The sequence below is a fragment of the Ruegeria sp. G7 genome, assembly GCF_056535465.1.
In genome coordinates, this window is the sequence record NZ_JBQFIL010000001.1 from 3042609 (window position 1) to 3269788 (window position 227180).

Annotated in this window: 222 protein-coding genes, 5 tRNA genes and 1 pseudogene (1 of these 228 only partly in view); 119 read left to right on the top strand and 109 right to left on the bottom strand. The window is 60.7% G+C overall.

Features of this window, described 5'->3' with window-relative positions:
• Positions 1-65 precede the first annotated feature (65 nt).
• Positions 66-644 (top strand): YqaA family protein, encoded by a 579-nt coding sequence (locus ACR3EN_RS15310; RefSeq protein WP_480820025.1) that lies wholly within the window; start codon positions 66-68, stop codon positions 642-644.
• Complete coding sequence (locus ACR3EN_RS15315) at positions 641-1102, top strand: disulfide bond formation protein B (protein WP_480820023.1); 462 nt, start codon at positions 641-643, stop codon at positions 1100-1102. Before ACR3EN_RS15310 ends, ACR3EN_RS15315 begins: the two co-directional genes overlap by 4 nt.
• Before the next feature lie 3 nt (positions 1103-1105).
• Here the strand turns inward: ACR3EN_RS15315 and ACR3EN_RS15320 are convergent, their stop codons facing one another.
• Positions 1106-1693, bottom strand: a complete 588-nt coding sequence (locus ACR3EN_RS15320) for an HNH endonuclease (protein WP_480820021.1) — start codon at positions 1691-1693, stop codon at positions 1106-1108.
• Positions 1694-1903: 210 nt separating this feature from the next.
• Between ACR3EN_RS15320 and ACR3EN_RS15325 the strand changes: the two genes are divergently transcribed.
• Together ACR3EN_RS15325 and ACR3EN_RS15330 are read left to right on the top strand one after the other, a co-directional pair.
• A complete protein-coding gene (locus tag ACR3EN_RS15325; protein WP_480820019.1) occupies positions 1904-2509 on the top strand; it encodes a pseudouridine synthase in 606 nt (201 codons plus the stop codon).
• 31 nt (positions 2510-2540) lie between these two features.
• Positions 2541-2966, top strand: coding sequence for a VOC family protein (locus ACR3EN_RS15330; RefSeq protein ID WP_480820017.1), 426 nt, complete (start codon positions 2541-2543; stop codon positions 2964-2966).
• A gap of 16 nt (positions 2967-2982) precedes the next feature.
• On the opposite strand, the gene ACR3EN_RS15335 is transcribed toward ACR3EN_RS15330, so the two are convergent.
• Positions 2983-3648: an alpha/beta hydrolase gene (locus ACR3EN_RS15335; protein WP_480529807.1), complete on the bottom strand. Its 666-nt coding sequence runs from the start codon at positions 3646-3648 to the stop codon at positions 2983-2985.
• On the bottom strand, positions 3645-4277 hold the full coding sequence (locus tag ACR3EN_RS15340; protein WP_480820015.1) for a DNA-3-methyladenine glycosylase family protein: 633 nt from the start codon (positions 4275-4277) through the stop codon (positions 3645-3647). Before ACR3EN_RS15340 ends, ACR3EN_RS15335 begins: the two co-directional genes overlap by 4 nt.
• A gap of 98 nt (positions 4278-4375) precedes the next feature.
• Between ACR3EN_RS15340 and ACR3EN_RS15345 the strand changes: the two genes are divergently transcribed.
• Positions 4376-5602, top strand: a complete 1227-nt coding sequence (locus ACR3EN_RS15345) for an MFS transporter (protein ID WP_480820013.1) — start codon at positions 4376-4378, stop codon at positions 5600-5602.
• 2 nt (positions 5603-5604) lie between these two features.
• Here ACR3EN_RS15345 and ACR3EN_RS15350 read toward each other — a convergent pair whose 3' ends face one another.
• Genes ACR3EN_RS15350 through cysS form a run of 3 tightly spaced genes read right to left on the bottom strand, consistent with a single transcriptional unit; the run spans position 5605 to position 9414 of the window.
• Positions 5605-6381 carry a squalene/phytoene synthase family protein gene (locus ACR3EN_RS15350; RefSeq protein ID WP_480820011.1) on the bottom strand — a complete coding sequence of 259 codons (777 nt, stop codon included), beginning with the start codon at positions 6379-6381 and terminating at the stop codon, positions 5605-5607.
• Between the two features lies 1 nt (position 6382).
• Positions 6383-8017, bottom strand: coding sequence for a citramalate synthase (gene cimA, locus ACR3EN_RS15355; RefSeq protein WP_480820009.1), 1635 nt, complete (start codon positions 8015-8017; stop codon positions 6383-6385).
• Positions 8014-9414 carry a cysteine--tRNA ligase gene (cysS, locus tag ACR3EN_RS15360; RefSeq protein WP_480820007.1) on the bottom strand — a complete coding sequence of 467 codons (1401 nt, stop codon included), beginning with the start codon at positions 9412-9414 and terminating at the stop codon, positions 8014-8016. Before cysS ends, cimA begins: the two co-directional genes overlap by 4 nt.
• Positions 9415-9680: 266 nt before the next feature.
• On the opposite strand from cysS, the gene ACR3EN_RS15365 reads away from it, so the two are divergent.
• On the top strand, positions 9681-10874 hold the full coding sequence (locus tag ACR3EN_RS15365; protein WP_480820005.1) for a pyridoxal phosphate-dependent aminotransferase: 1194 nt from the start codon (positions 9681-9683) through the stop codon (positions 10872-10874).
• 8 nt (positions 10875-10882) lie between these two features.
• Here the strand turns inward: ACR3EN_RS15365 and ACR3EN_RS15370 are convergent, their stop codons facing one another.
• Complete coding sequence (locus ACR3EN_RS15370) at positions 10883-11401, bottom strand: outer membrane protein (protein ID WP_480820003.1); 519 nt, start codon at positions 11399-11401, stop codon at positions 10883-10885.
• A gap of 414 nt (positions 11402-11815) precedes the next feature.
• On the opposite strand from ACR3EN_RS15370, the gene ACR3EN_RS15375 reads away from it, so the two are divergent.
• The gene (locus tag ACR3EN_RS15375) at positions 11816-13360 is read left to right on the top strand and encodes a trimethylamine methyltransferase family protein (RefSeq protein WP_480820001.1); all 1545 of its coding nucleotides are present in this window, start codon (positions 11816-11818) and stop codon (positions 13358-13360) included.
• Positions 13361-13412: 52 nt separating this feature from the next.
• Here the strand turns inward: ACR3EN_RS15375 and ACR3EN_RS15380 are convergent, their stop codons facing one another.
• Positions 13413-13658, bottom strand: coding sequence for an EF-hand domain-containing protein (locus ACR3EN_RS15380; protein ID WP_480819999.1), 246 nt, complete (start codon positions 13656-13658; stop codon positions 13413-13415).
• Between the two features lie 544 nt (positions 13659-14202).
• Complete coding sequence (locus tag ACR3EN_RS15385; protein WP_480819997.1) at positions 14203-17820, bottom strand: vitamin B12-dependent ribonucleotide reductase; 3618 nt, start codon at positions 17818-17820, stop codon at positions 14203-14205.
• An 848-nt stretch (positions 17821-18668) separates the two neighbouring features.
• Here ACR3EN_RS15385 and ACR3EN_RS15390 point away from each other — a divergent pair.
• Positions 18669-18797 (top strand): hypothetical protein, encoded by a 129-nt coding sequence (locus tag ACR3EN_RS15390; protein ID WP_480918440.1) that lies wholly within the window; start codon positions 18669-18671, stop codon positions 18795-18797.
• A 6-nt stretch (positions 18798-18803) separates the two neighbouring features.
• Here the strand turns inward: ACR3EN_RS15390 and ACR3EN_RS15395 are convergent.
• From ACR3EN_RS15395 to pdxH, 4 genes are all read right to left on the bottom strand, one after another.
• Positions 18804-18880, bottom strand: a tRNA-Pro gene (locus ACR3EN_RS15395).
• 43 nt (positions 18881-18923) lie between these two features.
• Entirely contained in the window at positions 18924-19391 is a 468-nt protein-coding gene (locus ACR3EN_RS15400; protein WP_480819995.1) for a DUF192 domain-containing protein, read from the bottom strand.
• Positions 19392-19399: 8 nt separating this feature from the next.
• Positions 19400-19927 carry a cold-shock protein gene (locus ACR3EN_RS15405; protein ID WP_480819993.1) on the bottom strand — a complete coding sequence of 176 codons (528 nt, stop codon included), beginning with the start codon at positions 19925-19927 and terminating at the stop codon, positions 19400-19402.
• Positions 19928-20048: 121 nt separating this feature from the next.
• Positions 20049-20654 (bottom strand): pyridoxamine 5'-phosphate oxidase, encoded by a 606-nt coding sequence (gene pdxH / locus ACR3EN_RS15410; protein ID WP_480819991.1) that lies wholly within the window; start codon positions 20652-20654, stop codon positions 20049-20051.
• Positions 20655-20789: 135 nt separating this feature from the next.
• Between pdxH and fabI the strand changes: the two genes are divergently transcribed.
• The 5 genes from fabI (at position 20790) to trpE (ending at position 26793) form a co-directional block, all read left to right on the top strand.
• Positions 20790-21596 carry an enoyl-ACP reductase FabI gene (gene fabI, locus ACR3EN_RS15415; RefSeq protein ID WP_480819989.1) on the top strand — a complete coding sequence of 269 codons (807 nt, stop codon included), beginning with the start codon at positions 20790-20792 and terminating at the stop codon, positions 21594-21596.
• 3 nt (positions 21597-21599) lie between these two features.
• A complete protein-coding gene (gene gpt, locus ACR3EN_RS15420; RefSeq protein ID WP_480733083.1) occupies positions 21600-22109 on the top strand; it encodes a xanthine phosphoribosyltransferase in 510 nt (169 codons plus the stop codon).
• A gap of 61 nt (positions 22110-22170) precedes the next feature.
• Positions 22171-23346 (top strand): aminotransferase, encoded by a 1176-nt coding sequence (locus ACR3EN_RS15425; protein WP_480870116.1) that lies wholly within the window; start codon positions 22171-22173, stop codon positions 23344-23346.
• 81 nt (positions 23347-23427) lie between these two features.
• Complete coding sequence (locus tag ACR3EN_RS15430; RefSeq protein WP_480819985.1) at positions 23428-25269, top strand: peptidyl-prolyl cis-trans isomerase; 1842 nt, start codon at positions 23428-23430, stop codon at positions 25267-25269.
• Between the two features lie 12 nt (positions 25270-25281).
• Positions 25282-26793 carry an anthranilate synthase component I gene (trpE, locus tag ACR3EN_RS15435; protein WP_480857573.1) on the top strand — a complete coding sequence of 504 codons (1512 nt, stop codon included), beginning with the start codon at positions 25282-25284 and terminating at the stop codon, positions 26791-26793.
• 33 nt (positions 26794-26826) lie between these two features.
• On the opposite strand, the gene ACR3EN_RS15440 is transcribed toward trpE, so the two are convergent.
• Positions 26827-28326 carry a divergent polysaccharide deacetylase family protein gene (locus tag ACR3EN_RS15440; RefSeq protein ID WP_480819981.1) on the bottom strand — a complete coding sequence of 500 codons (1500 nt, stop codon included), beginning with the start codon at positions 28324-28326 and terminating at the stop codon, positions 26827-26829.
• A gap of 197 nt (positions 28327-28523) precedes the next feature.
• On the opposite strand from ACR3EN_RS15440, the gene ACR3EN_RS15445 reads away from it, so the two are divergent.
• The 6 genes from ACR3EN_RS15445 to lexA all read left to right on the top strand — a co-directional run bounded on the left by ACR3EN_RS15445 (position 28524) and on the right by lexA (position 33341).
• Entirely contained in the window at positions 28524-29105 is a 582-nt protein-coding gene (locus ACR3EN_RS15445; RefSeq protein ID WP_480819978.1) for an anthranilate synthase component II, read from the top strand.
• Entirely contained in the window at positions 29102-30121 is a 1020-nt protein-coding gene (gene trpD / locus ACR3EN_RS15450) for an anthranilate phosphoribosyltransferase (protein ID WP_480819976.1), read from the top strand. The genes ACR3EN_RS15445 and trpD overlap by 4 nt, the downstream gene beginning before the upstream one ends.
• Entirely contained in the window at positions 30118-30930 is an 813-nt protein-coding gene (gene trpC / locus ACR3EN_RS15455) for an indole-3-glycerol phosphate synthase TrpC (protein WP_480819974.1), read from the top strand. The genes trpD and trpC overlap by 4 nt, the downstream gene beginning before the upstream one ends.
• Complete coding sequence (gene moaC / locus ACR3EN_RS15460) at positions 30930-31403, top strand: cyclic pyranopterin monophosphate synthase MoaC (RefSeq protein WP_480819972.1); 474 nt, start codon at positions 30930-30932, stop codon at positions 31401-31403. Before trpC ends, moaC begins: the two co-directional genes overlap by 1 nt.
• Positions 31400-32572, top strand: a complete 1173-nt coding sequence (locus tag ACR3EN_RS15465) for a molybdopterin molybdotransferase MoeA (RefSeq protein ID WP_480819970.1) — start codon at positions 31400-31402, stop codon at positions 32570-32572. Before moaC ends, ACR3EN_RS15465 begins: the two co-directional genes overlap by 4 nt.
• A gap of 70 nt (positions 32573-32642) precedes the next feature.
• Complete coding sequence (gene lexA, locus ACR3EN_RS15470) at positions 32643-33341, top strand: transcriptional repressor LexA (protein WP_480529846.1); 699 nt, start codon at positions 32643-32645, stop codon at positions 33339-33341.
• 14 nt (positions 33342-33355) lie between these two features.
• Here lexA and ACR3EN_RS15475 read toward each other — a convergent pair whose 3' ends face one another.
• Entirely contained in the window at positions 33356-35362 is a 2007-nt protein-coding gene (locus tag ACR3EN_RS15475; RefSeq protein ID WP_480870119.1) for a ComEC/Rec2 family competence protein, read from the bottom strand.
• A gap of 78 nt (positions 35363-35440) precedes the next feature.
• On the opposite strand from ACR3EN_RS15475, the gene gltX reads away from it, so the two are divergent.
• From gltX to ACR3EN_RS15490, 3 genes are all read left to right on the top strand, one after another.
• Entirely contained in the window at positions 35441-36841 is a 1401-nt protein-coding gene (gltX, locus tag ACR3EN_RS15480; RefSeq protein ID WP_480870122.1) for a glutamate--tRNA ligase, read from the top strand.
• Between the two features lie 121 nt (positions 36842-36962).
• A complete protein-coding gene (gene gltA / locus ACR3EN_RS15485; protein ID WP_480819964.1) occupies positions 36963-38258 on the top strand; it encodes a citrate synthase in 1296 nt (431 codons plus the stop codon).
• 170 nt (positions 38259-38428) lie between these two features.
• The gene (locus ACR3EN_RS15490) at positions 38429-39370 is read left to right on the top strand and encodes an autotransporter outer membrane beta-barrel domain-containing protein (RefSeq protein WP_480819962.1); all 942 of its coding nucleotides are present in this window, start codon (positions 38429-38431) and stop codon (positions 39368-39370) included.
• On the opposite strand, the gene ACR3EN_RS15495 is transcribed toward ACR3EN_RS15490, so the two are convergent.
• Entirely contained in the window at positions 39367-40434 is a 1068-nt protein-coding gene (locus tag ACR3EN_RS15495) for a PA0069 family radical SAM protein (RefSeq protein WP_480819960.1), read from the bottom strand. The genes ACR3EN_RS15490 and ACR3EN_RS15495 overlap by 4 nt on opposite strands.
• A 317-nt stretch (positions 40435-40751) precedes the next feature.
• On the opposite strand from ACR3EN_RS15495, the gene ACR3EN_RS15500 reads away from it, so the two are divergent.
• Positions 40752-41450 (top strand): corrinoid protein, encoded by a 699-nt coding sequence (locus tag ACR3EN_RS15500; RefSeq protein ID WP_480819958.1) that lies wholly within the window; start codon positions 40752-40754, stop codon positions 41448-41450.
• A gap of 92 nt (positions 41451-41542) precedes the next feature.
• A complete protein-coding gene (locus ACR3EN_RS15505; RefSeq protein ID WP_480819956.1) occupies positions 41543-42202 on the top strand; it encodes a DUF1638 domain-containing protein in 660 nt (219 codons plus the stop codon).
• A 3-nt stretch (positions 42203-42205) separates the two neighbouring features.
• Here the strand turns inward: ACR3EN_RS15505 and ACR3EN_RS15510 are convergent, their stop codons facing one another.
• Positions 42206-42616: a SufE family protein gene (locus ACR3EN_RS15510; protein WP_480819954.1), complete on the bottom strand. Its 411-nt coding sequence runs from the start codon at positions 42614-42616 to the stop codon at positions 42206-42208.
• A gap of 176 nt (positions 42617-42792) precedes the next feature.
• Here ACR3EN_RS15510 and ACR3EN_RS15515 point away from each other — a divergent pair, with 176 nt between their 5' ends.
• Positions 42793-43281: a hypothetical protein gene (locus ACR3EN_RS15515; protein ID WP_480843402.1), complete on the top strand. Its 489-nt coding sequence runs from the start codon at positions 42793-42795 to the stop codon at positions 43279-43281.
• Here the strand turns inward: ACR3EN_RS15515 and rnd are convergent.
• The 3 genes from rnd to purM all read right to left on the bottom strand — a co-directional run bounded on the left by rnd (position 43278) and on the right by purM (position 46187).
• Entirely contained in the window at positions 43278-44435 is a 1158-nt protein-coding gene (gene rnd, locus ACR3EN_RS15520) for a ribonuclease D (RefSeq protein ID WP_480870126.1), read from the bottom strand. The genes ACR3EN_RS15515 and rnd overlap by 4 nt on opposite strands.
• Positions 44436-44547: 112 nt before the next feature.
• Positions 44548-45144, bottom strand: coding sequence for a phosphoribosylglycinamide formyltransferase (gene purN / locus ACR3EN_RS15525; protein ID WP_480819948.1), 597 nt, complete (start codon positions 45142-45144; stop codon positions 44548-44550).
• Positions 45141-46187, bottom strand: a complete 1047-nt coding sequence (gene purM / locus ACR3EN_RS15530) for a phosphoribosylformylglycinamidine cyclo-ligase (RefSeq protein ID WP_480870129.1) — start codon at positions 46185-46187, stop codon at positions 45141-45143. Before purM ends, purN begins: the two co-directional genes overlap by 4 nt.
• Before the next feature lie 107 nt (positions 46188-46294).
• On the opposite strand from purM, the gene ACR3EN_RS15535 reads away from it, so the two are divergent.
• Positions 46295-46371: transfer RNA gene (locus ACR3EN_RS15535), tRNA-Ile, on the top strand.
• A 2-nt stretch (positions 46372-46373) separates the two neighbouring features.
• Here the strand turns inward: ACR3EN_RS15535 and ACR3EN_RS15540 are convergent.
• Positions 46374-47693, bottom strand: coding sequence for an ATP-binding protein (locus ACR3EN_RS15540; RefSeq protein ID WP_480819944.1), 1320 nt, complete (start codon positions 47691-47693; stop codon positions 46374-46376).
• 44 nt (positions 47694-47737) lie between these two features.
• Here ACR3EN_RS15540 and ACR3EN_RS15545 point away from each other — a divergent pair, with 44 nt between their 5' ends.
• The 3 genes from ACR3EN_RS15545 to ACR3EN_RS15555 all read left to right on the top strand — a co-directional run bounded on the left by ACR3EN_RS15545 (position 47738) and on the right by ACR3EN_RS15555 (position 48995).
• Complete coding sequence (locus ACR3EN_RS15545; protein ID WP_480819942.1) at positions 47738-48652, top strand: MBL fold metallo-hydrolase; 915 nt, start codon at positions 47738-47740, stop codon at positions 48650-48652.
• Between the two features lie 75 nt (positions 48653-48727).
• A tRNA-Asn gene (locus tag ACR3EN_RS15550) sits at positions 48728-48802 on the top strand.
• Positions 48803-48920: 118 nt separating this feature from the next.
• Positions 48921-48995: transfer RNA gene (locus ACR3EN_RS15555), tRNA-Asn, on the top strand.
• A 6-nt stretch (positions 48996-49001) separates the two neighbouring features.
• On the opposite strand, the gene ACR3EN_RS15560 is transcribed toward ACR3EN_RS15555, so the two are convergent.
• From ACR3EN_RS15560 to zwf, 4 genes are all read right to left on the bottom strand, one after another.
• The gene (locus ACR3EN_RS15560; RefSeq protein ID WP_480820086.1) at positions 49002-50621 is read right to left on the bottom strand and encodes a long-chain-fatty-acid--CoA ligase; all 1620 of its coding nucleotides are present in this window, start codon (positions 50619-50621) and stop codon (positions 49002-49004) included.
• Between the two features lie 105 nt (positions 50622-50726).
• Positions 50727-52337 (bottom strand): glucose-6-phosphate isomerase, encoded by a 1611-nt coding sequence (pgi, locus tag ACR3EN_RS15565; RefSeq protein WP_480819940.1) that lies wholly within the window; start codon positions 52335-52337, stop codon positions 50727-50729.
• Between the two features lie 5 nt (positions 52338-52342).
• A complete protein-coding gene (gene pgl / locus ACR3EN_RS15570; protein ID WP_480819938.1) occupies positions 52343-53014 on the bottom strand; it encodes a 6-phosphogluconolactonase in 672 nt (223 codons plus the stop codon).
• Positions 53011-54459 carry a glucose-6-phosphate dehydrogenase gene (gene zwf / locus ACR3EN_RS15575; RefSeq protein ID WP_480819936.1) on the bottom strand — a complete coding sequence of 483 codons (1449 nt, stop codon included), beginning with the start codon at positions 54457-54459 and terminating at the stop codon, positions 53011-53013. The genes pgl and zwf overlap by 4 nt, the downstream gene beginning before the upstream one ends.
• A gap of 164 nt (positions 54460-54623) precedes the next feature.
• On the opposite strand from zwf, the gene ACR3EN_RS15580 reads away from it, so the two are divergent.
• Positions 54624-55577: a radical SAM protein gene (locus tag ACR3EN_RS15580; protein ID WP_480819934.1), complete on the top strand. Its 954-nt coding sequence runs from the start codon at positions 54624-54626 to the stop codon at positions 55575-55577.
• 1 nt (position 55578) lies between these two features.
• On the opposite strand, the gene ACR3EN_RS15585 is transcribed toward ACR3EN_RS15580, so the two are convergent.
• Entirely contained in the window at positions 55579-55848 is a 270-nt protein-coding gene (locus tag ACR3EN_RS15585) for an usg protein (protein WP_480819932.1), read from the bottom strand.
• A 193-nt stretch (positions 55849-56041) separates the two neighbouring features.
• Here ACR3EN_RS15585 and gyrA point away from each other — a divergent pair, with 193 nt between their 5' ends.
• Positions 56042-58765: a DNA gyrase subunit A gene (gene gyrA / locus ACR3EN_RS15590; protein WP_480819930.1), complete on the top strand. Its 2724-nt coding sequence runs from the start codon at positions 56042-56044 to the stop codon at positions 58763-58765.
• Positions 58766-58891: 126 nt separating this feature from the next.
• A complete protein-coding gene (gene trhA, locus ACR3EN_RS15595) occupies positions 58892-59554 on the top strand; it encodes a PAQR family membrane homeostasis protein TrhA (protein WP_480819928.1) in 663 nt (220 codons plus the stop codon).
• A 6-nt stretch (positions 59555-59560) separates the two neighbouring features.
• Here trhA and ACR3EN_RS15600 read toward each other — a convergent pair whose 3' ends face one another.
• From ACR3EN_RS15600 to ACR3EN_RS15615, 4 genes are all read right to left on the bottom strand, one after another.
• Positions 59561-60823 carry a DsbA family protein gene (locus ACR3EN_RS15600; RefSeq protein ID WP_480819925.1) on the bottom strand — a complete coding sequence of 421 codons (1263 nt, stop codon included), beginning with the start codon at positions 60821-60823 and terminating at the stop codon, positions 59561-59563.
• Between the two features lie 87 nt (positions 60824-60910).
• Positions 60911-62380, bottom strand: a complete 1470-nt coding sequence (locus tag ACR3EN_RS15605) for a carboxypeptidase M32 (protein ID WP_480819923.1) — start codon at positions 62378-62380, stop codon at positions 60911-60913.
• Between the two features lie 4 nt (positions 62381-62384).
• Entirely contained in the window at positions 62385-63530 is a 1146-nt protein-coding gene (gene ctaA, locus ACR3EN_RS15610; protein WP_480819921.1) for a heme A synthase, read from the bottom strand.
• A 61-nt stretch (positions 63531-63591) separates the two neighbouring features.
• Positions 63592-64335, bottom strand: coding sequence for an RNA methyltransferase (locus ACR3EN_RS15615; RefSeq protein ID WP_480819919.1), 744 nt, complete (start codon positions 64333-64335; stop codon positions 63592-63594).
• Between the two features lie 163 nt (positions 64336-64498).
• On the opposite strand from ACR3EN_RS15615, the gene ACR3EN_RS15620 reads away from it, so the two are divergent.
• From ACR3EN_RS15620 to ACR3EN_RS15635, 4 genes are all read left to right on the top strand, one after another.
• The gene (locus ACR3EN_RS15620; RefSeq protein WP_480819917.1) at positions 64499-65119 is read left to right on the top strand and encodes a thiamine phosphate synthase; all 621 of its coding nucleotides are present in this window, start codon (positions 64499-64501) and stop codon (positions 65117-65119) included.
• A 54-nt stretch (positions 65120-65173) separates the two neighbouring features.
• Complete coding sequence (locus ACR3EN_RS15625; protein WP_480843400.1) at positions 65174-66067, top strand: PfkB family carbohydrate kinase; 894 nt, start codon at positions 65174-65176, stop codon at positions 66065-66067.
• Positions 66064-66978, top strand: coding sequence for a pseudouridine-5'-phosphate glycosidase (locus ACR3EN_RS15630; RefSeq protein ID WP_480819913.1), 915 nt, complete (start codon positions 66064-66066; stop codon positions 66976-66978). Before ACR3EN_RS15625 ends, ACR3EN_RS15630 begins: the two co-directional genes overlap by 4 nt.
• A 64-nt stretch (positions 66979-67042) precedes the next feature.
• On the top strand, positions 67043-67720 hold the full coding sequence (locus ACR3EN_RS15635) for a DUF502 domain-containing protein (protein WP_480819911.1): 678 nt from the start codon (positions 67043-67045) through the stop codon (positions 67718-67720).
• Here the strand turns inward: ACR3EN_RS15635 and ACR3EN_RS15640 are convergent, their stop codons facing one another.
• A complete protein-coding gene (locus ACR3EN_RS15640) occupies positions 67721-68746 on the bottom strand; it encodes a patatin-like phospholipase family protein (RefSeq protein WP_480819909.1) in 1026 nt (341 codons plus the stop codon). It abuts the gene before it with no gap.
• Positions 68747-68810: 64 nt separating this feature from the next.
• Complete coding sequence (locus ACR3EN_RS15645; RefSeq protein ID WP_480819907.1) at positions 68811-69584, bottom strand: 3-hydroxybutyrate dehydrogenase; 774 nt, start codon at positions 69582-69584, stop codon at positions 68811-68813.
• 294 nt (positions 69585-69878) lie between these two features.
• Between ACR3EN_RS15645 and ACR3EN_RS15650 the strand changes: the two genes are divergently transcribed.
• From ACR3EN_RS15650 to ACR3EN_RS15670, 5 genes are all read left to right on the top strand, one after another.
• Positions 69879-71693 (top strand): extracellular solute-binding protein, encoded by a 1815-nt coding sequence (locus ACR3EN_RS15650; protein ID WP_480870132.1) that lies wholly within the window; start codon positions 69879-69881, stop codon positions 71691-71693.
• 32 nt (positions 71694-71725) lie between these two features.
• Positions 71726-72550, top strand: a complete 825-nt coding sequence (locus ACR3EN_RS15655) for an arsenate reductase/protein-tyrosine-phosphatase family protein (protein WP_480870135.1) — start codon at positions 71726-71728, stop codon at positions 72548-72550.
• Positions 72551-72577: 27 nt separating this feature from the next.
• Complete coding sequence (locus ACR3EN_RS15660; RefSeq protein WP_480870138.1) at positions 72578-73054, top strand: arsenate reductase ArsC; 477 nt, start codon at positions 72578-72580, stop codon at positions 73052-73054.
• Positions 73051-73710, top strand: a complete 660-nt coding sequence (locus tag ACR3EN_RS15665; RefSeq protein WP_480819899.1) for an aquaporin — start codon at positions 73051-73053, stop codon at positions 73708-73710. Before ACR3EN_RS15660 ends, ACR3EN_RS15665 begins: the two co-directional genes overlap by 4 nt.
• A gap of 190 nt (positions 73711-73900) precedes the next feature.
• On the top strand, positions 73901-74137 hold the full coding sequence (locus ACR3EN_RS15670) for a hypothetical protein (protein WP_480819897.1): 237 nt from the start codon (positions 73901-73903) through the stop codon (positions 74135-74137).
• On the opposite strand, the gene ACR3EN_RS15675 is transcribed toward ACR3EN_RS15670, so the two are convergent.
• Positions 74126-74749 carry a helix-turn-helix domain-containing protein gene (locus ACR3EN_RS15675; RefSeq protein ID WP_480819895.1) on the bottom strand — a complete coding sequence of 208 codons (624 nt, stop codon included), beginning with the start codon at positions 74747-74749 and terminating at the stop codon, positions 74126-74128. The genes ACR3EN_RS15670 and ACR3EN_RS15675 overlap by 12 nt on opposite strands.
• Positions 74750-74815: 66 nt before the next feature.
• Between ACR3EN_RS15675 and ACR3EN_RS15680 the strand changes: the two genes are divergently transcribed.
• The 5 genes from ACR3EN_RS15680 to ACR3EN_RS15700 all read left to right on the top strand — a co-directional run bounded on the left by ACR3EN_RS15680 (position 74816) and on the right by ACR3EN_RS15700 (position 80669).
• On the top strand, positions 74816-76333 hold the full coding sequence (locus tag ACR3EN_RS15680) for a class I adenylate-forming enzyme family protein (protein ID WP_480820084.1): 1518 nt from the start codon (positions 74816-74818) through the stop codon (positions 76331-76333).
• Positions 76330-76989 carry a DsbA family oxidoreductase gene (locus ACR3EN_RS15685; RefSeq protein WP_480529689.1) on the top strand — a complete coding sequence of 220 codons (660 nt, stop codon included), beginning with the start codon at positions 76330-76332 and terminating at the stop codon, positions 76987-76989. The genes ACR3EN_RS15680 and ACR3EN_RS15685 overlap by 4 nt, the downstream gene beginning before the upstream one ends.
• 73 nt (positions 76990-77062) lie before the next feature.
• Positions 77063-78271: a multidrug effflux MFS transporter gene (locus ACR3EN_RS15690; RefSeq protein WP_480819893.1), complete on the top strand. Its 1209-nt coding sequence runs from the start codon at positions 77063-77065 to the stop codon at positions 78269-78271.
• A 59-nt stretch (positions 78272-78330) separates the two neighbouring features.
• Entirely contained in the window at positions 78331-79995 is a 1665-nt protein-coding gene (locus ACR3EN_RS15695) for a tetratricopeptide repeat protein (protein ID WP_480819891.1), read from the top strand.
• Positions 79992-80669, top strand: a complete 678-nt coding sequence (locus ACR3EN_RS15700) for an SH3 domain-containing protein (protein ID WP_480819889.1) — start codon at positions 79992-79994, stop codon at positions 80667-80669. The genes ACR3EN_RS15695 and ACR3EN_RS15700 overlap by 4 nt, the downstream gene beginning before the upstream one ends.
• Here the strand turns inward: ACR3EN_RS15700 and mfd are convergent.
• Positions 80666-84121: a transcription-repair coupling factor gene (gene mfd / locus ACR3EN_RS15705; protein WP_480819887.1), complete on the bottom strand. Its 3456-nt coding sequence runs from the start codon at positions 84119-84121 to the stop codon at positions 80666-80668. The two genes, ACR3EN_RS15700 and mfd, sit on opposite strands and share 4 nt — an antisense overlap.
• An 18-nt stretch (positions 84122-84139) precedes the next feature.
• Entirely contained in the window at positions 84140-84667 is a 528-nt protein-coding gene (locus tag ACR3EN_RS15710; protein WP_480819885.1) for a component of SufBCD complex, read from the bottom strand.
• A gap of 120 nt (positions 84668-84787) precedes the next feature.
• Between ACR3EN_RS15710 and hemB the strand changes: the two genes are divergently transcribed.
• The 4 genes from hemB to ACR3EN_RS15730 all read left to right on the top strand — a co-directional run bounded on the left by hemB (position 84788) and on the right by ACR3EN_RS15730 (position 89634).
• Positions 84788-85786, top strand: a complete 999-nt coding sequence (gene hemB, locus ACR3EN_RS15715; RefSeq protein WP_480819883.1) for a porphobilinogen synthase — start codon at positions 84788-84790, stop codon at positions 85784-85786.
• Positions 85787-85929: 143 nt separating this feature from the next.
• Positions 85930-86502 carry a lipid-binding SYLF domain-containing protein gene (locus ACR3EN_RS15720; RefSeq protein ID WP_480819881.1) on the top strand — a complete coding sequence of 191 codons (573 nt, stop codon included), beginning with the start codon at positions 85930-85932 and terminating at the stop codon, positions 86500-86502.
• 164 nt (positions 86503-86666) lie between these two features.
• On the top strand, positions 86667-89129 hold the full coding sequence (locus ACR3EN_RS15725; RefSeq protein WP_480819879.1) for a penicillin acylase family protein: 2463 nt from the start codon (positions 86667-86669) through the stop codon (positions 89127-89129).
• A 109-nt stretch (positions 89130-89238) separates the two neighbouring features.
• Positions 89239-89634, top strand: a complete 396-nt coding sequence (locus ACR3EN_RS15730) for a nuclear transport factor 2 family protein (RefSeq protein ID WP_480819877.1) — start codon at positions 89239-89241, stop codon at positions 89632-89634.
• On the opposite strand, the gene hflX is transcribed toward ACR3EN_RS15730, so the two are convergent.
• The 4 genes from hflX to trkA all read right to left on the bottom strand — a co-directional run bounded on the left by hflX (position 89635) and on the right by trkA (position 94194).
• Positions 89635-90906 carry a GTPase HflX gene (gene hflX / locus ACR3EN_RS15735; protein WP_480819875.1) on the bottom strand — a complete coding sequence of 424 codons (1272 nt, stop codon included), beginning with the start codon at positions 90904-90906 and terminating at the stop codon, positions 89635-89637.
• Positions 90906-91145, bottom strand: a complete 240-nt coding sequence (hfq, locus tag ACR3EN_RS15740; RefSeq protein ID WP_005982826.1) for an RNA chaperone Hfq — start codon at positions 91143-91145, stop codon at positions 90906-90908. Before hfq ends, hflX begins: the two co-directional genes overlap by 1 nt.
• A gap of 131 nt (positions 91146-91276) precedes the next feature.
• Positions 91277-92818 carry a TrkH family potassium uptake protein gene (locus ACR3EN_RS15745; RefSeq protein ID WP_480819872.1) on the bottom strand — a complete coding sequence of 514 codons (1542 nt, stop codon included), beginning with the start codon at positions 92816-92818 and terminating at the stop codon, positions 91277-91279.
• On the bottom strand, positions 92818-94194 hold the full coding sequence (gene trkA, locus ACR3EN_RS15750; RefSeq protein ID WP_480819870.1) for a Trk system potassium transporter TrkA: 1377 nt from the start codon (positions 94192-94194) through the stop codon (positions 92818-92820). Before trkA ends, ACR3EN_RS15745 begins: the two co-directional genes overlap by 1 nt.
• A gap of 96 nt (positions 94195-94290) precedes the next feature.
• On the opposite strand from trkA, the gene ACR3EN_RS15755 reads away from it, so the two are divergent.
• The gene (locus ACR3EN_RS15755) at positions 94291-94770 is read left to right on the top strand and encodes a hypothetical protein (protein ID WP_480819868.1); all 480 of its coding nucleotides are present in this window, start codon (positions 94291-94293) and stop codon (positions 94768-94770) included.
• 9 nt (positions 94771-94779) lie between these two features.
• On the opposite strand, the gene ACR3EN_RS15760 is transcribed toward ACR3EN_RS15755, so the two are convergent.
• The 6 genes from ACR3EN_RS15760 to dusB all read right to left on the bottom strand — a co-directional run bounded on the left by ACR3EN_RS15760 (position 94780) and on the right by dusB (position 103361).
• Positions 94780-95958 carry an MFS transporter gene (locus ACR3EN_RS15760; protein ID WP_480819866.1) on the bottom strand — a complete coding sequence of 393 codons (1179 nt, stop codon included), beginning with the start codon at positions 95956-95958 and terminating at the stop codon, positions 94780-94782.
• Positions 95959-96140: 182 nt separating this feature from the next.
• Positions 96141-97550, bottom strand: a complete 1410-nt coding sequence (ntrX, locus tag ACR3EN_RS15765) for a nitrogen assimilation response regulator NtrX (protein ID WP_480819864.1) — start codon at positions 97548-97550, stop codon at positions 96141-96143.
• Positions 97547-99772 carry a sensor histidine kinase NtrY-like gene (locus ACR3EN_RS15770; RefSeq protein WP_480820082.1) on the bottom strand — a complete coding sequence of 742 codons (2226 nt, stop codon included), beginning with the start codon at positions 99770-99772 and terminating at the stop codon, positions 97547-97549. Before ACR3EN_RS15770 ends, ntrX begins: the two co-directional genes overlap by 4 nt.
• A gap of 162 nt (positions 99773-99934) precedes the next feature.
• Positions 99935-101302: a response regulator gene (locus ACR3EN_RS15775; protein WP_480819862.1), complete on the bottom strand. Its 1368-nt coding sequence runs from the start codon at positions 101300-101302 to the stop codon at positions 99935-99937.
• Entirely contained in the window at positions 101302-102381 is a 1080-nt protein-coding gene (locus ACR3EN_RS15780) for a two-component system sensor histidine kinase NtrB (RefSeq protein ID WP_480819860.1), read from the bottom strand. The genes ACR3EN_RS15775 and ACR3EN_RS15780 overlap by 1 nt, the downstream gene beginning before the upstream one ends.
• Positions 102378-103361 carry a tRNA dihydrouridine synthase DusB gene (gene dusB, locus ACR3EN_RS15785; protein WP_480870142.1) on the bottom strand — a complete coding sequence of 328 codons (984 nt, stop codon included), beginning with the start codon at positions 103359-103361 and terminating at the stop codon, positions 102378-102380. Before dusB ends, ACR3EN_RS15780 begins: the two co-directional genes overlap by 4 nt.
• A 179-nt stretch (positions 103362-103540) precedes the next feature.
• Here dusB and ACR3EN_RS15790 point away from each other — a divergent pair, with 179 nt between their 5' ends.
• From ACR3EN_RS15790 to ACR3EN_RS15810, 5 genes are all read left to right on the top strand, one after another.
• Entirely contained in the window at positions 103541-104671 is a 1131-nt protein-coding gene (locus ACR3EN_RS15790; protein ID WP_480819856.1) for a bifunctional 2-C-methyl-D-erythritol 4-phosphate cytidylyltransferase/2-C-methyl-D-erythritol 2,4-cyclodiphosphate synthase, read from the top strand.
• The gene (locus ACR3EN_RS15795; protein WP_480819854.1) at positions 104668-105165 is read left to right on the top strand and encodes a phosphatidylglycerophosphatase A family protein; all 498 of its coding nucleotides are present in this window, start codon (positions 104668-104670) and stop codon (positions 105163-105165) included. The genes ACR3EN_RS15790 and ACR3EN_RS15795 overlap by 4 nt, the downstream gene beginning before the upstream one ends.
• A complete protein-coding gene (locus ACR3EN_RS15800) occupies positions 105162-105641 on the top strand; it encodes a CinA family protein (protein WP_480819852.1) in 480 nt (159 codons plus the stop codon). The genes ACR3EN_RS15795 and ACR3EN_RS15800 overlap by 4 nt, the downstream gene beginning before the upstream one ends.
• Positions 105642-105847: 206 nt before the next feature.
• Complete coding sequence (locus ACR3EN_RS15805; RefSeq protein WP_480819850.1) at positions 105848-106528, top strand: orotate phosphoribosyltransferase; 681 nt, start codon at positions 105848-105850, stop codon at positions 106526-106528.
• Positions 106529-106753: 225 nt separating this feature from the next.
• Entirely contained in the window at positions 106754-108244 is a 1491-nt protein-coding gene (locus ACR3EN_RS15810) for a replicative DNA helicase (RefSeq protein ID WP_480819848.1), read from the top strand.
• Positions 108245-108247: 3 nt separating this feature from the next.
• Here ACR3EN_RS15810 and ACR3EN_RS15815 read toward each other — a convergent pair whose 3' ends face one another.
• The gene (locus ACR3EN_RS15815; RefSeq protein ID WP_480819846.1) at positions 108248-108793 is read right to left on the bottom strand and encodes a GNAT family N-acetyltransferase; all 546 of its coding nucleotides are present in this window, start codon (positions 108791-108793) and stop codon (positions 108248-108250) included.
• 292 nt (positions 108794-109085) lie between these two features.
• On the opposite strand from ACR3EN_RS15815, the gene alr reads away from it, so the two are divergent.
• From alr to ACR3EN_RS15865, 10 genes are all read left to right on the top strand, one after another.
• Positions 109086-110120: an alanine racemase gene (gene alr / locus ACR3EN_RS15820; RefSeq protein ID WP_480819844.1), complete on the top strand. Its 1035-nt coding sequence runs from the start codon at positions 109086-109088 to the stop codon at positions 110118-110120.
• Complete coding sequence (locus tag ACR3EN_RS15825; protein ID WP_480819842.1) at positions 110117-110899, top strand: MlaE family ABC transporter permease; 783 nt, start codon at positions 110117-110119, stop codon at positions 110897-110899. Before alr ends, ACR3EN_RS15825 begins: the two co-directional genes overlap by 4 nt.
• Complete coding sequence (locus tag ACR3EN_RS15830; RefSeq protein ID WP_480819840.1) at positions 110896-111642, top strand: ABC transporter ATP-binding protein; 747 nt, start codon at positions 110896-110898, stop codon at positions 111640-111642. Before ACR3EN_RS15825 ends, ACR3EN_RS15830 begins: the two co-directional genes overlap by 4 nt.
• A 534-nt stretch (positions 111643-112176) precedes the next feature.
• The gene (locus tag ACR3EN_RS15835) at positions 112177-112629 is read left to right on the top strand and encodes a paraquat-inducible protein A (RefSeq protein WP_480819838.1); all 453 of its coding nucleotides are present in this window, start codon (positions 112177-112179) and stop codon (positions 112627-112629) included.
• 148 nt (positions 112630-112777) lie between these two features.
• A complete protein-coding gene (locus ACR3EN_RS15840; RefSeq protein WP_480819836.1) occupies positions 112778-113554 on the top strand; it encodes a DNA repair protein in 777 nt (258 codons plus the stop codon).
• Positions 113555-113675: 121 nt separating this feature from the next.
• Positions 113676-115040: a DNA repair protein RadA gene (radA, locus tag ACR3EN_RS15845; RefSeq protein WP_480819834.1), complete on the top strand. Its 1365-nt coding sequence runs from the start codon at positions 113676-113678 to the stop codon at positions 115038-115040.
• A gap of 41 nt (positions 115041-115081) precedes the next feature.
• On the top strand, positions 115082-115654 hold the full coding sequence (locus tag ACR3EN_RS15850; RefSeq protein WP_480819832.1) for a CvpA family protein: 573 nt from the start codon (positions 115082-115084) through the stop codon (positions 115652-115654).
• Positions 115655-116276: 622 nt separating this feature from the next.
• Complete coding sequence (purF, locus tag ACR3EN_RS15855; RefSeq protein WP_480819830.1) at positions 116277-117797, top strand: amidophosphoribosyltransferase; 1521 nt, start codon at positions 116277-116279, stop codon at positions 117795-117797.
• Between the two features lie 297 nt (positions 117798-118094).
• Positions 118095-118283 carry a hypothetical protein gene (locus ACR3EN_RS15860; protein WP_480819828.1) on the top strand — a complete coding sequence of 63 codons (189 nt, stop codon included), beginning with the start codon at positions 118095-118097 and terminating at the stop codon, positions 118281-118283.
• A gap of 42 nt (positions 118284-118325) precedes the next feature.
• Positions 118326-118970 (top strand): SDR family NAD(P)-dependent oxidoreductase, encoded by a 645-nt coding sequence (locus ACR3EN_RS15865; protein ID WP_480819826.1) that lies wholly within the window; start codon positions 118326-118328, stop codon positions 118968-118970.
• 62 nt (positions 118971-119032) lie between these two features.
• Here ACR3EN_RS15865 and ACR3EN_RS15870 read toward each other — a convergent pair whose 3' ends face one another.
• From ACR3EN_RS15870 to ACR3EN_RS15885, 4 genes are all read right to left on the bottom strand, one after another.
• Positions 119033-119875: an ATP-binding protein gene (locus ACR3EN_RS15870; protein ID WP_480819824.1), complete on the bottom strand. Its 843-nt coding sequence runs from the start codon at positions 119873-119875 to the stop codon at positions 119033-119035.
• A gap of 115 nt (positions 119876-119990) precedes the next feature.
• The gene (gene tatC, locus ACR3EN_RS15875; RefSeq protein ID WP_480469622.1) at positions 119991-120869 is read right to left on the bottom strand and encodes a twin-arginine translocase subunit TatC; all 879 of its coding nucleotides are present in this window, start codon (positions 120867-120869) and stop codon (positions 119991-119993) included.
• Positions 120866-121324, bottom strand: a complete 459-nt coding sequence (gene tatB, locus ACR3EN_RS15880) for a Sec-independent protein translocase protein TatB (protein ID WP_480585217.1) — start codon at positions 121322-121324, stop codon at positions 120866-120868. The genes tatC and tatB overlap by 4 nt, the downstream gene beginning before the upstream one ends.
• 6 nt (positions 121325-121330) lie before the next feature.
• A complete protein-coding gene (locus tag ACR3EN_RS15885; protein ID WP_170672333.1) occupies positions 121331-121546 on the bottom strand; it encodes a twin-arginine translocase TatA/TatE family subunit in 216 nt (71 codons plus the stop codon).
• Positions 121547-121766: 220 nt separating this feature from the next.
• Between ACR3EN_RS15885 and ACR3EN_RS15890 the strand changes: the two genes are divergently transcribed.
• Both ACR3EN_RS15890 and ACR3EN_RS15895 read left to right on the top strand, forming a co-directional pair.
• On the top strand, positions 121767-122072 hold the full coding sequence (locus ACR3EN_RS15890) for a hypothetical protein (RefSeq protein WP_480819821.1): 306 nt from the start codon (positions 121767-121769) through the stop codon (positions 122070-122072).
• Between the two features lie 21 nt (positions 122073-122093).
• Positions 122094-122765 carry a helix-turn-helix transcriptional regulator gene (locus ACR3EN_RS15895; protein WP_480819819.1) on the top strand — a complete coding sequence of 224 codons (672 nt, stop codon included), beginning with the start codon at positions 122094-122096 and terminating at the stop codon, positions 122763-122765.
• 63 nt (positions 122766-122828) lie between these two features.
• On the opposite strand, the gene ACR3EN_RS15900 is transcribed toward ACR3EN_RS15895, so the two are convergent.
• From ACR3EN_RS15900 to ACR3EN_RS15935, 8 genes are all read right to left on the bottom strand, one after another.
• On the bottom strand, positions 122829-123986 hold the full coding sequence (locus ACR3EN_RS15900) for a LysM peptidoglycan-binding domain-containing protein (protein ID WP_480819817.1): 1158 nt from the start codon (positions 123984-123986) through the stop codon (positions 122829-122831).
• A gap of 59 nt (positions 123987-124045) precedes the next feature.
• Positions 124046-124696: a protein-L-isoaspartate(D-aspartate) O-methyltransferase gene (locus tag ACR3EN_RS15905; protein ID WP_480819815.1), complete on the bottom strand. Its 651-nt coding sequence runs from the start codon at positions 124694-124696 to the stop codon at positions 124046-124048.
• Positions 124693-125475 (bottom strand): 5'/3'-nucleotidase SurE, encoded by a 783-nt coding sequence (gene surE / locus ACR3EN_RS15910; RefSeq protein ID WP_480819813.1) that lies wholly within the window; start codon positions 125473-125475, stop codon positions 124693-124695. The genes ACR3EN_RS15905 and surE overlap by 4 nt, the downstream gene beginning before the upstream one ends.
• Before the next feature lie 120 nt (positions 125476-125595).
• Positions 125596-126639: an ABC transporter ATP-binding protein gene (locus tag ACR3EN_RS15915; protein ID WP_480820080.1), complete on the bottom strand. Its 1044-nt coding sequence runs from the start codon at positions 126637-126639 to the stop codon at positions 125596-125598.
• A gap of 122 nt (positions 126640-126761) precedes the next feature.
• Positions 126762-127808 (bottom strand): methyltransferase domain-containing protein, encoded by a 1047-nt coding sequence (locus ACR3EN_RS15920; protein ID WP_480819811.1) that lies wholly within the window; start codon positions 127806-127808, stop codon positions 126762-126764.
• Positions 127809-127906: 98 nt separating this feature from the next.
• Positions 127907-129019: a hypothetical protein gene (locus tag ACR3EN_RS15925; protein WP_480819809.1), complete on the bottom strand. Its 1113-nt coding sequence runs from the start codon at positions 129017-129019 to the stop codon at positions 127907-127909.
• Between the two features lie 2 nt (positions 129020-129021).
• Positions 129022-129801 carry an SDR family oxidoreductase gene (locus ACR3EN_RS15930; RefSeq protein ID WP_480820078.1) on the bottom strand — a complete coding sequence of 260 codons (780 nt, stop codon included), beginning with the start codon at positions 129799-129801 and terminating at the stop codon, positions 129022-129024.
• Positions 129802-129870: 69 nt separating this feature from the next.
• Positions 129871-130233 (bottom strand): SnoaL-like domain-containing protein, encoded by a 363-nt coding sequence (locus ACR3EN_RS15935; RefSeq protein WP_480819807.1) that lies wholly within the window; start codon positions 130231-130233, stop codon positions 129871-129873.
• Positions 130234-130341: 108 nt separating this feature from the next.
• Between ACR3EN_RS15935 and ACR3EN_RS15940 the strand changes: the two genes are divergently transcribed.
• From ACR3EN_RS15940 to ACR3EN_RS15950, 3 genes are all read left to right on the top strand, one after another.
• Positions 130342-131946, top strand: a complete 1605-nt coding sequence (locus ACR3EN_RS15940; protein WP_480819805.1) for a peptide chain release factor 3 — start codon at positions 130342-130344, stop codon at positions 131944-131946.
• 21 nt (positions 131947-131967) lie between these two features.
• Positions 131968-132909, top strand: coding sequence for a glycosyltransferase family 2 protein (locus tag ACR3EN_RS15945; RefSeq protein WP_480819803.1), 942 nt, complete (start codon positions 131968-131970; stop codon positions 132907-132909).
• A 184-nt stretch (positions 132910-133093) separates the two neighbouring features.
• Complete coding sequence (locus ACR3EN_RS15950) at positions 133094-134473, top strand: DEAD/DEAH box helicase (RefSeq protein ID WP_480819801.1); 1380 nt, start codon at positions 133094-133096, stop codon at positions 134471-134473.
• Here the strand turns inward: ACR3EN_RS15950 and ACR3EN_RS15955 are convergent.
• Genes ACR3EN_RS15955 through ACR3EN_RS15965 form a run of 3 tightly spaced genes read right to left on the bottom strand, consistent with a single transcriptional unit; the run spans position 134470 to position 136492 of the window.
• Positions 134470-135372, bottom strand: coding sequence for an EamA family transporter (locus ACR3EN_RS15955; RefSeq protein ID WP_480819799.1), 903 nt, complete (start codon positions 135370-135372; stop codon positions 134470-134472). The two genes, ACR3EN_RS15950 and ACR3EN_RS15955, sit on opposite strands and share 4 nt — an antisense overlap.
• Before the next feature lie 21 nt (positions 135373-135393).
• Positions 135394-136296 (bottom strand): fatty acid desaturase, encoded by a 903-nt coding sequence (locus ACR3EN_RS15960; RefSeq protein WP_480819797.1) that lies wholly within the window; start codon positions 136294-136296, stop codon positions 135394-135396.
• A complete protein-coding gene (locus ACR3EN_RS15965; protein ID WP_480819795.1) occupies positions 136289-136492 on the bottom strand; it encodes a DUF2061 domain-containing protein in 204 nt (67 codons plus the stop codon). Before ACR3EN_RS15965 ends, ACR3EN_RS15960 begins: the two co-directional genes overlap by 8 nt.
• A gap of 108 nt (positions 136493-136600) precedes the next feature.
• Here ACR3EN_RS15965 and ACR3EN_RS15970 point away from each other — a divergent pair, with 108 nt between their 5' ends.
• Both ACR3EN_RS15970 and ACR3EN_RS15975 read left to right on the top strand, forming a co-directional pair.
• Positions 136601-137461, top strand: coding sequence for a helix-turn-helix domain-containing protein (locus ACR3EN_RS15970; protein ID WP_480819793.1), 861 nt, complete (start codon positions 136601-136603; stop codon positions 137459-137461).
• 61 nt (positions 137462-137522) lie between these two features.
• On the top strand, positions 137523-137705 hold the full coding sequence (locus ACR3EN_RS15975) for a hypothetical protein (protein ID WP_480819791.1): 183 nt from the start codon (positions 137523-137525) through the stop codon (positions 137703-137705).
• Between the two features lies 1 nt (position 137706).
• Here the strand turns inward: ACR3EN_RS15975 and ACR3EN_RS15980 are convergent, their stop codons facing one another.
• The 3 genes from ACR3EN_RS15980 to bcoG all read right to left on the bottom strand — a co-directional run bounded on the left by ACR3EN_RS15980 (position 137707) and on the right by bcoG (position 140922).
• Complete coding sequence (locus ACR3EN_RS15980) at positions 137707-138468, bottom strand: SDR family oxidoreductase (RefSeq protein WP_480819789.1); 762 nt, start codon at positions 138466-138468, stop codon at positions 137707-137709.
• Positions 138465-139928: a carnitine 3-dehydrogenase gene (locus ACR3EN_RS15985; protein WP_480819787.1), complete on the bottom strand. Its 1464-nt coding sequence runs from the start codon at positions 139926-139928 to the stop codon at positions 138465-138467. The genes ACR3EN_RS15980 and ACR3EN_RS15985 overlap by 4 nt, the downstream gene beginning before the upstream one ends.
• 76 nt (positions 139929-140004) lie before the next feature.
• Positions 140005-140922 carry a 3-dehydrocarnitine:acetyl-CoA trimethylamine transferase BcoG gene (gene bcoG, locus ACR3EN_RS15990; protein WP_480819786.1) on the bottom strand — a complete coding sequence of 306 codons (918 nt, stop codon included), beginning with the start codon at positions 140920-140922 and terminating at the stop codon, positions 140005-140007.
• A gap of 131 nt (positions 140923-141053) precedes the next feature.
• Here bcoG and ACR3EN_RS15995 point away from each other — a divergent pair, with 131 nt between their 5' ends.
• Positions 141054-142040, top strand: coding sequence for a GlxA family transcriptional regulator (locus ACR3EN_RS15995; RefSeq protein WP_480819784.1), 987 nt, complete (start codon positions 141054-141056; stop codon positions 142038-142040).
• Between the two features lie 70 nt (positions 142041-142110).
• Here ACR3EN_RS15995 and ACR3EN_RS16000 read toward each other — a convergent pair whose 3' ends face one another.
• Genes ACR3EN_RS16000 through ACR3EN_RS16010 form a run of 3 tightly spaced genes read right to left on the bottom strand, consistent with a single transcriptional unit; the run spans position 142111 to position 145126 of the window.
• The gene (locus ACR3EN_RS16000) at positions 142111-143157 is read right to left on the bottom strand and encodes an aldo/keto reductase (protein ID WP_480819782.1); all 1047 of its coding nucleotides are present in this window, start codon (positions 143155-143157) and stop codon (positions 142111-142113) included.
• Positions 143158-143185: 28 nt separating this feature from the next.
• A complete protein-coding gene (locus tag ACR3EN_RS16005) occupies positions 143186-143644 on the bottom strand; it encodes a DNA polymerase III subunit chi (RefSeq protein ID WP_480819779.1) in 459 nt (152 codons plus the stop codon).
• A gap of 3 nt (positions 143645-143647) precedes the next feature.
• The gene (locus tag ACR3EN_RS16010) at positions 143648-145126 is read right to left on the bottom strand and encodes a leucyl aminopeptidase (protein ID WP_480819777.1); all 1479 of its coding nucleotides are present in this window, start codon (positions 145124-145126) and stop codon (positions 143648-143650) included.
• 219 nt (positions 145127-145345) lie between these two features.
• On the opposite strand from ACR3EN_RS16010, the gene lptG reads away from it, so the two are divergent.
• The 5 genes and pseudogenes from lptG (at position 145346) to rsmA (ending at position 151722) form a co-directional block, all read left to right on the top strand.
• The gene (gene lptG, locus ACR3EN_RS16015; RefSeq protein ID WP_480819775.1) at positions 145346-146446 is read left to right on the top strand and encodes an LPS export ABC transporter permease LptG; all 1101 of its coding nucleotides are present in this window, start codon (positions 145346-145348) and stop codon (positions 146444-146446) included.
• Entirely contained in the window at positions 146446-148605 is a 2160-nt protein-coding gene (locus ACR3EN_RS16020) for an LPS-assembly protein LptD (protein ID WP_480819773.1), read from the top strand. Before lptG ends, ACR3EN_RS16020 begins: the two co-directional genes overlap by 1 nt.
• Positions 148596-149840, top strand: a complete 1245-nt coding sequence (locus tag ACR3EN_RS16025) for a peptidylprolyl isomerase (protein WP_480819771.1) — start codon at positions 148596-148598, stop codon at positions 149838-149840. Before ACR3EN_RS16020 ends, ACR3EN_RS16025 begins: the two co-directional genes overlap by 10 nt.
• Positions 149837-150800: pseudogene (gene pdxA, locus ACR3EN_RS16030) on the top strand (4-hydroxythreonine-4-phosphate dehydrogenase PdxA). Before ACR3EN_RS16025 ends, pdxA begins: the two are co-directional and overlap by 4 nt.
• A gap of 79 nt (positions 150801-150879) precedes the next feature.
• Positions 150880-151722 (top strand): 16S rRNA (adenine(1518)-N(6)/adenine(1519)-N(6))-dimethyltransferase RsmA, encoded by an 843-nt coding sequence (gene rsmA / locus ACR3EN_RS16035; protein WP_480819769.1) that lies wholly within the window; start codon positions 150880-150882, stop codon positions 151720-151722.
• Positions 151723-151777: 55 nt separating this feature from the next.
• Here rsmA and ACR3EN_RS16040 read toward each other — a convergent pair whose 3' ends face one another.
• The 3 genes from ACR3EN_RS16040 to prfA all read right to left on the bottom strand — a co-directional run bounded on the left by ACR3EN_RS16040 (position 151778) and on the right by prfA (position 154488).
• Positions 151778-152350 (bottom strand): DUF4167 domain-containing protein, encoded by a 573-nt coding sequence (locus ACR3EN_RS16040; protein WP_480819768.1) that lies wholly within the window; start codon positions 152348-152350, stop codon positions 151778-151780.
• Between the two features lie 240 nt (positions 152351-152590).
• Positions 152591-153436 carry a peptide chain release factor N(5)-glutamine methyltransferase gene (gene prmC, locus ACR3EN_RS16045; RefSeq protein WP_480819767.1) on the bottom strand — a complete coding sequence of 282 codons (846 nt, stop codon included), beginning with the start codon at positions 153434-153436 and terminating at the stop codon, positions 152591-152593.
• The gene (prfA, locus tag ACR3EN_RS16050) at positions 153433-154488 is read right to left on the bottom strand and encodes a peptide chain release factor 1 (RefSeq protein WP_480820076.1); all 1056 of its coding nucleotides are present in this window, start codon (positions 154486-154488) and stop codon (positions 153433-153435) included. Before prfA ends, prmC begins: the two co-directional genes overlap by 4 nt.
• 62 nt (positions 154489-154550) lie before the next feature.
• Here prfA and ACR3EN_RS16055 point away from each other — a divergent pair, with 62 nt between their 5' ends.
• A complete protein-coding gene (locus ACR3EN_RS16055) occupies positions 154551-154853 on the top strand; it encodes a hypothetical protein (RefSeq protein ID WP_480819766.1) in 303 nt (100 codons plus the stop codon).
• Here the strand turns inward: ACR3EN_RS16055 and ACR3EN_RS16060 are convergent.
• From ACR3EN_RS16060 to ACR3EN_RS16075, 4 genes are read right to left on the bottom strand one after another with little or no spacing between them, the layout of a single operon-like run.
• Positions 154779-155180, bottom strand: coding sequence for a DUF1499 domain-containing protein (locus ACR3EN_RS16060; protein WP_480819765.1), 402 nt, complete (start codon positions 155178-155180; stop codon positions 154779-154781). The two genes, ACR3EN_RS16055 and ACR3EN_RS16060, sit on opposite strands and share 75 nt — an antisense overlap.
• Positions 155181-155237: 57 nt before the next feature.
• Positions 155238-156185, bottom strand: coding sequence for an agmatinase (gene speB, locus ACR3EN_RS16065; RefSeq protein ID WP_480819764.1), 948 nt, complete (start codon positions 156183-156185; stop codon positions 155238-155240).
• A gap of 59 nt (positions 156186-156244) precedes the next feature.
• On the bottom strand, positions 156245-157213 hold the full coding sequence (gene speB, locus ACR3EN_RS16070) for an agmatinase (RefSeq protein WP_480819763.1): 969 nt from the start codon (positions 157211-157213) through the stop codon (positions 156245-156247).
• 12 nt (positions 157214-157225) lie between these two features.
• The gene (locus tag ACR3EN_RS16075; RefSeq protein WP_480819762.1) at positions 157226-158389 is read right to left on the bottom strand and encodes a M20 aminoacylase family protein; all 1164 of its coding nucleotides are present in this window, start codon (positions 158387-158389) and stop codon (positions 157226-157228) included.
• 66 nt (positions 158390-158455) lie between these two features.
• Here ACR3EN_RS16075 and mazG point away from each other — a divergent pair, with 66 nt between their 5' ends.
• The 3 genes from mazG to ACR3EN_RS16090 all read left to right on the top strand — a co-directional run bounded on the left by mazG (position 158456) and on the right by ACR3EN_RS16090 (position 160765).
• The gene (gene mazG, locus ACR3EN_RS16080) at positions 158456-159313 is read left to right on the top strand and encodes a nucleoside triphosphate pyrophosphohydrolase (RefSeq protein WP_480820074.1); all 858 of its coding nucleotides are present in this window, start codon (positions 158456-158458) and stop codon (positions 159311-159313) included.
• Positions 159314-159380: 67 nt separating this feature from the next.
• Positions 159381-160319, top strand: coding sequence for a nucleoside hydrolase (locus tag ACR3EN_RS16085; protein WP_480819761.1), 939 nt, complete (start codon positions 159381-159383; stop codon positions 160317-160319).
• Positions 160316-160765, top strand: coding sequence for a GNAT family N-acetyltransferase (locus tag ACR3EN_RS16090; RefSeq protein ID WP_480819760.1), 450 nt, complete (start codon positions 160316-160318; stop codon positions 160763-160765). Before ACR3EN_RS16085 ends, ACR3EN_RS16090 begins: the two co-directional genes overlap by 4 nt.
• Here ACR3EN_RS16090 and ACR3EN_RS16095 read toward each other — a convergent pair.
• The 6 genes from ACR3EN_RS16095 to ACR3EN_RS16120 form a co-directional block, all read right to left on the bottom strand.
• A complete protein-coding gene (locus ACR3EN_RS16095; protein ID WP_480819759.1) occupies positions 160762-160929 on the bottom strand; it encodes a hypothetical protein in 168 nt (55 codons plus the stop codon). The genes ACR3EN_RS16090 and ACR3EN_RS16095 overlap by 4 nt on opposite strands.
• 102 nt (positions 160930-161031) lie before the next feature.
• Positions 161032-161349, bottom strand: a complete 318-nt coding sequence (locus ACR3EN_RS16100; protein WP_480819758.1) for a hypothetical protein — start codon at positions 161347-161349, stop codon at positions 161032-161034.
• Positions 161350-161481: 132 nt separating this feature from the next.
• On the bottom strand, positions 161482-162759 hold the full coding sequence (gene eno, locus ACR3EN_RS16105) for a phosphopyruvate hydratase (protein WP_480819757.1): 1278 nt from the start codon (positions 162757-162759) through the stop codon (positions 161482-161484).
• 137 nt (positions 162760-162896) lie between these two features.
• Positions 162897-163775: a DMT family transporter gene (locus tag ACR3EN_RS16110; protein ID WP_480819756.1), complete on the bottom strand. Its 879-nt coding sequence runs from the start codon at positions 163773-163775 to the stop codon at positions 162897-162899.
• A 135-nt stretch (positions 163776-163910) separates the two neighbouring features.
• Entirely contained in the window at positions 163911-164324 is a 414-nt protein-coding gene (locus tag ACR3EN_RS16115; protein WP_480819755.1) for a Fur family transcriptional regulator, read from the bottom strand.
• Positions 164325-164395: 71 nt separating this feature from the next.
• Positions 164396-165094, bottom strand: a complete 699-nt coding sequence (locus ACR3EN_RS16120; protein ID WP_480843617.1) for an endonuclease/exonuclease/phosphatase family protein — start codon at positions 165092-165094, stop codon at positions 164396-164398.
• Between the two features lie 190 nt (positions 165095-165284).
• Between ACR3EN_RS16120 and ACR3EN_RS16125 the strand changes: the two genes are divergently transcribed.
• The gene (locus ACR3EN_RS16125; RefSeq protein ID WP_480819753.1) at positions 165285-165728 is read left to right on the top strand and encodes a hypothetical protein; all 444 of its coding nucleotides are present in this window, start codon (positions 165285-165287) and stop codon (positions 165726-165728) included.
• Between the two features lie 77 nt (positions 165729-165805).
• Here the strand turns inward: ACR3EN_RS16125 and ACR3EN_RS16130 are convergent, their stop codons facing one another.
• On the bottom strand, positions 165806-167224 hold the full coding sequence (locus ACR3EN_RS16130; RefSeq protein ID WP_480819752.1) for a protein adenylyltransferase SelO: 1419 nt from the start codon (positions 167222-167224) through the stop codon (positions 165806-165808).
• Positions 167225-167311: 87 nt separating this feature from the next.
• Here ACR3EN_RS16130 and ACR3EN_RS16135 point away from each other — a divergent pair, with 87 nt between their 5' ends.
• Together ACR3EN_RS16135 and ACR3EN_RS16140 are read left to right on the top strand one after the other, a co-directional pair.
• A complete protein-coding gene (locus ACR3EN_RS16135) occupies positions 167312-167731 on the top strand; it encodes a cupin domain-containing protein (RefSeq protein WP_480819751.1) in 420 nt (139 codons plus the stop codon).
• Positions 167732-167735: 4 nt separating this feature from the next.
• The gene (locus tag ACR3EN_RS16140) at positions 167736-168626 is read left to right on the top strand and encodes a fatty acid desaturase (RefSeq protein WP_480819750.1); all 891 of its coding nucleotides are present in this window, start codon (positions 167736-167738) and stop codon (positions 168624-168626) included.
• Positions 168627-168689: 63 nt separating this feature from the next.
• On the opposite strand, the gene ACR3EN_RS16145 is transcribed toward ACR3EN_RS16140, so the two are convergent.
• Positions 168690-169817 (bottom strand): anhydro-N-acetylmuramic acid kinase, encoded by a 1128-nt coding sequence (locus tag ACR3EN_RS16145; RefSeq protein WP_480819749.1) that lies wholly within the window; start codon positions 169815-169817, stop codon positions 168690-168692.
• Between the two features lie 255 nt (positions 169818-170072).
• Here ACR3EN_RS16145 and ACR3EN_RS16150 point away from each other — a divergent pair, with 255 nt between their 5' ends.
• Together ACR3EN_RS16150 and tyrS are read left to right on the top strand one after the other, a co-directional pair.
• On the top strand, positions 170073-171341 hold the full coding sequence (locus ACR3EN_RS16150; RefSeq protein WP_480819748.1) for an MFS transporter: 1269 nt from the start codon (positions 170073-170075) through the stop codon (positions 171339-171341).
• Between the two features lie 81 nt (positions 171342-171422).
• Positions 171423-172667, top strand: a complete 1245-nt coding sequence (gene tyrS, locus ACR3EN_RS16155; RefSeq protein WP_480819747.1) for a tyrosine--tRNA ligase — start codon at positions 171423-171425, stop codon at positions 172665-172667.
• A gap of 85 nt (positions 172668-172752) precedes the next feature.
• Here tyrS and ACR3EN_RS16160 read toward each other — a convergent pair whose 3' ends face one another.
• Positions 172753-173520 carry a hypothetical protein gene (locus ACR3EN_RS16160; protein ID WP_480819746.1) on the bottom strand — a complete coding sequence of 256 codons (768 nt, stop codon included), beginning with the start codon at positions 173518-173520 and terminating at the stop codon, positions 172753-172755.
• A 171-nt stretch (positions 173521-173691) separates the two neighbouring features.
• On the opposite strand from ACR3EN_RS16160, the gene ACR3EN_RS16165 reads away from it, so the two are divergent.
• Positions 173692-174447: a 3-hydroxyacyl-CoA dehydrogenase gene (locus ACR3EN_RS16165; RefSeq protein WP_480819745.1), complete on the top strand. Its 756-nt coding sequence runs from the start codon at positions 173692-173694 to the stop codon at positions 174445-174447.
• A 10-nt stretch (positions 174448-174457) separates the two neighbouring features.
• Positions 174458-175009, top strand: a complete 552-nt coding sequence (locus ACR3EN_RS16170; RefSeq protein ID WP_480819744.1) for a sugar O-acetyltransferase — start codon at positions 174458-174460, stop codon at positions 175007-175009.
• Positions 175010-175053: 44 nt separating this feature from the next.
• Here the strand turns inward: ACR3EN_RS16170 and ACR3EN_RS16175 are convergent, their stop codons facing one another.
• The 3 genes from ACR3EN_RS16175 to ACR3EN_RS16185 form a co-directional block, all read right to left on the bottom strand.
• A complete protein-coding gene (locus ACR3EN_RS16175; RefSeq protein ID WP_480819743.1) occupies positions 175054-176862 on the bottom strand; it encodes an ABC-F family ATP-binding cassette domain-containing protein in 1809 nt (602 codons plus the stop codon).
• Positions 176863-176930: 68 nt separating this feature from the next.
• Positions 176931-177665, bottom strand: a complete 735-nt coding sequence (locus ACR3EN_RS16180; RefSeq protein WP_480819742.1) for a GNAT family N-acetyltransferase — start codon at positions 177663-177665, stop codon at positions 176931-176933.
• Between the two features lie 95 nt (positions 177666-177760).
• Positions 177761-178237: an outer membrane protein assembly factor BamE gene (locus ACR3EN_RS16185; RefSeq protein WP_480819741.1), complete on the bottom strand. Its 477-nt coding sequence runs from the start codon at positions 178235-178237 to the stop codon at positions 177761-177763.
• A gap of 85 nt (positions 178238-178322) precedes the next feature.
• Between ACR3EN_RS16185 and ACR3EN_RS16190 the strand changes: the two genes are divergently transcribed.
• The 8 genes from ACR3EN_RS16190 to ACR3EN_RS16225 all read left to right on the top strand — a co-directional run bounded on the left by ACR3EN_RS16190 (position 178323) and on the right by ACR3EN_RS16225 (position 183637).
• On the top strand, positions 178323-178859 hold the full coding sequence (locus tag ACR3EN_RS16190; RefSeq protein WP_480819740.1) for a YceD family protein: 537 nt from the start codon (positions 178323-178325) through the stop codon (positions 178857-178859).
• A gap of 205 nt (positions 178860-179064) precedes the next feature.
• On the top strand, positions 179065-179271 hold the full coding sequence (gene rpmF, locus ACR3EN_RS16195) for a 50S ribosomal protein L32 (RefSeq protein WP_037316137.1): 207 nt from the start codon (positions 179065-179067) through the stop codon (positions 179269-179271).
• Positions 179272-179295: 24 nt separating this feature from the next.
• Entirely contained in the window at positions 179296-180381 is a 1086-nt protein-coding gene (plsX, locus tag ACR3EN_RS16200; protein ID WP_480819739.1) for a phosphate acyltransferase PlsX, read from the top strand.
• Between the two features lie 24 nt (positions 180382-180405).
• Positions 180406-181377, top strand: coding sequence for a beta-ketoacyl-ACP synthase III (locus ACR3EN_RS16205; RefSeq protein ID WP_480819738.1), 972 nt, complete (start codon positions 180406-180408; stop codon positions 181375-181377).
• Positions 181378-181473: 96 nt separating this feature from the next.
• Entirely contained in the window at positions 181474-181776 is a 303-nt protein-coding gene (gene ihfA / locus ACR3EN_RS16210) for an integration host factor subunit alpha (RefSeq protein ID WP_008755922.1), read from the top strand.
• Between the two features lie 18 nt (positions 181777-181794).
• Positions 181795-182358 (top strand): MerR family transcriptional regulator, encoded by a 564-nt coding sequence (locus ACR3EN_RS16215; protein WP_480819737.1) that lies wholly within the window; start codon positions 181795-181797, stop codon positions 182356-182358.
• A gap of 61 nt (positions 182359-182419) precedes the next feature.
• Positions 182420-182496: transfer RNA gene (locus ACR3EN_RS16220), tRNA-Pro, on the top strand.
• A gap of 61 nt (positions 182497-182557) precedes the next feature.
• On the top strand, positions 182558-183637 hold the full coding sequence (locus ACR3EN_RS16225; protein WP_480819736.1) for a 2'-deoxycytidine 5'-triphosphate deaminase: 1080 nt from the start codon (positions 182558-182560) through the stop codon (positions 183635-183637).
• Between the two features lie 3 nt (positions 183638-183640).
• Here the strand turns inward: ACR3EN_RS16225 and ACR3EN_RS16230 are convergent, their stop codons facing one another.
• The 7 genes from ACR3EN_RS16230 to argS all read right to left on the bottom strand — a co-directional run bounded on the left by ACR3EN_RS16230 (position 183641) and on the right by argS (position 189244).
• Positions 183641-183880 carry a hypothetical protein gene (locus ACR3EN_RS16230; protein WP_480819735.1) on the bottom strand — a complete coding sequence of 80 codons (240 nt, stop codon included), beginning with the start codon at positions 183878-183880 and terminating at the stop codon, positions 183641-183643.
• A 65-nt stretch (positions 183881-183945) separates the two neighbouring features.
• Complete coding sequence (gene scpB / locus ACR3EN_RS16235; protein ID WP_480819734.1) at positions 183946-184593, bottom strand: SMC-Scp complex subunit ScpB; 648 nt, start codon at positions 184591-184593, stop codon at positions 183946-183948.
• Positions 184586-185380 (bottom strand): segregation and condensation protein A, encoded by a 795-nt coding sequence (locus tag ACR3EN_RS16240; RefSeq protein WP_480529576.1) that lies wholly within the window; start codon positions 185378-185380, stop codon positions 184586-184588. The genes scpB and ACR3EN_RS16240 overlap by 8 nt, the downstream gene beginning before the upstream one ends.
• Entirely contained in the window at positions 185370-186377 is a 1008-nt protein-coding gene (gene nagZ / locus ACR3EN_RS16245) for a beta-N-acetylhexosaminidase (RefSeq protein ID WP_480819733.1), read from the bottom strand. The genes ACR3EN_RS16240 and nagZ overlap by 11 nt, the downstream gene beginning before the upstream one ends.
• Positions 186374-186997, bottom strand: a complete 624-nt coding sequence (locus ACR3EN_RS16250) for an SPOR domain-containing protein (RefSeq protein ID WP_480918441.1) — start codon at positions 186995-186997, stop codon at positions 186374-186376. The genes nagZ and ACR3EN_RS16250 overlap by 4 nt, the downstream gene beginning before the upstream one ends.
• A 17-nt stretch (positions 186998-187014) precedes the next feature.
• Positions 187015-187410 (bottom strand): hypothetical protein, encoded by a 396-nt coding sequence (locus ACR3EN_RS16255; RefSeq protein ID WP_480918442.1) that lies wholly within the window; start codon positions 187408-187410, stop codon positions 187015-187017.
• 88 nt (positions 187411-187498) lie between these two features.
• Complete coding sequence (gene argS, locus ACR3EN_RS16260; protein ID WP_480870146.1) at positions 187499-189244, bottom strand: arginine--tRNA ligase; 1746 nt, start codon at positions 189242-189244, stop codon at positions 187499-187501.
• A 132-nt stretch (positions 189245-189376) separates the two neighbouring features.
• Between argS and ACR3EN_RS16265 the strand changes: the two genes are divergently transcribed.
• Positions 189377-189928: a putative pterin-binding protein gene (locus ACR3EN_RS16265; RefSeq protein ID WP_480857373.1), complete on the top strand. Its 552-nt coding sequence runs from the start codon at positions 189377-189379 to the stop codon at positions 189926-189928.
• Here the strand turns inward: ACR3EN_RS16265 and ACR3EN_RS16270 are convergent.
• Positions 189910-191067, bottom strand: a complete 1158-nt coding sequence (locus ACR3EN_RS16270) for a deoxyguanosinetriphosphate triphosphohydrolase (RefSeq protein WP_480870149.1) — start codon at positions 191065-191067, stop codon at positions 189910-189912. The two genes, ACR3EN_RS16265 and ACR3EN_RS16270, sit on opposite strands and share 19 nt — an antisense overlap.
• A 75-nt stretch (positions 191068-191142) precedes the next feature.
• Between ACR3EN_RS16270 and ACR3EN_RS16275 the strand changes: the two genes are divergently transcribed.
• Together ACR3EN_RS16275 and xth are read left to right on the top strand one after the other, a co-directional pair.
• Positions 191143-191466: a HesB/IscA family protein gene (locus tag ACR3EN_RS16275; RefSeq protein ID WP_480857368.1), complete on the top strand. Its 324-nt coding sequence runs from the start codon at positions 191143-191145 to the stop codon at positions 191464-191466.
• A 286-nt stretch (positions 191467-191752) separates the two neighbouring features.
• Positions 191753-192532: an exodeoxyribonuclease III gene (xth, locus tag ACR3EN_RS16280; RefSeq protein WP_480870152.1), complete on the top strand. Its 780-nt coding sequence runs from the start codon at positions 191753-191755 to the stop codon at positions 192530-192532.
• Positions 192533-192536: 4 nt separating this feature from the next.
• Here xth and ACR3EN_RS16285 read toward each other — a convergent pair whose 3' ends face one another.
• Positions 192537-193688, bottom strand: a complete 1152-nt coding sequence (locus ACR3EN_RS16285; RefSeq protein ID WP_480870154.1) for an FAD-dependent oxidoreductase — start codon at positions 193686-193688, stop codon at positions 192537-192539.
• A 71-nt stretch (positions 193689-193759) separates the two neighbouring features.
• Positions 193760-194182, bottom strand: a complete 423-nt coding sequence (gene dksA / locus ACR3EN_RS16290; protein ID WP_170432517.1) for an RNA polymerase-binding protein DksA — start codon at positions 194180-194182, stop codon at positions 193760-193762.
• A 371-nt stretch (positions 194183-194553) separates the two neighbouring features.
• Here dksA and ACR3EN_RS16295 point away from each other — a divergent pair, with 371 nt between their 5' ends.
• The 7 genes from ACR3EN_RS16295 (at position 194554) to ACR3EN_RS16325 (ending at position 201373) form a co-directional block, all read left to right on the top strand.
• Positions 194554-195399 (top strand): AAA family ATPase, encoded by an 846-nt coding sequence (locus tag ACR3EN_RS16295; protein ID WP_480819726.1) that lies wholly within the window; start codon positions 194554-194556, stop codon positions 195397-195399.
• Positions 195400-195509: 110 nt separating this feature from the next.
• The gene (locus ACR3EN_RS16300) at positions 195510-195959 is read left to right on the top strand and encodes an N-acetyltransferase family protein (RefSeq protein ID WP_480819725.1); all 450 of its coding nucleotides are present in this window, start codon (positions 195510-195512) and stop codon (positions 195957-195959) included.
• On the top strand, positions 195956-197320 hold the full coding sequence (locus tag ACR3EN_RS16305; protein ID WP_480819724.1) for a DUF2927 domain-containing protein: 1365 nt from the start codon (positions 195956-195958) through the stop codon (positions 197318-197320). The genes ACR3EN_RS16300 and ACR3EN_RS16305 overlap by 4 nt, the downstream gene beginning before the upstream one ends.
• A 6-nt stretch (positions 197321-197326) precedes the next feature.
• Positions 197327-197494 (top strand): hypothetical protein, encoded by a 168-nt coding sequence (locus ACR3EN_RS16310; RefSeq protein ID WP_480819723.1) that lies wholly within the window; start codon positions 197327-197329, stop codon positions 197492-197494.
• Between the two features lie 4 nt (positions 197495-197498).
• Positions 197499-198683 carry a vWA domain-containing protein gene (locus tag ACR3EN_RS16315; protein WP_480819722.1) on the top strand — a complete coding sequence of 395 codons (1185 nt, stop codon included), beginning with the start codon at positions 197499-197501 and terminating at the stop codon, positions 198681-198683.
• 160 nt (positions 198684-198843) lie between these two features.
• On the top strand, positions 198844-200598 hold the full coding sequence (locus ACR3EN_RS16320; protein ID WP_480870158.1) for a hypothetical protein: 1755 nt from the start codon (positions 198844-198846) through the stop codon (positions 200596-200598).
• An 85-nt stretch (positions 200599-200683) separates the two neighbouring features.
• Complete coding sequence (locus ACR3EN_RS16325) at positions 200684-201373, top strand: M48 family metallopeptidase (protein ID WP_480819720.1); 690 nt, start codon at positions 200684-200686, stop codon at positions 201371-201373.
• Positions 201374-201444: 71 nt separating this feature from the next.
• Here ACR3EN_RS16325 and ACR3EN_RS16330 read toward each other — a convergent pair whose 3' ends face one another.
• Genes ACR3EN_RS16330 through ACR3EN_RS16350 form a run of 5 tightly spaced genes read right to left on the bottom strand, consistent with a single transcriptional unit; the run spans position 201445 to position 206659 of the window.
• On the bottom strand, positions 201445-201987 hold the full coding sequence (locus ACR3EN_RS16330) for an RSP_2648 family PIN domain-containing protein (RefSeq protein ID WP_480819719.1): 543 nt from the start codon (positions 201985-201987) through the stop codon (positions 201445-201447).
• Positions 201984-203186, bottom strand: coding sequence for an RSP_2647 family RNA methyltransferase (locus ACR3EN_RS16335; protein ID WP_480819718.1), 1203 nt, complete (start codon positions 203184-203186; stop codon positions 201984-201986). Before ACR3EN_RS16335 ends, ACR3EN_RS16330 begins: the two co-directional genes overlap by 4 nt.
• Positions 203187-203227: 41 nt before the next feature.
• Complete coding sequence (locus ACR3EN_RS16340; RefSeq protein ID WP_480819717.1) at positions 203228-203500, bottom strand: hypothetical protein; 273 nt, start codon at positions 203498-203500, stop codon at positions 203228-203230.
• Entirely contained in the window at positions 203484-206273 is a 2790-nt protein-coding gene (locus ACR3EN_RS16345; protein WP_480819716.1) for a [protein-PII] uridylyltransferase family protein, read from the bottom strand. The genes ACR3EN_RS16340 and ACR3EN_RS16345 overlap by 17 nt, the downstream gene beginning before the upstream one ends.
• Positions 206270-206659: a DUF4440 domain-containing protein gene (locus ACR3EN_RS16350; protein WP_480843484.1), complete on the bottom strand. Its 390-nt coding sequence runs from the start codon at positions 206657-206659 to the stop codon at positions 206270-206272. The genes ACR3EN_RS16345 and ACR3EN_RS16350 overlap by 4 nt, the downstream gene beginning before the upstream one ends.
• Before the next feature lie 144 nt (positions 206660-206803).
• On the opposite strand from ACR3EN_RS16350, the gene ACR3EN_RS16355 reads away from it, so the two are divergent.
• The 5 genes from ACR3EN_RS16355 (at position 206804) to ACR3EN_RS16375 (ending at position 210630) form a co-directional block, all read left to right on the top strand.
• Positions 206804-207229 carry a DUF2852 domain-containing protein gene (locus ACR3EN_RS16355; protein WP_480819714.1) on the top strand — a complete coding sequence of 142 codons (426 nt, stop codon included), beginning with the start codon at positions 206804-206806 and terminating at the stop codon, positions 207227-207229.
• A 63-nt stretch (positions 207230-207292) separates the two neighbouring features.
• A complete protein-coding gene (locus ACR3EN_RS16360; RefSeq protein WP_480819713.1) occupies positions 207293-207724 on the top strand; it encodes an RDD family protein in 432 nt (143 codons plus the stop codon).
• A gap of 75 nt (positions 207725-207799) precedes the next feature.
• On the top strand, positions 207800-208624 hold the full coding sequence (locus ACR3EN_RS16365; protein ID WP_480819712.1) for an arginyltransferase: 825 nt from the start codon (positions 207800-207802) through the stop codon (positions 208622-208624).
• 6 nt (positions 208625-208630) lie between these two features.
• On the top strand, positions 208631-209038 hold the full coding sequence (locus ACR3EN_RS16370) for a VOC family protein (protein ID WP_480819711.1): 408 nt from the start codon (positions 208631-208633) through the stop codon (positions 209036-209038).
• 233 nt (positions 209039-209271) lie between these two features.
• A complete protein-coding gene (locus ACR3EN_RS16375) occupies positions 209272-210630 on the top strand; it encodes a dicarboxylate/amino acid:cation symporter (protein WP_480857346.1) in 1359 nt (452 codons plus the stop codon).
• A 41-nt stretch (positions 210631-210671) separates the two neighbouring features.
• Here the strand turns inward: ACR3EN_RS16375 and ACR3EN_RS16380 are convergent, their stop codons facing one another.
• The 3 genes from ACR3EN_RS16380 to ACR3EN_RS16390 form a co-directional block, all read right to left on the bottom strand.
• Entirely contained in the window at positions 210672-213026 is a 2355-nt protein-coding gene (locus ACR3EN_RS16380) for a TRAP transporter large permease subunit (RefSeq protein WP_480819709.1), read from the bottom strand.
• A 17-nt stretch (positions 213027-213043) separates the two neighbouring features.
• Positions 213044-213970, bottom strand: a complete 927-nt coding sequence (locus ACR3EN_RS16385) for a TRAP transporter small permease subunit (protein WP_480819708.1) — start codon at positions 213968-213970, stop codon at positions 213044-213046.
• A 116-nt stretch (positions 213971-214086) separates the two neighbouring features.
• Positions 214087-215169 carry a TRAP transporter substrate-binding protein gene (locus tag ACR3EN_RS16390; RefSeq protein WP_480819707.1) on the bottom strand — a complete coding sequence of 361 codons (1083 nt, stop codon included), beginning with the start codon at positions 215167-215169 and terminating at the stop codon, positions 214087-214089.
• Positions 215170-215417: 248 nt separating this feature from the next.
• On the opposite strand from ACR3EN_RS16390, the gene ACR3EN_RS16395 reads away from it, so the two are divergent.
• Both ACR3EN_RS16395 and ACR3EN_RS16400 read left to right on the top strand, forming a co-directional pair.
• Positions 215418-216854 carry a cache domain-containing protein gene (locus tag ACR3EN_RS16395; RefSeq protein WP_480819706.1) on the top strand — a complete coding sequence of 479 codons (1437 nt, stop codon included), beginning with the start codon at positions 215418-215420 and terminating at the stop codon, positions 216852-216854.
• Positions 216851-217495: a response regulator transcription factor gene (locus ACR3EN_RS16400; protein WP_480819705.1), complete on the top strand. Its 645-nt coding sequence runs from the start codon at positions 216851-216853 to the stop codon at positions 217493-217495. The genes ACR3EN_RS16395 and ACR3EN_RS16400 overlap by 4 nt, the downstream gene beginning before the upstream one ends.
• Before the next feature lie 74 nt (positions 217496-217569).
• Here the strand turns inward: ACR3EN_RS16400 and ACR3EN_RS16405 are convergent, their stop codons facing one another.
• Complete coding sequence (locus ACR3EN_RS16405; RefSeq protein WP_480857339.1) at positions 217570-217956, bottom strand: bleomycin resistance protein; 387 nt, start codon at positions 217954-217956, stop codon at positions 217570-217572.
• A 42-nt stretch (positions 217957-217998) separates the two neighbouring features.
• Positions 217999-218844, bottom strand: coding sequence for a HalD/BesD family halogenase (locus ACR3EN_RS16410; protein WP_480819703.1), 846 nt, complete (start codon positions 218842-218844; stop codon positions 217999-218001).
• A 424-nt stretch (positions 218845-219268) separates the two neighbouring features.
• On the opposite strand from ACR3EN_RS16410, the gene ACR3EN_RS16415 reads away from it, so the two are divergent.
• From ACR3EN_RS16415 to ACR3EN_RS16430, 4 genes are all read left to right on the top strand, one after another.
• Positions 219269-221020 (top strand): acetolactate synthase 3 large subunit, encoded by a 1752-nt coding sequence (locus ACR3EN_RS16415; protein ID WP_480819702.1) that lies wholly within the window; start codon positions 219269-219271, stop codon positions 221018-221020.
• Between the two features lie 50 nt (positions 221021-221070).
• Positions 221071-222330 carry a glycosyltransferase family 87 protein gene (locus tag ACR3EN_RS16420; protein ID WP_480819701.1) on the top strand — a complete coding sequence of 420 codons (1260 nt, stop codon included), beginning with the start codon at positions 221071-221073 and terminating at the stop codon, positions 222328-222330.
• The gene (ilvN, locus tag ACR3EN_RS16425; RefSeq protein ID WP_480819700.1) at positions 222327-222887 is read left to right on the top strand and encodes an acetolactate synthase small subunit; all 561 of its coding nucleotides are present in this window, start codon (positions 222327-222329) and stop codon (positions 222885-222887) included. Before ACR3EN_RS16420 ends, ilvN begins: the two co-directional genes overlap by 4 nt.
• Before the next feature lie 305 nt (positions 222888-223192).
• Positions 223193-223918: a helix-turn-helix domain-containing protein gene (locus ACR3EN_RS16430; RefSeq protein WP_480870162.1), complete on the top strand. Its 726-nt coding sequence runs from the start codon at positions 223193-223195 to the stop codon at positions 223916-223918.
• Positions 223919-223922: 4 nt separating this feature from the next.
• On the opposite strand, the gene ACR3EN_RS16435 is transcribed toward ACR3EN_RS16430, so the two are convergent.
• From ACR3EN_RS16435 to prfB, 3 genes are all read right to left on the bottom strand, one after another.
• Positions 223923-224699 (bottom strand): DUF2189 domain-containing protein, encoded by a 777-nt coding sequence (locus ACR3EN_RS16435; protein ID WP_480819698.1) that lies wholly within the window; start codon positions 224697-224699, stop codon positions 223923-223925.
• Positions 224700-224716: 17 nt separating this feature from the next.
• Positions 224717-226123 (bottom strand): amidase, encoded by a 1407-nt coding sequence (locus tag ACR3EN_RS16440; RefSeq protein ID WP_480819697.1) that lies wholly within the window; start codon positions 226121-226123, stop codon positions 224717-224719.
• Positions 226124-226299: 176 nt separating this feature from the next.
• Positions 226300-227180 carry the 3' portion of a peptide chain release factor 2 gene (gene prfB / locus ACR3EN_RS16445; protein WP_480819696.1) on the bottom strand. Its footprint extends 244 nt past the window's final position, so 881 of the gene's 1125 nt are visible here — the last part of the coding sequence; its start codon lies beyond the right edge, outside the window; it ends in the stop codon at positions 226300-226302.

Here is a 227180-nt window from a genome sequence, read left to right on the forward strand (position 1 = left end):
AGGTTGACCCCTCGACATGCGCATGGTTTGGCTTGGCGCAACACTTGCCGGGATATTTGTATCATATGTTGCGATCACTTTATGACTGGACCATTCGTCTGGCCGAGCACCCCCATGCGCTTTGGGCGCTGGCCGTTGTTGCCTTTATTGAAAGCTCATTTTTTCCGATCCCGCCCGATGTTCTGATGATCCCGATGATCCTTGCACGACCATCGCGGGCGTGGCTGATCGCATCCGTCGCGCTGGTGGCCTCGGTATTGGGTGGGATTTTGGGCTATGCAATCGGCGCGTTTTTCTACGAGAGCCTTGGCCAACCCGTATTGGAAGCAATGGGCAAAGCGCATGCGATGGAAGAATTCAACACGCGCTTTAATGACTTCGGCTTTTGGGCCGTGCTTGCGGCCGGCGTTACGCCATTTCCCTACAAAGTCATCACAATCATGTCCGGATGGACCGGGATGCCGCTGGGTACCTTCATTGCAACATCAATCCTGGCCCGCGCGCTGCGGTTCTTCTTGGTCGCCGGGCTGCTTTGGAAATTTGGCGAACCGATCCGGGACTTCATCGAAAAACGTCTGGGCCTGATGTTCACCCTGTTCATCATCCTGCTATTTGGCGGGTTTCTGGTGGTGAGATACCTATGACACGAAACGCCCTGATCTTACTGGCAGCTTCCGGGTCGGCCGCCCTGCTTTTGGGGGCCTGGGCATTTCAGTATCTCGGCGGGCTGGCACCTTGCACAATGTGCATCTGGCAACGCTATCCGCATGGCGCGGCGGTGATCCTGGGCGTATTGGCGCTGGCGTGGCCCGGGGCCCGCGCCCTGCCCTTGCTCGGGGCGCTTGCTGCGGCGACCACCGCCGGGATCGGCTTTTTTCATGCCGGCGTCGAAAAAGGCTGGTGGGAGGGGCCCACGACCTGCACATCCGGCCCCATCGGCGGGCTGAGCGCCGAAGAATTACTGGATCAGATCATGTCCGCCCCGCTGGTGCGTTGTGACGATATCGCGTGGGAAATGCTGGGGGTGTCCATGGCTGGCTGGAATGGCGTGCTCTCTAGCGTATTGGTTCTGATCTGGCTCGCCGCATGGCGGGCGCGCTAGGCGCTACTGCTGATCCAGTTCCGCGTCCCAGTACAAGAAATCGATCCAGCTTTCGTGCAGATGATTGGGCGGGAATTTGCGGCCAATGTTACGCAATGCCTCGGCATCGGGCTGACGCGGTGGCTTGTTCAGCGACATTCTGGCCTGACGCAAGGATTTCGATCCCTTGCGCAGGTTACACGGGCTGCAAGCCGCAACCACGTTCTGCCAGCTTGTAACCCCGCCTGCCGCACGCGGCACCACATGGTCAAAGGTCAGATTTTCGCGACTGCCGCAGTACTGACATTTGAATTCGTCCCGCAAAAATAAATTAAAGCGCGTGAAGGCCACGCGCTTTCTGGGTTTTACATAGTCTTTCAGAACAACGACCGAGGGTATTCGGATCTCGGTACTGGGGCTTCGGACAACTTCGTCGTATTCGGCAACGATATCGACCCTGTCCAGCCAAGCCGCCTTTATTGCCTCCTGCCAGGGCCACAAGGACAAGGGATAATAGGACAACGGCCGGTAATCGGCGTTCAAAACCAATGCCGGATGATGCTTGAGCGCACCGGTTTCCCTGACAAATTCGGCCCTGAAGTCTCCGTCCATATTGAATCGCTCCTCGCTCTGCTCTGCCCGTTTGTGACATCAGAGCGGGGAACACCCGCCCCGGCCTTACGCTGACTATATCTCGTGTTAAATCTCTGACAAGTGCCGAGTTCACACAACATCTCGGGTATTCGTTATGCCGAATCCGTAACAGATAAGTGACACTTATCCACAGGTTGCGCTGATGTGGCGCGGACGCTATGGCGGGGCATGTCCTGGTTCATTCGTTTCAACAAACCCTATGACGTGCTGCCGCAGTTCACGGACCGCGCCAATGCGGACTCGCCCCGCAGCACGCTGTCGGATTTCATCGACCTGCCCGGCGTCTATCCTGCCGGTCGTCTGGATCGCGACAGCGAGGGGCTGATGCTATTGACCGATCAGGGGCGTCTGCAGGCGCAGATATCCGACCCCAAGCACAAAATGACCAAGACTTATTGGGTTCAGGTCGAAGGGCTTCCCGATGCGGCGGCGCTGACTGCGCTGCGCCAGGGCGTCGAACTGAAAGACGGCCTGACCCGGCCCGCCAAGGCGCGCCTGATTGACGAACCCGAGGACCTCTGGCCGCGTACCCCACCGATCCGGGTGCGCCAGACCGTGCCGGACTGCTGGCTTGAACTGACACTCCGCGAGGGTCGCAACCGTCAGGTACGCCGGATGACGGCAGCCGTCGGCCACCCGACCCTGCGTCTGATCCGCGCCCGCATCGGAGACTGGTCGCTCGACGGGCTTGCGCCCGGACAGTGGGACAGCCTGCCCATGCCCACCCTGAGCGTGGCACCACAGCGCAAACGCGACCGCCGCCTGCGTCGGTGACAAAAACCGCGCGATGTGATAGGCTTAAGGGATGAAGGTGACACCAGACATCCCGGCCCCATCGGCCATTCTGGAAGCCGCGCTTTATGTCGATGATCTGGACGCGGCCGAAGACTTCTATGGCCAGATACTGGGCCTTGAGAAAATCCAGCGCGTGACCGATCGCCATGTGTTCTATCGGGTCGGTGGGTCGGTTCTGCTGCTGTTCAACGCCGATGAGACCGAGAAACCACCCGGCAACCCCGACCTGCCCGTCCCGCCGCATGGCGCACGCGGACCGGGCCATGTCTGCCTTGTACTCAGCCGCGATGACATCGCCGTAATGCGCAAGCACCTGCTGGACTGGAACGTTCCGCTGGATACCGAGTTCGACTGGCCCAACGGGGCCCGCTCACTTTACGTCCGCGACCCTGCAGGAAATTCGATTGAATTCGCCGAGGCGCATCTGTGGGGCTAAGACCCCACGACTAAGCTCAGAGGCTCAGCTTGTCGCGCATGAACGCCAAAGCAACGCTCAGACCATCCGGAGCAATGCCATGGCCCGTGCCCTTCATGACATGGGCATAGACCTCTTTGAACCCGGCACTCTGCAAGGCTTCGGCTGCTTCGGGCAGCGATTGCGGCGGCACAACATCGTCGGCGTCGCCATGCACCAGCAGAACGGGCATCCGGCTGACCACCTCATCCGGCAGCAAATCCGGCTCCAGCAGTCGTCCCGAGAAGGCGACGATCCCGGCCACCGGGTCTTCACGACGCGGGGCGACGTGCAGGCTCATCATGGTGCCTTGGCTGAAGCCAAACAGAACGACCTGCTCGGGCAGAACATCCTCATCCACCATCAGCGCGTCCAGAAAGGCGTTGAAATCCTCAACCGCCATTTCCATCCCGCGCCGGGCCTCTTCCTCGGACGAGCCATCGATCCACGGGATCGGGAACCACTGAAAACCGTTGGGCATGCCGGCAATCTGCTCGGGCGCATCGGGGGCCACGAACAGCGTATCCGGCAGGTGTTCCCCCAGCGGATCAGCCAGACCCAGCAGGTCGGCACCGTTCGCACCATAGCCATGCACAAACACCACGACCGAGCGTGTATCCCCCGAGACCGGCTCTTTCCTCAGCGCATTCAAAACCCGTGTCATCTGATCCCTTCTCTGTCTTTGGCGACCCGGTAATAGGCCCACAACACCCGCGCCGCAACGGATCGCCAGGGCGACCACGCTTCGGCCATCTGGCGTAATTCTTTGTCGGTTGGTCTTTTCGGCAAGTCATAAAGGATGCGCGCCGCCTCTTGCAGGGCCAGATCGCCCGGCGCAATCACATCGGCGCGACCCAGCGAGAACATCGCATAAATCTCGGCGGTCCAGACACCGATGCCCGGCACCTCGGTCAGGATCGCCACCACCTGATCATCCGGTGCATCGCGCAGCGCCTTGTAATCGATCCGCGCCTCGGCCAGCGCACGGGCATAGCGGATTTTCTGACGGCTGAGCCCAACCGCGCGCAAATCGTCATCCGTCGCCCACATGATCTTGCGCGGGCCGGTCAGTTTGGCATCCCGCAACCGCTTCCAGATCGCATTGGCCGACGCCACACTGACCTGCTGGCTGACGATCGCGCTGAGAAGCTGGGCAAACCCATCCGGCTTGCGCCGAAGCGGCAGCGGCCCGGTCTGGTCCATCGCATAAGCCATCCGCGGGCAGGCCCCGGCCAGCCACTCGGCCCCTTCGGTCACGCAGTCCGGTGTTTCGATGATGCGTCCAACGGACATGCGCTCTCCGATAAGTGATCCTTGCCTGCACGTTAGGCGGATGTGCCGCATATGCAACCCGCTTGTGCCACATCGCAATCGCCGATAACCATTTGCCCATGACGATGACCGCAGCCACCCCGGACGACAGCCAGGCCAAGCGCAACGTCGCCGTACTTGTGGCGGCGCAGGCCGTGCTGGGCGCGCAGATGCCGATGATGTTCATCGTCGGCGGGCTGGCCGGGCAATCGCTGGCCAGCAACGCCTGTCTAGCCACATTGCCGATCTCGCTGATCGTTCTGGGCTCGATGATGGCGGCGACGCCGATCTCTGCCATCATGCAGCGCTGGGGGAGGCGCGCGGGGTTTCTTGTCGGCTCAACCGCGGGTGCTGCGGGTGGGGTAATCGGCGCTTATGGCCTGTATCTGGGTTCGTTCCCGTTGTTCCTTGTCGGCAGCTTCCTGACCGGCATCTACATGAGCGCGCATGGCTTCTATCGCTTTGCCGCTGCCGACACCGCATCTGACGCATTTCGGCCCAAAGCCATATCCTACGTCATGGCCGGAGGGCTGGCGGCAGCGATCATTGGCCCGCAGATCGTCAAGCTGACCTCGCAGGCCTATGTGATTCCGTTTCTGGGCACTTATCTGGCCGTCATCGCGATCAACGTCTTCGGCTCGGCGCTGTTCTTCTTTCTCGACATCCCGACCCCGCCTAAGCCCACAAAGGAAGACCCCAAAGGTCGCACCCGGCTCGAGCTGCTGAAAACACCGCGCATCGCGGTGGCGATCATCTGCGCGATGGTTTCATACGCGTTAATGAACCTTGTGATGACATCGACGCCGCTGGCCGTTGTCGGCTGCGGTTACACCGAGGGCGATGCGGCAGACATCGTCACCAGTCACGTGCTGGCCATGTATATTCCCAGCTTCTTCACCGGCCATCTGATCGCACGGTTCGGGGTCGAAAAAATCGTGGCGCTTGGTTTGGCCATTCTCGGCGGGGCTGGCATCGTGGCCCTGCAAGGCGTTGATCTGGGAAACTTTTTCGTCGCCCTGATCCTGCTGGGGATCGGCTGGAACTTTGGCTTCATCGGGGCCACCAGCATGCTGGCGGACTCGCATGAAGTGCATGAGCGTGGACGGATGCAGGGCCTGAACGACCTGCTGGTCTTTGGCGGCGTCACCTTTGCCTCGCTGGCGTCGGGAGGCCTGATGAACTGCTCGGGCGGTTCGGCGGTCGAGGGCTGGACGGCGGTCAACCTCGCCATGATCCCGCTGCTGACGCTGGCAGGTGGCGCGCTGTTGTGGCTGGTGCTCAGGCCTTCGGACCCTCAGACCGCCTGATCCTACCAGCGCCCCGTTGCCGCTGTTTTCATCAGCGAAAACCGGCGGCGGATTTCACCCTGCGCCAAGGCGCCTGCGGCCACGCGTTCGGGCCGAGCCAAGGCGGCCCGCAACACCCATTCGGTCTGCCACCCGGCATAGAGCGCAGGCCGCGCTTGCGCAGTAACGTCATTGCGCGCCGCCCGCGCGCGCGCCAGCCGGTCCAACGCCTTTTGCGCCAGCGCCCGAACCCCATCCTGCGTCCCATCGAGCAGAGGAATCCTGCCCCGCGCCTCAAGCGCGGGGATGGCCCGGAACCAGTTCGCGATCCCGGTCGCATAGCCAAAGTCACGCAGAACAGTCTCATCCGCGGACCCCAAAGCCTGCGCAGACACCACCATCAGCGTTCCGGCGCTATGGTTGATGTAAGCGTCGAAATGCACCTCATCCTCGAACGGATCGCGGTAGATATCCCAGCGCCTTACGGCCACATATTCATCCAACTGCGCCGCCAGATGAGGTGAGATCACACGGGACAAGGGCGTCACAACCTCATGCCGCCGAACGGTCGGGCCTTCGGCAACCTCCTGCAGCGCATCGCGCCACCATTGCAGGCGCATCTCGGCGATCATGCTTTCCTGCGTCACCCATGGCGCGCGCGCCACCTCGACATTCAGCGCATAGATCGGAAACAGAACCGCCCGCGCCGCAACCGGCGCGGCCATCGCCGCCATGAAACGATCCGGATCGGCCTTATGCACCAGCGCGGCGCAGGCCTTTATGTCGTCGTCGAATTCCACGTTATTCGGCAGCGGCGGAGCGCGGCGCGCAATCGCTTACCAGTTTCCACTGGATCGCATCCAGCAGAGCCTCAAACGAGGCGTCGATTATATTCGCACTCACCCCGACAGTGGACCAGCGCCGCCCCTGCCCGTCTTCGCTGTCGATGATCACGCGGGTCACCGCCTCGGTCCCGCCTTGGGTGATGCGCACCTTGAAGTCGACCAGCCGCATATCCGCCAGTATCTGCGAATACTGCCCCAGATCCTTGGCCAGAGCCTTCGCCAAAGCGTTCACCGGACCGCGATCACTGCCATCTTCGTCAAGCGATTCACTGACCGACAGTTTCTTCTCACCGTCCACTTTCACAACAACAACCGCCTCAGACAGGCTGACCATCTTGTTGTATTTGTTCTTTCGGCGCTCAACGGTGACCTTGTAGCGTTTGACCTCGAAGAACTCGGGCAACTGCTCCAGCTCATCCCGCGCCAGCAGCTCAAAACTGGCCTGCGCGGTGTCATAGGAATAACCCTCGGCCTCCCGCAATTTGATCCGTTCAAGGATACGCCCCAACGCCGGATCGCCCGCGTCGACGGTCAGCCCTGCATCGGTCAGACGCTTGCGCAGGTTCGACTGCCCGGCCTGGTTCGACATCGGAATGATGCGCGCATTGCCGACGCTTGCCGGGTCTATATGCTCATAGGTCGACGGGTCCTTGAGGATCGCACTGGCGTGCAGCCCCGCCTTATGCGCAAAGGCTGAGGCCCCAACATAGGCGCTCTGCTTGCTGGGCACTCGGTTCAAGATATCATCCAGCATCCGGCTGATCCGCGTCAACCCCGCCAGCGCCTTGGGCTTCACCCCGATCTCATAGCGCGAGGCGTAGGGCTCTTTCAGCATCAGCGTCGGGATCAAAGCGGTCAGATTGGCGTTACCGCAGCGCTCACCCAACCCGTTCAGCGTGCCCTGCACCTGCCGCGCGCCAGCATCGACGGCGGCCAGAGAACACGCCACCGCATTCTCGGTGTCGTTATGTGTATGAATGCCCAGCCGATCCCCGGGCAGACCAGCGGCGATCACCTCGGACACGATGCGCCCGACCTCGGCAGGCAAGGCACCGCCATTGGTGTCGCACAAAACGACCCAGCGCGCGCCAGCGTCCAGCGCGGCCCGGCAGACCTCCACCGCGTATTCGGGATTGTCCTTGTAGCCGTCAAAGAAGTGCTCGGCATCGAACAAAGCCTCGCGCCCCTGCGCCACGATATGCGCGACCGAGGCCCGCACGTTTTCGGTGTTCTCCTCAAGCGCGATGCCAAGCGCGTCCGTCACATGGTAGTCATGCGACTTCCCCACCAGACAGACCGCAGGCGTCCCGGCATTCATCACCGCCGCCAGCACGTCATCATTCTCGGCCGACCGCCCCGCGCGCTTGGTCATCCCAAACGCGGTCAAACAGGCCGCAGTCTTGGGCGCCGCCTCAAAGAATGCGCTATCCGTCGGGTTTGCGCCGGGCCAGCCGCCTTCGATGTAGTCTACGCCCAACGCGTCCAGCGCCCGCGCGATCTGCACCTTCTCAGCAGTCGAAAACTGCACGCCCTGCGTTTGCTGCCCGTCCCGCAAGGTGGTGTCGTAAAGGTAAAGACGCTCTTTGCTCATCCAACCCCCTCCAGCTTGGCGGGATCGAAACCGGCACCGGGCACCAGTTCAACGCCCTCCTTGCTCATCCGAACCTCAAGCCCGGCGGCGACATACGCGGCCTTCAGGCGATCCACCTCCGAGAAATCCTTGGATTGCATCGCAGCCGCCCGCGCCTCGGCCAGCCGTTCGGCATGTGACGACAGATCGACCGAACCCGCCTGAGCCCAGCTGCCCATCTCATCGGTCAATAACCCGACCACCTGCGCGCTCGCCAACAAAGACGCGGCATCGCCCTCTGCTGCCAAGCGGTGCAGCTCTGCGATGGCACCTGCGGTGTTCAGATCATCACCAAGCGCCGCGATGACCGCGGGGGCCGCGGTGGCGGCGGGCTCGATGCCCGCTGTCAGCGCCCGCCACTTGCGCAACGTTGCCTCGGCCTCGCGCGCCTTCTTCTCGGTCCAGTCCATCGGCTTGCGATAGTGGGTCTGCAGGAAGACAAAGCGGATCACCTCACCGGGCACCCCCTGTTTCAAAAGATCATGAACGGTAAAGAAATTGCCCAGCGATTTGGACATCTTCTTACCCTCGACCTGCAGCATCTCATTATGCATCCAGACACGCGCGAACTCACCCTGCGGATGGGCGCACTTGCTCTGAGCAATCTCGTTTTCATGATGCGGGAACATCAGATCATTGCCGCCGCCATGAATGTCGAAGCTCTCACCCAGCAACTCATAGCTCATGGCCGAGCATTCAATATGCCAGCCCGGACGCCCCCGGCCCCACGGACTGTCCCAGCCGGGCAATTCATCAGTCGACGGCTTCCACAGCACAAAATCCATCGGGTTCTTCTTGTAGGGCGCGACCTCAACCCGCGCGCCTGCGATCATGTCATCGACCGAGCGACCCGACAGCGCGCCGTAATCGTCCTTCCAGCTATCCACGGCAAACAACACATGCCCCTCGGCGGCATACGCATGCCCCTTGGCAATCAGGCCCTCGATCATCGCAATCATCTGCGCGATGTACTGCGTGGCACGCGGCATCTCATCGGGCTCCATCGCGCCCAGAGCGCCCATATCATGCAGATACCAGCCAATGGTCTCGTCCGAACGCTCCTGCACCAACTGCTCCAGAGACCCCTCGGCCCCGGCCTTCTTCCGCGCCAGAGCGGTCGCGTTGATCTTGTCATCCACATCGGTGAAATTGCGCACATAGGTCACATGATCGGCACCATAAACATAACGCAACAACCGGTAGAGCACGTCAAACACCACAACAGGACGCGCATTTCCCAGATGGGCGCGATCATAGACCGTCGGGCCACAGACATACATCCGCACATTGCTGGGATCGATCGGCGCGAAATCCTCTTTCGCCCGTGTCCTCGTGTTGTGCAGTTTGATCGTTGTCATCGGGTCGTGCTCCTGAAACAGCATATACGTCACGCGTTGGCGCGGGCTTAGCAACTTGTCTCAGGGATGAAAACGAAAGAAACCGGCCCGCTTGAGAAATCAGCAGGAAATGCAGCAGATAATGATGCGGGTTTTCCGGTTCATGCGCCCTGCCTAGCATGGGTTCGCCGCGCCGCCAAGTCCTGAGTTCGCCCCGGGTGCCGTCCCGAAGCCGATTGACAAAACCTTGGCGCTCTGCCCCATTTCGCCCAAAGGGAGCGCGCGCCATGAAACTATCACATCGCATCACGCATCTGACCGGCGGCGGCTCGGACGGGTGGGACGTGTTCTACCGCGCCCGCCAGATGATCGCCGAAGGCCACGCTGTCACCGAGCTGACCATCGGCGAGCATGATATCGGCACCGACCCCTCGATTCTGGCGGCGATGGATGCATCGGCGCGCGACGGTCATACAGGGTATGCGATGGTACCGGGGACCGATCTGCTGCGCGATACGGTCGCCGCGCGAGTCCAGCTGCGCACCGGTGTACGAACAACCCGAGACAACGTGTTGATCACACCCGGCGGTCAGGCGGCGCTGTTTGCTGCGCATACCGCGCTGTGCGATCCCGGTGATGTAGGCCTCTATCTCGACCCCTATTATGCCACCTATCCCGGCACCATCCGCGGGGCTGGAGCCATTGCCCGCCCCATCGCGACCCGTGCCGAAGACGCCTTCCAGCCCCGCGCCAAGGATATCGACGCCGCCGCCGATGGCGCTGTTTCTCTGCTGATCAACACCCCGAACAACCCGACCGGCGTGGTTTATGCCCCTGAAACGCTCTCGGCCATCGCCGAACTGTGCCACCGACGAGACCTGTGGCTGATCTCGGACGAGGTCTATGACACGCAGGTCTGGGACGGCAGCCATCTGTCCCCTCGCGTCCTGCCCGGCATGGCCGAGCGCACGCTGGTCGTTGGGTCAATGTCGAAATCCCACGCCATGACCGGATCGCGCTGCGGCTGGATCGTCGCTTCGGAGGAAGTCATCGCGCATCTGATCAACCTCGCCACCCACACCACGTACGGCGTGCCGGGGTTCATTCAGGACGCCGCCAGCTATGCCCTGAACGCCGGACACGAACTGGAGAGCCGCATATCAGAACCCTTCCGCCGCCGCCGCGCGCTGGCGCTGGACGTGCTGGCCACCCAGCAGGCCGTTGGCCTGATCCCGGCGCAGGGGGCAATGTACCTGATGTTGGATGTCCGCGCGACGGGACTGAGCGGCGAAGGCTTCGCCAACGCCCTGCTCGACACTCATTCGATCGCTGTCATGCCCGGCGAAAGCTTCGGCACCGCCGCCGCAGGCCATATTCGGGTCGCCATGACCATCGATGATGAGAAGTTCGTCGCCTCGCTGAAGCTGCTCTGTGCGTTTGCCGCGCAATTGGCAGCCGAGGCTCAAGCCGCCACGGCCTGACCTACAGATCAGAAACGGAAGGTCGTGCGCAGGTTAAAGACATTGGCATCAAGCCCCCTGCCAGCCGTTGGCACATCGTCGAAATTCTGCCGCAACGCCTCACCGCTGATGACGAATCGGTCGCCCAGCGGATAAGCAACGCCGATCCCGTAAACCGCAGCCGTGTCGCTGTCGCCCGAGGTGCTGGCACGCGCCGTACCGACCACGACATACCCCAGCGCCGAACCGAAATCATAGCCGCCGCGCAGTTTCAGGCGAGACATGCTGTCAAGGCTTCCCTCTGACTGGCCGAGATCGAGGTTCAGGCGGTTGTACTCCAGCTCACCACCCAGAACGAAATTGCCGAAATCATAATCATAACCGATATGCGGACCAAAAGCGGCATCACTGCCGCCTACCCCACCTGACCCGTCAACATCCGCGTAGCCGAAACTGAAGCCGACATAGGCCCCTGTCCAGTCTTCTGCCAACACAGGGCCAGACCCCGCAAACAGGGCTGCAAAAACGAAGGCCTTGGTAAATTTCATTCAGACCTCCGAACAAAAGATGCCGGTCTGGGCGGATTGCGGGGCCGCACACTGGTATCGGTGTGGCAATGAATAGGGCTTAAACTCTCAAGCATAGGTTAATTAACTATGTACAGAATAACAGATTTCTATCGAAACAGGAAAAAACATTTTCTCACGAGCATTTGTACGCCGTCGATGTTTCGTCATCGGAAATTATCCACAGTCAAGTCGCAAATAGGACAGATTATGTCGCCAAGCACCGCAACACTTGAAAAACCCAACTGAGGCCGTGAATGCAAAGCGACGTCTGGAAAATTCGTCTGATCAGCCGCACGATCGGTGCGGACCGGGGGCGTGCTGCGCGTGGCAGGCCAAACCTCTGCTAGGTTTATCCGCAGTCACGTTACCCACCTCAGAGCCGGACTTAAGTTCATGAACGATCAAACCCCCACTCCTTCTCGCAGCGGCGGGCGCGCCGCGCGTCGTGCAGCCCGCGCAGCGGCCCTGCCGGAACACTTGCGCCCCATTCGTCCAGGAATGGAGGGCGGTGTCCTCAATGTCCTGACCCCAAACCAGATCGAGCGCATTCACGAAGCCGCCCTTACGGCCCTTGAGACCATCGGCCTGGCCGACGCACCACAAAGCGGTATCGACTATCTGGTCGCCGCCGGATGTAACCTGGGCCAAGATGGTCGCATTCGCTTTCCCCGCGCGCTGGTCGAGGACACCATCGCCAAAGCCAACCGCGCTGTCACGTTGTACAGCCGGGATGGCAAAACCGATCTGGAACTGTCGGGTACCAAGGTTCACTATGGCACCGCCGGGGCCGCCGTCAGCATGGTCGATGTCCACGGGCAGGACTATCGCGATTCAACCGTTCAGGACCTGCACGATGCTGCGCGCATCTGCGAACAGCTTGAAAACATTCACTTTGTCCAACGCCCAATGGTCTGCCGCGATATCACCGATAACCTCGAGATGGACCTGAACACCATCTACGCCGCCTGTTCGGGGACATTCAAACATATCGGCACATCCTTTACCGAACCCAGTCACGTCTCCCCCGCCGTCGAGATGCTCCACATGATCGCCGGTGGCGAGGACAAGTATCGCGCGCGGCCTTTTGTTTCGAACTCGAACTGTTTCGTCGTGCCGCCTATGAAATTCGCGACCGAAAGCTGCGAGGTGATGGAGGAATGCATCAAAGCAGGCATGCCCGTCCTGCTCCTGTCCGCTGGCATGGCCGGGGCCACGGCACCATCAACCATCGCCGGCGCGATCACGCAAGCCACCGCAGAATGTCTGGCCGGGCTGGTTTACGTAAACGCCGTAAGCCCCGGAGCGCCCGCGATTTTCGGCACCTGGCCTTTTGGTCTGGATCTGCGCACAGGTGCGATGTCCATCGGCTCGGGCGAACAGGCTCTGCTGACGGCAGGTTGCGCACAGATGCACCGTTTCTATGACCTGCCTGGCGGTGCGGCCGCCGGAGCCTCAGATTCGAAGCTGCCCGATATGCAGGCCGGTTGGGAGCAGATGTGCTCAAACGTCATGGCAGGACTGTCGGGCCTGAACATGGTCTATGAGGCGGCAGGAATGCATGCCTCATTATTGGGATTTTGCCATGAAAGCCTGATATTGGGTGACGATCTGATTGGTCAGGCACAGCGCTGTGTGCGCGGGATCGAGGTCAGCGACGAGACGCTTGCGCTGGATCAGATGGCCGAGGTCTGCATGGGTGGGCCCGGGCATTATCTGGGCACCGATGCAACGCTCAGCAGGATGCAGGCGGATTATGTCTATCCGACCTTCGGGGATCGGACCTCGCCCAAGGAATGGGTTGAATTAGGTAAGCCGGACCTGATCGAGAAGGCCATCGCCAGAAAAGAGGAAATTCTCGCAACGCCGTCCAGCGCGCGCTTTGATCCGCTTCTGGATGCCGAACTGCGCGATAAATTCAACATTCACCTTCCCACCTAACCTATTGAAAAGTGGCCCAAGAAAGGCTTGAGCCACTTCCTGTCCATTGCGATTACCCGTTGCTGGGGGGCAGCAAACCGGCTTCTTCCGCAATGGCAATCTCATCTGCATCCAGCGTGCCGTCTCCATTTGCGTCCATGACAGAGAAGGTGTCTGCGTCAACTTCGGGAAGAACGACTTGCACCTCTTCGATGGTCAAGACACCATCGCCATTTGCATCCGCGCTGGATTGCGCCAGCGCCATTGTGGGCGCGCCAAGCGCAACTACGGACAGGGTCACCAGTGTTAACGGTTTCATGATATTGCCTCCTGAGTGAGTTGTTTTGCGTATTTCGTCCGGACAGGGGCAACAGACACCCATCCCGCATCCACTGTCACCCGCATGACGAGAATGCTGGGTAGACGCGCCAATCTTTGCGTGTCTGCCTGAGTCTCATCCGCGAAGGCCCGCCGGGTAAAATGTCGCTCATCCTTTTCGGCAGGTATTGCCCGGCGGGATCAGGCCGCTCCGGCGGGGCTCTGCCTAGATTGCCGGGTAAACGGTCGAAAAAGAAAGGGGGCCGAAGCCCCCTGTCAGTTTCGCCTTCCAGGCTCAATTCGTTGACCGCCCGGTGTTTTTTTGCCTGCGGCCTGGACTGCGCATGGAACGAGCGCACCCGTTCCGTGAGAGAGTGGGAGGGAGCAAATATTCCGCCCCACCCTGTTCCCGGCCAACACGGGCATGTCGGCCGAGTGAAACAAGGCATCGATGGTAAGTCTCAGCGCCTTGCTTCGTATTCGTCGGGGTCGGTACCTGTGGCAGCTATCCGACCCCTGCACCCCGGGTTGCCGGGGCGCTAAACTCAGCTACACCCGCTTGTCGCGCCGCAGGTGTTGCACTTCATGCAGGTGCCGTTGCGCACCAGCGTGTAGTTTCCGCATTCGCCGCAGGGATCGCCCTCGTATCCTTGCATTTTGGCTTTGGTCCGTGCGTCCATACCGGTTGCAACCGCCGTTTCAGCAGGTGCCTCAAAGGTGGCTGCGGTTTCGGCCATGCCGGTTACATCGGTCTGACCGCCGTTGAAGACCATCAGGTCTTGCGGCAGGCGCTTGCGCAGATACCCGGTCGAGCTGATTTGTTTCAGCACTTCCAAGGACTTGGTTGCCGCGCTTTCGCTGATTTCCGAGACGTTCGACAGACCATCCTCTTCGCCGCGGCCCAGATCGTCAAAGGTTGCACCCTCGGGTTTCACATGCGCCAGATCGGTGCGGTCCAAATAGGACACGGCCAGTTCGCGGAAGATGTAATCCAAGATTGACGTCGCGTTCTTGATCGAGTCGTTGCCCTGCACCATCCCAGCCGGTTCGAACTTGGTGAAGGTAAAGGCGTCCACGAATTCTTCCAGCGGCACGCCGTATTGCAGGCCAACCGACACGGCGATGGCAAAGTTGTTCATCATCGCCCGGAAGCCAGCGCCTTCCTTGTGCATGTCGATGAAGATCTCGCCCAGCTTGCCGTCCTCGAACTCACCGGTGCGCAGATAAACTTTGTGGCCGCCGACGATCGCTTTCTGGGTATAGCCCTTGCGGCGATGGGGCAGTTTCTCACGATGGCTGCGGATCATTTCCTTGACCACAACCTTCTCGATCACCTTCTCGGCCAGAACGACGGCTTTCTCTTGCGTCGAACCGCTTTCCAGCACTTCCGCTGCTTCGTCGTCATCCTCGACCAGCGCCGCCGCCAGTGGCTGGGACAGTTTCGAGCCGTCACGATAGAGTGCGTTCGCCTTCACGCCCAACGACCACGACAGTTCATAAGCCTTCTGGCAATCCTCGATGGTCGCGTCATTTGGCATGTTGATCGTCTTCGAGATCGCACCAGAGATGAAACTCTGCGCAGCGGCCATCATGGTGATGTGGCTATCAACCCCAAGGAAACGCTTGCCTTTCTTGCCGCACGGATTGGCGCAGTCAAAGATGGCATAGTGCTCTTCCTTCAGATGCGGCGCACCTTCCAGAGTCATGGTTCCGCAGACATGATCGTTCGCCGCGTCGATATCGGCTTTGGTAAAGCCCAGATGGCGCAGCAGGTCGAAGGTCGGGTCGTTCAGCTTGGTCGCCGGGATGCCCAGAACGCCGGTGCAGAAATCTTCACCCAGCGTCCACTGGTTGAAGACGAACCGGATGTCGAAGGCGCTTTCTAGTGCGGCGTCCACCTTGGCCAGTTCGTTCGGGCCAAAGCCGTGACCGGTCAGCGAGGTGTGGTTGATCCCCGGTGCATTACCGATGGTGCCGTGGCCAACCGCATAGCTGACGATCTCTTCGATCTGAGCCGAAGAATAGCCCAGCTTTTCCAGCGCCGACGGCACTGAGCGGTTGATGATCTTGAAGTAACCACCCCCGGCCAGTTTCTTGAATTTGACCAGCGCAAAATCAGGTTCGATCCCCGTGGTGTCGCAATCCATCACCAGACCAATGGTGCCGGTCGGCGCAATCACAGTGGCCTGAGCGTTGCGGTAGCCGTTCTTCTCGCCGAGGCTCAGAGCCTCATCCCAAGCCGACATGGCCAGATCGACCAAACGCTTGTCCGGGCAGTTGCCGTGGTCCAGAGGAACCGGCTTCACAGCCAGTTTCTCATACCCCTCGGTCACGCCCTGCGACGCGCGGCGGTGATTGCGGATAACGCGCAGCATGTGGTCGGCGTTGCGCTCGTACCCCTTGAACGGCCCCAACTCACCTGCAATTTCAGCCGAGGTCGCATAGGCCACACCGGTCATGATCGCAGTCAGCGCGCCACAGATCGCCCGGCCCTCATCCGAGTCATAGCTGTAGCCCATGTTCATCAGCAGGCCGCCGATATTTGCGTAGCCCAGACCCAAAGTGCGGAAGTCGTAAGACAGCTGCGCGATTTCCTTGGACGGGAACTGCGCCATTGTAACCGAGATTTCCAGCGTCAGGGTCCACAGGCGCGAGGCGTGCATGTAGTCCGCCGCCTGGAACTCGCCATCCTTGAGGAAGGTCAGCAGGTTCATCGACGCCAGGTTACAGGCCGTATCGTCCAGGAACATATATTCCGAGCACGGGTTCGAGCCGCGGATTTCCCCATCTTCGGGGCATGTGTGCCATTCATTGACGGTATCATGGAACTGGATACCCGGATCGGCACAAGCCCATGCAGCGTGGCCGACTTTCTCCCACAGATCGCGGGCCTTGACGGTCTTGGCGACCTTGCCATCGGTCCGGTTAATGAGCTCCCAATCGGCGTCTTTTTCGACGGCGGTCAGGAACGCGTTGGTCACGCGGATCGAGTTGTTCGAGTTCTGTCCCGAGACGGAGCTATAGGCTTCGGAATCCCAGTCCGTATCATAGGTCGGGAATTCGATGCTGTCGTGGCCCTGTTTGGCATAGTCCAGCACGCGCTTGATGTAAGTCTCGGGGATCGCGACCTTTTTGGCCTCGCGCACCGCCTTTTTCAACGCGTCGTTTTTGTTGGGATCGTAAGCATCATCCGCAGACCCGTCCCAAGACCGAATGGCCTCGAAAATGCCGTTCAGCATCTTTTCGTGCATCTTCGATCCGGCAACGATCGAGGCCACCTTCTGCTCTTCGAGCACCTTCCAGTCAATGAACTGCTCGATATCCGGGTGATCTGCGTCGACGATCACCATCTTTGCTGCTCGACGGGTTGTCCCGCCTGATTTGATCGCGCCAGCGGCGCGGTCGCCGATCTTGAGAAAGCCCATCAGGCCCGAGGATTTTCCGCCACCCGACAGCGCCTCGCCTTCTGCGCGCAGATGGCTGAAGTTCGTACCAGTGCCCGAGCCGTATTTGAACAGGCGCGCCTCGCGCACCCACAGGTCCATGATGCCGCCTTCGTTCACCAGATCATCATCGACGGACTGGATGAAACACGCGTGCGGCTGCGGATGTTCGTATGCGGATTTCGACTTGGTCAGTTTACCGGTCTTGTAGTCGACATAATGGTGCCCCTGCGCCGGGCCGTCGATTCCATAAGCCCAATGCAGACCCGTGTTGAACCACTGAGGCGAATTCGGCGCCGCGCGCTGGGTCGCCAGCATGTAGCGCATCTCGTCGAAATAGGCGCGAGCATCATCCTCGGTCGAGAAATAGCCGCCCTTCCAGCCCCAATAAGCCCACGCACCGGCCAGACGGTCGAATACCTGCTTGGACGAGGTTTCGCCTGTGAATTCAGCACCTTCTGCGGGCACCGAACGCCACAGGAATTCCGGAACGTCTTTCTCTTTGACCTTCTTCAGCGCAGACGGAACACCCGCCTTGCGGAAATATTTCTGCGCGATGACGTCGCTGGCAACCTGGCTCCATTTCGCAGGGACCTCAATCTCGTCCAGACGGAAAACGATTGTACCATCCGGGTTGCGGATTTCAGAGGTCGCCGAGACAAAGTCCAGATCGGAATATGCATCCTGTCCCGGTTTGGTGAATTTTCTTTCAATCTTCATGTCCGCTGCCCCAGCTTCAGGTTGTCCAAAATTCTCAACGCCGGCACCAAATCTTGTGTTGCGGGGTGCCGCCCGCGCGACCGACCAGAAAGGACGCAAACGACCGCGCGCTGCCCATAACAGCGCAAAACCACGTTGCGGTTGCACATTCTATTGGTTTGCTGTCCGTCCCTTGCCCGGAACCCTTTTCTGGTCATTGCCTACCAGATTTAGTGGCTCCGCTATCGGCCTATACAATCTGACGTATTGACCTATAGTTGGTCAACGGGCTTTTTCGCTCATTTTTGAAATCTTTTGGGTTGACCCGATACGCGGCATCGGCAGGAACCCGCCTGCCAATGATTCCCCCACACGCAGGTTGCGACGATCCATCAAAGCAACCGCACGAGTCGCAAATTGATTTCTCGTTCCGCCCATAGCAGTTACAAGAGAATGGTCATGCAGATGCCGGTTAAGCAAGATCGCAGAGAATCATCGTCTGCGGCAGGGCGCGCATGGCATAAAGGCGGTGTTGCGTTTTTCGTACAGGATTCGTTTCCACCATGCGCCCGCTCTTAATATTGTCCCTGATGGCCTTGATCGTGTCTTGTACATCACAAGCAACACCAACCGCATCACGCAGCGCGCAATTCCCGGATTACCCCACAAACCTGTTCACTACCTTCAGGGCCGATTGCTCGGGGCCAGGTGACAGGTATCAAAAAATTGGCTCGGACAGATTCGAGTGTCGCGAAACACTGCCCCCGCAAGCCACGGCCTTTCTGATTCTGCGGCACGACGGGTATCCACAAAACCTGCCTCAAATCGTGACCCGCCTGAGTTCGACAAAAAACCAGCAAGGGTATCGGGTGGACGCTGAACTGTTTTTTCTGGTTCCGCAGAAAAGTGGCAAGACCCTGAAGATACCGGTTGAAAGCGGTGATCTGGATCGGCAATTCTCGCGCCTTTACACAAACTTCGGCGGAACGCCTGTGTGAAAGGAGTGGTCGGGGCGGCAGGATTCGAACCTACGACCCCCTGTACCCAAAACAGGTGCGCTACCAGACTGCGCCACGCCCCGGACCGTGCGCCTTCCTAAACGTGGCGATCTGATTTGAAAAGCCCTAACAGGGCCAAATTGCCGGCCCCTGCGAAAAAATTTCGTGCCGTATCTGAGTGCCGGGGCGAATAGAATAGCGCGCAGCGAGCCCGGCGTTGATTTCCAGAACTGCAAAAACCGAATCGCCACCGTCAATTGGCGTCAGATCGCCCGGAACGGCACCCTCGTGCACATGAGAGACGACCCCGGTCTGATCAATGAAAATCATATCCAGTGGGATCAGCGTATTCTTCATCCAGAAGGCAACCGGCTGCGGCCGATCATACACAAACAGCATCCCCGAACGGTCCGGCATGCTTTCGCGAAACATCAAGCCGCGCGACTTTTCCTGCGCAGTGATGGCCAATTCAATATCAAACCTGACCTGCGCTATATCATTTCGCAGCTCGACCCGGTCCACACGACACTCGGCCCGCGCGATCCCGCCAAGAAAGCAGGTCAGGATCACCAAAGCTAAACCGAATTTTTTCATGATTTGGGTCAACTGTTCAGCGCAGCTTCCCACGCCAGCACCTGCGCGGCCATGCGACCCCGTTTGCCGTCGATCACGCGCATGGCCAGGGCTTCGCCTGGCTGCAGATCCGCAAGCCCCGACCGGCGCAGCACCTCGATGTGCAGAAACACATCTTCGCTGCTGCCAAACACATTGGCAAAACCAAAGCCCTTGCCCTTGTCGAACCATTTGACACGCGCGGCTTCAAGCGGAGCGTTTCCGATCACGTTCGGGTCAAGCTCGGCAAAATCGGCGAGCATCATCGCCTCGGCCCGAACGGGCGGGTCCACGCTAATGACTTCGACCGCCTGAACGCCGCGGTCTGTCTTGTGCGTCATGATCTCGATCCCGGCCCCATCAGCGACCGAGCTTTGACCAAAATTGCGCAGGACATTGACGTGAAGCAGAATATCCGGCCCGCCAGCGTCAGACACGACAAATCCGTACCCCTTTGCGGGGTCGAACCATTTTACGTGTCCACGAACGCGATACATGCTGTTCAGATCTTCTGGCACTGTTTTTCCATCACGAAGATTACCAAGGCGTTAAGAGCCTGTTGTTTATGGGATTGGCGCGCAAATTCAAGTTGAAAAAATCCTTTATTTACTGACCGTTGCATTTCACGACACGTGAACGTCATGGATTTAACCTCTGCACTTGCCAGTCGGATCCGGTGCCATCGCGCCGCCAGCGGAACCGGTCATGCAACCGAAACGCCCCATCGGCCCAGAATTCTATCTCAACCGGTGTCAGTCGATAACCACCCCAGAACTTAGGGCGCGGCGGATTTGTTCCCAGTTTGGCGGTCAGCTTTGCCACCTCGGCCATCAGCGCGGCCCGGCTTTCAAGCGGTTGCGATTGATGCGATGCCCAAGCCCCCAAACGACTTTTGAGAGACCGCGACGCATAATATTCATCCGCCTGAGCGCCTTCTTCGCGCGTTATTGTACCACGAACGCGAATTTGACGCCGCAAAGATTTCCAATGCATCACGAAAGCCGCTGTGCCTGCGCTCTCCAACTCCTCAGCCTTGGCGCTGTGGTAGTTCGTGTAGAAGACGAAGGCACCCTTCTCGATCTCTTTGAGCAACACCATGCGGACATTTGGCAAGCCACTCTGGTCCACGGTTGCCAGCGCAATCGCGTTCGGATCGTTCGGTTCCGTTTGTTCTGCCTCAGCCAGCCACCGCCCCGCTATTTCGAACGGATCGGCGCCCGCGAAGATTCCACTGCGCTCGTTCATTTCCATCCCCTGGAAAGAATTGTTCTCGACCCTAAGGCGAGAACCCGCTGCGGGCAAGAGCGCATGGCCTTGATGCAGACCAATCAATGGCATAAACCAACCGAAAGTAACGCGACGACATGCGGAGAACCGAAGATGTCAAATCAGTTGATGGCCGGAAAACGCGGCCTCATCATGGGACTGGCCAATGACAAATCAATCGCATGGGGAATCGCCCGCGCCTTGTCCGACGCCGGGGCCGAACTGGCCTTTTCCTATCAGGGCGATGCCCTGAAGAAACGCGTCGATCCGCTGGCGGCGCAGCTAGGCAGCGAAATCGTCCTGCCCTGTGATGTCAGCGACGAAGCCTCCATCGACGGGCTGTTCACCGCGCTCGAGCAGAAATGGGGCAAGCTGGATTTCGTCGTCCACGCCATCGGCTTCTCCGACAAGAACGAACTGCGCGGCCGCTATGTCGACACCAGCCGCGCCAATTTCAGCCTGACCATGGATGTTTCGGTCTATTCCTTCACCGCTGTCATGCAGCGGGCCGAGAAACTGATGACCGAAGGCGGCTCTGCCATCACTCTCACCTACTATGGTGCCGAGCAGGTCATGCCACATTATAATGTGATGGGCGTCGCCAAAGCCGCGCTGGAAGCGTCGGTCAAATACTTGGCCGAGGATCTCGGCAAGGACGGTATCCGCGTCAACGCGATCTCGGCGGGCCCGATCAAGACGCTGGCGGCCAGTGGCATCGGCGACTTCCGCTATATCATGAAGTGGAACGAGTATAACTCGCCCCTGCGCCGGAATGTGACGATCGACGATGTTGGCAACTCGGCTCTTTACCTGCTGTCCGACCTCAGCAGCGGCGTAACCGGAGAGAACCTGCACGTGGATTCAGGCTATCACATCGTCGGTATGAAAGCCGTCGACGCACCCGACGTCGAAAAGGGTTAAGCCATGAGTGCCAAGGACCGCCTGCCCCACGAAAAAGGCTTTCACATCAGCTGGGACCAGATCCACCGCGACAGCCGCGCGCTGGCGTGGCGGCTGGACGGGCAAGGCCCCGACGATGGCGCATGGCGCGCTGTGGTGGCCATCACCCGCGGCGGTATGGCGCCCGCGATGATCGTCAGCCGAGAACTCGACATTCGCACCGTCGACACGGTCAGCGTGAAATCCTACCACCATCAGGCACAGGGCGAGGCCGAGGTGCTCAAGGCCCCCAACGCCGACCTGATGGGCGATGGCACCGGCGTCCTGATCATCGACGATCTGGTCGACAGCGGCAAAACGCTGGAACTGGTGCGCGAAATGTACCCCAAGGCCCATTTCGCCACCGTCTACGCCAAACCCAAAGGCCGTCCGATGGTCGACACCTACATCACCGAGGTCTCTCAGGACACATGGATCTTCTTCCCGTGGGATATGGCATTGCAATATGTCGAACCCTATCGGGGCACCGACTGATCCTTCTTCTGTTCAAAAACACCTCGGAGTGCGAGGCAGAGCCTTGCAAAATGGTCACACCATGACACAGACCCGCACCAGCGCCACCTTCCCCCCTCCGGTGATGGAGGCGCGCCGCTGGCTTGATGGCGTCACCTTCCCCGCAGATCGCCCCCTGATCAATGTCAGCCAGGCCGCCCCGGTTGACCCGCCGCCGCTTGCGCTGCGTCAGGCCATGGCAAATTTCGCGGTGTCGCAGGACAGCGCGCATCTCTACGGCCCGGTTCTGGGCAATGACGATCTGCGCTCCGAGCTTGCCGCGCAGATCAGCACCCACTACGTCGCTCAGGTCGCTGCCGATCATGTCGCCATCACCTCGGGCTGTAATCAGGCGTTCTCGGCGGTCATCTCGGCTATCACCGATCAGGGGGACGAGGTCATCTTGCCGACCCCATGGTATTTCAACCATAAAATGTGGCTGGATATGGCCGGGGTCACCGCGATCGATCTGCCCACCGGTGATGACCTGCTGCCCGACCCCGAGCAAGCGCGCGCCCTGATCACCGACAAAACCCGCGCAATCGCTCTGGTCACGCCGAACAATCCCGGCGGCGTGGAATACCCTGCTGAACTGGTGCGCGCCTTCTACGATCTTGCGCAAGAGAACGGGTTGTACCTGCTGGTCGATGAAACCTATCGCGATTTCGACAGCCGCAGCGGCGCACCGCATGCGCTGTTCCAGCAACCGGGCTGGGACGCCACATTTGTGCATCTATATTCGTTCTCGAAAGCTTATCGCCTGACCGGTCACCGCGTCGGTGCGCTCGCGACAAGCCCCGCACTACTTGCCGAGATCGAGAAATTCCTCGATACCGTTGCCATTTGCCCGGGCCAGATCGGACAGTTTGCGGCGCTCTGGGGGATGCAGAACCTGTCGCAATGGGTGGCGAGTGAGCGGGATGAAATCCTCGACCGCCGTGCCGCGATCTCTGACGGCATGCACCGTCTGGAAGATAAAGGCTGGCGGCTGTTGGGGCTGGGCGCATATTTTGCCTACCTTGAGCATCCGTTCGATATTCCCTCGGATGAACTGGCCAAACGACTGGTGCCCGAACTTGGCATTCTCCTGTTGCCCGGGACCATGTTCATGCCCGCGCATGACCCCGCCGGAAATCGGCAGGTTCGCATCGCATTTGCCAATCTCGACCGCAGCGGAATTGCGCAATTGTTCGACCGGCTGCAAGGCCTGTCCATCTAAGCTTGCCCCCCCGCGCCACGCATCGTATTCAGGTCCGCAACCGACAGGGCAGACACGCGTCGACATAAGAAAGAGGGCACCATGGCCGCAGGCATGAAAAACCTATCCAAGACCTTTGTATGGATCCTCATGGGTCTTCTGATGCTGGGCCTTGCCGGGTTCGGCGCCACCAGCCTGACGGGTACGGTGCGCACGGTCGCTCAGGTCGGGGATGAAAGCGTTTCGGTCGACGAATATTTCCGCGAACTGCAACGGGAAATCCGCGCGATCGAGGCGCAGACCCGGCAGCCGATGCAAATATCGCAGGCGCATGACCTGGGTCTGGACCAACTGGCCCTGTCCCGCCTGATCGCCTTGGCCGCATTGGATAACGAAGTCGGGCAACTGGGCATTTCCATCGGCGATGAGAACCTGCAGCGCGAGATCGTGCAGATTCCCGCCTTTCAGGGGGTCGATGGAACGTTCGACCGCGAAGCCTATCGCTTCCAGCTGGATCAGGTGGGCATGTCCGATTCCGAATTCGAATCCGACCTGCGTAAGGAATCCGCCCGTACCATCGTCCAGGGCGCTGTAATGAGCGGCGTCGAGATGCCCCTGACCATGACCGAGGCATTGTCGAACTATGTGCTCGCCCGCCGCAGCTTTACCGTTGCCACCCTTTCGGCTGATGCGCTTGAAACCCCGATTGCGCAGCCAACCGACGCGCAGATTCAGGCCTACTACGACGCCAATGGCGACCGCTTTACCTTGCCCCGCACCAAGCGTTTGACCTATGCCATTCTCTCGCCCGAGATGTTGCTGGACAGTGTCGAGGTGGATGAGGACTCGCTCCGCCGACTGTATGACCAGCGCGCAGCACAATATCTGCAGCCCGAACGCCGTCTGGTCGAACGTCTGACCTATCCCAACGAAGCTGCCGCGACCGAAGCGCTGGCGCAACTGGAAGTCGGCGGTGCGGATTTCGAACAATTGGTTCGGGATCGCCAACTGGAACTCAGCGATGTTGATCTGGGCGATGTGACCCGCGAAGATCTGGGCGATGCCGCAGATGCTATCTTTGCTGCCGAGATCGACGCTGTTGTTGGCCCCCTGCCGTCCACCTTCGGACCCGCCCTGTTCCGCATCAATGGCTCACTCGCCGCGAATAACGTGACCTTCGAAGAAGCCGAGCCCGAGCTGCGTGAAGAACTGGCAGCAGACCGCGCGCGGCGTCAGATCGAAGCGCAGGCAGAAGACATCAACGATTTGCTCGCCGGTGGCGCGACATTGGAAGAGCTGGCGAACGAGACCGAACTTGAGCTGGGTCAGATCGACTGGACCCAGCAAAGCGACGAAGGTGTCGCCGCCTATGACGGGTTCCGCGAAGCCGCTGTGGCCGTACAAGAAGGCGATTTCCCCGAGGTCGCATTCCTTGAAGACGGCTCGCTGTTTGCGTTGCGACTGGATGAAGTGCTACCCGAGCGTCCCGAACCGATCGACAGTGCCCGCCCGAAGGTCGCTGAGGCGTGGATGCAGGACGAGACCGCGAAGGCGCTGGACGCTCAGGCCAGTGAAATCCTGGCGCAACTTGAAACGGATGGCGATTTCACCGCTACGGGTTTGCCCTTCCGCGTGGAAAACGCGTTGACCCGCACGGCGTTTCTTGAAGACGTACCGGTGGATTTCATGACCCAGATCTTTGAGATGGCCCCCGACGAGCTGCGGGTGATTCCCGGCACCGATAGTGCCCTGATCGTCAGGCTGGACGCAGAACTGCCTCCGGCGGAAACCGACGAACAGCGCCAGATGCAGGACGCTTTGGCCGCGCAGATGAACCAGGCGCTGGCACAGAACATTTTTGATATCTACGTGCGTGACGCGCAGACGCGCGCACGTCCCGTATTGGATCAGCAGGCGCTGAATGCCGTGCGGAACAGCCACTAAAAGAGTAGACTGATGGCCCTGACCCCGGATTTTGACGCTTTCGCACGTGCCTATGACGCGGGCGACAATCAGGTCGTCTACACGCGGCTCGCGGCCGATCTGGACACGCCTGTTTCGCTAATGCTCAAGCTGACCGGCGCGCAGAAAGACGCGTTCATGCTTGAATCGGTGACCGGGGGCGAAGTACGCGGGCGCTACTCCATCATTGGCATGAAACCGGATCTGATCTGGCGCTGCCATGGCGAGACATCCGCGCTGAACCGCTCGGCCCGGTTCGACGCCGAAGCCTTCGAGCCACAGCAGGGCAACCCGATGGACAACCTTCGTGCGCTGCTGGCCGAAAGCCGCATCGCGTTGCCGGATGACCTGCCGCAGGCGGCTGCCGGTCTGTTCGGGTATCTGGGCTATGACATGGTGCGTCTGGTCGAATACCTGCCAGACGTGAACCCGGACCCTTTGGGGCTGCCGGATGCTGTCATGCTGCGCCCATCGGTCATCGCCGTATTAGACGGCGTAAAAGGCGAAGTTACCGTGGTGTCGCCCGCATGGGTCAGCGAAGGTCAAACCGCCAAAGCCGCTTACGCACAGGCGGCGGAGCGCGTGATGGATGCCGTACGCGATCTCGAACGCGCCATGCCTGCCGAAACACGCGACCTGGGCGATGCGATCGAAGCCGGGCCGCCGGTGTCGAACTTCACCAAATCAGGTTATATGGACGCCGTTGAGCGGGCCAAGGACTACATTCGCGCAGGTGATATCTTTCAGGTGGTCCCGGCGCAGCGCTGGACGCAGGATTTTCCGCAACCGCCTTTTGCACTTTATCGCTCTTTGCGGCGCACCAACCCCTCGCCCTTCATGTTCTATTTCAACTTCGGTGGGTTTCAGGTGGTCGGCGCCAGCCCCGAAATCCTGGTCCGTGTCTTCGGCAATGAGGTCACGATCCGGCCCATCGCGGGCACACGGCCGCGCGGTGCAACACCCGAGGAGGACAAGGCGCACGAGGTCGATCTTTTGGCCGATCAGAAAGAACTGGCCGAGCACCTGATGCTGCTGGATCTGGGCCGCAACGATACGGGACGTGTATCGAAAATCGGCACAGTACGCCCGACCGAAGAGTTCATTATCGAACGCTACAGTCATGTGATGCACATCGTCTCGAACGTGGTTGGCGAGCTTGCTGAAGACAAAGATGCACTCGATGCCTTCTTTGCCGGAATGCCCGCGGGCACAGTCTCGGGCGCGCCAAAGGTCCGCGCGATGGAGATCATCGACGAGTTGGAACCAGAAAAGCGCGGCATCTATGGCGGCGGTGTGGGCTATTTCAGCGCGGGCGGCGACATGGATATGTGCATCGCGCTGCGCACCGCCATTGTGAAGGACCACAAGCTATACATTCAGGCAGGCGGCGGTGTCGTCTACGACAGCGATCCCGAGGCGGAGTATATGGAAACCGTCCACAAATCGAACGCGATCCGGCGCGCTGCGGCTGATGCAGCCCGCTTTACGGGCAGCGGCAACGCCTGAGACCGGCGGCAGACCCTCGCCGCCGACTTATCTTCAGGACCCCGAGTCGTCCTGTTCCACTTCCTGCATCATAACCGCTGAAATCGGTGCCATCGCCACGCGCCCCCCGCGATCCTCAAGCCCCCACAGCAACAGGGCCGAGATTGTCTCGGGCCGCAAACGGCCCATCATCACGACGGCGCCCTCCTGTCCCGCGCGGAACGCTGCCTGATCCAGAAAACGGCGCATGATCTTTGGATCCTGATCGGCCCCGTCAAAGTCGCGGAAGACGACGCTGGATGGAATCCCCTCGCGTGCGGCCAATTTCTGGACCGTGTTCAGCCCACTGTCCTGTGTGACCAGCCCACGACCGGTACTGCCCGCTATGGCTGCGACTTGATCTGCCAGCTTGCGGTTGCCCTGGATGCCGGTTCCGACACCTTCCAAGATACCCACGGTGTACGGGAGCGTGTCCAGCCAAACCGCCAGAGACACTTCGGCATCCTGTGCCGTCGAGGCTTCGTGCATATCGATAAGCGCAAGCACCTCAAATCCTGCCTCACGGTGACGCGCCATCTTCTCAGCGGCATCGGGGTCAGTCGGACTGACGGCGAAGCTGAGCGGATAGGGAAAGTCCTGCAGCGCCTCGGCCCCGAATGCGCCTTCATCGTCAATCAAGATGATCGACATTAACGGCTTCGACTCGGGGTTCTCGAAATTGGCCGCGTATTCCTTGATCGGTTTTTGTGCAGGTTCAACAACAGTATCTGCCGTATCTGCGCCATCAGACGGCGGGTCATCGCGGTCCGTCAACGGCACAACACGCTTGCCGATCAGTGTACCCGAGCTGGCCGGCCCATCGCCACCGATCTGGGGCAGCGTCCGAACGCGCGGCTTAGAAGCCGGGCGTGTGTCCTCTTCCCCTTCCACGGCAATTGGATCGTCTTGCGGTGCGCGTTCAGCCCCGGATATCTGCGGCAACGGCTCGGGCGTTTCTGTGACGTCGGGCTGCACCGCCGCGATTTGCGGCGCTTCTTCTGCCTGCTCTACGGGCTCAGCCGGGGCGTCCTCGACCACCTCGGGCGCGGGCTGAGTCTCCGGTTGCGGCGGTGGCGGCGCTTCGGCAACGATTTCGGGCGCGGCCTCGGGCGACGGCTGTTCGAGTGTCAATTCAGGGGCCTCGGGCGCAGCGGGCGCGTCGGTCTGCACGGCTACGGTAGTGTTCGAGGCCGCGTCAGGTGCATCGGACCCTGCAGGCGCGCCAGCAGTCTCGGGTCGCTGACCCGGGTCCAATTCAATACCTGTAAGGGCATCCAGCGAATCCGATGCGGCGTCCGGGGTTTCGGGTCCAGAGGGTGGCAGCTCGACCAAATCCGCGTCTCCACCGGCGTTTTCCAACTCGACCGCCTGCGCGGGTTCTGGGGCTTCTGTCACCTCCGGCGCTACCGCAGTCACTTCGGGCTTGTGCGACAATGGCGTCGTCAGCGACAGCACAACGCCCAAAGCCAGCACAGACACCGCACCGGCGCCCAATCCACCGTAAAATCCGCCCATCGAAATCTCGCCTCTCGCGTTGTTTCGTGCCTCAACCGCCCGTGCACCGTCTGCTGCGGCGCTCACCTGCACGGTGCCAAGATCGGTATGTCCTCTTGACGCTGCCGCACAAGCCTGAGCATGTATGTCCCGACATCATACCGTGGCTATAGGCTGCATCGCCAGCCCGAAATGCCCATAGGAAGATAAGTGCTCAAATGCTGCTGCTGATCGACAACTATGACTCGTTTACCTACAACCTCGTTCACTACCTCGGTGAGCTTGGGGCCGAGATGGTCGTGCGCCGGAATGATGCGCTGGATGTGCAGGAAGCGATGGCGATGAACCCGGCTGGCATCCTGCTCAGCCCCGGCCCTTGCGACCCGGATCAGGCGGGCATTTGTCTGGCCCTGACCGAGGCCGCCGCCGAGACACAGACGCCGCTGATGGGGGTTTGCCTTGGCCATCAGACCATCGGTCAGGCCTTTGGCGGCAAGGTCGTGCGGTGCCATGAGATCGTTCACGGTAAGATGGGCACGATGAACCATACGGGCAAAGGCGTCTTCGCCGGGCTGCCATCGCCCTTTGAGGCCACGCGCTATCATTCGCTGGTCGTCGATCGCGACACCCTGCCCGACTGTCTTGAGATCACGGCAGAGCTTGAGGATGGCACCATCATGGGCCTGCAACACCGCGAATTGCCGATCCACGGTGTGCAGTTCCATCCCGAATCCATCGCGTCCGAGCACGGCCATGCCCTGCTCAAGAATTTCCTGAATGAGATGAAAGTCCCCGCATGAGCGACGCCCTGAAACCGCTGATCGGCGCTGCGGCGGATCGGCCTCTGACCCGTGCCGAGGCCGAACAGGCCTTTGGCATCCTCTTTGACGGTGCCGCGACGCCCAGCCAGATCGGCGGGCTGTTGATGGCGATGCGCACACGGGGCGAAACGGTGGACGAATACGCCGCCGCCGCCGCCGTGATGCGCGCGAAATGCAACGCGGTGAAGGCCCCGGCAGGCGCGATAGACATTGTTGGCACCGGTGGCGACGGCAAAGGCACCCTGAATATCTCGACCGCGACGGCCTTTGTCACGGCAGGCGCCGGTGTGACAGTGGCCAAGCATGGCAACCGGAACCTGAGTTCAAAATCGGGCGCGGCGGATGCCCTGGGACAACTCGGAATCAACGTGATGGTTGGCCCGCAAGTGGTTGAAAAAGCTCTGCAAGAAGTCGGCATTGGCTTCATGATGGCCCCCATGCACCACCCGGCAATTGCCCATGTCATGCCCTCGCGGCAGGAACTTGGGACGCGCACGATCTTTAACATTCTGGGCCCGCTCACCAACCCCGCAGGCGTCAAACGCCAGCTGACGGGGGCGTTCAGTCGAGAGCTGATCCGCCCCATGGCCGAAACGCTGGGTCTGTTGGGCGCAGAACACGCCTGGCTGGTCCACGGGTCAGACGGCACGGATGAGCTGACAATCACCGGCATAAGCTGGGTCGCCTCGGTCGAGGACGGCACGGTCAAAGAGGTCGAGATTCATCCCGAGGACGCAGGCCTGCCGGTACACCCTTTCGAAGATATCCTTGGCGGCACGCCCGAGGAAAACGCCGTCGCCTTCCGCGCTTTGCTGGATGGGCAACCCTCGGCCTATCGCGACGCAGTGCTACTGAACTCCGCCGCTGCTCTGGTCGTGGCCGATGCCGCAGACGACCTGCGCGAAGGCGTTGCCATGGCACGTGAAAGCATCGACAGCGGCAAGGCGCGGGACAAAATCAACGCTCTGGCACGCATTACACAGGAAGCCGCATGACCGAGACCGTTCTGGACAGGATCAAAGCCTACAAGCTGGAAGAAGTCGCTTTAGACAAGGCGCATAAATCACTGGAAACGCTGGAATCCGAGGCGCGCAACGCGCCGGAAGTGCGCGGTTTCGCCAAGGCGCTGCAAACCGCCACCCGCACCGGTTACGGGCTGATTGCAGAGGTCAAAAAGGCCAGCCCTTCGAAGGGCTTGATCCGAGAGGATTTCAACCCGCCTGCGCTGGCCCAAGCCTATGAAGAGGGCGGCGCCGCCTGCCTTTCGGTGCTGACCGACACGCCCAGCTTTCAGGGTGCCAAAGAGTTTCTGACCGAAGCGCGCGCAGCCTGTTCGCTGCCTGCGCTCCGCAAGGATTTTATGTACGACCCCTATCAGGTGGTCGAGGCCCGTGCGCTGGGTGCCGATTGCATCCTGATAATCATGGCTTCGGTCGAGGATGCACAGGCGGCAGAGCTTGAACAGACCGCCTTTGACTGGGGTATGGATGTTCTGATTGAGGTGCATGACGCCGCAGAACTTGAGCGCGCGACGCAGCTGAAAAGCCCCCTGATCGGGATAAATAACCGTAACCTCAAGACGTTCGAGACCAGTCTTGATACAACACGGCACCTGTCGAAACTTGTGCCTGCAGACCGAACCATCGTCTGCGAAAGCGGCCTGAGCACGCCCGCAGATCTGGCCGATATCGCCCGCTATGGCGCGCGCTGCTTTCTGATCGGCGAAAGCCTGATGCGGCAGGAGGACGTCGCCTCGGCCACCCGAAACCTGCTCGCCAACCCGCTGATTCCGGGGGTGATGTGATGCCGCTGACGCATTTCGACGCCCAGGGTCAGGCCCATATGGTTGACGTCTCGGACAAGGCGGTGACTGACCGGGTTGCTGTTGCCGCAGGTCACATCAGGATGGCCCAGGAAACCTTTGATCTTATTTCGGAAGGTCGCGCCAAAAAGGGCGATGTGCTGGGCGTTGCGCGGCTTGCCGGGATCATGGGGGCAAAGAAAACGCCGGACCTGATTCCGCTCTGCCATCCGTTGCCCGTGACCAAGGTGGCCGTGGAATTGACACTGGACCCGGACCTGCCGGGCGTGCGGATCGAGGCGACCGTCAAGACCTCGGGCCAGACCGGGGTCGAGATGGAGGCGCTGACTGCGGCCTCGACGGCGGCTCTGACGGTCTATGACATGACCAAGGCCGTCGACAAAGCAATGGAGATTGGCGGCATCCGCGTTCTCCTGAAAGATGGCGGTAAATCAGGCCGCTACGAGGCGACATGATCTCAGTCGAAGACGCCCGCGCGCTACTTTTTGACCTTGTTTCTCCGTTACCTGCTGAGACTGTTCCCCTGATCGACGCTGCGGGACGCGTACTGGCGCAGGACGTTGCGGCCACTCGAGACCAGCCGCCCTTTGCCGCGTCGTCTATGGATGGCTACGCGGTTAAGGCGGCCGAGGTTGAACTGCACGCGATGTTCAAACTTGTGGGCGAAGCGGCGGCAGGTAAGCGATTTGAGGGCACGGTCGGACCCGGCCAGGCGGTCCGCATCTTCACCGGCGCGCCCGTGCCCGATGGCGCGGATTTTGTGGTGATTCAGGAAGACGTCGACCGACGCGGCGATCTGATCACCATCACGGATGCGCCCGGCCCGAAACCCAACATTCGTCCTGCAGGCGTCGATTTCGCCATTGGTGCGCAGATCACGGCACCACGGTGGCTCCGCCCTGAAGATGTCGCTTTGATGGCGGCGATGAACATCGCCTCGGTCCCGGTGACGCGCAAACCGGTGGTGGCGCTGATCTCAACCGGCAATGAATTGGTGATGCCCGGCGAGACCCCCGGCCCCGATCAGATCATCGCGTCAAATACCTTTGGCCTCAAGGCGTTACTGGAGGAAGCTGGCGCGCATGTGCGGGTGCTGCCCATCGCGCAGGACACAGTCGCGTCGCTGGAAACCGCCTTTGGTCTGGCACAGGGCGCCGATCTGGTGGTCACGATCGGCGGGGCCTCGGTCGGCGAATATGATCTGGTCTCGGGCGTGTCCGAGGCGCTGGGGATGGAGCGATCATTCTACAAGATCCGCATGCGCCCCGGCAAACCTCTGATGGCAGGTCGGCTTGGCGATGCGGCCATGGTTGGTCTGCCGGGAAACCCGGTCAGCGCGATGGTCTGCGGCTATCTGTTCCTGATCCCGATGGTGCGGCGCATGTTGGGGATCGCGCAGGTTCTGAACCCGTTCAAACGCGCCCACCTGTCTGCGCCCATCGCTCAGAATGGCCCGCGCGAGCACTATATGCGGGCCGTTCTGGATCAGGATGGTATCCGCGCCTGTGACGATCAGGACAGCTCGCTTCTCAGCGTTCTCGCACAGGCCAATGCGCTGCTGGTGCGCCAGCCGCATGACCCTCCGCGCGATGCCGGGGATGAGGTGCTGTACCTGCCGATCTAGCAAATCCGTTGACACAAAACGTGAACATGCGTAGAACAAAAGAAAACGCATGAGCGATGAGGTGCGAGCGATGCTGACCAAGAAGCAATTGGATTTGCTGGAATTCATCCACAAACGCGTGCAGGCGGACGGTGTTCCGCCCAGTTTTGATGAAATGAAGGCCGCGTTGGACTTGCGGTCGAAATCAGGCATCCACCGTCTGATCACCGCCTTGGAGGAGCGTGGCTTTATCCGCCGCCTTGCCCACCGGGCCCGCGCGATCGAGATCGTGAAGCTGCCCGAGAGCTTGGGCGGCGAACCGACCGCAGGTTTCAAACCGCGCGTGATCGAAGGCGACCGTCCCGAAGGGCCTCGCCCGGCGAATTTCGAGCCGGTGACGGTAGACGCACTGGAACTGCCGGTCATGGGCCGCATCGCCGCCGGTGTGCCGATTGAGGCGATCAGCCATGTCTCGCACCGGGTTGCCGTGCCGGGATCGATGGTTTCGGGCGCGGGCGAACACTACGCACTTGAGGTGCGCGGGGATTCGATGATCGACGCTGGTATCAATGATGGCGACGTCGTGGTGATCCGAGAAACCTCAGCCGCTGATAACGGGGATATCGTTGTCGCCTTGGTCGAGGATCAGGAGGCTACCTTGAAGCGCTTTTTTCGGCGCGGTCAGGCGATCGCGCTTGAGGCTGCAAACCCGGCCTATGAGACACGCGTTTTACCCGAGGACAAGGTCAAGGTGCAGGGTCGCCTCGTGGGCCTGATCCGCAGCTACTGATCACGCTTGGGCGATCACAGCCGGTCGCCCGACAACTCTGCGCTGCTGCGCAACTTTCCGTCCGACAACGCCAGACTGCCGGTTTGCCCCAGCTTGTCAGGGTCATAGACGCCGCACTCTCCACTCAGGTTCAAAGCCACAGGGGCGATGACAATCTGCCCCTGCCTGCATTCGTCAAAAGCGAGTGCAGCGCGCTTACCGGTGAGATGCACCAGTTCCTTGCCCCCGATCAGATAACGCTGTACGCCGTGCGATGCGTTCGGCCACCGCCCCGCCGCCTTGGGTTGATCCGCAGAATCCCCGTCATTCTCCAACCAGACCGAGGCGACAAAGCCGCTGCCTTTTTCCTTGCTCAGGGCGCGACCCGTATCGGTCATCACGCCGACCAGCCCGCCCGTGTCCGCGATCAACACCTCGGGTCTGTGGCCTTGGCCCCACATTGCGAGCGCAATGCAAGCTGGGCCAACGCCCAACCACCGCGCGCGACCCTGCCAGAGGATCAACCACAACAGCGCGCCCGCCAGCACCGGCAGCACAAAATCCGGCGGGCTGGCGATGTGCCCTTGCGCCCCATCAAGGCCCGAGATCCACGCAGCCACGGCCAGTATCCAGCGTAACCCGAACCCCATGACCTGCAGCGCCAAAGCCTCAAGTCCGAACGGCGCCAACAGCGCGGCCACCACTGCTGCGGGCACGACCAGAGTGCCCATGACCGGCACCGAGACGAGATTCGCCACCAGACCGTAATGCGACATCGTGTTGAAATGCGCCGCCCCGATCGGAGCCGTGGACAGACCGGCAACGCCTGATGAGATCACCAGCGCCCAGACAGGAGCCAGCCATTTCGGGCCGGGCAGCGGGCCATGGTCACGCAACGCTCCGAAAACGGCTACCAGGGCTGTGGTCGCGGCAAAGGACATTTGGAATCCCGGGCTCAACAGCGTTTCTGGCCGCAACACCAGAACAATCACAGCGGCAACTGCCACGCCGCGCAGCGAGATGGCGCGGCGATCTATGAGCACCGCGCCAAGCATGACACAGACCATGACGAAGGCGCGCTCGGTTGCGACATTGCCGCCCGACAGGAACAGATAGACAGTTGCAGCGCATAGCGCGCAGATCGCAGCCAGCTTGCGTACAGGTAGGCGCAAGGCCACTGTCGGGACCAACGACAGCCCGATTCGGCAGGCGACGAAGACAAAGCCCGTCAGCAACCCCATATGCAGCCCCGAAATCGCCAGCAGGTGCGCCAGATTCGAGGCGCGCAGGCTTTCCAGCGTAGTCTGCCCCATCCCGCTGCGATCACCCGTTGTGACGGCGGCAGCAAAGCCTCCAACCTCGCCGGGCAAAATCGCACGTACGCGATCTGATATCGCCATGCGCCAAGCGGTAACACGTACACCATCGACGCCCTGATGCGCGGGCTCGATCGTCAAGACCGGCACGCGGGTGTATCCAACGGCACCGAGTTGCTGGAACCACGCGTGGCGGCGGAAATCGAAGCCGCCCGGTTCCACCGGCCCCTGCGGCGGCGACAGATGTGCCGTTGTCATGACCCTCTGCCCCGGCGACAGATCCGCCGAACCGCCATGCAGTGAGAGCCGGACGCGCCGAGGTCGCTGATCAGCGGGATCGCCCCCGATCCGCACTTGATCCAGTGTCACCCTCAGCGCGTCCGACGCAGAGCGGTCGAGCGCCACGACCCTCCCCTCGACCGGGCCATAGTAGCGCCATTGCAAGACCGGCTCTGCAACCGCATGAGCTCGCGCACCGGCAAGCAGAAATCCTGCCGACACGCATGCCACGCCTATCGCAAGGGGCGACCACGCTGCATGCATCCATCTGGTGATGATCAGACAGATCGCCATCGACACAGTCACACAGGCATAGAGCCATAACGCTGGCTCGAACCCGAGACTGAAATACCAACCGATCCCCGCCGCCAGACAGACCGGAGCCCATGGAAACAGGTATCCGCGCTGGGTCAGCAACGCGACCTTGGCCTGTGCCAGAACACGCATGGTTGCCCCCGTCCTTCGGGCTGGGTAGATAGTCGCCAAACTATGCCCGCTACGGTTACCAAAAGGTTAATCCACACAATGTCCGATCAGGTCGTCACTCGTTTTGCCCCTTCTCCCACCGGTTTTCTGCACATCGGTGGCGCGCGCACTGCGCTGTTCAACTGGCTGTATGCGCGGGGTCGTGGCGGTAAATTCCTGCTGCGCATCGAAGATACCGACCGCGAACGCTCGACCCCAGAAGCAACAGCGGCGATTCTGCAAGGCATGGAGTGGCTGGGGCTGGATCATGATGGCGAAGTCATCAGCCAGTTTGAAGGGGCCGCGCGTCACGCAGAGGTGGCGCACCAGCTGTTGGCCGAGGGCAAGGCGTATAAGTGCTTTGCAACGCAGGACGAAATCGCGGCATTTCGCGATCAGGCAAGGGCCGAGGGTAAATCCACCCTGTTCCGCAGTCCTTGGCGCGATGCGGATGCCTCGACCCATCCCGAGGCGCCTTTCGTGATCCGTATCAAGGCGCCGCAGGATGGTGCAACAGTGATCCGAGATCATGTGCAGGGTGATGTGACCATCCGCAACGACCAGTTGGATGACATGATCCTGCTGCGCTCGGACGGGACGCCGGTCTATATGCTGGCTGTTGTGGTGGACGATCATGATATGGGCGTCACCCATGTGATCCGCGGTGATGACCACCTGAACAACGCCGCCCGACAGATGATGATCTACGAGGCGATGGGCTGGGATGTTCCGGTCTGGGCGCATATCCCGCTGATCCACGGGCCTGACGGAAAGAAACTGTCGAAACGCCACGGCGCGCTTGGCGCACAAGAGTATCAGGCGATGGGCTACCCCGCCGCCGGGATGCGCAACTATCTGGCCCGGTTGGGCTGGAGCCACGGTGACGACGAATTCTTCACCGACGCGCAGGCCCAGGAATGGTTCGACCTGGATGGGATCGGCAAAAGCCCCGCGCGGTTCGATTTGAAGAAACTGGAAAACCTCTGCGGGCAGCATATCGCCATCTCGGAAGATGCTGCATTGCGGCAAGAAATCCAAGCATATCTGGCCGCAGCAAGCCTGCCAAGCCTGAGCGATGCACAATCCGGTGATCTGGAACGTGCGATGTATTGCCTCAAGGATCGCGCACGGACATTCCCGGAACTACTTGAAAAGGCGAAATTTGTGCTGACATCGCGGCCCATCGTGCCGGATGAGAATGCGGCAAAAGCCCTGTCGACGGTATCCGACGGTATACTGGAAGAATTGACGCCGCATCTGCAAAATGCTAGCTGGTCTCGGAACGAACTGGAGGAGGCCCTGAATTCCTTCGCGGAAGCGAAAGGAATTAAGTTCGGTAAACTGGCGGGTCCGCTGCGCGCGGTGCTGGCTGGCCGGGCGGTCACACCTTCGGTATTTGACATGATGCTTGTGCTTGGGCGGGATGAAACCCTGGCACGGCTTTCTGACGCAGCGACCTGATCCCGGCTTCATATTCGGGTAACGCTGCTCCGATAAGACCCGGACTGCGCGACTGCGCGCAGCCGTTGCCCGCATCGTCGGACAGCGAACCGACATGCGCATGAATGAAGAAGGGATACACATGACTGAAAGCCAAAAAACAGCGACCCTGACTGTCCATGGCAACACATATGAGCTGCCGGTACACTCACCAACGGCTGGCCCAGATGTCATCGACATCCGCAAACTCTATAATCAGGCCGATGTGTTCACGTACGACCCCGGCTTTACCTCGACAGCCAGTTGCGACAGCACGATCACCTATATTGATGGCGAAAAGGGCGAGCTGCTGCACCGTGGCTATCCGATCGACCAATTGGCCGAGAAATCGCATTTTCTGGAAGTCTGCTATCTGCTTCTTTACGGCGAACTGCCTGCGGCCAAGGATCTCGAAACATTCGAGACCACCATCACGCGTCACACCATGCTGCACGAGCAGATGCAGTATTTCTATCGCGGCTTCCGCCGCGACGCGCATCCGATGGCGATTATGGTCGGTGTTGTCGGCGCAATGTCGGCCTTCTATCACGACTCGACCGACATCTCGGACCCGCATCAGCGTGAGGTCGCCTCGCACCGTCTGATCGCGAAGATGCCGACAATTGCCGCATGGGCCTACAAGTATCACACAGGTCAACCCTTCGTGTATCCGCGCAACGATCTTGACTATGCGTCGAACTTCCTGCGCATGTGCTTTAGCGTTCCGGCCGAAGAATACGAGGTGAACCCGATCCTCAGCCGTGCGATGGACCGCATCTTTACCCTGCACGCGGATCACGAACAGAACGCCTCGACCTCGACCGTGCGTCTGGCGTCGTCTTCGGGTGCGAACCCGTTTGCCTGTATCGCTGCCGGTATCGCCTGCCTCTGGGGCCCGGCGCATGGTGGTGCGAACCAGGCCTGCCTTGAGATGCTGGAAGAGATCGGCTCGGTCGATCGCATTCCCGAATACATCGCGCGCGCCAAGGACAAGAACGATCCGTTCCGCCTGATGGGCTTTGGTCACCGCGTCTACAAAAACTTCGACCCGCGTGCGAAGGTGATGAAGCAGTCGGCAGACGAAGTGCTGGACCTGCTGGGCATTGAAGACAATCCCAAGCTGCAGGTCGCCAAAGAGCTGGAACGCGAGGCGCTGGAGGACCCGTATTTCGCCGAGAAGAAGCTGTTCCCGAACGTGGACTTCTATTCGGGCATCATTCTTGAGGCGATGGGTTTCCCGACCTCGATGTTCACGCCGATCTTTGCTCTGTCGCGCACCGTCGGCTGGGTCAGCCAGTGGAAAGAGATGATCGCCGATCCACAGAACAAGATCGGTCGTCCGCGTCAGTTGTATCTGGGCGAAACCACACGGGATTACGTGGATATCGAAAAGCGCTAAGCCGATATGCAAGAGTGTTCAGCAAAGCCCCGGTTCGCCGGGGCTTTGTCATGAGTGTGACCCAAATGTAGCCCTTGGCACCGAAGCCGCACTGCGCCGGTCTGTTTGTCTTTGCAGCGATACCCACCCCGCATACTGTCCGCCGAAATTCACGTCGGACCCCAAGAACCATGCGCAAAAGCCTTCTCTGTCTTTCCCTGCTGTTCGGTACGCCCACCGCCGCGCAGACCCTGCTGGAGGACGCCTTCAAGGACATACAGCGCGAATACGCGGCAGGTTCGCTTGCAGTGTTGAGCCTTGCGGGCATTCCCGATGACTCGGCCAGCGCGATTTCGCTGGAATCGAACACCGGCAACCGCGAGTATGACTTCAAATCCGCTCAACTGGGTGGCGGGTTCCGGCTGAGCGAAGGTATCCCGCTCTATCTTGAGGGGTATGTCGGCTATGCCCGCTATGATCCGGTCCTTACCTTCAGCGACACGGGCAACACCACCGCCCTGCCCCTGAAATGGACCAGCCTCGCGGTGACCGGCGGGATCGGGTATCAATTCGATCTGGGCGAGCGCTGGAAGCTGACCCCGATGGCGCATATCTCGGTCGGTCGCACGCAATCCGATACCTCGATCGGCGCACAGGCCATCGCCAACCGGCTGGGTCTGGATCGCGATTTCCTCGAAAGCGGAGGGTTATGGGCCGGTGGCGCGGGCGGGTCGCTGACCGTAGATTATGACCTGCCACTGGAGAATGATCGCGAGTTCGAGGCAAGCCTGCGCTACACTCACATTGAATACTGGCCGATCGGCGATGATGAAGACCTGCTGATCGAATCCACCGCAGCCAATGCCGTACTGTGGACCCGATACAGGTTTCCGACTGGTAAACGGATGTTCGGGCGGCCCGTGCGCTGGGTCGGTGATCTGTCGCTGTCCTATCTGATCGGGGATCAATCGATCGTACTGGGTACCGACTGGCTGGCACGCGTGGGCGGCGGGGTCGAGGTTGATCTGTCGGACACTTGGGTGCCCTGGGTCACGACAACGCGGCTGATGGTACGCTATTACGGCAGTGACACGGTGAACGGCTTTACAGTCGGGTTGGGCATCAGTTTCTAGAACAGTGAAAGCTGGTCACCCTTCCGTGGTGGTGGAGCAAAATGTGCAGTACTCAGCGGCGGTGTTCTGATCGCAAGGCCCAGCCGTTTACAGGCCGCTTTGAACCGTTGGGCGACCATTTGGGCATAGGTCCCCTCGCCCCGCATCCGATGCCCCCAGCGCGGGTCGTAGTCCCTGCCACCATGCATCTCGCGCAGTCGCGCCATGACCTTGGCGGCCCGGCCGGGTTCATGCTCGGCCAGCCAGTCCTGCCACAGGCCAGAGACCTCGCGCGGCAGCCGCAGCATGATCCAACTCGCCGCGTCAGCCCCGGCATCGCGCCCTGCCTCAAGCAGGTGCTCAAGCTCGTGATCCGTCAGACCCGGCACAATCGGCGAGGTCATGACCCGCACCGGCACCCCCGCCTCGGTCAGTCGGCGGATCATCTGCAACCGGCGCGGCGGCGATGGCGCGCGCGGCTCCATCCGGCGCGATAGCTCAGCGTCCAGCGTGGTCAGCGAGACCCCAACCCGCACGAGGTTCTTACGCGCCATGGGCGCAAGGATATCCAGATCACGCTCGATCAGTGCGCCCTTGGTGACAATCCCGACCGGGTGCTGAAACGCGCTGAGAACCTGCAGGCAGGCCCTTGTGATTTCACGACTTTTCTCTATCGGCTGATAGGGGTCCGTATTGGTGCCAAGGGCAAGGGTGGCAACGCTGTAACGCCGCGCCGACAGCTCTTGCCCCAGCACATCGGCGGCGTTGGGACGGGCGATCAGGCGCGTTTCAAAATCCAGTCCCGGCGAGAGGCCCAGATAGGCATGGGTCGGGCGTGCAAAGCAATATACGCAACCATGCTCGCACCCGCGATAAGGGTTAATCGACCGATCAAACGGCAGATCCGGGGATTTGTTATACGAGATGACGGTCCGGGCCAGTTCATCCCGGACTTCCGTTCGTAGGGGCGGTAAATCTTCGGGCAAATCCCAGCCATCATCGGCCATTTCGGTCACAAACCGCTCGAACCGACCGGTTGCATTTGAGGCCGCGCCGCGCCCTGCAGGTTTTGATCGACTCGCCATTTGTTCCCTTTATGTTCTAATATATCTACCTAGCGGAAACGATACGGCCCGACAAGAGCGAGCCCCCAACGGGCCTTTCCGGCACGGGTACAAACCAACAAATTCACTTGACAAAACCGTGATTTGGGCGCGCAGAATGAAAGCTGCACAAGATGATCTTGCGAAAAATTCCGTCGCTAATCGTCATAATTCGGCCTATAGGTCGGTCCCGTATCCGCCGAGGTCGCAATCGTCACAGTCGAGATGCGACGAAATGGCCAAAACGGTAAAAATTGCCACCACGGGCCACGCGCCCGCTAAGCTCAGGGAAACGCCCCATGTCCGATGAAGAAGACATCGTCCTGTCCGAACTCAACGACGACGAACTTGTCGAACAGATGTTCGATGACCTTTACGACGGTCTGAAAGAGGAAATCGAAGAAGGTGTGAACATCCTGCTGGAACGCGGATGGCAACCTTACGACATTCTGACCAAAGCACTGGTTGGTGGTATGACCATCGTGGGCCATGACTTCCGTGACGGTATACTGTTCGTGCCCGAAGTGCTGCTGGCCGCAAACGCCATGAAAGGCGGGATGGCGATCCTCAAGCCGCTGCTGGCCGAGACCGGTGCCCCGCGCGTCGGCAAGATGGTGATCGGCACCGTCAAGGGTGACATCCACGACATCGGTAAGAACCTTGTGGCGATGATGATGGAAGGCGCGGGCTTCGAAGTTGTCGATATCGGCATCAACAACCCGGTCGAAAACTATCTGGAAGCGCTGGAAAACGAAAAGCCGGATATTCTGGGCATGTCCGCTCTGCTAACCACCACCATGCCTTACATGAAGGTCGTGATCGACACGATGGTCGAACAGGGCCTGCGTGAAGAATACGTGGTTCTGGTTGGTGGCGCGCCGCTGAACGAAGAATTCGGCAAAGCCATCGGTGCCGACGGTTACTGCCGTGACGCGGCTGTGGCCGTGGAAATGGCGAAGGACTTCATGTCCCGCCGCCACAACTCGCTGGCCGGCTAAGCCACGGACAATATCGTGACAAGGGCCGTCCTCTCAGGGGCGGCCTTTTTCGTCCAAGTCATGCGTCCCTATATGACACGCAGGAGAGACAGATGACCGACGCCCCCCTGCCCGATGATGAAAGCCTGACCCAACAGGGCTATGCCGCGCCGCGCGCTGCGGAATCCACTCTGCTGATTGCCTGCGGCGCGTTGGCGCGCGAAATTCTGGACCTAAAGGCGCGCAATGGCTGGAATCATATTGCTCTGACCTGCCTGCCTGCGATCTTGCATGTGCACCCCGAAAAGATCACTCAGGCCGTCGAAGAGGCTGTCGCCAAACATCGCGCCACCTACGATCGGATTTACATCGTCTATGCCGATTGCGGGACCGGCGGGTTGCTTCAGGCGGCCTGTGAGAAGCTGGGGGTCGAGATGATCCAGGGTCCCCATTGTTACTCATTCTTCGAAGGAAACGCGGCCTTCGCCGCCCATGGCGACGACGAAACGACGGCCTTCTATCTTACCGATTTTCTGGCCCGACAGTTCGATGCCTTCGTCTGGAAACCTCTGGGATTGGATCGCCATCCCGAGTTGCGGGATATGTATTTCGGCAACTATACCAAGCTTGTTTATCAGGCGCAGACCGATGATCCCGAACTGACCCGCCGGGCGCAGGACTGTGCCGACCGTATGGGCTTGAAATTCGAACGCCGCCAGACCGGCTATGGCGATCTCGAGGTCACACTTTCAGATTGGGCAAACCGCGGTTGACCCTCAGGCGTTGGCCAGCGCCACCTCGCGGATCCGCTCGATCATCGCCCGCAGCCCGTTCGACCGCTGCGCAGACAGGTGGTCGTGCAATCCCAGCCGCGCCAACTCACCCCCGGCATCCACCTTGGGTACCTCGGCAACAGGTAAATCATTGTAGAGCTTGCGCAGCACCGCAATCAGCCCCCGCACGATCAGCGCATCACTGTCCCCGTCGAAATGGAACTGGCCATTCTCGATGACCGGGTGCAGCCAGACCTGACTGGCGCAGCCGGTGACCTTGGTGGCGGGCACCTTGAACGCGTCATCCAACGGCTCCATCGCCTTGCCCTGTTCGATGACATGGCGATATCGGTCTTCCCAGTCGTCCAGAAACTCGAAATCCTCGACAATCTCTTCAAAGGCGGGCGTTGCCATGGCGGGCGGTCCTTGCGTTAGGCGATCACAAATGTGACCTATGTCCAGCTTTACCCGCTGTCCAGCCCCCAGCGTGGCTTTTCAAGCCGCTGAAATTGCGATAACCCGATGAAGGTAAAGCTGCGCAAAGTGTTGGGTCCATGTACAAAACTGCAACTGTTCTTCTGGTTACCTCCGTGTGTCTGTCTGCCTGCAGCGGTTGGAGCAATTCGCGCGCGAACCCGTCGAACTGGTTTGGCCGCAGCACACCCGCCCCCAGCGAATTTTCGGTCGATGACGCGAACGCGCTTATCCCCGAGCAGCGCGATGGCGGCGGTCTGTTTTCGGGTCCAGAAGTTGTGGACAACAGCGTGGCGATCGGTGTGATAGATGAACTGCGCATTGATCCGACTGCTACGGGTGCGATCATCTTTGCCTCTGGGACTGCTGTCCGGCAGGGGGCCTTTAATGCGCAGCTTGCCCGGACCGTGTCGGATGAGCTGGCCAAGGACGGCATCATGGAATTCACATTCCGGGTGGAATACCCCAACTACGAAACAGCGCAGGGTTCCGAACGCTCGCGGATGGTGTCTGACGCCATCACCGTCAGTGAACAGGATCTGGAAGGTATCCGCCTTGTGCGGGTTGTGGGTCAGCGCAACGCTCTGGAATCGCGCCGCCGCTAGAGCGGTACGACACGCACCGTCTGCCCCTTGGCTGCCAAGGCTATCTTGCCGTCGCACAGTTTCAGCGCGTCCTCGCCAAATACCTCGAACCGCCAGCCGGACAGTGCGGCCACTTCGCGTTCGCCCGCAGCAATCTGATCCAGATCGGCGCTTGAGGCGATCAGTTTGGCCGCAACACCCGCGCTTTCGGTCTTGGATTTCAGCAGCACCCGCAGCAGATCAGCCAGCGCCGGGTTCACTTTCAGCTTGTCGCGGCTGTTGTCCACCTTCGGCAACTTGTCCGGCGGGCAGTTTACCCCCCGCTTCACCGCCGCCAGAATGCCATCCGCAATTGCACCCTTGCGCGCCTCGCGCAGCAGCATGCGCGACCCACCCAGATCCGAGGGCGATTTCGGCTTGATCGAGGCCATCTCGATCAGCGCGTCATCCTTGAACACCCGGCTACGCGGGACGTTGTTTTCCTGCGCATAAGCCTCGCGGAATTCGGCCAGCTCGCGCACCACGGCCAGAAACTTGGCCGAGTTGGTCCGCGTCTTGACGCGCCGCCACGCGTCCTCGGGGCGGATATCGTAAGTCTCAGAGAGGGTCAGAATGCGCAGCTCTTCCGCAACCCAATGATCGCGCCGGGTCTTTTCCAGCTCGGCCGCGAGATATTCGTAGATGCGCCGCAGATGGGTCACATCCGCCAGCGCATAGGTCTTTTGCGCATCGCTCAGCGGGCGGCGCGACCAGTCGGTGAACCGAGAGGTCTTGTCGACACCTTCCTTGCAAATCTTGCGCACCAGCGTCTCATAGCCGACCTGTTCACCAAAGCCGCAGACCATGGCGGCGACCTGTGTGTCAAACAGGGGCGTCGGGAAGACACCGGCATCGACCCAGAAAATCTCAAGGTCCTGTCGCGCGGCATGGAACACTTTGACCACGTCTTCGTTACGGAACAGCTCATACAGCGGTTCAAGCGACAGGCCATCGGCCAGCGGATCAACCAGAACGGCGCTGTCGGGATCCTCGGACGGAAACGCCAGCTGCACCAGACACAGCTTGGAATAGTAGGTCCGTTCGCGCAGAAACTCGGTATCTACGGTGACATAGGGATGCTGCGCGGCGGCCGTGCAGAACGCGGCAAGCTCTTGCGTCGTTGTCAGGGTTTTCATGCGCCGTTGTGTTCTTGCTTTTATGGTTCTTGTTCCTGCCCGTCTTGACCACGTCCCGAGCGTTACGGGACCATAAGACGAATAATCGACGCGTGTAAATCGCCGCTGCGGCTCAGGGCAAAAGAACCGGATCAGTGTTGCCTTCAGAATACCGCCGCAGGACCGCCGGATAGAGCTGATGCTCCCATTCCAACACGCGGGCCGCAAGCGTTTCAGGCGTATCATCCGCTTTGATCGCCACGCGCGCTTGCCCAAGAACAGGGCCATCATCCAGCGCTGCGGTCACCTCGTGCACGGTGCAGCCATGTTCGGCGTCGCCCGCCTCAAGCGCGCGGGCATGGGTGTGCAGCCCTTTGTACTTGGGCAGCAGCGAGGGGTGGATGTTCAGCATTCGCCCCTGAAAGCGCGAAACGAAATCACCGGTCAAAACCCGCATGAATCCAGCAAGGCAGACGATATCGGGTTGCGCAGCAAGCAGAGGTTTCAGCAATTCAGCCTCAAACGCGGCGCGATCCTTGCCGAAGGGTCGGTGATCGACCGAGGCTGTCGGAATACCCCGAGCAGCCGCCTTTTTCAGCCCCCCCGCCTCGGCATCGTTGGCCAGAACCAGACAGGGCCGCGCGGGATGGTCGCCTGTCATACTGTCGACCAGCGACAGCATGTTCGAGCCGCCCCCGGAAATCAGGATGGCGACGCGCTTATGGCTCACAGCAGCTTGCCCGAATAGGCGACACCCGACGCGTCGGTCACGGTGCCGATCCGCGAGACGGTTTCGCCTGCCTCGGCCAACAGCGCCTCCAACCCCTCAGCCTGATCCGCCGCACAGACCACGATCATGCCGATGCCGCAGTTGAAAGTCTTGAGCATCTCGGCCTCGGCGATCCCGCCGGTTTCCGCCATCCATTTGAAAACGGGCGGCAAATCCCATGCGTCCAGATTGATCTCAGCCCCCAGCCCCTCGGGCAGCACACGCGGCAGGTTTTCGGTCAGGCCGCCTCCGGTAATATGGGCCAGCGCGTGCACGCCGCCTGCGCGGATCGCTTGCAGCGCAGGCTGAACATACAGCCGCGTGGGCGTCAGCAGCGCCTCGCCCAGCGTACCGCCACCAAACGGCGACGCGGCATCCCAACCCAACCCGGACATTTCGACCAGCTTGCGCACCAGAGAATAGCCGTTGGAATGCACCCCGTTCGAGGTCAGCCCCAGCAGAACATCGCCCTGCTGCACACCCTCGGGCAGCGCCGTTCCGCGTTCCATCGCGCCGACCGAGAACCCGGCCAGATCGAAATCGCCATCCGGGTACATCCCCGGCATCTCGGCGGTTTCACCACCGATCAGGGCACAACCGGATTGCACGCAGCCCTCGGCAATACCTTCGATGATCCGCGCGGCAGTGTCGGTGTCCAGCTTGCCGGTCGCGAAATAATCAAGGAAGAACAGCGGCTCAGCACCCTGACAGATCAGGTCGTTGACGCACATCGCCACCAGATCAATGCCGACGCCATCTACAACGCCCGTGTCGATGGCAATCCGCAGCTTGGTGCCAACGCCATCGGTGGCCCCAACTAGGATCGGGTCCTGATAGCCCGCCGCCTTGAGGTCGAACAGCGCACCAAATCCACCCAGCCCGCTCATCACGCCCGAGCGGTTGGTCCGCTTGGCCGCGGGCTTGATGCGATCGACCAGAGCATTCCCCGCATCGATATCGACACCCGCATCGGCGTAGGTGATTCCGTTCTTGCCCGCTGTCATGGCCAGTCCCTCATGAGTGCTTTGCGCGCGGGTTAGTCGATTGTGGCCCATGTTGCAACGGTCAGGCTTGACGCGGGCACTGATCGTGATACCCAAGGCGACATGGCGGGCCTGTAGCTCAATTGGTTAGAGCAGAGCGCTCATAACGCTTTGGTTGCGGGTTCAAGTCCTGCCGGGCCTACCAAATCACCGCCCAATCACAATATCGGCGCACAGCCCGCCCAGTTTCTCGCTGCTGCCCAAGCGCAAAATTCCTCCGTGCACGCGCGCGATGTCGGCGACGATGGCAAGGCCAAGCCCGACGCCACTGCCCTGATTCTGATTTCGTGCAGGATCAAGCCGGGTGAAGGGCTTCACCGCTTCGGTGCGCTGTTCGACCGGGATACCGGGGCCGTCATCCTCAACGCGGATACGCAAGGATTTTGGCGTCATGGACAGGCTGACTTCGGCCCGCGCGCCATAGCGGATCGCGTTCCCGATCAGATTCTCGACCGCCCGGCGCATGGCCGTGGGGCGCAGCATCGCACTGCCCTGCCCTTCGACCGCGCCCAGCTCGACCTGTTGACCCGCGCGCTGCGCATCATCAACGATCTGGCCCAGCCAAGATACCGGATCGACCGACTCGGGCGTGCTTTCCGCCGCCCCGCGCGAGAACTCAAGAAACGCGTCCAGCAGGGATTGCATCTCGTTGACATCCTGCAGCAACGGGGCGGCATCTTCTTCGGGCAACATCGACAGGCCCAGTTTCAGACGGGTCAGCGGCGTGCGCAGATCATGACTGACCCCGGACAGCATCAGAGTACGCTGTTCAATCTGCCGCTCGATCCGGGCGCGCATGTCGACAAAGGCGCTGCCTGCCGCGCGCACCTCAATCGCGCCGCCGGGCGTATAGGGCACGACGCGCCCACGCCCAAAGGCCTGCGCTGCGTCGGCCAGCCGTGTGATCGGGCGAAGTTGATTGCGCATGTAAAGAAACGAGATCGAGGTCATCAGCCCCGCAAAGAAAACCATCGTCACGATCAGCTGATGCGGTGCCGCAGGTGAAAGACGCCGTCGATCAAAGCTGAGTTGGAGCGTGCCAAGATCGGTCGCGAGATACAGGCGAACGTTTTGTCCATCGGGCAATGCCACATTCAACGTCTCGGGGATGAGCATGCGTATCTCGGTTTCAACCTGCGGTGCGATGAAGTCATACCAACGGCGCGCGCTGTCCTCGGGCTCTACATTCAGGGGCAGGAACCGGGCTTGCATATCCAGAACAGACAAATCCTTGCGCACCGCAGCCAAGGCCTGCTGCTGGGTTTCTGCGCCCTGCATCACATCCAGCACCAACATAACCTCGCGCGCGGCTGTGCGGGTCATCTGGGCCGTGACTTCCTCGAGGTGTTTCTGCAGAAAGGCAATGGAAACAACCAACAAGACAACAATCACCGGCAGCACCAGAATCAGCGCGGCGCGGGCATACAGGCTGCGCGGCATATAGGGTTTGAGCCATTGCGTCGACATGCGCTAAACCTAGCGGGCTGCCCGGGCAAGAGGAAGAGGTGACGATGCAGGCCCCCGACGATTTCAACCCCACCCCGGGTTTGGTTGCTGAGCTGTCTCCGGGCCTGCGCCGGGTGCTGGCTCCGAACCCCTCTCCGATGACTTATCGCGGGACCAACACCTATCTTCTGGGCGACCGGGACATTGCGGTGATCGACCCCGGCCCGCTGAGCGATGCGCATCTCGACGCGATTCTGGCGGCGCTGCAGCCCGGGCAGCGCATCAGCCATATCTTTGTGACCCACACCCACCTTGACCACTCTCCGCTGGCCGCGCCGCTGTCGGCGCGCATCGGTGCCCCGATCCTCGCGTTCGGCGGACCGCAGGCCGGGCGCAGCGCCGTGATGACCCAACTGGCGCAACAGGGCCTTGCGGGGGGTGGCGAGGGAATCGACGCCAACTTCCGCCCGGACATCGAACTTGCAGATGGCGAGACAATCGCTACCGACGGTTGGCAGCTCGAGGTGATCCACACGCCCGGCCATCTGGGCAATCACATCGCACTGGCTTGGGGCGATGCCTGTTTCACTGCTGATCACGTCATGGGCTGGGCCAGTTCGCTGGTCTCGCCTCCGGACGGAGACCTGACGGATTTCATGGACGCCTGCCACCGTCTGCGTGCGCGCGACTGGTCGGTGTTTCACCCGGGCCACGGAGCCCCCATAACCCAGCCCGCCGAGCGTCTGGATTGGCTGATCAATCACCGGCTGGGACGCGAGGCGCAAATCCTCAAGGCCCTGTCACAAGGCCCTGCCACCGCCCATGAGCTGGCGCAGCGCATCTACACCGACACCCCCAAAGCCCTGCTGCCTGCGGCCGAGCGCAACGTCTTTGCCCATCTGGTCGATCTGACCGGCAGATCCCGCATCGCGCCGGACGATGCCCTGTCAGCCACAGCCCGTTTTCGGCGCATCGATTGAGCGAACAAAAATTTTGCCCGCCCGTGCGCTTCCCCTCTGGACGGCGAAAATCGGGGTTGTTATACGCCCCTCAGTTCCGGCGTAGCTCAGCGGTAGAGCAGTTGACTGTTAATCAATTGGTCGTAGGTTCGATCCCTACCGCCGGAGCCAAATTCACCACATTTTATACCCAAATCGCACTCTCTATCACGGGCGTGTTTTTTCGTAGAAAAAACTCAATCCACCCTCTGGACGTTGCAGATACGGGTTGCTATACGGCGCGAACCGTTCCGGCGTAGCTCAGCGGTAGAGCAGTTGACTGTTAATCAATTGGTCGTAGGTTCGATCCCTACCGCCGGAGCCATTTTCCCTAACTCATCAGGACATCACTGAAATCCGCACGCAAAGTGCGTTTCAGGACCTTGCCAGTCGCGTTCAATGGCAGCGCATCCACGAACACAACCTTATCAGGCACCTGCCATTTGGCGATTTTGCCGTCGAAAAAGGCAAGCAAGTCCTGCTCGGTCGGCTCTTCACCTTCGGCCTTGACGGCAACCAGCAAAGGCCGTTCGTCCCATTTCGGATGCGGCACACCCACAACAGCAGCGGTTGCCAGCTGAGGATGCGCGACGGCGATGTTCTCTAACTCCACCGAGCTGATCCATTCGCCGCCCGATTTGATGATATCCTTCGACCGGTCACGGATGGTCATGTAGCCGTCGGGGTCCAGCGTTGCGACGTCTCCGGTCGCGAACCATCCATCCTGCAAAAGCGCGTCGTCCTGCAGGTGGAAATAGCTATCCAGCACCCAGTGGCCACGCACCATCAGATCGCCCTGTGTCTCTCCGTCATGAGGAAGATCGTTGCCGTCATCATCGACAATCTTCAGCTCGACCCCAAAGGGCGGACGCCCCTGATTCTCACGCAGTTTATGCTGCGCTTCGAGGGGCATCTCGAGATGCTTGGCCATGGGGTAGTTTGTGGTGCCCAGCGGGCTCATCTCACTCATCCCCCAGGCATGAACGGTATCTACGCCATAGGTCTCGCGGAACGTCTCGATCATAGAAGGCGGACACGCCGCACCGCCGATCACAGTCCGCGCGAGGCTGTCCAGCTTGGTGCCGCATTTCGCAGCATGGGCCAGCAGGCCCTGCCAAATGGTTGGCACACCCATGGCAAGCGTTACGCCATAGGTGTCGATCAGATTGACCAGTGCTTCCCCATGCAAATCCGGCCCCGGCAGAACCATACGCGAGCCGGACATGGCGCTGGCATAGGGCGACCCCCACGCGTTGACGTGGAACATCGGCACCACAGGCATCACCACGTCCATCGCGGAATAGCCGATCACATCACGGGTATTCGACGCAAAACTGTGCAGCAAGGTGGACCGGTGGGAATAAAGAACACCCTTGGGATTCCCTGTTGTGCCCGACGTATAGCACAGGCTGGACGCCGTGTTTTCATCAAAGCTGGGCCAGGCATAGTCCTGATCTCCGGTCTCGATCAGCTCATCATAGAAAACCAGCCCGGGCACCTGAGACAGCGCGGCCTCGTCCCGCGCGCCCATCAGTACGAAATGCTGCACCTCGGTCAGGTGTTCGTGCAGCGCAGCCACCAAAGGCAGGAATGTTGCATCAAAGAACAGCACCCGGTCCTGTGCATGGTTGATGATATAGGTCAGCTGCTCAGGAAACAGGCGCGGGTTGATCGTGTGGCAGACAAAGCCTGCCCCCGATACGGCATAGTAGATCTCTAGATGACGGCGGTTGTTCCACGCCAGCGTGCCGACGCGATCCTGCGGCTCAAGCCCAAGCTTCACCAGCGCCGAAGCCATCCGGCGGGCGTTGCGCGCAATCCCGGCCCAGTTGGTCTCGGTCACGGTTCCGTCTGTCTCCACCGAGATGATCTCGGTCTGGCCGTGATAGCGTTCGGCGTGATCAATCAGCGACGAAATCAGCAAGGGCTGCGTCATCATCTGTCCCAGCATGGACATTCCTCCCATCATCAGCGCTGTGCCGCGCCGTTTGTCTTGGCATTGACCCTGCCAAGATTTTAATTGTCTGACAATAAGAGAGTGCGACCGGGTGCCGCGTCAACCGCGATGGCGCAGGGCATAGGCGACCAGCGCCGCGGTCGATCCGTCTTTGCCTTCGGTGCCGGCCTCGCCGTCCACAATCGGCCCCAGAGACGTTGCCAGTTCCTTGCCCAACTCCACGCCCCATTGGTCGAACGAGTTGATGCCCAGCAGCACGCCTTCGACAAACACCCGATGCTCGTACAGCGCAATGATCTGGCCCAGAACAAAGGGCGTAAGCTGCGGATAGATCAACGTGGTCGAGGGACGATTGCCCGGAAACACCCGGTGCCGCGCCTGACGTTCCAACTCTTCGCCGGTCAGGCCTTTGTCGGCCATGCGCGACCGGGCCTCGTCCAGCGAACGGCCCCGCATCAGGGCCTCGGACTGGGCCAGACAGTTTGCCAGAAGCAGACGGTGATGGTGCGCAAGTTCAGGTTCGTGGCCTTCGGCGGCGACCATGAATTCGCAGGGAATCACATCGGTGCCCTGATGGATCAGCTGATAAAACGCGTGCTGCCCGTTGGTGCCGGGTTCACCCCAGACCACGGGGCCAGAAGGCATCGTCAGATCGCTGCCATCCATGGCCACCGATTTGCCATTGGATTCCATTTCAAGCTGCTGGAAATAGGCAGGAAGCCGCAGCAAACGTTGATCATAGGGCAGCACCGCGCGGCTGGCGTGTCCCAGAACCTGACGGTGCCAGATCCCCACAAGGGCCAGCATCACCGGCATATTCTCGATCCACTCGGCCGAGCGGAAATGCAAATCCATCGCCTGCCCGCCGCGCAGAAACGCATCAAACGCGTTTGAGCCGACGGCGATCATCACCGGCAGGCCCACCGGCCCCCAGACGGAATAACGCCCGCCCACCCAATCGGCGAACCCAAAGACGCGCGCCTCGGGGATGCCGAAGGCGGCGGTTTTGTCGACGGCGCTTGAGACGGCTGCGAATTGCTGTGCCGGATCTCCGCCACCGTCCTGCATCCATGCGCGTGCGGTGCGCGCGTTTGTCATGGTCTCAATGGTGGTGAAGGTTTTCGACGCGACAATGACCAGCGTGCGAGACGGATCAAGCGGGCGCAGCGTATCGGCAATATGCGCCCCATCCACGTTCGACACATAATGCAGCCGCGGCCCATCATGATAGGTCGATAGCGCATGGGTGGCCATGACCGGCCCCAGATCGGAACCGCCGATACCGATATTCACCACATCGGTGAAACTGCCCCCAGCCCCTTTGACCGCGCCGCCGCGCACTTCTTCGGCAAAGACCCGCATCCGCTGCAGGGTCGCCAGCACCTCGGGCATCACATCCTGCCCATCGGCCTCGACAGGTCCGCCATCGAGGTTGCGCAGGGCCGTGTGCAGCACCGCGCGGCCCTCGGTCTCGTTGATCTTCTGGCCGGTGAACATCGCCTCACGCCGATCGGCCAGCCCCGCCTGATCGCACAGATCAATCAGACCCGACCGGATATCCTCGGCAATCTGCGTTTTCGAGTAGTCAAACAGCAGATCACCAGTCGAGGCCGAAAAGCTCTGCGCGCGCACCGGATCATCTTGGAACAGATCCTCGATGCGGCGGTCGTGGGTCATTGTGGCAAGGGTTCTGAGGCTATCGAGTTGCATCGCATCTACTCTGCCCAATGGACTGTCATACCGCTCAGCACGGCCGCGATCGGCGCCTCTTCGGGTGGCAATGTCATCGCGCGGTCCAGCGCGTCGCGTTTGGCGGTGCCAAAGATGACCAAGTGTTTCGACAGCGCCCCGTCCAGTACTGGCGCGGTCAGGGTGATGCGCGGTTCGGGCTGCACATCGGTGCGGGCGACGGCCAGCGTGGGCGCATGGCTGTCGAGCGCGGCGGCCAGCCCCTCCATCCCCGGAAACAGCGAGGCGGTGTGCATGTCTTCCCCCATCCCCAGCACCAGAACCGACAGCGGCAGCACCGGAGTAATCAGCGTTTCGATCTCGGGCAGGACGTCTTCGGGCGCATGTCCATCAACGTAAAGCGGCACATATTCGGCGACCGAGGCGCGGCTGGTCAGCAACCTCTCGCGGATCAGACGTTCATTCGAACGTTCATGATCGCCGGGCACACAGCGCTCATCGGTGGGCAGGACGCGCACGCGATCCCACGCCAGATCAGCCGCGCAGAGCACGTCAAACACGGGACCCGGCGTGGTTCCACCCGGCACCGCAAGCGAAACCAGGTCATGGTGCAGCAACGCGGCTTCCAGATCTCCGGCCAAATTGTTGGCGACATCAATCGCCAGCATGTCCCTGTCGGCATATTCTTTGATATTCATGGGTTTATCCCCTGCCAGCGGCGACCATCCCGTTTCATCAGCAACTCGGCGTCGCCCGGACCGGTGCTGCCACTTTCGTAAGGTTTCGGCACATCGCCCCGTGCCTCCCAGCCAGCGATGATCGGGTCGGTCCATGCCCATGCGGCCTCGACCTCGTCGCCGCGCATGAAGAGGGTCTGATTGCCGCGAATGACGTCCATGACCAGCCGTTCATAAGCATCGGGCGGGTTCTGACTTTCCGGCCCCAGCGCCTCGGCAAAGCTCATGTCCAGAGGCACATCGACCAGCCGCATGCCGCCCTGGCCCGGCTCTTTGATCGTCACCTTCAGCGTGATGCCTTCGTTCGGCTGCAGCCGGATCGACAGCGCATTCGCATGCCGCCCAGCCTCTTCGCCAAAGATCGAATGCGGCGCATCCTTGAACATCACGTTGATGATCGAAGACCGCGCCACCAGTTCCTTGCCCGTGCGCAGATAGAACGGAGTACCGGCCCATCGCCAATTGCTGATATGGGCACGCAGCGCCACATAGCTTTCCGTCGTCGAGCGCGGATTGCCGACCACTTCGCGATAGCCTCTGTCCCCGCCCGAGAATTGGCCGCGCACTATGTGATGCGGCTCAACCGAATCCAGCGCGCGGATCACCTTTAGCTTTTCATCCCGCACAGCATCGGGGTCGAATTTCGCCGGGGGTTCCATTGCGATCAGACACAAAAGCTGCATCAGATGGTTCTGCATCATGTCGCGCATGGCTCCGGCGCGCTCATAGTATTCCTCGCGCCCGTCAATGCCCACGGTTTCGGCCACAGTGATCTGGATATGGTCCACGTACTGGCTGTTCCAGAGCGGTTCGAACAGCATGTTGCCGAACCGGACGGCCATCAGGTTCTGGACCGTTTCTTTCCCCAGGTAGTGGTCGATCCGATAGATCTGGCTTTCGTCAAAATGCGCCGCCAACGTGGCGTTCAATGCCCGCGCGCTGCCCAGATCATGACCAAACGGCTTTTCGACCACGATCCGCGTCTGACCCGTAGCCATGTCATGCGCCTTGATCTGCTCGGCCAACGGACCAAACAGACCCGGCCCGACCGAGAAATAAAAGGCCCGAACCCGGTCCGCATGCAGCTTTCCACCCAGTTGCGCCCACCCCTCATCCGACAGTGCATCGAGCGAGACATAGTCAAGCCGTTCAAGGAACCCCTGCAGCATCTCAATCTCCGCCGCCTGAACCGGCACATGGCGCAACAGCGATTCGCGCAACAGTTTCCGGAACGCGTCGGCCTCCAGCCCTCCGCGCGCGGCACCAATGATCTGCGTGTCCTGCGGCCATTGGCGCGCACAATAACGGCGAAACAGCGCCGGAACGATCTTGCGCTGCGCCAGATCGCCGGTTGCGCCGAAAATGACCAGATCAAATGGGTCAACAGGTATGACACGAGAAACCATGGCTTTTCCTTACCTTGCCGCTTGGGTCATGTCCAATGTTAGCGCAACCATTCATTGGAAAACTTCGATCATCAAAACTCTGTCAGCGACAGCCGACCGCACTTAACTCTTGCCCTGCAAACCGTTAAGTCAGGTCAGAAATCGCAGACAAACCGGATACCGGCATGAAAGACAACGCCCCTCAGGTCGCCAATATCGGCAAGTTTCAGGACAGTTTGGTGACAGCCGATGGTCAGACCCGGGCGTCGGTCTCGCTGACCAACCCTGAGACGTTGTGGTTCAACACCGGCACTCTGTGCAACATCGAATGCGTGAATTGCTATATCGCGAGCAGTCCGACCAATGACGCGTTGGTCTACATCACGGCGGACGAGGTGCGCGACTTTCTGGATCAGATCGACCAACGCAACTGGCCCATCCGCGAGATCGGCTTTACGGGTGGCGAGCCGTTCATGAACCCAGAGATGATCGACATGACACGCGCCGCGCTGGAACGTGGCTATGAGGTGTTGATCCTGACCAACGCCATGCAACCCATGATGCGCCGCAAAATGCGCGAGGGATTGCTGGATTTGCAACGCCTTCACGGTGACAAACTGACCCTGCGGATTTCCGTCGACCATTATCGTCCGGAATTGCATGACGAGGAACGTGGTGAGGGCAGCTTTGCCAAGACGGTGACGGGCATGGAATGGCTGCGCGACAACGGCTTTCGGATGGCGATCGCCGGTCGCACGGTCTGGGGCGACACGGATGCCGAAAGCCGTGCGGGTTATGCTGCGTTCTTTGCGGCGCATGGCTTCGACATCGACGCGCAAAACCCCGGTCAGACCGTGTTGTTTCCCGAAATGGACGAGACCGTAGAAGTGCCCGAAATCACCACCGCCTGCTGGGGTATTCTGGACAAATCGCCTGACGCGGTGATGTGCGCCAGTTCCCGAATGGTGGTGAAGCGCAAAGGCGCCAAGCGCCCCGCGGTATTGGCCTGTACATTGCTGCCCTACGCACCCGAGTTTGAAATGGGCGCGACGCTGGAAGAGGCCGAGGCAGACGTGCACCTGAATCACCCTCATTGCGCCAAATTCTGCGTGCTGGGTGGTGCTAGCTGTTCGGCCTAGGTTAGTTCACCCGGAACTCTCCCACCATGTTGCGCCATTCCCCCGGCGCGATCATCTTGCGGTGGGTGAACTTGACCGAATGCAGCGGGCCTTCAATCTCGCGCTGCCAGAAGTCGATGAATTCGAACAGTTTCGGATGATCCGGTGCCAGATCGTAATCCTGCCAGATAAACGTGTTCAGGACATGAATATAGTCGGGCATGTGATAGAAGAATTCCGCCGTCGTCAGCCCATACCCTTTCAGCATCAATTCGGTTTCACTTTGCGCCATGCAGACCTCCGGATTTGTGGCAAGGTCTCTTCAGAGTAGCATGGAAACTTGCTAATTCTTGGATAACAATATGTTACCCCCGTGTTACCGTGGTATTTTCTGCAAAATGATCAGCTTGCTTGCACCTTATATGCCGGGTCTGATAAGGTGCATCCACAAGATATAGACCCAAGCCAAAGATCGGGCAGTTTACGTGAGCGATACGCCAGAAACCCCAGAAAACATGGATGAAACCCCGCCTGAGCGCCCTGTTTATGACGGCCCGACGGTCTCGATCGAATCCGAGATGCGCACGTCCTATCTGGACTATGCGATGTCGGTCATCGTCAGCCGTGCGATCCCCGATCTGCGCGACGGGCTGAAACCGGTGCACCGCCGGATTCTCTACGCCATGCACGAAACCGGCAACACCCATGACAAGGCCTACCGCAAGTCGGCCCGTCCGGTTGGTGATGTGATGGGTAAATACCACCCGCACGGCGACAGCGCGATTTACGATGCGCTGGTGCGGATGGCGCAGGATTTCTCGATGTCGCTGCCGCTGCTGGACGGTCAGGGCAACTTTGGCTCGATGGACGGCGATAACCCGGCGGCTATGCGGTATACTGAAGTGCGGATGGACAAGCCCGCCGCCGCCCTGCTCGCCGATATCGAAAAAGAAACGGTCGATTTTCAGGATAACTATGACGGCAAGGATCGGGAACCCACTGTCCTGCCCGCGCGTTTCCCGAATATGTTGGTCAATGGCGCTGGCGGTATTGCCGTCGGTATGGCCACGAACATTCCCCCGCACAATCTGGGCGAAGTGGTCGACGCCACTCTGGCCCTGATCGACGATCCGGACCTGACCTCCGAGCAGCTGATCGAATACGTCCCCGGCCCCGACTTCCCGACCGGAGGCGTCATGCTGGGCCGGTCCGGTGCGCGCAAAGCCTACTTGGAAGGTCGTGGCAGCGTCATCATCCGCGCCAAGACCCGCGTGGAAGAAATCCGCCGTGACCGCTATGCCATTATCGTCGATGAGATCCCTTACCAGGTTAACAAGGCCTCGATGATCGAAAAGATCGCCGAAGCGGTGCGTGAAAAGCGCATCGAAGGCGTGAGCCATGTTCAGGACGAATCCGACCGCAACGGCGTGCGCGTGGTGGTCGAGCTGAAACGCGATGCAACGCCCGAGGTGGTGCTAAACCAGCTTTATCGGTTCTCGCCGATGCAAACCTCGTTCGGCTGTAACATGCTGGCCCTGAACGGTGGCCGGCCCGAGCAACTGACCTTGCGCCGCTTCCTGACCTCGTTCATCGATTTCCGCGAAGACGTGGTCGCCCGCCGCACCGCCTATGACCTGCGCAAAGCGCGCGAGCGTAGCCACATCCTGTGTGGTCTGGCCGTGGCCGTCTCGAACGTGGACGAAGTGGTCGCAACGATCCGGTCATCCGCCGACGCCGCCGAAGCGCGCGAAAAGCTGATGACCCGCCGTTGGCCTGCGGCCGAGATCGAAGGCTATCTGCGCCTGATCGACGATCCTCTGTCCAAGATGAACGACGATGGCACCTATAACCTGACCGAGGTTCAGGCCCGTGCGATCCTCGAATTGCGCCTACAGCGCCTGACCCAATTGGGCGTCAAAGAGGTCACGGACGAGCTGGAGCAACTGGCTGCCAAGATCAAGGAATACCTCGACATTCTGTCCTCGCGCGAACGGATCATGTCGATCATTGGCGATGAGTTGCGCGAAGTGCGCGAGCAATTCGCCGTGCCCCGTCGCACCGAGATCGTCGACTGGTCGGGCGACATGGAAGACGAGGACCTGATCGAGCGGGAAGACATGGTCGTGACCGTCACCTCGGGCGGTTACATCAAGCGTACTCCGCTGGCCGATTTCCGCGCGCAGAAACGTGGCGGCAAGGGCTTGTCAGGCATGCAGACCAAGGAAGAGGATGTTGTCACCAACCTCTTCGTCGCCAACACCCACACGCAGTTGCTGTTCTTCACCACCGAAGGCATGGTCTACAAGCTCAAGACCTGGCGCTTGCCGCAGTCCAGCCGCACCGGAAAAGGCAAGGCGATCGTCAACATCCTGCCGATCCCGACCGGGGTGTCCATCGCGGCGATCATGCCTGTCGATGTGCCGGATGAAGAGTGGGAGAACTTGCAGATCGTGTTTGCCACCAGCGCCGGCGACGTGCGCCGTAACCGTCTGTCGGACTTCACGAATGTCCGTCGCAACGGCAAGATCGCCATGAAACTGCCCGAGGGCATCGAACTGGTGAACGCCCGCATCTGCTCGGAAGACGAAGATGTGATGCTGGTGACCAATTCGGGTCGCGCGATCCGCTTCCGTACCACCGATGTGCGGGTGTTCAACTCGCGCGAGTCCACCGGTGTGCGCGGCATCAAGCTGACCAACGAAGACCGCGTTGTCTCGATGTCTGTGATCCGCCACTTCGAGGCCGACCCGGATGAGCGCGCCGCCTATCTCAAGATGCGCCGTGCCGTTGCCGGGATCGCCGACGATGGCGAGACAGACGAGGACGAAGCCACGCCGGGCACCATCACGCAGGAACGATATGCCGAGATGTCGGCTGCCGAAAACCTGATCCTGACCATCACATCAGGTGGCGCGGGCAAGCTGAGTTCCAGCCATGACTACCCGGTTCGCGGGCGCGGCGGCATGGGCGTCGCTGCGATGGATAAGGCGATGCGCGGCGGCGAGCTTGTAGCCTCGTTTCCGGTCGAGATCGACGACCAGATCATGCTGGCGACGTCGAAAGGTCAGTCGATCCGCGTTCCGGTCGAGGGCATCTCATTCCGGTCCCGCAGCGCGGGCGGCGTACGGGTCTTCAACACCGGCAAGGGCGAAGAGGTTGTGAGTGTCGCCTGGATCGCCGATCAGGGTGATGAAGAAGCCGAGGAATAACAAAGCACTACAGAAGTGTAACAAAGCGCCCGTTTTGCGGGCGTTTTTGCTGTTTCAGGTCACGTTCCCGCCAAGGCGCCAGATGGCGGGGTTGCCCGGCAACCTGCAACTGCATAGCTTTTTGGGATGTGGTCTTTTGCCCATATCCGCCCGGCCTACAGCCGTGCTGAACGCATAAGCGACGGCGTGATACATGTGCTCGGCGTGTCCTCGGCGCTGATCGCGGTGCCGATGCTGATCATCATGACGGTCTTCTACCGATCCGATCCTGCGGCTGTCCTGGGTGCATCGGTCTATGGCGTGACACTGGTGCTGATGCTGACGTTCTCGGCACTTTACAATATGATCGAACATGATGAATGGGGCGAGTTTCTGCGCCGTCTCGATCATTCGGGCATCTACGTCAAGATCGCTGGGACCTATACACCTTTCGTGCTGCTTTCAGCCTCGCAACCTCCGGGCCTGCTTCTGGGGCTGTGGTCGTCGGCGACGCTGGGTTCGGTTCTGAAGATGATCGATCCGAACCGCTTTCGCTGGTTCGGGCTTGCGCTATACCTGCTTATGGGATGGGCCGCCGTCTGGGCCGGTCAGGCCATGCTGGCCGAGCTGTCCCCCATGACGCTAACCCTGATGATCGCCGGAGGGCTGATCTACACAGCAGGCGTTGTATTCTATCTGCTGGATTGGCTGCCTTACCACAACACGATCTGGCATGTGTTTGTTCTGGCCGGCAGTGTGTTGTTCTTCGCCGCAGTCGCGACACGGATAGAGCTGGTGCAAGTGGTATAACGCGACCTACCCCGCGTCGCTGTGACGACGCAGCAGATCATCAACCAGCCACAACCGGTCCTGTCCCCAGATACTGTGCCCCGCGACACGAAAGCTGGGCACCCCCCACAGACCAATTCCCTGCAGCCTTGTCTGGTTGCTTGCGACACGGTCGCGCCAGCCCTGCCCGACCAGCTGGTGTTGCGCGACGTCCCAGTCCAGGCCTGCCTGCTCCGCAATCCGGGCCAAACCTTGATCAGTTGCGGCGTCCACCCCCTCGGACCAGACGCAGCGCAAGAACGCCGAACAGAAGTCCGCCATCCGACCCTGATCCTCGGCGTAGTCGAACAGCGCATAACCGCGTTCGACCCCGGCCCCCAGCGGGTCGCAAATCCGACCAAAAGGAAGACCCAACCGCCGAGCCTCGCGCACGCAATCATGCAGAATATAGCCCGATTTGACCTTCGGAACCGGCAAACCGCGCATCAGCATCGGTAGCACTGGGCGCAGGATCAGACGGGCGTCATGGTGGGCTGCCAGCCTACGGACACGATCAAAAGCCAGGTAAGAATAAGGGCTTCGGAACGAGAAAAAGACCTCAAGTTCTATCTGCGCTGCGTTAGTGTCACCTGTCGAAAGCTCTGGTGGCACCACAATGGGTCCCATTCGCGCCCCGAGCCCGGCTTGCTGCAGGCGATCCTCAAGGTAATGAAGACGATCAACGCCCCAATACCATTCTCCGCCATAATAGAATGTTCCGCCCAGATAATGCCCAAGACGAGCCAGTGCCTGATCTCCGGCTTGCAACGCCGATGTTGCGTTCTTGGCTGGCCCCTCGGGCAACACATTGCCGGACCAAAGGGCCGAACTGATCTCATGCAGATGGTGGGCAAAATCGGGGGCGTCGAGACAAGCGGCCAGAAGGCGCTCGGCTTGGGTCCGGGATGCTTGGTCCGGGGTCTGAGGTTCTTCCAACCCCAGTCTGCGGGCCAACCGACCTGCATCAATCAGAGAATTCTGACGATGCGCATCGGCTTCGGGCACAGCAACCGGCGGTGGCCCCGAGATCAGGTGGGGCGTCAGAACGATGTCATACCGTGTCTGAAACTGTTCCAGAACCTGTGCGGTCAAGTGACAATAGGGATCGCCGACATCGTGAAAATAGTGCACCACATGCGCCGCGCGCCGCAGCCTGCGCCGTACCTCGTGCGTTTGCCTGCGCGCGTTTTGCACGGCCTGACTGGTCAGCGCAGCAGCAAGCCGGGATTTCACGTGGCGATCAAAGGACAAGCTTCCCTCCGCGCGGGTTGATAGACCCTACTTTACGCAGGCCCCAATCAGATAACACGCGCTCACACAGTAAGTTGAGACCACCACCTATAGGTCGTAAAGCGCCCCGAATTTCTGTTCCAGATACGCCAGCAGAGGCTCGGGGCCCGGCTCAACACCGCTGGCCTGTCGGATCACTGCGCGTGGTGCGTAAAGACCGCCATGCTGTTGCACGGTCTCGCGCAGCCAAGTGGTGGCACCGGATGTGTTCCCTTGCGCCAATTGCCCCTCAAGCCCCGGTACAGCCGATTGCAACGCCTGATAGAGACATCCAGCATAAACATTGCCCAGCGAATAGGTCGGGAAGTAGCCAAACAGACCCACCGACCAGTGCACGTCCTGCAGGCATCCATTAGAAGGCTTGTCGACCGCATAGCCGAAATCGGCCTTGAACCGGTCATTCCACGCCGCTTCGAGATCGCCGACCTGCAGGTCCCCTGCCATCAGCGCGCGTTCCAGATCAAAGCGTAGCATGATATGCAGGTTGTATTGCACCTCATCCGCCTCGGTACGGATATAGCCGTTATGGACGCGGTTGACGGTGGCATAGAATGCCTCTGCATCAGCGATGCCGAAGTCGCCGAACGCCTGTTTCATCTGCTCGAAAAGCCAACCCGTGAATGCACGCGAACGGCCCAACTGGTTCTCGTAGATTCGGCTTTGGCTTTCATGCACACCCATCGACACGCCGCGGCCCAATGGGGTCAGCAGGTAATCCCGGTTGATGCCTTGCTCATAAGCGGCGTGGCCGACCTCGTGAATGGTGGAATAGAAACAGTTGAACGGGTCGGTCTCGCTGGTGCGCGTGGTGATGCGGACATCCAGACCGCTGCCCGAGCTGAACGGATGCACGGCCTTGTCCACACGGCCGTTGTTGAGGTCATAGCCAAAGGCCACCGCCAGTTTCTGCGACAGGCGCATCTGGGTGAGCTCATCGAAACTGCCATGTAAGGCGGCGGGTTCTGGACGGTCCAGAACAGCCGCACGCAACGCAACCAAACGCGGGCGCATTTCATCGAAGATCGCGGCAATCTGCGCGCCGGTCGTGTAAGGCTCATAGTCCTCGACCATCGCATCGTAGATGTCGCCGCCCTGCGCCAGAGCCTCGCCTTCCTGTCGTTTCAGCGAGACGACCTCTTCCAGCACAGGCAGGAAGGCCGAGACATCCTCGTCCGCGCGCGCCTGCGCCCATGTGCCTTGGGCGGCCGAGGTCACCCGGGCAATCGCCGTCGCAAGGTCAGCGGGCACCTTGACGGCCCGGTCATAGGCGCGGCGAATTTCCCGCAGTTGCGCCTTGCCGACCTCATCCTGAGGTGCAGCCTGATCCAGCCATTCGGCCACCCGAGGATCGGATCGGCGTGCGTGCAGAACGGCCTCGATTGCCGCCATTTCCTCGGCCCGCTGCGCGGCAGCCCCGCGCGGCATCACCGTTTCCTGATCCCAGCCCAGCCGCCCGGCGATCTGGCCTAAAGCCGAAGTTTCGCGCTGAAAGGCCATCAGGTCGTTGAATGCAGTCATAAGATCAGACTCCGCGCACAGAGGTTGCGATGGGATAAGCGGTCAGGAAGCGGGCGCGCAGGATGAGTGTCCAGACGACCACAGCCATGAACTGGTGGAAAATGGCGATCTGCCAGGGGGCCGCGTAGACGACCGTCACAATGCCGACCACCACCTGCAGCGATAGCGCCGCAAACGCTGCGTTGAACGCGAACCGCGTCTGCGGATGCGCGCTGGTGCTGCCGCGCCGCCAGACGATGACGGCGAAAATCAGCAGCAGATAGCCTGCGCAGCGGTGAATGAACTGCACCAGACCCGGGCTTTCGAAGAAGTTGCGCCATATCGGTTCCAGCATGGTCGCATCCGGTGGCAGAAGCTGACCGCCGATCAGCGGCCAATCGGTGTATGAACGCCCGGCGTCGATCCCAGCGACCAGCGCACCAATGAGTATTTGTAAAAAGGTGAAATGCAGCAGACCGGTCGAGAGCGAGAACAGCTTCGCCTCTTTCGCTCGGCGGGCCTGCATCAGGTCGCGTTCCTCGCGGCCCAGTTCAAAGATGTACCAAGCAAGGAACCCAAGGATCACGAAGGCCAAGCCGAGATGGGTTGCAAGACGATAGCTGGCCACGGCCGTCATCCCCTCGCCCTGCGTCACACCCGAGGCGACCATCCACCAGCCGACCGCGCCCTGAACGCCGCCCAAGGCGCCGGGGATCAGCAGTTTGCCGGTCCAACCCGTCGGGATTTTGCGCGCCGCGAGAAAGCCGAAGAACCCAACCGCCCAGACAAGGCCGATCACGCGGCCCAGTTGACGGTGGCCCCATTCCCACCAATAGATAAATTTGAAATCATCCAGTTCCATCCACTGGTTCTGGATGCGCCACTGATCGATCTGTTTGTACTTGTCGAACTCGGCCTGCCAAGCGGCTTCGGTCATCGGCGGGACCGCCCCGGTGATCGGACGCCATTCAGTGATCGACAGCCCGCTATCGGTCAAACGGGTCAGGCCACCCACCGCGATCATCACGACCACAAGCGCAAACAGGATCATCAGCCAGATGCGGATCGCAGCGCGCGCTCCGCCCCGGCCCCGGTCGATCATGCCGGGTTGGGCGGCCTGTTGTTTTTCGCTGTCCGAGACCTCTTCGAAGATGCTGCGCTTGCCGCTCATGCTGTCCTCATGCCTTTGAATTTCGTCGCAAGCTAGGGCCAAGGGGGGCGAAGGTCCAGCCTCAGCCCTTATCCTTCCAGCGGACCATCTGCCGCATGATCCCGTGCAGCATCTGCACATCAGCGCGCGTCATCCGCATCCGCGACCAAAGATTGCGCAGGTTCACCTTCATGCCTTCGGCCTTTTCAGGCGGATAGAAGAACCCCGCCTCCTCCAACCGATCCTCATAATGTTCGACCAGTTTTTCGACCTCGATCCCCGTGGCCCAGTCGCCCTTGCCCAGATCGGTGGCCTCATGCACCACATCACCGGTCTGGCGCATCCACTCATAGGCGGTCAGAAGCACGCATTGCCCCAGATTCAGCGAGGCATATTCGGGGTTCACCGGCACCGAGATGATCGCATTGGCCTTGGCAATATCCTCATTCTCAAGCCCCGCGCGTTCGGGGCCGAACAGCACGGCCACCTTCTCGCCCGCAGCGACTATTTCCGCTGCAATCTTCATGGCGCGCTCGGGGCTATAGACTGGCTTGGTCAAACCCCGCTGCCGAGCGGTGGTAGCAAAGACAAAAGTGCTGTCAGCCAAGGAACCCGCGAGATCATCGAACAACTGAGCCTCATCCAGCAGCCGCCCCGCACCGCTGGACATCGCCACGGCCTTGGGGTTTGGCCAGCCGTCCCGCGGGGCAACGATCCGCATCCGGTCCAGCCCGAAATTCCACATCGCGCGCGCGGCAGCGCCTATATTCTCACCCATTTGCGGGCGCACGAGCACGAAAGAAGGCTGAGATGTCTGACTGGGCATGGCACACTCCGAAAAACTGCGCCCGCTCTAATCCGCCTGCGGGGTCAGAGCAACCCGAACCCCTTCTTCTGATCTCAAATACCTCTGCCAGAGGCAATAAAGTTTGCTTCCCCCGCCCAATCCGCTAAACCGCGCCCAAGACGGAACACCCAAAGGACGCGCCATGGACACCCAAGAGCAGCCGCAGATTTACCTGATCACGCCCCCGACCATTGCGCTCAGCACCTTCCCAGATGACCTGGCCCGCGTTCTGGATGGGGCCGAGATCGCCTGTATCCGACTGGCGCTGGCGGGCAGTGACGAGGATACCATCTCGCGCGCCGCGGATGCCTGCCGCGAGGTGGCCCATGCGCGTGACGTGGCCATCGTGATCTCGAACCACGTTCTGCTGGCCCAGCGTCTGGGGCTGGACGGGGTACATCTGGACGACGCCGCGCGCTCGGTGCGCGCCGCGCGCAAGGAACTGGGTGCGGATGCGATTGTCGGCAGCTTTTGCGGTACGTCCAGCCATGACGGCATGACGGCGGGCGAGAACGGCGCGGATTACGTGGCCTTCGGACCGGTGGGCTCGGCAGCGCTGGGTGATGGCACGAAGGCCGAAAAGGACCTGTTCCAATGGTGGTCCGAGATGATCGAGGTTCCCGTCGTGGCCGAAGGCGGACTGACGCCCGACCTGATCCGAGACCTCGCCCCCTGCACCGATTTCTTCGGCATTGGCGAGGAAATCTGGTCACAGGATAACCCTCTGGACACGCTGAACTCTCTGATTGCCGCTATGGGCTGAGCGCAGGGGCGTTAACCCTTGCGCCCGCGCCGGGGCTGCGGCATGACACGTGGCATGAACAACAACAGCACCATCCTGTGTATCGGCTCGGTCCTTTGGGACGTGATCGGGCGGTCAGCCAGCGTGATGCGGCAGGGCTCGGACGTGCCGGGGCGTATTACGCGCCTGCCCGGCGGTGTCGCTATGAACATCGCCATGACGCTGGTGCGGTTTGGTATGACGCCAACGCTGCTGACCGCGATTGGCCGCGACCCAGAGGGCGATGAACTGGTCCAGTCCTGCGCGCGATTGGGGATGGTTACCGACCACATCTATCGCTCGCAAGACCTGCCGACCGACCGCTACATGGCCGTCGAAGGCGCCAACGGCCTGATCGCTGCCATTGCCGATGCCCATTCGCTTGAGGCGGCGGGGGCCAAAATCCTGCGTCCCCTCATGCACGGGCCGCTGGGGTACGAGAACACGCCGTTCGAAGGCCCCATCGCGCTGGACGGTAACCTGACGCTGACCCTGCTGGAAGAGATCGCGCAAAGCCCTGCTTTTGCCAAAGCCGATCTGCGTGTCGCCCCGGCCTCGCCCGGCAAGGCAGAGCGCCTGCTGCCCTTCCTCAAACACGCCCGCGCAACACTCTATGTGAACCTCGAAGAAGCAGGACTGTTGTGCCAGCGCGAGTTCACCGATTCCGAAAGCGCCGCCAAAGGCCTGCTGGACCGTGGCGCTCTGCGCGTTCTGGTCACCGATGGCGGCAACTCGGCCACCGTCGGGGACGCAGCACACCTCCTGACCCAAACACCCCCGTCCGTTCTGGTCACCCGCGTGACCGGCGCGGGGGACACTTTCATGGCCGCCCATATCGCCGCCGAGGCGAATGGGGCCGACAGCGACGCGGCGCTCGGCCGCGCGCTGCACGCCGCCGCCACTTACGTTTCCGGAGAAACCCCACTGTGATCACCATCCACTATTCCGCCGAGGTGCGCGGCGCCAAGGACGCAGGCCAACCCATCGTGGCGCTGGAAAGCACCATCATCACCCACGGCATGCCCTACCCCCAGAACATCGAGGTCGCGGCACAGGTCGAACAGGACATCCGCGATGCGGGCGCTGTTCCGGCCACGATCGCCGTCATTGACGGGGTTCTGAATGTCGGTTTGGAGGCGGATCAGCTGAAAGCACTGGGTCAGGCGCAGGGCGTGGCGAAACTTTCGCGCGCCGACATGGCCGCCTGCCTTGCCACTGGCGGCACAGGCGCTACCACCGTCGCCGCCACGATGATCGCCGCAAATTATGCAGGGATCGAGGTCTTCGCTACCGGCGGCATCGGGGGCGTACATCAAGGCGCCGAAACTTCGTTCGACATCTCCGCCGACCTGCATGAGCTTGCCCAGACCCCGGTAACCGTGGTCGCAGCCGGGGCCAAAGCCATCCTCGACCTCGCCAAAACGCTTGAGGTTCTGGAAACGCTGGGCGTGCCCGTCATCGCCCACGGGCAGGACGAGTTTCCAGCCTTCTGGTCGTCGAAGTCCCCCCTCGCCGCACCACTGCGAATGGATGACGCCGCCGATATCGCCAAAGCCCATGCCACCCGCCGTGCGCTTGGCCTGCCGGGCGGACAACTGGTCGCCAACCCGATTCCGCAGGCCGACCAGATTCCTGCCGAGGAACTGGCCCCCATCATCGCCTCTGCACAAGCCGATGCCGAGACGCATCGGATCACGGGTAAAGGCGTCACGCCCTATCTGCTGCAACGGATCTACGAACAGACCCAGGGCCGATCCCTCACCGCCAATATTGCGCTGGTGCGCAACAATGCGCGTCTGGCGGCAGTCATCGCACGCGCGTTGACGAATACGGCACCGTGACATCAAGCTATTGCACCACAGCACCGGACGGCCTACCTAAACCGCGAAACCACTCAGGATCACGATGAACACACCGTTTGACGAAGAACCTCACCGCGGACCGGGCCTGTTTTCCCGGCTACGCGCGTCCTTTCTGACGGGCATCGTGGTCATTGCGCCCGTCTGGCTAACGGTCTGGCTGATCTGGTCTGTCGTCGGCTGGATCGACAGCGCGGTCCTGCCGCTGATCCCGCAGCGGTTCCAACCATCCGAATATGTCGGAATCAACCTGCGCGGCGTGGGCGTGGTCATCTTTCTGCTGTTCACGGTCATCGTCGGCTGGATCGCCAAAGGCATCCTTGGCCGCTCGTTGATCCATTTCGCCGAAAGCCTCGTCGACCGTATGCCCGTTGTTCGCTCGGTCTATTCCGGCATCAAGCAAATCTCGGAAACGGTGTTTGCCCAGACCGAACGCTCGTTCGAAAAAGCCTGCCTGATCCAATATCCGCGCCGCGGCATCTGGGCGATCGGCTTCGTCTCGACCACCGCGCGGGGCGAGGTTCGAGAGCGCGCCGAAACAGGCGGCGAGTTGCTGAGCGTTTTTGTCCCCACGACCCCCAACCCGACCTCGGGCTTCCTGCTGTTCTTTCCGGCCGAGGATGTGATCCTGCTGGATATGTCCATCGAAGACGCAGCCAAACTGGTGATCTCGGCAGGGCTTGTTTATCCCAACGAAAAAGACCCGACCCAACCGCCAGAGTGATCAGCCGAACATCGCGGGCAGATCGACGGTGCTGCGCTGCCCCAGATCGCCCTTGTTGGCGTTCAGAAACTCATCAGCAGCAGCGCGCCCGGCCTGCTTCAGCCGATTCAGAACAACCGGATTAGGCACAATCTTGGTCGCAGCAGACAGGTCGTTCATCAACGCGTCATCGGCGATCATGTGAACCAGAACCCGGCTCATTTCCCCCGCTTTCAGCTTCCCCTCGGCCAGCAGACGCTGAACGAAATTGATTGCCCGCAGCTCGCGAAACAGCGACGAGTTGAAGCTGATCTCGTTGATCCGGTTCTGAATTTGCTGCGGCGTTTTCGGCACCTCATCGCGCTCCAGCGGGTTAATATTCACGATCACGACATCATCGGGCAGCCCCGCATTAAACAACGGATAAAGAGCCGGATTGCCAGTATATCCACCATCCCAATACGCTTCGGTCCGCCCCGACTTGGGGTCAAAAATCTCGACCGCCTGAAACAGGTTCGGCAAGCAGGCCGAGGCCAGAATCGCATCGGTCGAAATCTCTTCCCGCGTAAACACACGGATCTTGCCGCTGCGCACACAGGTGGCGCAAACAAACAGCTCCGGCCCCTCATCCGCGCAAATCTCATCAAAGTTGAACCGATCCACCACCGACTCCAGCGGATTGCGATAAAAGGGTCCGTATGCGTAGGGTGACACCAGGCGCGACCACGTCTCTGCCATGGAAAAGGGTACCGAATACTCCAACGCCTGCGCTACATGCGCAGGTTCGATGCCGCGCATCCAATGGGCAATCCGCATGTCACCGACGGCCCCCATCCGCTTCCACAAACCATCAAGCGACGCCCGCGCGCCCGCGCGCCCGGCCCGCACCATCCCTGACTTGAACGCCGCCCCGTTCAGTGCCCCGGCCGAGGTCCCCGTGATCGCCGCAACCTCGATATCTTCTTCATCCAGCAACCGATCCAGCACACCCCAGGTGAACGCTCCATGCGCCCCGCCGCCCTGTAACGCCAGATTGATCCGTTTCATGCTTCCGCCTCTTCATCTGGCCAAAAATATCCCGGGGGTATGGGGGCAGAGCCCCCATGATCTCTCACAACGCCGTCCAGCCCCCATCGACCGAAATGGTCGTCCCGGTAATCTGCGCCGCCGCGTCCGAGCACAAAAAGATCGTCGTGCCGCCCAATTGCTCGACCGTCGCAAACTCTTTCGATGGCTGACGCTCCAGCAGGACGTTCTTGACCACATCCTCACGGCTCATGTTGTATTCCTTCATGGTGTTGGGGATCTGCGCCTCAACCAGCGGGGTCAGCACATATCCCGGACAGATCGCATTGCAGGTAATCGGCTCCTGCGCGGTCTCCAGAGCAACGGTCTTGGTCATCCCGACCACCCCATGCTTCGCCGCGATATAGGCCGCCTTGAAGGGCGACGCAGTCAGACCATGGGCCGAGGCTATGTTCACCACGCGCCCCCAACCCGCCTTACGCATCATCGGCAGCGCCGCAGCCGTGGTGTGGAAGGCCGAGTTCATGTTGATCGCGATGATCGCATCCCATTTTTCAGTCGGAAACTGATCGATGGGCGACACATGCTGAATGCCAGCGTTGTTCACCAGAATATCACAGGCGCCCGCCTGTTCGATGAGCGCACGGCATTCATCGCCCTTGGACATATCCGCTTTGATGTAGCGCGCGTTTGTCCCGGTCTCTTGCCCGATCTCGGCGGCCAGCGCGTGATCCTCATCCCGGTCCGTGAACGAGTTCAGCACCACATCCGCCCCGGCTTTCGCCAGCTCGCGCGCGATGCCTAGTCCGATGCCTGAATTCGATCCCGTAATGATGGCCGTTTTGCCCGACAGACTCATGACCGCTCTCCCTCTGATATGCGTCTCGCGAACACAGTGCCATGCTGCACCTGCAAAGAAAACGGGGAATGCGCGCGGGCCTGTTACCCGGACAAAATGCGCATAAAAAAACGCCCGCACGAAGCGGGCGTTAAGTTATTGAGGCAGGTTTCATACAGGCAAGAAACCTATCGAGCAGTGCGTCCTTTATAAGCAATTCCGCGCCTTCGTCCAAGCTAAAAGTTTGATAATAAGAAAAATCATGGCTACGGTGAATCCCAAACAAAATAAGGCCAGAGCAGGATTGTTTCCAAAATGAGCCCCGATTATCTCCGTCCCCTTCGCTTTGTGATCACGGGAATCACCTGCGTTTTTGCCGCTTCATGGGCCTCGGCAGAATCGGCCCATGGCATAGCTATGTATGGGGACCCGGCCCTACCACCGGATTTTGTGTCGCTGCCCTATGCAAACGCGGATGCACCCAAAGGCGGCAAAGTCGTATTCGGAAACACCGGCGGCTATAACAGCCTGAACCCGTTTGTGCAAAAAGGCACCTCTCCCTGGCAGTTGCGATTTTGGACCCATGAAAGCCTGATGGGCCGGTCCTGGGACGAACCTTTCACTCTTTACGGGTTGTTAGCCGAATCAGTTGAGACTGCAGATGACCGGTCCTGGGTCGAATTTACCCTCCGTGAAAACGCAACTTTCTCGGATGGAACGCCCGTAACCGTCGATGACGTGATCTGGTCATATGAGACATTGGGCACCGAGGGGCACCTGCGCTATCGCGGGCTGTGGGGTAAGATCGACAGCATCGAACAGACCGGCCCGCGCAGCGTGCGCATCACCTTCAACGAACCTGACCGCGAACTGGCCTTGATCGCCGGGATGCGCCCGATCCTGCAGAAAGCCCAGTGGGAGGGGAAGGATTTCGCCAGCGCCCCCCTGCACGACATTCCGATCGGCAGCGGGCCGTATGTCGTCGATGACTATGAGGCCGGGCGCTATGTCACCCTGCGCCGCAACCCGGACTATTGGGGGGCGGATATCCCGTTTCGCAAGGGCACCATGAACCTCGATGAAATGCGGATCGAGTTTTACGGCGACGCGACCGTCTTGTTCGAGGCGTTCAAAGCCGGGGAACTGACCGCCGTGCGCGAGTTCAACGCCGACAAATGGGACACCCAGTATAACTTCCCCGCCGTTCAGCGGGGTGATGTGGTCAAGACCGAGATCCCGCACGGCAAGCCCTCGGGCATGACCGGCTACGTCATGAACACGCGCAAGGCCCCTTTCAATGACTGGCGCGTGCGCGAGGCGCTGACCCTTGCCTTCAATTTCGAATTCATCAACGACACCATCACTGGCGGCGCGCAGCCCCGGATCACCTCGTATTTCTCAGGCTCTGATCTGGCGATGCAGCCGGGGCCTGCCACGGGTCGGGTTGCGGAACTGCTGGAACCTTACGCGGCCGATCTGCCGCCGGGCACGCTGGAAGGTTACACCCCGCCCTCAGGGGACGGGTCGGCCCGCAACCGCGCCAATATCCGAAAGGCCACAAATCTTCTGGCCGAGGCCGGCTGGACCATTCAGGACGGCGTCCTGCGCAATGACAAGGGGGAGCCCTTCGCCATCACCGTCCTGTTGCAACAGGGCGATACCGACAACATGACGGCGATGGAAATCTACTCTCGCGCGCTAGAGCGTCTGGGGATCGCGGTGACAATCGAACAGGTCGACAGCGCGCAATATACCGGGCGCACGTCCGAGTTGGATTTCGACATGACCATCTTCCGCCGCGCCCTGTCGCTGTCTCCGGGCAATGAGCAGCGACTGTACTGGGGCAGCGAGGCTGCCGATACGCCGGGCACACGCAACCTGATGGGCGTCGCCTCGCCTGCGGTCGACGGTTTGATCGACGCGATGCTGGCCTCGGAAAGCCACGAGGATTTCGTCGCCGCCACCCGCTCGCTAGACCGGGTTTTGACCGCCGGGCGATATGTCATCCCGATCTGGAGCTTTGACATCGGACGCATCGCCCATGCCAAGGAACTAAAGCAGCCCGAAACCCTGCCGATCTATGGCGATGGACCGGAATATATGCCTCAGGTCTGGTGGTATCAGGATTGACGTGCGCCGCCTATTTCCATATTTCATGAAATATGGAAATAGCGATTCATGACAGACTGGGCGCATTGGCGCATCCCAAACGGCTGGACCTGTTTCGGCTGCTCATGCGCCGCTATCCGGATTCCGTCCCAGCGGGACAGATTGCCGAGGCGCTGGCACTGAAGCCAAATACAACCTCAACATATCTCAACGCGCTTAAGGCTGCGGGTCTGATCGAACAGACCCGCGCAGGCACGTCGCTGCAGTATACGGCCAACCTGCCCGCCGTCCGGGGGTTGTTCGATGGCCTGCTCGGAGAGTGCTGTCAGAACCGCCCCGATCTGTGCCTACAACCGTCCGAGGACCCTCTCATGGCCAATCCAGACCGCGTTATGAATGCCCTCTTCATCTGCACCGGCAACTCGGCCCGTTCGATCATGGCCGAGGCCATTCTGAACAACGCAGGCAACGGCATGATCCGCGCCTTCTCGGCGGGAACCGCGCCCTCGGATGGACCGAATCCGACCGTGTTGGAGTTGTTGCAGCAGAAAGGCTACGACATCTCTGATCTGCGCTCGAAATCCGTAGATGAGTTCGCCGCCGACGGCGCGCCCAAGATGGATTTCGTCTTCACCGTCTGCGACCACGCCGCAAATGAGGCCTGCCCCGCATGGCCCGGCCAGCCGATGAGCGCCCATTGGGGCCTGCCCGACCCGGTCAAGGCCGAGGGCACCGAGGCGCAGAAGCAACTGGCGTTTCAGCAAGCTTATGGCCTGCTGCGCAACCGCATCACCGCCTTCGCGAGTCTGCCGTTCGAGACGCTCGACCGTATCTCACTCCAACATCACGTCGACGACATTGGCCGCATGGCCGAGTGACCCGCGACCAACCCAAGGACAGCTTTCATGAACATACTGGTTCTGTGCACGGGCAATTCTGCCCGGTCGATTCTGCTGGAATCGATCTTCAACCATACCGGTGACGGACGGGTGCGCGCCTATTCCGCCGGATCGAACCCGACCGGCAAGGTGCACCCGCAATCCCTGACCCTGCTGGGCAGCGAAGGCCATGATGTCCGCGACGCTCGTTCGAAAAGCTGGGACGAATTCGCGGCAGATGACGCGCCACAGATGGACATGGTGATCACCGTCTGCGGATCAGCGGCCGAGGAAACCTGTCCCATCTGGCCCGGCGCGCCGGTCCGCGCCCATTGGGGCGTCGAAGATCCCGCAGCCGCAGCCGAACCCGAGTGGGACGCCGCCTTTCGCACCGCCTACGACATTCTGGGCCGCCGCGCCGAAGCGCTGCTGGCTCTGCCCATCGAGACCATGGACAGCGGCGCACTGACCGCTCAGCTCAGACGTATCGGAGACATCACATGACCGCACGCCAGTATTTCGCCGAGTTTCTCGGCACCGCGTTCCTGCTGATCGGCGTCGTCGGTTCAGGCATCATGGCGCAGACGTTGGCAGGCGATAACATCGCGCTGGCGCTGCTGGCCAATGCGATTGCGACGGGCTGTATGCTCTATGCGATCATCACTACGCTTGGCCCCGTTTCGGGCGCGCATTTCAACCCGGCGGTGACGCTGGCCTTTGCCCTGCGTGGGGAACACCCGTGGCGCGCCGTGGCACCGTACATGCTGGTGCAGATCACAGGCGGGATCGCAGGTGTTTGGGCCAGCCACTATATGTTCGACCTGCCGATTCTTCAGACCTCGGAAACCCTGCACCGCACCGGGTCGCACCAGTGGTTTTCAGAAATCATCGCCACACTGGGCCTGTTATTCGTGATTTTCGGCGGAATTCGGCACAAACCGGACACGGTACCAGCCCTTGTGGGTCTCTATATCACCGGCGCCTACTGGTACACGTCGTCCACAAGTTTTGCGAATCCGGCAGTTACCATCGCAAGAGGCTTTACGGATACGTTCGCCGGGATATACCCTGCTCATATCCCGATGTTTATCTTAATGCAGATAATAGCTGTATTTATCGGGCATCTTTTACTGAACTGGCTGTTCAAGCCAGAGGAATAACGGACCGGCCGCCACTCACTTAACTGCAGGTCCGTCTGCCCGTTGCGGTTTAGCCGCAGCGGGTTTTTTCGTGCCCGATGGGCCTCACAATGACCTGCGACATTTTGTCATGTCCGCAGCATCCGATCCACCTCCGTACGCTGGCTTGGGGGAGAGCAGTCCTGAAACACGAACAAAGGAAGGCTCGCAGATGCTAAACTGGGCTGATCTGACGCAAGATTGGGGCGCGTCTTATGCACGCGCGAAACGCAGGTTTCCGAACCTGCGCGACCGGGATATGGCGCGTGTTGGTGAAGATCGCAAACAGTTCGAGGCCTACCTGGCCGAGCGTCATCACCTTACGGTCAACGAAGCCCGCGAAGAGCTTGAGGATTTCCTGTTCACAGAAGCGCTGAACCGCGAAGCCACCCAAGCCCTAGGTAAGTGACGTCACCCACAGGATTGTTGCGTCCTCATCGCTGACTGAAATCACGTTGTGGCCCATGCTGCCGTCGTAATAGGCGCTGTCGCCCCGGCGCATCTCGACAGGTTCGTAGAATTCGGTGAACAAGCGCACAACGCCGGTCAGGACATAGAGGAATTCCTCGCCATCATGGCGAACCCAGCCGTCGAATTCCTCCATCGACCGCGCACGCACGCGGGCGCGATAGGGCAGCATCTGCTTTTTGGTCAGCGTTTCGGCCAAAAGTTCATGCTCATAGGTGGTAGTCGCATGCGCGGCCCCTTCACCCATCTTCGTCACGGCCATGCGACCGATCACCTGATCGCGCTGCGGCGGTGTGAACAGCTGCGGCACGGAAATCTCCAACCCCGTCGCCAGCTTTTTCAGCGCGTCATAGGTCGGCGACATCTGTCCGTTTTCAATCTTGCTGAGCGTTGAACGCGCCAGCCCCGCCTGCGTGGCCGCCTGCTCCAACGTCCAGCTGCGCGCTTTGCGCAATTCGCGCACGCGGGCACCCAAATCAACAGGCTCAAGTTCGGTGTTGCTGCCATTGTCACGGGCGATGCGGACGATGGATTTGTGGTCATTCGTGCTCATGGCTCTTTCTATAGGGCCAGCCCGCCCGGCTTGCAACGCGCCGCGCCCGGCGGTAGCCCTTTGACCATGTTGTCGATCTTTGATCAGGGGCCCTTTGCGCCCTGCCCCAGCCCGTTCAATCTGGCCGCGCATGTTCTGCGCCATGCCAATGATTGTGCGGATAAGACGGCGCTGTCGGTTCTTGGTGTGGAATCTGCGCAGGATTGGACCTATGCCCAGCTACAGGCAGCAATCCTTGGCACCGGAACCGGGTTGCTGCAGGCAGGTCTGACGCCCGGTGACATCGTGCTGATGCGGCTGGGCAATACGGTCGATTTCCCGATTGCCTATCTCGGAGCCATCGCCGTGGGACTGGTGCCAGTGCCCACATCCTCGCAACTGACTGAGGCTGAGACGGCGGGCATCCTGCGCGATCTCAACCCGGCGGCTATCCTGCGCGACCCGGACGTGTCCTGCGCCCCGCACCCCCGTCAAATCACCCTGTTCGATCTGACCGAGATGCGCCACCTGCCCCCGGCCCGTTTTGACATGGGAGACCCCGACCGGCTGGCCTATGTGGTCTATACCTCGGGCACGTCAGGCAAGCCCCGCGCCGTGGCCCATGCGCACCGGGCGATCTGGGCGCGACAGATGATGGTCGACGGCTGGTACGGCCTGACGCCAACGGATCGGTTGTGCCATGCGGGCGCGTTCAACTGGACCTATACGCTGGGGACCGGGTTGATGGACCCGTGGACCATGGGTGCTACGGCGCTGATCGCTGAACCCGGCACCGATATCGCCGCCCTGCCCGGGCTGCTGAACCAGCATCACGCCACGATCTTTGCCGCCGCGCCCGGCGTCTATCGTCGGATGTTGCAAAACCCTGAACGCCTCAGCCTGCCTAACCTGCGCCATGGCCTCAGCGCGGGCGAGAAGCTCTCGCGCCATCTGCATGAACTGTGGGTGCAAACCACCGGCACCGAACTGTTCGAAGCCTATGGCATGTCCGAATGCTCGACCTTCATTTCTTCCAGCCCAACCCATCCGGCGCGTGGTGACGCGTTAGGCCAGCCTCAAACCGGGCGTCGGATCGCGATCGTTGGGCCCAACGGCCCGGTCCCACAAGGGCAAGAAGGCACCATCGCCATCCATCACGACGACCCCGGTCTGATGCTGACCTATCTGAACGCGCCAGACGAGGCCAAGGCCCGAATGCAGGGCAACTGGTTCCTGACCGGCGATCAGGGGGCGATGGCGGCTGACGGCCAGATCACCTATCTGGGTCGTGACGATGACATGATGAATGCAGGCGGCTATCGCGTGTCCCCGGTCGAGGTCGAATCCGCCCTCTCGCACCATCCCGGCATCACGCAGGTGGGTGCCGCTGCGGTCGAGGTCAAAGAGGACACATTCGTGATCGCCGCCTTCTATACCGGCCCGGAAAAGCTGGACGAAGCGGACCTGCGGACCTATGTCGAGACCAAGCTGGCGCGCTACAAGCAACCGCGCGCCTTTGTTTATCTCTCCGCCCTGCCCACCGGAGGCAACGGCAAACTCCTGCGCCGCGCCCTGCCGGCCTATTTCAAGGCGACGTCCGAATGACACAGACCGTTAAGCTTGACATCATGTCCGATCCGATCTGCCCGTGGTGCTATATCGGCAAGACCCATCTGGACAAGGCGCTGGCCGAGGTCCCCGACCATCCGTTCGTGATCGAATGGCACCCGTTTCAGCTGAACCCCGATATGCCCGACGCAGGCATGGATCGGCGCGAATACCTTGAGCGCAAATTCGGCGGCAAAGACGGTGCCGTCCGCGCCTATGCGCCTGTGGTGGAGCATGCCGAAAACGCAGGCCTGAAGATCGATTTCGAGGGGATGAAGCGCACCCCCAACACGCTGGATGCCCACCGCCTGATCCATTGGGCCGGGATCGAGGGCAAGCAGAACGCCGTGGTCGACGCGCTGTTCAACGCCTATTTCGTCGAGGCGCGCGATATCGGCGACCATGAGGTTCTGGCCGACATCGCCGACAGTGCCGGTATGGACGCCGCCGTGGTGGCGAAACTGCTGAAATCCGACGCCGACCGCGAAGATATCCGCACCCGCGATACCCATTCGCGCCAGATGGGCGTGAGCTCAGTCCCCACTTTCATCGTCGCCAATCAACACGCTGTTCCCGGCGCGCAGCCCCCTGAATTATGGGGAAAAGTGATCGCGGACATCATGTCTCAACTTGAGGCTTCCCCTGCAGAATAGCACAGACCTCTGTGCATTTCTGATCTAGTCCGACACCCGGCCCCGTGATAGCGCTGCCGGGAAGGAGCTTCCCATGACCAACCGCATGTCACGGGGCGAGTTCATTGCGCTGGTCGCAATGATGTTCGCCACGATTGCCTTTTCGATCGATTCCATGCTGCCCGCCCTGCCCGAGATCGGGGCCGAGCTGAGCCCGACTGACCTCAACAAGGCGCAGCTGATCCTGACATCCTTCGTGCTGGGCATGGGGATCGGTACGTTTTTCACCGGACCGATCTCGGACGCGGTGGGACGCAAGCCGGTGATCTATGGTGGTGTGGCCTTGTATATTCTAGCCTCTGCCGTCGCATGGGCCAGTTCCTCGCTGGAGCTGGTGCTGGCCGCGCGCGTGGCGCAGGGGCTGGGTGCCGCCGGTCCGCGCGTCGTCGCGATGGCAATCATTCGGGACCTGTTTGCGGGACGCGAGATGGCGCGCATCATCTCAATCGCCATGATGATCTTTACGCTGGTCCCGGCGATTGCGCCGCTGCTGGGTGCGGGCGTTATTGCTCTGGTTGGTTGGCGTGGCATCTTCGTGTCGTTCATCCTGTTTGCGTCGATCATCGTGCTTTGGATGTCCATCCGGCTGCCCGAATCCCTGGCCCCCGAGAACCGTCGCCCCTTCCGGTTGCCGCTGATGATCGCCGCGGTGCAAGAGATGATCACTCATCCAACCGTGCGCCTGTCGATCCTTGTGCAAACCCTTTGCATGGGGCTGCTGTTCACCATGCTGACGATGGTGCAACCCATTTTCGACGTGGTCCACGACCGGGCCGAAAGCTTTCCGTTCTGGTTCGGATTCATTGCGCTGATTTCGGGTTCGGCCAGCCTGCTGAACGCGGCGCTGGTGGTTCGCGTGGGTATGCGCCGCATGGTGACATGGGCCTTGGGTGGGCAAATCCTCATCACAAGCTGCGTCATCATCCTGAACATGACCCCGCTGTCGCCTGACGCCTCGTTCGCGCTGTTCGTTGCCTGGCAAACGACCGTCTTCTTCATGGCGGGCATCACCATGGGCAACCTGAACGCCATCGCGATGGAGCCGATGGGCCATATCGCGGGCATGGCAGCCTCGGTGATCGGGTCGATTGCCACGGTTCTGGCGGCAGCTATTGCAGCGCCTGTGGGTCTGCTGTTCGACGGCTCGATCACTCCGCTGACGACCGCAATATTGATCATGTGCATCGTGGGCTTCGGTCTGATGCTGCATATGGGCCGGATCGAAAACAGACTGCCCGCCTGATCTGTGCAGATCGCCTGAATCGCGCTAACCTTCCCCTCAATTCTTGGGGAGGGGGCTTCATGAGCGACTATTACGATCTGGGCACATATTCCTGTGCTGTCACCACGGCATCGCCCGAGGCGCAGCTTTGGTTCAATCGCGGGCTGGTCTGGACCTACGGCTATAACCATGACGAGGCCGTGGCCTGTTTCCAGAAAGCTGCCGAGCACGACCCCGACTGCGCCATGGCCCATTGGGGCGTCGCCTATGCGGCGGGACCGAACTATAACCTGCCCTGGGATTTGCGCGACGAGCAAGGCCAGACCAAGGCGCTGGCGACCGCTTATGACGCGACGCAACGTGCGATGGCATTGCTGGACGGATGCACGCCGGTCGAACAGGCGCTAATCCGCGCCCTGCCCGCGCGCTACCCGCAGCGGGACCCGACCGAGGATATGCACCGCTGGGATTACGACTATGCCGACGCCATGCGCGACGCCTTCGCCAAGCAATCGGGTGATCTGGACCTGCGCACGATCTACGTGGAAGCGCTGCTGAATCTGACCCCGTGGCAAATGTGGGACCTGAAAACCGGCCAACCCGCTGAAGGCGCAGCCACGCTTGAGGCGCAAGAGGCGCTGGAAACGGCGATGGCCGACGACCCGGCCGCCATGTCACATCCCGGCCTGCTGCATCTCTATGTCCATCTGATGGAGATGTCGCCCACCCCGGAAAAAGCGCTGAAAGCCGGGGATATCCTACGCACTTTGGTGCCCGATGCGGGGCATCTGGTGCATATGCCTACCCATATCGACGTGCTCTGCGGCCACTATCAGAACGTGGTTCACTGGAACGCGCAGGCCTCGGTCGCCGATCTGAAATATTACGAGCGTGAGGGCGCGTTCAACATTTACACCGGCTATCGCCAGCACAATTACCACTTCACCATCTACGGGGCCTTGTTCCTTGGCCAGATGGAACCGGCCCTGCGCGCCAATCAGGGGCTTTGGGATACCACGCCCGAAGATATGCTGCGGATCGAAAGCCCGCCCATGGCGGATTATTTCGAAAGCTATATGTCCATGGGTCCGCATATCCTGATACGCTTTGGTCGCTGGGACGAGGCCAAGGCGCTGGAGCTGCCCGAAGACCCCGACCTATACCGAACGCTGACCGCGACCACACATTACGCCCGCGCCATCGCGCACGCGGCCACCGGCGACGTGGCACAGGCCGAGGCCGAAGAACAACTCTTCCTCGCCGCCAAGACCTGCGTTCCCGAAACCCGCCGTTTGCACAACAACCGCGTCATCGACCTGTTGGAGATCGCCGCCGAAATGCTGCGCGGTGAAATCGAGTACCGCAAAGGCAACTATGAGATCGCCTATGCCCATCTGCGCCGCTCGGTCGAGTTGGACGACACCCTGCCCTACGACGAACCATGGGGCTGGATGCAGCCCACGCGCCACGCGCTCGGGGCGCTATTGTTTGAACAGGGCCACACGGACGAGGCCGAACAGGTCTATCGCGAGGATCTGGGGCTTGGCGGCACGCTCAGCCGGGCGTCGATCCACCCGGACAACGTCTGGAGCCTCAAGGGTCTGCATGATTGCCTGAAAGCACGCGGGGAAACGGTAGAAATCCTGCAAATCAAACAGCGGCTTGATCTCGCCTTAGCCCGTGCCGACCGTGCTGTTGGCGCCTCCTGTTTCTGCGCACAAGCCGCGATGAGGGCCGCTGAATGAGGATACCACTTCTGATCGCAAGCCTGCTGATTGCCGACCCGGCCTTTGCTCAGCGTCAGACCTTTGCGCCTGCCGACGAAGCAGATCGCGATCCCTCTCTGGTCGCGTTCCGCGAAGACCTGCGGGCCAAGATCGCGGCCCGCGATACAGACGCCGTTGTTGCTGCCGCCTGCGACGACATCTATCTCAGCCACGGCAGCGCTGGCGGTCGGGACGAGTTTCGCATCAATCTGACAGTCCCGCCCGAGACACTCGCCGAAGAGTTTCGCGACGAGGCAGACGAACTACGAAACGCCTTTTGGACGGATTTGCAGAACACCCTGTCCCAGCCCGGGTACTTCGACGATCTGGGAGAGTTCTGGATGCCGAGTCACTGGCGCATCACCCTGCCTGCGTCGCTGGATCCGTTTACGGCCTATTTCGTGACCCACGAAGATGTCACCCTGCGCCAAAGCCCGTCGATCGGGGGCGCGATTCTGGGCCTGATCAGCCATGAGGTCGTGATCGTGCCAGACTACCAACCGGATGAGACCTATCAGAGTGTCCGGCTGACGGATGGAACCTCGGGCTATATGCACAGCAATTTTCTTGCGTCCATGGTCGGCTACCGTGCCGCGCTGGTGAAATCCGACGCGGGCGACTGGCAGCTCTGTACCTTTGTGACTGGCGACTAGGTTTTCGCTTTTTTCTTCTCGGCCACGACCTTTTCCGCCAGATCGCGCGCGATGGCAAAGGCCCCTTTGATCTTGTCGCTGTCCTTCTTCCAGTCGCGCCGGACTACGATCTTGTTGTCCTTGACCTTGGCCAGCCCGCGCTGGTTCTGGATGAACTCGACCAATCCCTGGGGCGAGGCGAATTTGTCATTATGGAACTGGATCGTCGCGCCTTTCGGCCCTCCGTCCAGCTTCGCGATACCTGCCCGTTTGCACATCGCCTTGATGCGCACGACCAGCATCAGCGTGTTGACCTCTTTCGGCAGCGTGCCGAAACGGTCGATCAGCTCGGCGGCGAACCCTTCCAGCTCGACCTTGGTCGAGAGAGACGACAGGCGGCGATAGAGCCCCAACCGCACATCCAGATCAGGCACGTAGTCCTCGGGGATCAGAACCGGGACGCCCAGATTGATCTGCGGCGCCCATTGGTCATCGGCATCCGACAGTCCTTCCATTTCGCCGGCCTTGATCTTGGCAATCGCCTCTTCCAGCATCGACTGGTAAAGTTCATAGCCCACATCGCGCATCTGGCCCGACTGCTCCTCACCCAGCAGGTTCCCCGCGCCGCGAATATCGAGGTCCTGAGACGCCAGCGTGAACCCGGCCCCCAGCGTGTCCAGCGAGCCCAGAACGCGCAGGCGCTTCTCGGCGGTCGCGGTCAGCCGCGCACGGGGCTTGGTGGTCAGATAGGCATAGGCGCGGGTCTTGGACCGCCCCACCCGGCCCCGGATTTGATACAACTGAGCAAGACCGAACATATCCGCCCGATGCACCACCATCGTATTCGCGGTCGGGATATCCAGCCCGCTTTCCACAATCGTTGTGGCCAGCAGAACGTCATACTTGCCGTCGTAAAAGGCGTTCATCCGGTCGTCGAGCTCACCCGCCGCCATTTGTCCATGCGCGACCACATAGGTCAGTTCCGGCAGCTGCTCTTTCAGAAATTCCTCAATCTCGGGCAGGTCCGAGATGCGCGGGACCACATAGAAACTCTGCCCGCCCCGATAATGCTCGCGCAGCAGCGCCTCGCGGATTGTCACCGCGTCGAACTCGCTGACATAGGTGCGGATCGCCAAACGGTCGATGGGCGGCGTGCCGATGATCGACAGGTCACGCACTCCGGTCAGCGACAGTTGCAGCGTACGCGGGATCGGCGTTGCGGTCAGCGTCAGGACGTGCACGTCCGAGCGAAGCTGTTTCAGCCGTTCTTTGTGACCCACGCCAAAGTGCTGTTCCTCGTCGATGATCAGCAGTCCAAGGTTTTGAAACCGGATCCCCTTGGCCAGCAGCGCATGGGTTCCGATCACGATGTCCACGGTCCCGCGCGCCAGCCCGTCACGGGTTTGCTGCGCCTCTTTCGCCGAGACAAAGCGCGACAATTGCCGCACTTCCAGCGGAAAGCCCCGGAACCGGTCCTTGAACGAGGCCGCATGTTGGCGCGCCAGCAGCGTGGTCGGTGCAATCACCGCCACTTGCACACCGGACATGGCGGCGACAAAGGCGGCGCGCATGGCGACTTCGGTCTTGCCAAAGCCCACATCGCCGCAAATCAGACGATCCATCGGCGCGCCGGAATGCATGTCCTCCATGACTTCCGAGATGGCCCGCAACTGGTCGTCGGTTTCCTGATAGGGGAAGCGCGCGCTGAACTCTTCCCACGCGTGTGGAGGTGGGTCCATGACCGGGGCTTTCCGCAATGCGCGTTCGGCGGCGATGCGGATCAACTTGTCCGCCATCTCGCGGATGCGCTCTTTCAGCTTGGCCTTCTTGGCCTGCCATGCGCCACCGCCCAGACGGTCCAGCAGGCCTTCGTCATGACCGTATTTGGACAGCAGTTCGATGTTTTCGACCGGCAGATACAGCTTGGCCTGTTCGGCATATTCCAGCAGCAGGCATTCATGCGCGGCCCCGGCGGCGGTCACGACCTCCATCCCCTGATACCGCCCGATCCCATGATCCACATGCACCACCAGATCACCCGGAGACAGCGATTGGGTCTCGGTCAGGAAGTTCTCGGCCTTGCGGCGTTTCTTGGGCTGGCGGATCAGGCGGTCGCCCAACACGTCCTGTTCTGAGATCACCGTCAGATCGGGCGTTTCGAAGCCGTGCTCCAACGCCCAGACAGCCAGATGCAGCCCCCGTTTACCGACGCGGGTGCCATCGTTGGCAGGGATCGCCTCGGCCAGACCTTCGTCCTCGATCAGGCCGGTCAGGCGTTCCCGCGCGCCTTCGGAATAGGACGCGATCAGCACGGGGCCTTTCGCCATCTTGTCAGTGATATGCGCCGCCAAGGCACCGAACAGGCTGATGCTTTCCTGCTGACGTTCGGGCGCAAAGTTGCGTCCGATCCGCCCACCCGCGTCGATCACACCCGGGCCGCTGGCCTGCGGCAAAGGGCTGAACTGCAGCACGCGACGGTCACCCACCGCCTGCTCCCACGCTGCATCGTCCATATACAGCAAGCCCGGCGGGGTCGGCTTATAGACCGTATCCATACGCGAGCGGTTTTCGAGCGCGAGCTTTCGCGTCTCATACTGATCGGCAATCGTATCCCACCGCGCCAACCGCGCGGGTGTCACCCGATCGTCCACGGTGATCGTCGCATCGGGCAGATAATCGAACAGGGTTTCCAACTTTTCGTGGAAAAACGGCAGCCAATGTTCAATGCCCTGATGTTTGCGGCCTGCGCTGACCGCCTCGTACAGGGGATCGTCCGTGCCTGCAGCGCCAAATTCGATGCGATAGTTCTGTCGGAACCGGGTGATCGCAGCTTCGTCCAGAATGACCTCGGACACCGGGGCCAACTCCACGACATCAAGCTTTTCGGTGGTGCGCTGTGACACCGGGTCAAAGCGGCGGACACCGTCCAGAACGTCTCCGAACAGGTCCAGACGCACGGGGCCGGAATCGCCCGGAGGGAAGATGTCGATGATGCCGCCGCGGATCGCGTAATCGCCGGGCTCCATCACCGTTGGGCTTTGGATAAACCCCATACGGACGAGGAAGTTACGCAGCGCCTCTTCGTCGATGCGATGATCCACGCGCGCGGTAAACGCCGCCTCGCGCAGCACCTCGCGCGCGGGCACACGTTGGGTCGCGGCGTTCAGCGTGGTCAGCAGAACGAACCGATCGGGCATCTGATGCACCAGCGCCGCCAGTGTCGCCACCCGCGCCGCCGAGATATCGGCATTGGGCGACACCCGGTCGTAGGGCAGACAATCCCAGCCGGGAAACACGAAGACCGGCATGTCGGGGGCAAAGAAGGCCAGCGCGGCGCGCATCGCCTCCATCCGTTTGTCGTCCCGCGCGACATGGCACACCGGGCCGCCCGAGCGCGCGATCTCGTTCAGAACAAGCTGCGCGTCGAACCCCTCGGGGGCACCGCCAACAGTTACGTGGTTCGGAGCCGTCATCGCATTGCCTTTCCGAGCTTACCAGCCCAAGAGGCCGATCGAGAAGTTCTGGTACATCCCCCACAGGGAGGTGATCAAGATCGAAATCATCCCGATGATCTGGGTATAAACCCGACATCTGTTCAGCGCCTTCGACACCACAGCCAGCGTCGGTTCCTGCCGACGCAGCCGCCGGGCCGTCGCGATATTCACCAGCATGACGAAACACAGCGGAAACAACAGCAGGAACACGGCCTGCGCAAACTCGACGCCATACAAAAAACCAAGCAATGCCAGCCCGGTAAAGACGAAACAGCACAACGCCAGAATGACCAGCCCGGACACATCGACGATATGCAGCAGCCGGTTTCCATTGATCCGCACAATGTCCAGCAGGTCGCGCTCGGTCTGGCCCCCAACGCGGCGCGCGCGTACCACCAGATCGTAAGGCACCCCCATGACCCAATGGCTGGCCGAGGACCACAACACCGCCAGCCCGATCCAATACCACAGATTCGAGAAGCTGCGCATGTCGATGAGTTCGAAAATCGAAGAGTATATGTCCAAGCGTCAGCCCTTTATTCACCGTCCGCAGGGACCCTCATCACACTGACGCGTCCATTGTTACCCTTGAGACCACGTGCAATTCATGCCACCCAATGCGCAATTGTTCAAGGAGAGCGCGCCATGAAACCGACCATCGCCCCCTATCCCCTGACCCGCTTTCGCAGAGCCCGTCAATCACCGGCCATCCGGGGGCTGGTGCGCGAAAACACTCTGACGGTGGATGATTTCATCTGGCCGGTCTTTGTGCGCGATGGTGAGGGGATTGAAGAACCCGTGCCGTCGATGCCTGGCGTCGTGCGCCGCTCGGTCGATCTGATCGCGAAGGCGGCGGTCGAGGCGCAAGCCCTTGGCATCCCGGCGATCTGTATCTTCCCCTATACCGATCCCAGCCTGAAGACCGAGGATTGCGCCGAGGCGTGGAACCCCGACAACCTTTCAAACCGCGCCATCCGTGCGATCAAGGCGGCAGCGCCGGATATCGCGGTGATGACTGACGTGGCGCTGGACCCCTATAATATCAACGGCCATGACGGATACGTTGTGAATGGCGAGATTGTGAACGACCAGACGGTCGAAGCGCTGGTGAAGATGACTCTGGCGCAGGCAGAGGCCGGGGCGGACATCATCGGCCCTTCGGACATGATGGATGGCCGTATCGGCGCGATGCGCAACGCACTTGAGGCGGCGGGGCATCAGAACGTGATGATCCTGAGCTATGCCGCAAAATATGCCAGCGCCTTCTATGGCCCGTTCCGCGATGCGGTGGGCGCGTCGGGCGCGCTGACCGGGGACAAGAAGACCTATCAGATGGACCCTGCCAATTCGAACGAGGCCCTGCGCCTGATCGAGCGTGATCTAACCGAGGGCGCGGATATGGTCATGATCAAGCCGGGGATGCCCTATTTGGATATCTGCCGCCGGGTGAAAGACAGCTTTGGCGCGCCGACCTATGCCTATCAGGTCTCGGGCGAGTACGCGATGATCCAGGCGGCTGCGCAAAACGGCTGGATTGATGGCGAAAAGGTCATGCTGGAAAGCCTGCTGGCCTTCAAACGCGCGGGCTGTGACGGCATCCTGACCTACTTCGCGCCCGAGGCCGCGCGCATCCTGCAGGGCTAAAGCCTGAGTTTGTCGCAATTTTTCGCCGATCTGCTGCGATGGCAGCGCAGCTTTCCCGTGACAGGCGGGCGCAATCGGCGTAAACTTGCACATAAGATCGGGAACACCCGACATATCAGGCACATACACAGAGACAGAAAAACATGAGCAGTTCCAACTCCCCCCGACTAAGCCGTCGTGGCTTTGCCTTTGGCATGGCCGGACTGACCCTGACTGCCGCCTGCGGCAACGGTGTCGGCAACTCGAACGCGGCCACCATCGACGCGCGCGTCGATGCGACGCTGACCGAGATGTACAACAAATATCCCAACACACGTGAGATCGCTGACAAGGCCAACGGCATGCTGGTCATGCCGCTGATCACCGAGGCCGGGTTCATCTTTGGCGGTGCTTATGGTCAGGGCGCGCTGCGCATTCAGGGCGCGACGGTCGACTATTACTCGGCCATCTCGGGCAGCGCGGGTCTGCAGATCGGCGCGCAGCAATATGCGCATGTGCTGTTCTTCATGACCGACGATGCGCTGAACGATTTCCGTCGCTCTAACGGTTGGACCGCCGGAGCCGATATCGGCTATGTGGTCGACGCGACCGGAGAATCCCTGTCCACCGACACCACCCAGCTGCGCAAACCGGTACTGGCAGCCGTCTTCGGGCAGGCTGGCTTGAAATTCGGGGCAACGGTCGAAGGCACCAAATACACGCGCATCATCCCCTAAGCGCGACGAGACCACCCTCCCCCCTCGAACGGCCCCGCTACATCTAGTGGCGGGGCTTGGTATTTTGCTGAATTTCCACAAATTCCGGTGCCATACCTCTTTCCGTCCGCTGGGGCTTCCAGTAACTTAACGGCAAACAAACACTCGGATATCTTGGGGGACAGATGGGGCTGGTTTTTCGCTGGTTGCTGAGGCTTACGACAGGCCTGATCCTGCTTGCGGTGGCCGCCGTCGGGCTGATCTACTTCCTGGCCAGCCAGTCCCTGCCGGACTACAACCAAACCCTGTCGGTCGATGGCATAAACGCGCCGGTCGAGATCGTGCGCGACACGGCAAACGTACCTCATGTTCTGGGCCAGTCCGATCCGGATGTGTTCTTCGGCCTCGGCTATGCTCACGCGCAAGACAGGTTGTGGCAGATGACCGTCCTGCGGCGCACCGCGCAAGGTCGCCTGTCCGAGATATTCGGCCAGCGCACCGTGCATATCGACAAACTGCTGCGGCGGCTGGATCTGTACGGCCTTGCCCACCGCTCGGTCGAGGTTCAGGACGATTACACAAAAACCGCCTTGCGCGCCTATGCAGCCGGAATCAACGCCCGGCTGACCGAAATCAACGAACAGGCACTGGGGCGCGGCGCGCCTGAAATGTTTCTGTTCAACGCGCCCGTACCGCCATGGCAGCCGGGCGACAGCGTGGCCATCATCAAGCTGATGAGCCTGCAATTGTCCGGTCATCTCGAAGACGAGGTTCTGCGCGCGCGGACGTCCTTGATGCTGGAAGACCCGGCGCGGCTTGCGGATATTCTGCCCGACGTCCCCGGCCCCGGCATCGCCGCGCTGCCAGAATATGCCGCGCTGTTTCCCAACCTGCCCCGCTATGCCCAAGGCACACCGATGCCAGAGACGCCATTGTCGCCCTTCCCGCAGCGTGGTCTTGCGGGCGCGTCCAACGCCTGGACCGCCGCACCGTCGCGATCCGCCAGCGGTGGCACCCTGCTGGCCAATGACCCTCACCTGGGCTTCACGGCGCCCGGCATCTGGTATCTGGCGCGGCTGGAACTGGCCAAAGGGGGCGTGATCGGCGCAACTATTCCGGGTGTTCCCGCGATCTCGGCCGGGCGCAGCGATCGCCTTGGATGGGGCCTGACCTCGTCCTATCTGGACGATCAGGACGTACATATTGAACAGTTGAACCCCGACAACCCCGAGGAATACCTGACACCCGACGGTTACAAACGCTTTCAGACCCGCCCCTCGATCATCGAGATCAAGGATGCCGCGCCCATCACCCTGACCCTGCGCTGGACGGAAAACGGCCCCGTTCTGCCGGGTACGCATTACGATCTGGAAACCATTACGCCGCCGGGTCATGTCGCATCCCTTTCATGGAGCGCGCTGAGCCCCCGCGATACCTCGATGAGCGCCTCTCTGGCCCTGATGAATGCCGACACGGTGCGCGAAGCCATCGATCTGGCCGAGGATTTCATAGCACCTTCCCAGAACCTTTCGCTGGTCGATAAGGACACGATCGGCCTGAAGCTGATCGGCGCGATGCCGCGGCGCGATCTGAACAACCAAAGCCGGGGCCGCATTCCCACGCCCGGCTGGCTGGACCGCAACCGCTGGCAGGGTCGTCTGCCCTATGCCGACAACCCGGAATTTGTGGCCCCGGTGGGCGGTGTACTGGGCAACACCAACAACAAGATTATCGACCGCCCATTCCCGCGCCATGTCTCGTATGAGTGGGGCGACACGCAACGCGTCAATCGCTGGGAACGTCTGATGCAATCGCGCGAGGTGCACACGCGCGACAGCTTTATCGAGGCACAGCTGGACACCGTCAGCTTCACCGCCCGCTCGCTGCTGCCGCTGATCGGGGCTGACCTGTGGTTCACCGGCGAATCCGCGCCCGAAGGTACGCCCGAACGTCAGCGTCAGATCGCTTTGGACCTGCTGGCCAACTGGAACGGTGAGATGAACGAGCATCTGCCCGAGCCGCTGATCTACGCCGCTTGGTTGCGGGCGCTGCAAATCCGCCTGATCTCGGACGAGCTTGGCCCGCTGGCGGCTGAGTACAAGCATGTTGAGCCGCTGTTCATCGAGCGCGTGTATCGCGATATCGACGGGGCTGCCGTCTGGTGCGATGTTCGTCAGAGCGCCCCGGTCGAGACCTGTACCGACATGGCGCGGCTGGCGCTGGATGATGCGATCATCTGGATATCCGAACGCTACGGCACGGCGCTGCAATCCCTGCGCTGGGGTGATGCGCATCAGGCCACCCATGACCACCCGGTTTTGGGCGAGGTTCCGATGCTGCGCTTCTTCGTCAACATCCGCCAGTCCACCAGCGGCGGCGACAACACCCTGCTGCGCGGGCGCACCTCGGGTGAAGGGCCGGACCCGTTCCAGAACGTGCACGGCGCAGGTTATCGCGGCGTCTATGATTTCGCCGACCCCGACAGCTCGGTCTTCATCACCGCCACAGGCCAATCGGGCCATTTCCTGTCGCGCTATTACGACGATCAGGCGCAGCTGTGGCGGCGCGGCGAATACATCCCCATGTCGCTTGATATAGGGCTGGCGCGTGCGGCGGCGGTTGGGGTGACGAACCTTATCCCGAAATAGAAGTTGCGATTTCGGCAAGACACCGCCCCCGAGTCTTTCGTGTCATAGACGCGGGCGCGGCTTATCCCTACCATTGGTGCAAGGCGGAGCATTCAGCCGGGGGGTATAGATGAACAGCATTCGAGATCAACTCAATAACCTTGCACGCGACTACGCAATTGCCTGGAGTTCCGGCGACCCTCAGCAGGTCGCTGCGTTTTATGCGCCTGACGGCCAGATTACGATCAACCGAGGTGAGCCCATTCAGGGACGCGCCGCCATCGCGGAAATGGCGCAGGGTTTCTATGCCGAATTTCCCGATCTGGAGGTGCGCTGCGACATGATGCGATGGGCCGGAAGCCACGCTATCTTTGTCTGGACACTGGAGGGCCACCATGCCGAAACCGGCAACCATGTTGTTGCCCGAGGTTGGGAAGAATGGGATCTGACCGAGGGTTTTGAGGTTCAAACGTCGTTAGGATGGTTTGACGCAGAGGATTATCAACGCCAGATTGACGGGGTTTGACTAAAGCGCCGCAAAGCGTGCCGCTTGTTTGTCGGTCCATAGCACCGTGATCTCGAACCCATCATCAGTCTGCTCTTCCGCCCGCACTACGTCCTGACGAAACAGCCATGCGCGCTTATCGCCCTCGGCAAAGTCCAGCTTCAGGGTCATTTCATGCCGCGCGCCCTGCAGGATCGTGGCGATTTCGGATAGCAAAGGCGTGACACCCTCGCCCGTCACGGCAGATATGGCAAAGATCGCCGGATCACGTTCAGCCCGTGCCAGCGTGGCTTCGCGGTCATCCGCCTCCAGCAGGTCGATCTTGTTCCAGACCTCCAGCCGGGGCCGGTCATCCTCGACCCCCAGAGAGGTCAGAATCGTTTCCACATCCTGCGCCTGCGCCTCGGTCTCTTCGTGGCTGATGTCGCGGACATGGACGACCAGATCAGCGCCCAACACCTCTTCCAGCGTGGCGCGGAAGGCGGCGACCAGTTCGGTCGGCAGGTTCGAGATGAAACCCACCGTGTCCGACAGGATCACCTCGGGGCCATCGGGCAGTTCGACCCGGCGCATGGTCGGGTCGAGCGTTGCAAACAGCATGTCCTTGGCCATCACCTCGGCACCCGTCAGGCTGTTGAACAGCGTGGATTTGCCCGCGTTGGTGTAGCCCACCAAAGCGACAATCGGATACGGCACCTTGGCGCGCGCTGCGCGGTGCAGGGTGCGGGTCTTGATCACCTTCTGCAACTGACGACGCAGGCGCACCAGCTGATCGTCAATCGCGCGGCGGTCGGCCTCGATCTGCGTCTCACCGGGACCACCGACAAAGCCCAAGCCCCCCCGCTGACGTTCCAGGTGGGTCCAGGCGCGCACCAGACGCGTGCGCTGATAGCTCAGCGCAGCCATCTCGACCTGCAGCACCCCTTCGCGAGTGCGGGCGCGGTCGCTGAAGATTTCCAGAATCAGGCCGGTCCGGTCGAGGATTTTGACTTTCCAAGCCTTTTCCAAGTTGCGCTGCTGCACCGGAGTCACCGGCCCGTCGATCAAGACCAGCTCGACCTCATTGTCATGCAGGCGGTCGGCCAGCTCCTCGATCTTGCCGCTGCCGAACAGCAGACCAGCCTGCGCGCGCGGAAGGCGCACGATCTCGGACCCGACGACATCCAAATCGGGCAACGCGGCGGCCAGCGCCACCGCCTCGGCCAGCGCCGGTTCAGGGACGCGGCGCTGTTCATCTGATTTGATTTCAGGATGCAGCACCCAAGCCCGGGTGCGCGCCCTTTCATGTTCCATCAAGAGGCGTCTTCGCCCTCATACAGGTTGATCGGCTGTGACGGCATGATGGTCGAAATCGCGTGCTTATAGACCAGCTGCGACTGTCCGTCGCGGCGCAGCAGCACGCAGAAATTATCGAACCAGGTGATCACACCCTGCAATTTCACGCCGTTGATCAGGAATATCGTGACCGGGACCTTTGCCTTACGTACATTGTTCAGGAACGCGTCCTGCAGATTTTGTCTGTCCGAAGCCATATTATTATAATCTCGTCTTTGTTCTTGCTACGCGCTGCGGACCAACGCGCTCCCTCCGGCGGAGTATGGAGTGCTGCGCACAGATATTCCAGATGAAAAATCAGGCAGTAACGCCAACCGGTGAGGATAGGTCAATCACGCCACAGCGTCGGTGTGATCAGCGCAACGATGGCCAGTGTTTCTAGCCGCCCGATCACCATTGCTGCACAAAGCGTCAGCTTGGCCCCCTGCGACAGATCAATAAGCCGGATCGGCACATCCGTGGCCAGCTCGATCAACGGCCCCGTCGTGCTAAGCGCGGCGACGCTCAGCACCATCGCCTGTTCAAATCCAACGCCCATCGCGGCCAGCAACAGATCAAACACCGCCAACGTCAGAGCAAACATCATCAAAAAGATCCACGCGATAAACGCGCCATCGCTTTGGATGCGACGGTTACCCCCGCCCTCGCCGCTGACCGATGAGGGATATATCAGCCGGTCGATCTCGCGCTTGCCGTTGAGGTACAGCGCAAAGACCCGCAGAAGCTTGACGCCACCTGCGGTGGTCGCCACCCCGCCGCCAATCAGCGCCAACCCCATCAGGATCAGCCCCGGCGTACCCAGACCCGAGAGCTGCTGCGCATCATTCCAGTTGGCGCTTTCGAACCCGGCAGTGGTCAGGAAGGACATGGCAGTAAAGATCATGCCCCAGATCACCTGCAACGCCTGCACAGGGGCGACCTCAATGCTCAGCTCGGCCACCCCGGCCATGAACCGCAGAAAGAGCAGCAGCGCCACCACCAGCACGATGGAGATGCCGATGCGGAACTCGGGGTCTTTGTCCAGACGTGCATAACCCGAGGTCGCCGTGTCGGTCGAAAAAGTCAGGCGCGACAGGGCGAAGAACAGAAACAGGAACAGGATCGCCTCGCCGGTCAGGCCAGCCGTCGACCCTTCGAGGCCACCAACCGGTGAGATACCAGAGGTCGCCATCACAGACATGGCGTGGCACACCGCGGTCAGGCCCTGCTCGCCCGCGATCAGCAACAGCACCCAGATCACTGCGGTCAGCCCGGCATAGACGGGGGCCAGCGTGCGCGTCACCCGGATCAGGTGCCCGCGCGGATCCATCTTTTCGCTTTGCGCCACGCCCGAGACCGGACGCCCCGGCTGCCCGCGCGCAGTCACCTCGAACCCGCCAAGAGACAGCGGGGCAAGGATCGCCGCTGCCGCTACCCACATCAGCAGGCCACCCATCCAGCCCACCAGCGCCCGCCACAGATGCAGCGGCGCAGACAGGCGTCCGGGGTCGGGGAACAGGTCAGCGCCGGTGGTCGTCAGGGCGCTGACCATATCGAAATAGGCGTTCAGAAAGCTGGTTGTGCCCAGCGCGTCATGAAACGGGATAGCCAAGAAAATCGGCAATATGGTGAAAGTCGCCAACAGCGCTGCCAGTTGGCCCAAAGTCCCCCGGCGCGGGGTTCTGTTCGACATCGCGACAGCAATGATCGAAACCGCAAACATCCCCAGCAGACCGGAATAAAAAAACGATCGTGAGGTCGCATGATCATCAAGCGTCAGCGCGTAAACCGCCGGTATCCATGTCGAAAGGGCGGCGATCCCCCAGATCATCAGCACCAGCGGCAAACGCCGCAGCACTCCGACCCGTTGCTGTCTGCGCGCCTGCAACATCAGAAGAAATCGATCGAGACCTGCATCAGCCGTTCGACCTCGGGGACGTCCTTGGCCATGGCGAAGATCGCAACCACATCCTTTTCATCGATACGCAGGCTTCCGGTAGGGCGCAGAACCTCGTCGCCCTTGCGGACAGCTCCGACCAGAACACCCTCGGGGAAATCGATATCACGCAGTTTTTGCCCGGCCATGGGCGAGGTCGACAGCACCTCGGCCTCGATCACCTCGGCCTCGGCATCGCCGATGGAATAGACCTGACGGACACGCCCATGCCGGATGTGCCGCAGGATCGAGCTGACGGTGGTGGCACGCGGGTTGATATAGGCATCAATCCCAAGCGGCCCCATCAGCGCCACCATGCTGGGGTCATTGATCAGCGCAATCGCCAGCGCGCAGCCTTCGCCCTTGGCGCGCACAGCCGCCAGCATGTTGGTGCGATCATCATCCGTGACTGCCAGCATCGCATCAGCCCGTTCGATCCCCGCCTCGCTGAGCAGCGCGGAATCCAGGCCGTCTCCGTTCAGAACAATGGTGCGTTCCAGTGCTTCGGCGGCAATTTCGGCGCATCTGCGATCACGCTCGATGATCTTGGCGCGCACTCGGCTTTCGCGTTCCTCCAGCGTGCGGGCCACTTCCAGCCCGACATTGCCGCCGCCCACAATCACCACCCGGTCCTGCTGCCGCTGCGCCTTGCCGAAGACCTCCATCGTGCGGTCCACGTCCTTAACGCTGGTAAATACATAGCATTCGTCGCCAACAAAAAGCTGGTCGTCCGGTTCCGGGGCGAACAGAGATCCCTCACGCCGGACACCCACAACGATGGAGCTGAGGGTCGAGAACAGGTCGGTCAACTGACGCAGAGGCGTGTTGACGATCGGGCAGTCTTCATCCACGCGAATGCCCAGCAATTGAGCTTTGCCGTCCATGAACAGTTCGGTGTCAAAAGCCGACGGGGCCGAGAGACGACGCATAGCGGCTGCGGCAACCTCGCGTTCTGGGCTGATCACCACGTCGATGGGCAGGTGATCGCGGCGGTAGAGATCTGAATGGATCGCCTCAAGATAGGATTTCGACCGCAACCGCGCGATCTTGCGCTGGATCGAAAAGACCGAATGCGCCATCTGACAGGTGACCATGTTCACCTCGTCCGAATGGGTGGCGGCGATAATCATATCGGCATCGCGGGCCCCTGCCCGTTCCAGAACATCCGGATAGCTTGCAAAGCCTGCGATCCCCTGAACGTCCAGTGTTTCAGTCGCCCGGCGCACCAGATCGGGGTTGTTGTCGACGACCGTCACGTCGTTCAGCTCGCCCGAAAGGTGACGCGCAATCTGCCAGCCGACCTGACCGGCACCGCATATGATGACCTTCATATTACTGGCCCTTCTGCCTGAAATCTTTGAATGACAGATGCCCCCAAAGCGGTCAATTGAATTGTCATACCGTGCAAGCTGCGCCAGAATAAGCGCATGAAAACAGTGCTGCCCGTCCTGATCTGCCTGCTGACCCTGTCGGCCTGCGGCCCCCTGTCGATGTACTATCGCGAAGGCGAGAGCGTCGCGCGCCTGCAGACCGAGACCACCGCCTGTCAGGTGCAGGCGCTGAAAGATGCGCCCGTGGCCAATCAGATCCGACAAAGGCCGCCAACCTATTGGCCCGGCCGCACCTATTGCGATCGCAACGGGCGGTGCTACCGCAATCCGGGCTGGTGGGAGCCGGGGCGGGTCTACTCCGTCGACGTGAACCAGGGCCTGCGCAGCAAGGTCGAGGCACAATGCATGGCCGCGAAAGGATATCGCCCGGTTAGCCTGCCGCCCTGCGGACAGGGTGTAAAATCACGGGTCACCCCTGCGCGGACAACCACTTTGCCACCGCTGAGCACCCAATCCTGTTTCGTCAAATTCGACGATGGCTCTTTCCAGATCATAACACCCGGCCAACCGGGCTAGAGCCAGCCGCTAGGCCATTCCGGCTGCTGCCCTTCGACGCAGCCCAAGGACAAGGTGCATCAGGATAGCGATTGCGTAGCAGCCGATGACAGTCAGGAACATCGCAGCCTCGTTCACACCCAGCAGAATCGCCAGCAAGACAGGCGTGCCCAGCAGATTTCCGGCATTGCCCATCTGCGCCATCGCCCCATAGCTAAGTGCCTGAGCGTCGGCTGCTGTATTGAGTTCCGGTACAGCAGCAAAGCTGGCCCCTTGTACAAGGCCCAAAACGGCGAACAGGGCAACACAGACGACCGACAATGGTGCACCAGAAAAAAGGGCGCAGATAGCCAAGACGCCAAGCCCAAAGCCAAGATTGACCACAGTGATCGCCGCAAACCTGTTCAAAAGCAGCGGCACCAGCAGCAACGACCACGTGATCCCGGCCAAAGGCATCAGCGCCGCAACTGACGCACCCTGCGCCTCAGGCAACCGTCCGGGCAGGATCGCCAGCAGCGAGACGAATGTCAGCGTATAAAAAAACCATCCAATCGCTGGTGCCGACACAAAGGGCGAACGGTAGGTTCTGAGATGGGCTGTGACGAACGCAGACAAACCGCGCTCGTCCTGCCGCGCCGCTCCCATATCCACTCTGATCCCGCTCAGCGCTATCAGCGCAGCGATCAACAGCATCAGCCCGCCATGCAACGCGAAATAGGCGGGCAGGCCGAAGTGATCGACAATTGGCAAGCCGAACCACGCATTCAACGCAAAGGCGACGCCGAAGAAAGTGCTCCACAAAACCATTGCCAGATTTCGCGCCTGCCCTGTCGTGATCTGCGCAATGAGCGTGGGGGCTGCGACCACGATCGCCAGATGCGAGACCCCTTCGACAACGCGACTAGCCAACATCAGGTGGAAACCCGGCAAGCTTGCCTGCATGAAAGACAACGCTCCGCCCAAAACCAGCCCCGACAAAAGCAACCGCATGGGCCCGATCCGGGCCGTGATCGCGCCAGAGGTCGCCCCAAATACAGCGCCCATCAGGCTTATGATCGACAAAAGCCAGCCGATCACGGCGGCCTGCTCTGGGTAAAGCGCACTGATATCAGCGAACGGGACAGCGATCTTGGCGAACTGCGTGGCAGCACCAAGCCCGGCAAACCAGATCAGCATGACCTGCGCAAATCTGAGGAAAGACGATGTCATGCCACAGGTCTATCCTGACAGGTCATGCACAGGAATGCATAAATTATGCGACCTCTCCCAAAACAGTTCTCCCCGCAGCACCGCTCGGGATACGGCCATGTACCAATGCGTCTGAACCGAAGGGGTCTCGTCCAAGTGTCTGCATCGGCCCGGTGATCATATGTTTCCCCGAGCCGCAGAAATCACTCCGCCGGTTCGGGCTCGTCGATCTGAGCGACACGCGCGCCGGATTTGTTCGACGTCACAACCCCCAACGATTTCAGCTTGCGGTGCAACGCGCTGCGTTCCATGCCGACGAAGCTCGCCGTGCGGCTGATATTGCCGCCAAAGCGATTGATCTGAGTCAGCAGATACTCTCGCTCAAACGCCTCGCGAGCTTCGCGCAACGGCAGCGTCGCCAACGCGCCGGACAGCACGACACGACCGGATTCATCAGACTTTTCTTCCTCATTCGGCAGCTCTCGGGCCTCGATCGGGCCGGTGCCATCGCCAAGGATCAATACACGCTCGATCAGGTTCTTGAGCTGGCGCACATTGCCGGGCCACGTCATCGTCTGCAGCAAAGCGACCGCCTCGTCAGACAATTCACGTGCAGGCAAACCCTGCGTTTCATTGCACATTTCGATGAAGTGCTGCGCCAGAACCGGGATATCCTCGCGCCGTTCTTCCAGCGACGGGACAGCGATCGGCACCACATTCAGGCGATGATAGAGTTCCTCGCGGAACCGGTCCGCTGCGATTTCATCTTCCAGATCACGGTTGGTCGATGAAATCACCCGCAGATCGACCCGCACCTTGTCGCTGCCGCCCACGCGCTGAAATTGCTGATCCACCAGCACCCTCAAAATCTTGGATTGGGTGCCCAACGGCATGTCCGCGACCTCATCAAAGTAGGCCACCCCGCCATGGGCTTCTTCCAGCAGGCCGGATTCGATCCCGCGTTCGGCAGATTCACGACCAAACAAGACCTCTTCAACCCGCTCAGGCTCGATCCCGGCGCAGTTCACAGTGACGAAGGGCGCGTTGGCGCGGTTGGAATGGGCGTGAATATAGCGCGCCGCAATTTCTTTGCCCGACCCCGCCGGACCACTCAGCATCACGCGGCCGTTCGACTTGGTAACCTTGTCCAATTGCCCCTGCATTGCGCGGAACGAGGCCGATTTGCCGATCATGTCCGAACAGCTCACCTCTTTGCGTTTCAGCGAGGCATTCTCGCGGCGCAGGCGCGAGGTTTCCATCGCGCGGCGGATCACGACCATCAACTGGTCGATATTGAAGGGCTTTTCGATGAAGTCGTAAGCGCCCTGTTTGATGGCCGCCACGGCAATCTCGATATTGCCGTGGCCCGAAATGATCACCACCGGCACATCAGGGTTGTCGCGTTTTACCGCCTTCAGGATGTCGATCCCGTCCATGCGGCTGTCTTTCAGCCAGATATCCAGAATCAAAAGCCCCGGTGGCTCGGCATTGATCGCCGCCATGCAATCGTCCGAGTTTCCCGCCAACCGGGTGGAATAGCCTTCGTCCTCGAGAATATCGGACACCAATTCGCGAATATCGCGTTCGTCATCTACGATCAGAATGTCGCTCATCTTTGGCCTGCTTTCAGTTTGTTTGTTTTAATCGCCTGCTTTTCCGACGCGTCTGACGGGCCGCCTGAGGCCCCGGGAAGACGAATGACAGCCATTGCGCCGAAATGGTCCTGTCCGTCAAAGACGGGCGCATCTTCTAATGTCAGCGCTCCGCCGTGTTCCTCGATGATTTTCTTGACGATGGGCAGGCCAAGGCCCGTGCCCTCGTCGCGGGTGGTTACGTATGGCTCAAACAGCCGCGCCCGATCTTCGGGCAGGCCGATGCCGTTGTCAGCAATCGTGATCTGCGTTCCCGCATCGTCGCGCGAGACCGTCACTTTGATCTGCGGCGTCAGGTTCTCCGGCGCGCCCTTTTCCTTCAATGTATCAATAGCTTCGCCTGCATTCTTGATCAGGTTCGTCAACGCCTGACTCAGCATGGTCGCGTCCACATCTGCAAGAATAGCGTCGTTCGGCAGATCCGCGTCAATCTGCACCTCCGGCTGACCGGCCTGCTGCAGCAATACCGCCTCGCGCACCAGTGTCACAACATTTTCCTCATGCCGATCCGGCTCGGGCATCCGCGCGAATTTCGAGAACTCGTCAACGATGCGCCGCAGATCATTCGTCTGTCGTACGATCACGTCGGTCATGGATTCAAGGCTGTCGCAATCGTCCTCATCCAGCTTGCGCGAGAATTTACGCTTGATCCGCTCGGCGCTCAGCCCGATTGGCGTCAGCGGGTTCTTGATCTCATGCGCAATACGGCGCGCCACATCGCCCCACGCCGCCATGCGCTGCGCACTGACCAGATCGGTCACGTCATCAAACGCCACCACATAACCTTCCAGACCGCCGTCTTCACCGCGCCGCGTCGCCATGCGCACCAGCAGGTTTTCCAGCTGACCTTTGCGGGTCACCTTTACTTCGCCCTGCACCGCCTCCTGACCGGTGGTCTTCAGTTCTTCAAACAGCGGCAGGAATTCGGGCACGGCGATGCCTATGGCAAGATGCTGTTCCCCGCCCGACCAGTCCAGCAGGCGTTCGCCCGAGCGGTTGACGAAGGTCACGCAGCCATCGGGGTCAACCCCCACCACGCCCGAGGTCACCGAACTCAGCACCGAGTCAAACAGTCTCCGACGGCGTTCGATATGACGTGTGTTTTCAAGCAGAGTATCGCGCTGGCCCTTCAACTGGCGGGTCATCTGGTTGAAGTACCGACCCAGCATCGCGATCTCGTCATCGCTGGCCTCTTCATACACCTGTACACTCAGGTCCCCTGCCCCCACGCGCTGCGCCGCCGTTGTCAGCCGACCCACGGGGCGCGACAGACGTTCGGCAAACCACATGCCAAGCGACATAGCCGCAAGAATGAGGATCACCGCAAAGCCCAGATATAGCAGGCCAAATTCGAACAGTACGCGACCCCGTTCACTTTCGAGTTGGCGATAGAACTGCGCCGTTTCCTTGGTTTCATCCAACAGCGTCAGCAGTTCGCCATCGACCTCGCGACTGACATAGAGGTAGCGGTCCAGATAAGCTTTCAGCGGCACAAGCGCGCGGAATTCGCTATTGGCCCAATCGGCGATAATCACCATGCCCTGATCATTGGCCTCGATGATCTCTTCCTGCGTCGGGGCTTCGTAGTCGAACAGATAGGACCGATCCCCGCGCGAGCGGATCTCGCCACTTCCATCGATGACATAGGCTTCCCGCAGACCGCGCTGAATCTGCGCCTGCCCCTGTGCCAGCACCTCGCGCAATTCCGCGTCCGAAATGTAATAGTTCACCGCCCTCGCGTTATCCAGGAACCGCGCCAGCACTACGGCATCCTGCGTCAGACCCTGCCGGTGTTCCTGCTCATAGGCCTCAGCTGCGCTGAGCGATGAGCCTACAACCTGTCGCACCCGATCCGAAAACCAGCCCTCAAGCCCGATATTCACAGTCAGCCCGGCGAAAATCGCCACCGTGACCGTGGGCACTAGCGCCAAAAGCGTAAACGCGCCGATCAGGCGCAGGTGAAGCCGAGAGCCCGCGGATTTCGCCCGCCGCGCCGCGATCAGACTGAAGAGCTGCCCCAGAACAAGCGCGGCCACGACCAGCACATAGACCAGATCGGCCAGCAGAATCAGCCGCAGCGTCGGTGCGGCTGCACCAAGATCGAAAGGACCGATGACCAGATAGGTCGCCAGCGCCAGCACCGGCCCCAGCATAACCAGTCCCAATGTGCTGAAATTGCGCATCTTCCGGGACTTGCGCCACCGGTTGATCGATAGGATCGGCCCGTTCTGTGCCCGGGTTGCCACCGTCTGCCCTCTTACTGATGTGCCGCATGTGCGGCTGACCGCCATATGTCGTGGTCGTTGTCGGGGGCGAACCCGAATGCCACGGTTTGTGTGGCGATATTACATCAGTTTGCGGCGACGTGTCACCTGAATATCGAGGTCGGTGATCTTTTTCCGCAGCGTATTCCGGTTAATCCCCAGAAGATCAGCACATTTTGCCTGATTGCCCCCGGTCGCATCCAGCGCAATTTCGATCAAAGGGGCCTCAACCTCGCGCAGAATGCGTTGATACAGGCCCGGAGGCGGCAGGATATTCCCGTGCAGATCGAAGTAGCGTCGCAGGTGGCGAGCCACCGAGGATGAAAGCTTCTCGCGCTCGCCATCGCCCAGAACCGGTTCGGCCTCGGGCTGGCTGCCCAGCACCATCTCGACCTCGGTGCGCGAGATTTCATCGGCACGGCTGGTCAGGCTGAGGCGACGGATCGCGTTCTCAAGCTGGCGAACATTGCCGGGCCAGGAATAGCGCCGCACCAGCTCGACGGCCTCGGGGCTCAGACGGCGTTGCGCGCCGCTGTCCCGTTCTTCCCGCGCCAGAAAATGATCGGTCAGCAAGGTGATATCGTCTACGCGCTCACGCAGGGCCGGAACATGGATCGTCGCGCCGCAAAGCCGGTAATAGAGGTCCTGACGCACGCGGCCGCTCTCCATCGCGTCGGTCAGGTCAGACTGGCTGGTGGCCATGAAACGCGGCACGTGATCGCCCGGCGTGTCCATCATCCGCACAATGCGCGCCTGAATCTCATCATCGATATCGGCGATTTCGTCGATCAGCAGCGTCCCGCCGCGCACCCGCGCCATCACCCGCGCCGGGCCTTCCAGATCGCTCAGATCAGCTGCGGTTGCAGTCACAAACGGCAATGTCCGGCGGTCCGAGAAATCGTGAATAGCGCGCGCAATCAGAGACTTACCAGTACCGCTTTCGCCCGAGATCATCACCGAAAGATCGGTGTTCATCACCCGCGCCACCAGACGATAGAGCGCCTGCATCACCGGGGTACGCCCGACCAAGGGCAGTTCATCAGGTCGCTCTTCGCTGACCGCAACCGGTTCGGTTTGCGTACGCTGTTTCTGGTCCAGCGCGCGGGCGGTGCGCTTCATCAGATCGGGCAGATCGAAAGGCTTCGGCAGGTAGTCATAGGCATCCGCCTCGGCCGCCTGAATGGCGGTCATGATGGTGTTCTGGGCCGAGATCACGATGACCGGCAAACCGGGCCGGTCCTGTGCGATCTTGGGCAGCATTTCAAGCCCGTTCCCGTCCGGCATCACCACATCCGAGATCACCACATCGCCTTTGCCCTCGGCCACCCAACGCATCAGCGTCGTCAGCGAGGATGTGGCGTGGACCTTGCACCCTGCCCGCGTCAACGCCTGTGTCAGAACCGTGCGGATCGTGCGGTCGTCATCGGCAACCAGAACTGTGCCATCCATCAGATGCTCTCCTTATCATATGCGTCCGGCGGCGCGCGCCGCAGGGACAGGCGGAAGACAGTGCGCCCGGGCACCGAATCCGCCGAAATCCAGCCGTCATGGTCGGACACGATCTTGCTGACCAGCGCCAGCCCCAGACCCGTGCCGTTTTCCTTGCCCGAGACAAAGGGGTCGAAAATATCGCTTCGAATATTTTCAGGCAGCCCCGGCCCGTCATCAATGATCTCGATCTGCAAGGGCAGCGAATGCCCAGACCCGTCACTGCGCCGCAGCCGGAACGAGTGTTCGAAATAGGTACGCAGTCGGATTGTGCCTTTTTCCTCAGCCGCTTCCGAGGCGTTCTTGAGCAAGTTCAGCACCACCTGCAGAAACTGATCCGGGTCGCCATAGGCCAGCGGCAGCGACGGGTCATAGTCCTCGACAATGGTCATATGCGCGCCAAAGCCCAGCAGCGCCGAGCGGCGGGCGCGGTCCAGAACGTCGTGGATATTGACCGGCTTGAACGCGGGTTCCGAGAGGTTTCCAAACTGTTCGACCTGTTCCAGCAGCTTCACGATCCGGCGGCTTTCCTCGACGATAAGGTCGGTCAATTCAAGGTCTTGCTGCGAGATATTCATGCTCAGCAGCTGCGCAGCGCCGGTGATCCCCGCCAAGGGGTTCTTGATCTCATGCGCCAGCATCTCGGCCATGCCGATCGCCGACTGAGCCGCGGATTTCACGGTATTCCCACGCGTCATCCGCCCGGCCAGCTCACGGGGTGAGATGATCATGATCATTGAACCGGGAAATCCCATCAACGGCGCGATCTGCAGCGCACATTGCAACGGTGCGCGATTGCCCGAGCCTACATCCACATCGTTCACGAACAACGGGGTGCCCTGCTGCCGGGCCCTGAGGAAGGCTTCTTCCAAGGGCGCGTCGACGGCTAGTTGGTCCCAGACCGGGTGTCCCACCACCGCCTTGCGTGAGGCGTTCAGGAACCCCTCGCCCGAGGAATTCACGTCCGATATCCGATCCTCGGAATCGATGATGAAGGCCGGAACCGGCAGCGATGCCCAGATGCTCTGATCGGAATTCATGCTGCCGCCTCCGCCTGTTCGTTCAGGGCGTCGCCCAGCAGGCGTAACACCTCATCCGTATCGCGCGAGGTCAGGACCGCACGGCGCAGATTGGCAGGTGTTGCAGCCTCATCCATGTACCAACCCAAGTGTTTACGCGCGACGCGCAGGCCCAGATCAACGCCATAGAACGACAGCATCGCCTGATAGTGGCCGCGCACCATCTCGGTCAGATCATCGCCAACCGGAACGACCGGCGCTGCGGCCCCGAAAAGGTCATGCGATATCTGCGCCAATAGCCACGGTTTGCCCTGTGCACCACGGCCCACCATTACCCCATCTGCGCCCGACTGCTTGAGCGCCACCTGCGCGGCCCGCGTATCGGTGATATCCCCATTTGCGATGACCGGGATCGAGACCGCCTCTTTCACCGCCCGGATCGCAGGCCAATCGACGCGGCCCTTGTAGAACTGGCAGCGCGTGCGCCCGTGGATTGTGACCATCCGGATACCGGCATCCTGAGCACGGCGCGCCACATCGGGCGCGTTCAGCAGGCTGTCATCCCAACCCAAACGGGTCTTCAGCGTCACCGGCACCTCCACCGCATTCACCACGGCCTCAATCAGCGTCAAAGCATGATCTGGCGTCTTCAATAACGCCGAGCCGGAATAGCCATTGGTAACCTTCTTGGCAGGACACCCCATGTTGATATCGATCACCCGCGCACCGCGATCCGCGACCTGCCGGGCGGCTTCGGCCATCCAGTGCGCCTCGCGCCCCGCCAGCTGCACGGCTGTATTTTCGACATCCGCCGACAACTCGGCCCGTTCGCGTACGCCCGGTTTCGCCTGCACCATTTCCTGACTGGCGACCATTTCGCTGACCACCAATCCCGCGCCAAAGCGCATCACCAGATCACGGAATGGCCGGTCGGTGATTCCGGCCATTGGCGCCAACAGCACCGGAGGGGACAGATCCTTTTCAGCGAGACGCAGGGTCAATGTGCCTAATCCTTAAGCAGTTGCGCATTTGATATCGAAATCGCAGCATATGAACAACAAAACGGCGCCGTTCAAGCCCGCAAAATCATCATATGCTTAATTTTTAATCAAAATGACGCAGGTGATTGCCTCTGCATTCACCGCCCCCTAAACAATGCCCAAATCAGGAGAGCTTGCGAATGACCACAGCCGCCATAATCGTCGCCGCCGGTCGCGGCCAGCGCGCCGGCGGCGGAGTACCAAAACAGTGGCGCACTCTCGGCGGACGGCGCGTCGCCGACTGGACCATTGAGCGCTTCGTTGGCTTGGTGGATCACATCGTCTTAGTCCTCGCCAACGAGGACACGACGGTCTGGGAAGCGTTCCAGGAAACCGACCTTATTCTCGCGCCGGGCGGTGCGGACCGGGCCGCATCCGTGCGCAATGGCCTGCTGGCATTGAAGGCGTACGACGTTGAAAAGGTTCTGATTCATGACGTTGCACGCCCCTGTGTCAGTGACAGAGTCATCAACGATGTTCTGGCCGCGCTGGATACGCATCCTGCGGCAGCTCCGGGATTGGCGATCACCGATGCGCTCTGGACCGGGGACGGATCTGTGGTGACAGGAACACAAGATCGCAACGGTCTCTATGCTGCGCAGACCCCTCAGGGGTTTCATTATTCCGCGATCGCCGCCGCCCATGAGGCCCATGGCGGCGGCGCAACAGACGACGTTGAGGTAGCGCGTGTTGCCGGAATAGAAGTAGCGATCACTCCGGGCGATGCGGATAACATCAAAATCACCCGGCCCGAGGATTTTGACCGGGCGCGGCGCATAATGGGTATCGATATGAATGTGAGGCTGGGCAACGGTTATGACGTGCACCGTTTTGGCGACGGAGATCACGTCATCCTGTGCGGTGTAAAAATACCGCATGATCGCGGATTGCAGGGGCATTCCGACGCCGATGTGGGAATGCATGCGGTCACGGACGCAATCTATGGCGCGCTTGCCCGGGGCGATATCGGGCAGCACTTCCCACCATCTGACCCACAATGGAAAGGGGCCGCCAGCGAGATATTCCTGCGTCACGCGGTCGAGCTTGCCGGGCAGATGGGTTATGCGGTCTCGAACGTGGATTGCACGCTGGTTTGCGAGTTCCCCAAAATTGGTCCGCATTCAGTGGCAATGCAGGCCGAGATGGCACGGATCATGGGTCTGAATGCCGATCAGGTCTCGGTCAAGGCCACGACTTCGGAAAGGCTGGGGTTCACGGGCCGCAGTGAAGGGATCGCTGCGGTTGCCACCGCCTGTCTGGTGGCATCATGACTGCCGCGCGCCTGATCGGGACCGTCTGCGGCGTTGGGTATCTGCGCCCTGCCCCCGGAACCTGGGGGTCGCTGGCCGCTTTGCCGCTGGCCTGGGTGCTGCATACGCTGGGCGGTTTCCCATTGCTGGTCGTCGGAACCCTCGCGGCCTTTTTCGGGGGCCTCTGGGCCACGCGCGAGATGACGGCGGGGCAAGACGATCACGACCCGTCCGAGATCGTCATCGACGAGGTCGCAGGCCAGTTCATCGCCCTCTGGGCGATATCCTACCCCTCGTGGGCGCATGGCATCGACATCAGTGCGCTTTGGCCCGGATGGGTCGCAGGCTTCTTGCTGTTTCGCTTGTTCGACATCACCAAACCCGGTCCCGTCGGATGGGCTGACCGACGCGGGGACCCGATGGGCGTTATGCTGGACGATGTGATCGCCGGTCTCTTCGCCGCGGTTGGGGTTTTGGTACTTGCGGGCATCGCGCACGGGGTCATGGGCTTATGAACGTCGTAGATCTGCTGGACCGCGCCAAAGCGAAGGGTGTGATGATCGCCACGGCCGAAAGCTGCACCGGTGGCATGGTTGCCGCCGCGCTGACGGACATTCCGGGCAGTTCTGCCGTCGTCGAGCGTGGCTTTGTCACCTATACCAACACCGCCAAACAACAGATGCTGGGCGTGCGCGCCGAAACCCTTGCGACACATGGCGCTGTTTCAGAGGAGGTCGCCAAAGAGATGGCAGAAGGCGCGCTGCGCAACTCGCAGGCGCAGCTGGCGGTGTCTGTCACGGGCATAGCGGGACCCGGCGGGTCTGAGTACAAACCGGAAGGTCGCGTTTGCTTCGGCCTTGCCGAGTTGGACCAGCCCACACGCGTCGAAACGATCGAATTCGGCGCGCTGGGGCGCGACAATGTTCGAAAAGCCGCGCGCGATCACGCCTTGGGAATGTTGCTGAACGGCTGCTCAGCGAGCGACCGATAAGGGACACGTCCGAACAGAAGGGCCAAATCTGTCGCGTGCTGGTGAAGCACACCTAGAACCGCATCATCGCCTTCTACTGCATCCCGCTTTGCGCTCGGGCGCAAACGCACTGGTTACGAAGCTGCTTTTCTCGTTTGGCCCCTCGACTCTGGCCCAAGGGTCGGGCTATCAGCCCGCAACGTCCCTTCAGCCCAGAGGTTTGCGCCATGATCCCCAGTTCCTTCCCTGACAGCACCGAAATCGCCCGCCTGACCGCGCGCATGCTGCTGGAGATCAAAGCCGTGCACTTCAACGCGCGCGAACCGTTCACGCTGGCCTCAGGCCTGCCCAGCCCGACCTATATCGACTGCCGCAAGCTGATCTCATACCCGCGCATTCGCTCGACCCTGATGGACTTTCTGACCGTCACCGTGATGCGCGATGCCGGGTTCGAGGCGTTCGACAACATCGCAGGCGGCGAGACGGCTGGCATCCCCTTCGCCGCCATGGTCGCCGAACGCATGGCCCTGCCCATGACCTATGTGCGCAAGAAACCCAAAGGCTACGGCCGCAACGCCCGCATTGAAGGCGCGATGAGCGAAGGCGAACGGGTGCTACTGGTCGAGGATCTGACCACCGATGGCGGCTCGAAACTGTCGTTTGTGGATGCGATCCGCGAAACGGGTGCGACCTGCGGTCATACGGCGGTGATCTTCTACTATGGCATTTTCCCCGAGACTGAGAAGACGCTCGGAGATCACGGTGTAAGGCTTCATTCGCTCTGCACGTGGTGGGATGTTCTGGCGGAGGCCAAGGCTCAGAAAGCCTTTGATCAAGAGACACTTGAGGCGGTGGAGCTGTTCTTGAACGACCCGCGCGGTTGGCAGGACGCACATAAAACCACATAAAACTCTTGTGGACAGATTGGGGATAACACCAGAAGAATCGGCGTTCTGCCTACGATATCTGGTGACTTTTCCCTCAGTTCATACATAATAAGCTGAGCATACGCAGGTATCCAAACTGTCAGGAAAGTTATCCCAAGGCTTTACCATGAGTTAGCCACAGGTATTTCCAGATAGCTTGCCGGGACAATTCGCGTGTAGAACCTCGGAACGGGCAGCGGGGACACAATGAACGAGATCAGCAGTATCGAGCAGGCAGCGGCACAGATTCAGAATCCGGAAACCATGCCGCACTCTATCGAGGCCGAGCAGCAGCTTCTGGGCGCGATCCTTACGAATAACGACCTCTACGACCGGGTAGCTTCAATTATCGGGGCCGAACATTTTTACGACCCGGTTCACTCGCGTATCTACGAGGTCGCGGCCACGCGCATCGCGAAGAATGCGCTGGCCTCGCCCGTGACGCTGAAATCCTTCATGGCAGATGACGAGGGCCTGAAGGAGTTGGGCGGACCCGCCTATCTTGTCAAACTCGCTGGCGCTTCGATCAGTGCCTTCGCGGTGCATGACTACGCCCAGATGATCTATGACCTCGCCATCCGGCGCGAGCTGATCCGGCTGGGTCGCGACATCTCGGACAAGGCCGCGCGGGTTGATGTGTCCAGCGAACCAAAAGAACAAATCGTCGAGGCCGAGCAACAGCTCTATCAGCTTTCCGAGCAGGGCCAGACCGAACAGGGTTTCCAATCCTTCCTGAAGGCGGTCACAGAAGCCGTCAACGTCACCAACGAGGCCTACCAGCGCGGTGGCGGCATGGCGGGGATTTCCACCGGTCTGGCCGACCTGGACAAACAACTTGGGGGCCTGCACCCGTCTGACCTGATCATTCTGGCCGGTCGCCCCTCGATGGGGAAAACCTCGCTTGCGACCAACGTGGCCTTCAACGTCGCCAAAGCCTACAAACGCGGCACCAAGCCCGATGGCTCGGAGGGTGCGATCGACGGCGGCGTGGTCGGCTTCTTCTCGCTGGAAATGAGCGCCGAGCAGTTGGCCGGCCGGGTTCTGGCCGAAGCCTCCGAGATTTCGTCGCATAAAATCCGCCAAGGCGACATGACTGAGGCTGAGTTCCGCCGCTTCGTGGATGCCGCGAAAGAGCTGGAGGCCTGCCCGCTTTTCATTGACGACACGCCAGCCCTGCCGATCTCACAGCTTGCCGCCCGTGCGCGGCGGCTCAAGCGGACCCATGGGCTGGACCTGCTGGTGATCGACTATCTGCAGCTCTGCCGCGGTATGGCCGAAAACCGCGTCAATGAAATCGCCGAGATTTCGATGGGCATGAAGGCCATCGCCAAGGAATTGAACATCCCGGTCATCGCGCTGTCCCAGCTGTCGCGTCAGGTGGAAAACCGCGACGACAAGCGCCCACAACTGTCTGACCTGCGGGAATCGGGCTCGATCGAACAGGATGCCGACGTGGTTATGTTCGTGTTCCGCGAGGAATACTACAAAGAGCGCGAAAAGCCCGGCGATCACGAGCTGGAAAAGATGGAAGAGTGGAAGCAGGCCATGGAACGCCTGCATGGCAAGGCCGAGGTTATCGTCGGCAAGCAGCGCCACGGCCCCATCGGCACGGTCGAGCTTTCGTTCGAGGCGCAGTTCACCCGCTTTGGCAACCTCGTCAAGCCGTGGCAGCAGGACGGCCAGATCGAAGGCTACTGACCGCTACCATAGCGCAGGCTGGTTCAACGCGTCGACACAGCTCGACGCGCCTTGCAACGGCGCGTCACCCCGGGCCGACAAAGGCTGCCCGATCCAGCCATGCGGATGGCTCAGCTTAAGCGGAGCCCGCGCAAACGCCTCGGTGATCGGCTGGAACCCGGTCTTACCGTAATAGGCCGGGTCGCCATAAGTGACGACAAAATCAACGCCCGCCGCACGCAGTTGATCCAGACCATGATGGATCAGCGCCTGCCCGACGCCGCTTCTCTGACGGCCAGTGCTAACAGCGACCGGCGACAGGACGAACACCTGCCGCTCATCCTGATCAAACCGCAGGCGCGACAGGAAGATGCACCCCAGCAACGCGCCATCTTCCACGGCGGAGAACACAAACAAATCCTCGTCCGGCGTGGTTTCCATCAGCCCGCGCACCAATGAGCCGATCAGTCTGCCCTCGTCCGCCCCTTCCGAGGCGGTGAAGACGTCGATAAAAAGCGCCTCGATCTCGGCCTCGCGCCCGTCGTGACCTGATATGAACCGGATCGCCATCTTTGAAACCCTTTGCCGTTGCAGTGGCAGAGTGCCCCCGGCCCAAGCCGAAACGCAACCACCAAATCAACGCCCGTAGCCTGCACGCGGAACATGAACGATAGCGCGCTGCAGCGTCTATTTGACACTGATGTGAATACAATTGCGAATCGGGCCAGAACGCACCCCAAGTCAGCCAAATCCTTGGATTTATTGGCCCTGCGGCATCGCGCTCTCAGTTCGAGACATTAAACCGTGATGGAAATCCGCATTCCCTCTTGACCTCGGATCGGGCAATGTCTTGAACGGGATCATGAGTACCGCACGTTTAACGATCAATCTTCACGCGCTTGCCCATAACTGGCGCGCACTGGATGCAAAGACGAATGTCGAAACCGGCGCAGTTGTCAAAGCTGACGCCTACGGTTTGGGTGCCGAGCCGGTTGCCTGGGCGTTGGCCGAAGAAGGCGTGCGCAAATTCTTCGTCGCCGCCGCCGAAGAAGGCGCCATCGTGCGCGAGGCGGTGGGACCCGAGGCGCTGGTTGCCGTGTTCTCGGGCCATATGGAGGGCGACAGCGACCTGCTGCGCGATCACAACCTGACGCCGCTGATCAACTCGCCCGAACAGTTCAAGCGCCATCTTGAGGCGCTGCCCAACCATCCCTTCGGCATCCAGCTGGACAGCGGCATGAACCGCCTTGGGCTGGAGCCCGCGGACTGGGCAGAACTGAAGCACAAAGCGCTGGAGCGTGATCCGTTGGTCGTGATGTCTCATCTGGCCTGCTCCGACGAGCCCGAACACCCGATGAACCGCCAACAGCTTGAGACCTTCAAGCAGATGACCGACGGGGTCGAGGTGCCGCGTTCACTCGCCGCGACCGGAGGCACCCTGCTGGGGCCGGAATTCCATTTCGATTTCTGCCGCCCGGGCATCGGTCTCTATGGCGGGATGCCATTCGCCGGGGCCAAGCCCGTGGTCACGGTCGATCTGCCGGTGATTCAGGTGCGCGATGTCGCGGTCGGCGAAACCGTGGGCTATGGCAACAGCTGGACCGCGCGCCGCCCGTCCAAGATCGCGACGGTAGCCGCAGGCTATGCCGATGGGCTGCATCGTGCCATTGGCGGCGGCATCGACACATTCGCTGGTGATCAGCCCTGCCCGGTGGTAGGACGTATCTCGATGGACCTGATCACCGTGGATGTTACCGACTTGCCGTACAAACCTGACCGCCTGCGTATCCTGAACGGGCACCAAACCGTCGATGATCTGGCCGAAGCTGCCGGCACCATCGGCTATGAGATTCTGACCTCGCTCGGCAGCCGCTATTCCCGAGGCTACGTGGAATGAACCCCCTCTCATTGCTGGGGGAACTGGGACGCGCCATCCTGACCATGCTGGCCGCGTTTGGCCGCGTCGCGCTGTTCGCGCTGGACGCGGTTTCGCACATCTTCCGCCCCCCGTTTTATCCGCGTGAATTCGGCATCGCCCTGCTGAATATTGGCTGGCTGTCCCTGCCCGTGGTCGGCCTGACCGCCATCTTCACCGGCGGCGCGCTGGCGCTGCAGATCTACGCAGGCGGCGCGCGTTTCAACGCCGAGGCCGTCGTGCCCCAAATCGTCGCCATCGGCATGGTGCGAGAGCTTGGCCCGGTGCTGGTCGGCCTGATGATCGCCGCCCGCGTGACCTCCTCGATCGCCGCCGAGATTGCGACCATGAAAGTGACCGAGCAGATTGACGCCCTGGTCACCCTGTCCACGCACCCGATGAAATACCTCACCGCCCCGCGCGTTCTGGCGGCGCTGATCACGGTTCCGGCCTTGGTCGCAATCGGAGATATCATCGGCATCGCAGGCGGCTATACCGTCGCCACGCAAAATTTGGGCTTCAACCCAGCCGCCTATCTGAAAAACACCGTCGATTTCCTTGAGGCGCGCGACATCGTCTCGTCACTGGTCAAAGGCGCCGCCTTCGGCGTCATCGCCGCCATCATGGGCTGCTACTACGGCATGTCCTCGGGCCGCGGCGCGCAGGGCGTCGGTCGCGCCACCAAAGGCTCGGTTGAGGCCGCTGCCGTGTTGATCCTCGCCGCCAACTTCGTACTCACAGGGGTGTTCTTCTCGCTATGATCCGGATGGAGAACGTACATAAAGCCTTTGACGACAACCACGTCCTGCAAGGCATGAACCTTGAGATCCCCAAGGGCACCTCGATGGTCATCATCGGTGGCTCCGGCACCGGCAAATCCGTGGCGCTGAAATGTATCCTCGGCCTGATCAAGCCCGACAGCGGCATGATCTATGTAGACGGCAAGGACGCCCAGAAAGGTGACCGAGATGCGTTTCTGGCGCGCTTCGGGATGCTGTTTCAGGGCGCGGCCTTGTTTGACTCGCTGCCCGTCTGGCAAAACGTCGCCTTCCGCCTGCTGCGCGGCTCATTGAAACGCCCCACCGAAGAAGCCCGCGAAATCGCCATAGAGAAACTGCGCCGTGTGGGCCTGAAATCCAACGTCGCCGACCGCTTCCCGGCCGAGCTGTCGGGCGGCATGCAAAAACGCGTGGGCCTCGCCCGTGCCATTGCCGCCGAGCCCGAGATCATCTTTTTCGACGAGCCCACCACAGGGTTGGACCCGATCATGTCCGGCGTCATCAACGACCTGATCCGCGAGATCGTGACCGAGATGGGCGCCACCGCGATGACCATCACCCACGACATGAGCTCGGTCCGCGCGATTGCCGACAACGTCGCCATGCTGCACGGAGGCGTGATCCAATGGACCGGCCCGGTCGGGCAGATGGACGCCTCGGGGGATCCTTATGTGGAGCAGTTTATCAGTGGGAGCGCTGAAGGGCCGATTGAGGCGGTGCGGTGAACCCAAATCGAAGCAGCAGCGCTCCCACCAAGTACTGAATATTGACGATGGTTGTCTTACTTAGCTTACTTTTAATATTGCCAACTACAGCCGCATTGGTCGCGGTTACACTTGGAAGACAAATCAATAAAAACACTACGCACCTGAAAGCTGGTCTTATACTAACATGGTCACAGTGCTTTTGCTGCGCATGGATAGTGCTTTCAATCATCGTTCTCTTGAACTTATCATACGTTCCAGACAGACTAATGAAGTCGAATCTCATTGGAAAATTGTTGGAAGCGATAGTAGTTACCCCGATTTTTGTAAGTACGATTACAGCGATTGGCGCCGCAGCGTTCTTAATCTACAAACGGCTCTACACAGCTCACGCATTTGCCTCAATTATCATGTGTATTTCAGTGATTTGGTTATTATTTTCGTGGTCATCAAGGATTTTTGGATGATTGGGGTCACTCCCAATTATATCGTGTTAAGGACAATATCAGCTCAGAACAATTGCTTGGAATTCCGAAGTTTCGCCCCAATTTATCCATGACCCTCCGCCTCGCCACCCTCTCCCTCCTGATCCTCTACCCGATCGCGTGGTTCGCCCCGCTGATGCGTGCAGGCCTCCTCCCAATCTTCGGCCTCAGCGAAATCAGCGTCATCACCGGGCTCCAATCCTTGTGGAAATCCGACATCTTCCTCGCACTGGTCGTCACCGTCTTCGCCCTGTTCGCGCCTTACATCAAAACCATCGGCACCGCGCTGATCCAATGGAACCTGCTGGACCCGCGCGTGCAGCCCGCGCTCAACATCCTCGGCAAGCTTGCGATGGCCGATATCTTCCTCATCGCGCTCTACATCACGCTGGCCAAAGGCATCTCTTACGCCACCATCGAAACCGCCTGGGGCCTCTATCTTTTCACCGGCTGCATCCTTGCCTCATTGACCCTGGGTCATATTACAGAGATGACATTCGGTTCACGAAAACCTCAGAGCTAATTGATTGAAAACGCATTTCCAAGTATCATTTAGATATTTCGAGCAGCAACGTGTTTGTAGTTCACCGGTCCGCAGCGGGCCAGATCGTGTTTGATATTCCTCCGCTTCGGCCCGGTTTCATATCGGTAGAAGAAGGAGTTCGACGACCATGGCCGCCCTCCACGCAGCGACATTGCAATTCCAGAATGCATTCCTGAAATTCACCTTTTTCCTGATCTGCGCCGCCGCCCTTGGCGCGGTCACAGCCACCGCTTTATCCGCGTCTGGCACCATTCCCTGGCTTTCCATGCAGGCCGGGTTTGGCGAAACGGGCGTGATCGATGCGGGTATCTATATCCAGATCGGCCTGACCGCACTGATCCTGATGCTGGCCTTCTATCTGCCCTCCAGCGCCCGCATGATGGCGCTGGAGCGGACGCACCGGAACTTCTCGTTGAACATGCAGGACGTGGCCGGGGCCTATCAGTTGGCCCATGCCGCCGACCGCAGCGGGGCCTTCGCGCTGTCCTCCGAATTCGACGCGGTCAAGGAACGCATGGCTTTTCTGCGCGACCACCCCGATCTGCAGGGGCTGGAACCTCAGGTGCTGGAACTAGCCGCGCAGATGAGCCAGATCAGTCAGGAACTGGCCGATACCTATGGCGACGCCAAAGTGGACCGCGCCCGCACCTTCCTGCAGCAACGCCAGCAAGAGGTCGAGCAGTTCCAGCAGCGCATCGAAGAGGCCCAGATCATCCAGCACGAACTGCGCCAATGGACCCGCGACATCGAGATCGAGGAATCCATTGCCAAATCGCAACTCGCCCGTCTGCGGGATGAACTGTTCGATCTGCTGCCCGAACTCTCGGCGCAACTGCAATCCTCGACCGATGACAAAACGCCCGCCAGCGTGGTCGCCATGACCCCGCCTCGGGCCGCCGAATAGGCGCTGAAAGCGCCCGCCGCGGAGGATGGCCCGCAGGGCCTGACGACGCGGCCCGCCCCCGGCGGTGAGGAAAGCCCGCAAGGGCTTGAAGAACCGCCCCGCCTCGGGCACCAAGGGCGCCATGGCAAAGACACAAACTTTCTCCTGCTCCGCCTGCGGTGCCTCACACACCAGATGGTCCGGCCGCTGTGATGGCTGCGGTGAATGGAACACCATCGTTCAGGAAACGCCCCTCTCAGCCGGCCCTGCGAAAAAATCCCTCGGCGGAAAACGCGGGCAGTCCATCGCCCTCACCGATCTCTCGACCGAGGAAACGCCCCCACCTCGCACGCTCTGCGGTGTCGAAGAACTCGACCGCGTCCTCGGCGGCGGCCTCGTCCCCGCCTCGGCTCTGCTGGTCGGCGGAGACCCCGGCATCGGCAAATCCACCCTTCTGCTACAGGCCGCTGCCCGCTTTGCCCGTAATGGGATCAAGACCATCTATGTCTCGGGCGAAGAAGCCAGCGCACAGGTTCGGATGCGTGCGCGTCGTTTGGGCCTCGAGAACTCTCCGGTCCAACTCGCCGCTGAAACCAACCTGCGCGACATCCTGACGACGCTTGAGGCCGAAAAGCCCGGCCTTGCCATCATCGACTCGATCCAGACCATGTGGGCCGACAACGTGGACAGCGCGCCGGGTTCGGTGTCACAAGTCCGGGCCGCAGCGCATGAATTGACCACATTTGCGAAACGACATGGGGTCTCGATCATCATGGTGGGTCACGTCACCAAGGAAGGCCAGATCGCAGGCCCGCGCGTCGTGGAACACATGGTCGACACGGTGCTGTATTTCGAAGGCGAGCGCGGCCACCAGTTCCGCATCCTGCGGGCCGTCAAGAACCGCTTTGGTCCCGCTGACGAGATCGGCGTGTTCGAAATGACCGGCAAGGGACTGGCGCAGGTCACCAACCCATCGGCCCTGTTCCTGTCCGAGCGCGGCACGCCCAGCCCCGGCTCAGCCGTGTTTGCAGGTATCGAAGGCACCCGCCCGGTATTGGTCGAATTGCAGGCCCTCGTCGCCCCCTCACCCCATTCTCAGCCACGCCGCACGGTCGTCGGCTGGGACAGCGGACGCCTCGCGATGATCCTCGCGGTACTTGAGGCCCGCTGCGGCATCCCTTTCGCGGGCCTTGACGTCTATCTGAACGTGGCCGGTGGCCTGAAAGTGACCGAACCCGCCGCTGACCTTGCCGTTGCTGCCGCTTTATTAAGCGCCCGTGAGGACACGGCCCTACCTGCGGATACCGTGGTTTTCGGAGAAATCTCGCTTTCCGGGGCGCTTAGGCCAGCCCCGCAGACCGAAAACAGGTTGAAAGAAGCGCAAAAACTTGGTTTCACGGCGGCGATTGCTCCGGCGGGTGGCAAAACCGGCACTGTGGCAGGTCTGACACTCACCCGACCCTCTGATTTGGTTGGGTTTGTTGGCGAAACCTTCGGAGCAGGTTAAGGTCGCGCCCCGAGGGGCAGTAAAAAGAACAGGCGAGGGCCATGGAAGGTTTTACAATTATTGACGGGGTTGTGGCCCTGATCATCGTGCTGTCAGGCCTTCTGGCCTATTCGCGCGGCTTCATGCGCGAGGTTCTGGCCATCGCAGGCTGGGTCGCCGCCGCCGTTCTGGCATTCATCTTCGCACCCCAAGCGGTGCCTCTGGTCAAAGAGGTGCCGGTCGTCGGAGAGTTCCTGCGCGACAGTTGCGAGCTTTCGGTCATCACCGGGTTTGCTGCGGTGTTTGCCATCGCGCTGATCGTGGTCAGCATCTTCACGCCGCTGTTCTCCTCGCTGGTCCAACGCTCGGCTATTGGCGGACTGGATCAGGCGCTGGGGTTCTTCTTTGGCATCGCGCGCGGCATCCTGCTGGTTGCGATCGCGTTCTTTGTCTACGACACCGTGATGACCGGCCAGTCTTATACAATGGTGGACGAAAGCCGCTCGGCCAAGGTGTTCGAACAGTTCAGCGGCAAGATTGAAGAACAAAACCCCGAGGCCGCGCTGGGCTGGGTTACCGCCCAATACGAACAGCTGGTTGCAAGCTGCACGGCAGACAGCACTCAGGAAGGCTAAGCCCGATCAGATATGCAGATCCAAGCCCGGCTTTGTCCGGGCTTTTTCACGTCGGATCAAACAAATCCTTCACCGCCACAAATATTGCAGCGGATTGTTTTCAGCCCGACACAGCCATCGCAACGGCTTGAGATCGGCTTGCCAAACTGATCGCGGCTTTTGATGACTTCACCGCTGCCCTTGCAAATCTCGCAAGGCGCGCGCCCTGCCCCGCGGCATCGATGGCATCGCCGCTTGAGCGGTTTTTCCTTCGGTGCGTTTTGCTTGTGTTGCCACATGGCGATTGTCCCACCCGATAGGTCCGCATGACGTTTGCAGGCATGACAGCATAGGTCTGTCCATTTGTCATCTTAAACTCATGGAATGCACAAATCTCGCCTGCGGCAATTCGCAAATGTGATCCTTTGATGACACGCGCATCTTTAGGCAGTATGTCGGGGCCGTACCGACATGGAATCGGAGCTGCCAAGCTTGCTGTATCTGTTTTCTCTTGCGCTTGCTGCAATCGCGCTTGTGCCTGCCTGCCGCCAGCGCGGTGCGCGACTGCCCGTTCAGATACCCCGCCGCAGAGCATCCGGTCAAATCACCAGCCAGACCAAGTCATAGAAAACGGAGCCCGTGTATGTGTGGGATTTTGGGGATCGCAAGCCGGACACATGATGTCTTTGCGGAAATCTATGACGGCTTGCTGATGCTGCAGCACCGGGGTCAGGATGCCTCGGGCATTGTGACATATAACGGCGAGTTCTTTCGCGAGAAAAAGGCCAACGGCCTCGTCAAAGACGTGTTCAACGCCAGCGATGCCGAGACCCTGTTGGGCAAAGTCGGCATGGGCCATGTGCGCTATCCCACCGCAGGCTCGCTCAGCGCGACCGAGGCGCAGCCTTTCTTCGTCAACGCGCCCTATGGCATCTATCTGGTTCACAACGGCAACATCACCAACACCGAAGAACAGCGCGAAAAGGTCACTGCGAAATACAGCCGGCACCTGCGCACCACCTCGGATTCCGAGGTTCTGCTGAACGTGCTGGCCGACAAAGTGGCTGATGCGATCAAGGTGAACGGCAATGCCGACCCGATCCGCAACCTGTTTGCCGGTGTCAAAATGACGATGGAGCGGGTTCAGGGTGCCTATTCCGTGATCTGTCTGGTCGCGGGTGTCGGAATGCTGGCCTTCCGCGACCCATACGGCATTCGTCCGCTGTCCGTCGCCAAGCGCGAAGCATCGGGTCACGGTGATGATTATGCCTTTGCGTCCGAGGATGTGGCCTTTGGCATCAATGGGTTCGACAAGCTGCGTGACCTGAACCCGGGTGAGGCGATCCTGATCGATCTTGATGGCAATATGCACGAGTTTCAGGCCGTCGAGGGCCAACTGACGCCCTGCATTTTCGAGTATGTTTATCTGGCCCGCCCGGATTCCCTGCTGGATGGGGTCTCGGTCTACAAGACCCAGATGCGTATGGGGCAGACGCTGGCGAAACAGATCCAGGACTCAGGGCTTGAGATTGACCGCATCATCCCCGTCCCCGACAGCGCCCGCCCCGTCGCGCTTGAAGCTGCCAAGATCACCGGCATCCCCTATCGCGAAGGTCTGGTGAAAAACCGCTATGTCGGGCGCACCTTCATCATGCCCGGTCAGGCCGAGCGCCAGAAATCGGTGCGCCGCAAACTGAACGCCGTACCGCTGGAATTCGATGGGCATAACGTGCTGCTGATCGACGATTCCATCGTGCGCGGCAACACCATCAAGAAGATCGTTCAGATGTGCCGCGAGGCTGGCGCAAAGAAGGTCTATATCGCCAGCGCCTCACCGCCGGTGAAGTATCCGAATGTCTATGGCATCGACATGCCCACACGGCATGAATTGATCGCCAATGGCAAAGAGATCGAGGACATCCGTCAGGAATTGGGCGCGGATGCACTGTTCTACCAGAACCTCGATGATCTGATCTGGGCCGCGAAAGAAGGTAATCCTGACATCAAATCCTTTGACTGTTCCTGCTTTGACGGCAACTACGTCACTGGCGTGGATGAGGACTATCTGGCCAGCCTTGAAAGCAGCAGCCGGGTGAGCAAAAAGCGCGAGGATATGCAGGTCGTCGGCAGTTCATGGAACGCGGCGAAGCTGGCCTCGGGCTGACGTCCGGCCCCGGGGCGAATCGCAGCGTCAGCCGCCTCTGCAACACCAGCGCACAGGTCGTGGGATCGGTAAAAATCCGCCGACCTTTTTCTTTGGTCGGACAGAGGTTTGCACGAGGTGATCTGGCACCCATCGCTTTGCCCCTCGGACCGCTTCAGGTCCGGTTGGGCATATGGTAGCCGGTCGCCCGAAACCACTCATAAAACGGGGCCCGGGTGAGCAGCCTGGCCACAGATCATGCCAAATTCAACAGTCAAAAGCGCCGCTACCCAAGCGGACGCTCTCAGGAAAAATTCGGTGTCGGTTCTGGGTATTTTTGGACCCAAAGCCGAGCTGGAGGCTTTGGTCCGCCTGTCGTCCGGGCGGGTGAAAAAGGTGAAACCCGGCAGCCGCTTGGGGTCGGGTAAGATCATCGCAATCGACGAAGAGGGTGTCGTGCTGCGACAAAGCGGCCAGAACCGCAGGATCGACATTCCGGGTAGCTGATCCTGACTTGACGCCCTGCGCGCGCGGGTTCAAACCCCACCCATGACCGATCAGACCAAAATCGCCCTTGTTACCGGGGCCTCACGCGGGTTGGGCGCGGCATTGGCCGAAGCTCTGTCGCCAGAATATCATATTGTCGCCGTTGCCCGCACCCAGGGCGGACTGGAGGAACTGGACGACCGCATTCAGGCCAAGGGCGGCTCGGCCACTTTGGCACCGATGGATATCAGCGACCCAAACGCGATGGCGACGCTGTGCCGTGGGATTCATGACCGCTGGGGCAAGGTTGATCTGTGGCTTCACACTGCGATCCACACCTCGGCCCTGACGCCTGCGCATTTTGTTGATCCGAAGGAATGGGCCAAGGCGGTCAACATCAATGCCACGGCCACATCCGTTCTGATCCCATATGTCACCCCACTGCTGGGCGAGGCTGGCCACGCCGTCTTCTTTGATGACCCCAAAGCGGGTGAGAAGTTCTATGGCATCTATGGTGCAACCAAAGCAGCGCAGATGGCACTGGCGCGCAGCTGGGCTGCCGAGACCGCACGCACGGGTCCGCGCGTATCGATTGTTGAGCCTGCACCGATGCCGACAGCCGTACGCGCGCGTTTCCATCCGGGTGAGGATCGGGAAGCGTTGACGCGCACTGCCGATGAGGCAGCGCGGTTGCTGGCCCAGCTTTAGGGAATGGCCCGTCCGGGCCATGCCTCCGGCGGGGATATTATTGGCCAGATGAAGCGGGCGGACTATGCGATATGGACGCCGTTGCGTCCGGCGAGGTCGACGAAGAATTGCCATGCGACGCGGCCCGAGCGGGCGCCACGGGTGGCCTGCCATTCGATGGCCTCGGCGCGCAGGGTTTCTGCGTCGACTTTCACACCGTGGGCGGTGCAGTAGCGGTCGATCATGGCGAGGTATTCGTCCTGATCGCAGGGGTGGAAGCCCAGCCACAGGCCGAACCGGTCTGAGAGCGAGACTTTCTCCTCGACCGCCTCGGACGGGTTGATGGCGCTGGAGCGTTCGTTTTCGATCATGTCTCGCGGCATCAGATGGCGGCGGTTCGAGGTGGCATAGAACACCACGTTTTCAGGGCGGCCTTCGATGCCGCCATCCAGCACCGCCTTGAGCGATTTGTAGTGTTGGTCATCGTGGCTGAACGACAGGTCATCGCAGAACAGGATGAACCGGTGCGGCGCGGCGCGCAGGTGGTTCAGCAGGCGCGCGACCGAACCCATATCCTCACGCTGAAGCTCGACTAGTTTCAGGTCCGGGTGGTCGGTCTGCAGCGTGCCATGCACCGCTTTGACGAGGCTGGATTTCCCCATCCCCCGCGCGCCCCACAGCAGCGCGTTGTTGGCCTTGTATCCGGCAGCGAAACGGCGCGTGTTGTCCAGCAACGTATCGCGCGAGCGGTTGATACCGACGAGCAGGTCCAGATCGACGCGATTGACCTGCGTCACCGGTTCCAGCCTATCGGGTTCCACATGCCAGACGAAGGCCGGGGCTGCGTTGAAATCGGGGGCAGCCAGCGGCGCGGGGGCCATACGCTCTAACGCGTCGGCGATACGGTTCAGGGCTTGATCGTCCATGGGGCTCTCCGGGGTGGTCTGGCGGCGTTCAACCATGTTCCGACAGGTACAACAAGGGCGGCGCATGAAAAAGGCGCGCCGATGGGGGGCGCGCCTTGTCAAAGCTTGCTGCGGATTACTTGGTCTCTTCGTAATCCTGCATCATGTCCGCGTCAGCCTCGGCTTCTTCGTCATCATAGTAGCCATCGGCGCGCAGTTGTTCTTCGCGCTTCTTCTCGACGCGGGCAACGAGGAAGATCGATATCTCATAGAGTCCGTAAACCACCACGAAAAGGATGATCTGGGTGATCACATCCGGCGGGGTCACGATCGCGGCCAGCACCAGAATGCCAACCACCGCATATTTGCGCACCGCGCCCAGACCTTCGGCGCTGACCAGACCCGCCTTGCCCATCAGGGTCAGCAGAACCGGCAACTGAAAACACAGACCAAAGGCGACAATGAACTTGATGGTCAGGTTCAGATATTCCTGCGCCGAGCCCTGGAACACCACGCTCAGCGGAGCGGTCGTGCCTTCGGCCACAGCTTCTCCTTCAGCACCAAACTGCTGAAATCCAAGGAAGAAGTCGTAAGCCAGCGGTGTGACAACGTAGAACGCAAAGCTCGCGCCCAGGAGGAACATGAAGGGCGATGCCAACATGAATGGCAGAAACGCGTTCTTCTCGGACTTGTACAAGCCCGGCGCCACGAACCGCCACATCTGCATCCCGATATAAGGAAAGGCCAGGATAAAGCCCCCTAACAGCGAGACCTTGATGGCCACAAAGAACCCTTCCTGCGGCGAAATGAAGATCAGCCCGCAATCCTGCCCCCGCTCGGTCAGAACCTCGCACAGCGGTTGGGTCAGGAAGTTGAACAGCGGCGTCGCCACCGTGAAGCAGATGATCATCCCGATCAGAAACGCCACAACACAGTGGATCAGCCGCGTGCGCAACTCGGCCAGATGCTCGATCAGCGGGGCCGAGCTGTCCTCGATCTCGTCGGTCTTGGTCATGTCTTGCTTTCAGTCTTCAGTGCCGCTTCGGCCTCTTCCGCCTTGGCGAGCGCATCGGCAGCCTCTTTCGCCTTGCGTTCAGCCGCGGCGCGCGCAGTGGTGGCCTGAATCTTCTTCGCCTGCTCGGCCCGCTCGGCGGCCAGCTTGCCGGTCTCGCTGTCAGGATCGAACTTGGTCGGATCAATGGATTTGGCGACGTCGCGCGCAGCCTCGTTGATCCCGTCCATCGCGGTACTTACCGGGTTGGTCGCCGCATTCAGACCCTTCTTGATCTCGTTGACGCCGGCCTCATCCGCTGCCTCGTTCATCGCGGTGCTGAACTCGCGCGCCATGCCGCGCGCCTTGCCGACAAACCGCCCGACATTGCGGAACAGCACAGGCAGGTCCTTCGGCCCCACCACAATCAGCGCGACGATGCCGATGACCAGAAGCTCGGTCCAGCCCAGATCAAACATCTAGGCTCAGACCTTGTCTTTGTCGGTCTCAGGCGTGACGTCTTTGGCCAGCTCGGACGCGTCCTGCTCGATCTCTTCCGAGCCATCCTTGACGCCTTTCTTGAACGCAGTGATGCCCTTGCCCACTTCGCCCATCAGCGAACTGATCTTGCCGCGGCCAAACAGCACCAGCACCACAACGGCGATCAGCAGCAGGCCGGGAAGGCCGATATTGTTGAGCATGTCTTGTCTCCTTACTACGTCGGCGCGCACGCCGGGAATATGATCTGGCCCAGTGTCTACGCCCGGATCGCCGCCAGCAAAAGTGAAACAGATCAAATCCGCGCGCGAAATTGAACAGATCGCGCAGTTTTTGCGGGCTGGCGTTTTCCAACTGACAGGTTTATGTCAGTTGGAAGAGCCTAGAAGGACGATATCGAAACCCAGGTCAACGGAGACCCACATGACCCATGTCGCAGAAATCGTCACCTTCACCCTTGCAAATGACGTGCAGCCCGAAGAATTCGTGACGCTTAGTCAAAAGACCGAAGCCTTCGTCCGCTCCGCGACCGGCTTTGCCCATCGTCAACTGAGCCAGGGCGCGGATGGCCGCTGGACAGATTATGTCGTCTGGACCGATATGAAATCCGCCAAAGAAGCCGCCGCTGCCTTCATGCAGCAGGATTTCGCGCCCGCACTGATGGCCGCAATCAACCCAGACAGTGCGCAGATGCGTCACGAGATCGTGCTATGGAACATGACCGCCTAAACGCGGATCAGACAGCGTGTCATGCGCCGCACTGACCGCCTGTTCGATATCATCCAGATCCTGCGTGACGGCAAACTGCACCGCGCGCAGGACATCGCCGACCGGCTCGAAGTGTCGGTCCGCACGATCTATCGCGACATGGACACGCTGGTCGCCTCGGGCGTCCCGGTCGAAGGGGAACGCGGCGTGGGCTACATGGTGCGCGAGCAGATCACCCTGCCTCCGCTGAACCTGACCCCCGCCGAACTCGAAGCCCTCAACCTCGGCATGGCCATCGTGGCCGAGGCCGCCGACCCCGACCTCAAATCCGCCGCCAATTCCCTTGCCGAAAAGATCGACGCCGTCCTGCCCACGCAGGTCATCGCCGAGGCCGACAGCTGGAAATTCGCCGTCTATCCCTTTGCCGATGCCGCACGCGGTCTGGCCCATATGGCCCCGATCCGCGCCGCCATCAAATCGCGCCAGAAACTGCACCTCAGCTATCGCCGCATCGACGGCACGCTGACCGAACGCACGATCCGCCCGCTGCACATGGAATACTGGGGCCGCGTCTGGACGCTGACCGCATGGTGCGAACTGCGCACGGGCTTCCGCGTCTTCCGCATCGATCTGATCGAATCCATTGTGCCCTTACCGGAACTCTTCACAGACGAACCCGGCAAACGTCTCAGCGACTACGACCCGAACGGGTGATCCACACTTCATCTGGCCATAAATATCCCCGCCGGAGGCATGGCCCGGAACGGGCCATTCAGATCACCTCAGATAGGGCTCAGGATCCACCGACTCGAACCCCTGACGCACCTCAAAATGCACATAGGCATTGTCGCCCCCGCGCAGCGCGGCAATCTTCTGACCCCGTTGCACGCGGTCGCCCTTTTTGACGCTGATATTGTCCACATTTGCGTAAACGGTCAGCAAGTCATTGTTGTGCTTGACCACGATGATCGGCACCTGATCTGCGTCAGCTGTAATCGCGGCCACCGTTCCCGCTTCGGCTGCACTCACCGCACTGCCGGGCGCCGCAGCGATGTCGATGCCTTCATTCTTGCCTTTGTCATAGCCGCGGATGATCGTACCGCTCACCGGCAGCGCCAAGGCGGACGACCCCGTATTTGTCGGTGCCTCGGCAGTCACATCTGGCGCGGGCGTGGCTGGTGCGACGTCCTCATCCGGCAATGGCTGCGTTGCACTGGGCGGCGTCGGCGTTGCAGAGCCTTCACCCGGTTGCGCCACCGCCGTCGCGGTCGCGGCTGGCGCAGCAGCGCGCGGCGCAGACTGGTTTTTGACCGGTATCAGCAGATACTGGTCCTCACGCACCATAAAGTCGGGGCCAAGCCCGTTCCACTCGGCCAAGGACTCCACCGAAACCTGATAGAGGCGCGCAATGGTATATGCCGTTTCACCCCGCTTGACCTTGTGGCGGATCGGCTCGGGCCCGACGAGCGCGGCAGCTGGCGCGGGCTGTGCGGGCGCCAATGCCGTGGTCTGAACAGAACCGGTATCCGGTGCCTCGTCAATCGCGGTGCCTGCGATACTCGCGATGTCGACCGCGCTGCCCCCACCAACGGATCGCGGCAGCGCCAGGACCTCTCCCTCACGCAGCGAGTCATTGGGCTGAAGCCCGTTAAAGCGGGCCAACTCTGCGACCGGCATGCCAATGCGGTTCGCAACATTGCCCACCGTATCGCCACGGCGTGCGACCGCGACCTGATAGTTGGGATACGTAATCACACCCCGGGCATCCGGCGTCGGACGACTTGTCGTCGCCGCCAATGCGGCATCCGTCGTCGAGAACCCACCGACATTGCCGCGCAGATCATAGTCGAAAGGTCCTTCGCATCCGGCCAGAATGGCCAGAGCTGCCACGCCCATTGCACAGCGGCGCGTTGCTGATTTTGAAACTGCTCTCATTTTATCGCCCTCAACACCTGCCCCTGTTCTCCGGGGCTCCGGCATCATTGAATATAACTTTAAACGCCGTCTTTTCCCAGCCCCTCCAGCAAGGGCACGAAACGAACGGGCAACAGCTCGTCATAGTCCAGACCGGTTTCGGTACGGGTCACCCGTATCAAGGTCTGAACCGCATCCGATTGTCCAACCGGCAACACCATAATACCGCCGATTTTCAACTGCGCCAAGAGCGGCCCGGGCGGGTCCTCGGCGGCTGCGGTCACAATGATACGATCAAACGGGGCCTGTTCGGACAGGCCAAACGAGCCATCCGACAGCATCGCGGTGACATTGGTCAGGCCCAGCTCTCGAAACAACTGCCCGGTTTCACGCACCAGCCGCTTATGCCGCTCGACCGTATAAACCCGCCGCGCTAGTTTCGACAGGATCGCCGCCTGATAGCCCGAGCCCGTCCCCACCTCCAGCACCGTGTCCCGGGGCCGCACCTTCAGCGCCTGCGTCATCAGCCCCACGACCGACGGCTGACTGATCGTTTGCCCACAGGCGATCGGCAGCGGCGTATCCTCATAGGCGCGCTCTGCGAACAGGCCCTTGACGAACCGCCCTCGGTCGATCTGCTCCATCGCAGCCAACACGCGCGCATCTGTCACCCCGCGCGAACGCAGGGCGAACAGGAACTGCATCGTGGTTTCTGCGCTTGGTCCGGTCATTCGATTGTCTTCAACGCCTCAAGCGCATCATGCGCTGTCAGATCAGCCCGCATCGGCGTGACCGAGACGTAACCTTCCAGATTCACCGCCGCATCCGTCCCGGGCGCGGTCGGATTGTGCTGATACCCGCCTTTGATCCACAGGAACCGACGGCCCGAGGGCGAGCTGTGCGGCTCAACCGAAAAATGCGTGTCGCGGCGGAACCCTTGCGGGGCAACCCGTGTGCCAAGAACTTCGTCCGCGGGCACGGGCGGGAAATTCACGTTGTAAAACAGCCGGTAATCCCCCTGCGCCTCAGGCGTCGCATCCAAAATCCGGCGCACAAGTGCCGCGCCATGCCGCGCTGCAGCCTCGAACGGATCATCCAGCCCCAGATTGCGCGGACCGAAGAACTGCGACAGGGCAATCGACGGCACGCCTTGCAGAGCGGCCTCCATAGCGCCGCCCAACGTACCGGAATACAACGCATTCTCCGCCGAGTTGTTGCCCCGGTTCACCCCAGACAACACCAGATCCGGCGGCGTGTCCTTCATCACATCATGCAACCCCGCCAACACACAGTCCGCCGGAGAGCCCTCGGCCGCGAACCTGCGCTCGCCCAGCTTTGCGACCATCATGGGGTGCGTGTAGCTGATGCAATGCCCCACACCCGATTGTTCAAAGGCGGGGGCGACGATCCAGACCTCTCCGTCCGGGCCAGCCAGTTCCTTTGCGATCGCCTCAAGCACGATCAGCCCCGGCGCGTTGATACCGTCATCATTGGTCAGAAGAATACGCATGCCCGCTCCACCCCCGCGTTTCGCCCTTGATAGACCCGCCCCCGCGCTGCGGCAAGCGACGTGCACGCGCAATCTGCGGCATTCCCGCACCAGTTGGCCGGAAATCGTGACATCGCGGCCTCAGGCCGGAAACACAAAGCACCGGTCGCGGCGAATGGTCAGCCACATCACACGGCCCTCTTTGGGCACAAAGACATTGGGCACCGTCGCTTTCAGGATCGAGCCGTCATAGTCCATGCGAAACTCGATCAGGCTTTCGTTGCCCAGAAAGCGCGCGCGTTCGACCACGCCGCGCGCGGCTACGCCATCGGTGGGCGTCGGCATCGGGCCTTTGCCATTTCGGTCGAAGTCCAGCTTTACATGCTGAGGCCGGAACACAATCTCGACATCCGTGCCATCCGGCACGCCGGGCGCCAGAAAACGCCCAAAGGGCGTATGCGCCAAGGCTCCATTAACTTGCGCTTTTAGGACATTGATATCACTAAAAAATGCAACCGCCGCTTTATCCGCTGGGCGGGTATAGACGTTGTAAGGGGCCCCCTGCTGTACGATCTTGCCGCGCCGCATCAGCGCGATCTCATCGGCCATGCGCATCGCCTCTTCCGGCTCATGCGTGACCAGCAGAACGGCGGCATCCTCTTCCTTCAGGATCGCCAGCGTCTCATCCCGGATACCGTCGCGCAGGCGGTTGTCGAGGCCCGAGAACGGCTCGTCCATCAGCATGATCCGGGGGCGCGGAGCCAGCGCGCGGGCCAGCGCCACCCGCTGTTGCTCACCCCCCGAAAGCTGGTGTGGGAAGCCGTCGATGAACCGCATCAGATCTACCTTGGTCAGCAGTTCCTCGACCCGGATGCGTTTTTCGTCCCGGCTGCCCTTCAGGCCAAAGCCTACATTGTCCGCAACGCTCAGATGTGGAAACAGCGCAAAGTCCTGAAACATCAGGCCAATCTCGCGCCGTTCTGGCGGGACCCGAAACACCGTGTCGCAGATCAGCTTGCCATCGACATAGATCTCGCCCGAGGTCTGCATCTCGACCCCCGCAATCATCCGCAACGTGGTCGACTTGCCGCAACCCGACGGCCCCAACAAACAGGTCACCTGCCCCGCCTGCACCGTCAGCGAGACGTCATCCACCACCGTGCGCCCGCCAAAGCGCGCCACCATATTGCGGATTTCCAGTCGCGGAGGAGCTGTATTCACGTTCACCGATGGACCCCGTAGCCTTTCCCGATCAAATCCATCGGGCTTGGGCGGGGATAGCAACCCCGCCTCTCAGGTGCAAGGGATCAGCAGCACCCCGAGGACGCTGTGTCGCCCTCAACCACAAACGGGCTGTCGCCGCCGCAGCCCTCGAAGATGCCATAATGGGTCGAGAAATCGCCGATGAACTCGAAATGCCGGGCAAAGCGGGTGTCCTGCAGCATCATCCATGTGTTGCCGCAGACCGGGAAAACCTTGCCGGTCTCGATTGCATGGTGATCATCCAGAGCGAATTCATGTGGCGCGTGGGGGATCGTACCCTTGTAGACGACGGCCTGACCGTAATCTTCACAGGCGGGTTCAAGCGCGGGCAGTTTGAACAAACGGTAGGTGGCTGAGATGAAACTTAGCGGCGCAACCCTTTGTTCCAGAACTGGATTCTCGATCGTCAACGGGCGGTGCGTGACTCGACGCGGATCGTGAAACCCGGCAGCGCGCGACATTGACAGGAAATCGTTCCAATAGAGCGCCCCTGACAGGCATTCGCCATATAGAACCTCATCCTCGGCCAACGCTTTAGGCACCCGGCGATCTGCATAGACGTCCGAGAAATACATCTCGCCGCCCTCTTTCAGCAGCCGATGCGCGCCGCGCAACACAGCAGCCTTGTCGGTCGCCAGATTGATAACGCAGTTCGAAACGATGATGTCAAAGCTGCCGGGCTCAAGGTCCAGTTCGTCCAGCTTTTCGATATAGCCGTGGTGAAATTCCACATTGCTGGCCGCGTGACCAAAAGCCTTCGCGTGATAATCCTGATGTGCGCGGGCGACGTCCAACTGCTCGGGCGTCATGTCCACACCCACGACTCGGCCCTTCTCACCCACCATCGCGGACAGCGCATACACATCCCGCCCCGCGCCGCAGCCCAGATCGAGGATCGACATCCCCTCAAGATCCAGCGGCGCGATCAGCCCGCAACCATAGTAACGTGTCAGCACATCATCATGAATTTGCGACAGAATTGCCTTGAGGTGATCCGGCATGTCGTCAGGCGTACAGCAGGCATTCGTCTGCAAATCCGCGCTGCCCTGCAGCACCTCGCCATAGTAATTCTGCACAGCCTCATGCTTCATCGCGACATTCCCTTTCGTGAGTGGTTGCAATGCAGCTAGTGCGGTCGCCTGCGCGCCGCAATCCGAAGCCGCGCCATCTGACGAAACCGTGACCGGGATCAGGGCAGAAGTTCAAATTCTGTGCTGGTGCGGACGCGCCCGTTCACCTGAACCTCCAACCGATGCGGTCCCGGCACCAGCTTGAAGGTCGTGGCATTGCCCTTAAGCTTGTGCCGCTTCGACAGCGTAAGCGCACCATCCCCAAGCTCCGCTTGTTTCAGCTTATGCACCTTGGGTGAGATTTTGCCCCCAGGGCGCTGAAAATGAATGATATAATCCACCAGAACGGGCTGTCCTGCATTTCCTCCGAGGGCGACATCAAAATCCAAAGCCCCACCAATCCGCGCCTCTGCGTTGAGCGTGATCTCAACCGAAACCTCGGCATCCGGGTCATAACCCAGCGCTTTCATTGCCCCCGGATGACCCGCTTTCACCAGCCCCCGCAAAGCATGTGAGGTCATCCAATCGAGTTCATCCCCCCCTTGCTGTCCAGCCTCTCGCCAGCTCTGCAATCGGCCCAGCACCAGTTCAGGGTCCTTCTTGGTGATGTCATTCAAATGATTGGCCACTGATCGCGTGACATAGCGCGTCTTGTCCCCATGCAACCGATCCAGCAGCGGTAACGGGTCGGACAGGCCCAGCCCGACTGCCTGCCCCCATGGCAGCCTTGGCCGGGTGCCCTCGCTGACCAATCGGCGCACGTGATAGCTGGGATGGTCGCACCATCGCCCCATCCGCGCCATGACCAGATCGGGATGGCTGTTCAGAAACGGACGGATCGCCCATTCCATCGAGAACCGCTGGGTCAGCTCCTCAAGCACATCCAAGGCCAGGTCCGGGTGATCCAATCCGACCGAGACGACCCAATCCCCCAGGGGCGAAAAGATAAAATCGCCGAAATCATCATCGCTTTTGCCGGGATCAAGCGGCAGCGGCAATGCCTGCAGAATGACCGGAGCAACCGCTGGTAGATCGCCCGGAAAAGCCTCTTGCAGGCATTCCGCGATCCAGGCCATTCGCTCTTTCAGTTCCAGGTCCAGCAGGCGCGACATGACCTGTGCCTCGAAGGCTGCGCCATCAAATGCCGGTTCAGCATCAGAAAACAAGCCACTGAGGTAGCTTACCTTTTCGGCGTTGAACAGTTGATCCTTAAGCGAAAAGCCCTGCGCCATGGCTACATCGTCAGATTGGTCGCGCCGCCATCCAGCAGGATGTTCTGCCCAACGATAAAGCCCGCATGTTGCGAGCAGAGGAACGCGCAGGCCGCTCCGAATTCCTGCCGTGTGCCATAACGGCGTGCTGGAATTGTTGCGGCCCGTTCTGCGCGCGCATCCTCAATCGAGATGTTTTTCTGCAGCGAAACTGCACCATCCAGCGCATCGGCCCGGTCGGTTGCATGAATGCCCGGCAACAGGTTGTTGATCGTCACCCCATGCGGCGCGACCTGCCGCGAGGTTCCGGCCACATACCCGGTCAGCCCGGTCCGCGCTGCATTCGACAAGCCCAGCACCGCAATCGGCGCGCGCACGGATTGCGAGGTGATGTTCACCACCCGACCCCAACCCTTGTCCATCATCCCCGGTAGCAGCGCCTTCATGAACGCAATCGGCGTCAGCATGTTGGCATCCAGCGCCTTGATGAAATCCTCGCGCTCCCAGTCCGACCACATGCCCGGAGGTGGCCCACCTGCGTTTGTCACAAGGATATCAACGCCCTGCGCGGCACTTATCACCTGCGCCTGACCGTCAGCCGAGGTCACGTCGCAGGCCACCGTCTGCACATCAACGCCATGGTCCGAGCGCAGGCGCGCGGCCTCGGCCTCCAACGCCTCGGCCCCGCGCGCGTTCATCACCAGATTGACGCCTGCCGCCGCCAAGGCCTCGGCACAGCCCAGTCCCAATCCCTTGCTACTGGCGCAGACCAGCGCGCGTTTACCTTTGATACCCAGATCCATCCGATCCTCCCCATCTGTTGTTATCCGCATGTCTAGCACCGGCCAGACGAGGAAGACCAGAAGAGCGTTTTAGTAGAAGAACTCTTCCCTGACGATCTTGCCATCCGCGACATGGTAGACGGCGACCTCGCGCATATCAAAGCTTTCGCCGCTGTCCTTCACCTTACCCTGCACCTCGAAAATCACGGCAAAGCGGTCTTCACCATGCGGAAACGGATCGCTGACGGATGCGCCCGAAACCTCATGCGCGCCCTCCCACCACTCATGCTTGCCCCTGATCGCATCGCGACCATGGGTTTCGCGGCCCATGCCTTCCATCGCCATCGCCTCGACGGAAACAGCATCTTCGGCATAGAGCTTTTCAAGATTTTCCTTGGCTCGGTCTTCCCGACAACCTGCGACCAGTTCTTCTGCAATCTCTTTCAAATTCATCGGTCCACTCCATTATTTGTTCACTATATGTTCTTATTGCCATAGTGACATGATTCGAACCACCCCTTTGTCTTGCCTCAGCAGGTTTCCCCGCCTATACGCGCGAATATGCTTGATACCTCGAACCAACCCACCCTGCCGCCCGAGATCGCCCGGCGCCGGACATTCGCCATCATCTCGCACCCGGATGCGGGCAAGACGACGCTGACGGAAAAGTTCCTGCTGTATGGCGGTGCGATCCAGATGGCCGGTCAGGTGCGCGCCAAAGGCGAGGCGCGGCGCACGCGGTCGGACTTCATGCAGATGGAGAAGGATCGGGGCATCTCGGTTTCCGCCTCGGCGATGTCGTTCGACTATGGGGATTTCCGGTTCAATCTTGTGGACACGCCCGGCCACAGCGATTTCTCGGAAGACACCTATCGCACGCTGACCGCCGTGGATGCCGCCGTGATGGTGATCGACGGCGCAAAAGGTGTGGAAAGCCAGACGCAGAAACTGTTCGAGGTCTGCCGCCTGCGCGATCTGCCGATATTGACCTTCTGTAACAAGATGGACCGCGAAAGCCGCGATACGTTCGAGATCATCGACGAAATTCAGGAAATGCTGGCCATCGACGTCACGCCCGCCGCATGGCCTATCGGTGTGGGGCGCGATTTCATCGGCTGCTATGACATGCTGCGCGACCGGCTTGAGCTAATGGACCGAGCGGACCGCAACAAGGTGGCCGAAAGCATCGAAATCAATGGCCTGGACGATCCGAAGTTGGCCGAACACGTGCCCGAACACCTGCTGGAGAAACTGCTGGAAGAGGTCGAGATGGCGCGCGAATTGCTGCCCAAGCTTGACCCGCAGGCTGTATTGGAGGGGCATATGACTCCGATCTGGTTTGGCTCGGCGATCAACTCGTTCGGCGTCAAGGAGTTGATGGAAGGCATCGGCGCCTATGGCCCGCAGCCGCAGATCCAGTCGGCTGAGCCACGGCAGATCTCCCCGGACGAAAAAAAGGTCGCCGGTTTTGTCTTCAAGGTGCAGGCCAATATGGACCCCAAGCACCGTGACCGGGTGGCATTTGTCCGTATGGCGTCGGGCCATTTCAAGCGCGGCATGAAGCTGACCCATGTGCGCACCAAGAAGCCGATGGCGATCTCGAACCCGGTGCTGTTTCTGGCATCCGACCGGGAACTCGCCGAGGAAGCCTGGGCGGGCGACATCATCGGCATCCCGAACCACGGTCAGTTGCGCATCGGTGACACGCTGACCGAAGGCGAAGCGATCCGGGTCAAGGGCATCCCCTCATTCGCGCCGGAACTGCTGCAAGGCGTTCGCGCGGGTGATCCGATGAAGGCCAAGCATCTGGAAAAGGCCCTGATGCAGTTTGCAGAAGAAGGAGCGGCCAAGGTGTTCAAACCCTCCATCGGGTCGGGCTTTATCGTCGGCGTCGTGGGTGCGCTGCAATTCGAAGTACTCGCCAGCCGGATCGAGATGGAATACGGCCTGCCCGTGCGGTTCGAGGCGTCTCAGTTCACGTCGGCCCGCTGGGTCAGCGGTGAAAAGGCCGAGGTCGAGAAATTCGTCAACGCCAACAAGCAGCACATTGCCCATGACCACGACGGCGACATCGTTTATCTGACCCGACTGCAATGGGACATCGACCGCGTTGTGCGTGACTACCCGGCGCTGAATCTGACCGCGACCAAAGAAATGATGACCTGACGGACGGATGATGGGCCAGAGATGACGCAGGACCGTCCAACCTGGGGAACCGTCTCGATGGCGCGCGGCCCGGCCGAGGATATCCTGCGGTTCGTCGCCCATCACCTCGATCTGGGCGCGGACCATATGTATGTCTATCTGGACGAGCCGAACCGCCAAGCCTTTCGCGCACTGCGGCAGCATCCCAGAGTGCGTGTGCGTGTCTGCGATGACGCGTTCTGGCAAAAGCGCAAACGCAACCGCCCGGAGAAGCACCAACTGCGCCAGACGGTCCATGCGACATTTGTTTATCGCAACACACATCTTGACTGGCTGGCGCATATCGATGTGGACGAGTTTCTGTGGCCCGCTGCCCCTGTTGCCGACCTGTTGCAATCGATACCGACCGACACCCCTGCGGTGCGCATGCGCCCGATCGAAGCTATTGCCGGGGGCGAGGATCTTTACAAAGCACATATCCCGAAAAGCCCGCATCGCGAGGCTTTGGTTGAAACGCTCTATCCCAACTATGGCGGCTTTGTTCTGGGTGGATTTCTCAGCCACGTACAGGGCAAGCTATTCGTGCGCACCGGGTTGGAGCATCTCAACTATCGCATCCACAACCTGTTTCAGAACAAGAAGATCCTTCCGGTGAAGACGGAACTGCCGCAGATCGAACTATGTCATCGCCACGCCCCAAGCTGGGATCATTGGCAATCACATCTGAGGTTCCGAATGGCGCGCGGCTCATATCAGGCGGGCATGTTACCCAACGTGTCGCGCGACCGGGGCGGGCTGAACATGCACGAGTTGCTCAGCTGGATCGAGGCAGAGGAAGGCCCCGACGGGCTGCGCGCATTCTATGACGAAATGAGCGCAACCGACCCCGATGTGCGCATGCGGCTCGAAGATCACGATCTGCTGCGGCACAGGCCATTGAATCTGGACCAGAAAGTGGCGAAACACTTCCCCGGAACCATCTGAATTGTTGCATAAATTCGCGCATCGCGCTGAGATGCAACAGGTGAACGCCTCTTCATTTGACCCTGCCCCACGTTTTTGTTATGCCCCGCCTCAGCCGAAACGCGCATGAGGCGCGTGGCCATCCGGGCCCGGCATTTTTCTGACGCGCGGGCCAGGTATACGTGTCCGCATGAACCGGACATACATGACAAAGTTTAACGAACTGAACCTGAACCCGAAGGTCCTCAAAGCCATTGAGGAAGCCGGATACGAAACCCCGACCCCGATCCAGGAAGGCGCGATACCACCTGCGCTTGAAGGTAAGGATGTGCTGGGCATCGCCCAGACCGGTACTGGCAAGACCGCCAGCTTTACCCTGCCGATGATCACGCTGCTGGCGCGCGGTCGCGCCCGTGCGCGCATGCCGCGCTCGCTGGTGCTGTGCCCGACGCGGGAACTGGCGGCACAGGTGGCCGAGAACTTCGACACCTATTCCAAACACCTGAAACTGACCAAGGCGCTGTTGATCGGCGGTGTCAGCTTCAAAGAGCAAGAAGCGCTGATCGACCGGGGCGTCGATGTGCTGATTGCGACGCCGGGCCGTCTGCTGGACCATTTCGAACGCGGCAAGTTGCTGCTGACCGGTGTGCAGATCATGGTCGTGGACGAAGCCGACCGGATGCTGGACATGGGCTTCATCCCCGATATCGAACGCATCTTCTCGCTGACGCCATTCACGCGCCAGACGCTGTTCTTCTCGGCCACCATGGCATCCGAGATCGAACGGATCACTGACACCTTCCTGTCCGCCCCCGCCCGGATCGAGGTTGCCCGTCAGGCCACCGCGTCTGAGACGATTGAACAGGGTGTGGTCATGTTCAAAGGCGGCCGCCGCGACCGCGAAGCCAGCGCCAAGCGCAAGGTTCTGCGCGCGCTGATCGACGCCGAAGGTGAGAAGTGCACCAACGCCATCATTTTCTGCAACCGCAAGACGGATGTAGATATCTGCGCCAAGTCGCTGAAGAAGTACGGCTATAACGCCGCCGCTATCCATGGCGATCTGGACCAGTCGCAACGCATGAAGACGTTGGACGGGTTCCGCGATGGATCATTGCGGTTGCTGGTTGCTTCGGACGTGGCGGCACGGGGTCTGGATATCCCCTCGGTCAGCCATGTGTTCAACTTCGACGTCCCCAGCCATGCCGAGGATTACGTGCACCGCATCGGACGCACCGGGCGCGCCGGGCGCGAAGGCAAGGCATTCACCATCTGCTCGGGCCGCGATGAAAAGGCCTTGGATGCGATCGAAAAGCTGATCCAGAAGGAAATTCCGCGCGTCGATAACCCGGTCAAGGACGAGCCAAAGGCAGAGCAACCCAAGCCCGAGAAAAAAGCCAAACCTGCCGAAGCCAAGAAAAGCGAAAGCCGGAAAGAGCGTGAGCCCAAGGGCCGCGGGCGCAATCGTCGCGACGATGGTGGCCCAGCGGTGGTCGGTATGGGCGATCATCTGCCCAGCTTCATCGCGCTCAGCTTTGAAGAACGACGTGCGGGCACCTCAGAGCTGGCGGACGCCGACGCGACCTAAATCGCCAGTACCAGAGCCAATATCGACAAACCCAGCAGGCCAATCCCTGCGATCTCTCGCCGGGTGATCTTTTCGCGGAAAAACAGGATCGAGGCGAGCAGGCTGAAGATCAACTCGACCTGCCCCAGCGCCTTAACATAGGCCGCGTTTTGCAGCGTGAAGGCGAGGAACCAACAGAACGATCCGCCAAGGCTGGTTAAGCCCACGAAAACCCCTGTACGCCGCGTCTCCCACACCGCGCGCAATTCGGCCCGGTCGCGCCAGAGCAGCCAAAGCCCCATGCTGAGAAACTGGAACGTCACCACCGCGGCTAGTGTCACCAGTGCCCGGAACCACGCATCAATATCGCCAAGCTCCAGCGACGCGCCGCGATAGGTCACCGACGAAAACGCAAACAGAACCCCCGACCCCAGCCCAAGGCGCGAGGCCTTGTTGGTCAGGTTCCGCCACCAGGCACCATCACCACCGGGTGTCTTCGACAGCAGCAGAACCGCCATCAGACCCAGCAGAATCGCCCCCAGCGCTCCGACTGAAACCCGGTCCCCGAGGATGAGGAAACCCACGATAGCGGTTTGAATAACTTCGGTTTTCTTAAAGGTAATCCCGACTGCAAAGTTGCGCTGCTTGAACAAAGCCACCACACAGATCGTAGCCAGAATCTGCGAGGTGCCGCCGATGACCGCAAACACCCAGAAACGGGCCGTCAGCGATGGCAGTTCATACCCGGTCGCCTGCAGCGCAATGAACAGCCCCAGCAAGGCCAGCGGCAGGGAATAGGCAAAGCGCGCAAAAGTCGCGCCAGCGGCGGACAGCTTCACGCTGCTGAGCGATTTTTGCAGCATGAACCGCACTGTCTGGAACGTGGCGGCGGCGATAGTGACGGGAATCCACAGGGTCATGGCCTCCCTTCTGTCGCGAAATCAGGGCTTTGGCCAGAGCGGATGCGCCACCGGGTCCTTTGCCCGCCAGAAATAGGACCGGAAGACTTGTGCGTATGAGCGGTAGACATACGCCTCGTTGCACGCTTGATAGCGGTCTTTTCCCGCGCGATAGAGCGCGGGCAAACGATACCACGGGGCGGCAGGATTCATGTGATGAACGACGTGCAGGTTGTTGTTCAAAAACAGAAAAGCCAGTGGCCCGCGATCTTCAACGATGACGGTACGGGCGCGGGATTTCTCGTGCGCGCGGTGTTCCAGAAAGGTGCGGATCTTGACCAGACCCAAGCCGACATAAGCCGACAGAACAAACGCCCAGATCGGCATCTGCGACAACGCGACGATCCAGAGTACAATCACCACCCCGGGCAGATGCAGCGTCCAAGCCAGCAGAATCGCCCGATCCCCACGTAGCGCACCGCGCCATTCATCCCGCAAAAAGGCGATCTGACCGATGGCGGGTCCCAGCACCATACGCCCCAGCAGCGTGTTGTTGACCTGATACAAACGCCGCTGCCAGCCCGCCAGACCCGCCCAGACCTGCGGATCAAGATAGTTGGTTTCGGGATCATCATAGGGATCGGTCAGATTGGCATCGCAGTGATGGGCCAGATGAAGGTCGCGGAACCGGTTGAACGGGATAAACAGCGTCAGAGGCAATGCCATCAGCGCCTCGTTCAACCATTTATACCGAAACGGATGCCCATGCAGCGCCTCATGCGTCAGCGACGAATGCAACGCCGCGACAAGGCCCATGACAGGGACCGCCAGCCAAAGGCTGACGCTCGCTAGCCAGAACACGACACCCAACCAAGCAAGGTAACAGCCAACGATCAGGCCAAATGTGATCCATTCCGGGGATTTCGGCGTCGTGGGCTCAGCCATGGCGATCCCATGCAATCCCGGCCCAGATCCGCTCGTAAATCACATACAGTGTCAGACCGATCGCCGTATTGACCAACGCCAGCGCCCCACCAAAAGCGGCCGAGCCGGTGGCGATCAATCCGACCAGCGTCATCACCGCCAGCCCCATCACATTCCACAGCACAGCCTTCACGACCGATCTTCGTCGCGTCTCCATTCCGGACCCCATTCTTGTTTTTATGATATCAGCGTTACAGATCAGGCCACTGGCCGGGAATTCTGAATATGATTAACAATATTCATCAGATGTGATATTTATCATCATATGTCAGAAAAAATCGACAAACGAGACCGTGCGGCGCAGTTTCGCCAGCGCCTTTCGCGCGCGATGCAAGATCGCGGCATCAGCCAAAGCGCCCTGTCGCGCGACATTGGCGTCGATCGCTCGACCATTTCGCAACTGCTGACCGGCGCAGGCGCGCGCTTGCCCAACGCGCATGTGGTCGGCAGCTGCGCCTCGGCGCTTGGCGTCTCGGTCGATTGGCTGCTGGGGCTATCGGATCGCCCCGAAAGCGCGGCCGAGTTGCTGGCCAGTTCTCTGACCCTGACCGAGGCCGCCCGCGCGCTGGTCGATGAGCGCATCTTCGAGTGGCACCAAGAGGCTGCGGGCTACAAGATCCGCTATGTGCCCGCCACCCTGCCCGACATGCTGAAAACCCGCGCTGTTCTGGAATGGGAGTATGCCCCGCATCTGGGTCGCACGGCTGATCAGGCCATTGGCGCGTCCGAGGACCGGCTGTCGTGGATGCGCAGCGCGCAATCAGACTATGAGATCGCGATGCCGCTGTACGAGCTTCACAGCTTTGCCCATGCCACCGGATACTACGAGGGTCTGCCACTGCAGGTTCGGCAGGATCAGATCGATCACCTGCTGGCGCTTTGCGAACAGCTCTATCCTCGGTTACGCATCTATCTCTTTGATGCCAAACGGCTTTATTGCGCCCCGGTGACCATCTTCGGCCCCCTTCTCTGCGTCTTCTACGCGGGTAGCCACTACATGGCGTTCCGTGACCGCGACCGGATAGAGGTTTTCACCCGGCACTTTGACAGGCTGGTGCGCGAGGCCGACATGACCGCGCGCGATTTCCCCGCCCATCTGCAGCGCCTCCGGCAGGACATGACCTGAGCCGCAACCTGTAGTATAGTCGATCCGCGCGAACCTCGATCAAAGATGGAGGAAGACAGGAATGGACCCACTCAAAACCGCTCAGTACGCACGCGCGCTTTACACGGCCCACGGGGATCGGGCCGAGGCTGAGGCCGCTCAGAAAATGCGCGAATGCGAGGCTGCCGGGAACACACAAGAGGCCCGGGATTGGCAAGCCGTCCGGGGCGCGATCCGACAGATTCGCGGGCCCAATCAGGGCTAAGCTACAGCTTGGGGTCGGGGTTCACGGTATGGCCATCCACCGCGATCACCTGCCCCGACACAAGCCGCGCCGCGTCCGAGGCCAGAAACACGGCCATATTGGCAATATCCTGCGCCTCGACAAAGCGACCCATGGAGGTGCCAGCAGCATAACCCTCATAGACCTGATCGCGGGTCATGCCCTTGGCTGCGGCTTCGCGCTGCAGCACGCCTTCCATCCGGGGGCCTTCAACCGCGCCGGGGCAGATGACGTTGCAACGCACACCATGCGGCCCAAGCTCCATCGCCAGCGTTTTGCCAAGGCCGACCATACCCCATTTCGCCGCCGCATAGGGCGCACGGTTGGGATAGCCATATTGACCCGCCGTGGATGAGGTGATCAGCACAGCGCCGCTGCGTTGCCGTTTCATGATTGGTGCCGCGTATTTGCAGCACAAAAATGCGCCTTCGAGGTTCACGGACAGGCAAGCGCGCCAATCGGCAATCGCCACATCCTCAACCGCCGCCGTCGGGCCAGCGATGCCTGCATTGGCGCAGAGGACATCCAGCCCATCCCATTCGGTCTCAAGATCGGTGAACAGATCCGCAACGGCCGTTTCATCCGACACATCAAGCTGGCTGCGCTTCCAAGCTGCCGGACAATCCGCCAGCGCCCCAGCATCCAAATCTGCCACCCAGACCTGAGCACCGACAGCATCAAACGCCTCGGCCATCGCGCGCCCAACGCCCGAGGCCCCGGCAGTGATCAAAACCCGACCGCTCATACTGGCTTGCGGATCGCAGCCCCTGCGCCTTCGGGATAAGGCAACCCGGCTTGCGCCTGCGTGATGCGAGCCATCGCGGCCTCGATCTCGGGCGATGGAGCGCTGGGGCGACGGGTTTCAAGGCTGACATGCAGCAAAAAGCTCTCGCCGGTGGCCAGCAACGTGTCGCCCTCATACATACTGTGAAAGACATGCAGCTTCTTGCCCTGCCCCAGCAGCATCTGCGTCCGGCACTCGATCCGCGCACCCGCGTGGGTCTCACGTATGTATCTGATATGGTTCTCGGCTGTGAAATAGCTGCCGCCCGTGGCGATATAGTCCATGTCACATCCGATGATCTCCATGAACCGGTCCGTAGCGGCGGCGAAGGCTTCAAGGTACTTCGCCTCGTTCATGTGACCATTGTAATCGGTCCAATCCAGCGGCACCGCACGGGCCAGGGTCAGAATCGGCTGGCTCAGATCCGCCTGATCCAGTGTCGGCAAAGCGCCGGGTTTCAACGCTGCATCATGCTGGTTCAGCACCGCCCCCGCCCCATAATTCTGCGCCTTGAGCGCCCGCATCATACCGACAAGGTTGTTATCCCGAATACGCTCCAGCTCGCGGATCGAATGCATCCCCGACTGCGCATCCGACTGATCTGCAATCATATCGACCAGTTCGTCAGTAAAGTCCGGCACATCCATCAACTTGGTCCACGGCCATTTCAGCGCAGGCCCGAACTGCGCCATAAAATGGCGCATCCCGGCCTCGCCGCCGGCGACACGATATGTCTCGAACAGACCCATCTGCGCCCAGCGGATGCCAAAGCCCATCCGAATGGCCTCATCCACCTCCTCCGTGGTGGCGATGCCGTCCTTGACCAGCCACAAGGCCTCGCGCCAGACAGCCTCAAGAAAGCGGTCGGCGATATGGGCGTCGATCTCTTTTTTGACATGCAGCGGGAAAAACCCGACCGATTTCAACACCTCCTGCGCGCGCGCCACCAGCTCGGGCGCGTTCTTGTCGGTCGGCACCAATTCAACCAATGGCAACAGATAGACCGGGTTGAAGGGATGGGTCACTACGATCTGCTCGGGCCGCAGCGCGCCCTCCTGCAACTCCGACGGCTTGAACCCGCTGGTCGAAGACCCGATAATCGCCTCCGGATCACAGGCCGCCTGCAAGCTCTTGTAAACCTTCAGCTTCAGATCCAACCGCTCCGGCACGCTTTCTTGAATCCAAGCGGCGCCCAGCACGGCCTCGCCAATGTCATCATGAAAACTCAACGCCCCTTCGGGCGGCAAAGGCACATCGCTCAGGCCCGGCAACGACCGCCGCGCATTGTTCAGAACCTCACCGATCTTGCGCTCGGCTTCGGGGTCCGGATCGAACACCCGCACATCCCACCCGTTCAGCAAAAACCGAGCAGCCCATCCGCCGCCAATAACCCCGCCACCGATGATCGCTGCTGTTTTCATCTCATCACGCCCCAAACTTCATCTGGCCAAAAATATCCCGGGGGTTTGGGGGCTGGCCCCCAATCCAACCCAACCCTCACTTCGCCAAAGGCGCGCGCTTTGTCAGCCCCAACTTCTCGCGCACCGCTTCCGGCCCGATCACCCGCGCGCCTATATTCTCAATGATGCTCCCTGCGCGCTCAACCAGTTGCCAGTTCTCGGCCAATACTCCCTTGTCCAGCCACAGGTTATCCTCCAGCCCGACCCGCACATTGCCTCCAGCCAGCACCGCCGCCGCGACATAGGCCATCTGATGCCGTCCCAAGGCAAAAGCACTGAACGTCCAGTCATCAGGCACATTGTTTACCATCGCCATGAACGTGTTCAGATCGTCCGGCGCACCCCACGGCACCCCCATGCAAAGCTGGACCAGAGCGTCCGCTTCCAGCACCCCTTCCTTCACCAATTGCTTGGCAAACCAAAGATGACCGGTATCAAACGCCTCGATCTCGGGCTTCACCCCCAGATCGGTCATCATCTGCCCCATCGCCCGCAGCGCACCTGGAGTGTTTGTCATCACATAGTCGGCTTCGGCAAAGTTCATGGTGCCGCAATCCAGCGTACAAATCTCGGGCAAACACTCAGCAATATGTGCCACCCGCTCGGACGCTCCGATCATGTCCGTTCCGGCTTCGTTGACCGGAAACGGATTTTCGACACCCCCAAATACGATGTCACCGCCCATACCCGCCGTGAGGTTCAGGACGACATCTACATCCGCCTCACGAATCCGCTCTGTCACCTCGCGATACAGGCCCAAGTCGCGCGAGGGCGCACCGCTCTCCGGATCACGCACATGGCAATGCACGACAGCAGCACCCGCCTTCGCAGCAGCAATCGCGCTTTCAGCAATCTGAGCAGGCGAGCGTGGCACATGCGGGCTACGATCTTGCGTCCCACCCGATCCGGTCACGGCACAGGTAATGAAGACTTCGCGGTTCATTTCCAAAGGCATGGCGTTTTCCCCAACTTATACCGGCTTGTGCCATGGGTTTTCCCCAGACTTCTCCCCGGTTATCGATTTGCGTTGCTTCCAACTCTGGCGCAGCCTTGGAGAAACACTTGCCAGAATGCGAATCGAACTTGATGAAATCCGCAAAAAACATCCTGCAGCCCGAACATCGCGCGCTGAGAACGGCCGTGCTGGTGCTGGACGAATGCAACACGCTCAGCTTCGCGGCCGCCGTCGATCCGATGCGCGCCGCCAACCGGCTGGCCGACCGCCCGGCCTTTGACTGGGATTACGTGACCGCCACCGCCGAACCGGCATTGCTGACCAGCGCCCTGACAGTTCCGGGCATCCCGCTGGCCCGCCTGCAAAGCTGCGACCTGATGATCGTCGTCGCGGGCTTCCAACTCGCCCGCCACGCCACACCCAGCCTGCTCGCGGGTCTGCGCCGCATCGCTGCAACCGGGGCCACCATGGCCGGCATCGACGGAGGCCCCTGGCTGCTGGCCGAGGCCGGTCTGCTCGACGGCCATGCCGCAACCACCCACTGGGAAGACCTCGAAAACTTCGCCGCGCGCTTTCCTGCCGTCGACGTCCGCCCCGACCGCTTCACCGTCTCCGAAAACCGCCTCACCTCTGGCGGAGCCGTCCCGGCTGTGGACATGATGCTCCACATCATCGCCGCACGCCACGGGGCAAGCTTCGCTGCCCGCGTATCGGGCTTGTTTCTCTACGAGGGCCAGTCAGAACCCTCAAAACCTCAAAGCCGCACTGGCGCCCCACATCGTCATACCGCACTGACGGCCAAGGCAAACGCGCTGATGGAGGCATCGCTCGACGACCCGCTCCCGCTCGCCGACATCGCCAACACCCTCGGCACCAGCCCGCGTACCCTACAGCAGCAATTCCGCCTGCGCCTGAACACGACGCCACAGGACCACTACCTGCAACTCAGACTGGCCGAAGCCCGCCGTCTGGTCACCGACACCAATCTCTCGTTGATGGATGTGGCGCTGGCCACCGGCTTCACCTCGCAATCCAGTTTCGCCCGCGCCTTCCGAACCGCCCACGGCCTCTCGGCCCGCGACCTCAGACAAGACCGCACCCAGCCCACCCACCACTAACGGGATCCCCCTTCATCTGGCTAAAAATATCCCGGGGGAGTCGCCCGAAGGGCGGCGGGGCAGAGCCCCCTCAGTAAGGCATCGGAAACGCCCGATGCGCCGCGCTGATCTCATCCATCACCTCAGACGGCAAAACCAGATCCTTGCCCGCCAGCACATGCTCCAACTGCGCCAGCGTCGTCGCACCAAAAATCACCGACCCCATGAACGCCCGGCTCTGACACCACGCCAGCGCCATGTGCACCGGGTCCAGCCCATGCCGCGCCGCAATTTCCAGATACGCCGCGACCGCATCGAACACCCGATCCGACTTGCGCCCACCCATTTCCGGAACCAGAGACATCCGCGACCCGTCCGGCACCGCTGCGTCCTGATACTTTCCGGTTAGAAAACCCGCTGCCAGCGGCGAAAACGCCAGCAGTCCAACATCTTCAAACATGCACAGCTCGGCCAGATCGGTGTCGAACAACCGGCACAGCAGCGAGTATTCGTTCTGGATCGACGCAACCCGAGGGCCTCCGACCGCGTCCGAGGCCCGCAGCCATTGCGCCGTGCCCCATGCACTTTCATTAGACAGACCAAAAGCGCGGATATTGCCCTTGTCCACCTGCGCCTGCAGCGCCACGAGGCAGTCTTCCATCTCGGCTATGACCGCGTCACGATTCTCACCCGAGGGCGCAAAATCCCAGTTCTGCCGGAACATATAGCTGCCGCGATTGGGCCAGTGAAACTGGTACAAATCGATGCAATCGGTCTGCAACCGGCGCAGCGAACCTTCGATCGCTTCGGGGATAGTCTCTTTCGAGATCGGAGCGCCCCGGCGCGCATGCATGAACCCCGCACCCGAGTGTTTGGTGGCCAGCACATAGTCCCCCCGTCGCGCCCGGTTGGCGGCATTCCAATTGCCCAGAATCTCTTCGGTCCGGCCAACGGTTTCAGCCGAGATCGGATTGACGGGATACATTTCTGCGGCGTCCACAAAATTGATCCCAGCCGAGAGCGCCATGTCCATCTGGCGATGCGCATCGCCTTCCGAGGTCTGGGTACCAAAGGTCATCGTGCCCAGACACAGATCGGACACCATAATTTCCGTGCGGCCCAAAGGCTTCATCTTCATCTGAAATCTCCTGAATAAATACGGCCGATCAAGCCTCGGCCTTCTTTTCCCAACGCCCTGATTCTTCTGACCAATATTGCGCCGAACACCCCGCGCCGGTCAGCGCCTTCCACTGCCCACGCGCCTGCTGAACGGCGTCCGGATCATTCCCGTCGAACAGGATACACACCCGCTCCAGCGCCGTGACCTCTTCGGCCTCGACCGTTGCGCCATCCACGGCCATCACGCAAATCGCATCATTGGCGGCCTCCGGCCCGGTGGTCAGCAAAATGGGCTGCGCGGCATCGTGCGGCCCACCGGCGCGGCCATGTGGCAGGAACCCCTCTTCCGGTCCCAGCCACAGCTTTTCATCCAGCCAGTCCATCCGCGCGGGATCAACACCCCGCACGGCAATCCGCCACCCGGCCTGCCGCGCCTTGTCCAGCAGCACCGGCAAGGTGTGCTCTAGCGGCTGACGGGTCAGGTGATAGAAATAGACGGCTCCCACGGGTTAGTCTTCCGCCGTCTCGAAATTGTCCTGTACGAACCGGCTCAGCGCGCGCACGCCCCAGCCTGTGGCCCCCTTGGGGGCATAAGGCGTCTCGGACGAGACCGAGGCGACACCCGCGATATCGAGGTGAATCCAAGGCGTCTCTTCCTTGACAAAGCGCTGCAGGAACTGGGCTGCGGTGATCGAACCCGCCGCGCGACCGCCGACATTCTTCATATCGGCAATGCGCGATTTCAGCAGCTCGTCATACTTCGCACCCAAAGGCATCCGCCACGCGCCCTCATCCTCGGCCTGGGCCGATTTCAGGAACGCATCACAGAACGTGTCATTGTTCGAGAATACACCGGCATTCTCGTGCCCCAAACCAATGATGATCGCCCCAGTCAGGGTGGCCAGATCAATCATGCCCACCGGTTTGAACCGATCCTGCGCGTACCACATCACGTCACACAGAACCAAACGGCCCTCGGCATCGGTGTTGATGATCTCGACCGTATCGCCCTTCATCGACTTGACCACATCGCCCGGACGTGTGGCGTTGCCCGAGGGCATGTTCTCGACCAGCCCCACCAGACCCACGACGTTGGCCTTGGCCTTGCGCTTGGCCAGTGCCCGCATCGTGCCCGCGACAACGCCTGCGCCGCCCATATCCATGGTCATGTCTTCCATGCCGCCCGCAGGCTTCAACGAAATCCCGCCGGTATCGAAGACAACGCCCTTACCAACCAGCGCAAGCGGAGAGTCATCGGCGTCGCCGCCATTCCACTGCATCACCACAACTTTGGACGGGCTGACCGACCCTTGCCCGACACTCAGCAGTGTGCGCATTCCAAGCTCGGCCAGTTTGTCCTCTTCCAGCACCTCGACCTTCAGGCCCAGCGATTCCATCTCGGCCAGACGATCTGCGAATTCGGTGGTGGTCAGCACATTCGCAGGCTCATTGGTCAGATCGCGTGTCATGCGCACACCATCTGCCACGGCATAAAGCGGTGCAAAGGCAGCCTCGGCCTCGTCGGGTTTGCCATGGGCGATCACGATCTCTCCGGCGGGGGTCGATTCCTTGGTCTTGTGTGCATCAAAATCATAGGCGCGCAGCACCATACCCATCACCAAATCCTCGATGCGCACCTGATTGGCTGCCACCACCAGAACGGATTTGTTGCCTGCCAGTTTCATCAACTTGGCCCCGGCTTTGCGCGCCTCGTCATGGTCGGGGCGGCGCGGCAGGACAAGCACGTCCAGCGCGTCGGCCTCCATCCCTGCGGGCCACGCCAACGAGATCACATCGCCGGATTTGGCCTTGCCAAACCGCTCACTGTCCACCAGCCGCGCTACGGCACCTTTGGTCAGGCGGTTGGCCCGGCGTGCGGCGGGGCTCATCTTGCCATCGTCTGGGATGATGATCGCCACGCGCCCCTTGGCCGTGGCCATCGCATCCAGATCAACGGGTGTAAAACGGACCGGCACCAGACTGCTCATATCATTCTCCTGAAATATACGTTGCCCCAGACCTAGCCCGCGCGGTCGCAGTTGACCAGATAGCAGTTTTCCCCGGCCTGCATTTGCATTATGGTCGCGCGAAAAGAACGGCAGGCTCGGGGGAGAGAACGTGACACCAATCGGCAGGCACAGGCCGGCGCGCACAATCACATGCTCGACTGCGATTCCCCTGCACCGTGATCGGGCAGAGATGCCTGCATGATTCTTGACCGTTACTTTGCCCGCCGCTTTATCCAGAGCTTTCTGGTCATCGGCGGAATCTTTTTGACCCTGATGATCCTCATCGACCTGATCGAGCAGGTCCGCCGTTTCGACGGTGTTGGCCTGTCGTTCGCCCAACTGCTGCGGCTGACCCTGCTGAATACGCCGACCGCCATCAGCGAAATGCTGCCCCTGCTGATGATCCTCGCAACGATTGCCCTGTTCGTCGGCCTGGCGCGCAGTTCGGAACTGGTCGTGACCCGCGCCATCGGGCGCTCGGGCATCCGGGCGCTGCTGGCACCGGTCCTGCTGGCGCTGGGCATCGGGACGCTGGCGGTTGCATTGCTGAACCCGATCGCCGCCGCCACGTCTGAGGCCTACCAACGCCTGTCAGACGACTTTCGTAACGATGGCAGCTCTGCCCTTTCGATCAGCCGTGACGGGCTGTGGCTGCGTCAGGGCTCGGCCAACGGCCAATCGGTGATCCATGCGCTTGGCACCGTGAATGGCGACAGGCTGGCGCTGCGCGACGTGACAATCACGACGTTTTCGGGGGACGGCAAGCCAACCGAGCAGATTGCCGCCCGTCAGGCAGAGTTGAACAACGGGCACTGGGTGCTGCATGACGCAAAAATCTGGACGCTCGAAGACGATCGGAACCCCGAAACCAACGCTGTCAGTCATGATCTTCTGAACCTGCCCACCACGCTGACCCGCGACCGCATTCTGGACACGCTGGGACAACAGGATTCCGTATCGGTCTATGACCTGCCACAGTTGATTCGAGACCTGCGCGAGGCCGGATTTTCCACCAAGCAATACGAGGTCTGGCTGCAGGTGCAGTTGGCCCGCCCGCTGTTTCTGGTCTCGATGGTGCTGATCGGCGCGGCATTCACGATGCGCCATGTGCGCTTCGGCGGCACGGGTGTTGCAGTGCTGACAGCCGTGCTTTTGGGCTTTGGAATCTATTTCATCCGCAACTTCGCGCAGATTCTCGGCGAGAACGGGCAATTGCCAATCCTTGTCGCCGCCTGGGCACCTCCGTTCGCGGGCATATTGTTATCTCTCGGCCTGCTACTGCATGCGGAGGACGGATGATGCGCGCTGTTCTTCCTGCTTTGCTGTCGAGTGTCCTGATCCTGACGCTACCTGTTGCCACCAGTGCGCAATCCAGCGACGCGCCCCCGGCGACCAGCACTGTCGAACAAAACCAACCTGCGCTGCTGGTGGCTGACAAGATCTTTATTACCCCTGACCGGAAACTCATCGCCGAAGGCAATGTCGAGGCGTTTCAGGGCGATGTGAAGCTGACTGCGCAGAGCGTGATATATGACCGCGAAACCGGTGAGCTGACGCTGACCGGACCAATCCGTATCGATCAGGGCGGGCAGTCCACCCTGCTGGCCGATTCCGCACAACTGGATAGCGGTATCCAGAATGGCTTGCTGACCGGTGCGCGGATGGTGTTTGACCAGCAGGTGCAAATCGCCTCGGTCGAGGCCGCCCGCGCCGGAGGACGTTACACCCAGTTCAGCAAGGTGGCCGCAACCTCGTGTCACGTCTGTGCCAACGGCAAGCCACCGCTTTGGCAAATTCGCGCCCGCAAGGTGACCCATGATCAGCTTGAGCGCCAACTGTACTTCGAGGGCGCACAGTTCCGGTTGCTGGATGTCCCGGTATTCTACTTCCCCTATCTTCGACTGCCCGATCCGACGCTCGACCGCGCCACAGGCTTTCTGGTGCCATCCATTCGCACCACCTCGCAGTTGGGCACCGGGCTGCAGGTCCCTTATTTCTTCAAGCTTGGCGATCATCGGGACCTTACCGTCACGCCGTACATATCGCCCAAAACCCGCACGCTTGACCTGCGCTATCGGCAAGCGTTCAAGAACGGCCGGATCCGACTGCGTGGCGCGTATACCCGCGACGACATTCAACCCGATCAGGATCGCGGTTACTTCTTCGCGGATGGCGGGTTCAATCTGCGCAACGACTACCGCCTGACATTCGACATCAAGACCACCTCGGATGATGCCTATCTGGCCGATTACGGCCTGCCCGATTTCGACCGTCTGCGCAGCGAAATCGCGTTAGAGCGGATCAAGCGGGATACCGCCTTCAGAACCAGCTTCATCCACTATGAAACGCTGCGCGACAGTGAAGAACAGGACGAAATTCCGTCACGCGTTTTTGACATCAACTACAACAAGCGCTTTTTCCCACGGGCCATCGGCGGCGAAATCGCACTGGGCGTCATCGGTCACACGCATACCCGGACCAGCGATGCGGATATCATCGGACGCGACGTGGCCCGCGCAACGCTCGATGCCGAATGGTTACGCAGTTGGACCTTTACGACGGGCGTGCGCGCAGAGGCGCGGCTGGGCGCGGCTGTGGATGCGTTCAACATCCGCAATGACAGCAGCTTCCCCAACGACGTAACCCGCGCCACCCCGCGTGCGGCATTCACCCTGCGCTATCCCATGCTGCGCCAGGAACAAACCGGAGCGACCCAGTTTCTGGAACCGATCGCGCAGGTGGGCTGGACCCATGTCTCGGACACCGATGTGCCCAATGACGAAAGCACCTTTCAGGAGTTCGATCAGGGTAACTTGCTGTCGCTGTCACGCTTTCCGGCGGAAGATCGGCGCGAAGACGGGGTAGCGGCCGTTGTCGGCGTGAACTGGGCGCGGTTCGCGACAGGTGGATGGAAGGCCCTGGCAACCGTCGGGCAGGTCTTTCGCGCCGACGCCGACGAAGATTTCACTTTGACCTCGGGGCTGCAGGGTACAAAGTCTGACCTTCTGCTGGCCGGTCAACTCGACAATGGAAAGGGCCTGACGCTTGCGGCGCGCGGGCTTTTTAACAGCGATTTCAGCTTCACCAAGGCCGAGCTGCGCGCCGCGTGGGCGCAGGATGATACATTGCTGAGCGCAGGATATGTCTGGCTTGAACCCGATCCGGCCGAACTCAACAATGATGAAATCTCTGAACTGAGGGTTGCGGGGCGCTATCGGATCGACCAAAACTGGCTGACACGCGCAAGCGCGCGATACGATTTCGCAGAATCCGAACCGCTCCGGCTGGGTTTCGGGCTGACCTACAGTAACGAATGTGTGCAGGTTAATATGACCGTCAACAGACGCTTTACCTCGACATCAAGTATTGAGCCTTCGACCGAATTCGGCTTTACGGTAGCCCTGACAGGCTACTCTGTCGAAGGCGATGGGAAGAAGTTCAGGAAAAGATGCAGCTGATCTCAGGTTTCACCACAATCCTCCGTTCGGGCTGGCGCGCCGCCCTCTTCGCTGTTGCCGTGTTCGGTCTGACTGCGCCACAGGCCTTCAGTCAAAGCCTGTTCTCGCCCGCGATCCGGGTGAACCAGGACATCGTGACATGGTATGAGCTACAGCAGCGCCAGCAGTTTCTTGAGCTTCTGGGTGCACCAAACAGCTCTGAAGCCGAAGTGCGCGAGGCGCTAATCGAAGATCGCCTGCGTAAACAGGCGATGCGGGATGCAGGAATTCAAGTCGCACCAGAAGACATCCAGGCCGGCATTGACGACTTCGCCGCCCGCGGCAACCTCAGCAGTGATGATTTCCTTCGACTGCTCGGCGAGGCCGGCGTGTCGCGCGAAACCGTGCGTGATTTTATCGCCGATCAACTGTCGTGGCGCGACTTCGTCAGCGCGCGTTTTCTGTCACAGGCCCGCCCGTCCGACGACGAGATTGATCGTGCCCTTGGTCAGGGCGGCGGTGGCGGTCTGCAGGTGCTGCTATCCGAGATCATCATCCCCGTAACCCCCCAAACGGTGGCGCAGGCCGAAGCTCTGGCGGATGAAATCGCCAATCTCTCGGATCAGGAAAGCTTTTCTGCCGCTGCCACGCAGTATTCTGCAGCGGTCACGCGCGAAAACGGTGGACAACTCGATTGGTTGACCCTCAACGATTTGCCACCCGCCTTGCAACCGGTGATCCTGAGCCTAAGAAATGGCGACGTCACCCAGCCGCTGTCTCTCAACAACGCAATTGCGTTGTTCCAGATGCGCGGTATCCGCGAGGTCGCCACAGGTGCACCAAGCTATTCCGAGATCGACTATGCCACCTATTTTCTGGCAGGCGGCCGCAGCGCCGATACACTGGCCAACGCGGCGCGTTTACGGGAAGAAATCGACACCTGCGACGACCTTTATGGGCTTGCCAAGGATCAGCCCGCCGAGGTGCTGGACCGCGTCACCGCCAGCCCTTCCGAGATCCCGCGTGATATCGCGCTGGAGCTGGCAAAACTGGACGCGAACGAAGTGTCGACCACGCTGACCCGCAACAACGGTCAGACGCTGGTGTTCCTGATGCTGTGCAGCCGCACCCGCGATCTGGGTGAGCAGACCACCCGCACGGATGTGGCCAACGCCTTGACCCAGCAACGCCTTCAGGCCTTCGCCGACAGCCTTCTTGAACAACTCCGGGCAGACGCCGTCATTATCGAACAATGACGCCCCCCATCGCGCTCAGCTGCGGGGAACCCGCCGGTATCGGCCCCGAGATTGCCGCCAAAGCCTGGGATTCGCTGCGCGGCGATTGTCCTTTCATCTATATTGGTGATGCACAGCACCTGCCCGCAGGTACGCCGGTCCGGCAGATCAGCGACACTGCTCAGGCGCATGGCATCAGCGCTTCGGCTCTGCCGGTATTGCAACTGGACTTTCCCGCGCCAAACCGGCCCGGCCATCCCGATCCTGCGAACGCGTCCTCTGTAATCGCAGCGATTGATCGTGGCCTGGATTTGATCCGGACTGGCCATGCCTCAGCGCTTTGCACCGCTCCGATCAACAAAAAGGCTTTGATCGACGGGGCAGGTTTTGCCTATCCCGGTCATACCGAGTTTCTTGCGGCACGCGCCGGCAGCAAACGCGCTGTCATGATGCTGGCCAGCGCGCAGCTGCGCGTCGTTCCCACCACGATCCATATGCCCCTGTCGGATGTCCCCGCTGCGCTGACGCCCGACCTGCTGCGCGAGACAATACAAATCACAGGCAACAGCCTGCGCACCCAATTTGGCATCACCCACCCAAAAATTGCCGTCGCCGGCCTGAACCCGCACGCTGGCGAAGGCGGCAAAATGGGCATGGAAGAGATCGACTGGATCGCCCCCCTTCTGAACGATCTCAGTACCGATTGGGTGACGATCACCGGTCCACACCCAGCCGATACCCTGTTTCACGCCGCAGCGCGCGCGCTATGATGCCGCCGTTTGTATGTATCATGATCAGGCGCTGATCCCGATCAAGACGCTGGATTTCGACAAAGGCGTGAACGTGACGCTGGGCTTGCCCTTCATCCGAACTTCGCCGGATCACGGCACCGCGCTGGACATCGCAGGCAAGGGCATCGCCACTCCCACAAGCCTGATCGAGGCGCTGCGGCTCGCACAGACGGTGGCCCGATCCCGCTAATGCTTCATCTGGCCAAAAATATCCCCGCCGGAGGCAAAAAAATCTGGCCCTCCGACACCACCCCGCGCAACGGTAAGACATGAGCGCCATCGACACCCTACCCCCGCTGCGCGAGGTCATCGCCACCCATCAGCTCTCGGCCCGCAAATCGCTGGGCCAGAACTTTCTGCTGGACCTCAACCTGACCGCCAAAATCGCGCGCCAGGCCGGAGACCTCAGCCAATGCGACGTCCTGGAAATCGGCCCCGGCCCGGGTGGTCTGACCCGAGGGCTCTTGTCCGAAGGCGCTCGCAAGGTGGTCGCGGTGGAAAAAGACGCCCGCTGTATTGCTGCCCTGAACGATATCGCTGCCGCCTATCCCGGTCAGCTTGAGGTCATCAACGGCGATGCGCTGGAAATTGATCCGCTGGCGCATCTGACCCCGCCCATCCGTGTGGCCGCCAACCTGCCCTACAATGTCGGGACCGAGCTTCTGGTGCGTTGGCTTACCCCACCGGAATGGCCGCCCTTCTGGCAAAGCCTGACGCTTATGTTCCAACGCGAAGTGGCCGAACGTATCGTGGCCCAGCCCGGCAGCAAGGCCTATGGCCGCCTCGCCATCCTCGCCCAATGGCGGGCCGAGGCGCGCATCGCCATGTCCCTGCCTCCCGGGGCCTTCACACCACCGCCCAAAGTCTCGAGCGCCGTCGTCCACCTGACTGCCCTGCCCGAACCGCGCTATGCAGCCGATGCCGCAACGCTGTCCCGTGTGGTTGCCGCCGCCTTCAACCAGCGCCGCAAGATGCTGCGCGCGTCGCTCAGGGGCGTTGCGCCAGATATCGAGGATCGCCTTCTATCGGCTGGCATCCAGCCCACCGAACGCGCCGAACAAGTTCCGCTCGAGGCGTTCTGCGCACTGGCACGCGCGGTTCAAAAATCCTGATAAGAAAAAAGCCCCGGGTCGAAACCTCGGGGCTTTGTATCTTCTATGTCTGGGCTTACTCAGCCGCTTCGGGTGCATCGCCGTCCGTCTTGGGCGCGGCCTCTTCCACTGGCGCGGGTTTCGGCTTGCGCGCACGGGGCTTGCGTGCGGGCTTTTCCTTCTTCTCCGGCGCCTCTGCGCCTTTGTTCTCGGGCGTTTCGACCAACCCGCTTTCGGGGGTGGCCTCCGGCGCGCCAAAATCCATTACATCAGGCTGCGGGGCCTCGGCCGGGTCAGCCTGACGGGCCGCTTCGCGTTCCTGACGCTCGGCGCGCTCACGGTCGCGTTCAGCCTGGCGTTCGCGGTTCTGGCGCTCCTGCTCCTCGCGGCGGGCCTCCATCTCGCGCTGAGCTTCACCCAGCAAACGCAGGTAATGCTCGGCATGCTGCTGAAAATTCTCGGCAGCCACGCGGTCATTCGACAGCTGAGCATCGCGCGCCAACTGGTTATACTTATCAATGATCTGCTGCGGCGTGCCACGCACCTTGCCCTCGGGACCCGAGCTGTCAAAAACTCGGTTAACGACGTTGCCGCCAGAAGGACGATTGCGGTTGTTCTTGGCCCGCGAACGGGATTTGGAAGATCTCATCTTACTTTACGTCAGCCTTATCAATTCACTGTCGATCAACCCGTATCTAACGCTGCTCAGTGGCTTTGTGCCGTTACGCGTCATCGACTTTTTGGGCTTGGCGTCAGGGGTGCGCTGAAACAGCGTCAACCTCGCAGACTAGTCTTGAGTAAACACGTCCTGCGCGTCCAGACAAGAGCTTTGTCTGATATTTCGCAGCTTTTTTACATCAATCGGCGCATTTCAGCCTCAGGCAGGCTTTTACTGCGGCATTCTGGCGCCCACAACGCGGTCCCGCCCATCCAGATCCGGGATCAACCGTGTCTCTACCAATCCTGCCGCATCAAACAAAGCAGCAACATACGCCCCCTGCGTTGGCCCGATTTCGACCAGCAACCGCCCGCCCGGCATAAGGAAATCCGGAGCCGCAGCGGCGATCCTGCGATACGCACCCAGCCCATCACCTTCATCAGTCAGGGCCATGCGCGGCTCGTGCTCGCGCACTTCGGGCGACAAATCCTGCATCTCTTCGGCCGAGATATAGGGCGGATTGGAAACAATCAGATCAAATTTACCATCAATGTTCTCAAACCAATCTGATTGGAGAATCTCGGCGCGCGCCTGCACTTGATGCTGCACCGCGTTAGCGCTGGCCTGCAGGCAGGCAGATTCACTCAAATCCACCCCAAGTCCCGAGGCGCTGGCACGCTCAGCCAGCAGCGTGATCAGGATGCAGCCCGAGCCAACGCCCAGATCCAGCACATGGTCGAATGGCTCGCTCAGCGCGGCCTCTATCAAAGCTTCGGTCTCAGGGCGCGGGTCCAGCACGTCGCGACTGACGCGGAACCGGCGACCATAGAATTCACGCTCGCCCAGCAGATGCGACACCGGCACCCGAATGGCACGCAGCGAGATCAGCTGATCATAACGTTCCGCGATATCAACGGGCAGTTCTTCGGGCGCAATCAGCGTGACCCGGCTGGCTTCGATTCGCGCCGCATGAGCCAGTAAAACCCGCGCATCCCGTGCCGGGTCAGGTACACCTGCCGCCCGCAATCGGGCGGTGGCCGCGACCATGGCCTGTGCTGCTGTCAGTGCCGCGATCATTGCGCCATCTCCGCCAGCAGCCGCGCCTGATCATCGGCGGTCAGCGCGTCGATCACCTCATCCAGATCGCCCTGCATCACCTGATCCAGCTTATACAGCGTCAGATTGATGCGGTGGTCCGTCATCCGCCCTTGCGGGAAGTTATAGGTCCTGATCCGTTCCGACCGATCGCCCGAGCCCACTTGGCTGGCCCGGTCCGCAGACCGCTCACTGTCGATCCGCTGCCGTTCCAGATCGTACAGACGGGTCTTCAGCACCTGCATCGCAATCTCACGGTTGCGATGTTGCGATTTCTCGGAACTGGTCACCACGATCCCGCTGGGCAGGTGCGTGATCCGCACCGCCGAGTCCGTGGTGTTCACATGCTGCCCGCCCGCGCCCGAGCTGCGCATCGTATCGATGCGAATGTCATTGGCGTCGATCTGGATATCCACATCTTCGGCCTCGGGCAGCACCGCCACCGTCGCCGCTGAAGTATGAATCCGCCCGCCGCTTTCGGTCTCAGGCACCCGCTGCACCCTGTGGACACCTGACTCGTATTTCATCCGTGCAAAAACGTTGTCACCCTTGATATGGGCCACGACCTCTTTGACCCCGCCCAGGTCGGATGCCTGCTCCTCGATGATCTCAAACCGCCAGCCCCGCGCCTCAGCGTATCGCTGATACATCCGCAGCAGATCTCCGGCGAACAGCGCGGCCTCATCGCCACCTGTACCGGGCCGGATTTCCAGCATCGCCGGGCGCGCATCCGCAGCATCCTTGGGCAACAGCGCCAGTTGCAGGGCGTGTTCGGCCTCGGGGATGCGGGCCTGCAAGTCGGGGATTTCCTCTTCGGCCAGCTCTTTCATGTCCGGATCGGACAGCATCGCATTGGCCTCGGCGAGATCGGCCACCAATTGACGCCAGCCCATGATCTGATCGACCACGGGTTTGAGGTCAGAGTATTCCTTGGCCAAAGCCGCAATATCCCCGCCCGAAGCCCCATCGGCCATGGCCGCTTCGAGGTACTGGAATCGCTGTGTGATCTGTTCAAGGCGTTCTTCGGGGATCATCCGCGCGGTGTCTCTCATCCGGGGGCGTTGGTCAAGGCCCTGCCTTGTGCTAGGTTTGGCGTATGAAACGTCTAATCCTGGTCCTCACCCTCTGTTCGACACCAGCGCTGGCGGACTACGTCGGCCCGGATGGTAAAGTCCGCGACTGCTATTGCACCGACACATCAGGGTCACGCATCGAGTTGGGAGAGTTGATCTGCCTGCAGGTCGACGGTCGCATGTTCACCGCTCAATGCCAGATGTCGCTGAACGTCCCCATGTGGCGCGAGGTGCAGGAGGGGTGCCTGTCCTCAGGACTGCAGCAGAGCAAGCCAAGCGGTGACCCGGTCCCGATTGACGCCGAAATCCTTCCGGCCAAATCTTAGGCGCGCATAGATCCGCAACGTGTCGCCATCCTGTTGAACGGTGGTGTAGTCGGGAAATCCGAACACCTTGGTGCGGGTGATATAGGTGATCATCCCTTCATCGACCGCACCGGCCAGAACTCGGGTGCGCGGGGTCGCGCGGGCAATGGCATCCAGACGCGCCAACCCGTCCGGACCGGTCTCGACGACCCGAACGACACCGCCATTCAGATCACGGTCCGCGCCCTCGGGCGCAATATGCCAATGGGCAGGGTCTGACGGGGCCAGACGGATATACGCCCCCACCGCCACGCCCACCGCGATCACCAGCCAAAGCATCATCTTCATCAGCCTATTCAACCCCTCTTAGCCCAACCTACCCGCTTCGATGGTGGCCCTGCACCCCTATCGCGACGTCACGCCGGGTAGGATGCATAGCATCTCGAACAACAGATTTGCAGCAGTCAACGCTGTATTGCCCGACGGATCATAGGGTGGAGAGACCTCGACCAGATCGCAGCCCACCACTTTCAGACCCTGAAATGCGTGGATCAGTTGCAGTGCTTGTGGGGTGGTCAGGCCTGCAATCTCGGGCGTTCCGGTTCCCGGCGCATAGGCCGGATCAAGGCTGTCGATGTCATAGGTGATATAGACCGGGTGATCGTCCACCATCTTGCGAATACGTGTTCCGATTTCGGTCAGGTTCTGCTGCCATAACGCCCAAGCCGGAAATTGCTGAAACCCCCAGCCCTGCGCCTCGGCAAAGTCCCTGGCGGCATAGCCCGAGCCGCGGATACCGATCTGGAAGGTCTTGTCAGGGACGATCAGCCCCTCTTCGTAGGCGCGACGCACGACGGTGCCGTGGGTTTCCTTCTCGCCGAACATCTCGTCATTCACGTCCGCATGGGCATCCACATGCACCAAGGCCACCGGTCCGTGTTTCTCTGCCATCGCCCGCAGGATCGGCAAGGTGATCGAATGATCCCCGCCCATCGCCACCGGGATCACGCCCTGCGCCAGAATGCCATCATAGCTGTCCTTGATGATGTTCAGACTGTCGCCCAGTGAGAACGTGTTGATCGCCAGATCCCCGATATCGGCGATCTGCAGATTGTCGAACGGAGCCGCACCATTCGCCATGTTATAAGGCCGGATCATCGCGCTTTCGCTGCGGATTTGCTTGGGCCCGAACCGCGTGCCCGACCGCCATGAGGTCCCGATATCCATCGGAATGCCCAACACCGCCACATCCAGACCGTGTAGCGAGGAGGCCTGCGGCAGACGCATGAACGTATTCGGCCCTGAAAACCGCGCCAGATCGTTGCCGCCGATGGGTTGGTTGAATTCGGTCATATGCTCACTCCGATCCGGTCCTCCACCCAGCACATACCGGAGTTATGCCTAACCAAAGGTTAAGGCTTCACCAGCTTGTTCCAACCCAACAGGCAAATGATCTGCGTCGCCACATGGGCCCCCGCGATCGCCGTCGCGCCCGAAGTGTCGTAGGGCGGAGAAACCTCGACCACGTCGCCGCCCTTGATATTGATCCCGGCAATGTCGCGCAGGATGATCTGCGCCTGAATGGAACTCAGCCCACCCCAGACCGGCGTCCCGGTGCCGGGGGCAAAGGCGGGGTCCAGACCGTCAATGTCAAAACTCAGGTACACAGGGCTGTCGCCGAGGATGCCCTTGATCTTCTGGGCCACGGCGGCAGGGCCGGATTCATACACCTCACGTGCGTCGATGATGTTGACGCCCAGCGTATCTTCGTTGGTGGTGCGTATCCCGACCTGCACGGATCGTTTCGGGTCCACGATCCCCGATTTCACCGCCTTGTAGAACATCGTCCCGTGATCCACGCGGGACATATCGTCATCAGCCCACGTATCCGTATGCGCATCGAATTGCAGCAACGACATCGGCCCGTATTTCTCGGCATAAGCCTTGAGGATCGGGAAGCTGATATAGTGATCCCCTCCCAGCGCGACCGAGGCGACATTGGCCTTCAGAATGGTGCGGATGTGATCGGTCAACGTGTCGGGAAAGGCCGGGATATTGGCATAGTCATAAGCCAGATCGCCATAGTCGACCACTGCCAGCTCATTCAGCGCCTTGAACGGCCAACCGTAGGGTTCATCGGGTGATTGCAGCGCGCTGGCCTCGCGGATCGCGCGGGGGCCAAGACGGGTACCGGGGCGGTTGGTCACCGCCTGATCGAACGGAATACCGGTTACCGCGATATCTGCGCCCGTCAAGTCCTTGGTATAAAGGCGCCGCAGGAACGACATTGCGCCGCCAAAGGTGTTTTCATACGAGACACCCTTCAACTCGGGGTTGGTGAACGCCTCGTCGACGTAGTTCTTTGAATCTTCCAGTGCCATGTCTTTTCCTTATCAGCCCAGGGGCTGCGCCTTTTCGACGATCCGCGCAAAGAAGGAGGCGCCAACCGGCGCGACATCGTCATTGAAGTTGTATTTCGGATGGTGCAGCCCCGCGCCCTCACCCTGCCCCATGAACAGATACGCACCGGGGCGGGCCTGCAGCATGTACGAGAAATCCTCGGCCCCCATATCGCGGCCCATATCATCAACCACACGCTCTGCGCCGGACACGTCGCGCGCGACATCCGCCGCGAACGCCGCCTTCTCGGCGTCGTTGATCGTGGCCGGATAGCCCACCTGATAGTCCAGCCGCGCCTCAACCCCGTAAGAGGCCGCCTGCCCTGCCACGATCTGCTCCATCCGCTCCATCACCATCTTCTGCACCGCCGGATCAAAGGTGCGGACCGTACCGTTCAGATAAGCAGTATCCGGGATCACGTTGTTCACGGTCCCGGCATGGATCTGCGTGACCGAGACCACCAGATCCTCGACCGCATAGTGGTTGCGACTGACAATCGTCTGGATCGCCTGCGCAATCCCGCAGGCCGCCATCACCGGGTCTTTGGTCTGATGCGGCATGGCCCCATGGCCGCCAACCCCCTGAATATGAATCTCGAACGTATCCACCGCCGCCATGATCGGCCCGGGCGTTGTGTAAAACGCGCCCTCGGGGTTCCCGGGGTCGTTGTGGATGCCATAGACCTGAGAGATATCGAACCGCTCCATGATCCCTTCCTCGACCATCACACCCGCACCGCCGCCCTCTTCCTCGGCAGGTTGGAAGATCAGCGCCACGCGGCCCGCGAAATTCCGTGTCTCGGCCAGATAGCGCGCAGCCCCCAGCAGCATCGTGGTATGGCCGTCATGGCCGCAGGCGTGCATCTTGCCGGGGTTGGTTGAGGCATAAGGCACCCCCGTCTCCTCGGTGATCGGCAGCGCGTCCATATCCGCGCGCAGGCCGATGGTTGGGCCGTCCGCCTGCCCGTTGATGATCGCCACCATGCCCGTCTTGGCGATACCTTCGTGCAGTTCATCCACCCCGAATTCGCGCAAACGTTCGGCCACAAAGGCAGCGGTCTCATAGCATTCGAACTCCAGCTCGGGGATCGTATGCAGGTGCTGGCGCCATGCGGCCATATCGGCGGCGTAATCGGCAATTCGGTTGACGACGGGCATCTGGGGTGGACTCCTGATCGGGACTGCGGGATGGATGCATCTGACACCGGAACGAAAGGGTTCGCAATGGCCGAAAATCCTCTGATCCACGACACCGACGCGGGTATTGAACGTCTGCTGGAAATCATGCGCCGCCTGCGCGACCCGCAAACCGGCTGCCCGTGGGACATCGAACAGGATTTCGCCACCATCGCCCCCTATACGATCGAGGAAGCCTACGAAGTCGCCGACGCCATCGAACGCGAGGCCTATGACGAGTTAAAGGGCGAGCTCGGCGACCTGCTGTTCCAATCGGTCTTCCACGCGCAAATGGCTGAAGAATATGGGCATTTCACGTTCCAAGACGTGGTCCGCACCATGTCCGACAAGATGGTCGCCCGTCACCCGCACGTATTCGGTGACGAATCCCGTGACAAGTCGGCCGAACAGCAGACACTGGACTGGGAAACGATCAAAGCCGCCGAACGCGCGGGCAAGGAACAGAAAGGCGCGCTGGACGGAGTAGCAGCCAACCTGCCCGCCCTGCTGCGCGCCCATAAACTGCAAAAACGCGCCGCACGCGTGGGGTTTGACTGGCCCGACGCCAGCCATGTGCTCGCCAAGATCACCGAGGAAGCCGCCGAACTGGAAGAGGCGCGAAACGCCAAGGATGCTGACGCGCTTGAGGACGAATTCGGCGATCTGCTGTTTGTGATGGTCAACCTCGGTCGCCATCTGGGGATCGAACCCGAGGCCGCCCTGCGCCGCACCAACGCCAAGTTCACCCGCCGCTTTGAGAAGGTCGAAGCCCGGCTGGCAGAACGCGGCAAAACGCCCAGCCAAAGCGATCTGGCCGAGATGGATGCACTTTGGGATGAGGTGAAGCTTGAGGAGCACCGCGCCAATGGCAAACTCCCGCCGGTGGACGCCTCCGCTGACGTGTAATTCAACTAGACAAGTCGCGCAGCACTTGCGAGTGTCCGGCCCTCACACCCCCTCCGGGAGACCCCCAATGCCCCGCAAGATCATCATCGACACCGACCCCGGTCAGGACGACGCCGTCGCTATTCTGCTGGCCCTTGCCAGCCCCGAAGAGATCGAGGTGTTGGGCATCACCGCCGTCGCCGGAAACGTACCGCTGGAACTGACGGCCAAAAATGCCCGCATCGTCTGCGAACTGGCAGGCCACACGGATATTCCCGTCTATGCCGGATGCGACCGCCCCCTGAACCGTCCCCTTGTCACGGCCGAGCATGTGCATGGCAAAACCGGGCTCGACGGCCCCGTTTTGCCCGATCCGCAGATGAAACTGGCCGAAGGTCATGCAGTTGATTTCATCATCGACACACTGCGGTCGCATGAAGCCGGCACAGTGACCCTCTGCCCGCTGGGGCCGCTGACAAATATCGCTACAGCGTTCCAAAAGGCGCCCGATATCATCGAACGGGTGCGGGAGATCGTGCTCATGGGCGGGGCCTATTTCGAGGTCGGAAACATCACTCCGGCAGCGGAATTCAACATCTATGTCGACCCCGAAGCCGCTGATATTGTGTTCAAATCCGGCGCTCCCATCGTGGTAATGCCACTGGACGTCACCCATGACGCGCTGGTCACGCCGCACCGCAACGATGCCTTCCGCGCGCTGGACAGCAAGGTGGGCCATGCGGTTGCCGAGATGACCGACTTCTTTGAACGGTTCGACAAAGAGAAATACGGCTCTGAAGGGGCTCCCTTGCACGATCCCTGCGTCACCGCCTATCTGATCCAGCCGGACCTGTTCTCGGGCCGTCACATCAATGTCGAGATCGAAACCCAGTCCGAACTGACGCTGGGCATGACCGTCGCCGACTGGTGGCGGGTCACGGACCGCGCCCCCAATGCCATGTTCATGGGCGACGTCGACGCTCAGGGTTTCTTTGACCTGCTCACAGAAAGGCTGGCCCGCCTATGACCGCCGCTCTCCGCCTTGCGCGCCCGGACGATCTGGACCGCCTGATGGCGCTGGTTGCGGCGTTTCATTCCGAATCCGGCATCGCTCAGGATGACGAGAAACGCCGCAACGCGCTCACCCCATTGCTGGACGGCATACCGCATGGGTGCGTGTATCTGATTGGGCCGGGCCGCGCGCCGCTGGGTTATGTCATCCTGACATTCGGCTGGTCGGTCGAGTTCGGCGGCATGGACGCCTTCGTCGACGAAATCTACATCCGCCCCGCAGTCCGGGGCCGCGGCATCGCATCCGAAGTGCTGCAGGACCTGCCAAAGGCGCTGGCCGAGGCCGGGCTGACTGCCCTGCATCTGGAAGTCGACCGCAGCAACGAGACCGCGCAGAAACTCTATCTGCGCTCAGGCTTCAGACCGCGAGACCGTTATATGCTGATGAGCAAAGCGCTTTAACGCGACTCGCCCCGGAAAATGACGCCCGGATGAGGCATGTCCTTCACCGGATCGTTTTGCGAGACCTCCATCCCAGAGATCGGATAGGTCCCAGGTTCCGAGCACGCGGCCAGAACAGTGGTGCAAAGCACTGAAACAACAAGAAAAACTTTCGAAGCAGACATGATGTCCCCCTTTCTGCAATGCAGGCAGATTAAGGGGGTTTACGTTACGGCAATAGGAACAAGTTCACACATAACGATTTTTATGTCGTCTTTTCGCGCAACTCAAAGGCAGTTCTTTTTGAAGGTCCGCTCCATCGTCTTGAACTGCCTCTGCACGCGTTTGGGCTCCGGTAACGCCTTCAACTGATCCGTCACATTCTCGCCCGTGTACCAGGATTGGAACAGCAGCGCCTTGATATCGTCATCCAGAACCGTGTCCGCGACGTTATAGGTGCACAGGCATTCTTCCATCGTGATCTGCCCTGTTGGATCGGTTTCGATCATCTTCTGACAGACAGCGGACGGCGGATGATCCGCTAATGCGACCTGGGGCAATATGAACAGCACAGCAGCGCTAGTGACGAGTTTGACTTTAACCATGATGCTTCCCTTCCCCTGCGCCACACCGTGCCCCGTTCCAGCCAGCTTAGTCCGTTCGAGGCCAGGACAAAGCAAAAAAATAGCCCCGGCTGTTAAGCCGGGGCCATATCAGTCCTGAACCAAGAGCGGTGTTCAGCGCTTCAGGATCGATGCGCCCGCGTATTCTGCGACCTCGCCGAGCGATTCCTCGATGCGGATCAGCTGATTGTATTTGGCCAACCGGTCCGAGCGCGCCAGCGAGCCGGTTTTGATCTGACCACAGTTCGTCGCCACCGCCAGATCGGCAATCGTGGCGTCCTCGGTCTCGCCCGAGCGGTGAGACATCACGTTGGTATAGCGCGCCCGATGAGCCATATCGACGGCGCGCAGGGTTTCAGTCAGCGACCCGATCTGGTTCACCTTGACCAACATCGAGTTCGCGCAGCCGCGCTCGATCCCCTCGGCCAGACGCGCGGGGTTGGTCACGAACAGATCGTCGCCCACCAGTTGCACCTTGTCGCCCAGCAGATCGGTCAGCGCTTTCCAGCCGTCCCAGTCATCCTCGGACATGCCGTCTTCGATCGAGATGATCGGGTAATCTGCAACCAATGCCGCCAGATAGGCCGCATTTTCCTCTGAAGTCAGGGTCGTGCCCTCGCCCGCGAAGACGTATTTGCCATCTTTGTAATACTCGGTCGCCGCGCAATCCAAGGCGAGGTGGATTTCCTCGCCCGGTTTGTAACCCGCCTTTTCAATGGACTTTAGGATGAAATCCAGCGCCTCACGGGTGCTGGCGATATTAGGTGCAAAGCCGCCCTCATCGCCCACACCGGTGGCAAGACCCGCCGCCGACAGCTCTTTCTTCAGCGTGTGAAACACCTCGGATCCCATGCGCACCGCCTCGCGGATATTGCTGGCCGAGGTCGGCATGATCATGAATTCCTGAATGTCGATCGGGTTGTCGGCGTGTTCGCCGCCATTGATGATGTTCATCATCGGAACAGGCAGCACACGGGCAGAAGTGCCGCCGACATAGCGATACAAAGGTTGCGTGGTGAAATCCGCCGCCGCCTTCGCGGTGGCCAGCGAGACACCCAGAATCGCGTTTGCGCCCAGACGGCCCTTGTTCTCGGTCCCGTCCAGTTCGATCATCGCCTGATCAATCGCCACCTGCTCGGTCGCGTCGAAGCCCACCAGTTCCTCGGCGATCTCTCCGTTGACGGCGGCGACTGCCTCCAGCACGCCTTTGCCCATATAGCGGGATTTATCGCCGTCGCGCTTTTCTACCGCCTCGTAGGCACCGGTCGACGCACCCGAAGGCACGGCGGCGCGGCCCATGGTGCCGTCTTCCAGAATCACGTCCACCTCGACTGTCGGGTTCCCCCGGCTGTCCAGAATTTCGCGTGCGTGGATGTCGATGATCGTGCTCATGAGGCGCGTCCCTGTGGCTGCATTCAGTTGATCGCGTCATAGCAGCAACCAGCGAAAAGTAAACCAGGCCCGTTATCGCTAACATGGATAACTTGCGCGTTTGACCCCAATCTTCCCACAGTTTTTACGCGCAAGGATCAGGCGACGGCCATCTGCCGCACCAACCGGCGCTCGCGGACAAAGGTATACAGCCCCGATCCAATGATCAGTGTTGCCCCTGCCAAGGTCATCAGATCTGGGCGTTCATTGAACATCAGCATGCCCGCAATCATCGAAAACACCAGACGCGTGTAACGAAACGGCATCATGGCAGATGCCTCACCCACGCGCATCGCCGCGACGATGCCATAATATCCCAGCATGCTGAAAACCACTGCGGCCAGATAGGGCCCGACCTGGGTGCTCTGCACCGGAATCAACGGCTGGCCGGTGGAAATCATCAGAATGGCTCCGGCGAGGATCGCGGCGATGTAAGCCTGCATCGCAACCACGCTGGAGGCCACGCGCGCATCCAGTTTGCGCGTGATCAAGTCGCGCGCGGCAATCAGAAAGACCGTGGCGACGACAAGCAGGGTTTCAGGTTGAAAACCCTCAAGGCCCGGTCGGATGATCATGAGCACACCCAAAAAACCAACGCCAATCGCGCTCCAGCGACGCCAGCCCACGTTTTCACCCAGAAACAATGCAGCTCCCATGGTCACAGCCAGCGGCAGTGCCTGAAACACCGCAGCCACAGTGGACAGGTCAATCAAAGACAGCGCAGTCACGAACAACACGGCACCCAGCCCCTCGGACGCGGCGCGTGCCAGCGGTAAGGGGCCCCACGCGGCAGGTTCAAAGATGCGTTTGCGCGTCACCACGGACAAAAGAGCAAAGGCGAGACCGCAGACAATGCCCAGCGCAATCAGAATCTGTCCCGTCGGCACTGTGGCCGACAAGTGCTTGATGAACATATCCTCAATCGCAAAAGCCGCCATCGATCCGACAAGCAGCAGGATGCCGTTTACATTATTCATCGGTGCTTCCGTTGGGTTGGGCCGCATTCCGGCTGGCCTGCAACCAGCAAAGCCGTAACAGGCGCGACGCCGCAAGTCTTATTGCGACCTCTTTGATGAATTCCCGTGCGCGCAGCGATCGCGTTTCGTGATAGGTCAGTCCTTGTCGAGCGGTACGCCGTACAGCTCAAGCCGGTGGCCTTTCAGCCTGTAGCCGAGTTTGGCGGCAATCTTTTCCTGCAACGCCTCAATCTCGGGATCGACAAACTCGATCACCTCGCCCGACTGCATGTCGATCAGATGATCATGGTGATCGCGCTCGGCATCCTCGTAGCGGGCCCGACCATCGCCGAATTCCAAGCGCTCCAGAATACCCGCCTCTTCGAACAGCTTCACTGTGCGATAGACCGTGGCAATCGAAATACCGGAATCCTCGGCCGAGGCACGGGCATAGAGTTCTTCCACATCCGGGTGATCGGCGCTTTGCTGCAAGACCTGAGCGATGATCCGGCGTTGACCGGTCATCCGCAGGCCCTTGGCCTCGCAACGGGCGATAATGGTGTCGGACATGGTGACCCCCGGAACTCTTCGGATTTCCCTCTTAATATGTCTGCGCGCGCGGCGCCACCGACGATTTTGCCTCAGGCCGCACGGCGTAGGTCTGCCCAGACCGGCAGGTGATCCGAGGCGATATGCGCAGGTCGCGTGTCATGCACCCCGTGCAACGTCGCCTCAAGCCCTTGCCCCAGCGCGATTCTGTCCAAAGCACCAAGGGGCTGAGCGGCGGGAAAGCTTGGCACAGGTGGCAGGAACCGCATGTCGGGGGCCAGATGATCCAGCACCGGCTGGCGCGACCATTCATTAAAATCCCCGGCCCAGACAGTGGGCATCTGGTCGAGATCAGAATCACAGCGCCGGATATGCGTGATCTGCTGACGACGCGACGCAGACAGCAGCCCCAGATGCATCCCCAGCACGCGCAACGGGCCGATCTGAGTATCAAACTCGACTCGCACAGCCCCCCGAGGTTCAAACCCGGGCAAATCGTGATGCCCCGTCTGCCGGACCGAGATATGATCGCCGCGCCAAATCACGGCGTTGCCGTGCCAGCCCAAACTGCCCGCCCCGCCCAGATCGACGATTTGCCAACCGGCCTCATCCAGCATGAAATGCGGCAGCGCGGCAGGTCGCGGCGGCAGACGTTTGTCCGCCTCCTGCAGCACAACGATATCGGCTTGCATACTGTCGATGACCTGCATGATCCGCTGCGGTTGCCGACGGAAATCAAGCCCCACGCATTTCTGGATGTTATAGCTGGCAAGGCGCAGGGTACTGGGCATGTTCATCACGACCCGAACCTACACAACTGGGGCAAAGCTGTCATACAGGAAAATGCGCTGGTGACAGAATTGGCACACGGCTCGCACAACCATCGGTTTTGACTTGGCTGTCGAATACAACTCACCTAGCCTCCAATCACGACCCATTGAAACAGCTTGACCAAAAAGCGACCAATTCCGGAACTTATTGATGAAGAAGACTTATCGCACCCTTGCGGCCCTGTGTGCGGGTACGCTGATGATCGCAGCATGCGGCACCCCAGATCAGAGCGACAGAAGAATAGTAACAGTCCCCTACTCGGGCCATTACAACAATATCTCCGGAAAGCTTTCAGACGGCACACCGTTCGAAGGCGTCGCTTGGTTCAGCAGAAGCTCGACCAGAGGCGAGTTCTGCCTACAAGCGGATGATTTTGTCTGCTCTGGCGAGTTTTCGGCAGGACCATCGCGACGCATATCGGGTGATTTCGTCTGCTCGAACATGGTGACGGGCACATACCGGACCGAGAGAATTCAGAAAGGGTATTTCCTTGTCCCCATCGAAGCGCAAGGAGAGCTTTCGGACGGTCGAACCAGCATCGCCACATTCGCACCGCTAGAACAAGGCCGCGGCCAGACAACCTGCTATCGGTAGGGTTCGCCGTGTCGGCGCGGACAGCGCGCCGCCGGCTCGCCCGGCTTAGGCTGTCTTGACAGCCCGGCCGGGCAGGATCACGTCCCGCAGAACGTCGCCTGAACAACTTCGCTTTCAGCCGGAGGTCGCATCAGATCGACGGCATCCGGCTGATCCTCAAAAGGCCGGGACAGCACGACGCTCAGGCGCTGAAACGGGGTGTAATCCCCCCGCACCGCCGCTTCGATCATCTGCTCAACCCGATGATTTCGCGGAATAAACGCCGGGTTGGCCGCCGCCATCACCTGCGCCGGATCCTCTTCGCGCTGCACCCGCGCCCGCCAGCCTTCGGCCCATTGATCATACGCCGCCGGATCGGTGAACTGATCGCGCGCGCCCTGATCGCCCAGCGCCCAGAAGGTGTTGGTAAAGTCAGCAGCGTTTTGCGCCATCCGCGTCAACAGGTCCGAGATCATCTCAAGATCTCCATCCTCTGCCTGCACCAATCCGATCTTGGCCCGGAATCGCCGCAGCCACTCTGCCTGCATCAGATCCGGCATGGCGTGCACAATCTCGGTCGCCTCTTCAACGGCTGCCTCTTTGTCCTCATATTGCTGGATCAGCGCAGTCGCCAGCTGCGCCAGATTCCACACCGCAATGTCGGGTTGGTTGGCATAGGCATAGCGCCCCATCCGATCAATCGAGCTGTAGACCGTATTGGGGTGGTAACTGTCCATGAACGCACAAGGCCCATAATCAATCGTCTCCCCCGCGATTGAGCAATTGTCGGTATTCATCACCCCGTGAATGAACCCCACGCTCATCCATTGCGCAATCAGTCGGGCCTGCGCATCGCGCACGGCGCGCAACAGCCCCATAGGTCCCTCGGCATCGGGATAATGCCGCTGGATCGCATAATCCGTTAACCGCTTGAGGTTGTCTAATTGCCCGCGTGCTGCAAAAACCTGAAACGAGCCAACCCGCAGGTGGCTCTGTGCCACGCGCGTCAGCACGGCACCGGGCATCGGCCCCTCGCGCAACACACGCTCTCCGGTCTCGACCGCGGCAAGCGCCCGCGTGGTCGGAATACCCAGCGCGTGCATCGCCTCGGACACGATATATTCCCGCAACACCGGACCCAACCAGGCCCGGCCGTCGCCCCGCCGCGAAAACGGCGTCGGCCCCGAGCCTTTCAACTGAATGTCACGGCGAACACCATCCTCACCTACAGTTTCGCCCAAAAGCACGGCCCGGCCATCCCCCAACTGAGGATTGTAGGTCCCAAACTGATGCCCGGAATACAGCTGCGCCAACGGCTGCGCCCCCTCGGGCACCGCGTTGCCCGCAAAGGTCTCTGCCATCTCTTCAACCTCGCCCGGAGTGATCCTGAGCAACCGCGCCAGATCCGCGTTGAAGGCCACCAGACGCGGCGCACGCACCGGAACCGGCGCCTGCCGCGCAAAGAAGGTGTCGGGCAACCGGGCATAACTGTTGTCGAAGGGGATCGTCAGTGTCATGCGGCAAACATATGACCTTGAGGCGCAATTGCCATAGCGGATCGCGCCCGTGCGTGCATAATCACGGCAAACCCCAAAGGGACCGCCATGACCGCGCAAGAGATCATCGACCACCTAAACCTGCAGCGCCACCCCGAAGGCGGCTGGTTCCGCGAAACCTGGCGCGCCGATAACGCAGGCCGCGCCACCGGCACCTGCATCTATTTCTTGCTGGCCAAGGGCGAAAGCAGCCACTGGCACCGTGTCGATGCGACCGAGATCTGGCTCTACCACGCCGGTGCTCCGCTCATCCTGTCGCTGAGTGCGACCGATCACGGACCGGCAAGCGATCACCTGCTGAGCCCGGACCTGACCCATGGCGCACCGCAGGTGATCGTGCCCGAAGATCACTGGCAGGCCGCCCGCACCACCGGGGATTACACACTGGTCAGCTGCGCTGTCTCGCCGGGTTTCGAATTCAGCGGCTTCACCCTTGCTGCCGCAGATTTCGACATCCCCAGAAGCTGACCAGATGGACCACCGCAGCCTCATAGCCACCTTGCCTGCACAGACAAAATCCCAGCTCCAACAACGGTCCAACCGCGCCGGACTGACGCATCTTGCGCTCTACCTCGCTGCGCTTTGCCTCACGTCGTCAGGCATTCTGCTGCAAATCCCGCTGTGGCCAGTTCTGCTGGTCCCACAAGGCATCCTGCTGGTCTTCCTCTTCACCCTCAGCCACGAGTGCACCCATAAAACACCATTCCGCACGTGCTGGATCAACGAGACCGTCGGGCACATGGCCTCGATCCCCATCGCTCTGCCGTTTACATGGTTCCGCTACTTCCACATGGCCCACCACAAATGGACCAACCACCCGGAAAGAGACCCGGAACTGGCGGGCAAACCCCGCCCTGACAATTGGCCCAGCCTGATGCTCTACCTCAGCGGCGGCCCCTATTGGATCGCCATGGCGCGGGTCCTGTTCCAGAACGCCACCGGGCGGATCGATGCCGCCTACCTGCCATCCCGCCAGCACCGCGCGATCAGAACCGAGGCCCGCCTGCTCATCGCTCTTTACGCCCTCTGCGCACTCAGCCTGTTCTTCACGCCGATCCTCTTCTGGCTCTGGCTTCTGCCGGCCCTGATCGGTCAACCCGTCCTGCGCCTCTATCTCCTGGCCGAGCACGGCCTCTGCCCGCCTGTGGCGAATATGCTGGAAAACTCCCGCACCACCTTCACCAACCGTTTGATCCGGTTCATCGCCTGGAACATGCCCTATCACGCAGAACACCACGCCTTTCCAAACGTGCCGTTCCACCAGCTGCCAGTCTTCCACCAATGGACTCAAGCCCATCTGAAATCCGTGTCAAACAGCTATACCGAGTTCGCGACCGACTACGCCCGAACACTGAGAGATTAGATCCACTCTTCATCTGGCCAAAAATATCCCGGGGGAGTCGCGCAGCGACGGGGGCAGAGCCCCCTACCCGCGCGCCGCAACCTCCCGCGTCGGAGACGACACAACCCCGCCCCCAACAAGCGCACCAACCCCGGTTGTTCCGGGGCACGAGGTCGGCATCCCCCGCGCCACCCGCACGGCGAGATAGGCAAAGGCCTGCGCCTCCAGCATGTCGCCATCCAGACCCACAGCCTCGACAGGCTCCACCGGGCAGTCCAGCGCGACCCGCAGCATCTCCATCAACACCGGATTGCGCCGCCCTCCGCCGGTGACCAGCAGACGCGCGGGCGGCTTGGGGCAATGCTCCATCCCTTGCACCACACCCGCCGCACACATGCCCGTCAGGGTCGCCACCGCATCCGCATCGCTCAGTTCCTGCACCAACCCGATCATCTCGGCAAAATCATTGCGGTCCAGGGATTTCGGCGGCATCCGGTTGAAAAACGGCTCGGCCAGAAACAGCTCCAGCGCGCCGGTCTCGACCGTCCCGCCGCGCGCCAGCGCCCCGTCCCGGTCCATCGGCAGACCCAGCCGCGCCTGCATCAGATCATCCACCGGCGCATTCGCGGGCCCGGTGTCAAAAGCCAGCAACGCCCCCGGCGCTTCGGGCCCGTCAAAGACAGGGTCCACATAGGTCAGATTACCCACCCCGCCCAGATTCAGAAAACACAGCGGTTCATCCGCGCCAATCCACTTGGCACAGGCGAAATGAAAGAACGGCGCAAGCGGCGCGCCCTCTCCGCCCAAAGCCACGTCGTCGCTGCGGAAATCCCAGACAACCGGCAGACCCAAGGCCTGCGACAGGCCGATCCCATCGCCCACCTGCAACGTCCCGCGTCCGCGCGGCTCATGCGCCAAGGTCTGGCCGTGAAAGCCGATCATGTCGACCTCTTCAAACTCGGCCAGCGCCTCGGCATGGGCCAGCGTCACCAATTCACCCGCCGCCTCAACCTCAGCCCCGTGCCACTGGCCCAACGCCGCCCGCAGAACCGCGCGCTCGGCCTCGGAATAGGCGCGATAGCGGCTCTCGCCAAAGCCAAAAATCCGCTGCCCGTCGGTTTCGACCACAGCGGCATCCACACCGTCCAGCGAGGTCCCCGACATCGCCCCCAGCGCCCGGATCGGCCCGGTTTTTCCGTTGCTCCGGCTCACGCCTCTCTCCTGCTCAATCCCGCGCGTCCATCCGCGACGGCCCGCAAGAGCCACTCAACCAGACGCTGCACAAGTTTCAAACTGCCCCCAGACCCCAGTCCCTGACAAGACGCATTCACCGCAAAGCCGGTATTTTTCGGTCACAGACTCTGCAAAGGCACGCCCATGGGCAAGATTTTCGCAAGCCAATTTCTGAACTTATGTAATATGACGCAAGAAACCCCTGATGCATCTGACAGAACACAGCGCCGAGACATGGAAAAGAACACCACAGCCCCGGTGGAAAACCGCAACTATCAGCTGATCTTCTGGTCCGGCGCGCTCTCCACGATCGGAGGGCAACTGGTCAATCCCCGCCTTGTTCTGCCCTTCCTCTATCTGGCGCTCGGGGCACCCACATTCGTCGCCAGCCTGCTTCTGCCCTTCGTCACCGCAGCGCGGCTGATCGCGGAAATCTTCGTCTCACCCTTCGTCAACCGCGTCACCCGCGCCAAGCTGGCGGTCTATATCCCCAACCTGCTGACCGCGCTGATCCTGTCCGTCGTGGCGCTGTTCGCGACCGGACTTCCGCAACTGCTAGTGGTGCTGCTGTTTCTGACCACGGCGATTGTGATGGGCCTGTGTCAGGGCATCACCAGCCTCGGCACCAGCCAGATTTACGGCGTTTCGATTCCCGACCACAAACGCAACCGCATGGTATTTGCGCAGGCCACGATCTCGGGCGCGCTGGCCATCGCGGTGGTGTGGCTGACCAAGGACCTTCTGGTCTCGGACCAGCCCATGCAGCGCCATATCGTCGTGATGTGGTGCGGCGTCTTCGCCATGTTCGCCGCCGGGATCAGCTTTGCCGGGGTGCGCATCTTCGAAGACGACCGACCTGCCCCCAAACCCACCGCCAAGCCAAAACCGCTGGCGGAACTGGCCACCGGGTTCAAAACCGGCATGGCCTACCCGTGGTATCGCAAGTTCCTGCTGGCGCGGCTGATCTTCATCTCGGTCGAACTGGCGATGCCGTTCTACACCATCCACGCAGCAACCTATCACGTGGGCACCAAACACTCGCTCAGCTATTTCGTCATCGCTGCCAGTGCCGGGATGGTGATCGGATCGCTGGTCTGGGGCTGGCTCAGCAGCCGCATCTCGGTCAAACCGGTGATGTGGATGGGCTGCCTGATCTCGGCAGCGTCTGCACTTATGGCGCTGGGCTTCACACTGATGGGCTATGCGCAGAACGTCCAGCTTTATGCGCTGGTGATCGGCCTTCTGTCGCTGGGCGGTAACGGAGTGATCTATGGCCGCTACCTCTACGTCATTGAGATGACAGACGAAAAAGAGCGCCCCTACCTCGTCGCCCTCGGCGATGTCAGTGCCGGGCTGGTGGGGATCGTCTTTGCCGCCATCCTCGGCGCGGTGGCGCATCTGCACGATCCGATCACGCCGATTTTCGCACTGGCGGCGCTTAATCTGGCAGCCATGGCCTATGCCATGGGCCTGCCCGCGACGACCGCGCAGAAAAAGCCCTGACAGCGGCTGAAAAACGCATCTTTTCCTTACCCACCCCGCCGCCTATACAGTGCCCCGCAACATCAACCCAAAGGGCACGATATGACCTACCACCCCAAATCGGATTTCATCGCCACGATGATCGAGCGCGGCTTTCTCGCCGACTGCACCGATTATCAGGGCCTTGATGAGGCGCTGATCAGCGGGGTGCAGACGGCCTATATCGGTTATGACGCCACCGCGCAGTCGCTGCATGTAGGTCACCTGATGAACATCATGGTGCTGCGCTGGCTGCAAAAGACCGGCCACAAACCGATCACCCTGATGGGTGGCGGCACCACGAAGGTGGGCGATCCCTCATTCCGCTCGGACGAGCGCCCCCTGCTGGGTCCCGAACAGATCGACGCCAATATCGCCGGGATGCAGAAGGTGTTCGCCAAATACCTGTCCTATGACGACAGCGACACCGGCGCGCTGATGCTGAACAATGCCGAATGGCTCGACAGCCTGAATTACCTCGATTTCCTGCGCGATATCGGGCGGCATTTCTCGGTCAACCGGATGCTGTCCTTCGAGTCGGTGAAATCGCGTCTGGACCGCGAGCAGTCGCTCAGCTTCCTCGAATTCAACTACATGATCCTGCAGGCCTATGACTTCCTGGAGCTGAACCGCCGCTATGGCTGCGTTCTGCAGATGGGCGGCAGCGACCAGTGGGGCAACATCGTCAACGGCATCGACCTGACCCGCCGCGTGCTGGATCACGAAATCTACGGGCTGACCACGCCGCTGCTGACCACCAGCGATGGCCGCAAGATGGGCAAATCGCAGGGCGGAGCCGTCTGGCTGAACGGCGACATGCTGAGTGCTTATGAGTTCTGGCAGTTCTGGCGCAACACCACTGACGCCGATGTGGGCCGGTTCCTGAAAATCTTCACTGAACTGCCCGTCGACGAATGCGACCGTCTGGCCGCGCTTCAAGGGTCCGAGATCAACGAGGCCAAAATCCGCCTCGCCAACGAGGTTACAACCCTACTGCACGGGGCCGAAGCCGCAGCGACTGCCGAGGCCACCGCCCGAGAAGTGTTCGAAAAAGGCGGCGTGGGCGAGGACCTTCCGACCTTGACGCTCAGCGCCGCCGACCTGCCCGCCTCGATCGTGCAGATCATCGTCAAATCCGGCCTCGCCAAATCGGGCAAAGAGGCCAAGCGCCTGATCGCCGAGAACGGAGCCAAGCTGGACGACGCCCCCCTGACCGATGCCGGCCTGATGATCGACGCGGGCGCACTGTCCTCACCGATCAAGCTGAGCGCCGGCAAGAAGCGGCACGCGCTGGTACAGCTGGGCTAAACCCAGACCGCAGAAACGAAAAACGGCCACCGTGATCGGTGGCCGTTTCCAATTCTGCCAAGGCATCATGGCCGGATCAGCGCATTCACTTGCTCTTACCCTTGCCTTTGCCGCCTTTGCTTTTGCCTTTGGACTTACCGCCCGATCTTGCGGCATCCGCCCGGGCGCGCGCAGCCTCGGCTTTGGCGCTGGCTTTTGACCGCGCCGCGTCAGCCCGGGAACGGGCAGCCTCGGCCCTGTCATTGCCGTTCCCCTTGGCGTTATCACCGCCGCCGCCGCCAGCACCACCGCCGCCGCCAGCATCACCGCCGCCACCAGCACCACCGCCGCCGCCAGCACCGCCGCCGCCACCAGCTCCACCGCCGCCGCCAGCACCGCCGCCGCCGCCAGCATCACCGCCGCCACCGGCACCACCGCCGCCACCAGCACCGCCGCCACCGCCAGCACCACCGCCGCCACCAGCACCACCGCCGCCACCAGCACCAGCGCCACCGCCGCCGCCAGCGCCGCCATTCCCGTCAGAGTTCCGGTCCTCACCGCGTGCAGGCGTGGCCCGCGCAATGCTCGCAGTCGGCAAATCCGTCAGCAGCCCGGCCAAACCCGGACACTGTGCCCCTGCGAAGCCCAGAACCGTTTCAAAATCCGACCGCCGTTGAAGACGCTTGAGAAAACTCGGTGTCACCTGCGCACAGTCGCAAAGCCCCGCGTAGTTCCCGGCATTTGCCAGATCCCGCGCCGTTCGTCCGTCGCAAATCTCTGGCGCGGCCATCGCGCTGCCACTCATCATAACCCCCAAAACCGGAGCCGCCACCATCGCACCCAGTGCGTGCTTCACATTCGTTAACAAAACCATATCGGTACCTCCTGAATGTCAAACACGGTGCTTGGGTAAACTGTTCATTCACGAAACAGAGACCCATGCGTGAACTCTCAGTCCGAGCCTTTTCGCAGGCTTAAAACAGTAGACATCCGCCGTTCGATCCGGTTATTGAACATCTGTTCATATACCCGGGAGGTACCGACGATGCAGCTATCCACCACCGCCGCCGTGATCACCGGCGGCGCATCGGGTCTGGGCGAGGCCACCGCCCAACATTTCGCCGAACAAGGTGCGCGGGTGACGATCTTCGACCGCGATACCGTGCGCGGCCCGCAAATCGCAGCCGAAATCGGCGGGCATTTCGTGCAAACCGATGTCACAGACGAGGCGTCTGTTGCGGCAGCCATCCAGCAGGCTGTCCAGTCGATGGGCAAAATCACCGCCGCCGTGAACTGCGCCGGTATCGCCATAGGAGCCAAGACAGTTGGCCGTGACGGCCCGCACCCCCTCGACGCTTTTCAACGTACCATCGACATTAATCTGGTTGGCAGTTTCAACGTCGCACGCCTTGCCGCCGCTGAGATGGCCAAGAACGATCCCGAACCCGATGGCGCGCGGGGTGTGATCATCAATACCGCATCCATCGCGGCCTTCGATGGGCAAAAAGGCCAGGCGGCTTATGCGGCCTCGAAAGGCGGTGTTGTTGGAATGACGCTACCGATGGCTCGCGACCTGGCATCGACGGGCATCCGCGTGATGACCATCGCCCCGGGCATCTTCATGACCCCGATGCTGGCCGGCCTGCCGGACGAGGTACGGGCGCAACTGGCCGCTGACGTCCCCAACCCACCCCGTCTGGGTGACCCGCGCGAATACGGACGGCTGGCCGGGTTCATCGTCGAGATGGGCTATCTGAACGGAGAGGTCATCCGCATCGACGGCGCCCTGCGGATGCGCTAATTCTGCAGGCATGAGCGAACGACAGAAAATGGCGGATGGGGCGTGGTACACCTGCCTTGACCCGGAACTGGAACGCATGCGCCAAACCGCGCGCCGCGCTGTTCATGCCCATAACACCTGTCCCCCGGATGAACGCGGCGGCGTTGCGCCCGAATTGGCCACACTGTTCGCCGCGCTCGGGCAAGACTGTTTCATCGAAGCCCCGTTTCACTGCGCCTATGGCATTAATCTCTCATTGGGCGACCGGGTCTACCTCAACGCAGGCTGCACCATTTTGGACAGTGCCCCGGTATGGATCGGGAGCGGTACGATGCTGGGCCCCAACGTGCAAATCTACTGCGCCGAGCACGCCAAGGACCCGACGCAGCGCGCCCAAGGCCTCGAAATCGCCCGCCCGGTGAGCATAGGCGAAAACGTCTGGATCGGAGGTGGCGCCATCGTCCTGCCGGGTGTTTCCATCGGCGACCGCGCAATCATAGGTGCAGGTAGCGTTGTGACGAAACCAGTGCCCCCCGGTGAACTGGTCGTTGGCAATCCAGCCCGTTCGATCGAACCGCGTTAAGACCGGTTTGAGGTCATTTCAGCGCAAAAGCCTTATACATCGCGTTATTCTGCTTCGGCTTTCTCTTCCAGCATCAGCCATTCCTCCTCCGCCGCCGACAGTTTTTCCTGCCGCTCAACCAAAGCTTCAGTGGCCTTCTGGAACTTAATCGGTTCGCGCGTGAAGAGCTGGGGATCGGACATTAGGTCTTCCAGCTTGGCAATCTCGGCCTCAAGCCGCGCAATCTCGGCTGGCAGTTTCTCAAGCCGGTGTTTTTCCGAGAATGACAGCCCCGTTTTGGGCTTCGTCTCTTGCTTCACCTTCGGCTTTGAAGATTTTGTTTTATCTTCTTTTTTCTCAGAAACATCGCCACGCTGAGCGACATAATCGGACCAGCCGCCGGCATAAACGGTGGCGCGCCCGTTGCCCTCCATCGCGATGGTCGTCGTGGCCACACGGTCCAAAAAATCCCTGTCATGGCTGACAAGCAGAACGGTCCCGTCATAGTCGTCCAGCAATTCCTGCAGCAGATCCAGCGTTTCGACATCCAGATCGTTTGTCGGTTCGTCCAGCACCAACAGGTTCGATGACTTCGCCATCAGCTTCGCCAACAGCAATCGCGCTTTTTCCCCACCTGACAAGGACTTAACAGCCGCCCTTGCTTGCGCATCGTCGAACAGAAACTCCTTGAGATACCCCACTACATGCTTGGGCTGACCGCCGACCATCACCTGATCGGCCTTGCCCGAAACCCGCATTTCGGGATCGCCTGTCAGGCTGTCCCACAACGTCATTTCCGGGTCCAACTGCGCGCGCGCCTGATCGAACACCGCAATTTCAAGGTTGGTGCCCAGCGAGACGCTGCCCTCATCCGGTTCCAACTGACCCAACAGCATTTTCAGCAGCGTGGTCTTGCCCACGCCATTGGGCCCGACAAAGGCCACACGATCCCCGCGCTGAACCAGCAGATCGAAATTCCTGACGATCTGCTGCGCGCCAAACGCCTTGGAAACCCCATTGGCCTCAATCACTTTACGGCCCGATTTAGGGCCGGACTCCAATGTCATAGCAGCCGAACCCTGACGTTTGATCTGCGCCGCCTTCTCGGCCCGCAGCGCCTGCAAGGCGCGCACCCGGCCCTGATTGCGCTTGCGCCGCGCACTGATGCCTTCGACGGCCCACCGCGCCTCGGACTTGATCAGGCGGTTCAGCTTGTGGCGCTGCTGGTCTTCTTCCTCCCAGACCTTGTCGCGCCAACCCTCAAAGGCCTCGAACCCCTGCTCCTGCCGCCGCACAACGCCGCGATCAATCCACAAGGTTGCCCGAGTCAGCGCCCGCAGAAACGCCCGGTCGTGCGAAATCAGAACGTAAGCCGCCCGCGTCGCGCCCAGCTCGCGCTCGAGCCACGCGATCGCTTCGATGTCCAGATGGTTCGTCGGCTCGTCCAGCAGCATCAGATCTGGCGCTTCGGCCATCAGCTTGGCCAGCGCCGCTCGCCGCCGCTCGCCGCCCGATGCGGTCTCGACTGCGCGTTCGGGGTCGAATTTCAACCCCTCGCCGGCGCGCTCGACCTTATACAGTTCCCCCGGATCCAATCCGCTTGAGGCATAGTCACCCAGCGTCGCGAACCCCTCCATCCCCGGGTCCTGCTCCATGTAACCGGCGGATTTTCCGGGTGGAATCACGATGCTCCCCTGATCGGCCTCGACCAGCCCGGCCATCACTTTCATCAGGGTCGACTTGCCCGAGCCGTTCCGCCCCACCAGCGCAACGCGATCACCCGGTTGAACCACCAGATCAAGATCGGAAAACACCGGATCGCCCCCGAAGGTCAGGGAAATGCCGGACATCTGCAACAAAGGAATTCTCGCCATGCCCGCCAGCTAAACCGGTGGACACAAGGCGTCAACGCCCCTGCTTCACCTTTTCATAAATACTCAAATCATCCGGCCACCGCCCGCAACAGACGTTTGCGTTCGGCGGGAATCGCCCCGATCTCAAGCCCGGTAAACACATGCAGCGTGTTCATATGCCGATCCACAACCGCATGATCGCTGACCCAACCGCCCATCAACAGATAGGTTCGCAGCAGCGGCGGCATCCGCAGCATCGCTTTTTTCACGTCCGGGCGACGGCGCAGCCGTGCCGCAAAACGGAACACATCCGGTGCCTTCACCCGCGGCAACCAGCGTTTGGGGGCCAGATGGCGATGCTTGAGAACGGCAAAGGCATCCAGATACTCGTCCGTCTCGGTCCCTGCGAAGGACGAACAGCCAAACAGCATCTCGATCTCGTTCTGGTCCACATAGGCCGTCATCGCACCCCACGCGACACGCAGAATATCCGGGTCGCTCAACTCGGGATGGACGCAGAAGCGGCCCATCTCGACCATGCGGCCCGGAAAGCCCTGCAATGACGAAAGATCGTAGAACTGCGCTGAATAGCTACGCCCGATCTCGGCACCATCCTGCATTGTCAGCATCCGAAAGCAGCAAACCAACCGACCCGCCGCCTGAATATCTTCGACCAGCACATGCGCGCAGTGCACATCATGGGCATCGCGATCCGGCTGGTTCGTGCCAAAGGACAGCGTCCGCAGCGCCTGTGCGGACGCCACATCCTGTTCGCTCGCGGCCAGCCGGGCGCGATAGCGGCCTTTGTTCAGTAAATCTGTCATCGCCGCCCCCGCGCTTGCTGATGGGTTCACGTTCGCGTTGCCTCTAACACAATACGTGTAACTGAGGCGTGACCAATGCAAGCGCGCCGAACGATTTAGCCGCCAAGTCCCGGCAGGTTTGCCGGGTTGAAGTTGCCAATGTTTCCAAGCAGCTGGCGCAGGAACCCTTTGTCTTCGACGTTCGAATCCGTCACGCGACGATCCAGCACGACGACATATCCGTCTTCCAGCCCGAACCGTTCGATATTGCGCACGACCCCTCGCTGATCAAAACTGATGGCCACCAATTCGCGTGAGACGACCTCGGGCCGTCTGGGGCCAGAGGTGCGGATGCGCGAGGCGACATAGTAATAGCCTGAATCCCGGACCACACCGGCAGAACTGGGGGCTCCGATGGTCTCTTCGACGGTTTCGCGGGTATCGACACCGACCGTGATCTTGGCCAGATCCTCTGGCGGCGGCACATAGCCGTGATTCTTGAAGATCGGCGAACATGCGCCTGCGACTGCCAGACAGGCCACAAAGACAAGCGTTTTCGACGCTGGTTTCAACCTGTTCACACCCTTCAACATGCGCACCCTCTTGCGTTGGTCCGTTGCGGACCCTATCCGATTACATCAAACCGCAGCCCCGGTTCAACACAGGAAAGACTCACGAATGAGCAACCCGACATCTTTGCGCGTCGCCGACCTGCCGCAAAACGCGCCGACGCCCTTTGAACTGCGCCCGACCGGCGAGGCGCTCGAGGCGATCAAACTGGAACTTGGCCTGCTCGGCCTGCGCAAACTGAGCTTTGTGGGGGCGTTGCGGGCACAAGGCAAACGTGACTGGGTGCTGGACGCCAAACTGGGCGCGACGGTGATCCAACCCTGCGTTGTCACGCTGGAACCGGTCACCACACGCATCGACACCCCTGTGACCCGTGTGTTTCTCGCCGACTGGACCGACCCGGACGAACCCGAGTTCGAAATCCCCGAAGGCGACGAGACCGAGCCTTTGGGCGCCGAGATCGACCCCGCGCAGATCATGGCCGAGGCGCTGTCGCTGGCCCTGCCCCAATACCCCCGCAAGGACGGGGCCGAACTGGGTCAGGCGGACTATACCGAGCCGGGCAAACAGGCCCTGACGGACGAGGATGTGAAGCCCTTCGCCGGTCTGGCCGGACTGCGCGATGCGCTGAAAAAAGACGAGTGACAGGGGGCTGATTTCCTGTCATAGCAGGCGGCCAGAAAAACCGCTTGAACATGCCGAGAATCGCAGTATTTTCGCGCGCTCATTGGATTTTGGGTTGGACATTGCGGGGCAAGCCCCTTAAACGCGCGTCAAACCACGAGAAAACGAAGAACGTAACCCGGCTGGCGGCGAATCTGCTGGCCCATATCAGACAAAGGTTGAGACCATGGCCGTCCAACAGAACAAAGTTTCCAAGTCGCGCCGCAACAATCGCCGCGCACATGACGCTCTGGTTGCTGCAAACCCGAACGAATGCGCAAACTGCGGCGAGCTGAAGCGCCCGCACCACGTCTGCGCGTCCTGCGGCCACTATGATGACCGTGAAGTCGTCGCTCAGGCCGACGAAATCGACCTGGACGAAGACGCGGCCTAAGCCTGATTGGACGCAGGCCAAGGCATGACGGATCAGCCCACGCAGACCGGACGGATCACCATCTCGGTTGACGCTATGGGCGGAGATTCGGGCCCTGCCGTCGTTGTGGCGGGCATTGCCAAATCTGCGGACAAGAACCCCAATATCGGGTTCATCCTGCACGGTCAGGAACAGGAATTGCGCAAGCTGGTTGCCAAACGGCGTGTCCTTGACGGGCGCGTCGTTTTTCGTGATTGCCCCGACGTGGTCACGATGGATGACAAACCCAGCCAGGTGGTGCGCAGCGGCAAGAACACCTCGATGTGGTCGGCGCTGGAAGCGGTACGCGCGGGTGAAGCCCACGGCGCGGTGTCGTGCGGCAATACGGGCGCGTTGATGGCGATGTCGATGCTGCGGCTGCGCAAGCTGCCCGGCGTCAACCGCCCTGCAATTGCGATCCTGTGGCCCTCGCGCAATCCGCAGGGATTCAACGTAATGCTGGACGTGGGTGCAGACGTGCGCGCCGACGCCAAGGACCTGCTGCAATACGCGCTGATGGGGGCCTCTTATGCGCGCAACGGTATGGCGCTTGGCCGTCCGCGCATCGGGTTGCTGAATGTCGGCACCGAGGAACACAAAGGCCGGGCCGAGTTGAAAGAGGCCCATGCCATGATCTCGGACTTCGCGGATCAGGCGAATTTCGAATTTGTGGGCTTTGTCGAAGGCAGCGACATTCCCGGCGATAAGGCCGATGTGATCGTCACGGACGGTTTCACCGGCAATGTCGCGATCAAAACCGGCGAAGGCACCGCCAACCTGATCGGAGACCTTCTGCGCCAGGCGTTCAAGTATTCTCCGCTCTCGCGTCTGGCCTCGGTCCTTGCGATCACATCGCTGAACCGTCTGAAGAAACGGATCGACCCGCGTCAGGTCAATGGCGGCGTCTTTCTGGGTCTCAACGGCACCGTGGTCAAATCCCATGGCGGAGCAGACGCCACCGGCGTTTCGGCGGCGGTCAAACTGGCCTTTACGCTGGCCGAATCCGGTTTCTCGGAAAAATTGGCGGCACGGGTTGCATCAACAGCCGCGCTTGCACAAGATGCGGCCCATTCCGTGTCTCAATCGGAATAATAACAAAAAAGGCAGTACCCCAGTATGGCAGGCCGTTCAGTTGTTGTAGGTGTCGGGCATTATTTACCGGATCGCGTTGTGCCGAACGCGGAATTCGAAAAAACGCTGGATACCACGGACGAGTGGATTCGCAGCCGATCCGGGATCGAGCGTCGCCACTTCGCCGCTGATGACGAAACCACATCCGATCTGGCCACCAAGGCCGCCGAAGCCGCGCTGGTGGACGCCGGGCTGACCGCTGATGATATCGACGCCATCGTGCTGGCGACCTCGACCGCCGACCTGACCTTCCCCTCTGCCGCCACCATGGTGCAGGCGCGACTGGGCATGACCAAAGGCTTTGCCTTCGATGTGCAGGCCGTCTGCGCCGGGTTCGTCTTTGCGCTCAGCAACGCCAACGCGCTGATCCTGTCGGGTCAGGCCAAGCGCGTGCTGGTGATCGGGGCCGAGACATTCTCGCGAATCATGGACTGGACCGACCGGTCGACCTGTGTGCTGTTTGGCGATGGCGCGGGCGCGTTAGTGTTGGAAGAACAGGACGGCAAAGGCACGCCCGACGATCGCGGCATTCTGGCGACCGATCTGAACTCGGACGGGCGCTACAAGGATCTGCTCTATGTGGATGGCGGGGTTTCGACCCAATCCACCGGGCACCTGCGGATGCAGGGCAATCAGGTCTTCCGCCACGCGGTCGAGAAGCTGGCCCGCACCGCCGAGGTCGCGCTGGAGCGCGCCGGCCTGACCAGCGATGATGTCGACTGGATCGTGCCGCATCAGGCTAATATCCGCATCATTCAGGGCACCGCCAAGAAAATGGGCCTGCCGATGGACAACGTCGTCGTCACCGTTCAGGACCACGGCAACACTTCGGCTGCGTCGATCCCACTGGCCCTGTCCGTTGGCAAAGAGCGCGGGCAGATCAAGCAAGGCGATCTGATCGTGACCGAGGCAATCGGCGGAGGTCTGGCCTGGGGCGCGGTTGCCCTGCGCTGGTAACCGGCACAATCCGGCTTACAAAGCCGCCCGCAATTCATTGATATTGACAGCGAATTTTGCATCGCCATATGCTTGCCCATCAACAGGGGAAAAAGCATGGGCGACAAAACACTGACCCGAATGGATCTGAGCGAGGCTGTCTTCCGCGAGGTTGGCCTGTCACGCAATGAAAGCGCGCAATTGGTCGAAAGCGTATTGAACCATATGTCTGACGCGCTGGTGCGCGGTGAGCAGGTCAAGATTTCGTCTTTCGGGACCTTCAGCGTTCGGGACAAAACCGCCCGTATCGGTCGCAACCCCAAAACCGGCGAAGAAGTACCGATTCAGCCGCGCCGCGTGCTGACCTTCCGCCCGTCGCACCTGATGAAGGATCGCGTCGCAGCCGGGAACCGCAAGTAAGTTCAGGACGTCCGTGTTATGAGTAAGTCCCCCGACGCATTTCGCACCATCAGTGAAGTTGCGGATTGGCTCGGAGTGCAGGCTCATGTGCTGCGATTCTGGGAAAGCAAGTTCACGCAGGTGAAGCCCGTCAAACGGGCCGGAGGGCGGCGGTATTACCGCCCCAACGACATGCGCCTGCTGGGCGGCATCAAGAAATTGCTGCACGAAGACGGGATCACCATCAAAGGTGTTCAGCGCATCCTGCGCGAGCAAGGCGTGGCGCATGTGGCGTCGCTGTCCCCTGCGATGGACGACGACACGCCCGAGACTGTCGCCGACAGCACCGTTGTCCCCTTCACCGCCAAGCCGGCAGATCAGATCAACATGGATCTGGGCGAGCCCGTCCAGACCCCTGTTGCAACTTCCCCGGAACCGCCGCGGCAACTGGATGAGGTTGATGCGGCCCCGTTGATGGGGGGAATCGCCTCTCTGGCCTGGAATCGGGACGAGTATGACGATGCGCTGCTGCATCAGATCGCACCCATCGCCAAGGACCTGCGCAGGTGGCTGGACCGGGTCGAACACCACGCGGCGGGATAGCAAAAAAGGCGATGATTTCCTCTTGCCCCTGCCGGGAAAGTCTTTATGAACACCTCAACGTCGGGCTATGGCGCAGCCTGGTAGCGCGTCCGTCTGGGGGACGGAAGGTCGCAGGTTCGAGTCCTGCTAGCCCGACCAAATCACACCGACGTTTATGGCACATAGGCCAGATCCCGCTCTGGCAGCAGAGGGGATCGAGATGACAGGTGTTTGCCCAAACCAGCAGCTTGAGGCGATGATCGCGCGTGGCGAGATCACCGCAAGCCCGGATGTAATCCCCGCTCAGGTGCAACCCGCCAGCCTCGACCTTCGTTTAGGAACAGTGGCTTACCGCGTGCGCGCCTCGTTTCTGGCGGGTGAAGGGCGCTCGGTTTCCGACCGTCTGGCTGAGTTTGAGATGCACCGCATCGACATCACCGACGGCGCGGTTCTGGAAAAGGGCTGCGTCTATCTGGTGCCGCTGATGGAATCGCTGGCCCTGCCCGATGACGTCAGCGCGGTGGCCAACGCCAAAAGCTCGACCGGGCGGCTGGACCTGCTGACCCGCACTATCACCGATGGCGGGACCGAGTTCGACCGCGTCCCCGCAGGCTACACCGGCCCGCTTTATGCCGAGATTTGCCCACGGTCGTTCTCGGTTCTGGTGCGTCCGGGGATGCGCCTGAACCAGATTCGGTTCCGCAAGGGTCAGGCGGTGCTGAGTGACACAGAACTGACCGCGCTGCATGGCCAGACACCTTTGGTAGACGGGCCGGCCGTCATTCAGGACGGGTTGGGCTTTTCGGTTGACCTGCAACTGCCGGACACCGATCTGGTCGGCTATCGCGCCAAGCCCCACACCGGCGTGATCGATCTGGACCGGATCGGGGAATACGATCCGCAGGAATACTGGGAAGAGGTGCACACGAAGGACGGACGCATCATTCTGGACCCCGGCGCGTTTTACATTCTCGTTAGCCGCGAAGCGGTCCACATCCCGCCGATGTACGCCGCCGAAATGGCCCCCTATCTGGCTATGGTGGGCGAGTTCCGGGTGCACTATGCTGGTTTCTTTGACCCGGGCTTCGGTCATGCCGAGGCCGGTGGCGCGGGGTCACGCGGCGTACTGGAAGTACGCTGTCACGAAGCACCCTTCGTGCTGGAACACGGACAGGTTGTCGGACGGTTGGTCTATGAGAAAATGGCCGAGATGCCAACGCAGCTATATGGCGCTGGCATTGCCTCGAACTATCAGGGTCAGGGCCTGAAACTGTCCAAACATTTCAAGCCCGTAGGCTAATCGTCAGAACTTCATGAACCGGCGCATCTGACGGGACACCTGCTTCATCTGCTTTGCACCCTGTTTCTGGCGCGCGGCGGTCTCATGCATCTGGCGATCAGCTTCCGGGCTGCCAGCGCCCGCTGACTGGTCAGGTTTACGGCCCACGCGGCTGGCCATATCAATCCCCTTGTCGACCCCATGGTTTACAAGACGGCGCATCACCTGGCGCACGATCATATCGATGATCCGATTGGCATTCATTCGCTTAACTCCGTTTCCTGCGCGCTAGAATAGGCAGGTTCTGCGGCAATAAAAGGGCTGCGCGATCACTCTTCCTCGAACAGCTCGGTCTGATCTTCTTCTTCTTCCTCTTGCCCTTCCCCCAGCGGCACCGCTCCGGGCGGAGGTCGGTTTTCCAGCAAACCAGCAGCGCGCAGCTCTTTCAAACCCGGCAGGTCGCGGGCGTTTTCCAACCCGAAATGATCCAGAAACTCAGGCGTGACGACGAAAGTCACCGGACGGCCCGGCGTCATGCGACGGCGGCCCAGCCGGATCCACTCCATCTCAAGCAACTGATCGATGGTCCCGCGTGAGACGGACACGCCGCGAATTTCCTCGATCTCAGCTCGGGTGCAGGGCTGATGATAGGCGACGATGGCGAGCGTCTCGATCGCGGCCCGGCTCAGCTTGCGGGTCTCGACGGTTTCCTTCTGCATCAGAAAGCCCAGATCAGGAGCCGTGCGGATCGCCCAGGCCTCGCCCACACGCACCACGCGCACACCACGACCCTCATACCGTTTCTGAAGCGATTCAACAGCTTGCGCAGCCGTGCTACCATGCGGCATCCGCGCCTCAAGATCAGCGATCGTCACCGGCTCGGCGCTGGCAAACAGGACCGCTTCGACCATACGCTCTTGCTCGGCCAATGGAGGCGCTTCGAACAGGGTGCCGGTTTCTTCGGGGGCGTCAGTCACGGGTTTCGGTCCTCTTGCGCAGATGGATCGGGGCAAAGGTCTCGCTCTGCTTGATCTCCATATGTCCTTCTTTCACCAGTTCCAGCGAGGCCGCAAAGGTCGCCGCCGTGGCGGACCTGCGCCGCACCGGATCGGCGTCCCAGCCGTCGGGCAGATAGGTTTCCATATCCGTCCAAGCGCCGGCAAACCCGATCAGAGGGCGCATCCGTTCCAGCGCCTGTTCCATGGTGAAAACGGCGTCGCGGTCCATGACGAAGGGCCGGAATTCGTCGCGCGTGCGGATGCGCGCATAGCCCTGCATCAGGTCCAGCAGCGTCGCGGAATAGGTCACGGTGCGGATGCGGGTGACGTCTTCGCCCTGCCCGCGTTTGAAGAAATCACGGCCCAGCTGATCGCGTGCCATCAACCGCGCGGCGGCATCGCGCATGGCCTGCAGGCGTTCCAGCTGGAACGCGAGATGCGCCGCCAGCTCCTCGCCTGACGGGCCTTCGTCATCCGGGTCAGGCGGCAGCAGCAGGCGGGACTTGAGAAAGGCCAACCACGCCGCCATAACCAGATAGTCGGCGGCCAGCTCGATCCGCAATTGCCGCGCCTTTTCGACAAAGGTCAGGTATTGCTGCGCCAGCGCCAGAACCGAGATTTTGCGCAGGTCCACCTTCTGTGTCCGCGACAGGGTCAGCAGCACGTCCAACGGGCCTTCGAACCCGTCCACATCGACGATCAACGCCTCGGCGGCAAGCCGATCCGCGACCGAGACCGGATCTTCGCTGAAAAGGTTATCCTGCATATACCTGCCCGCCCATTAGGGCAGATAGTTCCGCCTCGGCGGCTGGGATGTCAAGTTCCTGCGGTGGCTGACGCATCGCCAGCGCGCGATCTGCGCGGGCTTGTGCCGCATCAGACATCTGACCGGCGGCGTCCAGCACCTGAGCGCGTTCGTCAAACGCCCCGTTACAGTGCAAAACCACATCACACCCGGCGTCCAGCGCCTGACGCGCCAGATCGGCAGGCGCGCCTTGCAGAGCCTTCATCGTGATATCATCGGTCATGATCAACCCGTCAAAGCCAATACGCTCGCGGATCAGCGCCATCATCGCGGCCGAGATCGTTGCGGGTTGCGGGTCAATGTGATCGTAGACCAGATGCGCCGTCATCCCCATCGGCAGGTCATTGAGCGCACGGAACGGCGCAAAATCCGCCTCGTCCAGCGTTTCCAACGGCAAATCCACATGCGGCAGATCGTGGTGACTGTCCAGCGTCGACAGACCGTGGCCGGGCATGTGTTTGACAACCGGCAACAGGCCTCCGTCAAGATGACCTTGCGCAACGGCGCGTCCAATCGCGGAAACCTGTTTCGGATCAGATCCATAGCAGCGGTTCTTCAGAAACGCATGGGTATCGTCGCGGGCCAGATCAACCATTGGCGCACAATTGCTATCGATCCCCAGTCCAAGCAATTCATGCGCGATCAGGCGATAGCGCAGATACATCGCCCGTTCCGCCTGATCCCCAGCGCGGGCGACATGATCCAGCGGTGGCATCCATTCGCGCGCCATAGGCGCTCGCAACCGCTGCACACGACCGCCCTCCTGATCGACAGTAATCGGGCAATTTCGCCCCACAGCCTCGCGAAAATCCGCGCACAGGGCGCGGGTCTGATCGGCGGTTTCGATGTTGCGGGCAAACAAAATGAACCCGAACGGGTTCATCTCTTTGAACAGGGCTTTCTCATCTGGCGTCAGGCGCAGCCCTTCGGCATCTGTGATGACCGCGCCAAAGCTCACCGGACGGCGACCGGGATACAGTCAGCCCCCTGGGCCACCAGCGCAGCACAGAATTGGCGCGAGTCGCTCAGATCATCAAACCCCATAACACGCAGGCGATAAAAGGTCCGGCCTCCGCTTGAGGTTTTCTGGATAACACGCTGTTTTCCATTCATATAATCACCAAATCGGCCATTCAGGCGCGCCCATTCCGCTTGGGCCACGTCAGAGCTTTCATAGGCTCCCAACTGCGCCAGCCGCGTCCCTTTGGGCAGCGCATTTGGATCCACATCCAGACCAACGGCAGCCTTCACGGCAGCGTTGATGGCCGCCTCAGTCGCGCTGCTTGACGAGATCGAACTGGGCGTCGCACGCGCCGGGCGCACATTTGGACGCAGCGACCGGCGCACGCCGGGCAATGCCGCTATTTTTGGGTCAGGTTGCTGAGCCGCATAGTCAGCAGGATCAATCGCAGGCTCTTCTTCCGGTGTGACCAGCGCCGCAAGCTGAATACCCTCTTCCTGCCCTTGCTCCGGGGCGTTCTCGGCGGCAAGCCCCTCGGCCAAAGCGGTTACAATGGCCTGATCGGTAGCGGGCGCTTGGGTCACCTGCACCGCATTGCTTGGCTCAAGCGCAGCCATCGGCGTATCTTCATCGGTCAGCGATACCGGGCGCGGTGCAAGAATGAGGCGATCCGCCGGGGGGCCGCTGTGCCAACCGCCGCCACCGCATTAACTGCAAGACCCTGATGATCCGCAGGCGTTCCACCCGGATTCTCGGGCTGAATCCGCATCGGTCCTTCGGCGGCACGCACAACCGGAACACCACTGACATCTCGCATCACCAGCTTATAGCCCCAGATGCCGACGCCCGCGACCAGCGCCAAAGAGGCAACGGCCCCAAGAACGTTGAGAGCACGGCCCAGCCCACCACCCGCGCGCGGCGGCTGTTCATAGTAATCGCTGTCATCAGGGTAGTCATACGCATCCTGCGCATGATTCGGATAATGCATCTGCTCGGGGCTTGCCTGCCCCGAGTAATCGTAACGTGCCATATTCGCCTCACCGCCCGTTTCGCGCCTTAAAAATTGGCGCGCGGGTCATTTCTTGCCTACCTCGGACCGGCGGTTCGGGCGATATTTCTTACCGCATCTCCTGCGCCGGAGTAACGCCAAGAATACCCAAGCCCGCTGAAATCACAACAGAAACAGCGCGGGCCAATGCGATTTTCGATTGGCTTGTGGCAACATCGCCATCCTGGATGAAACGCAACTGGGTTTCGTCGTTGCCCTTGTTCCACAGCGCATGGAAATCCCCTGCCAATTCATAGAGATAAAAGGCAACGCGGTGCGGTTCGTTGGTGCGGGCCGCGATCTCAACCAGACGTGGCCATTCGGCCAGTTTCTTGGCCACGGTCAGCTCTGAGGCATGGTCGTTCTTGCTCAGATCAGCCTTGCCAAGCGCTGCGTCGTCGGCGGCGATCCCAGCCTCGGCCGCGCGGCGCAGCACACTCATGACGCGGGCATGGGCGTATTGGACGTAGAACACGGGGTTCTCGCGGCTTTGTTCAAGCACCTTGTCGAAATCGAAATCCAGCGGCGCGTCGTTCTTGCGCGTCAGCATGACGAAGCGGGTCACATCAGGGCCAACCTGATCAACCACATCGCGCAGGGTGACAAAGTTGCCGGCCCGTTTGGACATCTTGAACGGCTCGCCGTTCTTCCACAGCTTCACCAGCTGGGTCAGCTTGATGTCCAGCGGCACCTTGCCGTCAGACAGAGCTGAAACGGCAGCCTTCATCCGTTTGACATAGCCGCCATGGTCCGCGCCAAACACGTCGATCAGCGCATCAAAGCCACGGCTCACCTTGTCATAGTGATAGGCGATATCCGGGGCGAAATAGGTCCAGGCGCCATCCGATTTCTTGACCGGGCGATCGACGTCATCTCCATGCTCGGTCGATTTGAAAAGGGTCTGCTCGCGCGGCTCCCAATCCTCGGGCTTCTTGCCTTTGGGCGGCTCCAGCACGCCTTCATAGATCAGGCCCTTGTCGGTCAGCGACTGCAGCGCAGCCTCAATCCGGCCCGTGCCATAGAGCGATTTTTCCGAGAAGAACACATCCATCTCGACGCCCAGCGCCTTCAGGTCGGCGCGGATCAGGTCCATCATCGCGTCGGTGGCGAAGTTGCGGAGGTCTTCCAGCCATTCGCTTTCGGGTTTGTCGATCAGGCTGTCGCCGTATTTCTCTTTCAGCGCCTCGCCGATCGGGATCAGGTAGTCTCCGGGATAGAGCCCTTCGGCAATCTCGGGGCTCAGCCCGTTGGCCTCGCGATACCGCTCATAAGCGGACCGCGCCAGCACATCCACCTGTGCGCCACCGTCGTTGATATAGTATTCGCGGGTCACGTCATGACCGGAATAGGCCAGCAAACTCGCCAGAGCGTCCCCAAACACCGCGCCCCGCGTATGGCCCACATGCAGCGGGCCGGTCGGGTTGGCCGAGACATATTCCACGTTGACCTTCTGCCCATGACCCATGGTCGAGCGGCCATAGTCGGTGCCCTTCTCCAGCACCGCTGCCAGAACACCCTGCCAGACAGACGGCGCAAGACGCAGGTTCAGGAATCCCGGCCCGGCGACCTCGGCGCTGGTGATACGCTCATCCGCCGCCAGTTTCCCGGCCAGCGCGTCCGCGATGTCGCGCGGCTTCATCTTCGCCGGCTTCGCCAGCACCATCGCCGCATTGGTCGCCATGTCGCCATGCGCGGCATCGCGCGGCGGCTCAACCGCCACGTTGTCAAAACTCAATCCTTCGGGCAGCGCGCCTTCGGATTGCATCTGCGCCAGCGCGTCCAGCACCAGACCGCGGATCTCGGAAAACAGGTTCATTTCGAATGTCCTTTTGCTTGCCGCGGGGTTTACCACGCAAAGCGCCAAGGTCAATGGACGCCTAATATTTGCGCTTGGTTTGGCGCGCAGTCCGGATAGTCTCGGGCCAAACCGCACCAACCGGAGACCGCCATGCGCCGCGCCCTGCCCCTTGCCCTGCTTCTCAGCACCGCCCTGCCCGCCTGGGCCGAAATGCCCGCCCCCGAAGGCCATGTCATCCTGACGCTGGGCGGTGCTGTCGGTGAAACCAACCTGCCCGCGCGCGGCGCGGATGATGGCGGGTTGCTGGGCTATCTCGAAGTCACGCATGACGGTGCGGCAGGCTTTGACGCTGCCATGCTCGACGGGCTCCCACAGATCGAGATCACCATTCCATACGGCCCACCCGACAAGCAACGCGACTATGCTTTCTCGGGCCCGTTGCTGTCTGCGGTGATGGCCATGGCCGGGGCCGAAGGCAAATCGGCCCTGCCCATGGCGCTGGACGGCTATCAGGCCGAGATCCCGTGGCAGAGCATCGAGACCCACCAACCCATCGTCGCGACCCACGCGGATGGTGCGCCGATGGGCATTGGCGGCTATGGCCCTACGATGATCGTTTTCCCCCCCACCGCGGACGCGGATCTCGCCCAGACACAGGCTGGCCAACAAGTCTGGGCCATCGCCTATATCGCGATCGAGTGATCCCCGGTCAGCCGGGCATGATCCTGCAGTGCAAACCTGTCCGTCATGCCCGCGATGTAGTCTGACACGATCCTGGCCAACGCTGTCTCATCTCTGGCGGCTTCGATGTCGTCATGCCAGTGACCGGGCATTTGCTTGGGATCACCCATGTAAATCGGGAACAGGTCCTCTACCACCTTGCTGACCTTGGCGCGCACCTGCATCACGCTGGGTGCACGATACATGCGAGAGAACAGGAAAGCACGGATTTCCTTAAGCTGCGCCCAAAGCCCGCCCGAGAACTGTATGACCGGATAGTCCAGATGCCTGATCTCCTCGACCGAACGCGCGCCTGAGGCGGCGATCAGGTCGCAGGACGTGTCAATCACGTCCGAGACCATAACACCAAAGACGCGCCGCAGTGCCTCATGCCGCCTGCGATACGGGTCGAGCCCCGGATACTTCGCGTCCACTGCGGCAAAACAGGCATCAATGATCGGCAATTGCTGAACGTCCGCGTCGCTGAACAACCCTGCGCGCAACCCGTCGAACAGGTCATGGTTATTGTAAGCGATATCATCCGACAGCGCGGCCACCTGTGCCTCGGCGCTGGCATGGGTATGAAGCTCCAGATCAAAGCTCTGATTGCACTCGGCCAACGCCCAGGGCAATGCGCCGACCACGGGGCCATTATGCTTGGCGATGCCCTCCAGACATTCCCAGGTCAGGTTGCAGCCATCGAACTCGGCATAATGACGTTCCAGCTTGGTCACGATGCGTATGGCCTGCGCATTGTGATCGAAACCGCCATAAGGCTCCATCAGGGCATGCAGGGCATCTTCGCCGGTATGCCCGAAGGGTGTGTGCCCCAGATCATGCGCCAGCGCCACCGCCTCGGTCAGCTCTGCGTTCAGACCCAGCGCACCCGCGATCGTCCGTGCCACCTGCGCCACTTCGATGGAATGGGTCAGTCGCGTGCGATAGCTGTCACCCTCATGCTCAACAAACACCTGCGTTTTGTGCTTGAGCCGCCGAAACGCGCTGGCATGGATGATCCTGTCGCGGTCGCGCTGAAAGCATGACCGGAAACTGCTCTCTTCCTCGGGCACCAGCCGCCCCCTTGCGCGGCCCGGATCCGAGGCAAAACCCGCTCGCTCCAATGTCTTGTCCTTGTCGCCTGTCTTAAGGTTGCATATATTGCACTGCGCTGAGGAAATAAACCTTTGGAGACCGGCATGAATCTGCCCCCAACCGTCACAGATCGCGCCTTCGACCGTTTGGCTGAAATCGGCGCTTCGGATCAAGGTCAGGCCCTGCGTGTTGCCGTGGAAGGTGGCGGATGCTCTGGTTTTCAATACGAAATCGCATTGGATACGCCAAAAGAGGACGACCTGATCCTTGAGGGCAAAGGCGAAAAGGTGATCGTCGACGCAATCTCGTTGCCGTTTCTGGAAAATGCGGTAATCGATTTCACGCAGGAACTGATCGGAGCTCGGTTTGTGATCGAAAACCCGAACGCCACCTCATCCTGCGGCTGTGGCACATCGTTTTCGATGTGAATGCACGTGGGGGCTTTGCCCCCACACCCCCAGGATATTTTCAGCCAGATGAAGAGGGATCCGCTCTCTGACCCGAAGGCCAGAGAACTTCACCTGGCGCGGTCATCGGCGTCCCCGCCTGTACCGCTCGAACACAATCGGGGAAATTTATTAAGAATCCGTTGCTTCATCTGGCCCAAAATATCCCGGGGAGCGCGAGGGGCTGGCCCCTCGCTTCCAGCCTCTCGACTTGCCGTTGGCCCGGTTCTGCGCGATAGGTTGCCATAAGGCTCTCGGAGGATCGCGCATGAAAATCGCCACGTTCAACATAAACGGCATCAAAGCGCGGGCCGAGGCTCTGCCGCGTTGGCTCGATGATGCGCATCCCGATGTCGTGCTGCTGCAGGAAATCAAATCGGTGGACGACAACTTCCCGCGCGAGATATTCGAAGAACGCGGTTACAACGTCGAAACACACGGGCAGAAGAGCTTCAATGGTGTGGCGATCCTGTCAAAACTGCCTCTGGAAGATGTGACGCGCGGGCTACCCGGCGATGATGAGGACGAGCAGGCGCGCTGGATCGAGGCGACTGTGGTCGGCAAGCAGGCGCTCAGGATATGTGGCCTTTATCTGCCGAACGGAAACCCGGTACCGGGACCGAAATACGACTATAAGCTTTCGTGGATGGAGCGCCTGTATGACCGCGCGCGCGCGCTCTTGGCTTCGGAAGAACCTGCGCTGATGGCGGGTGACTACAACATTATCCCGCAGGCCGAGGATGCCAAACGGCCCGAGGCGTGGCGCGAGGATGCTTTGTTTCGCCCAGAAAGTCGCGCAGCATTTCGGAAAATCCTGAATCTTGGCTTCACCGAGGCATTTCGCGCCCGCACACAAGGCCCAGGTCACTATTCTTTCTGGGACTATCAGGCCGGAGCCTGGAACCGTAATGACGGCATTCGGATCGACCACTTCCTGCTGACGCCGCAAGCCGCAGATCTGATGAGGGATTGTCGGATTGATGCAGAGGTGCGCGGGCAGGAGAAACCCTCGGATCATGTGCCGGTCTGGGTGGACCTGGATCTCTGATCGGTCACGTGGTCGCGTCGTAGCTGTAAATCCAGTCGTATTTGCGCGACAATCGCGGCCCGATCACGGCCAGGGCTGCTTGGGCCGCCAGACGCATCGGGCCGCGCAGGTGGAAATTCCGTGCATTCGAATTTGCGGCAGCCACCACCTGTTTGGCCCGTGGACGACGCTTGGCCTCATATGCCGAAAGGGCTTGTTTCACACCTGACTGATCCTCGAAAGCGCGGATCAGACCCCATGCGTCTTCCAGCGCCAAACACGCGCCTTGCGCCATGAACGGCAGCGTTGGGTGCGCCGCGTCACCCAACAGGGCGAGACGGCCGTTCTGCCAGCATTCGGCCACCGGACGCAGGAACAGCGCCCAAATATGGACCTGCTCAACGCGGCCGAGAAGATCGCCAACCGGGCCTCCGAAATCTGCAAAGCGGGCGCGCAGATCGTCGGGGTCGCCTTGACGTCGCCAGCCCTCCTCGCGCCAGTCCGAGCGTTCCTCGACGGCGACGATGTTCATCAGGCTTCGCTCGCGCAGCGGATAGCTGACCACATGGCGCCCCGGCCCCATCGTCAGCGAGGCACGCGGTGTGTCCGAGCGATCTGACCATGGAACCGTCGCGCGCCATGCGATCTGATGGGTGAATTCCGGAGCTTCAGGACCGTTCAGCAGCGGGCGGATTGCGCTGCGACCGCCATCAGCGGCGATTGCGCATTCGGCGCGTAACCGTTCGCCTGAGTCCAGAACAACCTCAGCCTCTCCGGGATGTTTGCGGACCTCTGCAACGCGCGCACCCAAGCGGATGTTCACCCCTGCCTGCTCAGCAGCGCGATGCAGCAGATCCAGCAAATCGGCCCGGTGATAATAATAGGTGGACCCCGCCTCAGGCCCGGCAATCCGGCTGATCACACGCCCTTTGCGATAGTCCCGCAATACGGTCCCGGCCGAGCGCTGACCGCCCTCAGGCACCTCACCGACCACGCCCAGCGCGCGCAGAACCACCATGCCGTTGGCGCTGATCTGAAGGCCGGCCCCGACCTCGGACAGTTCGGGGGCCTGTTCCAGCACAGTCACCTGCGCCCCGCGCTGGCGCAGCGCAAGCGCGGCAGACAACCCGCCGATGCCACCGCCGATGATGCAGAATTTCAGACCCTTGATGTTCATGCCACCGCCATAACGCAAAAACGCCGGAGTGGAAGACCCCGGCGTTTGATGTTTCTGTCGATGTCCAGCGATCAATCGTCGCGGTGGACCTTTTCGCGCCGCTCATGACGCTCTTGCGCTTCCAGCGTCATGGTTGCGATCGGACGCGCATCCAGACGTTTCAACGAGATCGGATCGCCGGTCTTTTCGCAATACCCATATTCCCCTTCGTCGATCCGGCGCAGGGCCGAGTCGATCTTGGCCACCAGCTTGCGCTGACGATCGCGGGTGCGCAGTTCCAGCGCGCGGTCCGTTTCCTCGCTTGCGCGGTCGGCAACGTCCGGGATGTTGCGGGTATTATCCTGCAGCCCTTCGATCGTATCGCGGCTGCCTGCCAAAAGTTCGTTTTTCCAATCCAGCAGCTTGCGACGAAAATACTCAAGCTGACGATCATTCATGAACGGCTCATCTTCGGCCGGGCGGTAATCCTCCGGCAGAAAAACTTCCTGCTTCATTTCTGCTCCCTCAGTATGGGCTGAAACGTCGGTTGCATGTGTGTCACCAGACATTCGGCACCCCCTTCTGTCGAGCGTGTATCCGACCGCGCGGGGAATGTCACTATGCAAACTTGTCCCGCCCCGGCGCTGCTGCTCTGGCTATGTCTAAATATGAGACCAATAACAGCAAAACCTTATTTCTTTGTGGAATTAAGCGGGCAATTTTCGGGCACACTGCAACCCATGGCATAGTCTGACGTCAACGAATCACGCCACAAGGCCCTCGGCCACAGCAAAGCGCGGGCGTCGCGACGCAGCGATCCGGCTTGTCAAAAATGCTGCCTCTCTGTAACCCCGGATTGCAACCGACCAACACACATGAGGGTTCCATGACCGCACGTTTCCAAGGCACCGCTGAATATGTCGCCACCGACGACCTGACCATTGCCGTGAACGCTGCTGTGACGCTGGAACGCCCGCTGCTGGTCAAGGGCGAGCCCGGCACCGGCAAGACCGAACTGGCCAAGCAGGTGGCAGGCGCGCTGGGGCTGACGATGATCGAGTGGAACGTGAAATCCACGACCCGCGCGCAACAGGGTTTGTACGAATATGATGCGGTCAGCCGCCTGCGCGACAGCCAGCTGGGGGACGAGCGTGTCCATAACGTGTCCAACTACATCCGCAAGGGCAAGCTGTGGCAGGCGTTTGAGGCCGACGAAAAGGTTGTTCTGCTGATTGATGAGATCGACAAGGCCGATATCGAGTTTCCCAACGATCTGCTGCAGGAACTCGATAAGATGGAGTTCCACGTTTACGAGACCGGCGAGACGATCAGGGCCAAGCACCGCCCTATCGTCATCATCACCTCAAACAATGAAAAGGAACTGCCCGACGCTTTCCTGCGCCGCTGTTTCTTCCACTACATCCGCTTTCCGGACGAAGCCACCATGCGCCGCATCGTCGAAGTGCACCATCCCGGCATCAAGGATGCGCTGCTGACCACCGCTCTGACCCAGTTCTATGAAATCCGCGAGACGCAGGGGCTGAAGAAAAAGCCATCCACCTCGGAAGTGCTGGACTGGCTCAAGCTGCTGCTGGCCGAGGACCTGACGTCCGAGGACCTCAAACGCGACGGTGCCAATGCCCTGCCCAAGCTGCACGGCGCGCTGCTGAAGAACGAGCAAGACGTGCATCTGTTCGAAAGGCTTGCCTTTATGGCACGCAGCAAGCGCTGATCCCCTGAACATCCGGCGATCACGGCTTGCCTTCTGCGGGGTCGGATGTCAGCATTGCAGCCACAAAAGCCCGACGCCGAAACGGGCCCCGCAGAGCAGGAAACCCGAACATGCCGACCGACCTCACCATCCGCCCTTTGCGCCCCGATGACCGGGCGGCGTGGGCCGAGATGTGGCGCGACTATTTGGCATTCTATGAATCCGAAGTCGCGGACGAGGTCTATGACAGCACATTCGCGCGCCTCTTAGGCGATGATCCGCAAGACTTTTCCTGCTTTGTGGCCGAACAGGATGGCGCACTTGTTGGGCTGACCCACTACCTGTTTCACCGCCATGCGTGGAAGGTGGAACGCGTCTGCTATCTGCAAGACCTCTACGCCCGCCCGCAGGCGCGCGGCACCGGTGTGGGACGCGCGCTGATTCAGGCCGTTTATGACGAGGCGGACCGGCAAGACGCCCCCGCCGTCTACTGGCTGACGCAGGAGTTCAATCACACCGCGCGCCAGCTTTATGACCGCATCGGCAAGTTAACGCCGTTTCTGAAGTATCAGCGCCCATGATGCGTCTGGGTGCAGCCCTCTTGCTGGCGACACTGTCTGCCTGCACATCGGTCGACCGAACCGAGCTGCCGACGCGCATCAAGGTGATCGAAGACGCGCTGCCACCGTCGAAAAGTTTCGGCACCTCCCGACCCAGTGCCCCTGCCCGTTCCAACGCCAACATCGCGGCGGATTTCCTGTCGCTGCATTTCGCGCTGGAAAGCGGTGCCGAGTTGCCTGTGTTCACCCGGTTCGAAGGCCCGGTCACAGTGCGCCTGACCGGCACCCCTGCACCGTCGATGCAAACCGACCTTAGCCGTCTGCTCAGCCGTTTGCAGCGCGAGGCCCGGATCGACATCCGTCAGATCTCTGAGGGTGAGGCGAATATCACCATCGAAGCCGTCAGCCAGCGACAGATCCACCGCATCCTGCCACAGGCGGCTTGTTTCGTTGTCCCCAACTCTTCCAGTCTTGAGGAATACCGCCAGGACCGCCGCAAGGCCAAAAGCAACTGGACGCAGCTGCGCAGCCGCGAGCGGATCGGCATTTTCATCCCCTACGACGCCAGCCCGCAAGAGGTACGCGACTGTCTGCATGAAGAACTGGCACAGGCGCTTGGCCCCTTGAACGATCTTTATCGTCTGCCGGATTCCGTGTTCAACGACGACAATTTCCACACGGTGCTAACCGGCTTTGACATGCTGATCCTGCGCACCGCCTATGCGCCAGAACTGCAAAGCGGGATGACGCGCGAACAGGTGGCCGCCGTGCTGCCGAGCGTACTTAGCCGTCTGAATCCACGCGGTGACCGGATCGCCCCGCAACCGGTGTCCGAAACACCCCGCGCATGGATCAATGCGGTGCAGCGGGCTTTGGGGTCCGGCTCGGGGTCGGTCAAGCGGGTGCGGGCCGCGCAAGAGGCCGCGCGCATTGGCGCGCAGCAGGGCTGGACCGACCACCGCCGCGCCTATCCGCACTATCTGCTGGGTCGGATGGGACAATTCGACGATCCAGAAGCGGCACAACAGCAATATGCGCTGGCGCTGAGATACCTCGACGCGACACCGGGGACAGAGGTGCAACGCGCTCATGTCACGGCGCAGACCTCGGCGTTTGCGCTGGCGCGGGGACGCGGCGCAGATGCGCTGCCCGAATTGAATGAGGCCATCAAGGTCATGACACAGGCTGAAAACGCCGCCCTTCTGGCCACCCTCCTGCTGCTGAAGTCCGAAGCGTTGCGGCAATCCGGGCAGATTGATCAGGCACGCACCGTCAGGCTGGACAGCATCGGGTGGGCGCGCTACGGCTTCGGCTCGGAATTGGTGGTGCGCTCGGTGTCTGAGGGTCTTGCACAGGCGCCCACTTCAAACACGGGTGGGTAACAGCGGATGGTAGTGGTTCTGGGCATGGCGATTCTGGGTGCTCTTCTGGGCGTTCGTACCGCGCGCAAACGCAATGGCAGCGGCGCGGACATGGCGCAGTACGCCGCCGGTTACGGCATTGCCTTCGCCCTTCTGGGCCTGATCATCTCGCTGGTCCTTGTTCGAATGATCTGATCCCATGTTCTTGCCCTTCTTCGAAAACCTCCGCAAAGCTGGCATTCCCGTATCCCTGCGCGAATACCTGACCTTTCTGGAGGGTATGAAAAAGGGTCTGGCGACCTACGATGTCGAGGCGTTCTACTACCTCGCCCGCGTCTCGATGGTGAAGGACGAACGCAATATCGACAAGTTCGACCGCGCCTTTGCCGCCAGCTTCGAGGGCCTGAAAGAGATCAGCTTTGATCAGGTGCTTGAAGCGGTAGATATTCCCGCCGAATGGCTTGAGAAGATGGCCGAAAAGCACCTCAGCGCAGAAGAAAAGGCCGAGATCGAGGCGTTGGGTGGCTTTGACAAGCTGATGGAGACGCTGCGCGAACGGCTGAAGGACCAACAGGGTCGCCATCAGGGCGGCAACAAGTGGATCGGCACCGCCGGGACCAGCCCGTTTGGGGCCTACGGCTATAACCCCGAAGGCGTGCGCATTGGTCAGAAGGAAAGCCGCCACCAGCGCGCTGTGAAGGTCTGGGACAAGCGCGAGTTTCGCAATCTGGATGACACGGTGGAACTGGGTACCCGCAACATCAAGGTCGCCCTGAAACGCTTGCGCCGCTGGGCTCGCGAGGGTGCTGCCGAAGAACTGGATCTGGACGGCACCATCCGCGCCACCGCCGAGCATGGCTATCTGGACGTCAAAACACGCCCCGAGCGTCACAACGCGGTCAAGGTTCTGCTGTTTCTGGACGTGGGCGGATCAATGGACCCGCATATCAAAGTGGTCGAGGAGTTGTTCTCGGCCGCACGAAGCGAGTTCAAGCATCTGGAATATTATTACTTCCACAATTGCCTCTATGAAGGTGTCTGGCGCGACAACCGCCGTCGCTGGGACCAGCAGACGCCGACCCACGAGGTTCTGCGCACCTACGGCCCGGACTACAAGTGCATCTTCGTTGGCGACGCTTCTATGAGCCCCTACGAGATCGCCTATCCCGGCGGTGCGAACGAGCACTGGAACCAGGAGGCCGGTCAGGTCTGGCTGCAGCGGGCGCGCGAACAGTGGACCTCGAACCTGTGGATCAATCCGGTCCCCGAGAAGTATTGGGAATATACGCATTCCATAGGCATGATCCGCGAGATTTTTGAGGATCGCATGGTGCCCATGACGCTGGCCGGACTGGAACAAGGCATGCGAGAACTGACGCGTTAAGCCGTTCTGGACACCGAATTGGCCCAATACTGGAAACAATCGATCAATATGTCGGCGATTCACCCCCTACATTGCTCACATCAGAGACAATCAATGCAAAACTCTCTGCCCCTCGCGAATTCGTGATATAAACGAAAATGGTTGAGGCTGGGGGGCTGAAATGACCAATTCTAAACTGCTGAAGATTCTGACATCCGTATTGACCATTACCGTGTTGGTTCTTGCATCTGGCGCTGTCGCAACTATCGCACTGGCACCAGACGCTGCCTATGCGAAGAGCGACAAAAGCAACGGGAACGGCAAGGGACGCGGCGGCAAGGGTAACTCGGGAAAAGGCAATAAAGGCGGCGACAAGGGAAAATCCGGCAAAGGTCAGGGCGACAAAAGCGCGGGCAAAGATACTGGTAAGGCCAAATCAGGAACCGCAGGCTCGAACAAAGCATTTGGCTTTAGCAAGAAGCATAAGAAACAGAAAGCCAAGCCTCAGCGATCGGCCAAAAACAAAGGCCAGAACGGCAAGGTTCAAAGAACCACACTCGCCGGGTTTGGGCGTGAATTCAAACGCGATGTCGAGCAACTCTTTGGCAAACGCGTGCGCGCAAAATCCACATCAGGCGCGAAGTATACAAAGAAAACGCACCGCAAGGCGTCCGTTGCTCCGGTCGAGCACTCTCCACGTCCGGTTGCCCGCAAGGATTATGAGTATAAACCCCATAATGGTAAGAAATCTGACAAACTTCGGTACCGCGATCCGCTTGTAGCGGCGATCACCGACCCCTATGGCTCGGACAAGTTGCGCAATCTGAATGCGTCCAAGGCGGCGGCACCGGCGTTCCGCAACGCCTCACCCAACAGCAATGTCGGCAAGATCGCGACCTATCAGGCTGCGGCGGAAACCTATTATGACCTGCGCGGAGACCTATATGAGGCACGCCGGGAGCTGCGTGATCTGAATGAGAGCTATGATGGCCGCAGCAGCGTAGACATCACCGATGATATTGCCGCGCTCGATCCCACAGACCCGAATTACGATGACGACCTCAGTGCGCTTGAGCGCGAACTGCGCGATGCAGAGACTTATGAGGAGGCGCGTGACGATCTGCGGGCGGATGTGCGGGATTTGAGATACGAAACCCGTGATGCTTTGCAGGATGCAGAGACCGCATTCTTTGACGCGTCGAAGGGACGGACGTTGACCAAGGGCACTCTGGGAGAGCTCCATGGATATCTCGATCTGCCGCAGCCGGGCTATCGGCACAAGGACGGGGCGACCATCCAGCCTGTGCCGTACGAGCCCGGTGCCTACGACTATTCGGACGACAAGAAGAACTACAACGAAACCGATTATCGGCTGCGCTATGGCGATCGGTATTCCGACCGAAAGAAGGACCGCTACCGCTATTACCGCGATCCGCTTGTTGCGGCGATCACCGACCCCTATGGCTCGGACAAGCTGCGCAATCTGAATGCGTCCAAGGCGGCGGCCCCGGCCTTCCGCAACGCCTCACCTAACAGCAATGTCGGCAAGATCGCGACCTATCAGGCTGCGGCGGAAACCTATTATGACCTGCGCGGAGACCTATATGAGGCACGCCGGGACCTGCGTGATCTGAATGAGAGCTATGATGGCCGCAGCAGCGTAGACATCACCGATGATATTGCCGCGCTTGATCCCACAGACCCGAATTACGATGACGACCTAAGCGCGCTTGAGCGCGAACTGCGCGATGCGGAGACTTATGAAGAGGCGCGTGACGATCTAAGGGCGGATGTGCGGGATTTGAGAACAGACACCTTAGTTGCAGAGAAAGAGGCCGAACATGCGTTTTTCGAGGCTTCAAAGGGAGCGGTTTTGACCAAGCAGTCTCTCTCAGAGTTTCACTCGAACCTTCAACTGCCGTCGCCTGGTCGGTAGCGTTGGCCTGCCCAACACCCTCTGATCGGGTATAAGTCGGCAATAGCGGCTTGCCTCTATAAGGCAGGCCGCCCATATCTAAAGCATGCTTCGTCTGACCCCGATCCTGTTGGCCATCGCCTATGCTGTCGTGATGTACCGGATTTCCGTCTGGCGCACCCATCGTGAACTGGATGCCAAATCGACGGAACTGGCCGATCCCGCGCTCAAGCGCATGACAGACCGATTGGCAGCCGCGTTGGAGATTGATCGGGTGCCGGTCTACATCTACGAGATCGATCCGGTGAACGGGCTGGCCGCTCCGGATGGGCGGATTTTCATAACCCGCGGGTTCTATCGCAAATTCCGCAACGGAGAGGTCTCGGCCGAGGAAATGGCCAGCGTGATTGCGCATGAGTTGGGTCATGTCGCTTTGGGGCATGCACGGCGACGGATGATCGATTTTTCCGGCCAGAACGCGATGCGGGCCGCGCTGATGATGTTGCTGAACCGGTTCATTCCCTTCATCGGCGCGTGGATCGCAAACATGCTGACCCATCTTCTGGCCTCGCGCCTGTCGCGGGGGGACGAGTATGAGGCGGATGAATATGCCGCCGCGTTGCTGACCAAGGCCGGGATCGGGATCGGGCCTCAGAAATCGCTGTTTCATAAGCTGGAAGAATTGACGGAGCAGCGCGCCGGGGTGGTTCCGGCTTGGTTGATGAGCCATCCCAAGACGGATGAGCGGATCGCGGCGTTGGAGGCATTGGAGCAGCGCTGGGGGGCGGGCGGATAGGTTTGGGTGCGAGGGGCGCTGCCCCTCGCGCTCCCCGGGATATTTTTGGCCAGATGAAGGGTGGATCCGTGTCAGGTGGTGAGGGCTTTGCCCAATCTGGGCAGGCGGGCCTTCTTCATCAGGGGGCGGAGGGTCCAATGATCGCCCGAGAGGTGGTTGGCTTGGGAGAGGGTTTTGGTGGCGACTTGCGCCATGCCCTCAGGGTCGGTCAGCCAGAAGCTGTGCAGCAGGCTGTCGGGGTCGCAGCGGTCGATGCCTTCTTCGGCAAGGATGTTTTTCGGGAAATCCTTGGCGTTGACAGTGACAATCAGGTCCGAGGATGAGGCGACTGCCGTGGCTAGGACGTGGATATCCGCTTTGTCGGGCAGCCAGAGGCGTTGTTCCAAGCCGGGCGTTGCGGGGTGTTCGGCCTTGGGCCAGTTTGCTTGGGTCAAGGCGATTTCGGCGCGGGCCTGCGCCTCACCCGTGGGGCCGAGTTTGCGGGCGGCACGGGCCCATTCTTCGAGGATGCGGGCGGACCAGACCGGGGTGAAATGGCCCAGCTTTGCCGCGCCCAGCAGCATCTCTCGCATCACCGTGGGGTAGATGACGCAGGTATCGAGGACCGCTTTCACAGGCGATAGAATACGGCTTTGAGATAGCCGCTTTCGGCCAGTTGCGGCAGTTGCGGGTGGTCCGGCCCGGCAAAACCCGTATGGATCAGTTGCGCCTGCCGCCCTGCCCGGCCAATCCCCCGCGAGGAGGCGTCGCGGAAGCGGGCCAGATCGGCGGCGTGGGAACAGGAGCAGAGGCCAAGGTAGCCGCCCGATTTCACCAGCGGTGCGGCCAAGCGCGCGATGCGTTCGTAGGCGCGCAGGCCTGCGTCCAGCGCTTGTTTCGAGGGCGCAAAAGCGGGTGGGTCGCAGATCACCACGTCGAATGTGGCCCCTTCTTCGCCCAGTTGCGTCAGAACGTCGAATGCGTCGCCTTGGCGGGTCTGGAACCGGTCGGCAACGCCTGCGGCCTCGGCCCCTTGTTCGGCCAGCGTCAGTGCTGCGGCGGAACCATCGACCGCCAGCGCTTGCGCGGCGCCACCGGCCAGCATGGCCAGGCCGAAGCCGCCGACATGGCTGAACACGTCCAGAACATGCGCTTCGGGATGCACCAGGCGGGCGGCGAAGGCGTGGTTGGGGCGCTGATCGTAGAACAGGCCTGTCTTCTGGCCGCCGGTCAGGTCGGCCATATAAGTTGCACCGTTCATGGGCACGGGCAGCGGTGCCTCGGGCGTCGTTCCGTGCAGGGTCTGGTTAAGGTCGTCGAGACCCTCTAGCCCTCGGGTGCGGCCGGAGGCGTTTTTCAGAACCGTGGTCACGCCGGTCACTTTGACCAGAGCGTCGGTCAGGCTTTCAAGGTGCGCCTCAGCCCACGCAGCGTTGGGTTGGATGACGCAGGCATCTGCAAAGCGGTCGATGATCACGCCGGGAAAGCCATCAGCTTCGGCATGGATCAGGCGGTAATAGGGCGCGTCAAACAGGCGCTCGCGCATCTCCAGCGCACGACGCAGGCGGGTTTCGAACCAGTCGGCATTCAGGTCCGCGTCAATGTCCCGGTCCAACACCCGGCACATGATTTTCGATGCGGGGTTCACCGCGACCAGAGCAATGGGCTGGCGTTTGTCATCCTCCAGCACCGCCAGTGCTCCGGCTGCGATCTTGCGGGTGCGGCGGTCGGTGACGATGTCATTGGCGTAGACCCACGGGAAGCCATGGCGCAGCCCGCGCGCGTTGGCTTTGGGTTTCAGGCGGATGCGGGGGCGGTCGGATGAGGCGGTCATGGCGCTCTCATAGCTTTGAACCGGTTGGGGTGAAAGCCCTGTTAACGGTCCCGGCTGCGCCAGCCGCCGCGCCGCTTGGGGGCCTGCGCCGCTTGCAGCCCTTCGGCCAGAACCTGTGTCATCGGGTGATCGCCCGCCTGCGCCGCATAGAGCGCGTGCAGTTCGGTCAACGCCTGTTTCTGATCCCTGTCCTCGGGCAGGCTGAGCGCCCAGTCGAGGAAGATGCTGCGGCATTCGGACATGGTGATGCCGTCGATGCGATAGGCCTCGCGGATCAGGCCCTTGTGGTCGTTCGGATCATCGCTGCGCGCCATTTGCCTCTCCTTCAACCACAGCGCCGATCAAGGCGGCGGCGGTGTCGTAGCTGTCCTGCAGCGCGGCCTGTAGCGTGTCGACCTGATCGAACCCGGTGGCCCGGCAGAGGAAAGCCGCGCCGCCCTCACCGATCTTGTCCGCCTCGATCGCTTTGCCCGAAAGCAGCCGCGCCGCGCATTGTACGGACCAGCATAGGTCGTAACAGTCCTTGAGCGTCTGCGCCTGCGCGACCTCCAGAAGTCCGGCAGCGACCGCGCCGTCCAGACCCGCGCGCGCATCGCGTTGTGCGGAGCCCGACAACAACGCTCCGCTCTGGGCCAGCAATTCGATGTCCATCATCCGTCCGGGGCCGTTCTTGGCATCCCAAACCCCCGCCGGAGCCTTGGCGGCAGCCAAACGGGTGCGCATTTCAGCGACTTCGGTCAGAACCTTGGTGCGATCGCGCGGGCGCGAAAGAAACTCGGCACGGAAGCTTTCGATATCCGCGGCGAGCCCGGCATCCCCGGCCACCACATGCGCACGGGTCAGGGCGAGGTGTTCCCACACCCATGCCTCGTTCTGCTGGTAATTGGTAAAACTGCCCCAACTGGTGGCCACGGGTCCCTGATTGCCTGAGGGGCGCAGGCGCATATCGACTTCGTAGAGCCGCCCCTGCGACATCGGGGCCGTCAGAGCGGTGATCAGGGCTTGCGTGAACCGGGCATAATAAGTGCGCGTGGCCAGAGGGCGCGGGCCGTCCGACATTTCCTGCTCCTGCGGGTCGTAGATGACGATCATGTCCAGATCGGACTGCGAATTGATCCGTCCGGCCCCAAGCGAGCCCATGCCCAGAACCGCCGCCCCGCGCCCCGGGGCAGGCCCGTGCTTTCTGGCAAACTGAGTTTCAACGCAGGGCAGAACCGAGGCGATGACAGCCCCCGCCAGTTCCGCATATTGCTGCCCGGCCTGCGCGCCATCGATGAGGCCGCGCAGGTGGTGGACACCGATGCGAAAGTGCCATTCCTTGCACCAGCGCCGGGCCAGATCCAGCTGGGTTTCATAGTCGTCTTCGGCAGACAAGGCTTGCTGCAAATCGGATTTCAGCGCCGCCTGCCCCGGCCAGTCGTCAAAGAAACTGCCGCCGATGACCGCATCAAACACCGCCGCGTTGCGCGACAGATGGGTGGCCAGCGCATGCGAGGTGCCGACGATGTCGACCAGCAGGTCGATCAGTTGCGGGTTCGCCTCGAACAGCGAAAACAGCTGCACCCCGGCGGGAAGGCCCGCCAGAAATCCATCCAGCGCCAGCAAAGCCTCATCGGGTTTTGCGGTCTTCGCCAGACGCGACAGAAGCTCGGGCCGCAGGCGTTCAAAAATGCGCGCGCCGCGTTGCGACCGCAGCGCCGGATAGGTGGTCCAGCGGGCCAGCACACCCTTGTCGAATTCAACCTCTGGCGCCGTCGCAGGGCGTGGGCTGGCACCGGGAGCAAAGAACCCCTCGGTCAGGTCATGCACCTCGGTCAGGCGGCGGGTCAGATCGGCGGTCAGATCGGCGCTGCTGAGGCCCATCAGGCAGGCGACGCGTTCAATGCCGTCCTCGGTTTGCGGCACCTTGTGGGTCTGGGCGTCATGCACCATCTGAATGCGATGCTCGACCTCACGATGGGCGCGGTAATGGTCGGTGAGCTTTACAGCCACGTCCTCGGGCACCCAGCCCTTCGAGGCCAGCGCCGCCAGCCCCGGAACCGTGCCACGGACACGCAGATCGGGGTCGCGCCCCCCGGCTATCAACTGGCGGGTCTGGGTGAAGAACTCGATCTCGCGAATGCCGCCCTGCCCCAGCTTCATGTCATGGCCCGGGATCGACAGGCTGCCGCCCGTCCCTTTGTTCTCGCGTATGCGCAGGCGCATGTCGTGGGCGTCCTGAATGGCGGCGAAATCCAGATGCCGCCGCCAGACGAAGGGGCGCAGGGCGTCCAGAAACCGCTCTCCGGCGGCAATATCCCCGGCGCAGGGGCGCGCCTTGATATAGGCCGCGCGCTCCCACGTCCGGCCGAGGCTTTCATAATAGCGCTCAGCCGCCTCCATCGCCATGCACACGGGCGTCACCGCCGGATCGGGGCGCAGGCGAAGGTCGGTGCGAAAGACATAGCCATCCGCTGTCTTGTCGCTGAGCGTGGCGCAGAAATTCCGTGTCGCCCGGACCATGCCATGGCGCGCATCGTAAAAGTCATCCGGGGCAAACCGCGTCTCGTCAAACAGCACGATCAGGTCGATATCCGAGCTATAGTTCAGCTCATGCGCGCCCATCTTGCCCATGGCCAGAATGACCAGCCCGGCGGCGGTTTCGACATCGTCTTCTGTCATGCCCGGCAGCTTGCCGCGTCGGATCAGGGCGGCGATCTCGGCCTTGGCCGCCACGTCCGCAGCCAACGCGCCAAAATCGGTCAGCGCTCCGGTCACCTTTTCCAACGGCCAAGCCCCTGCCAGATCGGCCAGCGCGGTCAGTAGTGCCAGCCGCCGCTTGGCCTGTCGCAGCCCCGGCTTCAACTGATCCGGCGGCAGCGCCCGTGCGACCGCCATGACATCCGCCAAAGCCTGATCCGGATCTTGCAACGCTTGGGCTAACCAAACCTTTTCCTGATCAATCAGACCCTTCAGATAGGGGCTGGACCCTGCGGTACCTGCAATCAGCTCTCCCTGTTCTGCGCTCAGGTCTGGCAAGGCTGCGCGGGTTTCGGCCCCAAGGGCCGGATCAAAGGCGCGCGGGACTCGGTGAATGGCAAGGCTCATGGGCGCTCCAGCGGCGTGTCCTGACTGAAACTGTTGATCCAGACATCATACCGCCGCTCCCACAGGGACGAGATCAGCATCGCCTCGGGCTCTGGTGCATCCGGACGGGTATAGTCCGCACGGTAGCTCAACAGCACGATGTCCGGGGTCAGCACTCGCAGCGTCGCCTCGGACAATTCATACGTGGCCATCGTCGGTGCATCGGCAAACTGCCCAACGTGATCGTCGCGGTTGGCAAAGCCCGTCGGGTAAACGCCCAGAAAATCCGAGCTCAGCAACGCGCGGTCAGCCTGCGCGTTGCCTTCTACCAGCGCGGTCCAAACCTGCTTTTCCAGCGAAAGGATCTGATCAAGCGTCGGAGCGTGTGTGTTCTCAGTATCTTGCATGAGCAGAAACTGCGCCCGTTCCGCCACCGCGTCAACCGGCGAATCCTTTATGTAAATCTTTTTCACATTACCCCTTGCAACGTCCGCTCCCCCCTCCCATCTAGGAAATGTGAATAGCATTTACATCCTGAGTGGAGAGACCAAATGACCGCATTGTCCGAACACGCCGTTCCTGCAAATCCAGGCTGGCTGCACCGCGCCGAGGCCTGGCTTGACAGCAAGGGCAAAGGGGCCTGGATCGCCGCAATGGTCCTTGGCTTTATCGTCTTCTGGCCCATCGGCCTGGCCTTTCTGGCCTATATGATCTGGAGCAAACGCATGTTCAGCAAATCCTGCAGCCGCCGTTCGTCGTGGAACAGCCACATGAGCGCCATGAAACCTTCCGGCAACAGCGCCTTTGACGCCTACAAGGCCGACACGCTGGCGCGGCTGGAGCGCGAGCAGAAGGATTTTGAGGCCTTCCTGCACCGCCTGCGCGAAGCCAAAGACAAGGCCGAGTTCGACGAGTTCATGGACGAACGCGCCCGCGACAATCGCGATGACACAGGCACCGGCGAGCAACCCGCCTGATCCAGCCTTGCCCTGCCCCGATCTTCGGGACAGGGTGCCTTTGACCAATAACCGGACCAAGACATGACCCACCTGCCCGATCCCGACAGCCAGCCGGAATTCTACCAATCCGTCGCAACCAAGCGTTTCTTTGCGTGGCTGTTTGATATCGCCTTTATCTCGTTGCTGTGTACCGTCGCGATCTTGTTTACCGCCTTTCTCGGCCTGTTTTTCATTGCCCTGATCTATGCGGTCATAAGCTTTATCTATCGGGTCGTGACGATCGCCAACGGCTCAGCCACGCTGGGGATGCGGTTCATGGGAATCGAGTTGCGCGACGCGTTCGGTGCGCGCATGGATACCGGCAAGGCCATCGCGCATACGGCAGGCTATTTCGTCAGCATGGCGATCCCGGTGCTGCAGATCATTTCGGTCATCATGATGATGACAAGCGCGCGCTGTCAGGGTTTGACCGATGCCTTCCTCGGCACCGTCATGATCAACAAGCGGGCCTGAAAAACTCCTGAGCAAAAAACTTGGCGGCACCCATAACCGTTGCTATCATCCGTCCCGAGGAGATGCGGGACCTTCATGCGACACACGCTGCCAATCGCGCCACAGTTCTATGTGACGGCACCCCAGCCCTGCCCCTATCTTGAGGGCAGGATGGAGCGCAAACTGTTCACCGCCCTTCAGGGCGAAGGCGCTGATCAGTTGAATGATTGCCTGTCACAACAAGGGTTTAGACGATCCCAAAACGTGCTGTACCGCCCTTCCTGCACCGATTGCGCCGCGTGCCTGTCTGCCCGGATCGACGTGTCCGCCTTCCGCCCCAGCAAAAGCCAAAAGCGCGCCACAAAACGCAATGGCTATCTGAAACGGCGCGCCACCTCGCCCTGGGCTACGGATGAGCAGTTCGATCTGTTCCGCCGGTATCTGGACGCCCGCCACGCCGATGGCGGCATGGCCGACATGGACGTGTTCGAATTCGCCGCCATGATTGAGGAAACCCCGATCCGCAGCCGCGTGATCGAGTATGCAGACCCGGAAACCGACGACCTGATCGCAGTCAGCCTGACGGACGTGCTGGATGACGGGCTGAGCATGGTCTACTCATTCTATGACCCGGAGTTTCAGAAAAAGTCGCTGGGCACTTACATGATCCTCGATCATATCGAGATCGCACGCGAGGCCGGGCTGCCCTTTATCTATCTTGGCTACTGGGTGCCCGGCAGTCCGAAGATGGGTTACAAAGCCAAGTTCGCAGGTCTGCAGGCCTATGTGCAGGGGGAATGGCGGATGATCGACGACCCCGAGTCCTATGCTCAGACGTCGCATCATCCCTTGTCATCAGCGCCGATCGCAGAACAGGTCGCGAATATTCAGCTGCCCGACCGCCACCCCACCAAAGGCTGACCCAACATGCGCCAAAACCTTCATGCGGTCACTTTGGTTGTGCCCGACTATGATGCGGCGATTGCGTTCTACACCGGAGTTCTGAACTTCACCCTGATACAGGATCTCGACCTTGGCGAGGATAAGCGCTGGGTACGTGTCACACCACCGGGATCGACGGGGGCTTCGCTGCTGTTGGCCAAGGCCGTTGGCGACACGCAGGCGGCTGCGATCGGACAGCAAACCGGTGGGCGCGTCGGTTTCTTCCTTGAGACCGACGACTTCTATCGGGACCACGCAGCCATGCTTGAGGCGGGTGTCGGGTTCGAGGAAGCCCCCCGCCGCGAGCCCTATGGCATCGTCGCAGTCTGGCGCGACCCGTTCGGAAACCGCTGGGACCTGATCGAGTTCACGACCCCGAGCCTCTTAGATTAATTTATATATCTCTTACACTTACGAACTATGCGCGCAAATATTAAGCATTATTAATGCACTTGCACACCGGTTGAGCAATTGAAAGCTGACGCCGCGTCACCACATTAAACCTGCTTCTTAATACACGAACCAGCCGTGAAACCCGCCGCATATCAAGCCGCTGCCGGGGCTGGGGATTTTGTTTCTGCGACAGGCCTCCCACCCTGCCGTAGAGCTTCTGAAGGAGGGGGAAAATGGTTAACGCCACTCGCCGACTGGTCTCGGCCACTTTGACGACCCAGATCCTGATCGCGCTGGCCCTCGGGTCAGTGTTTGGACTGGTTCTGAACTATCTCGATATCGCCGCCCTGAACACCGCGCTTGTCGATGGCGCGCTGTCGATGCTGGGGCAGATGTTCCTGAACGCGCTGCAGATGCTTGTAGTGCCACTTGTTGTCTTCTCGCTGCTCTGCGGAGTGGTCGGGATCGGAGATGTCAAGCTGCTGGGCCGCGTCGGCGGCATGACCTTTGTCACCTATCTGGCCACCACCGCGCTGGCGGTGACCACTGCGCTGGTGTTCGCCAGCCTGATCGGTCCCGGCAAAGGGTTCGAAAGCATGTATCTGGTCGGAGACGGTGTGAGTGTCGCCAACCCACAGACCACATGGGAGATTCTGGCGAACATCATCCCCAAGAACCCGATCAACGCGCTGGCCAATGGTGAGATGCTGCAGATCATCTTCTACGTGATGGTCGTGGGCATTGCGGTTCTGATGATGGGCAACCGCGCCAAGGCGTTTGTCGAAGGCTGCGAGTTCATGAACGAACTGGCGATGAAAATCGTCAAGATCGTCATGGCCTTTGCCCCCATCGGCGTGTTCAGCCTGATCGCCAAGACCTTTGCGATGGAAGGTTTCAGCCTCTTCGGCCCCGTCATCGGCTATCTGACCACGATCAGCCTGACGCTGGTGTTCCACCTCTGTGTCACTCTGATGGCGCTGCTCTATTTCACCACCGGCCTCAACCCGCGCACGTTCATGCGCAAGATGCGCTCGGCTCAGGTGTTTGCGTTTTCGACCTCAAGCTCGAATGCAACGATCCCAGCCAGCCTGCAATGCGTGACACAGCGCGTCGGCGTGGATCGCTCGGTCGCATCGTTCGGCATTCCACTGGGGGCGACGATCAACATGGACGGCACCGCGATCATGCATGGCGTGGCCACCGTGTTCCTCGCCAACGCCTATGGCATGGATCTGGGGCTGAGCGGCTATCTGACCGTCATCTCGATCTCGGTTCTGGCCTCGATCGGCACTGCGGGTGTTCCCGGGGTGGGCATCGTGATGCTGGCGATGGTACTGAACCAGTTGGGAATGCCGCTGGAAGGCATCGGGATCATTCTGGCCGTCGACCGTATCCTCGACATGATGCGGACCGTGGTGAACATCACCGGTGATGCCGTCGTGACCACCATCGTCGGCAAGAAGGTCGGCAAACTGGACAAGACGGTCTTCGACAACCCCGATGCCGGCACGTTCGATACGGCCGATCTTGAGATCGATCATTCAACCGAACAGGAATTTGCCAAGCTGACGCATCCTCAGCCGCAAACATGACAGAAAAAAAGGAGGCCCTGCGGGGCCTCCTTTGTGTGACGTTAGTTCGGTATCAGATCCGGGACGATGGTCACGATCGTGGGGAAGAACCAGAGTATCCCGATCCCAACCACCTGGATCAGCACGAACGGTATGATCCCTCGATAAATGTGCCCCGTTGTGACCTCTTTCGGCGCAACCCCCCTGAGGTAGAACAGCGCAAACCCAAAGGGTGGCGTCAGGAACGAGGTCTGCAGGTTCACGGCGACCATGATCGTCACCCATTTCGGATCAAACGAACCGCCATAAATCACTGGGCCCACGATGGGGATCACGATGTAGATGATCTCAAGGAAATCCAGCACGAAGCCCAGGATGAACAGAACCAGCATCACGATCAGGAAGACCGTGAACTCATTGTCGAAGCTGCGCAGGAACTGCTGGATATAGTGCTCACCCCCGAACGAGATCACCACAAGGTTCAGCAATTGCGAACCGATCAGGATGGTAAAGACCATCGAGGTCACCTTGGCCGTTTCGCGTACCACGGGCGTCAACACCCCGCTTGAGAACAGCACCCAACAGCCGAACAGAAGACCAAACAACGCATACAGGTATGCCGAATAGGCGATGATGAACGCGATCCAGCTTTCAACCGACACGTCGCCTTGGTTGATGCGCAGATCAAAGTTCACGCCCATCAACAGGGCGATGATCACGGCAAAGGTCGACCAGATGATCACTTTGCCGGACCGGCCCTGATCCTGCAGCTTGCGATAGGCCGCCAGCATGATCGCTCCGCCCGCCCCGAGGGCTGCAGCGGGCGTCGGGTTGGTCACACCACCAAGAATCGAACCCAGCACCGCGATGATCAGAACCAGTGGTGGGAAGACCACGCGGATCAGATCGTTGGTGGCACAACGCGCTGCCGCCTCTTTGCAGCCATACATGGCAATGACAAAGGGGATGGCCAGCATAAGGAACGTCGCCCCTGACGAGGTTGTCGGCGCAATCAGCAGAACGTCGACCAACAGCATCAGCAACAGACCAATTGCGCCCACGTTCAGCGGTTGCGGCGAGCGCGAAGGCGCAATGCCACGCCCCAGCACCAGTGTCAGGCCCAGCAGAACCACCATAACGGCAACGCCGTTTCCGATCGGTGCTGCCGCAGCAATCTTGGCTTCCTGCGCCGCGGCCAGTTCTTCTTCGCTCAGGCGTTGCGATTCAGCTGCACCACCAGCCTCGTCGATCGCCTCCTGCTCGGCCACGGCCTGATCCCAGGCAGACTGACCATGCAACTCGATCATCGAGGCCTTGCACTCTTCCGAGACGTTCGTGCGCAGAGAGGCACCCTGCCCGATATCTGAGAACGCCGAGACCGAGATGTTCTGGCTGCCGATCACACCCGCGCTGCCCAGCAGGACCGCGCCAACGATCAGGGCAACGGGTGCACCCAGCAGCCATGTCAGACCTTCCGAACGTGTGATAGTCTCACCCGTCCCGCCCGACAGCTCAACAGCCGGGGCCTTGTCCGGGTTCAACAGCGCATAGCCAAAGGCATAGAGCGCATAGAGCAAGGCCAACATGATCCCCGGCAGCAGCGCCGCCTGGAACAACGTCCCCACCGAAACAACAGCCGGCTCACCCAGATAGGTCAGCGCGTCGGTACACCCGGCTTCGACTGCACGCGTCTCCTGCGCTGTCGAATACAAGTCGCCCGCCAGCGTGCCCAGCAGAACGATCACAATGGACGGTGGAATGATCTGCCCCAACGTCCCTGAGGCCGCGATCACGCCTGTCGCAAGCTCTGGCGAATAGTTGTTGCGTAGCATGGTCGGCAGGGCCAGCAGGCCCATCGTCACCACGGTCGCGCCGACGATCCCGGTCGAGGCGGCCAGAAACGCGCCCACGACAACGATCGATACGGCCAGACCGCCGGGCAGCGGGCCAAAGACACGCGCCATTGTGGTCAGCAGGTCGTTCGCGATTTTCGAGCGTTCCAGCGTGATGCCCATCAGAACAAACATCAAAACGGCCAGCAGGGTCTCGATCGACTGACCGGCCAGAACGCGTTCGTTCATACGGTTTACAATGAAGGACACGTTGCGGTCGAGCGCGGTTTCCCAGCCCTGCACAAAGACCGGTTCGGCGATCCTTGGCAAATCGGGGTATCGGAACACCGACACAGTGTCCGGTTTCACGCCGGAATTCACCAGGTCCCGATAGGCTTGCGACCCGGTGTCAATCGCCTGATGGATCAACAAACCAGCGCTGTCCAATGCGGCGATGATCCCGAATGAAATCACCCCGGCCCCACCGATGGCGAAGGCCACGGGGAAACCCGACAGGATGCCTCCAAAGAGGCAGAAGAATACGATAATGAGGCCTATCTCGACGCCATCAAGTCCGAATAGCATTGTCTGGTTCCCCGTCCTTAATGCGCGCCTTCGTAGGCTTCTTCACCCTCACCAAGGCTGTCCTTGTCGAGGTATTTTCCAGTGCTTTCCGGCCCTTCCACATATTCCAGATACGAGCGGTACAGGAACGCGATCGCATGCAGGAACACCATGGCGGCGAAAGCCACCAGCAGGATTTTGAACAGGAAGTAGGCATTGAACCCATTGGGGCTGAAGCCGATGGTTTCAACGTTCCAACGCAACGCACGGGATTTCGCGATCAACCGATCTACCGTGTCACTCGCCGAAGGCTTGGGCACGATCAGGTGCCGCCACATGAAATACCAGCCATACATCCAGGTCAGAACTGCCATCGGCATCATGAACAAAACCGCGCCGCACATATCAACGACGCGCTTGGCCCGGTGGCTGATACCGGCATAGATCAGGTCAACCCGCACATGGCCGCCCTGCACGAATGTGTAGGTACAACAGAGGCAGACAACCATGGCGTTATACAGTTTAAGTTCCTCGGCGAACCAACTGATATCCATCTGAAAAGGGATGCCCAGCCCAAAGGACATATCGGGACGGGTAAAGACCCGTTGCATAAAGACGATAACGATCTGCTGGATAACCATCAGCAGGCCCGCCCATGCAAAGAACCGCCCAGTCGTGTTGGCGAACCCTTCAAGGACGCGCACCATCCCCCACATGAAACTCCGATAGTAGAGGCCGATGGCCGTCAGCACCAGAAACAGCGCGAAGATCACAAAGAAGAACTCGACCGAGCCGCCGTAGTAGACAAAGCGCATGATCGACTCTTTGTCCGACCAATCCAGCCAGAGCTGCGGATGCGTGATGGCGTATCCGAAATTATAGAAGGCTTCGGCAATGTTCTGAATGAACCAGATCAGTCCATTCCACAGGGCGCCGAAGAACGAGATACCGTTTTCGTCCTGCATGTTGTCCCCAGGTCGCATCGGTTGCACGTTTCGTTATTGCGGTAAGTGAAATCCGCTTATGTGCAACGGGAAAGGCTCCCCCGCGGCGCGGGGGAACCGGTTTCTTGGATCTGGCTTTAGCTGCGCACGCGGTCGCGCTGCGCGGTATAGACGCCCGAAGACAGGTTGTTCCAGCCTGACGAAGCGGCCATCGATTCCATGGCACTGTCATGGATGCGCTTGAACAGCTCGTCGCCCATGTTCTCGTCCAGAACTTCCTGGCTGGCCTGACCGAAGGCATCCCAGACGCTGTCGGGGAATTCCATGACCTTGACGCCACCGGCCTGCAGACGCTGCAGAGCGGCACCGTTGTTGGCCAGGAACTGGGCCAGGTTCCACTGGTGCGCTTCAGCAGCCGCGATCTCGATGATCTTCTGCTGAGCAGCAGTCAGACCGTCGAACACTTCGCGGTTGGTCGCCAGCGACAGACCCGCGCCCGGCTCGTGGAAGCCAGCGGTGTAGTAAGTCTTGGTGATTTCCTGGAAGCCCGCTTTTTCGTCGGCCCACGGACCGATCCACTCGGTTCCGTCAATCGCGCCGGACGACAGCGCCTGATACACTTCCGAACCCGGAATGTTCTGCACCGAGGCGCCCAGTTTACCCAGAGCCTTGCCGCCCAAACCCGGCATACGGAACTTCAGACCGTTGAAGTCTTCGGGGCTGTTGATCTCTTTTGCGTACCAGCCACCCGCCTGCGCACCGGTGTTACCGGCCAGGAAGGATTTCAGGCCAAAGATTTCGCCCAGTTCATCATGCAGCTCCATCCCACCGGCATGGTAGTACCAGTTCACCAATTCCTGCGCGGTCATGCCGAAGGGAACAGCCGTGAAGAACGCGTAGCCCGGATGCTGACCGACAAAGTAATAGTCAGCCGCGTGATACATATCGGCCTGACCCGACGAAACCGCGTCAAACACTTCGAACGCGCCAACCAACTCACCGGCGGCCTTGATTTCGACGTTCAGGTTGCCGTCCGACATGGTGGTGATGCTGTCGGCACAACGCTGCGCGCTGTCAAACACGCCCGCAAGGCCACGGCCCCACGATGTGACCATGGTCAGGGTGCGCTTGCCCTGCGCATAGGCGGGCGCTGCCAGCGTGGTGGCTGCAGCAGCCGAGCCGCCCAGTGCCGAGGTTTTCAGAAACTTACGACGATCCATATGAGTGTTCCTCCCCTACATATTTATTACCCAAGGCTGTCCTCGGGCCGATCGTTTCCAGTGCGCGACAGCCTAAATCCACGCCGATGAATGTGAATACCTACTACTACGTAGCCGCGGCGGTTTTTCAGCGCTTGGGCGCAGAAATCAGGCTGTTTTTGCTCCATCTTCATCAAAATACAGTGGGCGAGCCCTCGGATCGCCCAATCTTTTTGCAATTTCGCGGCAGCTTGCGTATCGATTCGACCATGGGAGGATTCCGCAACTTCATCTCGCTGACCTATGCGCAGAAACTGTCACTGGTCGCGGCGATACCGCTGCTTGTGGCAGTGGCGGCGATTGCATTGGTGGTCGCCTATGAGTCGCGCGCAACGGCAGAAAGCGAGATTCAGGCGCTGGAACGCCGCCTGATCGAGGCCAAGAAGGACGAACTGCGCAACTACGTGACCCAGGCGCGCAACGGGTTCGCCTATATCTACGGGCGCGCCTCGCCCGATGACGAGGTCGCCAAGAATCTGGTCACGCAGATCCTGTCGGCGATGATCTACGGCAAGGACGGGTTTTTCTTCGTCTACGACTATGACGGCAACAATCTGGTCAGCCCGCGCCAGACCGAGTTCATCAACCGCAACTGGGTCGGCCTGACCGACAGTGATGGCACGCCGATCGTGGACGAGTTCATCAGCCTCGCCCGTCAGGGGGCCGGTTGGCACAATTTCATGTGGCAAAAACCATCGACCGGGGAAGAGGCGCAGATGATCGCCTATGTCGTCGGCCTGCAGGACTGGCGCTGGGTCGTGGGCACCGGCGTTTTCATCGACGATATTGTCGCAACCGTCGCCAATGCCCGCGCCGAGGTCGAGGCGCGCGTGCAACGGACATTCATGTATATCGGCGGCATCGTTCTGGCCGCCGTTCTGATCGTCTTCGCCTCGGGCATGCTGCTGAATATCCGCGAACGTCGCCTGGCCGATGCCAAGCTCAAGGAGCTGACCCAGCGCGTGTTCGATGCGCAAGAAGAGGAACGCGGGCGCGTGGCGCGCGAACTTCATGACGGGATCAGCCAGATTTTGGTCGGTGTGCGGTATGCGCTGGACAATGCCCGCCGCCGCCTGTCGCGCGGCGATGATGCAGGCGCACAGGACCCGCTTGAGAAAGGCATCGACAATCTGGGCACCGCCATCACCGAGGTTCGTCGCATCAGCCGCGATCTACGCCCCGGCGTACTGGACGATCTGGGCCTAGGCCCTGCGCTCAAGGCGCTGACCGATGATTTCCGTGAACGGACGGGGATCGAGACCGAATTCTCGACCGTCGTGTTCCGCAACCGGCTGGATCAGGACAGCAAGATCGCCCTCTACCGGATTGCCCAGGAAGCGATGACCAATATCGAGCGGCACTCTGGTGCAACCCGTGTCACCATCGACCTGCGCGGCCATAAGAAAGGGGCTACCATGCGGATCACCGATAATGGCATTGGACTGCGCAGCGAACCGGACGGTGCCAGCACCGGGATCGGCCTGCGCAACATGCAGGAACGCATCGAACAGCTTGACGGCTCGCTGCGCATCCTGTCATCCCGCGGCCAGCGCAGCGGTACGGTGATCGAGGTCAGCCTGCCCCTCAGCCACCTGCTGCCGCCGCAGGAAGACGCAACACCAAAACGAAAGGCCGGTTCCCGATGACTGATACGATCCGGGTTCTCATTGTCGACGACCATCCCATGGTGGCCGAGGGCATCCAGTCGCTGCTGGAAAGCTATGACGAGATCGAAGTGGTCGGCACACTGTCGAACGGGCAAGAGGCAGCGGATCAGGCCGTAGCTCTGCAACCCGATGTGATCCTGATGGACCTTAACATGCCCGGCCTCAGCGGGCTCAGCGCGACCGAGATCATCCTCGAACGCCTGCCTGACACCCGCATCCTGATCCTGTCCATGCATGACAGCCCCGAATATATCTCGACTGCCCTCAGCCACGGGGCGAAGGGATATGTGCTGAAGGACGTCCCCACCGAAGAGATCAAACAGGCCATCGACGCCGTGATGCAGGGCGAACGTTATCTCTGCACCGGGGCCAGCGGCTCGCTTGAGCCCAAGGATGGCAACACGCGCGAGGCGCTGACAGGCCGCGAGCAGACCATTCTGCTGGAACTGGCGCAGGGCAAATCCAACAAAGAGGTCGCGCAGGCGCTGGATATCTCGGTCCGAACGGTCGAGACCCACCGCAAGAACATCAAACGAAAGCTGGGCATTTCCTCGACCGCCGGCCTGACCCGCTATGCTTTGGAACATGGCGTCCTGCAGGGCACCAGCCCCGGGCTCTGACCGCAGCGCGGCACGCGCTGCCCGGCCCAACCGAAGGAGATGCGCCAAAGGCGTATTGACGACGGGCGGGAGGGCTAGCCGCCGCCGCGCGGGCTGATGTCTTCTCCGAAAAACACCAGCGTGCCATCCTCGTCGATGACATGGAACTCGCGCTGTTGATACGGCTGGTTGAAGGGCGGGCGCACGCGCCCTTCGGGCAGGTCGTCCAGACCCGGGCGCAAGCTTTCGAACAGGGCGTCGATACCCTTTACATCGATGTAGAAGGACTGATCATCCCCCAAAGCCCGCCCATCGGGGCGCGGCGGGCATTCCAGCAGCCGGATCGCCACCGGGCCATGGCGCAGAAAGGCATAATTGTCCTGCCGGAAAGTGCAATCGAAACCCAGTCGGTCGCAATAAAACGCAACCTGCGCGTCCAGCGAAGAACACAGGACAAATGGCGTGAGTTGCACGATCTGCATCAACCGACCCTCCCCTGACCGATGCCCTCAGTCTAGCACAGTTCAGTCGATCAACTGATCCCCGCGCACCCCTTCGCGTTCATAATGGTGCGGCAATACCCGGCCATACAGTTGCCGGGTGCGCTCGACCCCGCCACACATGCCCTCGGTTTCGACGAATGAGAATATCCCGACATACCGCCGCCGCGGCCCCTTGACCGGCGCGACCCGATGCAGCGAGTACCGGCCACGGAAAATCTGCAAGTCTCCGGGCTGCAGTTCCAGCGTGCGCACCCGCCCCATGTTGCCATCCAATACCGAGGCCACATCCGCAAAATTCTCATCCTCGGCGCTGCGCAGGTTGGGCGCGTATTGAAACGCCCCACCCTCTTCTCCGTTCTGGATCGCCAACGTGACCGTGTAATTGTTGGTGTCGAAATGCCAGGGAAAGCCCTGCCCTTCCTCGACCACATTTATGATCACATCGGCCAGCGGATCATCATAGCGGAAAAAGCGATCCTCGGGCTCGGCCAATGCCGCACGGATGAAGGGTAGAAACCCCTCGAATTCATAGATCCTCCGCAGGGGGCCATCCTTGGTGAAGTTATCGGCGGGAACAAAGGCGTTCGAGCGATCATAGAACCGGCGCAGCGGGTGCCCGACGCCAAAGCGCGGATCATCCTGCGTGAAATACACGTTGGTCCGATTGAACGATCGGTGTGCCTGCGCGGCAGTGGCTTCAGCCTCTCGCACCAGATGTTCCAGTCCGGCTTCATGCACGAAACCGGGCAGCACGGCGCATCCGTCCCGTTCCAGTTCGCGCCGTAGATCCTCGATCATCCGGTTATAGGCCCACGAATCCGGGCAATCGATCGGGTACCGCCCCAGATCTACCAGATCATGCAGCATCTCTGACCTCCGATAGTCATACGCCTGCACCCAGCGTGGCGCAGAGAAAGGGTCTGATCATGCCCATTTCAGACACTTCACTGACGCTTTCGGACATTCGCGCAGCACCCCGGACACGCCAAAATCAGTACGAAATTCGCGGAAATTCCCATCATGCGGCAAATGGCGCAACAATATGTCGCAAAATACCGCCATCAGGATAGAAAATTTGTAGAATTGCCTGTTGACGCCCCCGCGCGCCGCTCATAATGTCCCTGCACGCAAAGAAGGAGCCTCTGGCGATGAAAGCGCTAGTCGTAATCGTAGGAACCACGCGCATGGGCCGGTGACGGTAAACCATAATCGAACCCATGCGCCTCCGAAAAATCTCGGGGGCTTTTTTTTGGCAAAACGCAAGACACATGTCGCGAACGGAGCAAAGCAGATGACACGTGAGATGACCGGCGCAAAGATGGTTGTTCAGGCCCTCAAGGATCAGGGCGTGGACACGGTATTCGGATACCCCGGCGGCGCCGTGCTACCGATCTATGATGAGATCTTTCTGCAAAATGATATCCGTCACATTCTGGTGCGGCACGAACAGGGCGCGATCCACGCCGCCGAAGGCTATGCGCGGTCGACCGGCAAACCGGGCGTTGCCCTTGTAACCTCCGGGCCCGGTGCCACCAACGCCGTGACCGGGTTAACCGATGCGTTGATGGATTCGATCCCGCTTGTTGTTCTGACCGGTCAGGTGCCGACCTTCATGATTGGCTCGGATGCGTTTCAAGAGGCCGACACCGTCGGGATCACCCGCCCTTGCACCAAGCATAACTGGCTGGTGAAGGACACCAATTCGCTGTCGAACACCCTGCACGAAGCCTTTCATGTCGCAACTTCAGGCCGGCCCGGCCCGGTTCTGATCGACATTCCCAAAGACGTACAGTTTGCAACCGGGCAGTATTCAACGCCCAAGCCTTCGACTTCACACTACCAACCCGTCTTGAAGGGGGATCTGGAAGAGATCACCGAGTTGGTGGCCGCAATGGAGACCGCCAAGAAGCCGATCTTCTACACGGGCGGCGGCGTCATCAACTCAGGCCCCGCGGCCAGCCAACTGCTGCGGGAATTGGTGGATGCGACGGGCTTTCCCATCACCTCGACCCTGATGGGTCTTGGGGCCTATCCGGCTTCGGGGAAGAATTGGCTGGGGATGCTGGGGATGCATGGTCTTTATGAGGCCAACATGGCGATGCATGACTGCGATCTGATGATCAATATCGGTGCGCGCTTTGATGACCGGATCACCGGACGGATTGATGCCTTTTCGCCAAAATCAATCAAGGCGCATGTGGATATCGACCCATCCTCGATCAACAAAGTCATCCGGGTGGACATCCCGATTGTTGGCGATGTCGGCCATGTGCTGGAAGATATCCTGAACATCTGGAAGTCGCGCGGCCGCAAGACCGACGCCCCTGCCGTGGCCGAATGGCAAAAGCAGATCGCCGATTGGCGCAAGATCAACTGTCTTGCCTTTACCCCCAGCGAAAAGAGCATCAAGCCACAGCACGCGCTGCAGCGGCTGGAAGAGCTGACCAAAAAACATGACCGCTACATCACCACCGAAGTCGGTCAGCACCAGATGTGGGCGGCGCAGTACCTTGGGTTCGAAGACCCAAACCGCTGGATGACCTCAGGCGGTCTGGGCACGATGGGCTATGGTTTCCCGGCCTCGATCGGTGTGCAGATGGCGCATCCCGAGGCGCTGGTGATCAACGTGGCCGGTGAAGCGTCGTGGCTTATGAATATGCAGGAAATGGGCACCGCCGTGCAGTATCGTCTGCCGGTGAAACAGTTCATCCTGAACAACGAACGCCTCGGCATGGTCCGCCAGTGGCAGGAGCTGTTGCATGGTGAGCGCTATTCGCATTCGTGGTCCGAGGCCCTGCCCGATTTCGTCAAACTGGCCGAGGCGTTCGGTGCCAAGGGCATCATCTGCTCTGACCCTGCTGATCTGGATGACGCGATCATGGAGATGATCACCTATGACGGTCCGGTGATCTTTGATTGCCTGGTTGAAAAGCACGAGAACTGTTTCCCCATGATCCCATCAGGCAAGGCGCATAACGAAATGTTGCTGGGTGAGGCCGAAACGCAAGGTGTGATCGACTCCAAAGGTTCGGTTCTGGTCTGAAACCCTAGTATGAGACATTATGAACAAAACCATTGAGGCAAGTGAGATAGATGAAACTGGATCACGATCAGCAGATTAAAGAAGCTGACGCGCGCCTGTTGATTTTCCAAACGCGCAGAGGTTGGCAGGTCGGGACCCTTATACCGGCTCTGCTAATGGTGTTCTGCGCATTCTGGATTTTGGGCAGTTGGCGCGAATTGCATGAAACCGGAGAAACAGCCGCTTCCGTTGATTTTCGCGTTTTTTGGGCTGCCGCTCGATTGGCTGCTCTGGGCGCGCCTCTGGATGCGCTTAGTATGGATGCATTGTCGAGCGTCCATGGGCTGGATGATGAAGACTGGATGCCTTGGGCTTATCCGGCAGGCTTCCTCGTGGCATTGATGCCCCTCGGCGTCTTGTCGTTTTCCGGCGCGTGGATGGTATTTACAGTCGTGTCTGTTTTGGCCGCTTTGGTAGCTTTTCGACCGTTTTCTGGCGGCGTGACACCTGTCTGGCTCGGATTTGCGCTGGCACCTGCAATGTTGCCCAACCTGATGATGGGTCAGACCAGCATCCTGTGGACCGCTGGCATTGTCGGTGCATTGGCGCTTTTGCGGGCAGGTAAACCAATCCTCGCCGGCGTCGTCATTGGTTTGCTGACTCTAAAACCACAGCTTGGGCTCCTGATCCCGGTTGCGCTGATAGCCGTGGCCGCCTGGCCGACGTTCCTATCTGCAGCGGTAACGACAATCGTGATTTCAGTATTCGCAACCTTTGTTGTGGGCGTCGAATACTGGACCGAAATGTACAATATGATGCAAATGCACTTCGACAACATTCGTGGTGCCAGCCAACAGAACACGCTGATGATCAGTGCATTCTCTACGTTTTCCGGCTTCGGCCTGTCAGACAGTATTGCATTGATTCTGCAATGGATGCTTACCGCCCTCGCTGCACTGATGGTCTTTCTGACCTGGCGCAGTCCGAAAATCGGTTTTGATCTGAAGGCTGCGATCCTCCTGCTGGGTATTGTATCGTCTACTCCCTACCTATGGTTTTATGAATCGGCGCTTCTTGCACCCACGGCCCTGTTCATGCTGCGGGCCGGAGTTTTGGGTGGCAATGCGCCCGGGCTGATCCTTGCAGGGTTGATGTGGCTCGGCATTACACCCGCCTTTCTTCTCATGGCTTTTACCGATTTGTCGAACGTCAGCATGCGGCTTGCCTTTGCTCCGGTCACGTTTGTTGCGATTATCGTATGTGTGACGGCAGTCACCCGCCAACTCAGCGCCCCTCTTTCCGCTCCATTAAGACGACAGGAAAATCCATGACCCCGCTCAACATCGTAAAAGGCTCCTCCCGCCATTCCGCGTACAACCTACGCCCCACCTTCTCGGATGTGCAGGAACAGCACACCATCGCAGTGCTGGTCGAAAACGAGCCCGGCGTTCTGGCGCGGGTCATCGGTCTGTTCTCGGGTCGTGGGTACAACATCGATAGCCTTACAGTGGCCGAAGTGGACCACACTGGTCACCTCAGTCGCATCACCATCGTCACCAACGGTACGCCGCAGGTCATCGAACAGATCAAGGCCCAGCTCGGTCGGATCGTCTCGGTCCGGGATGTGCATGACCTGACGGTCGAAGGGTCTTCGGTCGAGCGTGAATTGGCAATTATCAAAGTGGTTGGCGAAGGTGACAAACGGGTCGAGGCGCTGCGCTTGGCCGATATCTTCCGCGCCAATGTGGTCGACAGTACGCTGAACTCGTTCATTTTCGAGATCACCGGCGCGCCCGACAAGATTGACGCCTTTGCCGACCTGATGCGCCCTCTGGGGCTGGCAGAGGTTGCGCGCACCGGAGTCGCCGCGCTGCTGCGCGGGGACTAAGCGCAGATCAGACGTCCGCAGACGGGTCAACGAAGCCCTTTGCATCCCAAGCTTCGACACCAAAACCGCGCGGCACCAAACGCGCGGTTTTGAATTTCGGCTCCTTTGATCTACACCCAGAAAAAGATCATGCAAATGAGCCAAAAACCTATTGATTTTGCCATATAGAGCGCTAGCGTGTGCCCCGTAGCGAAGCCGCATCTCATCTTCGCTGGGGTCACATTTACGATTTTATTGCAAGACGTTCGGCCTAACCGCCGTTGCGATCGTGTTTTCCTGAAATACCGCAACACGCTGGCACAGATATGACCGAAACCACCCGCAGCCCCGATGACCTCCGCAGAATGTTCGGTGCAAACCTTCGGCGGCTTGCGAACAGGTATCCTTCGGTTTCGGAAGTCTGCCGCCGGCTGGGTATCAATCGCACCCAGTTCAACCGATATCTCTCGGGCGAGAGCTTTCCGCGCCCGGATGTGCTGGACCGTATCTGTCGTTTCTTTGCCGTCGATGCGCGTATCCTTCTGAAACCGCTGGATGATATTGAACCAGCCGTTGACCATCCGGCCTCAGAAACACTCGACCGTTTTCTTGCGGCTGGCCCCGACCTCCGGTTTGCGCCCGGTTTCTATCATGCGATTGAAACAGGCGCTGACACCGATCCAAGGACACGCCATCGGCTGCTGCATGTGCGCCATATCGGCCATTGCGCATTGCTGCGCGGCTACGAGCCGCGCTCGGTTTTGCCAGGAGCAACTGCACCGCAGCGCGAACTGCAAGGTATCGTTGCCCATAACGGGACACAGGTCTGTGTTCTGATGTCCCGCCGCTGCGCGCAGGACCGCCGCCTGATGGTGTTGTCGCAACAACCTTCAGAGGGCAGTCTGCATTGGGCGGGCTACATGCTCCGGCTATCCGATCACACGGTCAGTGGCCCCAACGTTCGGCAACTGGACCTGCATCATCTGGCCTACGACCTGGCCGCCGCCCTGCGGCTGAGGCGACACGCGCCACATGCGCCAACCGCGCGCTGACCAATCAGGCCGCACCTTCATCCAAAGTGATCAGCCGATAAAGGTGCCAACTGGCATGACCCAATAGAGGCAGAACCACCAACAGGCCCAGAAACCAAGGTATCATCGCCAGAAAAGTGAGGATTGCGATGAACGCCCCCCACCCCAGCATCACACTTTTGTTCGCGGCAACATAGGCATAGCTTGAGATCATCGCCGTTACGAAATCCAGTTCGCGATCCAGTAGCATCGGTATCGACAGCACGGTGATCATGAACAACAAGATCGCAAAGATGGCCCCTACGGCTGTTCCTATGACCAGCATCGATAGCCCGTTGGGGGTCAGAAATACCTCAAACGATGACGAGATATTTGTCATCGTCGACAATCCCATGAACAGTGCAAAAATCATGTGGCCCAAAAAGAACCAGAACAGGAAGATCACAACAATGATCGCGCAGATCGAAGGCAGCTGCCGACGGCTTTGCTGCACGACCACACCGAAAATGGCGCCAAAATCCAGCGGCTCGCCCTGTTCCAGTCTGTGCGAGACCTCATAAAGCCCCACGGCCGCAAATGGGCCGATCAGGGGAAAGCCAATCGCAGCCAGCACCAGCCAGAAAGATGTCCCGGTCTGAAGTGTAACCCAGGCCATCGCCCAACCCGCCAACACGTAAAAACCGGCGAACAGCAGCCCGAACAGCGGCGCGCGGCGGTAATCCTGCCACGCCCGGCGCAGCGCCTCTTTCAGCATGGCCGTGTCGACCGGCTGCATCGTCGGAACACCAAAGGGTTTGTCCATTCTCTGTCTCTCCTCCCCTAGCCGACCTGAATGGCCGGTCTGTTCTGCGGCCAGCGCGTCGCTTCGTGATACGCCGCCCCCATCGCCAGTAGTTTCGCGTCCGAACCGCGGGGCCCGAACATCTGCAGGCCCATCGGCAATCCCTGCGTACCGAACCCGGCAGGCGGGGCCAGACAGGGCAAACCCAGCAGGCTGACCGGCGTCACAACTTGCATCCAGCGATGATAGGTATCCATCGCTTGCCCTGCGATTTCGGTCGGGTAAGGCTGATCTACATCAAAGGGCCAGACCTGAGCCGCCGGAAGCACCAGTGCATCGAAGGTGCCAAACACACCCTCAGCCCGCCGAAACCACTCGGACCGGATCACGCTGGCATGATGCACCTCCATCGCGCTCAGCGCCAATCCGCGCTCCAGCTCCCATTGCGCACTGTCTTTAAGCGCCGCCTTGCGGTCCGACAACACCTCCAGGCCTGCTGCCACACTCCACGACCGCAGGGCGATCCAACTGTCCCAAATCCGCTCCGCCTCGAACGGTGGTGCAACCGGCTCGACCTGCGCCCCAAGCTGCGCCATGACGTCCAGAGCGGTCTCACACAGATCGGCGATCCCGGCCTCATAAGGAAAGGCCCCGCCCCAATCGCCCAACCAACCGATCCGCATCCCGCGCAGATCGACCGGGTTTACTGGCGACACATCCGGGTTGTCGAAACTCAACGGCATCCGCGGATCAGGGCCCGAGATCACATCCAGCAATATCCCGATATCCTCAGGGCTGCGCGCCATCGGACCGAGGGTCGACAGTTGGTGCAAATAGCTGTCACCAACCGGCTCGGACGGCACCTGCCCCCAGCTGGGCCGAAACCCGTAAACGTTGTTCCATGCGGCCGGGTTGCGCAAACTGCCCATCATGTCCGACCCATCGGCCAGCGCCACCATCCCGGTAGCCAGCGCAACCGCCGCACCGCCCGATGACCCGCCACAGGTCCGCGCTGGATCATAGGGGTTCCGCGTTGCACCATAGACCGGATTGAAGGTGTGCGACCCCAATCCAAACTCCGGTGAATTGGTTTTGCCAATTAAAACCGCCCCCGCCGCCCGCATCCGGGCCGCGATCAGATCATCGGATTGCGGAACATGGTCCTTGAACAAGGGCGAACCCTGCGACGAAACCACCCCCGCCACATTCACCAGATCTTTCACCGCAATCGGCAAACCGTGCAACGGTCCCACGACCGGCCCCGCATCCAGCACCCGCGCCTCGGCCAACAGCGCGTCTTCATCGCGCAGCGCGACGATCGCATTCACCTGCCCGTTGACCTCCGCGATCCGATCCAGCGTCGCCCGCATCACCTCGACCGCCGAAACGCGCCGCGCGGCAAGATCGCTCAAAAGATCTTTGGCAGAGGTTTGGTGCAGGGTCATCGGCAGGCTCACATAAGGCGTTCGCCGCTCAGCCTAGCCAAGCCGCTCTCTCATTTAAACCCACTGTTTAGATGTATCTTTTCCGATCGACTCTGCAGGGTTCCCTGCTTCATCTGGCCAGAAATATCCCGGGGGAGGCGCGGCCCGCCGCGACGGGGGCAGAGCCCCCAGAAACCTCAGTCGCCCTGCGCCTCGGACCGGGATTTTCCGGCCACATTCAATGCCAGCGTCGCCGCCATGAACCCGTCCAGATCCCCGTCCAACACCCCTTTGGTGTCCGAGGTCTCATGGTTGGTCCGCAAATCCTTTACCATCTGGTAAGGCTGCAACACGTATGACCGGATCTGGTTGCCCCAACCCGCATCGCCCTTGGCCTCATGCGCCGCGTTGATATCGGCGTTCCGGCGATCCAGTTCTTGCTGATACAGCCGCGATTTCAGCGCTTTCATTGCAATATCGCGGTTCTGGTGCTGCGATTTCTCGGAACTCGTCACCACGATGCCGGTGGGAATGTGCGTGATCCGCACCGCCGAATCCGTCGTGTTCACGTGCTGCCCCCCGGCCCCCGAGGACCGATAGGTGTCAATGCGAATATCCGACGGGTTCACCTCGATCTCGATATTGTCGTCCACCACCGGATAGACCCACACCGAACTGAACGAGGTATGCCGCTTGGCCGCCGAGTCATAAGGCGAGATTCGCACCAGCCGGTGCACGCCACTTTCCGACTTCAACCAACCATAAGCATTGTGCCCGGAAATCTTGTACGCGGCAGACTTGATCCCCGCCTCTTCTCCCGCCGTCTCGGACTGCAATTCGACGGTATAGCCCTTCTTCTCGGCCCAACGCACGTACATCCGCGCGAGCATCGAGGCCCAGTCGCAGCTCTCGGTCCCACCCGCGCCCGAGTTGATTTCGAGGAAGGTGTCGTTACCGTCCGCCTCACCGTCCAGCAGCGCCTCAAGCTCTTTCTTGGCGGCCTTCGCACCAAGCGCCTTGATGGCCGCTTCGGCCTCCTGAACGACCTCTTCGTCCTCTTCCATCTCACCCAGTTCGA

Bases quoted from the DNA above. Each gene is read 5' to 3' on its own strand.
- ACR3EN_RS15730 (WP_480819877.1), top strand. From the start codon at position 89,239: ATGAACAGCATTCGAGATCAACTCAATAACCTTGCACGCGACTACGCA.
- ACR3EN_RS16000 (WP_480819782.1), bottom strand. From the start codon at position 143,157: ATGAAGATGAAGCCTTTGGGCCGCACGGAAATTATGGTGTCCGATCTG.
- ACR3EN_RS15755 (WP_480819868.1), top strand. From the start codon at position 94,291: ATGAAAACAGTGCTGCCCGTCCTGATCTGCCTGCTGACCCTGTCGGCC.
- ACR3EN_RS15895 (WP_480819819.1), top strand. From the start codon at position 122,094: ATGCGCCGCACTGACCGCCTGTTCGATATCATCCAGATCCTGCGTGAC.
- gltX (WP_480870122.1), top strand. From the start codon at position 35,441: ATGTCCGATCAGGTCGTCACTCGTTTTGCCCCTTCTCCCACCGGTTTT.
- ACR3EN_RS15650 (WP_480870132.1), top strand. From the start codon at position 69,879: ATGAGCCCCGATTATCTCCGTCCCCTTCGCTTTGTGATCACGGGAATC.
- ACR3EN_RS16140 (WP_480819750.1), top strand. From the start codon at position 167,736: ATGGACCACCGCAGCCTCATAGCCACCTTGCCTGCACAGACAAAATCC.
- ACR3EN_RS15545 (WP_480819942.1), top strand. From the start codon at position 47,738: ATGCAGGCCCCCGACGATTTCAACCCCACCCCGGGTTTGGTTGCTGAG.
- ACR3EN_RS15490 (WP_480819962.1), top strand. From the start codon at position 38,429: ATGCGCAAAAGCCTTCTCTGTCTTTCCCTGCTGTTCGGTACGCCCACC.
- ACR3EN_RS16410 (WP_480819703.1), bottom strand. From the start codon at position 218,844: ATGCTGCATGATCTGGTAGATCTGGGGCGGTACCCGATCGATTGCCCG.
- ACR3EN_RS15945 (WP_480819803.1), top strand. From the start codon at position 131,968: ATGACGCAGGACCGTCCAACCTGGGGAACCGTCTCGATGGCGCGCGGC.
- ACR3EN_RS15510 (WP_480819954.1), bottom strand. From the start codon at position 42,616: ATGGCAACGCCCGCCTTTGAAGAGATTGTCGAGGATTTCGAGTTTCTG.
- ACR3EN_RS15320 (WP_480820021.1), bottom strand. From the start codon at position 1,693: ATGGACGGAGACTTCAGGGCCGAATTTGTCAGGGAAACCGGTGCGCTC.
- lptG (WP_480819775.1), top strand. From the start codon at position 145,346: ATGATTCTTGACCGTTACTTTGCCCGCCGCTTTATCCAGAGCTTTCTG.
- ACR3EN_RS15440 (WP_480819981.1), bottom strand. From the start codon at position 28,326: ATGGGCGGATTTTACGGTGGATTGGGCGCCGGTGCGGTGTCTGTGCTG.
- ACR3EN_RS16360 (WP_480819713.1), top strand. From the start codon at position 207,293: ATGACCCACCTGCCCGATCCCGACAGCCAGCCGGAATTCTACCAATCC.
- ACR3EN_RS15725 (WP_480819879.1), top strand. From the start codon at position 86,667: ATGGGGCTGGTTTTTCGCTGGTTGCTGAGGCTTACGACAGGCCTGATC.
- hfq (WP_005982826.1), bottom strand. From the start codon at position 91,145: ATGGCTTCGGACAGACAAAATCTGCAGGACGCGTTCCTGAACAATGTA.
- ACR3EN_RS16060 (WP_480819765.1), bottom strand. From the start codon at position 155,180: ATGAAGATGATGCTTTGGCTGGTGATCGCGGTGGGCGTGGCGGTGGGG.
- ACR3EN_RS16130 (WP_480819752.1), bottom strand. From the start codon at position 167,224: ATGACACTGACGATCCCCTTCGACAACAGTTATGCCCGGTTGCCCGAC.
- tatC (WP_480469622.1), bottom strand. From the start codon at position 120,869: ATGACCAAGACCGACGAGATCGAGGACAGCTCGGCCCCGCTGATCGAG.
- ACR3EN_RS15975 (WP_480819791.1), top strand. From the start codon at position 137,523: ATGGACCCACTCAAAACCGCTCAGTACGCACGCGCGCTTTACACGGCC.
- ACR3EN_RS15745 (WP_480819872.1), bottom strand. From the start codon at position 92,818: ATGTTGCAGGCGCGCAGACAGCAACGGGTCGGAGTGCTGCGGCGTTTG.
- ACR3EN_RS15625 (WP_480843400.1), top strand. From the start codon at position 65,174: ATGAACAACAACAGCACCATCCTGTGTATCGGCTCGGTCCTTTGGGAC.
- ACR3EN_RS16420 (WP_480819701.1), top strand. From the start codon at position 221,071: ATGAAACTGGATCACGATCAGCAGATTAAAGAAGCTGACGCGCGCCTG.
- ACR3EN_RS16205 (WP_480819738.1), top strand. From the start codon at position 180,406: ATGGCAGGCCGTTCAGTTGTTGTAGGTGTCGGGCATTATTTACCGGAT.
- ACR3EN_RS15315 (WP_480820023.1), top strand. From the start codon at position 641: ATGACACGAAACGCCCTGATCTTACTGGCAGCTTCCGGGTCGGCCGCC.
- rsmA (WP_480819769.1), top strand. From the start codon at position 150,880: ATGAGCGCCATCGACACCCTACCCCCGCTGCGCGAGGTCATCGCCACC.
- ACR3EN_RS16380 (WP_480819709.1), bottom strand. From the start codon at position 213,026: ATGCTATTCGGACTTGATGGCGTCGAGATAGGCCTCATTATCGTATTC.
- ACR3EN_RS15840 (WP_480819836.1), top strand. From the start codon at position 112,778: ATGGCCGCCCTCCACGCAGCGACATTGCAATTCCAGAATGCATTCCTG.
- zwf (WP_480819936.1), bottom strand. From the start codon at position 54,459: ATGGTTTCTCGTGTCATACCTGTTGACCCATTTGATCTGGTCATTTTC.
- ACR3EN_RS16315 (WP_480819722.1), top strand. From the start codon at position 197,499: ATGTTCTTGCCCTTCTTCGAAAACCTCCGCAAAGCTGGCATTCCCGTA.
- ACR3EN_RS16055 (WP_480819766.1), top strand. From the start codon at position 154,551: ATGAAACGTCTAATCCTGGTCCTCACCCTCTGTTCGACACCAGCGCTG.
- ACR3EN_RS15925 (WP_480819809.1), bottom strand. From the start codon at position 129,019: ATGGCGCAGGGCTTTTCGCTTAAGGATCAACTGTTCAACGCCGAAAAG.
- ACR3EN_RS15585 (WP_480819932.1), bottom strand. From the start codon at position 55,848: ATGGCGCAAAGTGAAACCGAATTGATGCTGAAAGGGTATGGGCTGACG.
- ACR3EN_RS15675 (WP_480819895.1), bottom strand. From the start codon at position 74,749: ATGAGCACGAATGACCACAAATCCATCGTCCGCATCGCCCGTGACAAT.
- purM (WP_480870129.1), bottom strand. From the start codon at position 46,187: ATGACAGCGGGCAAGAACGGAATCACCTACGCCGATGCGGGTGTCGAT.
- trpC (WP_480819974.1), top strand. From the start codon at position 30,118: ATGACCGAGACCGTTCTGGACAGGATCAAAGCCTACAAGCTGGAAGAA.
- ACR3EN_RS16225 (WP_480819736.1), top strand. From the start codon at position 182,558: ATGACAGGTGTTTGCCCAAACCAGCAGCTTGAGGCGATGATCGCGCGT.
- ACR3EN_RS16230 (WP_480819735.1), bottom strand. From the start codon at position 183,880: ATGAATGCCAATCGGATCATCGATATGATCGTGCGCCAGGTGATGCGC.
- ACR3EN_RS15930 (WP_480820078.1), bottom strand. From the start codon at position 129,801: ATGGATCTGGGTATCAAAGGTAAACGCGCGCTGGTCTGCGCCAGTAGC.
- ACR3EN_RS16350 (WP_480843484.1), bottom strand. From the start codon at position 206,659: ATGCAAGATACTGAGAACACACACGCTCCGACGCTTGATCAGATCCTT.
- ACR3EN_RS16385 (WP_480819708.1), bottom strand. From the start codon at position 213,970: ATGCAGGACGAAAACGGTATCTCGTTCTTCGGCGCCCTGTGGAATGGA.
- ACR3EN_RS16010 (WP_480819777.1), bottom strand. From the start codon at position 145,126: ATGAGCAGTCTGGTGCCGGTCCGTTTTACACCCGTTGATCTGGATGCG.
- tatB (WP_480585217.1), bottom strand. From the start codon at position 121,324: ATGTTTGATCTGGGCTGGACCGAGCTTCTGGTCATCGGCATCGTCGCG.
- ACR3EN_RS16095 (WP_480819759.1), bottom strand. From the start codon at position 160,929: ATGTCTGCTTCGAAAGTTTTTCTTGTTGTTTCAGTGCTTTGCACCACT.
- ACR3EN_RS16320 (WP_480870158.1), top strand. From the start codon at position 198,844: ATGACCAATTCTAAACTGCTGAAGATTCTGACATCCGTATTGACCATT.
- ACR3EN_RS15540 (WP_480819944.1), bottom strand. From the start codon at position 47,693: ATGTCGACGCAATGGCTCAAACCCTATATGCCGCGCAGCCTGTATGCC.
- ACR3EN_RS16345 (WP_480819716.1), bottom strand. From the start codon at position 206,273: ATGAGCCTTGCCATTCACCGAGTCCCGCGCGCCTTTGATCCGGCCCTT.
- ACR3EN_RS16180 (WP_480819742.1), bottom strand. From the start codon at position 177,665: ATGACAGATTTACTGAACAAAGGCCGCTATCGCGCCCGGCTGGCCGCG.
- ACR3EN_RS16440 (WP_480819697.1), bottom strand. From the start codon at position 226,123: ATGACCCTGCACCAAACCTCTGCCAAAGATCTTTTGAGCGATCTTGCC.
- purF (WP_480819830.1), top strand. From the start codon at position 116,277: ATGTGTGGGATTTTGGGGATCGCAAGCCGGACACATGATGTCTTTGCG.
- ACR3EN_RS15950 (WP_480819801.1), top strand. From the start codon at position 133,094: ATGACAAAGTTTAACGAACTGAACCTGAACCCGAAGGTCCTCAAAGCC.
- ACR3EN_RS15965 (WP_480819795.1), bottom strand. From the start codon at position 136,492: ATGGAGACGCGACGAAGATCGGTCGTGAAGGCTGTGCTGTGGAATGTG.
- rpmF (WP_037316137.1), top strand. From the start codon at position 179,065: ATGGCCGTCCAACAGAACAAAGTTTCCAAGTCGCGCCGCAACAATCGC.
- ACR3EN_RS15685 (WP_480529689.1), top strand. From the start codon at position 76,330: ATGACACAGACCGTTAAGCTTGACATCATGTCCGATCCGATCTGCCCG.
- trpD (WP_480819976.1), top strand. From the start codon at position 29,102: ATGAGCGACGCCCTGAAACCGCTGATCGGCGCTGCGGCGGATCGGCCT.
- ACR3EN_RS15425 (WP_480870116.1), top strand. From the start codon at position 22,171: ATGACACAGACCCGCACCAGCGCCACCTTCCCCCCTCCGGTGATGGAG.
- ACR3EN_RS16265 (WP_480857373.1), top strand. From the start codon at position 189,377: ATGCGCCGCGCCCTGCCCCTTGCCCTGCTTCTCAGCACCGCCCTGCCC.
- ACR3EN_RS15870 (WP_480819824.1), bottom strand. From the start codon at position 119,875: ATGGACGATCAAGCCCTGAACCGTATCGCCGACGCGTTAGAGCGTATG.
- ACR3EN_RS16075 (WP_480819762.1), bottom strand. From the start codon at position 158,389: ATGCCCGTCGTCAACCGAATTGCCGATTACGCCGCCGATATGGCCGCA.
- tyrS (WP_480819747.1), top strand. From the start codon at position 171,423: ATGACCTACCACCCCAAATCGGATTTCATCGCCACGATGATCGAGCGC.
- ACR3EN_RS16300 (WP_480819725.1), top strand. From the start codon at position 195,510: ATGCCGACCGACCTCACCATCCGCCCTTTGCGCCCCGATGACCGGGCG.
- ACR3EN_RS15365 (WP_480820005.1), top strand. From the start codon at position 9,681: ATGAAACTATCACATCGCATCACGCATCTGACCGGCGGCGGCTCGGAC.
- ACR3EN_RS16175 (WP_480819743.1), bottom strand. From the start codon at position 176,862: ATGGCGAGAATTCCTTTGTTGCAGATGTCCGGCATTTCCCTGACCTTC.
- ACR3EN_RS15495 (WP_480819960.1), bottom strand. From the start codon at position 40,434: ATGGCGAGTCGATCAAAACCTGCAGGGCGCGGCGCGGCCTCAAATGCA.
- ACR3EN_RS15935 (WP_480819807.1), bottom strand. From the start codon at position 130,233: ATGAATTTGAAAGAGATTGCAGAAGAACTGGTCGCAGGTTGTCGGGAA.
- ACR3EN_RS16135 (WP_480819751.1), top strand. From the start codon at position 167,312: ATGACCGCGCAAGAGATCATCGACCACCTAAACCTGCAGCGCCACCCC.
- ACR3EN_RS15805 (WP_480819850.1), top strand. From the start codon at position 105,848: ATGATCCCCAGTTCCTTCCCTGACAGCACCGAAATCGCCCGCCTGACC.
- ACR3EN_RS15795 (WP_480819854.1), top strand. From the start codon at position 104,668: ATGACTGCCGCGCGCCTGATCGGGACCGTCTGCGGCGTTGGGTATCTG.
- ACR3EN_RS15620 (WP_480819917.1), top strand. From the start codon at position 64,499: ATGGACACCCAAGAGCAGCCGCAGATTTACCTGATCACGCCCCCGACC.
- hemB (WP_480819883.1), top strand. From the start codon at position 84,788: ATGAAACCGACCATCGCCCCCTATCCCCTGACCCGCTTTCGCAGAGCC.
- ACR3EN_RS15980 (WP_480819789.1), bottom strand. From the start codon at position 138,468: ATGAGCGGTCGGGTTTTGATCACTGCCGGGGCCTCGGGCGTTGGGCGC.
- ACR3EN_RS16400 (WP_480819705.1), top strand. From the start codon at position 216,851: ATGACTGATACGATCCGGGTTCTCATTGTCGACGACCATCCCATGGTG.
- rnd (WP_480870126.1), bottom strand. From the start codon at position 44,435: ATGAAAACCCTGACAACGACGCAAGAGCTTGCCGCGTTCTGCACGGCC.
- ACR3EN_RS15580 (WP_480819934.1), top strand. From the start codon at position 54,624: ATGAAAGACAACGCCCCTCAGGTCGCCAATATCGGCAAGTTTCAGGAC.
- ntrX (WP_480819864.1), bottom strand. From the start codon at position 97,550: ATGAGCGACATTCTGATCGTAGATGACGAACGCGATATTCGCGAATTG.
- radA (WP_480819834.1), top strand. From the start codon at position 113,676: ATGGCAAAGACACAAACTTTCTCCTGCTCCGCCTGCGGTGCCTCACAC.
- ACR3EN_RS15760 (WP_480819866.1), bottom strand. From the start codon at position 95,958: ATGACATCGTCTTTCCTCAGATTTGCGCAGGTCATGCTGATCTGGTTT.
- ACR3EN_RS15800 (WP_480819852.1), top strand. From the start codon at position 105,162: ATGAACGTCGTAGATCTGCTGGACCGCGCCAAAGCGAAGGGTGTGATG.
- ACR3EN_RS16305 (WP_480819724.1), top strand. From the start codon at position 195,956: ATGATGCGTCTGGGTGCAGCCCTCTTGCTGGCGACACTGTCTGCCTGC.
- ACR3EN_RS16025 (WP_480819771.1), top strand. From the start codon at position 148,596: ATGCAGCTGATCTCAGGTTTCACCACAATCCTCCGTTCGGGCTGGCGC.
- ACR3EN_RS16390 (WP_480819707.1), bottom strand. From the start codon at position 215,169: ATGGATCGTCGTAAGTTTCTGAAAACCTCGGCACTGGGCGGCTCGGCT.
- ACR3EN_RS15960 (WP_480819797.1), bottom strand. From the start codon at position 136,296: ATGGCTGAGCCCACGACGCCGAAATCCCCGGAATGGATCACATTTGGC.
- ACR3EN_RS16365 (WP_480819712.1), top strand. From the start codon at position 207,800: ATGCGACACACGCTGCCAATCGCGCCACAGTTCTATGTGACGGCACCC.
- ACR3EN_RS16120 (WP_480843617.1), bottom strand. From the start codon at position 165,094: ATGCCCAGTACCCTGCGCCTTGCCAGCTATAACATCCAGAAATGCGTG.
- ACR3EN_RS15615 (WP_480819919.1), bottom strand. From the start codon at position 64,335: ATGCCCAGTCAGACATCTCAGCCTTCTTTCGTGCTCGTGCGCCCGCAA.
- ACR3EN_RS15905 (WP_480819815.1), bottom strand. From the start codon at position 124,696: ATGACCGGACCAAGCGCAGAAACCACGATGCAGTTCCTGTTCGCCCTG.
- ACR3EN_RS15380 (WP_480819999.1), bottom strand. From the start codon at position 13,658: ATGAAACCGTTAACACTGGTGACCCTGTCCGTAGTTGCGCTTGGCGCG.
- ACR3EN_RS15850 (WP_480819832.1), top strand. From the start codon at position 115,082: ATGGAAGGTTTTACAATTATTGACGGGGTTGTGGCCCTGATCATCGTG.
- ACR3EN_RS15370 (WP_480820003.1), bottom strand. From the start codon at position 11,401: ATGAAATTTACCAAGGCCTTCGTTTTTGCAGCCCTGTTTGCGGGGTCT.
- ACR3EN_RS16310 (WP_480819723.1), top strand. From the start codon at position 197,327: ATGGTAGTGGTTCTGGGCATGGCGATTCTGGGTGCTCTTCTGGGCGTT.
- fabI (WP_480819989.1), top strand. From the start codon at position 20,790: ATGTCAAATCAGTTGATGGCCGGAAAACGCGGCCTCATCATGGGACTG.
- ACR3EN_RS16325 (WP_480819720.1), top strand. From the start codon at position 200,684: ATGCTTCGTCTGACCCCGATCCTGTTGGCCATCGCCTATGCTGTCGTG.
- pdxH (WP_480819991.1), bottom strand. From the start codon at position 20,654: ATGAACGAGCGCAGTGGAATCTTCGCGGGCGCCGATCCGTTCGAAATA.
- ACR3EN_RS15940 (WP_480819805.1), top strand. From the start codon at position 130,342: ATGCTTGATACCTCGAACCAACCCACCCTGCCGCCCGAGATCGCCCGG.
- ACR3EN_RS15310 (WP_480820025.1), top strand. From the start codon at position 66: ATGTTGCGATCACTTTATGACTGGACCATTCGTCTGGCCGAGCACCCC.
- ACR3EN_RS15995 (WP_480819784.1), top strand. From the start codon at position 141,054: ATGAAATCCGCAAAAAACATCCTGCAGCCCGAACATCGCGCGCTGAGA.
- ACR3EN_RS16160 (WP_480819746.1), bottom strand. From the start codon at position 173,520: ATGGTTTTGTTAACGAATGTGAAGCACGCACTGGGTGCGATGGTGGCG.
- hflX (WP_480819875.1), bottom strand. From the start codon at position 90,906: ATGGAACATGAAAGGGCGCGCACCCGGGCTTGGGTGCTGCATCCTGAA.
- ACR3EN_RS15775 (WP_480819862.1), bottom strand. From the start codon at position 101,302: ATGGATGGCACAGTTCTGGTTGCCGATGACGACCGCACGATCCGCACG.
- ACR3EN_RS15385 (WP_480819997.1), bottom strand. From the start codon at position 17,820: ATGAAGATTGAAAGAAAATTCACCAAACCGGGACAGGATGCATATTCC.
- ACR3EN_RS15605 (WP_480819923.1), bottom strand. From the start codon at position 62,380: ATGACTGCATTCAACGACCTGATGGCCTTTCAGCGCGAAACTTCGGCT.
- speB (WP_480819763.1), bottom strand. From the start codon at position 157,213: ATGGCACTGGAAGATTCAAAGAACTACGTCGACGAGGCGTTCACCAAC.
- ACR3EN_RS16110 (WP_480819756.1), bottom strand. From the start codon at position 163,775: ATGAATAATGTAAACGGCATCCTGCTGCTTGTCGGATCGATGGCGGCT.
- speB (WP_480819764.1), bottom strand. From the start codon at position 156,185: ATGACCGAATTCAACCAACCCATCGGCGGCAACGATCTGGCGCGGTTT.
- ACR3EN_RS15500 (WP_480819958.1), top strand. From the start codon at position 40,752: ATGTCCGATGAAGAAGACATCGTCCTGTCCGAACTCAACGACGACGAA.
- ACR3EN_RS16255 (WP_480918442.1), bottom strand. From the start codon at position 187,410: ATGGCACGTTACGATTACTCGGGGCAGGCAAGCCCCGAGCAGATGCAT.
- ACR3EN_RS16165 (WP_480819745.1), top strand. From the start codon at position 173,692: ATGCAGCTATCCACCACCGCCGCCGTGATCACCGGCGGCGCATCGGGT.
- ACR3EN_RS15430 (WP_480819985.1), top strand. From the start codon at position 23,428: ATGGCCGCAGGCATGAAAAACCTATCCAAGACCTTTGTATGGATCCTC.
- ACR3EN_RS16100 (WP_480819758.1), bottom strand. From the start codon at position 161,349: ATGGTTAAAGTCAAACTCGTCACTAGCGCTGCTGTGCTGTTCATATTG.
- ACR3EN_RS16375 (WP_480857346.1), top strand. From the start codon at position 209,272: ATGGTTAACGCCACTCGCCGACTGGTCTCGGCCACTTTGACGACCCAG.
- pgl (WP_480819938.1), bottom strand. From the start codon at position 53,014: ATGAATATCAAAGAATATGCCGACAGGGACATGCTGGCGATTGATGTC.
- ACR3EN_RS16150 (WP_480819748.1), top strand. From the start codon at position 170,073: ATGGAAAAGAACACCACAGCCCCGGTGGAAAACCGCAACTATCAGCTG.
- gltA (WP_480819964.1), top strand. From the start codon at position 36,963: ATGACTGAAAGCCAAAAAACAGCGACCCTGACTGTCCATGGCAACACA.
- gpt (WP_480733083.1), top strand. From the start codon at position 21,600: ATGAGTGCCAAGGACCGCCTGCCCCACGAAAAAGGCTTTCACATCAGC.
- ACR3EN_RS15810 (WP_480819848.1), top strand. From the start codon at position 106,754: ATGAACGAGATCAGCAGTATCGAGCAGGCAGCGGCACAGATTCAGAAT.
- ACR3EN_RS15770 (WP_480820082.1), bottom strand. From the start codon at position 99,772: ATGCGCAATTTCAGCACATTGGGACTGGTTATGCTGGGGCCGGTGCTG.
- ACR3EN_RS15345 (WP_480820013.1), top strand. From the start codon at position 4,376: ATGACGATGACCGCAGCCACCCCGGACGACAGCCAGGCCAAGCGCAAC.
- pgi (WP_480819940.1), bottom strand. From the start codon at position 52,337: ATGCAACTCGATAGCCTCAGAACCCTTGCCACAATGACCCACGACCGC.
- alr (WP_480819844.1), top strand. From the start codon at position 109,086: ATGAGTACCGCACGTTTAACGATCAATCTTCACGCGCTTGCCCATAAC.
- ACR3EN_RS15475 (WP_480870119.1), bottom strand. From the start codon at position 35,362: ATGCGTGTTCTGGCACAGGCCAAGGTCGCGTTGCTGACCCAGCGCGGA.
- ACR3EN_RS16370 (WP_480819711.1), top strand. From the start codon at position 208,631: ATGCGCCAAAACCTTCATGCGGTCACTTTGGTTGTGCCCGACTATGAT.
- ihfA (WP_008755922.1), top strand. From the start codon at position 181,474: ATGGGCGACAAAACACTGACCCGAATGGATCTGAGCGAGGCTGTCTTC.
- ACR3EN_RS15660 (WP_480870138.1), top strand. From the start codon at position 72,578: ATGAACATACTGGTTCTGTGCACGGGCAATTCTGCCCGGTCGATTCTG.
- ACR3EN_RS16335 (WP_480819718.1), bottom strand. From the start codon at position 203,186: ATGACCGCCTCATCCGACCGCCCCCGCATCCGCCTGAAACCCAAAGCC.
- trkA (WP_480819870.1), bottom strand. From the start codon at position 94,194: ATGAAGGTCATCATATGCGGTGCCGGTCAGGTCGGCTGGCAGATTGCG.
- ACR3EN_RS15790 (WP_480819856.1), top strand. From the start codon at position 103,541: ATGACCACAGCCGCCATAATCGTCGCCGCCGGTCGCGGCCAGCGCGCC.
- prfA (WP_480820076.1), bottom strand. From the start codon at position 154,488: ATGATCCCCGAAGAACGCCTTGAACAGATCACACAGCGATTCCAGTAC.
- ACR3EN_RS15635 (WP_480819911.1), top strand. From the start codon at position 67,043: ATGAACACACCGTTTGACGAAGAACCTCACCGCGGACCGGGCCTGTTT.
- cimA (WP_480820009.1), bottom strand. From the start codon at position 8,017: ATGAGCAAAGAGCGTCTTTACCTTTACGACACCACCTTGCGGGACGGG.
- ACR3EN_RS16250 (WP_480918441.1), bottom strand. From the start codon at position 186,997: ATGGCTGCGCTTGAGCCAAGCAATGCGGTGCAGGTGACCCAAGCGCCC.
- ACR3EN_RS16295 (WP_480819726.1), top strand. From the start codon at position 194,554: ATGACCGCACGTTTCCAAGGCACCGCTGAATATGTCGCCACCGACGAC.
- ACR3EN_RS15890 (WP_480819821.1), top strand. From the start codon at position 121,767: ATGACCCATGTCGCAGAAATCGTCACCTTCACCCTTGCAAATGACGTG.
- ACR3EN_RS16285 (WP_480870154.1), bottom strand. From the start codon at position 193,688: ATGAACATCAAGGGTCTGAAATTCTGCATCATCGGCGGTGGCATCGGC.
- cysS (WP_480820007.1), bottom strand. From the start codon at position 9,414: ATGACAACGATCAAACTGCACAACACGAGGACACGGGCGAAAGAGGAT.
- bcoG (WP_480819786.1), bottom strand. From the start codon at position 140,922: ATGCCTTTGGAAATGAACCGCGAAGTCTTCATTACCTGTGCCGTGACC.
- ACR3EN_RS16185 (WP_480819741.1), bottom strand. From the start codon at position 178,237: ATGTTGAAGGGTGTGAACAGGTTGAAACCAGCGTCGAAAACGCTTGTC.
- ACR3EN_RS15665 (WP_480819899.1), top strand. From the start codon at position 73,051: ATGACCGCACGCCAGTATTTCGCCGAGTTTCTCGGCACCGCGTTCCTG.
- ACR3EN_RS15690 (WP_480819893.1), top strand. From the start codon at position 77,063: ATGACCAACCGCATGTCACGGGGCGAGTTCATTGCGCTGGTCGCAATG.
- ACR3EN_RS15915 (WP_480820080.1), bottom strand. From the start codon at position 126,639: ATGGTGGCGCGCTTTGGCGGGCGCACGGTGGTGGATGACGTCTCGCTG.
- ACR3EN_RS16040 (WP_480819768.1), bottom strand. From the start codon at position 152,350: ATGAGATCTTCCAAATCCCGTTCGCGGGCCAAGAACAACCGCAATCGT.
- ACR3EN_RS15825 (WP_480819842.1), top strand. From the start codon at position 110,117: ATGAACCCCCTCTCATTGCTGGGGGAACTGGGACGCGCCATCCTGACC.
- ctaA (WP_480819921.1), bottom strand. From the start codon at position 63,530: ATGAGCGGCAAGCGCAGCATCTTCGAAGAGGTCTCGGACAGCGAAAAA.
- ACR3EN_RS16125 (WP_480819753.1), top strand. From the start codon at position 165,285: ATGAAGAAGACTTATCGCACCCTTGCGGCCCTGTGTGCGGGTACGCTG.
- ACR3EN_RS16430 (WP_480870162.1), top strand. From the start codon at position 223,193: ATGACCGAAACCACCCGCAGCCCCGATGACCTCCGCAGAATGTTCGGT.
- ACR3EN_RS15865 (WP_480819826.1), top strand. From the start codon at position 118,326: ATGACCGATCAGACCAAAATCGCCCTTGTTACCGGGGCCTCACGCGGG.
- mfd (WP_480819887.1), bottom strand. From the start codon at position 84,121: ATGACGGCTCCGAACCACGTAACTGTTGGCGGTGCCCCCGAGGGGTTC.
- ACR3EN_RS15680 (WP_480820084.1), top strand. From the start codon at position 74,816: ATGTTGTCGATCTTTGATCAGGGGCCCTTTGCGCCCTGCCCCAGCCCG.
- xth (WP_480870152.1), top strand. From the start codon at position 191,753: ATGAAAATCGCCACGTTCAACATAAACGGCATCAAAGCGCGGGCCGAG.
- ACR3EN_RS15835 (WP_480819838.1), top strand. From the start codon at position 112,177: ATGACCCTCCGCCTCGCCACCCTCTCCCTCCTGATCCTCTACCCGATC.
- ACR3EN_RS16170 (WP_480819744.1), top strand. From the start codon at position 174,458: ATGAGCGAACGACAGAAAATGGCGGATGGGGCGTGGTACACCTGCCTT.
- ACR3EN_RS16275 (WP_480857368.1), top strand. From the start codon at position 191,143: ATGAATCTGCCCCCAACCGTCACAGATCGCGCCTTCGACCGTTTGGCT.
- ACR3EN_RS16020 (WP_480819773.1), top strand. From the start codon at position 146,446: ATGCGCGCTGTTCTTCCTGCTTTGCTGTCGAGTGTCCTGATCCTGACG.
- ACR3EN_RS16415 (WP_480819702.1), top strand. From the start codon at position 219,269: ATGACACGTGAGATGACCGGCGCAAAGATGGTTGTTCAGGCCCTCAAG.
- ACR3EN_RS15445 (WP_480819978.1), top strand. From the start codon at position 28,524: ATGCTGCTGCTGATCGACAACTATGACTCGTTTACCTACAACCTCGTT.
- prmC (WP_480819767.1), bottom strand. From the start codon at position 153,436: ATGATCGCGGCACTGACAGCAGCACAGGCCATGGTCGCGGCCACCGCC.
- ACR3EN_RS15670 (WP_480819897.1), top strand. From the start codon at position 73,901: ATGCTAAACTGGGCTGATCTGACGCAAGATTGGGGCGCGTCTTATGCA.
- ACR3EN_RS16355 (WP_480819714.1), top strand. From the start codon at position 206,804: ATGACCGCATTGTCCGAACACGCCGTTCCTGCAAATCCAGGCTGGCTG.
- ACR3EN_RS15560 (WP_480820086.1), bottom strand. From the start codon at position 50,621: ATGCTGGGACAGATGATGACGCAGCCCTTGCTGATTTCGTCGCTGATT.
- lexA (WP_480529846.1), top strand. From the start codon at position 32,643: ATGCTGACCAAGAAGCAATTGGATTTGCTGGAATTCATCCACAAACGC.
- ACR3EN_RS15335 (WP_480529807.1), bottom strand. From the start codon at position 3,648: ATGACACGGGTTTTGAATGCGCTGAGGAAAGAGCCGGTCTCGGGGGAT.
- surE (WP_480819813.1), bottom strand. From the start codon at position 125,475: ATGCGTATTCTTCTGACCAATGATGACGGTATCAACGCGCCGGGGCTG.
- ACR3EN_RS16190 (WP_480819740.1), top strand. From the start codon at position 178,323: ATGAGCAACCCGACATCTTTGCGCGTCGCCGACCTGCCGCAAAACGCG.
- ACR3EN_RS15465 (WP_480819970.1), top strand. From the start codon at position 31,400: ATGATCTCAGTCGAAGACGCCCGCGCGCTACTTTTTGACCTTGTTTCT.
- dksA (WP_170432517.1), bottom strand. From the start codon at position 194,182: ATGAAGCAGGAAGTTTTTCTGCCGGAGGATTACCGCCCGGCCGAAGAT.
- ACR3EN_RS15900 (WP_480819817.1), bottom strand. From the start codon at position 123,986: ATGAGAGCAGTTTCAAAATCAGCAACGCGCCGCTGTGCAATGGGCGTG.
- ACR3EN_RS15985 (WP_480819787.1), bottom strand. From the start codon at position 139,928: ATGAAAACAGCAGCGATCATCGGTGGCGGGGTTATTGGCGGCGGATGG.
- ACR3EN_RS16090 (WP_480819760.1), top strand. From the start codon at position 160,316: ATGACCGCCGCTCTCCGCCTTGCGCGCCCGGACGATCTGGACCGCCTG.
- ACR3EN_RS15815 (WP_480819846.1), bottom strand. From the start codon at position 108,793: ATGGCGATCCGGTTCATATCAGGTCACGACGGGCGCGAGGCCGAGATC.
- ACR3EN_RS15830 (WP_480819840.1), top strand. From the start codon at position 110,896: ATGATCCGGATGGAGAACGTACATAAAGCCTTTGACGACAACCACGTC.
- ACR3EN_RS15955 (WP_480819799.1), bottom strand. From the start codon at position 135,372: ATGACCCTGTGGATTCCCGTCACTATCGCCGCCGCCACGTTCCAGACA.
- plsX (WP_480819739.1), top strand. From the start codon at position 179,296: ATGACGGATCAGCCCACGCAGACCGGACGGATCACCATCTCGGTTGAC.
- ACR3EN_RS15330 (WP_480820017.1), top strand. From the start codon at position 2,541: ATGAAGGTGACACCAGACATCCCGGCCCCATCGGCCATTCTGGAAGCC.
- ilvN (WP_480819700.1), top strand. From the start codon at position 222,327: ATGACCCCGCTCAACATCGTAAAAGGCTCCTCCCGCCATTCCGCGTAC.
- ACR3EN_RS15400 (WP_480819995.1), bottom strand. From the start codon at position 19,391: ATGAAAAAATTCGGTTTAGCTTTGGTGATCCTGACCTGCTTTCTTGGC.
- argS (WP_480870146.1), bottom strand. From the start codon at position 189,244: ATGAACCTGTTTTCCGAGATCCGCGGTCTGGTGCTGGACGCGCTGGCG.
- ACR3EN_RS15645 (WP_480819907.1), bottom strand. From the start codon at position 69,584: ATGAGTCTGTCGGGCAAAACGGCCATCATTACGGGATCGAATTCAGGC.
- ACR3EN_RS15655 (WP_480870135.1), top strand. From the start codon at position 71,726: ATGGAAATAGCGATTCATGACAGACTGGGCGCATTGGCGCATCCCAAA.
- ACR3EN_RS15505 (WP_480819956.1), top strand. From the start codon at position 41,543: ATGACCGACGCCCCCCTGCCCGATGATGAAAGCCTGACCCAACAGGGC.
- ACR3EN_RS15375 (WP_480820001.1), top strand. From the start codon at position 11,816: ATGAACGATCAAACCCCCACTCCTTCTCGCAGCGGCGGGCGCGCCGCG.
- ACR3EN_RS15885 (WP_170672333.1), bottom strand. From the start codon at position 121,546: ATGCTCAACAATATCGGCCTTCCCGGCCTGCTGCTGATCGCCGTTGTG.
- ACR3EN_RS15780 (WP_480819860.1), bottom strand. From the start codon at position 102,381: ATGAATTCCGATCAGAGCATCTGGGCATCGCTGCCGGTTCCGGCCTTC.
- ACR3EN_RS16435 (WP_480819698.1), bottom strand. From the start codon at position 224,699: ATGGACAAACCCTTTGGTGTTCCGACGATGCAGCCGGTCGACACGGCC.
- ACR3EN_RS16405 (WP_480857339.1), bottom strand. From the start codon at position 217,956: ATGCAGATCGTGCAACTCACGCCATTTGTCCTGTGTTCTTCGCTGGAC.
- ACR3EN_RS16240 (WP_480529576.1), bottom strand. From the start codon at position 185,380: ATGCAGGATAACCTTTTCAGCGAAGATCCGGTCTCGGTCGCGGATCGG.
- ACR3EN_RS15695 (WP_480819891.1), top strand. From the start codon at position 78,331: ATGAGCGACTATTACGATCTGGGCACATATTCCTGTGCTGTCACCACG.
- mazG (WP_480820074.1), top strand. From the start codon at position 158,456: ATGGCCGAAAATCCTCTGATCCACGACACCGACGCGGGTATTGAACGT.
- moaC (WP_480819972.1), top strand. From the start codon at position 30,930: ATGCCGCTGACGCATTTCGACGCCCAGGGTCAGGCCCATATGGTTGAC.
- ACR3EN_RS15640 (WP_480819909.1), bottom strand. From the start codon at position 68,746: ATGAAACGGATCAATCTGGCGTTACAGGGCGGCGGGGCGCATGGAGCG.
- ACR3EN_RS15340 (WP_480820015.1), bottom strand. From the start codon at position 4,277: ATGTCCGTTGGACGCATCATCGAAACACCGGACTGCGTGACCGAAGGG.
- ACR3EN_RS16340 (WP_480819717.1), bottom strand. From the start codon at position 203,500: ATGGCGCGCAGCGATGATCCGAACGACCACAAGGGCCTGATCCGCGAG.
- ACR3EN_RS16115 (WP_480819755.1), bottom strand. From the start codon at position 164,324: ATGTCCGACACCATTATCGCCCGTTGCGAGGCCAAGGGCCTGCGGATG.
- ACR3EN_RS15970 (WP_480819793.1), top strand. From the start codon at position 136,601: ATGTCAGAAAAAATCGACAAACGAGACCGTGCGGCGCAGTTTCGCCAG.
- eno (WP_480819757.1), bottom strand. From the start codon at position 162,759: ATGAGCACGATCATCGACATCCACGCACGCGAAATTCTGGACAGCCGG.
- trhA (WP_480819928.1), top strand. From the start codon at position 58,892: ATGTGGTCTTTTGCCCATATCCGCCCGGCCTACAGCCGTGCTGAACGC.
- trpE (WP_480857573.1), top strand. From the start codon at position 25,282: ATGGCCCTGACCCCGGATTTTGACGCTTTCGCACGTGCCTATGACGCG.
- ACR3EN_RS16085 (WP_480819761.1), top strand. From the start codon at position 159,381: ATGCCCCGCAAGATCATCATCGACACCGACCCCGGTCAGGACGACGCC.
- ACR3EN_RS15325 (WP_480820019.1), top strand. From the start codon at position 1,904: ATGTCCTGGTTCATTCGTTTCAACAAACCCTATGACGTGCTGCCGCAG.
- ACR3EN_RS15720 (WP_480819881.1), top strand. From the start codon at position 85,930: ATGAGCAGTTCCAACTCCCCCCGACTAAGCCGTCGTGGCTTTGCCTTT.
- ACR3EN_RS16395 (WP_480819706.1), top strand. From the start codon at position 215,418: ATGGGAGGATTCCGCAACTTCATCTCGCTGACCTATGCGCAGAAACTG.
- ACR3EN_RS15920 (WP_480819811.1), bottom strand. From the start codon at position 127,808: ATGAAGCATGAGGCTGTGCAGAATTACTATGGCGAGGTGCTGCAGGGC.
- ACR3EN_RS15700 (WP_480819889.1), top strand. From the start codon at position 79,992: ATGAGGATACCACTTCTGATCGCAAGCCTGCTGATTGCCGACCCGGCC.
- ACR3EN_RS16215 (WP_480819737.1), top strand. From the start codon at position 181,795: ATGAGTAAGTCCCCCGACGCATTTCGCACCATCAGTGAAGTTGCGGAT.